Below are 230,686 nucleotides of genomic sequence, written 5' to 3'. Positions count from 1 at the left end.
CATACAACCGACGAATTAGATCATGTGGAAGATGATTCTCTCCAAAACGATTATCCTCAATTATCTTTATACATTGATGATTTTCCAATGGATGTTGCTTCTACTGAAGAATTAACAGGTAAAACAATTTCTATTCCTTACGGGTTTACTGAAGAAGAGGATGAAGACGGTGAAATACATGAAGTATATTACACTTCTCTAAATGTATCGGAAGGTGATTATGAAGCAGTAGATAATGTATTAGATTTCTCGATTAATGAGAATGGAATTCTATCTTTAAAATGGACGGGAAGCGTTCAAGACTTTACAGAAGAAACAGATGGTGACATCAAATTTGAAGTAAATTGTGTTTTCGAAGGATTCGAATTTAACGAAGAAGAGTACGAATAATTATTATTCATGATACCAAAAAGGCACTTTCCAGTAGAAAGTGCCTTTTTCATTTTATAATTATATTTAATTGAATTTCATTTTCATGAAGTAAACCATCAAAATTCCCCAACCAATTAACATTAACAATCCTCCAAGAGGTGTAATTGGTCCTAAAAATTTTAAATTTACTCCCCAATGATCCGCAAAAGATAAGAAATAGATACTTACAGAAAAGATAAAAGTACCAATCATCATACACCATGCGGCTGACCTTTCCATTCCATTCGAAAAACTAAAAAATAACCCTATAGCCAATAACGCAATCGCATGATACATTTGATAACGAACACCAACTTCAAAACTTGCTAATTTTTCTTCTGGTAAAAACTTTTTAAAAGCATGAGCTCCAAACGCGCCTAAAATAACGGATGACATTCCATAAAATGCTGCGATGGTTAAAACTATATTTTTCATGACTATTTTATTTATCTGTTTTCTTTTTTAATGCGACAAAGTCTTTTAAATAATAAGGTTCAAAATACGCGATGTCTTCAAATAATTGTTGCGTAAATCGCTCCTCTGAAAGTCGAATCATATCTTTAGCAGATGGATACATTTGTACAAATGTTGCATCCAAATGTGCTAAAGTTTCTTGGCATTTTTCTACCCCATCACCTACAAACACTATTTTCTTTCCTTTTAACTCTTCAAAAGATGTTTCGTCAATGACTTTGGCTTCCGTAGAAGAGATTTCGTTTCCTTCACCATCATATAGGGCAGTATATACTTCCATGCGACGTGCATCAATCATAGGAATAATCAAATCAAATCCTTTGTTGATTTGAGATTCTTTCAAAATCGCTAAAGAATTAATGGCCAATAATTTTGCATCTAATCCATAGGCTAATCCTTTGGCAGAAGAAACTCCAATACGTAATCCGGTATAAGAACCTGGTCCTTTAGACACACAGATTGCGTCGATATCTTTTAAACTGATATTCGCTCCTTCAGCACACCACTCGATGAATTGATGTAATTTCTCACCATGTGCATATCCTTCATCTGCTTCCTCTACTAAACAAAGAAGCTCATTTCCTTTAGCAATCGAAACTGAACAATTTTTTGTTGAAGTTTCTATATTTAAAATCGTTGCCATGGAACAAAGATAATTCAAAATTAGAGGATGTGAAATATCTAATTCGTCATATTCCTTTTAATCTAAACGAATTGGCACTCCTGCATAGAAATCCAATACTTTCTGCTTGAAAATATAATTGTATTTTGCTTGTAGCATTTGTGAACGCGCAATCATCAAATCATTACGTGAACGGTTAAAATCGTACAAATTAATTTTACCTGCTTGATAGGATTTTTGGGCAAAATCAAAAGAAATTTCCGCATAACGAACTGCCTCTCGTGCAGCCTCAAAAGAAGCATAAGACGAATTCACTTCAAAAAATGCAGATTGTACATTTTGTAAGACTTGCTGTTTCTCGCGTAAGTAGGTATTGTTCGCAATATCTTCATTGATCAGGGATTTTTGAATATTGATTTTATTAGAATATTGATTCCATATCGGAAAAGAAACCCCCACTCCAATGACGTTCACGATATTTTCACGCCATTGTCTTAGCCATGCATCTTGATTTAAACCTTTATTAAAGTAATCCATATAGTTTGTCCCTAAACTATAATTTCCGGTCACACGAGGTTTCAGATATGTTTTTGAAATTTCAGTTGCCTTTTGGGCAGATTCGATATTCTTTTCTGCCAATAACACTGCAGGTTGAGATGCATAAGCAATTTTTAGCACCTCATCTAAATCATATAACTCTTTTCCAATTTGATCGGGTAAAGAAACTTCTTCGACATTGAAATCACGGTAATCTTGTAACTGCAATAACATTGCAAGGTTAAATAGGGAGCGATCAATCTCAATTTGGGCATCAGTAATGTTTTTAATGTTCGATGCGACTTCGGCTTCTGCTTGAACCAATTCGGCTTTTGCAATGGTCCCTGCATTAAATTTCTTGCGCGCCTGATCCAACAATTGCTTTGCTATATCTAAGTTTCCTTCCGCAACCGTTTTCAACTCTCGATTCAATAAAACGGCTAAATAATAGTTCGCTACTTGTATTGAAATATCATTTAACGTGGTTTTGGTTTGAATTGCTGCAGCATCTAAATCAATCGAAGCTTTCTCTTTTTGTAATTTTACAATTCCTCCACTGTATAAATTGACTTGAGATTGTACTCCGAAACTATTCGAAAATTGATAATATCCATCTTCAATTAAAGGGTTATATGAACCGATGGAAAAATTATTGTCTAAATATCCCGAAACCGTTGGCAACCAATTGTTATTGGCTTGTTCGAGATTTTTAGCCGATAATTGTTCATTCAATTGATTATTCTGAATGGTCAAGTTATTTTTTGCCGCATAAGAAATACATTCTTCAATGGACCATTTCTCTTGCGCAAAAAGAAAACCACTCGACAACAAAACGATGGAAAGAAAAATTTTCTTCATAAAATCTATTATTGACTTAAATGTAAAAAATAAGTCGAACTTCTAACACATTTGTGACGAAATTCGACTTTATTTTTTTTTTGAATGATTAATTCTTATCCTTTGATTTTAGATGCGTAAGCAAATTCTTCCGCGAAAGCTGCAATTTTTTGTGCTACATCTTCTTCATCTGTTGCTCTTTGATAAGACGATGACATTGAAATGAAAATTTGGTGGAAGAAACGTTTCATATCATCTTGTGTCATATCTTTCGTCCATAAGTCGATACGTAAAGCTTCTTTTGCTTTATCATCCCATACTGATAATAACATGGCTTTCGTTGCTTCGTTGTTAATTCCTCCATCTGGTGCATTCCAAGACATTGTTTCTGGAACGTGATTCTCATCTAACTCGATCTCAACTGAAATATTTGTTTTTCTCATAATCTAACTTTTATACAATTATTCGGCATAGTGGTATAACTCATCTACACCTTCTTTTTTCTTTGTTTTATATTTTACGGTCGATGCACCATTGGCTTCTGGCTTATATTTAGAAGCTTGTAAAATCTTTTGGCTGTCCATATCTAACAAGACATCTTGAAGTTTAACTTCAGGATTTTCTTGCATGTATTTACGGATAATTTGCCAACCGATCCATGCACCAATACGACCTGGTGATTGTTGTTCAATTTCATTGTTAAACTTAGAAAAAGGTGCCACTTTTAAGAAACGTTTTTCTAATGTACGATCATCACTGAACACATAATTTTGTTCTACAAAATAGTTCCAGATATTTCCTTCATTCTCCACACACCATGCCATTTGTTCAGGTGTATATCCTATTTTGTATTCATCTGGTGTATCTGTAAGTAATGCATCTTGTAAAATCAGCTTTTTCCCTTCGTATAATACGATGTCTAAGAATTTTTGTTGTCTTGGCGAATAAGTCACGATATTTTCGGCAATTGCACTTACCACAGCCGAAGGGACACGCTCCACATACATGTTACGACGCAAATACTTTTCGACACGAATGCTATCGTATAATTTACTTTTCTCTCCTAAGAAGCCATCCATCGCAATAAACATTAATTGGTCGGGAGCACTATAAATCACAGGATAATCCAAACTTTGTAATCCTGAGGAATAAACAAACACTTTAGGTGTTTCATATTCCGGAAAATAATATTTATACTTCTTAAAAATTGGCGTTAATTCTTGATCCAATTGTTTAAAATCTCCGAATTGTTTTAGTGCCTCTTGATAAATATTTACTTCAAATACATCTTTGCGTTGTTCGTTCCAAATACTGTCTGATGAATTATCAAAAAAGAATGGATAATCCTTTTTTAACTGATCTAATGGAATTGTCTGATCAAAAAAACGTTTACTAATATCGTGAATCGTTAGTTCTACAGGAACTCCAGAAGTATCTACATCCCAAGTGCGTTCTTTTTTACAAGAACTTAGCATCAATAAAAAAACTATTGCAATGCTATAAATTATCTTCATCGTGTTATTCTGTTTAGCAAACAAAAATAATAATTAATCCTTAAATCGAATCGTAATTATCACGTATTAAGAGATAGTATGTTTATATTTGGGTATAAAACACATACTCATGCAAACAGAAAAAGTTGTACAACATATTGTTTCTTGGTTAAAAGACTATTTAGAAACATCGCATCAGAAAGGTTTTGTGATTGGAATTTCGGGCGGTATTGACTCTGCGGTAACTTCTACGCTATGTGCCATGACGGGATATCCTCTTCTAAATTTAGAAATGCCGATTCATCAAGAAAAAAATCAAGCCGATCGTGCCAAACGTCACATCGAATGGTTAAAAACTCAATTTGAAACTCCTATTGATTCAATTGAAGTTGAATTGACGAATACTTTTGATGCTTTAGTAGCCGCATTGCCTCCGACCGAAACAACCGACAAAGTCAACTTAGCCTTAGCCAATACACGTGCTCGTCTTCGAATGTCAACGCTTTATTACTTTGCAGGATTACATAATTATTTGGTAGCTGGAACGGGAAATAAGGTGGAAGATTTTGGTGTAGGATTTTATACCAAATATGGGGATGGAGGTGTTGACCTGAGTCCTATTGCGGATTTAATGAAATCTGAAGTCTATGAAATTGCTGCTTTTTTAGGCATTAATACAGAAATTCAAAAAGCTAAACCAACCGACGGTTTATTTGGGGATGATCGTTCCGACGAAGATCAATTGGGTGCTTCTTACGATGAGTTAGAATGGGCAATGACCATGAAAGAAAGTGGATATCAATCCGAAGAGTTTGAAGGGCGACAAAAAGAAGTGTTTGACATTTACTCGAGATTAAATCGAATCAATCAACATAAAATGGTTCCAATTCCGGTGTGTGTTATACCGGCTGAATATAAATAATAAAAAAAGCGAAGAGTTTAAATCTTCGCTTTTTTTATGCCTATAACAAGTGCTATAGCCAATGTTACTCCCATGCTGTTGGCCAGTAAATCAAGCCAATCAAATGTTCGTCCATAAGGCATTATGCCTTGTAAGATTTCAATTAAAAAACTAATTGAGACTGGAACGAAAAACATTCGTGCTATGCTGTGTCTTTTTAAGTACGCATATAAAAATGCTAAACCGAAAAACATACACATGTGGACTAATTTATCCGAATGTGGAAAATTTAGATATTCTCCTAATCCTGCACGATCAATGGATTTTAATTGGTTACCTGGCATCAGTGTTAGATAAAACACCAATGCCAAATAACTATAAAATATAATTTGTTTTATCTTATTATGCACCGATTAAATCACCGTAAGCCGCATCATCTAATAACTCGTCAAGTTCAGATGCGTTTTCTAATTTTACTTTGATGATCCATCCAGCTCCATAAGGATCTGTATTGATTAATTCTGGTTGAGACTCTAATTCAGCGTTGAATTCGATAATTTCTCCAGAAACAGGCATAAATAAATCAGAAACCGTTTTTACAGCTTCAACTGTTCCAAAAACTTCCTCTTTTCCTAAAGTTTCTCCTTCAGTTTCAACATCAACATAAACGATGTCTCCTAATTCACCCTGTGCAAAAGCAGTAATTCCGATTGTTGCGATATCACCATCTACAGAAACCCACTCGTGATCTTTACTGTACTTTAAATTGTTTGGAATGCTCATAATTGTCTGTTTATTGTTTTTTAATTTCCGAATGTAAAGGTAGCACTAAATCCGGCACGAATCTGAGAAATTGGGAATGCTGTTGAAATTTTATATTCACTCAACATTTGATCCCAATATAATCTAAGATTTAAATTTTGGCTAACATTATAATCTGCCGATAATTTTAACGACATGATTCGTTGTCCACCAGTAATTTGCGAATAATCTTGTGCAATGGTTGGATCTACTGTTCCAGATGAGAACATTTCTCCATATCTTCTAATACGAGTTTCGTTATCACGCAAAGAGAAATCTCCACGGATATTCAAATCTCCTTTTAATGTCTTTTGATTTCCTTGGTAGCGCATCTTAATTTTAAAATCTTTAAAGATGTAACCGAAACCTACAATAAATTCATTTCCGTAATCTTCAGATAACGTATAGTTACTTAAACTTAACGACAACAAACGATCACGATTATATTGCGCTCTTACTTGCATACTGTTACGGAAAGTAACATCTACTCCTACTAATGGAGAGAATGATTCGATCATAGCTACCGATCCGTATAAATTTTTCGAGTAAAAGTTTCCTGAAATATCACGTCCAAGCGCATTATCATCTCCTCTAAAATAATAGTTTGGATTCGATTGAATATTACTTACGGTATAACTTGAAACATATGCATGAGATACTTCAATCTGATCCGCAAATTTATTGATCACTGGAATCGATTTTAATCCCGTATAAGCTACACGCCAGTTTGGTAAAGGAATACGTTTGTTATATCCTAATTTGGCTCCAGACGCATCTTTTCCTTCTACTGCAGAAACAAAAGCAGGTAATGCAACATCTGGATTTGTAATACTATACCCATCAGCGAATTCTCCTTGACCGGCTAATTGTCCACCCAAACGTTGAGAAATAATTCTCGAATTCTCGATGAATTGAGTAAAGATTTGATCCTTATCTGAAAAAGCTGTGGCCAAGTTGATGTTCGATACATTCAGGTTACCTAATTGGTCAATGTATGGATTTGGACGATACGCTCCACGAACTAATTCTCCTGTAATAGGATCTTCAATCCATTCGTAGGTATTAAATCCAGTATGGTATTGACGACGATCTTCTGTATGTTTTGCATTTAAATCGATACGTAAATTCGGGATAGGTTCAATTAAAGCTGTGGCATTAAAGTTCGTTCCTTTGTTGATTTGATACGGATCCGTCATCAAATCACTATCCGAAATTAATCCTCTTTCCACCAATTGACGTTTGATATCGAACTGCGTTCCATAAATAAATCCTAACGTAGGTGCAGATTGGCTATTTGTTCCGAAGAAACCAGGTTCCGAGAACAATCCTGGGATCACTGCTCCATTCGTTTGGTTATAGTTAAAGTTTGCACGTTTTAATGATGACAATAACATCCAACCATAATCTTTTGCCTTAAATTTATGTTTGAATTTATAGTCATTTTTCGAACGACGTTTGTTCTTTTTCAATGCCAATTCTGCATAGGCATTATTTAAGGAATCAATCTCTGAACGACGGCCTTTTAAAATTGAATCAAACTTTTTGTATCCTTTAAATTCAGAATAGAAACGAGAAAAATCCATATCACCAATTAAGGAAATTGCATTTGAATTTTGTGCAAATCCATCCCCTAAATTGTGTGTTTTAACGACATTTCCAATATCATCATATTCTTTATACACTCGCGTAGCTAACGAATTGGCTTGCCAGTTATAATTCGCACTATAGGCAACCTCCATATTCATCCAGTTTAAATACGGGAAGAATTTTAATGGTAACTTGTAGTTGACTTGTAACTTCTGATCATAGTTTACAGGACGACCAACTTTGAACATGTTTTGCCAAATCAATGATTGATCAGCTTTATAGAACATGTCGCCATCGTTTAACGTCGTTGTAGATGAAGTTAAGTCTAAACGTAAGGATTTTGTTAAATCAAACCCTAAGTTATATTGCCATGAGAACAAGAAATTATTACTAAAGAATGGCGCCATATAGGCTGAACTACCACCAAGATACTGGTTTAAATCTCGGTACTGACGCTCGCTATAAGTACGTGCAATCTCCGTTCTGAACGAGAATCTCGTTGGAATTGGATTGATGTTAAATTCTTTAATAAATTGTAAATACTTCCCAGATGGTTGTGCTGCTTGAGCAGCCTTCCATTTTTTGAATGGTTCGTATGGCTTGTTCTTAAATTGATAATTATAGTTTAATGATGCACGTAACTGTTGATCCACCATGTATTCTGTATAAATATCACGGAAGTAATTGTTTGCATACATCATGGATAAAGAGAAATTCGAAATATCATAAAAACGAGGCGTTTTCTTCGGAGCTCTAATTTTTCGAATGTTATTGAACGCAAAACTCTTATACTGTGAGTAAGTACGCACAATTTCTTTTAACTCTTCTTTATTTGGTGCTTCATCAAATTCAATATCATTATCCAATGGATTGTACTTTGGATCGATGAAGCGCTCTTGCATTGTAAAATTGAATGGAATTTCAAAGCCCCATTTCTTTGGTAAGAATTTATCTAATTTCACTTCTGCATTGATCGAATACTCTGTTGTCTCGTCTTGATTACGATTTGCAGGTCCTTGATCAATTGCACCAAATCCTACAGAACTTGTGCTACCTGATAATTGTACGTTCGCAAAATCTCCTAAATTGAATTGTAGGTTAGCTGCTCCTGCATACCCCCCTTCGTTATCAATTTCACTTAAACGTAATTCATTTACCCAAAGTAAAACTTCTTTATCTGTTGCACCCCCTGTATTACGAACCCCAATCATTAATGAGGAAACATTTCCTAACGTTGGGCGACCTTTTACGTAAACTGCCTTGTTTGGATTAGCTTCATCTATTAAATAAGAGAAACGTTCTCTGGTACTGTAGTTATCAGAATCTCTTAACTTCTTGGCATCAGTAAAGAAATCTGTATTTAAATCAATTTTGTTATCTACTGGCCAAATTTCACTTTCAGTAATTGCCGTAATCGGCGTATACTTTAATGGAATTTCGTACTCGTAGTAGTTATCAGTATAATCAGATCCTAAACGAATGAATAATTTCGTATCTGGATCTAAATTCGCATTCGTACGGTTTAATAAATCTTGGGCAGACACAAACATTTCTAACTTTTTGTATCGGCGTAAATCAAGATTTACATTTTTGAAAATAGCCTTTGATGTACTTCCTCCTTTGAATTTCGCTTTCAACGTCATCGAAGCCTCATTTTGACTTTGATATCCTGTTGTACCTTGAGTTTGTTCACGGTAAATTCCAGGAGGCATCTTATAAGGAGGACGGTTCGTTGAGTTTTGTTCAATACTTACCTCACCAATTTCTAAATCGCCAATGTTGCGATCTTCCTCATACCCTTCCTCATTGTTAATAATATATGGGAAAATATTTTTAGGATATCTTCTCCATTCTGAACGAACTAAATCAAATGTTCCTAAACGAATTGTTGTTTGTTCATCAAACCCACGCATTACCATACGCATAAAACGTGCGGATGATAAAACACTTTCCGCTTGCGCAATGGATTGTTCGTTATTTAATTCTTCAATACCATCACCATCGATATCTAAATCATAGCTATCCACAGGAATACGCACTTGATACCATTTCACCGTTGAAGGACGTCCATTGGCAAATTCAACTTCAGACTCTTTACGAGCTACAATAAATTTGTTTTCTGGATCTTCTAACGATTGACGCGTAATCTTTAATGTATATTGATTATAATTTTCCGTTTGATCTAAGTTATAATCGCCATTGATATCCTCTACATCTGGTAATAAACTAGATGCTGCTAATGGATCATCTGTCGATGTATTTCCTTGTGGGTTTCTAAAGTAACGGTAACGATTCACCACACTTTCTCCAAATGGGTGATTCGCTAAACGCTGATCCAAATAGAATAAATAGTTATCATTTGCTGGATCCAGCTCTCCAGTTACCGGATTATTTGATGTTAAACCATATTTAGCGGCTTCTTCTTCATCATTTAATCCATTGAACCCTAAATCTTGTTGCTTACGTTGTTCACCTTCCGTATCGAAAGCATATAAAACGGGATTAATCGAAGGTTGTTTACCCCAATTGGTTTCGGTCGTTTGTGTTTGATTTCCTGCATGCGGAAGCCCATTTTCATAAGCCATTTCCCCATCTTTTAAGATATCTTCCGAAACATTCCCTAAGTGGATTAATAATTCTCCTTCTCCTCCTTCACCATCAGCATACGGATCCATCATCCAGAATTCAATGTATTCTACATTCGAATCTCTGAAGTTGGAAACATTAATTGGTCGCATCATCGCAGCCCAACCTTGTGTATCGTTGCTGTTTGGATTCACATTATAGGCACCACGCTCATCTGGATAATAAGAAATATCCATCGTATTAATGTACGAATTCGTTCCAGCCATGACATCGCGTTGATCAAATAATTCGCGTAATAAAACACGTCTCGCTTTGTGATTCGAAATGGCAGCATCGGAAACCGGTGAACTTCCACCTAAACCATAAAAACGCGGATCAATAGAGTACCAAGACATCATTCGACGTCCATTGTTATAGCTTAAATTATTATCCGATGTTCCGTTTGGGAAATACGGGTGAAAACTTTGATTGTTATACCCTGCAGGACGTCCTGGTGTAGAACCATAACGCCATGACGCTACATCCAATAAACTGATACGCGATTGTGCCTCTTCAAAGTCATCAATGTATGAATATCCACTGGTCGCTTTGTTAATTCCTGGCATTAAGTATGCACCCTCAGCTTGGAAGTTGATGTTTGAAATTTCATCCGTCTTAATTCCTGGAATCTTATTCGTTAAACGTGTTAAGAATTCAGATTGAGAATTGTATTGTGTATTTAATCCAAAAACAGTGTTATTCACCGGTTCTGAACCAAATTGTGTTTTCTGTGTAATTGGGCGTTCCTGGTAATTGATGACCGTCCCTCCTAACATCCATTTGTCCGAAAAACGATGCTCTACATTCACCCCCATGAAACGTTTTTTCTGAAGATTGAATGTCGATTGATTTTCTAAACTGATGTTAATCGGCGTACCTGAGTTTTTTAATTGTTCATTTAAGATTTTTACACGACCCAATTGGTAATCGACCGTATAGTCAGAACCTTCAATTAAAGCCACTCCATTGGCTGTCACTTTTACCGAACCTTGAGGAACATTAAATGCTCCTAATGGAATACCATCACCAACTGTACCTTTGTATTTTCCTTCCAAATGATAACGGTTCGCTAATTTCTCAGCAGTTAATACATTTGGTAATTTGGTATAGATTTCATTGAAGACATACTCAGGATTTTGACCTTGTAATTTACGGTTCAAGTAAGAACCAAAAGGTTGAACCGATGTAAAAATGATCGATCCTCGTTGTGTGTCTACCGTCAATCCTGGAACAAAGTCAAAAATACCATCCCCCGAATTTCCGTTAGGATCTTCACTTGGTTGTCCATTTTGATTTAAACGGTCCATGTTTAAGACCTGAATTAAAGGACGATTATTGGTTGCGGTATTCGGTAAATAATTAATGGTTCCAGATGAATTCTCAGAGTTATCTTTAAATGTCACATTCATCGTAAAATCTTGTGCATCTACGCCGAAAGCATTTAAAGAATAAATATTTTTCATCATTAAATCCCACATTGGTGATGCAAGATTTACTGCCGAATTCGGTTTAATTAACTTCGTGATTAATGTTTTATCAAACTCATCCGACATCTCACCGACTTTATAAATTTTCGATGGATTATCAGTTAAAGTATACTGAAACGAAACTGCTAATAAATCTTCACCATCTACCAAAGGTGAATTTAAAGTAATGTATCCTAATTGTGGATTGAAAGAGTATTCCGAAGGATCTAATTTTCGAACATTTTCGTTAACCAAATAATGTTCACCATCACGGAATACTTCTGTACCATCATTATAACCATTTAAAGCCGTACGTGCTGTACTGATGTTACGAATATCTCCAATATTCGTAATCGAGTTATACAATTGATCATTATCACGGTCTGGATACATCGAGTTTCCATCCCCCACATCACGGATCGCAATAATTGAACGACGGTTCTCTTGATTACCTCCTGAACGGTCCACTTTCCAAACCTCCATACGCGTAATATTAATCTTACTATTAATCGTAGGATAGTTGGCCAATGCACGGTCGTAAGCATCTCTAAAGTAATGACCTATAAAAAAGTGACGGTTATATTCGTAATTTTCAGCCGCAATTTTGAAGGTATTCATTACCCCTCCTCCTTGCACACTAATGTTACGTGCTTCTGAACGTTGCTCTGAAAAAACTGTTGTTACGTTAGTACGTCCAAAACGCATATCGGCACGAACCCCAAATAAGGATTGTGCTCCTGATATTAATGAAGTACTTAAAGGCATACTAATATTCCCGACTTCGATGTTTTGAAGAATATCATCTTCCCCACCGAATGGGTCTAATTTTGTACCTAAAGCTTTTCTCCATTGCAACTTCATTTGGTTTTCGAATCCGAAACCAGCTTGCGTATCGTAATTAACTTTTAATTGTAAATTTTCCCCAACTTTCCCAAGTACACTTAATTGCATACGTTGTTGCAAATCCATCGTTAAAGTTTGACGGTTTTGTGGTAAAAGGAGTGGGTTATCTATTTTTTGAAGAAATACACCTAAATCCAAGTTGGCATATCCTTGTGGAATCAGTTTAATCTCTGATCCACCAAAAATGGTTTCAAAGGCTTTTGATTTGACTTTAAAACTTGGCAGTATACTTCCTTCTTTATTTTTTACACGATCCCCGAATTGTTGTTCACGGTAAAATTGATCGTTCGTACGAGATTTCGTTTGGTAGTAGGATTTCATATCCTCGTTTTGTACCAATTCTAAATACTCTTTACGCGATAAAATAATAGGCGCTCCTGCTTGCGTAGTGCCTATTTTCGGAACAATAACATATTGTTGAAAAATGGCATCATACGTAATATCATAGGTAATTTGGTTGTCTAAAAATAATCCTCCGGTTTGGTTGCGAATAGGAAATTTGATGGAATCATCACCACCTTCTTGCGCATAAGTTATGGGTGCTGTTGATAAAGCGAACAACAAACATAACTGTGCGATAGTTGATGGACGACGAGTATTAGACTTTTTCTTACGATCTAATTTCATTAAATTTTCTTCAGTGTTTCTTTGACTAAGAATTCAACATCAGCGTCTGGATAACTCGATAAGACTTTATCCATTACTTTTTCTGCTGATTTTTTAGGAATTCCTAAAACTTCTAAAGCAGATAACGCTTCATTCTTAGATTTATTTTTATCAGAACCTGAATTAACATTTACGTCCACTACAACATCTAACTTATCTTTCAAATCAATTATGATTCGTTGGGCTGTTTTGGCTCCAATCCCTTTTACGCTTTGTAACATGCGAACATCATCCGTAGCAATTGCATTTGCAATTTCTTGAGCCGATAATGTAGAAATCATCATCATTCCAGATGCTGGTCCTACACCATTTACACTAATTAGTTTTAAAAAAACTTCACGTTCCGATTTTGTTGCAAAACCATAAAGGATATGCGCATCTTCCCTAACGATAAGATGTGTATAGATTGTAATTAATTCTTCGTGTTCAATTGCAGAATAGGTATTCAATGAAATATTAACCCAATAGCCAACTCCATTACAATCAACCACTGCATTAGTAGGATTGATTTCTACTAATTTTCCCCTTAATTGTGTTATCATTTCAATGTATTTATTCTAGATTTTGTTATACAACAAAGTCAAAAATACAATTTATTAAGATAATTTAACAATAAAATAAAGAATGTTTAGATTTACATGGAATGGTCTTCCATACCATTTAATTTTAACGCTTCAGGATTAGGAGAAATAAATGGAATATTTAATTCCAATCCACGAAGAATAAAGAGAACACCAAGAAGGATGGTGATTATAGGAAGAATTTTTAGAATGGTTTGACGCTGTTTGACAGAAATGAAATTTCCGAATAAAACCGTCGCAAACATTAAAGGCAATGTTCCTAAACCAAAGAACAACATAAACAAGGCACTTTTAGTCACAGACCCCATGGCAATCGCAGCTGTTAATGTTGCATATACGGCTCCACAAGGTAATAAACCATTCAATACTCCAACGATATACAATGAAGTAGAATCTTTTTTCAATAAATATTTCCCTAGAAGTATTTTCACCTTCAGCATTAGCTGATTAATAGGACGAAGTGAAGTCGCTCCGTTTTCATAAAATTTTGGAATCATCACCATGATAATCATTAATATTCCAATGGCGATACTCAAATAATTTTGAAGTCCAGCAAAAGAAAATGATTCTCCAATGATTCCTAGAAAAGCCCCTAAGAAAGTATAAGTCGTTACACGACCCAATTGGTAGGTTAAATTACGAACCGAAAATTTAATTTTATTTTCAGCATTTAGCCCAAGCGATAAAGCAATAGGACCACACATCCCTACACAATGCAGGGATGATGTCAGTCCTATTGTTAAAGCTAATATTATTATTGTGAAATCCATTGAATGGACTTTTTAATCATATATTCTTTGTTTTCACTTTTCCATTTTAGGAATAACTCATATTCCCCATCGATAAGATCAACTGAAGAGATTAACATTTGATTTTTATGATTCAACTTAATCGGCATTAAAATATCTTTCGTCTCATCATTGTTACGCATTAAATAAATTGTCCCCTTAGGATCAACTATTGATGTAGGGAATTCTAATACCATTCCATTCGCTTGTGAGCGTAATTCTGGTTTTTCTGTTAATGCTAATGCGCTTTTCTCGGCATCAATCTCATTTTGGAAAGTTAATTCTTTCTCATAATAATCCTCCGTTACCATAGCATGTCCAGAATCACCTGCGGTAAACATTAACGTTAAAATAAACGTCATAAAACATCCTAATGCAATAGCAATATAATGACCCCAATTTAATTTCATAATCTAATATTTATAAGGTGATGAGAAACTTGTTTTGTATTTATCAATGACTTTTCCATTTTCATCCACCAATCCAATAACGATTAATTCCTTATAGGATTTTACCTCGTTTTGTGGAATTTTCAAATAGAATTTCCCTTGAATAATTTCTCCTTTATCTAACGTTAAATTATTATCACCAATGAACATTTCAATTTGAGAATTTTCGTGTGATAATAATTTGATTTTTACGACTTGATCAACTGTTGTTTTATTGTATAACGTATACTCGAATTGGTTTACGTAATATTGACCTTCTGATCTAAAATCGGTACCAGGAACTTTTAAGTATTTTGATTCGACAGAAGAGCGTGTCACTAAGAAAGCCGTCATAATTCCTAATAAAGCAACTAAAGCAAATGTGTAAGCTCCTAATCGTTTCGTAAATTTAAATTTCTCTCCTTTCTTAATGTTATCTTCAGATGCATATCGAATTAATCCTGTAGGAAGTCCCACTTTAAGCATCACTTCATCACAGGCATCAATACATGCCGTACAGTTCACACATTCCAATTGAATCCCATTACGAATATCAATTCCTGTAGGACAAACCGCCACACATTGTCCACAATCAATACAGTCTCCTTTACCAGCAGCTATACGATCTTCATTCTTTTTAAATTTTGCACGACCAGCAGTACGCTCACCACGTTTGTAATCGTACGTTACATTAATGGTTTGTGAATCGATTAATACTCCTTGCATACGACCGTAAGGACATACTAACGTACAAGCTTGTTCTCTAAACCATGCGAAAACAAAATAGAATGCTCCTGTGAAAAGAATTAGAACAAAAAATGTTGTGAATTCTTCAATTGGTCCATGTTTTATTAATTCGATTAATGCTTCTTTCCCTACAATATAGGCCAAGAAGACATTTGAGATTAAAAATGATATAATTGCAAAAATGGTCCATTTTAATAATTTTTTACGAATCTTTTCTTCGTCCCATTCTTGCTTATCCAAACGCATTTGTTTTGCACGGTCCCCTTCAATAGCATATTCTATTTTACGGAAAACCATTTCTAAGAAAATGGTTTGAGGACATACCCATCCACAGAAAAGACGTCCGTAAGCCATTGTAAATAAAATGACAAATATAAAAGTGGCAATACCACCAATAGCCAACAAAAAGAAATCGGATGTAAAGAAAGGATATCCAAGGATAATAAACTCTCGTTTCAATACATCAAACTTTAGGATAGGATTCCCGTTGGGTAAAGTAATGAATGGTGTAATAAATAAAATGGCCAATAAGAGATAACTTACGTAAGTACGACGATCTGTAAATTTCCCTTTGGGTTTTCTTGGATATACCCATTTTCTCTTTCCGGACTTCTCCATTGTTCCAATGGAATTACGTACCTCTTCGTCCATTTGGTAATCGATATCCAAATGTACATCATCCTGAATTTTATCTTTATTATCTTTATCTGATGCACTCATAATGATTGCTTTAAATTCTTATCAAATTTACGACTAAAAAAAGAAAGAGAGCTTATAAATAAGCTCTCTTTCTTGTGATATTTATTTGTTTATAAACAAATTATTTTTGTTTCCACTTGTCAACTAAGTCTCCTTGAGGTGCAGCAGCACCATCAGCTTCAGTTAACGTTTTTTCTACTTGGTTAATGTGGTACACATAAGAAGCAACTTTTTCAATTGCTAAACCAGATAATTCTTTACGTTGTCCGAAAGGTCTCATCTGAGGGTTGTGAGGTGCACCATTATACACGATGTCATAGACATTGTAGAATAAATCTTCGTTTTGTTCGTGGTTGATCCAATAATCATCTGTTAAGTTTGGACCAATACCACCACGACCACCTTCTAAGTGACATTGTACACAGTTTTGTTTAAAGATTTTCCCTCCTTCTTCAACAATTGCAGGGTCGTTAGATTTATTTACAGCACCTTCGATAGTAATATCGTTAGCTTCTGCCCATTTAGCATCTCTTTCATCTAAGATAGCCATCTCTTCTTCGAACTCTCTATCCATGTGAGCAAAATCTGTAAACGCATAAGACATTACATAAGTAATACAGAATACTATACCAAAGTAAAATAATGATAACCACCATTGAGGTAAAGCATTATCTAACTCTTTAATACCATCAAAACCATGGTCGATAATGATTGCTTCTTCCTCTTCAGCAGATTGTTTTTTAGAAGCACTACCGAATAAACGTTTGAAGTATCCAATTTTAGCTTCAGCTAAATACTCTGCTTGTTGTTCTGGTGTTAATTGTTTAAACTTTTGTGTCTCTATAACTTTATTAAGTGCATTAATAATAAATAACATGACTAAAGCCACAGCTACTACTGCCCAAACAATTCCTTGCTGTACTACTGCACCTAAGTGAGTAAGTAAATTATTAACCATTCCTTTAAAACCTGGCTCAGCAATAGTTTCTACTGGCGTTACCATTGTGAAAGCTAGAATAACAGCTAACATTGTTAAAGGAATAAATATATAAGCCGGGGTACGTTGTTTCATTTTAGAGTTTTTTTATCGTTTTTCTCATTTACAATTTCTTCTTTCTCTAGATCAAGAGGAGCATGTTCAAACTCTTTATAATATCCTTTTGGTTTTTTCCATACGATGTAGAAAACTGCTACAAAGAACAGGATAAAAGCCAAAAGGATTAAAGTTTGATACAAACTTGCGTTATCATACTCAGAGAAAAACTCCTTGTAATATTTTAACATTAATTACTTGCCGTTTCGATTTGATCTGCCTTAATATCAGTTCCTAAACGTTGTAAGTAAGCAATTAAAGCTGTAATCTCACGGTTACGTAATGGAACGAACTCTTCACCAGCAGCCTTAGCTTCAGCTTCTTTTTTAGCCCATAAAGCTTTTAAGTCGCTTGCATCTTTAAAGATACTCTGCTCGATTGCTAACGCTTGACGATCCATAGAAACACGCATACTATCAAAATCTTCTTGTTCGTATGGAACTCCTAAAGAAACCATTGCTTTCATTTTATCCTTAGTTAAATCAGCTTTTAATGTATTTTCAGCTAACCAAGGGTAACGAGGCATGATTGAACCATCAGAAGTTTCACGTGGATTCCACATGTGTTTGTAGTGCCATGCATCTGGATTTTTACCTCCTTCACGGTGTAAATCTGGTCCTGTACGTTTAGACCCCCATAAGAATGGGTGATCGTATACGAATTCTCCAGCTTTAGAGTATTCACCGTAACGTTTTACTTCATCACGGAATGGACGAATCATCTGTGTGTGACAAGCATTACATCCTTCACGAATATATAAGTCACGACCTTCTAACTCTAATGGAGTATAAGGTTTGATACTAGAAATCGTTGGAATATTCGATTTTACTGTTAATGTAGGTACAATCTCTACTAAACCTCCAATTGCTAATGTTAAGATCGAACCGATTGTTAATACAATTGGCATACGTTCGATCCAAGTGTGAACTGTTTCACCTTCTGCACGAGATGCAGATTTTGGTGCTAATGCAGGAGCTGTTACCTCTTCGTTGTTTACGAAAGAACCTGCACGAACTGTTTTAATTACATTGATCACCATTAAAATTGCACCAGTTAAGTATAATGTACCACCAAATGCACGTAATGGATATAACCATTGTTTTAAGATCGTAACTGTTTGTAAGAAGTTACCGTAAGCTAATGTACCATCGTCAGCAAATTGTTTCCACATTAAACCTTGTGTCCAACCTGCAACGTACATTGGAATTACCCAGAATAAGATACCAAAAGTACCAATCCAGAAGTGTGCGTTAGCTAACTTAATAGAAGCTAATCTTGTGTTAAATAGCTTAGGAACTAAGAAATAAACCATACCAAAAGCCATAAACCCGTTCCATCCTAAAGTACCAACGTGTACGTGAGCAGGAACCCAGTCCGTAAAGTGACCGATTTTGTTTAAAGTTTTTGTTGCTAATAAAGGACCTTCGAATGTAGCCATACCATAACAAGTTAATGCTACAACGAAGAATTTTAATATAGGATTTTCTCTTACTTTATCCCAAGATCCACGTAATGTTAATAAACCATTTAACATACCACCCCAAGATGGAGCGATTAACATAATTGAGAATCCAGTACCTAAAGCTTGTGCCCACCCTGGCAATGCAGTGTATAATAAGTGGTGAGGTCCAGCCCAGATGTAGATAAAGATTAATGACCAGAAGTGGATAATCGATAACTTGTATGAGAATACAGGACGGTTAGCCGCTTTCGGTACAAAGTAGTACATTAAACCTAAGATTGGAGTAGTTAAGAAGAATGCAACTGCATTGTGTCCGTACCACCATTGTACTAAGGCATCTTGTACACCTGAATAAATAGAATAAGACTTAGGAGATGTTAAGCTAAATGTAACAGGTAATTCTAAGTTGTTGAATACGTGTAACATTGTAATACCAGCCCAAGTACCAATAAAGAACCAAATCGCAACGTATAAATGACGTACGCGACGTTTAGCAATAGTAAGGAACATTTGTGCACCAAATAATACCCAAACTAAAGCAATTAAAATGTCTATTGGCCATTCATGTTCAGCATACTCTTTTGAAGTATTATAACCTAAAATGAACGTCACAAAAGACGAAACAATAAATAATTGCCATCCCCAGAATACTGTCCAGCTCATTACATCGCTGTACATTCTAGTTTTTAACAATCTTTGTAATGAATAGTAAGCACCACTGAAGAAACAGTTACCTACGAAAGCAAATACTGCAAACGTGGTATGAATCATACGTAGCCTACCATAACCAAGCACCCCTTGAGAATTAACAAGACCTTGAATTCCTCCACCTAAACCACCTACGGTTCCGTCATCTGTACCAAAGATCATCTCCGGTAAAGTCGGGAAGAAAAGCAATGTCGCCACTAAAACCCCAAAGAAAAATGCCATAACTGCCCAAAATAATGTGGCATAAACGAAATACTTTACGATCTTATTGTCGTAACTAAAAGTCTGCATTTGCATTATGAGTCGATTTTATCTTTAGTTTTTTTATCTTCTTTCAACATTCGTACTGCTGGAGATTCATCATCATCAAATTGTCCCTTCTTGTACCCTATAAAAAAGAACAGAAGGAAGATTGCGCCCAATGAAACGCTCACCATTATCATCAATAATAATATCCCCATAACATTTACAAAATTACAAACCCTCAACTTCTTATCACAATGATTTTAGTCACAGGCCATTCTTGTAACCTAATTTAAAATCATTCTAAATTCCACTTATGGAAATATTCCGCCAAACGCGTGCTCGCCGTGGCAAAAATCAACACAGAAACTGAACTGATCGGCATCAATATTGCAGCCACTACAGGCTCTAAATACCCTGTAACTGCGAACGCTAGCCCAATTATATTATACGCAAAACTAATTACGAACGCAATCCAGATTAACTTGATCGAATGTTTCGATAAATATAGAAAATCTGAAATCAATTTAAACTTTCTTGCATCTAAAATACCATCACATGACGGAGAAAAACTATTCATATCATCCGAAATCGAAATTCCGACTGTAGATTGCTTTAATGCCCCCGCATCGTTTAGACCATCCCCTAGCATCAAAACTTTTTTTCCCTGCCCTTCTAGCGTTTTAATGTACTCTAATTTATCTGAAGGAGATTGATTAAACTGTAAGACGGCATTGGATGGGAAAATGGTTTCTAAATATTCTTTTTCGGAATCATTATCTCCCGAAAGTATGTGCAATTGGTACTGTCCTAACTGCTGAATTAATTCATTGAGCCCCTTACGGTATCGGTTTTTATAAACATATTTCCCGTACACCGTACCATTGATGGAAATATACACTTCAGTCTGATTCAGTGAGGTAACACCTTCCGCTTCCACAAAACTTCTTGAACCTACTTTGACAAATTGACCATCTACTATAGCCTGCTGCCCCTTTCCAACAATTTCTTCGTATTGTTCAACCATTGCAAAATCATTCACATTTAATTTGCGGTATAATGTTCGGCTCAACGGATGATTTGAGTTCCTTAACAAGGATCTGACTAACACCTGTAATTCCGTAGATAAGTCATTACCCTCGTACGATATATTGGCATCATCACTCTCGGTAATTGTTCCGGTTTTATCAAAAACGATATCGGTTACTTTGGCTAAATTTTCAATGGCCGCCGTATTTTTTACATAAAATTTCTTGTTCCCGAAGATGCGTAAAATATTCCCTAAAATAAATGGAGAAGATAATCCCAAAGCACAAGGACAAGCAATGATTAATATGGATGTAACCACTTTAAGAATCAACGAAGGATCCATAATCCACCAATACATTGCTGATATGAATGTAATTCCTAAAATAATTAAGGTAAAATATTGACTGATATGATTGGTTAATGCATTTAATTCCGATTCTTGTTTACTAAATGCATCATTATTCCAAAGCTGAGTCAAATAACTTTGATTCACTTCTGAAATAATTTCCAATTCAATGGCATGTCCTGATTGTTTTCCTCCTGCAAAGATTTTATCGCCCGATTTTTTGGGAATCAAACGAGATTCTCCTGTCACAAACGAATTATCAATCATCGCTTCACCTTTAATCAAGATCGCATCCGCAGGAATAATTTCTTCATTACGCACCAAAATACGATCCCCTTTTTTCAGATCAGATAAAAGAATTGGTTGTTCATTCCCATGATCCAAACGAGCTACAGCTACAGGATAGAACGATTTATAGTCACGATCAAATGCTAAAGACTTAATGGTCTGCTGTTGAAACCATTTTCCGGTTAACATCAAGAATAATAATGCAGCCAATGTATCAAAATATCCAGGCGACAAGTCAAAAATGATATCATAGGTAGATTTAAAGAAAATCACCAAGATTCCTAAAGCGATAGGCACATCAAGGTTAATGTGTTTATTCTTTAAGCCTTGCCATGCTGAACGGAAATAATCAGTCGATGAATAAAAAAATACGGGTAATGACAAAAAGAACATTGCCCAACGGAAAAATCCTTTATTTTCTTCTAACCATTGCTCTTTAACTTCTCCAAAGAAATCCACGTATTCTGGAAATGATAATAACATGATATTTCCGAAACAGAAACCTGCAACAACCAATTTACTGACCAATGAACGATCAACTTTCGAATGTTTCTTCTTATCAATCGATTTTAAACTAATCGAAGGTTTATATCCTAAATTGGTCATTAATCGAGCCACATCTCCTAAAGAAATTTCTTCATGATGGAAGGTAATTTGCACCGTTTTTTTCGTGAAATTAACATGGGAAGATATTACTGCTGGATTAATCGTTTCTAAGCTTTCTAACAACCAAATACATGATGTACAATGAATCACAGGCACCTCAAAAGTAACCACAGTGACTCCATCGTCCGAAAAATCCACCACTTTATCAAATATCTCTTTGGTATTTAAAAAGTCAAATTGATGGTCACCTCGGGCGTCAGGTCGTACTCCAGCACCTTGATTGATGTTGTAGTACTCACTCAAATTATTAATGTTTAAGACTTCATATACCGTCTTACAACCTTGACAACAGAATGCTTTTTGATCGAACTCAATTCGCTCTTCCTCAATTCTTTGTCTACAATGAAAACAATTCTCTGCCATATTCTTTTGCAAAATTACTTTCCTTTTAGGAGAATTAACCTTAACTTTGTATGAGATAAGTCATAACGTATAGCGATGTCAGAATTTAACGAGAACGTAGAATCAATCAAAAATCTATTTGAACATCCAGATAGTTTAGGTGTTTTTACTAAGGAAGAATTAATTGAGTTTGAACAGGAGAAGAAGATTCTAACATTGAAGAAGGGTGACGAGATCATCCAAGAGGGCGCAACTCCTAAAGGTATTTACTGCATTATTAAAGGTACTGCTAAGTTATTTAAAATTGGTTTCAATGGAAAAGAACAGATCTTACGCTTTGCAAATGCCGGTGATATTATTGGATATCGATCGATTTTAAGTCAAGAATCTTTTGGTGCGTCAGCAACAGCAATGAATCCAACGGAAATTTACTACATTCCGGAAAAATTCTTTTTACGCTTACTAGAATTAAACCCAAAATTAGCATTCGATATTTTACAACGTATTGCAAAAGATTTGGGGGAATATGCACGAACAATTACATATTTAGCACAAAAAACGGTAAGAGAACGTTTGGCTGAAGTCTTGTTATTGTTAGAAGCAAAATTAGGTACAGATAAAGATGGATTTATCAATATTTCGTTGACTCGAGAAGAGATGGCGAATTTAATTGGTACAGCAACAGAATCTGCTATTCGTTTGATTTCTGAATTTAAAACAGATGAACTAATTGAAGTTGAAGGTCGAAAAATTAAAATTTTAGATCATCATAAATTAACCAAATTAGGACACGTCATTCTTTAGAAAATTTAAAATAAATAGGGCTTTAATTATTTAAAGCCTTTTTTTATGTCCTGTTAATTCCAATTGAAGCAAAAAAGTGATTCTTGGGATTTAATTTTCATATCAATTGATGTTGATATGAAAAATAAATCTATTTTTGGGGTGATTTAACACTCAGAAATTAATTAACACATATTTTTATGAAGGACAACTACATTTCTTCTAAAAATTCGCGTACAGTTGACTCTAAACCTTTTATAGATCAATTAAAGCGAAACTTTAGAAATTGTGTGGGAACTTTAATGCTAACGGCTACGCCAATGGCTACAATGTATGCGCAAACCAACCCGGTTCCGCAACAAGTTCCCTATACACAAAATTTTGATGTTTTACCTGGAAACAGTGCTACTTTACCTGCAGGATGGGCAGGATGGAAACTGGATGGACAATTAGGGTTATCATTCTCAGGAACCGCCACTGCAAATACTACTTTTGCCGCAGGAAATAATAATTCGACAGCACCAGGTTTATACGACATGGTGGGGAAATTAGGATTTTTAAGCACGAACGGTTCACGTTCAGTTCCAGTATTATCAATTAAAACCCATGAACGAAAAGATATCGTTTTAAAATATGATATCAATGTACAGCGCGTTAACAGTAATCGTTCCTTGATCGTACGTTTACAATATCGTGTGGGCAATACTGCTACATTTATTGATCTACCAGAGTATGATTTTACCTTTACAGGACCTGGAACTGGTGCAAATATAGGAAATGGTGTTGCATCGTACATTACAGAACAACGTGTTGTAACTTTACCTCCAGATGTGGCCTTCCAAGATGAAGTCCAATTCCGTTGGGTAACGGCAAGACCGGTTAATAATCAAGGAAGTGGAGACAACCATAGTTTTTCAATTGACAATGTAGAAGTTACCGGAAATACACCTCCAGATTTACCAGTACCTTTCCCATATACTGACCAGTTCGATACAAGTAATTGGATGTTAATCAATGGGGAGCAGGTCAATAAATTCCATGTTGGCACACCAACAAGCACTACAATTGATTTTGAAAACAATGGAAAATTATTTATCTCAAATAATGGTACCGATGCCAATTATACTAAAAATTCAGCATCAATTTCTTATGCTTATAAAAATGTAACTCTTCCTGCAAATATCGAAACTGCTCGTCTTTCATTCAAATGGATGGCGCGAGGAGAATCGGGAGTATGGGATTATGGACGTTTTTATATTGTTCCTGAAAGTTCACCAGTACCAGTTGCTGGGGCTGAAGTGACTGGAAGAACTGAAAGAGATATTCCAAACGCGGTATATTATGCAACATTGCAACCTGGTACAGGTAACTCTACCTACCCATTTGCATTATACAATCAAGGAAATGCTTATACAGGAGTATTCTCTACAGCTGCACACAAATATGAAGACAATTTCGTTGACCTTTCTAGTTTAGCGGGTCAAACGGTACGTTTGGTTTTCATGTGGAGAAATGATTCAGGAGGTGGTAACGATCCTGCTCTAGTCGTTGATGACTTTAATTTTGATTATACACCAAACTGTGTTAGTCCAAATATTAATGCAACAACAAATATTGAAGGAAGAACTGCTCAATTGAATTGGACATCAACGGCAACTAACTTTGAATATTACATTTCTACTACAAATACTGAACCTACTGCAAATACTGAAGCAACAGGTACAGCTACAGGAAACAATGTTATAGTTACAGGACTAAGCCCAGTCACACAATATTACGCATGGGTAAGAGCTGTTTGTGATGGAAATGAAACATCAGATTGGTCTGCTTCAACAACATTTACAACTTTAATTTCATGTCCTGCTCCTACAGCATTAACAACTACAAATATTACTCCAAATGGTGCCGAAATTAGTTGGACATCTACTTCTACAGGTTTTGAATATATTGTTACAACAACAAATACAGCTCCTGAAGTTTCTGCCACTGGTACCGTAGTAAATACAAATTCTGTAACTTTAACTGGATTAGATGATACTACTACGTATTATTGGTGGGTAAGAGCAGTTTGCGATACAGATGATAAGTCAACTTGGGTAGGTTCTACTTTCCAAACGTTACAAATCCCTGCTTCATTCCCATACTCAGACAATTTTAATCAAGCGAAATGGGTATTTGCTAATGGCACACAAACCAACAAATTTTATATCGGTACGCCAGAAGGAGCTAATAATGTAACATATGCTGATAATAAGTTATTTGTTTCTAATAATGGGACTAACAATAGTTATGCAACAACTGCATCATCTGTATATGCTTATCGAGACATCACTTTACCAGCTGATATTACTTTAGCTAAGATTTCTTTTGATTGGATTTTAAAAGGAGAAGGAGGTGCTACTTCAACATCTACTCCTTATGATTACGGAAGATTCTATATCGTACCTACAACTGTTACTCCTAACGCTGGTACAAATTTAGGATATGAGGAAAATATACCTAACGCCATTTATTCGTTAAGAAACAATCCTGTTACGACACCTACAGGTCGAAAACATTACTTACTATATAATCCATCACATACTTATACAGGTGCATTTGAAGAAATAGCACACAAATATGTAGATGAAGCGGTAAATTTAACAGGATTGGGAGGTCAAACGGTCCGTTTAATTTTCTTCTTTAGAAATGACTCAGGAGCTTATCCTCCATCATTAGCTATTGATAATTTTGAGATTACTGAAGCCCCTTCATGTTTAACGGTTTCTGATCTAGATGCAACTAATATTACATTTAATCAAGCGACATTAAACTGGGTAGGAAATGCTGAATCTTACACTTATTATTTATCAACAACAAACACGGTTCCTACAGGTGATGTTGGTACAACAACTACAGATCTAACTGTAAATGCAACAGATTTAGAAGCATCTACAACTTACTATTGGTGGATAAAAGCAGCTTGTGATGCAACAAACACTTGGGTTGCTGGACCTTCATTTACAACGAATTCCGCTCCTTCTGCTTTCCCATTTACGGATAATTTTGAAACGTCTAATTGGACATTTGTTAATGGAACACAAACCAATAAATTTTATGTAGGAACTCCAGAAACTTCAGGAAATATCACTTTTGATAATAGTAAATTATTTATTTCAAATAATGGCACAAAAGCTGAATATGGAGCTACAACGAATCATACGTATGTTTATAAAGATGTAATCTTACCAACTGATCTTACATTAGCGAAATTAACATTTAAATGGTTAGCGGCAGGAGAGTCGAATCCATGGGATTATGGTCGTTTTTATATCACTACGACAGATGTAACTCCAGAAGCAGGAATAGAAATTGATCGAATCACCCCTACTGTTCCTAACTCTATTTTTAATGCACATCACAACCTTAGATCGACTAATACATTTGCATTCTATAAAGGTAGCGCTTATGAAGCAGGTTCATTTAATGAGCAAGCTCATACATACTTAAAAGAAGATTTAGATTTATCTGAATATGCAGGACAAACGGTACGCTTAGTATTCTACTGGAGAAATGATGGTTTAACACAAACTCAACCTTCTTTAGTTGTAGATGATTTCGAGCTAACTTACGCTCCATCTTGTTTAACACCTGTAAATCTATCAGTTTCTGACGTAAGTAGTAATTCAGCTTCATTAAGTTGGAATGGTAATTCTGAACAGTATACATATTTCTATTCAACAACTAATGTGTTACCTGAAACTGGATTCACAACGTCAGAACAAAACATTACGATAGAAGGTTTAGAATCGAATACAACTTATTATTGGTGGGTAAAATCCGTTTGTGATAATGATACTACTGCAGCAGAAGGACGACCATTTACGACATTAATAGCTCCAAAATCATATCCATTTACAGATAACTTTAATGGTACAAATGATTGGATTTTAGTAAATGGTACACAAACAAATAAATTTGAAATTGGTACACCTGTAAATTCACAATTGACATTTGAAGATGGAGCTTTATTTGTATCGAACAATGGGATATCAAATACGTATACGATCAACTCTGCTTCATCATCATATGCCTATGTAGATGTCGTAGTTCCAACAGATGTGGATTCAACAGAATTAGCTTTTGATTGGTATAACAAAGGAGAATTACTTTCTTCAACTTATTATGATTTTGGACGAATTTTCGTTACTCCAATATCATACACTCCTACAGCTGGTACAACTATTGCTTTCGATGGTTCAATAGAAGGTCAATATTTTGCATCTTCACCATTACAAGGGTCAACAGGTACTGGAAGTACATTCAACGAAGCTAAAGGTCAGTTTACAACGACTTTAGATTTATCTGAACAAGCTGGGCAAACGGTTCGTTTAATATTTTATTGGAGAAATGATAGTTCATCTGGAATTCAGCCACCATTAGCTATCGATAATTTCTACTTTGGTCCAGTGCGTGATTTAGGTACAAATCATTTATCGAACTCAAACTTTGAGTACTATCCAAATCCAGTTCAAAATGAATTAAACATTAAAGGTGATCAAACAATTTCATCGATTGAATTATTTAATTTAACAGGACAAGTGGTAAACCAAGTAAAAGTTGATGCAAAATCTTATACATTAAACACTTCTAAATTATCAGCAGGTGTGTATATGGTACGCGTAGCCTTTGAAAACGGAACAACAAAAACAGTAAAAATCATTAAGAAATAATTATAATCTTAATTGATTATTTACATTATATGTGCGCCTCGAGAAAATTCTCGAGGCGCATTTTATTTTATTTTTTTATAGGTATTCAAAAAATAAAATATCAATATTGAATAATAGATAGAAAAAACAAAATTATCCTATCCTTTTCAAAACCACTAAAATTAAGATGTTCAGCTCTATTTTAATCCATCTTAATAGCTATTTAAAAGTAATTAATTAAAATATAGTCAATTATGGTTTTATGTTAAAAGAAAAAAAATTATATTAGTTCCAATTAACACTAATATTAATTAACACATATTTTATGATGAACAACTACTCTTCATCTAAAATTTCGCGTAAAAAGAATTCGAATGATTTTTTCAATCAATTAAAGCGAAACTTTAGATCAGGTGTAGGTACTTTATTGTTTGCAGCGACCCCTGCAGCGTTTTTATACGCACAGACCAATCCTGTACCTCAACAAGTACCTTACACACAAAACTTTGACAACTTAACTGGTGCAAACCCTTCGTATCCTGCGGGATGGGCAGGTTGGCGATTAGATGGAAACTTAAATACCTATTTCGATGCTTTACCTGTAGCCGACGCAACGTTTGGTGTGGGGAATAATAATACCACAGCTCCAGGGATTTACGACATGGTCGGCAAATTAGGGTTCTTAACAACTACTGGACAGCGAACTGCTCCAGCATTAGCCATTAAAACCCTAGAAAAGAAAAACATTGTAGTAAAATACAAAATCAATGTACAACGTGTAAACAGTAACCGCGGATTAGCTGTAAAACTACAATATCGCGTTGGACAAACAGGTAATTTTACAGATGTCAATGAATCATTATTTGAATATTATGGAGCAGGAGAAGGTGTAAATATCGGTACAGGAGTTGCCGCATTAGAAACCCACGAAAGAGAAGTTACCTTACCTGCTGATGTTGAATTACAACCAGAAGTACAATTACGTTGGGTAGTTGCCCGCACGGTTAACAATCAAGGAAGTGGAGATAATCACAGTTTCTCAATCGATGATGTGATTATTGAAGGAACTACACCTCCTGATTTACCAGTTCCTTTCCCTTACCGTGATCAGTTCAATCATGACACCTGGGTGATAAATAACGGAACAGATCAAATTAACCGATTTAAAATTGGTACTCCAGCTACTGCTTCAGGAATTACATTCGCAGATAGTAAATTATACATTACAAATGCATTTCATTCAGATACGAGTGGTCCAACTTACAATGCAGGAATAACTGACAGCTATGCTTATAAAGATATTATCATTCCTGAAGGGATTACTACTGCCAGACTTTCATTCAAATGGTTAGCGAAAGGAGAAAGTACTTATGACTTTGGTCGCTTTTACTTAGTTCCAGCTTCAACAACTCCTCCATCCAATGGGACAGGTATTTCAAGTAATGGAACAACAGCAGTCCCTAATTCATTTTATAATGCTCGTTTAACACGATCTTCTAATTATTTCTTATTGAATGAACCTAATTTTTCAGGATCAGGAGCATTTGAAAGTATTGCATATGAATACAGAGACAATATGGTAGATCTTTCTGAATTTGCAGGTCAAACCATTCGAGCAGTATTTTATTGGAAAAATGATACGAGTATTCAAAATAATCCAAGTTTAATCATTGATGATTTTGTATTGGATTATACACCAACATGTCTTAATCCTACCTTTACAGCAACAACAAATATTGAAGGACGTTCGGCACAGTTGAACTGGGAATCAACCGGAAATAATTTTGATTACTATATTTCGACATCGCCATCTGCACCTACGGAAACTACAACACCAACAGGAAACACCCAATCTAATTCAGTTGTGGTTACAGGATTAAATGCAACAACACAATATTATGCTTGGGTACGAACAATTTGTGGTCCAAATGATGTTTCAGAATGGTCTTCATCCACAACATTTACAACGACAATTTCTTGTCCTGCTCCAACCGAATTAACAAATACTGCGGTAGGAAGCAATACGGCTGCTATTACGTGGACATCAAGTGCTCAAGAATTTAAGTATTATGTATCGACTACAAATACAGCTCCAACAGCTGAAACAGAAGGTACAACTGTCACTCAGAATAGTGCTACATTAACAGGATTAACACCTGGAACAACATACTATTGGTGGGTAAAAGCTGTTTGTGAGACAGACGACGTATCGGCATGGTCTTCTGTACAAACGTTTTCGACATCACAAGCCAATACAGCATTCCCTGTAATCGATAATTTTAATTCAACGAGTGATTGGACTAGTTTTGGAAGAAGTACAACAACTGGCACACAAAGTAATCAGATCTCTAAATTTTATATTAACACACCAACATCAATTACTTTAGGTTCAGGAACAACAGCAGGAACATTAACATTCGGAGATGGTAAATTATTTGTTTCGTATGATGCAGCAAATTTATCTCCTTCATACACTAATTATAGTTTAGCTTATGCGTATAAAGATGTGACTTTACCTGCTGATTTAACGATTGCTAATTTATCGTTTAAATGGATGTTTAAAGGAGAAGGTGTTGCTGATTATGGTCGTTTCTTAATTATTCCAACGACACAACCTTTAGATAATGGGGTGGCGATTGGAAATTCTACAACGGCATTTAATAACATTTATACTTTTAATAACAATCCGTATCAGTCATCAACAGCAAATAAAACATTAATCAATTATCCATCAGCAGCAAATACAATATTTAATGGTGCATTTGAATCAAAAGCACATGTTTATGAAGATTTGGCCGTTGATTTATCACAGTATGCTGGACAAACAGTTCGTTTATTATTCTATTTTAGAGCCGATCTATCGATTATTAATAATCCATCGTTAATTATCGATGATTTTAAATTTGATTATCCTGCAGCTTGTGCAGCTCCTACTGCTGTAACTTCTACAAATGTAACAGCGAAAACTGCGGATGTTTCATGGACTGCATCGGTTTCAGATCCTGCGAATGGATATGAATATTATTATTCAACAAACTCAACAACTCCAGAAGATACGGTTGATGCTACTGGTACTTCAACAGGAACTACAACTACTTTATCTGGATTAACTCCCGATGCTACGTATTACGTTTGGGTAAGATCGGTTTGTTCCCCTACAAGCAAATCAAGTTGGTCTACTACAGTTCATTCATTTACAACTGCAATTGCATGTGATGCGCCAACTGCACCAGTAACTTCTGATATTACGACAAATTCAGCAACCTTAGGATGGACATCTACTGCGGAAAATTTTGAATATATTTTATCAACGACTAATATAGAACCGACATTAGATTCAGAAGGTACAGCTGTAACAGGAAATACAGTAACTGTAAATGATTTAACACCTAACACGACTTATTATTGGTTTGTACGAACTAATTGTGGTACTGAGGATGGTCCTTCGCGTTGGACAACTGTTAGTACATTTACAACAGCTCAAAATCCTGCTGCATTCCCATATGTGGATAATTTTGATGAAGCACAATGGGTATTTATTAATGGAACTCAAACAAACAAGTTCTATGTCGGTACACCTGAAACTACTAATGGAGTGACGTATGCTGATAATAAATTATTTGTCTCTGAAAATGGAACTACAAATACTTATGCGACGTCAGCATCTTCTGTCTATGCTTATCGTGATATCACTTTACCAACAGATTTAACAAATGCTAAAATATCATTTGATTGGATTTATAAAGGGGAAGGTGGTACAGGATCGGGAACACCTTATGATTATGGACGTTTTTATATTATTCCAACATCAGTTTTACCAACAGCTGGTACAAACTTAGGATTCGTTGAAGAAATTCCTAACGCTATTTATTCGTTAAGAAACAATACTGTTCCTGTAGATCGTAGAAATTATTTATTATACAATCCTTCAGCTTCATACGAAGGGGCATTTGAAGAGATTGCACATCATTATAATGATCAAGTAATTGATTTATCAGAATTTGCAGGTCAAACGGTTCGTATGGTATTCTTCTTTAGAAATGATTCAGGAATCTATCCTCCTTCATTGGCCATTGATAATTTCGTTATTGATTATACACCAAACTGTATTCAACCAACTCAATTAACTGCTTCTAATATCTCAGATTCTGAAGCGACTATCTCATGGGTAGGAAACACTGAAGGTTATCAATACCATGTATCCACTACAAATGAAGCACCAACTGCTGAATTTGTGGGAACTGCAAGTACAACGACTACAATTGATTTAGAAAACTTAACAGCAAATACAAGATATTACTGGTGGGTAAAATCAATTTGTGAAGATTCGACATCTACATGGGCAGCTGGAGAGCCATTTACAACTTCTCGATCAACTCAAAGTTTCCCTTTTGAAGATACATTTGAATCAGAAAACTGGACGCTAGTAAATGGTACACAATCCAATAAGTTCATGATCGGAACGCCTATTGAAAGTGCCTTAACATTTACAAACAATGCATTGTTCATATCAAATAACACCACTTCGAATACGTATGATAACACTTCAGCAAGTGCAACATTCGCGTATGTAGACGTTCAATTACCGAGTGATATCACAACTGCAAATGTTAACTTTAATTGGTATGCTCAAGGTGAAAGTACTTTTGATTTCGGAAGATTCTTTATCGTTCCTACATCATACTTACCAGTAGCGGGTACAACTATTTCTGCGACAGGAACGATTGCTAATCAAATCTTTGGATCGGATAAGTTAAATTTAGCGACAGGAACAAGTACTTCATTTGAAAATGCTCAATCTACATTTACAAGTACAGCTATTGATGTAAGCGCTTTTGCAGGACAAAAAGTTCGATTAGTATTTTATTGGAAAAATGATTCTTCTGTAGGAACTCAACCCCCTTTAGCTATTGATAACTTCTACTTTGGACCAGCAGAAGACTTATCAACTGGAAACCTTGTAAAAGGAGATTTTGTTTATTATCCTAACCCAGTTCAAAATGAATTAAATATTAAAGGTGATCAAATGATTTCATCTGTTGAATTATTTAATTTAACGGGACAAGTGGTGAACCAAGTAAAAGTAAATGCTAAATCTTATACATTAAACACTTCTAAATTAACAGCAGGTGTGTATATGGTTCGCGTAGCCTTTGAAAATGGTACTACAAAAACGGTAAAAATTATTAAGAAATAATCTTTTTGTATCACACAAAAAAAGCCTCGGAATTCCGAGGCTTTTTTTTTCGATTACTATAATGAATTAAGCATGATATTTTTTAAAAAATTGATTTAAAAGACGGATTCCAACACCTGTCCCTCCTAATCCTTTGTAATTTTCTGTGGCTGTGGTAAAAGCTGGACCAGCAATATCTAAATGGACAAATGGATAAGTTGTAAAATGCTCCAAGAATTTACCTGCTGTGATCGTTCCAGCATAACTTCCTCCAATATTTTTAAGGTCTGCAACTGATGATTTTAATTGTTCTTTATAATCATCCCATAACGGTAATTCAACCAAACGTTCGTACACTTCATTTCCTGCAGTTTTTAATTGCCCATTGATTTCTTCACCTGCATTACTCATCATACAAGACGCTCTTACACCTGCTGCAACTAAAGCAGCTCCTGTTAATGTTGCTGCATTTACAATTAAAGCAGGTTCATATTGATTGGCATATGCAATTGCATCCGCTAAAATCATTCGACCTTCGGCATCTGTATTTAATACTTCTACAGTTGTACCATCATACATTGTTACCACATCTCCAGGGGCATATGCATCTCCTCCTGGTCGGTTATCTGTTGCAGGAATTAAGGCAATGATATGTAAGTCTAATTGATTCAATGCAGCTGCATAGATTGCCCCTGCCATACAAGCGGCTCCTCCCATATCCGATTTCATTAAATCCATTGAATTGGGAGTCGGTTTTAAACTTAATCCTCCTGTATCATATACCACACCTTTCCCTACTAAGACAATTGGTTTTTCATTTCTTGGATGATTGGGTTTATATTCTAAAACTGTAAAAGTTGGTGGAACAACAGAACCTTTATTTACGGCTAAAAGCCCACCCATTTTTAAGCTTTCGATTTTTTCTTTCTGATATACTTTTACTTTAATTGATGCTTCTTTTGCAATTTCTTCTAGCTCTTTGGCTAATTGTACTGCTGTTAAGTAAGAATTTGGTTCATTGACCATATCTCTTCCCCAATACACCGCTTTAATAATATTATTCATCTCTATAACTCGAGATTCTGTAACTTCACCAACAATCTCTACTTGGTTTAAAGCGTATTCTTTTTCATCCGCATCTTTAAAATATTTTAAAAATTGATAATTGGATAATTCAATTCCTTCCGCTACTGCAATAGCCTGCTCACCATTCCCAACAATGACTACTTTCGCAGCATCTTTATTTAATTGCTGACGAACATTAAATCCATTTACACGCAATGGTTCTATTGCTTGATTTGCATCAATCAATGCAATGGTTTGTTTGCCTAATTTGATGTAATCAAATTTTGAATCACTTGCTTTAAAATCTTCCACAATATTTTGGATGATCTCATGATTCTCAACCTTAAAATCAGAAGACTTATCGATTAAGAACACTACATTATCTTGTAAAGTATATGTTTGTGATAAAAGTATCATGCTTTAAAATTTTAGGTTTCAAAAGTACGAAAACGAAAACTGAATTATTCCACTTTTTTCTTTGTATTTTTGATTTCAATCTCACAATAATTATGCTCTATCACGAAACTATAGGACAAGGAAAAACCATCGTTTTCTTACACGGTTTTATGGAAAATCATAAAATATGGAATCCTTTTATTCCTACTTTATCATCAAAATTTCGGGTCATTTTAATTGATCTTTCAGGTCACGGTAAAAGTGAAGTCGCGCGAGAGATAAATACCATAGAAGATATGGCGGATGATGTGATAGAAGTTTTGAATCATCTTCAAATTAAACAAGCAACTTTTGTTGGGCATTCGATGGGAGGCTATGTCAGTTTAGCCATTGCTGATGTTTATTCACAATATGTTGATCAACTCGTTCTTGTGAATTCTACAACTTTACCGGATTCTAAAGATAAAAAAGAACAACGCCTTAAAGTGATTCCAACCATTCACCGCAATTACCCGTTATTTGTCAAGCTGAGTATTCCCATGCTTTTCAGTGAAGATTTAAAACCTCAACTGACAGAAGAAATGAATACCCTAAAAGCCATTGCTTTAGAAACTTCCATCGAAGGTGTTGAAGCGGCCCTAAAAGGTATAAAAGAGCGTCCTGATCGTACATCCATTCTATATGATGCTGATTTTCCGGTACTGATTTTAAATGGCGAAAAAGATACCACGATTGATGTTGAACTATTCGCTACCGTAATTCCTAAAAAAGATAATATTAATATCGTACAATTAAATTGCGGACACGTCGCCTTTATGGAACAAAAAGATCAGTTTATCGAAAATTTAACTGAATTTTTAAACGCATAAAAAAAGAGCTCATCAGAGCTCTTTTTTCTATTATTAAGATTATTCTTCCATTCCTTCTTCTCCTTCTTCGTCGTAATATTGGAACAAGAAGTTATTATAAGGAAAACGCTTGGTATGAATGTTTTTTACTTCTTCATAAATCGTTTTACGTAACTCTTCTAAATTATCTTTCTCAGTTGCTGAAATAAATAATGTAGGATGATCCGTTTTTGCCATCCACGTACGTTTCCAATCTTCTAACGAATAGTTTTCGAATGTTTTCTCTGTTAAATCGTCTTCGTCTTTTTTCACATAAGAGAAATTGTCAATCTTATTAAAAACCATTACGGTCGGTTTTTCCTTCGATTCGATTTCTGTTAAAATTTGATTAACCGAATTGACATGATCTTCGAAACTCGCATGCGAAATATCCACTACATGAACCAATAAATCTGCTTCACGAACCTCATCTAAAGTCGATTTAAATGACTCAACCAATTGTGTTGGTAGCTTACGGATAAATCCAACGGTATCCGTTAATAAGAAAGGTAAGTTTCCGATTACTACTTTACGTACCGTTGTATCTAGTGTCGCGAATAATTTATTCTCTGCAAATACTTCAGATTTCGATAAGACATTCATCAAAGTTGATTTTCCAACATTCGTATATCCTACTAAAGCCACACGCACCAATTGACCACGATTCTTACGTTGCGTCGCCATTTGTTTATCAATTCCTTTTAATTTCTCTTTTAATAAAGTGATTCGGTCTCGAATAATACGTCTATCCGTTTCGATCTCCGTTTCCCCAGGACCACGCATACCAATTCCCCCTCGTTGACGCTCTAAGTGCGTCCACATACGTGTTAATCGAGGCAATAAATATTGGTATTGTGCTAACTCGACTTGCGTACGAGCATATGACGTTTGCGCTCTCTGCGCGAAAATATCTAAAATTAATTGTGTACGGTCGATGATTTTACGATTCACCACTTTCTCAATATTTTTTAACTGAGAAGGTGTTAATTCATCATCAAAAATTACAGTATCTATATCATATTCTTCGACAAATGCTGCAATTTCATCTAATTTTCCGCTTCCCACAAAGAATTTTGAATCGGGACGATCCATTTTTTGTGTAAAACGTTCTCCAACTGTCGCTCCTGCTGTATAAGCTAAGAACTCCAATTCATCCATATATTCAGTCAGTTTCTCTTCCGATTGTTCACGCGTGATTAATCCGACTAAAATGACCTTTTCGTAATTTGCTTCTTTCTTTTCTAACATCTAAAAAAATAGATTTCTAAAATATTTTACAAAGTAAAAGTTTTCTACTTAATTCACCTAATATCACCAATTATTATACCTAAAAATAAAAAAACTTTCTTTTATCAATTTTACGCTTTAGGTTTATATTTAATAATTATACTAAATGAAAAAAACTTTACTATCGATTTTATCTGTCGCATTATTTTCAATTGTTGGTAATGCTCAATCTCAAAACACGATAATCTCTTTTGAAGAAAATGAAGGCTATACATTAGGAAATCTGTTGGGGCAAAACGATTGGAGTGCCTATGGATACATTATCGATGACTATGCGAATGTGATCAACCATAGTGCATCAGTGGGAATTCAAGCGGTAGAAGTAGAATCGAATGAAGATTTCCAAGGAAATTGGGGTGGATTAATCTATAATTTACCACAATCCAATCAATTCATTGTTTCTGCAGATGTGAAATTATCGGGAGATTATGGTTCAGATTACGATTTATTGTCATTGTATTCATTTATGAACGGTGAATACGAGTATATCAGTGGATTCTATTTTGTTTACGATGGTGAAACATCCTTTGGAAGCGAAGTTAATGCTACATCACCATTCTATTGGGAAGCGGATACTTGGTACAATTTAAAATCAGACATCAACTTTACGACTCGCGAAATAAAATTGTACGTGAATAATTCTTTAGTCAATACCCTTCAAATTCCTGCAGGGATTAATTCAATTGATGAAACGAATTTTGAATTTGATAATTATGGAACAGGATTTATTTTAGATAACCTTCAAGTTTCTAACTTATCCAATTTAGGAGTAGCAGATTATTCTTCATCCAACTTTACCGTTTTCCCTAATCCAACAACAGACTTTATAAATGTAAATACATCTGAGAAGATTCAAACCGTAGAAATTTTAGATTTTACGGGTCAATCGATCGCAACACATAAAGGTTTAAAACAAATCGATGTCCAACATTTAAATAAAGGAATTTACTTATTAAAAGTAACTACGGATAAGCGTTCAACTATTGAAAAATTTATTAAAAATTAATATTTTTCTATCAAACACGAAAAATACAGGATTAATATCTAAATCAAAAGCTAAAACATGATTATTTACAAAATTTATAAAATAATTAATCAAAAATAGCCATGGTTTAAAATATCCTTTCTAATTTTGTAAGCACAAATAAAGAAAATGTTTTTAACACAAACTCATCATATCCATCATCATCATTGCTACCATCAGGCGGCCTGATATGTTGTATTCTGTGTTGAACTAAAATATAATATAAAAACCGTCTGAGTAAATCAGTCGGTTTTTTTGTTTATTAACTTTTCACTTTCCGCTTTTTTACTCAGACTTCATCAATAAAATATAAAATGAGTAAATTAAAAATTGCCATTCAGAAAAGCGGAAGATTAAGTGAAAAATCCTTAGAACTATTAAAAGATTGTGGGATTAAGATTTCTGCCAGTGGTCGAAAATTAAGAACCGAATCCTCTAACTTTCCAATCGAAGTTTTATTCTTACGCGATGACGATATTCCACAATACGTGGAACAAGGGGTTGCCGATATCGGAATCTTAGGCGAAAACGAAGTGTGGGAAAAAAATAAAGACATCAACATCGTTCGTCAATTAGGTTTTGCAGGATGCAAATTATGTTTAGCGATTCCAAAAGACGAAGTTTATACGGATTTATCGTACTTCGAAAACAAAAAAATCGCGACTTCTTATCCTCGTATTTTAGGCAATTTCTTTCAAGAGAAAGGAATGAACGTAAAGATTGAAGAAATTGGAGGAAGTGTAGAAATTGCACCAAGCATCGGTTTAGCAAACGCCATTTTCGATATTGTTTCTACAGGTTCTACCTTACTAACAAACGGTCTAAAACAAGTCGAAACAGTAGTAGAATCTCAAGCTGTTTTAATTTCGAACAAAAATTTAGACGCTGAAAAACAAGCCATCGTTGATCGCTTATTATTCAGAATTGAAGCGGTTAAACAATCTTCAGAAAATAAATACATCTTATTAAATGCGCCTAACGACAAGTTAGACGAAATTATCGCGGTTCTACCTGGTATCAAATCACCTACCATTTTGCCGTTAGCGCAAGAAGGTTGGTCATCAATCCACACGGTGATAAAAGAAGATACTTTCTGGGACATCATCGAGCAATTAAAAGCCGCTGGTGCCGAAGGAATTTTAGTATTAGAAATTGAGAAAATGATTTTATAGTGTTGATGTGCTTAAGTTGTAAAGTTCTTAAGGAGTTATTTATATAAAGAAAAATACTTATCATCCTTAAAAACTTATAAACTGAAACACTTTATAACATAAAAACTTATAATAGATGCAAACCTATATAAACCCACAACTTTCAGATTGGTCAGACTTGACTTCTCGACCAACGAAAGAAGCACAAGATTTACAAAAAATCGTTTTAGATGTTTTTGGAAAAATTCAAACGCAAAAAGATCAAGCCTTAATTGACTTTACCGAACAATTCGATAAAGTTCGATTAACTTCCTTAGAAGTTTCAATTGAAGAAATAGAAGAAGCCAAAGCTTTAATTTCGGACGATTTAAAACAAGCGATTCAATTAGCTGCTTCAAATATTGAGAAATTTCACGCGGTACAACGTGAGGAAGTAAAAGTCATTGAAACCACAAAAGGCGTGAATTGTTGGAGAGAGTCTCGCGGAATTGAGAATGTAGGAATCTACATTCCAGGAGGAACAGCTCCATTATTTTCAACAACATTAATGTTAGGAATTCCTGCAAAATTAGCGGGTTGTCAGAACATTATTTTATGTACGCCTCCTAATCAGGAAGGTAAAATTCACCCTGCCATTTTATATACAGCGAATTTAATCGGAATCGAAAAAATCTACAAAATTGGAGGAATCCAAGCGATCGGCGCTTTAACGTTTGGAACAGAAACCATTCAGAAAGTCGATAAAATTTTTGGTCCAGGAAACCAATACGTAACAGCTGCGAAACAAGTGGCTCAAAACTTCGGAGTGGCGATTGATATGCCTGCCGGTCCAAGTGAAGTTTTAGTCATTGCAGACGAAACTTCGGTTCCAAAATATGTGGCTGCCGATTTATTATCTCAAGCGGAGCACGGAATCGATTCACAAGTAATTTTATTAACAACGAATGAGCAAACATTAAACGAAACCATTGAAGAAATCAATGCGCAATTAGAAGTTTTACCAAGAAAGGAATTAGCAGCTAAAGCATTAGAAAATTCAAGAGGAATTGTTTTAAATTCTATAGCAGAATGTGTGGCTTTCTCGAATATCTACGCACCGGAACACTTAATTTTTGCTTGCGAAACAGCAGAAGATTTTATTCCAAATATCATCAATGCCGGTTCTGTTTTCTTAGGAAACTATTCATGTGAATCGGCTGGAGATTATGCTTCAGGAACCAATCACACCTTACCAACAAATGGGTATGCGAAAAATTATTCGGGCGTTTCTTTAGACAGTTTCATCAAGAAAATTACGTTCCAAAAATTATCCGCAGAAGGTATTCAAAATATCGGTCCTGCAATCGAATTTATGGCAGAAGCCGAAGAATTATTTGCCCACAAAAATGCAGTTACCTTACGACTACAAGACTTGAAATAAGTTGGTAAGTGAGTAAGTTATTAAGTGTTAAGAATTGTGATTTAAATGACTGAAACACTTAAAAACTAAAACACTTGAACACTTAGTAACTAAAACACCTAACAACATAATCACTTAAAAACTGAAAATAAAATGTTAAACATAAATAACATCATTCGTCCTAACGTAAAAGCAATGAAAGCTTATTCATCTGCTCGTGACGAATTTCAAGATATCAATGACGATTTCGTTTTCTTAGATGCGAACGAAAATCCATTTAACAATGGTTTAAACCGTTACCCCGATCCTTTACAACGTAATGTAAAATCGATTTTAAGTGAAATTAAGAACTTCCCTGCCAATCAGATTGTTTTAGGAAACGGAAGCGACGAAGTTTTAGATTTAATTTTCCGTGCGTTTTGCGAACCCAATCAAGATAATGTCATTGCGATTTCTCCATCTTACGGAATGTACGGTGTTTTAGCAAATTTAAACGCGGTGGAATATCGTAAATCCTTATTAAATGAATCCGATTTTCAACCGAATATCGAAGACATTTTTTCGAAAGTGGATGAAAATACGAAGATGATTTTCTTGTGTTCGCCTAACAATCCAACAGGAGAAATTATTAAGAGAGAAGCGATTTTAGAAATTATCAATCGTTTCAATGGTTTAGTCATTATCGATGAAGCCTATATTGATTTTGCGACTGAACCATCTTGGATCGAAGAAATCAAAAATTATTCAAACGTAATTGTTACACAAACTTTATCAAAAGCGGTTGGTTTAGCCGGAATTCGTTTAGGAATTTTATATGCCTCTCAAGAAATTGTAGAGGTCTTAAATAAAATTAAGCCGCCTTATAATATCAATCAATTAACGCAATTAAAAGCGATTCAAATACTAAGCGATTACGATAAAGTGGTAGCTGCAACAAACACGATTATTCAACAAAAAGAAGTGTTAGAAAATGCCTTAACTGAAATTTCTTTTGTAGAGAAAATCTATCCAAGTGATGCGAACTTTATTTTAATTAAAGTTGATAATGCCAACGAGCGTTACGACCAATTAGTTGAAAAAGGAATCGTCATCCGTAACCGTAACAACGACGATTTATGTAAGAACTGTCTGAGAATTACTGTTGGAACGGAAGAAGAGAATGTGAAGTTGGTGGAAGTGCTTAAGGGGTTAAGTTAGTAAGGGATGAAGTGTTTATGTGGTTAAGTATACAAGTGATTATGTATTTGTTGTTTTACTTTATTAGATTTTCCAACATACAAACTGAACAACCTACTAACTTAAAAACTTACCAACTGTCCAACATAAAAACATTTTTCATAACTTAATATAGTAACCTTTAAACCAAATTATTATGGGCCTAGTTTATGATTTAAATTTATGGAAAGAAGCGCATCAACTTGTTTTAGAAGTATACAAAACAGTAGATAAATTTCCTAAATCAGAAGTATTTGCATTATCAAGTCAAATGAAACGATGTGCAATTTCTGTTCCTGCTAACATCGTTGAGGGATATAAAAAGCAAACGAAAGCTCATCAAATCCATTATTATAACATTTCGGATACATCTTTAGAAGAACTGAAGTATTACTTTTTACTTTCTAAAGATTTGAATTATATAACAGAAGAAGAATACAAAATATTGATGAGTAAAAGTGAAGAAGTAGGAAGAATGATTGCCGGTTATATAAAACATATCGACGCGAAATAACTTAAAAACTTCATCACCTAATCACTTACAAACAAACAAAAAATGAAAAAAATACTTTTTATAGACCGAGATGGAACGCTAATCCTAGAACCTGAAGACTACCAAGTAGACAGCTTTTCTAAATTAGAATTCTATCCAGAAGCCTTTACTTATTTAGGTAAAATTGCAAAAGAATTGGATTACGAATTAGCAATGGTAACCAACCAAGATGGTTTAGGAACACCGGCTAATCCAGAAGAATTATTCTGGCCGATTCAAAATTTCGTGGTAAAAGCATTCGAAAACGAAGGAGTAAAATTTGAAGATATTTATATCGATAAAACATTCGCACACGAAAATGCACCAACACGTAAACCTGGAACAGCTTTATTAATAAAATACATCAACAATCCAGAATACGACTTAACGAATTCTTTTGTGATTGGTGATCGTATTACCGATGTGAAATTAGCACAAAATCTAGGGGCAAAAGGAATTTTCATTGCGAATGATGAAGCTCTAGGAGCAGACGAAATCAAAGATAACGAAGGATTGAATGATGCCATTGCATTAAAAACAACTTCGTGGAAAGAAATTTACGAGTTCTTAAAATTACAAAATCGTACCGCTTCAATTGTTCGTAATACAAATGAAACAAAAATTAAAATCGACTTAAATTTAGACGGAACAGGAAAATCAGATATTTCTACGGGTTTACACTTTTTCGATCACATGTTAGATCAAATTGCGCGTCACGGGCAAATGGATTTAGTGATTAAAGTTGACGGAGATTTAGAAGTTGACGAACACCACACGATTGAAGATACAGCCATTGCTTTAGGTGAAGTTTTCGCACAAGCGTTAGGAAATAAATTAGGCATCGAACGTTATGGTTTCACTTTACCAATGGATGATTGTTTAGCGCAAGCGGCAATTGATTTTGGTGGAAGAAACTGGTTGGTTTGGGATGCAGAATTTAAACGTGAAATGATTGGTCAAATGCCAACAGAAATGTTCTATCACTTCTTCAAATCATTTACAGACGGCGCTAAAGCAAACTTAAACATCAAAGCGGAAGGAACAAACGAACACCACAAAATCGAAGCGATTTTTAAAGCATTTGCGAAAGCGATTAAAGTTGCGGTAAAACGTGATCCGGAAAAAATGATTTTACCATCGACGAAAGGAATGCTGTAATAGTTTGTAAGTTGTACAGTTATTAAGTTATTAAGTGATAAAGTTATTTTTAGATAAAAGACTTAAAATCTAACCATAAATTAACTTACAAACATAATCACCTACAAACGTAAACACTGATCAACATAAAAACTTAAACACTCAAATAAAATGATTGCAATAGTAAAATATAACGCAGGAAATGTAAAATCGGTTTACAATGCCGTAACTCGTTTGGGTTACGAAGCGGTAATTACAGACGATTTTGAAACCTTGCAAAATGCAGATAAAGTAATTTTTCCTGGTGTTGGAGAAGCGAGTTCTGCGATGACTTATTTAAAAGAAAAAGGGTTAGATGAAGTTATCAAAAACTTAAAACAACCCACTTTAGGAATTTGTTTAGGTCAGCAATTGATGTGTGCTTTTTCAGAAGAAGGAAACACGGATTGTTTAGGAATTTTTCCAATTCAAGTGAAATTATTTCCATCAACGGAAATTGTTCCACATATGGGATGGAATACCATTTACGATTTAAAAACATCTTTATACAACGGAATCGAAGAAAACTCGGACATTTATTATGTACACAGTTTTTATTGCGAACTTTCAGAATATACGATTGCGAAAACCAACTATATTCTAGAATATTCAGCTTCTTTAAATAAAGATAATTTTTACGCCACTCAATTTCACCCTGAAAAATCAGCAGGAATTGGAGAACAAATATTGAAGAATTTTTTGTCGTTATAAGTGATTAAGTTGTAAAGTTTTTAAGTGCTTAAGTTAATCTAATACGAACTTAACTACTCACAAACTTAATAACTTAAAAACATACAAACGTAAAAACTTTAACACTGAAAAAATAAAGAAATGAGAATCATCCCAGCAATTGATATTATCGACGGAAAATGCGTTCGATTATCTCAAGGCGATTACGATACAAAAAAAATATACAACGAAAATCCATTAGAAGTGGCAAAAGAATTCGAGGATTACGGAATCGAATACTTGCATTTAGTGGATTTAGATGGTGCAAAATCAAAGCAAATCATCAACTATAAAACATTAGAATTAATTGCATCGAAAACCAATTTAAAAGTGGATTTCGGCGGAGGAATTAAAGCGGATGATGATATTCGTATTGCATTTGAATGTGGTGCGAATCAAATTACAGGTGGAAGTATTGCCGTTCAAAATCCTACTTTATTTCAAGAATGGATTGCGCAATACGGAAGCGAAAAAATCATTTTAGGAGCCGATGCCAAAGATCGTAAAATTGCGACGCACGGTTGGTTAGAAACTTCTGAATTAGATGTGATTGATTTTATCCAAGAATATAAAGCTAAAGGAATTGATTATGTAATTTGTACAGACATCGCAAAAGATGGAATGTTACAAGGAACTTCCAACGAATTGTATGCAGAAATTTTAGCTGCTGCAGACGTGAAATTAATTGCTTCTGGTGGCGTTTCTTCAATTGATGATCTAATCAAAGTCAAAGAATTAGGCTGTGAAGGAGCGATTTTAGGAAAAGCGATTTACGAAGGAAGAATTAATCTTAAAGATCTAAGTCGTATGTTCTAAGTTCTAAGGTATTTATTTTGTAAATTATTAGGATAAAATCTTTTACCATGGGAACAAATTTTGAATCATTAGTTGTTTGGCAGAAATCTCACGAATTAACTTTGAAAATTTATGAGATTACCAAAGCTTTTCCAAAAGAAGAAATATTTGGAATTACAAGTCAAATTAGACGTGCTGCATATTCTATTCCTTCAAATATTGTGGAAGGGCGAAAGAAAAACACAAATGCGCATAAACTTAGTTTTCTGGGACATGCAATTGGATCTTTGGAAGAAGTAAAATATTTTTTATTACTATCTAAAGATCTAGGATACATCACCCAAACTATTTATGATGAAATTTTTCCGTTGACTGAAGAAATTGGAAGATTGTTAAACGGTTACGAGAAATTTATAAAAAACGACAACTTTGGCTCGAAGGCATAAGTCTTGAGTTCTAAGATGTTCAATTAATTATAATTAAAGTAGTTCATTTGCTAAGAAGTAATTTAAAACCTTACGTCTTAGAACTTAGAACTTAGAACTAATATGTTAAAAAAAAGAATCATCCCCTGTCTCGACATCAAAGATGGAAGAACAGTAAAAGGAGTTAATTTTATAGGATTACGCGATGCGGGAGATCCAGTGGAATTGGCAAAGAAATATGTAGAAGAAGGCGCTGACGAATTGGTGTTTTTGGATATTACAGCGACGATTGAAAAACGTAAAACTTTAGCTGAAATGGTTGAAAAAATTGCGGAGGCGATTAATATTCCATTTACAGTGGGTGGCGGAATCAATTCAGTAGAAGATGCTTCGGCTGTAATTCAAGCCGGTGCGGATAAAGTATCCGTAAATTCTTCGGCGGTAAAAAATCCTCAGTTGGTAGCTGATTTAGCTGCTCGTTTTGGTTCCCAATGTGTGGTGGTCGCAGTAGATACTCGCAACGTCAATGGAACGCAAAAAGTGTTTGTCAGCGGTGGAAAAATTGAAACCGAGTGGGAAACATTAGACTGGGTAAAGAAAGTAGAAGAATTAGGAGCTGGTGAAATTCTATTAACATCGATGGATGGTGATGGAACAAAAGCTGGTTTCAAAATTGATATTACGAAAGCGGTTGCTGATGCGGTAAATCTTCCGGTGATTGCTTCTGGTGGAGCAGGAAAAATGGAACATTTTACAGAAGTGTTTACCGAAACAAAAGCAAGTGGAGGATTAGCCGCAAGTATTTTTCACTTTGGTGAAATTCCGATTCCGACGCTAAAAAATTATTTAAAAGAACAAAACATTCCGATACGATGAAAATCGATTTCACAAAAAGTAACGACGGATTAGTTCCTGTTGTTATTCAAAATTACCTAAACAATCAAGTGTTGATGTTGGGATATATGAACGAAGAAGCTTTTGCTAAAACAGAAGAATTAGGAAAAGTAACTTTCTATTCGCGTTCTAAAAATAGATTATGGACCAAAGGGGAAGAATCAGGAAACTTTTTAGAAGTAAAGTCCATCGCGATTGATTGCGATAACGATACGATTTTAATCAAAGCTAAACCTAAGGGCCCTACTTGTCATACAGGTTCTACAACGTGTTTCAACGAAGTTTCGAATCGTGGATTTGTGTATGAGTTAGAACAAACGATTAACGATCGAATCGATTTAGCAGAAGATAAAGATTCGTATACCTATAAGTTATACAATAAAGGAATCAACAAAGTAGCGCAAAAAGTCGGTGAAGAAGCAGTTGAAGTTGTCATCGAAGCCAAAGATAACAACGACGATTTATTCTTAGGTGAAGCGGCCGATTTGATGTATCACTATTTGATTTTGCTGAAAGCAAAAGGATTTAAATTAGAAGACGTAGAAAACGTTTTAAAATCAAGAGAAAACGGTCCAAGAAGACCGGAATAAAAAAAAATCTCATCCGAAAAGATGAGATTTTTTTATGAAAATATATGAAACGGATTTTCCCATGTAATATCTATGGAAGCATAATGTGTGCTATGCGTAGCATTTTTTTCAATTAAATTATTCATATATCCTAAACTGATAGCCAACGGAGTGTTCTGTGGTCTAAAAGTATAAAACAAGGTAAAACGGGATTCTTTATATTTAAGACGACTCCATTCCTTGGATAAATTATGTTTACTCGTTGCAAACAAAATTTCTGCACCTCCTGTAATCGTATGATGATTTTCTGAATCAATCGGAACTGAAATTTGTGATTTTATACGAGAACGCAATTGTATAGGTTCATCTGTATTTTTCCAGTGATGATCGACAAATTTACGAGCTTCTTGTCGTGCCGTTTGTGTTAATTTGACCTTCCCTATTGAAGTAGAATACGCCACACGTCCATAAATTCTCATTTCATTTTGTGTCGATATGTTTTCGATATCATCATCCATCGAATATTCCATTTGTTTACGATAACTTAAGGCATAAGACACTTTCCAATGTTTATCCAGTTGGTGATAAAATTCTTGATTTATCACAATGATTGCTGGTTTTGATGTAATGTTGTAATTCTCTTCATCACTCTTTAAACCTAATCCGACATACGTCATTGATTCCATCTTTTCATTCAGATCTTGTTTCATTCCTAATGCAAACCAACTCGCACCATTGGTATCGCCCAAACCAGGAGGAGAAACTTGTGCATTGATGCAAATGGAAAAAAGAAGAAAACTTAAGAATGATAAATATTTCATGGTAGTCGTTTGAATATGATATGTCAAAAGTAAAATGCAAATCTGTAACGAAATAGGAATTCTTTACTTATTTGAATAAAAACTTCCTTTTTTTTCAAAACATATCCATTCAATTCATGTTGAAGAGGATTGAATTATAAATTCCCCAAATTCAATTTTAAATGATAATGATATTTAGCACCTTCACATAATTTTAATTTTAAAATTTAGAATTATTATAAATAAAACATTACTTTTGATATCAAATTAAAATTGGTCTAAATAATAATAGATAAGATAAACGCTAGATATGAAAAAGTTATTCATCACAGTTGCCGTATTAATCGCTTCATTTTTACAAGCGCAAACCAACACTTTAATGGATGCTGGTTTTTGGAAAAATAAACCATCTGTTGAAACTGTAAAAGCAGAAATTGGAAAAGGAAACAGTCCTTCGCAGCAAAATGCAGGATTTTTTGATCCTGTGGTGATAGCGATAAATAATAAAGCAGATTTTGATGTTTTAAAATTTTTAATTGAGCAAGAAGGTAATTCGGTAGATAAAAAAACACATCACTCAAGAATTTATTTGCAATGGGCTGCTGCTGCAGGTAATTTAGAATTAGTCAATTATTTATTAGCAAAAGGTTCTGATATTAATTATAAAGACAGCCATGGTGATGATGTGATTACATACGCAGCAAGTGCTGGAAACAAGAATTTAGCAGTTTATGATGCCTTAATTAAAGCAGGTGCTAATCCTAAAGTAAAAAACGAGGATGGTACAAACATAATTATGGAGTCTATCGCAAATGATACGGATTTAAAAATTGCAGAATACTTTGTTTCTAAAGGTGTTTCATTAACGGAGAAAGATAACTTCGGACGTACAGTAGCCGACTATTCTACGAAAGTTGGGAATTTAGAAATCTTAGATTTATTAGCTGCTAAAGGTGTAAAACCTACAGATCAAGCTTTATTCTTCGCAACGCAAGGCTCTAGAATGAAAGAAAATGGAGTTGAAGTTTTCAAAACTTTAGTTGAAAAATATAAATTAAATCCAAAAGCTTTAAACCCTCAAGGACAATCATTATTACACGCCTTATCTCGCCGAGGAAATTCAGAAATCATCAATTATGTAATTTCTAAAGGTGCTGATGCTAAAGTAGTAGATAAAGCAGGAAACACGGCTTTAATGGTGGCTGCTGCCGGAAAAAACACAGATTTAATCAATTTATTCTTATCAAAATCTAACAATATTAATGCTGTTAACTCGAATGGAGAATCGGCTTTGACAAAGGCAGTAGCATCTGGAACTCCTGAAATCGTAACTTTATTAATTGATAAAGGTGCAAAAACGGATATCAAGGATAAAGAAGGTAATAATTTAGCATCATATTGGTTCAATTCTTTCAAACCAAATGATGAAACATTTACACAAAAACAAGAAATATTAGCAAAGGCAAAGGTAGATTTTAAAGCCACTCAACAAAAAGGTTCGACATTATTGCATTTAGCTGTAGATAAAGGTGATAACGCTTTAGTAAAGAAAGCAATTGAATTAGGTGTAAATATTAATGCACAAGACGAAGACGGGAATACAGCTTTACATAAAGCAGCTCTAATTGCTAAAGATGATCAAATCTTAAAAACTTTAATTGGTGCAGGTACTCAAAAAAATTTAAAAACAGAATTTGAAGAAACAGCTTACGAATTAGCTGCTCAAAACGAATTCTTGAAGAAAAATAATGTATCGATTGACTTCTTAAAATAATACAGAAAATGAAATTTAACGTCATAAAAAAAATATTCAGCGTCGTAGTTATTCTAATGGCTACTGCCACTTTCGCTCAAACAACGAAGTATAAAACAATGATCCAGATGGAGAATTATACAGGTAAGGAAGCTTACATTGTAATTTCTTTGATTAATCCAAAAGGACAATACGAGAAAACGTTAGGAGTTTTAGGAAAAGATAATGAATGGTATAACACATTAAAAGAGTGGGATAAATTCAATAAAAAGAAAAAAGAAAAATTAAACGGAATTACAGGAGCTTCTGTGGCAGGTGGTGCAAGAGCAACACGTGTGATCGAATTTGATACAGCGAAATTAAATAAAGGGTATAAAATCCGTTTTGAATCTGCTGTTGAAACACAAAAGTACGTGGTAAAAGATGCTGAAATTGCATTAACATCTGCGGCATTAGACAATAAAGCAGGAATTAAAGGAACAGAATACATTAAAGCCGTACGTTTTATTAAAGTTCAGTAAAATGATCCTATCGATTTGGAGGTTTGCCCATTTGGCATTAGCCCTTATATCATCAGCTTTTCTTTTAATCCTTTCCACGACAGGAGTAATTTTAGCGGTTGATGCCATCAATGAGAAATCTCCGGCCTACAAAGTCGAAAATTTTGAAAATATTACACTCGCGCAGGTTCTTCCAACTTTGCGCGAGAATTATTTTGAAATTATCGAAATAAAAGTTGATCACAACGATTTTGTAACGATTGATGCGATGGACGAAGATGGGAATCCTATCCAATCGTACATCGATCCGAATACAGCAAAAAACATTGGAGAAATCGTTCCAAAAAGTGATTTCATCAATTGGACCACTGCCCTACACCGCTCATTATTTTTAAAAGAAACAGGACGCGCCATTGTTGGGGTCATTTCCTTCATCTTATTTTTAATTTCAGTGAGTGGATTAATCTTAGTGATTCAACGCCAAAACGGAATTTTAAACTTCTTCACGAAAGTCAATAAAGACTCATTTGCCCAATATTTTCATGTGGCAACCGGACGTTGGTTATTGATTCCTATTGTGATCATTGGATTAACAGGAACATTCATTTTCTTGGCACGATTAGAACCTTTAGTTGGTCAACCAACAGAAGTGGAACACCCCATCAAAGAAAATTTACCTGCCAAAGATTTAAGTGAAATAGAATTTTTCCAAAACACGAAATTAAGCAGTGTAGAAAGAATTGAATTTCCATTTATTCCCGATGATGAAGCAGAACCATTTATCGTTCATTTAAGAAAGAAAAATGTAACGATTAATCAAGTCAATGGAGAAATTATGGCTGAATCATTCCATCCATATTCTGCAGTTGTTGAGAAATTCAATATCGATTTACATACGGGTCGTACAAATATCATTTGGGCAGCAATTTTAGGAATCGCATCACTTAATATTTTATTCTTTATTTGGTCAGGATTTGCCATTACCTTAAAACGTACACGTACGAAAATCGGAAAAAATAAATTCAAAGCCAACGAAGCTGAAATTGTAGTTTTAGTGGGTTCTGAAAATGGTTCAACAGTTGGTTTTGCGAATAAAATTCATCAACAATTTTTAGCCAACGGAAAGAAATCATTTATGGTTCAAATGAATCAATATGAAACGTATCCTAATGCTGAACATATCGTGGTTTTTACTTCCACTTATGGAATTGGAGATGCGCCCGCTAATGCCAAGAAATTTGAAGAATTAATTGCTCAATATCCGCAATCACAAGATGTAAAATTCTCTGTCGTTGGATTTGGTTCAAGAGCTTACTCCGATTATTGTGGCTACGCGGTTAAAGTGGATCAATGGTTCGAAAAACAATCGTGGGCAACACGTTTATTGGATTTAAAAACCATCAACGATAAATCTCCAGAAGAGTTTACAAATTGGGTCATTGCATACAAAGAGGCTACGGATATTCCATTAGCGACAACGCCAGCCATGTATGTGGGTAAAGCTCCAAAATTAAAAGATTTAAAAGTAATTTCTTCGACACAAGTTACAAAAGAAGATGCAACTTTCACTGTTGTTTTAGATGCTAAACAGAAGTTTAAATCGGGCGATTTATTAGCCATTTATCCGGCGAATGATCATCGCGAACGTTTGTATTCAATTGGTAAAGTCGAGAACAAATTGCAGTTGATTGTGAAGTTACACAAATTGGGTTTAGGTTCTCAATATTTACACGACTTAAAAGCTGGTCAATCCATCAAAGCACGCGTCGTAAAAAACAAAGCGTTTCATTTTCCAAAACAAGCATCTAAAGTGATCATGATTGCAAATGGAACCGGAATTGCGCCATTTTTAGGAATGGTAGATGAGAATAAAAAGAAGGTCGAAACGCATTTATATACAGGTTTTAGATTTGATAATTCCATCACAAAAGGGTATCAACAATTTGCGAATGAACAGATCGAAAAGAATCAATTAAATCAATTTCACATTGCTTTTTCTCGTGAAGAAAATAAACAGTATGTGATGGATCTAGTTCGAAGAGATGCGAAATTCTTTGCAGATATATTACAACAAAATGGTGTCATCATGATTTGTGGTGCCTTAGCGATGCAACACGATATCGAAAAAGTATTGGAAGAAATTTGTCAAACCCATCTCAACCAATCATTCGATCATTTTAAATCAAACGGACAATTTTTAACGGATTGTTATTAGCAAAATATCCGTCTAATTTCTCGTCAATTGAAGTAATTTTCGTTTCGTAAGAATAAGTAGATTGTATCGAAAACTAGGATGAATATTTGTAAATTAAAGTATGCAAATTTCTTATGTGTACATCATTAAATGTAAAGACAATTCTTTTTATGTAGGTGTCACTAATAATGTATTTAAACGTTTTGAAGAGCGCCAAAATGGAATAGATTCAAAAGCTTTTACTTTCAATAGAAGACCTATTGAATTAGTTTATTTTACAATTTTTACAAATATTGAAATTGCAATAGCAACCGAAAAAAAAATCAAGAAATGGTCAAAAGCTAAAAAAGAAGCATTGATTGAAAATCGCGTTATTGATTTGCCTAATTTATCGAAAAAGAAATTTTAATCAACCGTCTAATTTCTCGATACTTTTGAAATTATTCTATCGAATAATTTCAAACACTCGAAATGACGTTTTATTTTTCATCAATTTGAGTGATAATGGTCTCGAAAGAAAAAGATAATTGTATCGAGAATTAAGACGAAAATTGAAAAATATTGAATTCCTTATAATTTTAACTAATTTTTTAGACACTCGAAATGACAGTTTATTTTTCCGTCAGTTCGAGTGATTTTCGTTTCGCAAGAATAAGAAAATTGTATCGAGAACTAAGACGAAAAATAATACTATGAAATCCTCATTTTTTAAATACATATTCATTTTTATACTATTTGTATCACTAATTCCGGCAAATGCACAAACGGTCGGAATTAGAGATACTGTTTTAATGGGAAGCCGTTTCAAAATTACTTTGGTGGATACCGATTCGATTTCAGTTGAAAAAAACATCAACAAAGCCATTGATGAGATGGTACGAATTGAACATTTGATTTCGGATTGGAAACCCACTTCACAAGTTTCTCGAATCAACCAAAATGCAGGAATCCAACCGGTAAAAGTAGATCAAGAAGTCATCGACTTAACCAAACGCGCTCTTTACTTCTCCAAAATAACAGAAGGTGCTTTTGACATCAGCTTTGCGGCGATGGATCGCATCTGGAAATTCGATGGTTCCATGGAAGAAATTCCGACCTCATCAGCAATTCAAAAAGCCATTGAAAAAATCGGTTATCAACACATCATCATCAACGAAGAAGCTTCAACTATTTTCTTAGAAAAACCAGGAATGAAAATTGGCTTTGGTTCAACAGGAAAAGGATATGCGGCAGATAAAGCCCGTGAATTAATGCTTCAATTGGGAATAAATGCTGGAATTATCGATGCCTCTGGCGATATGACGACTTGGGGAACACAACCCGATGGAAAACCTTGGAGAATCGGAATCAACAATCCATTTGATCGCCATCAAATGGCCGATATTCTTTCCTTAAAAAAAGCTGCCGTAACCACTTCTGGAGACTATGAAAAATTCGTGGTAATTGATGGTAAACGCTATTCCCACATCATCAATCCCAAAACAGGTATGCCTTCTACTGGTTTAACCGGTGTAACCGTGATTGGACCAAATGCTGAAATGTGCAATGGTTTCTCTACGTCTATGATGGTTTTAGGGAAAGAAAAAGGATTAGCTTTCATCAATCAGCAAAAAGAGTATGCCGCTTTATTGATTACCGATAACGGAAAAATCATTCGTTCGAAGAACTACAAAAAAATTAAAAAGAAACTCAAATAATCGATAGCACTTTTACTCTGCCACTTCAAGATGTATTCCTGCAAAATAAGCTTGGTTGATCACCGCATCGGCATCTTTTAAATCAATGATAAAGAAAAAATAGCTATCACCAAACGAATTATAATTCATCAAAATTTTACCGTTTTGCTTCAAAAATGATTGGATATATGGAAACAAATCGGCTGAATAAGTATCTTCTGGTATTTCGATTTGTAACGGTTGATCGACTGCTGAAGCAATAAAATCTTCAAGATCTTCAAACTCAAATTTCCAATCCGATTGCCAATAGAATTCTAAAAGTAAATCGGCATTATCGCCCTCGTCTTCCATTTCATCCATTACCAATTTTTGATGTAATTTTTTTGCGCGATGCAAGACTTCTGATTCATCGGTCAACGGATTAATCAATTTCAATAAATTAGCATACAATTGTGCATTGACTTCATAATACACTTCTTTTGTAGCATCTTTGAACATTTTATCCAAATGCGGTATGCCCATCGTTTGACACAATCCCAACAACACATCTTCTATCTTTTCAAGCGCTTCCGCGTGATCGGAATTTATGGGTAAAATCAAACTACACGGTTCGGCTTTTTGCCAAAAATCAATAAAATCGGTCTCAAATTGTGACGAATAAAGCACCTCATACACATTGATTTCATCGGAATCTTGATATCCACAAAAGATTAAAAAATCGTGATCAATCCATTGAAATTTATTTTCTGGATGGGAAGTTTTAAAAAACAGATGTAAGAAGTTCACAGAGTTTTCATCAAAATAATTCGGTTCTACTGTCGAAAAGTTAATTTTAGGAGCGATGATCGCATATAAATCTTCATAGGTAGAAATGCCGTTTGGAATTAATTGATTTTCTAAATCAAATGCATTGGGAATTAAATAATAATTCAACTCGCAAAATCCCTCCGTACCGATCAATTTTGTACGATAATTGAATTCATCATCCTGTTCATAAAACTCAAAAATTGATTTGAATATTTTCAGATAATCTGTACCGTCTGCTGCGTTGGTTTCTTGCTTGGGATTAAAAAATTTTGAGAACATTATGGGGTAGTATGAGGTATAATTTGACGTAAGGCTTTATTGTTCTGTTTCACATCTGTAATGATCCATCGCAATTGCGGATCACTATTTTTTATACGATCTTCTAAAGTCGTTTTAATTTCTTTATTTGGAAATATACCGTGGCCCTTTACTTCCGTTTGATAGTATTTAGGCTCTAAAAATACGGTACCAATATGCAGCTTTAGTTTCGAATGAGGCAATTCATATTTCGGCATTAGTCCCGCCACACTACCATTGGCATCGCCCCCCGTTTCTTCTCCCACAAAGTAAGCGCGGTTGAAACCTTTCAAATTGGATGAAATCAAAGATGACGCAGAAAACGAACCTCCATTAATAATTACGTACAGATTTCCGGTGTAAGGATGATCAGGTGGATTATTTCTAATGCGACTTAATTGTGGCTTAATATAATATCCCGTGTCGTCTTTTCGGGTGATCAAATGAGACAACAATGATATTGGATACACTATTGGCCGAGACCATTTAGGGAAAAGGGATACAATAGCATGTTGAAATGCTGAAGGCTTTACGATGGATTGTTTGGCTAAAAATTCGTCTTGATTAGGTACAAAATAAGAAAACAATTGAAAAGCATCAGCTAATCGTCCACCACCATTATTTCTTAAATCCAACACCAGATTTTTTACCTTGTGTGTTTTTATCAATTCAAAAATCTTTTGATAATCCTTTGTATAATCGCCATAACTAAAAGTACTTACACGGAGCATGGCAAAGGTGCTATCATTAGTTGGAAACGATAATACTCTGGCGTAAGTCTTATTGCTTTTATTGAATGAAAACTCATACGATTTCAACGGATTAACTGTTGCTACTTTCTTTGGCATTTGAACCCGAATCGTATCTTTTTTATCGGCTATTTTTTTATTTTCTTCTCCTTTTTTAAACGTACGTTTTGCCCAATACGGATATTTTTTTCCCTGATAGGATAATTCGAATAAAACAGAATCCTTGATGGGGTGTTCTAAATTATAATAATAGGTAAAGAATGTACGATTTAGCCGGTTTTGAAAATAAGAGGTATTAAATCCATCACCATAAAATGTATGATGAAATTTATTTAAATAGTAAGCGGGAGCGATTGAATCAATACTAAGAATAACTGCACCTGGTTTTACCAATGAATCTTTTGATTTGGTCTGTACCAAATACAAAGAATCATTTTGCCAAAAGGTCGTCAATTGACTCAATGGTCCAGATGAATCTTTGATGCGTTTTAATTCATGTTTAGGATACCTCGGAAACAAAGGCATCACATCCGTATGACCATGTCGAATTTCACTCACTACAGGTTGTAATTTCAAGAAAAATTCGTTGGGTTTCAATGTTTGTTTAATCGTAGCTTTTAAACTATCAAAACGAAAATCAATCATTTCTTGCGAAACATACCAATCCAATTTGGGATGATTCTTTTTTAATTTCCGGTGAACAAATTCAATATCTTTTAGTTGTTGTTCAACCGTGAGATCACGTTCCAAATGTGCATTATATCGCTCAACTGATAAACAACCAGTTGAAATCAGAATTAAAAATCCCAATACGATATAATGCTTTATTTTCATTGTTTTTTCTTCTTTATATCTTCTAAAATCCAATCCAATTGAGGATCATGTTCTTGCATAAAATCTGAGAAATGATAGGGTATTTCCTGATGAGGGAACACGCCTCTCCCTTTCAATTCTCGTGTTTGATTCGGTTGAAAGACCATTTGAGGAATTAGAATTTTTATTTTCGAATGGGGAAGTTTATAATCTTCTGAATAACCTGCCACTGTTCCATTATAATCTCCTCCAGTTTCTTCACCTACAAAAATAGCTTTACCTTCAGCATATAATGCAGACGAAATTAAACTGGCTGCAGAATAACTTTTCCCACTCGTTAGTACATACAAATTCCCTTCATAACGGTTCTTATCTTTGAAAAGAAAATTTTTCTTGCGACCGTCGTTATAATAATATGCGCCATCCATTTTCGTTGTACGAAAAAATGACTCCGTTGATTTATAAACAATTAAAGGTAAGAATATTGTATGTAAAAATGGATTTGGTTTACGATAAAATCGAGAAAATAAAGTCCATTTCGATTTCACTTTCAACAAGGGATCAATCACCATTTGAGGCTCGCTCTTCGTTGTCAAATAAGCAAACAGATGATTGATATCTTCGGGATATCCTCCACTATTCTCTCTTAAATCTAAGATTAAATTTTTTGTACCTAGTCTTTGTATAGAATCAAAAATATGATCATACGCTTTCTTATGACTGCCTAAAGTAAATGAATTGATGTCGAGTACCACAGTTGTTGAATCTTGTGGATTAGGAAAATACAAGGCACGATTGTATTTCTTTTTCACTCGATCAAAAGCATAGTATTTATTGATTTTACGTTTTAATTGTAGACTATCTTTTACTTTTAATCGTTCCGCTTTCGTTAATTTACTTTTTTCAATTTTCAGACGATCTTTAACAGACTGAATCGAATCTTTTTTGGAAATGAGGGTGTCTTTTTTCTTTTTATCTTTTTTTAATTCACGATATAAAACATGGTGAAAAACAGAATCATTCTGCTGCAAGGTCAATACAACAGAATCCCTCACTTTCAGCTTGCGATCGACATAATTGATGAAATAAGATGCATTATAATTTTGATTCAACACTTTTGTATACCCATCACCTGCACGAACATTTGGATTCTTTTGAATAAAATCTTGATAAGAATATCCATCAATAGCTAAGAGTTCTGAATGGACCAATAAAGTGGAATCTTTCGTATAATTTTCATCCAAAAAAATACGATTTTCAGCATTTTTAAAGGCCAATAATTTCAAGGGATTCTTCGAACCTTTATACTTTTTTTTGGCTTCTTTTGTTAACTTGTAATCAAGAGGCGAAACATACGTATGCCCATGCCCAAAACTAGAAACAACCTGCATCAAATGCATGGCAAAATCATTGGGAACCATCGGCTGAGTAATAGTCGATTTAAAACTATCCAAACGGAATTTTATCACCTCTTCGGGATAGTACCACTCCAAATTCACATGTTTTTTCAGTAATTTATTCGTAGTAAAATCCACATCTTTTCTCAACGCTTCTACACTTAAAGGTTGATCCAAATGTTGATTGAATTTTTCTTTCGATACACATGAAAATGTACCACATACAAGCAATAAAAGTCCAAAATATTTATTCATAGGGTGATTTATCAGTAGAGACGCTAATAATTAAAAAAGGTTACTTTTTGGTTGAATTTAATTTGTATTTATAGGTATAGTCCATTTTTATCGTTAAACCATCTTTTTCCATGGTCATTTTCATTGGTCCTTCGAACGACGAGTCATAGATGTTGTTATCCTTCACCGAAACTTTCATCTGCCCTATAACTTTATACGTATCTATGCTTATCATTAATCCGTCTAAATTTTGCTTTTTTTGATCTGAAAATAATAATACATCAAAATATGCCCAATCGTTTTCTAAATTTTTTAACGTATATTTTACGACGAAATCCATCACATAATTTTTCCCATTTTCTAATGGAATATCCGTACTAAATGGTAAGGAATGACTTTGACCAATAGTAAAAGTTTCTGTAGGATATTTCGTTAAACTTTCAAAACTTTTTAATATTCCTGAGAATACATCTTTATATTGTGCTGGACCAACATACTCAAATTTTTCACGTCCTTTATCATTTGAAATTCCTTTTAATTTTACTTCATACAGCCCTTTAATTTCGTCTGAATTATAAGGAATGGGCTGATTGTTCATTTTAAGGCTCATATCAATTTTCGTATAAGTCACTTCAAATGGAACATCTTTATTTGGTAATTGATCGAAGGATTGGGTCTGAATATCAAAAGTAGAAAGGGTATGTGAAGTCGTTTCTTTTTCTATTCCTTCAATTTCAATAGGTGCATCTATTTGCATTTTTAATTCCAAATCAGAATTCATTTTCATCTTATAAATGCTATTAGGGGCTAATGTCCCTTTGAATTGAAACGTATCTTGCGCAAATGATGAGATGGATAATAAACTAAATAATAGGGTTGTTTTTAAACTTTTCATAGCCTTATGGTTTTACTTCTGAATAAAATTGTTGGATAAAATTTTCCATGTAGACATGTCTTTCTTGGGCGATGGCTTTTCCTGTTGCCGTATTCATCAAATCCTTTAATTTGAATAATTTGTCATAAAAATGTTGAACGCTGGAAGCATTTTTACTTTGATCGAAGGGATGATATAATATATTTCCTGTACTTCCTCCATAGGCAAAGCATCGCGCTATCCCTACAGCTCCAATTGCATCTAAACGATCTGCATCTTGTACGATCATCGCCTCGATGGAAGTTGGTTGATTGCCTTTGCTAAACGATACTTGAGAAACAATCTCATTTACGCGTGCTATAATTGCTGCATCCAAATTCAAGGATTGTAAATACGATGTGATCATTTCTTCGGATTGGTCAATACCGTCATGCAATTTATAATCTCCTATATCATGTACCCATGCGGCCAATTCGACTAAAAAAGCATCTGCATTTTCGTGCGCTAAAATCTTTTTAGCATTGGTTACCACGCGTTCAATGTGGAAATAATCATGACCGGTACCTTCGTCCAAAAATATTTTTTTGATGTACGCTTGTACTTGAGTAAGGATTTCTAATTTATTCATTCTTAATTATTATTCTGTTTTCGTATGGAGGATTAATGATCTGATGTTTTATAATATAATGTTTTAATGCCTCATAATCGGATATCGATTGATTATGATCAGCGGATACAACAACACTTTCGTATTGATTTAATTTGCTAAAATTATAATCGTTTAAAACTAAGGTATAAATTTTATCGGGGTTTATCCCTTCCATCACTAATTCTTTTGTTTTAGGCTCCCAGATATATTTTGAACCTGAAAGCTGAACTAACTTAGGTTTCTCCGCTGTAAGATATCCGTAGATGAAGTTCTTAAAATCCACACCTTTAATCTGTACAACAACCATTTTATTTCCATAAGGCAATAAAGTTCGCGCTTTTTCATACGTAAAATCTCCTTTCTCTACGGATTTTCGAATACCACTCCCGTCAATAAGAGCCAAATCAGTTTGATAGTAATCTCTCATAGCATCTGTAATCAAATTTCCAGCTCGAGATTCTTTTTTTAAACTTTCAAATGCATCCAAATCCACGTGAAGCGTTCCTAATTTTTCATGCAATAATAATTCTACACGTTGACGTTCTTGATTTTCTATCGCCTGCAGTTCAGGATTTCTTGGAATGGAATGATCCAACGGAATGATTTCAATCAAAGGTCGTTTTTGCTTGGATAAAATAACTTTTGCTACCGAACTCATATTTCCAGCAGTTGCAATAATGGGACGATGATTTTGATAATGAATTTGGGTATGATATTCTTCTAATTCTTCGGTTAAAATCAAATCGATGGATGGAAAATACTGTAATAATTTTTTGTTTTTTTCTAAATCCATCTGAGTCACGGCAACAATAATATCCACCAATTTTAAATCGATTTGGTTAAGCACCCGTGCTGTAGAAGCATACACATCTTCTTGTAGAACCCTCGGATCCTTTTTGGTCGTTTCCATTTGATCAGTCAATCCTATCATTAAGATTCGTAATCCATTTTTGTTGATTAGGACATGTGTAGGCAAATCAAATAACGGTTGATTCAGCCCATGGATAAGGTTGGAAGTAAAAAATTGCCCTTTGGATTCTTTGAGCAAAGATTGTAGATGGTCTAAACCATAATCAAATTCATGTTGCCCAAAATTATAATAGTCTACAGGAATTAGATTGAATGCTGGAATCATATGCTTTCCATGATAAATTCCACCATACAAAACACCACCAACAAAATCTCCACCATGAATGGTAATGGTAGCTGGATAATCCTCTTTTGCTTGATCGACTACAGTTTTTAATCGTGCTACTCCACCTCGTGTTCCTTCCACATCATCCAAGGGATAAAGTTGATGAGCATCCGTAAAATAAAGTAATTGTAACGATTGAGAAAAAGCAAAAATTGGAAACAAAACCACAAATAATAGCCTATAATTTTTCATAAAAAAAACTTCAACAGCTAAAGCTATTGAAGTTTTTAGAAATATCTTTTAAAATCAGATTATTGTTTTACAATTTTTTGAGTCGTTGTTCCTTTATCGGTAACTACATTTAAAATATAAACTCCACTTGATAAAGAAGATACATCAACTGTTTCTTTTTTCGTTGTAGAAATTAATTTTCCTGTTAAATCAATTAAATCTACTTTCTGAATTTTGTCTTGCGTTTTAATGTTCACCACATCTTTAGCCACCGTTGGATAAACTGAAATTTTAGATTTCACCACTTCTGATGTAGATAACACTTCTGCATTAGCTCCAGTAATTAATAATGTATAATGTTGATCCGCAGCTACGCCTTCATCATTTACTAATGTTCCTTTGTTTGAAATTACTACACGATAATTGCGTCCCGCTACTGGATTTTTAATTAAAACTTGCTCAATATTATCCACCGTATTGTCTCCTTTAACAGCTGCTCCTGTTGGATTAGATAATTCCAATTTCCATGGATAATAAACTTCATTGGTTTCAGTATCAATCACACGTAAGTCAAAATCATTCACAAGTTTAGATGAAGTATCATTCATTGTATTTAATGTTCCTGATGCTAATTCAGCAGCAGGATCAATCCAAGAAATTGTAACTTTTAAATCTTCTCCTTCACGAGCTGAAATTACTTTTTCATCATTTACACCAGAAACTTTTACTTTACGCTCTAACGTATCTTCATTATTATGAGTGGACAATACAACTTCAGCAGCTTTTAAGCCATCAAGAACTCCCCATCCGTACCAGTTGTCTGGTCCATCATAATTTCCAGCTTCCATCGCAGTGTGCGTTAAGATGGCTTTTACTTCATCCGCAAAGAAATAGAACTCGTTATCGTTTGTTAATAAACGCTTTAATTGCGTTAAAGATCCAATTGTCCCTGTTACCTTAGGAGCAGAGTATGATGTTCCACTACCTCTTGTATACGTATTCACTGAAGCAGTATTCGTACTTGAAACGGTTGGTGCAATAACTAATGTACCTACAGCAGCTAAATCAGGTTTAATTGCTCCATCTTTACGAGGTCCTGCACTACTATAACTTGAACGTGTAATTTCTGCCGTATTTGCAAACTTATAGGTTGTAGCATCTGTAGGTAAATCAATTGCTCCTACAACGATTATGTTTTTAGCCAACGATCCATTTCCTATACAATAAGCTCCTATTGCACAGTTTGCATCAGGCACGATATCTCCCTCCTCAAAAGGCACATATCCTGAAGCACTCCAACGGTATTTATTATCATTTGGTCCTGGTACTGTACCATAATAGTTCCCAGCTGATTTTACGATAGCGAATTTTGGATCAGCATATACAATTTCATCTATGGCTTGATCATTAGACTGGTATGCTCCCGCTAAGGTTTGTGAAGGGCTTGTCATGATGGTTGTATTGACACCATAATAATACCCTGCTCCTCGTGATCCAGTTGCATCATATGACCAACCATTATTCACCCCATACGAGTGATTGGAAATATACTCACCATATTCTAAAATCTTCGTAAAACGATTTCCATTCGAAGTTTCTGCAAAACCAGCATGCTTAACAATGGCTTTAGGCAAAACACCTTTGGCAACATTTGGAAGTGAAAAAACTGTTCCGCGGCCTTCTCCCATAATAAATCCTGCAACAGAAGTCGCGTGAGAACTTAAACCTTGAGCACCATTCTCTAAATCAATTACACGAAATTGTCCCGCATTATCTAAATCCCTAAATTCATTATGATTTGGTAAAACTTTTCCACCATCGAAAATCGCAATGCTCATATTTTCACCATTCAATGCAAAACCTCCAACAGCACCTGCTTGTAATTGTTCGATATTAGAAGCATTATTTGCACGAAAATCATCCGATTGCACAATCGCAATATGATCATTGGAAATTTCAGTAATGACATCTCTTTTTTCATGTAAAAAAGAGGATCCACCTTTCATTTGGATGGCATCAATAAACGCATTTTTATTGGCCGTTTCCGTATTAAATTTTTCTTTAAGTCGTTCAGTAGTTTGAGCATTAACTCCTCCATAAACCAGAGTAATTAAAGCTAAAGAAAGTAATTTTTTCTTCATGTAAATTCGTATAATGTTAAAAGTTATTTATTCTCTAATTGATTAAAAACAGGCGCATCATCATCAAATCCAGATAAATTCTTTTTATTCCGCAAAGAATCTTCAACCAATCCTAAGCTGTCAAATTTCTTTTTATTCGCCTCACTTTGCGCATTAAATTTTTCTTTCAGTTTATTTTTCTTAGCTTCCATTAATGAATCAACGGACGCATTCTTCGAATTTTCATTCATCGGCTGATTTTTTTGTTGACATCCCATAATTAAGCTGAATAGAAAAACAAAACGGATGGATATAAACCTGTTCATTTTATTGAATAAAATTTAAAGTAATAAAATTAATAAAACATTTTTGTTTTTAAGTTAATAATATCCAATTTTCACTATCAAAATAACTTTTTTAACATGATATAATTATCAATCTCGAAATAAATAAATTCAAAATTAAACAGTTACAATAAATCATAAACATTATTTATTTTTTAAGGATTGAATGGAAATTATCATTCAAATGAATGGACTTAAAAATTTTATCAAATAAAATGCTTATCTTTGCACCTCAAATTTGTAAAACGGGACGAGTTCCCATAATAATTAGTTATACTATGGCTACAAAAATTAGATTACAAAGACATGGTCGTAAAGGAAAACCATTCTTTCACATCGTAGTTGCTGACTCAAGAGCAAAACGTGATGGTCGTTTCATCGAAAAATTAGGGACTTACAACCCAATTACTAACCCTGCAACTGTTGAATTAAACGTTGATTCAGCTGTTAAATGGTTAATGACTGGTGCTGAGCCTACAAACACAGCTAAAGCTTTATTATCTTACAAAGGTGCTTACATGAAAAAACACTTATTAGGTGGTGTTGCTAAAGGAGCATTCTCTCAAGAAGAAGCTGAAAAACGTTTCGCTGCATGGTTAGAAGCTAAAGATGCTAAAATCCAAGCGAAAAAAGACGGTTTATCTGCTGAAGCTACTGCTGCTAAATTAGCTGCTTTAGAAGCTGAGAAAGCTGTAAACGAAGCTCGTGCTAAAGCTGCTCAAGAAGCTGAAGCTGCTGCTCAAGCTGAAGAAACTACTGCTGAAGAAGCAGAAGGTACAACTGAAGAAGTTGCTACAGAAGAATAATTTATAAGTTCAAGAAAGGATCCCAATGACAAAAAATGATTGTTACTACTTAGGTAAGGTTACGAAGAAACATGGTTTCAAAGGTAATTTAATCATTCATTTGGATACAGACGAACCCGAATTATACGATACTTTGGAAGCAGTGTTCATCGAGCAAGATGGAACACTGGTTCCTTTTTTCTTTGAAACTTCACAACCTTATCAAGGCACTAAACTTTTAGTGAAGTTTGAAGACTTATCTCCTGAAGAAGCGGAACGATTAGTGAATCGTGAAGTTTATCTTCCTTTAACTACATTACCAGAATTATCTGGAACAGATTTCTACTATCACGAAATTATCGGATTTACAATTTTTGACCAATCAAATACAGAAGTTGGTACCATAAAAGCTGTAAATGACTCTGCCGCTCAAGCTTATTTTGAAGTAGAGGCACAAGGGAAAGAAATCTTAATTCCAATGATTGACGAATGGATTTTAGAACTTAACCGCGAAGAAAAAGCGATGTTAATTCAAATTCCAGACGGTTTATTGGATATCTATTTAGGATAATTATCCCTATCTTTCATTTATTAACCTATCAATAAATGGAAGAACTTATTCACTTTACAAATTTTACATCTTATTATGGACATATTCATCTAATGTCTTTACATTTTGATGCATTTAATGCTGAAATAAATTTAATCATTGACATTAATTTAGATGACCTGAATTATACATGGGAAATAAAAGCGGAACAAGTATTAGACTTCAAAAATCTAACACAGTGTTCATTAAATCCATTTTTTCGTATAAAAGAATATAAAGAACATTCTATTATAAAGGGCTATACTGATGAATTGGTTAGTATTCAATTAAATGAAAATCCAGAGCAAAATCCTATTCTTTTAAGTAAAATTCATCATTTTCTTAAAAAAGAAACAGGTTTATGGATGGATTTAAATCAATTAAATCAGCGTTATTTATTTATTCCAGAGTCAATATTTTCAAAATTTAAACAATTTTGTAAAACTGATCAAATAAATTATCAGATTGAAGATATTCAAAAACCAATAGCATCAAATCTAAAGCTTTTAATTTTCGGAAATGAATTAGTCTCGTCAGACTTTTACAATTTTAAGCAACCTTATATAGTTGCAAAAAACTTCAGTGCAAAAAGAATTGATTAATCAGATAAGTAAAATATCATTTTTATTGTCAATTTCGTAACTTTGCAAACTCAATCGTAACAAGACAATGGAAGAAGAAAAAAAATCTTTGAACTTTATCGAGCAAATCATTGAAGATGATTTAGCCAATGGGATGCCTAAGGAAAACTTACGTTTTCGTTTCCCACCAGAGCCAAATGGTTATTTACACATCGGTCACGCAAAAGCAATTTGCTTAAACTTCGGTTTAGGTCAAAAGTACAATGCACCGGTAAACTTACGTTTTGACGACACCAACCCAGCCAAAGAAGAACAAGAATTCGTAGACTCGATCCGCGAAGACGTGAAATGGATGGGATTTGAATGGGCTGAAGAACGTTATGCTTCTGATTACTTCCAGCAGCTTTACGATTGGGCTGTACAGATGATTAAAGATGGTAAAGCATATGTTGACGACCAATCATCTGAAGTGATTAACGAACAACGTAAAACACCTTTCGAACCAGGAATCGAATCGCCTTACCGTAATCGTTCTGTTGAAGAAAATTTAGCGTTATTCGAAAAAATGAAAGCAGGAGAATTCGAAGAAGGTTCTCATGTTTTACGTGCAAAAATCGACATGACATCGCCAAACATGAATATGCGCGACCCTGTTATGTACCGTGTTTTAAAACGTCCTCACCACCGTACAGGAGATACTTGGAAAATTTATCCAATGTACGACTGGACACATGGTGAATCGGACTACATTGAAGGAATCTCTCACTCATTATGTTCTTTAGAGTTTAAAAATCACCGTGATTTATACAACTGGTACAAAGAACAAGTGGAAATCCCAGGGCAACCTCAAAAACCAAAACAACGTGAATTTGCGCGTGGAAATGTATCGTACATGATTACATCTAAGCGTAAATTAATGAAACTGGTTGAAGAAGGAATTGTAACAGGATGGGACGATCCTCGTATGCCTACCATTTCTGGTTTACGTCGTCGTGGATATACCGCAGAAGCAATTCGTAATTTCTGGGAAAAAGCAGGGATTGCTAAACGCGACAATGTTTTAGATATCTCTTTATTAGAATTCTCTATCCGTGAAATTTTAAACAAAACGGCTCCACGTGTCATGGCAGTTGTTGATCCTGTGAAAGTAGTGATCGAAAACTATCCGGAAGGACAAGTGGAAGAATTAACATTAGAAAATAATCCAGAAGACGAAAACGCAGGTTCTCGTACGGTTCCATTTACACGTGAAATTTACATCGAACGTGACGACTTTATGGAAGAAGCTCCTAAGAAATTCTTCCGTTTATCATTAGGGAATGAAGTTCGTTTAAAAGGAGCGTACATTATCAAAGCAGAACGTGTGGAAAAAGATGCAGAAGGAAATATCACTACAATTTACGCGACTTACGATGCGGATACAAAATCAGGAAGTGGTTCTGAAGCATCGAAACGTAAAGTAAAAGGAACGTTACATTGGGTTTCTGCAACAGAAAATATTCCAGTTGAAGTGCGTGAATACGATCGTTTATTTACAGTGGAAGCTCCAGATGCAGAAAAAGATGTGGATTTCTTACAATTCGTTAATCCAAACTCATTAACAGTAAAACAAGGATTTGCGGAACCAGCTTTAAAAGATGCGAAAGTTGAAGATAAATTCCAGTTCCAACGTATCGGATATTTTGCTTTAGATAAAGATTCTACAGCAGATAAATTAGTGTTTAACCGTACGGTTACATTAAAAGATACTTGGGCTAAAATCAATAAATAAACATTTCCTCTTATAAACAAAAAAGCTCAGATTTCGGTCTGAGCTTTTTTATTATTAATTATTTAATTGTTGATTTATTTCCTTGATTTTGAGTAAATTTTAGGATGGAAAATTACAATCAACATTCACAATCGATCAAACATTGGAATGAAGATGATCGTCCACGAGAAAAATTAGCGTTAAAAGGGCGTTCATCTTTGTCCGATGCCGAACTTTTAGCCATTATTATGGGAAGTGGAAATAAAGAAGAATCTGCGGTTCAATTAGCCCAACGAATCTTAGCTTCAGCACAGAACAATTGGAACGAATTAGCCAAGTACTCCATCCAGGATTTATGCCAATTCAAAGGGGTTGGTGAAGCCAAAGCCATTTCAATCATCACCGCTTTAGAAATAGGGCGTCGAAGAAATACCCAAGAAGTTTTGGAACGCAAAAAGATAACTTCCAGCACTGATGCTGCATTGATTTTACAACAACAAATTGGCGATTTACCTACAGAAGAATTTTGGGTCATGTACCTCAATCAAGGCAATAAAATCATTAAAATTGAACAAATTTCGAGAGGAGGTATTACACAAACAGCCGTGGATATTCGGATCATTTTTAAACGAGGCATCGAATTAATGGCTACAGCGATGATCCTGTCACATAACCATCCATCCGGCAATTTAAATCCGAGTGAAGCCGATCGCCAATTAACCCGAAAAATCAAAGAAGCTTCGCACTATTTGGACATTCAAATTTTAGATCATATCATAGTATCTCAAAAAGATTATTTTTCGTTTGCAGACGAAGGTTTAATTTAGAAATTGATTACTTTTAAAGTTCATTGATAATCCATTACCATTGAATACACCACTCATCATTTATACTGAAAAAATCACGCCGAGAATCGACTATATTTTCAATTTTATTTTTCGAACATTTGGTGGGATTTCCTTTCAATACATTCATGATTTAAAGGAATTTAAAACGATGACTATTCCTAAAATTAATTTCTCGAATCACCAGATTGTGGATGAGATTAATTTTAGAGTCGATGATATTTTATTGGAAAATGGAATTAATCAAGCCATTGATTATTATTCCTTGCAACCGATTGGGCAATGCTTTTATTGGTTATCACGATATGAAGAATACGTTGCCAATCCACAACAATTTGATCAGCACAACCGATTTTTAGGTTCTGAATTGGATTATTCGCAGCCCATTGTCGATCAAATTTGTTATGAAATACAAAAGCAAATTCAAACGAAATATCCTGATTTTAAATTCAAAAAAAGAAGCTTTAAACAAATTAATACCCACGATGTAGATTTCGCGTGGAAATACAAATATCATTCGCCTCAAATCATCTTAGGTTCGCTAGTCAAAAAGATGTTAAAAGGAGAGTTCAAACTTCTCAAGCAACAGATTCAAGTGCTGATAGGGAAAAGAAACGATCCGTATGATCAGTATGAATATTACCGCACCTTATCGCATCAACATGGGGTAGAAAGTATTTTTTTCTGGTTATTGGGAAACTACAATGAATTCGACAAAAATCATTCGCATCATAATGTGAAACAAAAAAAACTCATCCAAAAGATTTCTTCTTGGGCAGAAATTGGAATACATCCTTCCTATCACTCCAATTTCAATACGGATTCGTTAACACTAGAAATCAAACGATTAGAAAATATATTGGACCGTCCGATCCGAAAGTCTCGTCAACATTTTATTAAATTGAACTTTCCACACACTTATCAACAATTGTTGAAAAATGGAATTCAAGAAGATTACACGATGGGATTTGCGCATACCATTGGGTTTAGAGCAGGAACAGTAACACCTTTTCAATGGTTTGATTTGCCGAATAATCAACAAACGTTATTAACAATCTATCCTTTTGTTGCAATGGATGTTACATTGAAAAATTATTTGAATTTATCTCCTGAAGAAGCAATAATAGAATTGCAACAACTGAAACAAAAAATTAAAAATGTTAATGGTAACTTTATCACGTTGTTTCATCAGTCTAATTTAACAGACGAATGGAAACCCTGGAGAAAAGTTTACGAAAGCTTGTTTGATGATTAAACGAATTACACGACAACAATTGGATGTATCGAAATACAACGCTTGCCTACAAGGCGCTGTAAATTATCGTATCTATGCGGAAAGTTGGTATTTGGATACGGTTGCTAATATGCAATGGGATTGTTTGGTACTAAATGATTATGAAGCCGTAATGCCGTTACCTTTTCAGAAAAAATTTGGAATTAAAATTATTTGCCAGCCATTATATTGTCAACAGTTGGGCGTGTTTTATCACTCTAAATTAAAGGATAATGTATTTGATTTATTCTTGCGAAAACTTAAATATACGATTGTAAGAAGTTATCATTTTAATGAAGACAACACCTTGGATTATCATCTAAAAGGAGAAAAAAGTACCAATCAAATTATTGATTTATCTCGTTCGGAAGATATAGTTTATGATAAAAAAACGTTGAAAAACTGTAAATCGTTCCAGAATAAAAAGGTGGAAATCCACAGTAATCAATCCATTGACGAGGTTATTGCATTTAAGAGAACAAACAGCGAACATTCTGCTAATCTTTATCTGCTTGAAAAGTTACTGAAGACTTTAGAACACCATGATCGTTTAGCCATACATTTTGCTTATCAAGGCGAAAATTTAGGTTACTCGTGTTATATTCTTTCTAAAAATAGAATTATTTATATTAATTCTGCATCCTCTATAAAAGGTAAAAAATATAGTGTTTCGACAGGATTATTAAATTATATGATTTCCGAAAATACCAATCAGAATCTAATATTTGATTTTGAAGGCTCGAATATCGAAGGAATTTCCAATTTCTTTAAGGGATTTGGAACAACAAAGGTATATTATACGAAGTATAAAAATTTATGGATTTAGATCATTTAACCATTTCTCGTGTCCAGAAAAAAGAACTTGAATCTTTCTTTACTTCAGCGTTTTATCAATTGCTGAAGCATATTCCTTTAACGGAATTACGGTTAAAATCTTATCAAAACAATCCATTTGCCGATGCCGAAGATTATATTTTATATTACATCGCCTATCAAGGTCAGATTATAAGTTATCGTACTTTATTATTTGATGAGATGCTTCCTGGACAAAAAGTGGTGTGGTCGAGCGGAAGTTGGACCGATGCTAATTATCGTCAAAAAGGACTTTCGAAAAAGCTATTAAAAGCTGTGGAAGCCGATTATCCTCAACAATCTATAATCTATACCCAGAGTATAGCTTCTAAAAAATTATACGATCGCACCGAATCTTTTCATGCGATAATTGATCGCGAATCAAAAGAGTTACATTATGATTTAAGTATTTTAGAGAGGAAACTTCCTTCTTCTTTGGTGAAAATAATGAATGGTTTGATTCCTCAAAAGAAACGAAAATTACCATTTAAATCGAAGTTCGAAAAATACAGTGTGGGGCAACAGAACATTTCCGATTTTTTAAACGCTAAAAGTCACAATAAAATATTTTCGCTTACTCAACCAAAGTTAGATTGGATTCTGAGTTATCCTTGGATTGGACAAAATACATATATAAAAGAAGGTCAAATGTATGATTTTAGTTTAGAGGATTCTACCTTTCAGTCCGATTGTTATCTATCTCACACCCATCAAAAAATCAATGCATTAATGGTGAGGAATATTAGAAGAAATGCTTATTATTTGCATTATGCCTTTTATGAAAATAATGAACAAGCCAAAGAAATCGCTCAATTTATAGTGAATGAAATGATCGAAAACCAACTTACTGTATTGATAATTCGAGATTCGACGATTTTAAAATGGGTAAAAAAATATCATAAGCCCTTGTTTATTAAACCTTATAAAAATTTTATGTTTGTTTCCGATGCACTTTATCAACAGGTAATAAACAATAAATTTCAGCACGGAATTGGTGAACTAATTTTTACATAATAATGATTTTCCAAAGAAATATTTTTCCATTTTATCACACGGTTTCAGATCAAAACCTACCGCATATTTCTAATCTTTATCGTTTAAAATCGGTAGATCAATTTCAGCGTGAGTTGGATTTTTTTCAGAAATATTATCAAGATATTGCGCTTACTGATTTGATCACATTATCGAATGAAGGAAAGGCGGACAATCATAATTTTTTTCATCTGAGTTTTGATGATGGATTAAAGGAAAATGCAGGTTTAATTGCAGAAATATTAATGGAAAGAAAATTAAATGCCACTTTCTTTCTAAATCCAAATTTTATCGGAAATCAAGAAATATTTTATCGATATAAAATTGCACTGATTATTGAGAAATCAAAAGATAAAACCTTCATTAATACTTTATTGCAACTTAATATTCATGATACGGAGTATATCGATCAATTGATTAAAGAATATAAAATTGATGTAAGTCGTTTTGATTTGTATATGAATGAGGATGATATTTCTTATCTAATTAAAAATGGTTTTACAATTGGTGCACACTCACTTACCCACCCCTATTACAAACATATTTCCTTAGAAGAACAAATTCTACAAACCAATAAAAGTATCGATATTATTCAAGAAAAATTCAATTTACCTTATCGTGTATTTTCTTTTCCTTTTACAGACGATGGTACAACGAGGGAATTATTCGAACATATAAAAGCCGATCTCACTTTTGGTACAGCCGGAATTAAAGATGATGAAATTCCGACTCATTTCCAACGTATTCCGATGGACGAGTGCACAGAAAAACCTAATTGGTTTATTTACAAGAATTTAGTATCTTATCGTTTGAAAAAAATGTTAGGTAAAAATATTGTAACCCATGGCTAAAATAATTTCTGTTCCGATCTTCACTTACATCCTTTTATTGATTGTTAGTTGTACCACACAACCCATTGGAATTACACATCCCAACCCGAACAATGAGGTTTCGATTCCAGTACAAAAAACAACATCAAATCAACTTTCGACAATCGAAGATTTTAAGATTACAAATGATTTATCACCAATTACGCTTAATGTAAATGTTATTATTTTAAAACGAGATAAAACATCGAAATCTAATTTTGACTTGAGCGATCCTGAAGAAAAGAAATTATTAGAAGATTATTTTGAACGTACCAATACCTCATGGTCCAAATTTTATCAGCCCGATAATTTAACGGGATGCTACACTGGAACCGACTTTTATCCCGATTCTAAAATCCGTTTTAAATACTATTATCACGAAATTATAGACCCTAAAGCGTGGGATTTTAGAACCAGTGGAGGAGATTTGGAATTAAAAAAATACAGTAATGTTTTGCCAGCAAAAAACTGGTATTTAACCTATTTGGATCAGCAAATTTATAATGACCCAAAATTTAAAAAAGGGATTAATGTTTACCTGCCTGTGGACGGAAGAGAATTTGATACATACTTAAAAAACAAATCGAAGAATTATAAACTGAATAATATCCAGGCTGCTCAATTACCTTCAACAGTCGATTTAAAAGCAACTTCGAGTATTTTTGCTCCCAATAGATATTTAAAATATTTAATGCATCGTTACCAATCTACGATTGAGAATAATACAACTTGGGAAAAGACGAGAGAATGGCATATTGGGGATGCTGTAGGTTTAGCACACGAATTAGGGCATACCTTAGGATTAACCCATTCGAACACTTATCATGGGGCTAACCAGTGTCAATATTCGTTATTATCACAGAATTGGCAACATGCTCGCAATTATTTACAGCCTACTGAAATAATAAAAGCGCATAAAAATTTACGTGAAAGCAATCTGATACAGTTTGTGACAGAGGATTCATTCTTAGGAAACACGTTTAAAATAAATGCCAATACCAACTGGACCAAAACTCAACGTTTTTATTCGAATTTAGAGCTATTGGATAATATAGATCTTCGTATTTCCGAACCAATTATTATAGCGCCCCAAGCCCAAATTACATTGGGTAATAATGCGAAAATCATCTTGGAAAAGAATGGAAAAATAGTCTATCCGAACGGAAAAGAATTTACGCATTACATCAATAAGAAAAGTAATTCGATTCAACACAATTAAACTAAAGGCTTGTCGGAAAGTTGATGGAGGTAGCGATAAAATAATGATGCCGAGTAAAATCCCATACTGATAAAGGTAAGCGACAATGCTAATGCTGCGCCTATTATTCCGAATTGGGTGATAAGCACCCATCCTAATACAGACATCACTCCAATGGATAAAGCAGCCACCCGGGAGTTTTTGTGTGCCAATCCAACTGCCGAAAGTAGATTTCCGTACAAGTTTCGGAAACACATATTAAATGCAATTGCAATTAATATCACATAAAAGATCCAACCTTGTTGTTGATATTCGGGTCCAAATACAAAAGGAATAATCCAATCCTTTAATAGAAATCCAACAATCAACATCATGGTTACTAACGGAATAAAAAGTTTATAATAATTACGAATATAAAATTGTAAATACGCTTTATCCCTCGCATTTTCTACCAATTTGGGATAATCGGTTTGCATAAAAATCATGGGAATAAACATCAAATTCATGGGTAGAATTATCGCCACTTTATATTGTGCCACGGCAGATTCATTTAATAACAATCCAATTAAAAATACATCAATCATAAATAAAAATTCAGATAGAAAATATGTTGCTGAGGAATTGATAGAAAACTTCCAAAACGATTTGATATCAAGGGATGGAATGGATTTGGGAATGGTAGAAACAAACGATCTATTAATAAAGAATAGCGCAAGCCAAGGGGTAATTGCTAAACCAATTAAATAACCGTACGTCCCAAATCCGTAGGTTAAAGCAAGGGCTAAAATTAATCCTACACCATTGATAAGCATCGAAATTTTAGCGAAAAAATCATTCCGATTAAGGATTCGATAATAGTTTAAAATAAAGGAATAGAAATAATATCCTAACATACGAAACCCAAAAAATCCGATAATTATCCAAATATTGAAATACTTAAATTCGTAAAACAAAGCGCAGAATATAAAAAGGATGAATAAGATGAGATGTCTTTTAAACCCTTCTTTAAAAATATATTGAGCTAACTTTTGTTTCGATTCCAGTTCTTTTTCCAACGCGCCATATCGAAGTAAGCCTTGCACTGTTCCAAACCCATTTAAGGTGATAAAAACGCCAAATAAGGAAGCAATTAAAGTGATTAATCCATAATCTTCTGGAGAAATTAATCGTACCACAAAAATAGTATTAATTAATCCTACCACTTTTTCGGTTAAGATGGATAGGAAAACCAACAATCCTTTGTTTTGGTAAAAATCTTTTAGAAACCGAATTAAACCCTCCATTAAAAATAATGTTTAAAATTAGATAAAACAGTTAATACCGCAGCTTTTTCATTAAATGAACCCTGCGTAAATTGCTGAATCAAATCGGCTTTAAGTTGGGGAAGAGCGACACGATCTATATTTTCAGTAAAATAATCATTCACTTCCTGTTGCAGTTTTATATTCTGTTGAAAATAATATTCGTACGCCGTCATATTTCCTCTTTCTCTATTTTTCTTCAACTTCGAATTCCAAATACGAAAAGCACGTTTTACAACCTTATCTCCAATAAATGTATTGAAGTGAGAAGTTGGTTTTAACAATGTTCTTTCCCACATATATTGTGTTGCTTCTTTTTGATGCGCCTTAATCCAATCGATATAAATTTTTTGTTGATATTTCCATTCTTCAGGCAAACTCTGAGCAAATCGAATCAATTCCGAATACATAAAAGGGGACGTTTGATAAGAAGACAAACTCTCCGCCATATAAGATCCTATTACGGCACGATTATACCCTACGTTCCGAGTCAAGAAGATTTCTTCGCGATCATAACGTTGGATAATTTTATCAAATTCAGATTGCATTCGGGAGAACATTCGCGGCATTACAACAATCTTTTCGGAGGTTGGTGGATGTGGAAAAGGATGTTTATTAAATGAACCTAAAATTCCATCCCCCAATTGTCCACTATGAATCAATCCAAATCGATTGCGCTTTATATTTTTATAGGCAAAATTGGTATGAGCTGCTCCCGAATAACTGATTAATCCCTGTGAATTTTTAAATATATCATCTACAGCCGTAATATATTCTCCCCCATTAAGTGGAACGAAATGAAATGGAGTTTCATACGCTTTTGCAATTTTTTCAGCAATTACCTCATCCCAATATCCTTTCTGAGAAAAACAAAAAGCTTCTTCTATCGCATAACCCTGTCGCTTCGCATTTATAAAAGTCATACGCGAATCTAAACCTCCACTTAACAAAGCAAAGGAAGGTAAATGCAATTCAAGATCTTTATCAAATTCTAATTTCGTCGCTTCTATAAAAATTTCATTAATTCTATGAAGTGCTTCTTCTTTTGTTCCTTGAAAAGAAGGAAGTGGCTGATGATAAGAGTGAATCTCCAATTGATTTGATGTGATATCAAGTTGTAAGATTTCTGCATCACATAACTTTTTAATTTGTTGAATAGGGGTATGATTCTCCAACGTATTGCCACAAACTAAAAGCGAATACATCGCAAATTCATCAACAGTATAAGGGATATGATTGGCTTTTAATGTCTTTACCAAACGAGGCAAATCGGTATCGATAATCACTTCATTTTCTGAAGCATAATAAAAACATTTTCGGGTCCCTGTAAAATTTGTAAATACAGATAATTTTTTTTGCTGTTGATCAAAAATATATCCTACAATTTCGCCCTCCAATTGCTTTATCGCATCCAACGGATGAGTTTGATAAAGGTATTGTAGATAGTGTTGTGTTGGAGGTGTATTTTTTTCGATTTGTTTTTTATTAAGCAAAACCCCTTCTATTCCAAAGGATAAATCTTCATCTTCAAAAACATCATTATCAAAATGATGGGATTGAATTAACGATTGAATTTTTACGCTCCCTTTTTTTACATGTATTTGAAAACCTTTCATTGGAATAGTTGCTTATAAATTTGATGAAATTGTTGTGCGATGGCTGGTGTCGAAAAATGATTTTTTGCGTAATGATTCATTTCTTTCGCGTCTGCAAAAGAATGCCCTTCGATTACTTGCTTCATTGCTTGATATAATTGATCTTCATTCTCAGATTCAATTAATATCCCATAATCCTCGGGTAAATATTCCTTAATCCCTCCCACGTCCGTGGCTATAATGGGCAAACCACAAGCGAATGACTCTGCTTGTACACAAGGTTGATTTTCGAATCGACTGAATAAAACAAAGCAAGTTGCTGCGCTCATTTTCTCATTCACCTCATCATGTTTCAATCGGCCAAATGGTATAATCCAATTCTCTAACTGATGCAATTGTATAAATTTTAGAATGGGATTCAAATCACCATTCCCACCCATATGAAATTCAAATTCATAGCCATGATCCACCAATTTCTTAGCGACACGTAACATTCCAGAAATATTTTTATGCTCGTCCCCTAAATGAGACAAGTGGAGAAAACGAGTTGTATGAAAATCTTTTGTTGAAGAGAGTTTAAACTGATTTAAATCCACTACATTGGGCACCACCTGATAGGTAATCGATGGTTGAATTTGTTGCAACGATTTCCCTAAATGATCCGATACAGGAACAATTGTATCCATATGTTCTAATATTCTTCGTATTGTGATTTGTTTATATCGCGCTAATTCCTTGAATTTATTATGATGTAAATGAGTCCAATGTTCGGTTAAAACCACAGGAACTTTAAATTTTGATTTTAAATATAATGCGATTATTCCGGCAGGAAAAACAACATTCAAATGAATCAAATCAAAGGATTTGACCTGCTGAATCCCCACTAAAAAACCTTGCAAGAGATAAAAAAAATTAAATGGCCGAAAAAGGGAAGGTTTCACGTACACGATAATTTCTTTTACTCCTTGAATACTACGTTGTTCGATTTCAAATTTTGCCGTTTTTAATCGGGGATCTTTAATTGCATGTACCACTGTCACATCATGCAATGTGGCTACTGCTTGGGCATGCCGCTGTATAAAATCGCCATTATCCAACGAATTTCTTTGAGGATACCAAGAAGCAAGAAATAAAATATGTTTACGATGAGATTGCACGCGTTTTCATGAGTTTAAGTTCCCTTAATACAAAATACAACTGAATTAAATATCCTATACCGGCCAATACCGAATACACATATAACGTCATTAGCATATCTTTTCGTGCACCACCGATTAAAACGGATAAGATTGTAATCAATACCAGATAAATATTAAAATATAAAGCATAATGATTTTTGCGAATCACCACAACAATTTGCGAAATGGGGTTCATAGCAGAACGGCATAAAATCCAAAATGATAGTATGAAGACATAAATATGCAATCCTTCCCAATCTTTTCCGAGAATCCATTCCAGAATGTACACACCAATAACATTCATTCCCAATAAAAAAGCACCGATTGCACCTACATTGTACAAGATAATACGTAGGGATAAATCGAATAGTTGTTCTGGATTATGGTTCATCATACTCGCCGATTTTTGAAAGAAAACTTTCGACATGGCATTGGATAGAATCAAAAGCGGAGTTACTAACATTTTTGCCGACATCGCAAAAAAGGCCACTTCGATCTTCGTGAAATAGAACACAATTAATATCGGCATCAAGTTATTCGCAATAGCATTTAACGAATCTGATGGTAAGGTATATTTAACGATTTCTTTATTTTTTTCAATTGTACTTTTCAGTAAGGCATACTTGGGTCTTTTTAGGCGCCCTTTGGTTATCGTAAAGAAATATACACACGAAATAATCGTCCCGATAATTGTTCCATAAATCAATCCATTCTCCTTATAATTCAGAAAAAAGAATATAAATTGACAAGCGACTGAAACCAATGCGTTTAACACAAATCCTTTGGAAATGATATTAAACAATTGATACTTGGTAAATAATGAGGTCTGTAAATTATACCAAGCCGTAAACAATCCGGCAATTGAACTTAATAAAACAACCCATAGTGAAGTTCGTAATGAAAAAATCTCATCGGCGACAGCATAACCTATGAAAAAGATAAATGTAGCTACTGTTGTAATGACCAATAAAGCCGAAAAAAGATTTCGGATCGCTTTTGTTGATTTAGAGATGACAAAAATATTCTCCAATCGAAAAGTCGTTAAAATGGATAAAATGGCAACAAAACTTAAAAATACATTGTAGGTTCCGTTATGTTCAGGACCATACCATCTTCCCAAGACAAAACCACCCAATATCATAATCAATTGAGCTACCGTGTTTCCGGCCATTAACGAAAGTACACCTTTGGCATTCTTTGTTTTGAATTTTTCAAGTCGCTTCTTCAAACTTCCAATTTCTTAATCACAAATCTACATCATAATCATTAACTTTGCGCTTATGAACACAATAAAACACGTCTTTTTTGACCTAGACAATACCCTTTGGGATTTCCGTAAAAATGCACGTTTTGCACTCGCCGAATTATATATAAAATACGATGTGGAAAACCGTTATGGTTTTACCTTCGATGAATTTCACCCCCACTACCACGAAAGCAACGAAAGCCTATGGGCCTTGATTCGTGACAAAAAAATTACTAAAGAGGAATTACGCGCGCGTCGTTTTAAAGAAGCCTTTGACAACTTAGGAATTGATAATGATGCATTAGCCCGTATTTTTGAAGATGAGTACATGGAAACCATTACCAACTATAATGAAGTGGTGGATGGAGCGATGGAATTATTGGATTATTTAAAACCGAAATATAAACTACACATCATCACGAATGGATTTATCGAAGTTTCGAAACGTAAGATTGAAACTTCTGATTTAAATGGTTATTTTGATACGGTAACGTATGCGGATGAAATTAAAATCTTAAAACCAGACCCTCGTATTTTTGATTTAGCCATTCATAAATCTGGGGCTAAAAAAGAAGAATCTATTTATATCGGTGACGATTGGATTGCAGATGCTGTAGGTGCCAAAGCCTATGGAATGTCAGCCATTTTCTTTGATCGTTTAGACGACAATTTTGAAATGGATGGTGTTCCAACCATCAAACATTTGGATGAAGTAAGAAACTATTTATAAAAGCAAAAAGCTGAAGAATAATCTTCAGCTTTTTTTATTTTATTTCGTTCTTCCTTTAAAATCTTCCATCGAATCATAAATTCCGAAAATATCTCCCATCACAAAATCATAAATCTTATTCGGCATCAACGCTTGAGCTGTTCGTATAAACCAATAAGGTAACGGCAATGGTGTTCTGAATTTTCCTTTTTCGATATTCGAGATAATTTTAGTGGCTACTTTCTCTGGATCTAAAATCGGAACTACTCGCGATTTTACCCCATCAAACATACCAGTATTGATATAAAAAGGCATTACACAATTGATGATAACATTCTTTTGCTGTTGTTTCATCTCCAACCATAAGGTTTCCGAAAAACCAACTACAGCCCATTTACTGGCTACATAAGCAGCCATTTTTGGTGTAGACGTTAATCCCGCCATCGAAGCTATATTACAAATCACCCCTTCGTTACGAGCAACCATATCCGGCATAAAGGCATTGGCTAACAACATCACGGCAATCGTATTGATATCCATCGTGTAATTGATATCATTCACCGTATGATCGGTATAATATTTCCCTACAATAACTCCAGCATTGTTAATCAACACATCGATTTTTGGGAGATCTGCTTTTACTTTTTCGATGACCGCTAAGACTTGGTCTTGTTGCGATAAATCGACTTGGTAGGTATGAATCGTTTTTCCAAAATGGGCAAATTCTTGTTTGACCTGTTGAATGCCTTCTAAATTATAATCCAACATGACCACTTCTTTTGCACCTTTTTCCAGTACTTTACGGCTCATTATTTTTCCGATTCCAGTAGCAGAACCGGTAATCAAAACAATTTTGTCTTTAAAATTATATTTCATTTTTTTGTGAGTTTCAGTTTTGCACGAGGTTAATGCAATGGGGTTTTAGAAATAACAATTCCATCTTCGTCTGAATACAGATATTCACCCGGATAGAATGTTACATTCGCAAATGTAATCGGAATATTGATTTCTCCAACTTCTTGTTTTCCACTTTTTATTGGATTCGTATACAATGCTTTTACCCCAATAGCAATTCGACCAATTGCCTCACTGTCGCGGATACAACCGTTGATAATAATACCCGCCCATTCATTGTCATACGCCAATTGTGCAATATTATCCCCAGTTAAAGCGCATTTCTTCGATGCTTCCCCATCAACCACCAATACTTTACCTTTTCCATTTTCGGATAACGTGGCACGAACCAACGGATTATTATCCAAGCATTTAATGGTGACAATTTCGCCGTGAAATGCTTTCTTTCCACCATAATTATTGAAACCTATGGGCAGAGCAACTTTTAACTCATCGATGTAATCATCGCATAAATCAGCTGTTTTAATGTTTTTCATTTGAATAGTTTTTTGTGATAAATTAATTTAACAATAAAATTTAATTTATTCCATTATTTTTGAAAGAGATAACAATTTAAATATGTCAATCAACCAACTTCAATTTCCTTTAGATTTTAAATTCCATATCGCTACCATTTCCAATGATTTCTCAGTTACCGATGCTACAGGACAATCTGTTTTTTATGTCAGAGAAAAAATGTTTACATGGCGCGATCGCATTAAAGTATATTCAGATTCAAAACAAACAGCATTACTTTACGAATTAACATCCAACAAACTCATCGACTTTCAGCAAACTTTTACGATTACCGACCGCAATGGAAAGGTTGTCGGAAAAGCACGTCGCAAAACCTTAAAATCATTTTGGACCGCAACATTTCATATTTATGATGCCAATGATCAACATATGTTCACCATCAAAGAACGAAGTGGATTGGTACGTATGTTAGATGGAATGGTTGGAGAAATTCCTATTCTTGGCTTCTTTTCTGGTTATGTTTTTAATCCAAAATATGCTTTAAGTGATTTGTCAGGAAAAGAATTAATGGAAATTTCTAAAGAACCTTCATTTTTTGGAAGAAAATTTAAATTAGAAAAACTTGCTGATACAGAAGGAAATGACGAATTATTTATCCTAAGTTATATGATGCTTTTAATCGCTGACCGAAATAGAGGATAAAAAAAATGTAAATTTTATTTGGTGAATTAAAAATTCACCCTATATTTGCAGTCCAAAATAAGAACAACGGTTTCTTATTCAGAATGGCGTCGTGGCGCAACTGAATAGCGCACTTGATTACGGCTCAAGAGGTTGCAGGTTTGAATCCTGCCGACGTCACAATGAAAATCCTATCGAAATTCGATAGGATTTTTTTTTATTCTTGTGATTCATGTTGATAAATTTCATGGAAAGCTTCTAATTTCCTTTCTTTTTTTTGGAGTACTAAAAAGTATATGCAATTGATAAACCATGTAATCCAAAACAAATAGAAGCCCATATGGAAACTTGTACTCATTAATCGATGCGAAGTCTCCGTAAAATCAATAAATGTGAGATATAAACCGATAATTCCCACCACAATTAAAATTAACGGCAATATTTTTCGCATAAGTACAGCAGTTTGTTTGAAATGGAAATAGTACATCAAACCAAATATGACCATTTGCACGACAAACAGCATGAGTGCAGTTTGCCACCACGATTTTAATATCGTGTATTCATCATATAAAAAAGTTATTCCAACTTTTCCGATAAAAGACATCTTAGAAATAAGTACTCCAGAGATGATAGAAAATAAGGCAAGGATTAACAGAAGAATAAATCTATTTTTCATACGCTTTAGGTTTTGGTATTTATGAAGTTACAAAAGTAATTCCAAAAAAAAAGCCCTTTCCGAAGAAAGAGCTTTTCAATATGATGATCAATTCAATTAGAATTCAATTTGTTCGAAGCGCATTAATTCACGGAAGTCGTTTAAACGAGCATTTAAAGCGTCAACATCTAAGTTTTGTAAAGATTCAGTACCGAATTTTTCACATGTCACAGATGCTAATGCCGATCCGAAGATAATCGCACGTTTCATGTTCTCGAAAGAGAAATCATTCGTTTTTGCTAAGTATCCAGAGAATCCTCCTGCGAAAGTATCTCCTGCTCCTGTTGGATCGAAAACTTCTTCCATTGGTAATGCTGGTGCATAGAAAACTTGATCTCCTTGGAATAATAAAGCTCCGTGCTCTCCTTTCTTAATGATCACCGTTTTTGGTCCCATTTCAGCGATTTTACGAGCTGCTTTACGTAAGCTGTATTCACCTGACATTTGGCGCGCTTCTTCGTCGTTAATCGAAATTACATCAACATTTTTGATGACTGCCATTAACTCTTCCCAAGCACAATCCATCCAGAAGTTCATTGTATCTAAAACAACTAATTTTGGACGATTTTCCATTTGCTCTAAAACTCCTGCTTGTACTAATGGATGTAAGTTTCCTAACATTAATACGTCAGCGTTTTTCCAGTTTTGAGGAACGACTGGATTGAACGTTTCTAATACATTTAACTCAGTTGTTAACGTATCACGTGTATTTAAATCGTTGTGGTATTTACCTTCCCAAAAGAAAGTTTTACCATCAGCTACAATTTCTAAACCTGCTAAATCAACATTTTTCGATTTTAATAAATCGATGTATTCTTGAGGGAAATCTCCACCAACTACAGAAACTAATCCTGTTTCAACTCCTAATAATGAAGAAGCCATACTGATGTATGTTGCTGCTCCACCTAAGATTTTATCTGTTTTCCCGAATGGTGATTCTAATTTATCGAAGGCAACTGTACCTACTGTTAATAAACTCATTTTATCTTGTAAATTAAATAGTTTGCAAATATATTAAGTAATTTTCAGATTATAAAGCATTTACCAAATCCGCAAAAGCTACTTCGGATTGCTCTCCCGTAACCATATCTTTTACGGTTGCTTTTTGCTCTTGGATTTCTTTTTCGCCTAATAAAATGACTTTCTTAATTCCTTTTTTGTCCGCGTACCCCATCTGCTTTTTCATTTTTGCATCATCGGGATACACTTCTGTATTAATCCCTTGTAAACGCAATTGTTTCACCAATTTCATCGCTTCAGCCGCCTCTTTGTTTCCAAAGTTGATGAATAACGCTTGAATATTCGTTGAATCTTCTAACGCAGGGAATAAATTATTATCTTCTAATACTAAGTAGATACGGTCTAATCCAAAAGAGATTCCAACTCCTGAAATATCTTTTAAACCAAAAATTCCTGTTAAATCGTCGTAACGACCACCTCCACCAATCGATGAAGTAAATTCTCCAATCTTCGCTTTCACTTCGTAGATCGCTCCTGTATAGTAATCTAAACCACGCGCTAACGTTAAATTTAAGATTAAATCTGCTGATTGTAAACCGATATTTTCCGTTTGTTCAAAAACAAATTCTAATTCTTCGATTCCTTTTAACCCCGTTTCAGATGTTGCTAAAATCTCTTTTAATTGAGCAAATTGTGATTTGTAATCACCATTCATCGCGAATAAGGGAGATAAAATCGTAATGGCTTCTTCTGAAATTCCTTTTCCGCGCATTTCCTCTTTTACCGCTTCTTCCCCAATTTTATCCAACTTATCTAAAGCCACCGTAAAATCAATTAATTGAGCCGAAATATCTGCCACTTCCGCTAAACCTGATAAGATTTTACGGTTGTTGATGTGAATTTCAACTGGCGCATTTAATTGGGTAAAAACGGAATCATATAATTGCACGAAATCCACTTCTTGTAATAACGAATTCGATCCAACCACATCGGCATCACATTGGTAAAACTCACGGAAACGACCTTTTTGAGGACGGTCTGCACGCCATACGGGTTGAATTTGGTAACGTTTAAATGGGAATGTGATTTCGTTTTGGTGTTGCACCACGTAACGAGCAAAAGGCACCGTTAAATCGTAACGTAATGCTTTCTCCGAAATATGAGGAATTACTTTTTGACTGTTTCTGTCCGCTAATAATTGTTCGTCTACTTTTCCTAAATAATCTCCAGAATTTAGAATCTTAAAGATTAAACGATCGCCTTCTTCTCCGTATTTACCTGTTAAAGTCGATAAATTTTCGAATGAAGGAGTTTCGATGGGTGAGAAACCAAATAAAACAAATTGCTTCTTAATGGTATTGATAATATATTGACGGCGATTCACTTCTAAAGGAGAAAAATCTCTTGTTCCTTTTGGAATCGATGGTTTTTGAACTGCCATTTCTTAATGTATTCTGTATTAAAGGTGCAAAAATACATCATTTTACTGATTTAAAAGACAACTTTTTACCACTTAACGTTTCGTTATTTCAGGATTCAAACGGATAGGGTTTCTTTTTCACGAATTTTCAAATAAAATTAACACACCATTCATTATCAATTATTTAAATTTAATAAAAAACTTTTGCATGAAAAATATCCCTCGCCGAGTAGTCACAGGAATAAAGAATGGTCAATCGGTCATCGTAGAAGATCAAATCGCCCAAAATGTCGTCGACCATTTCCATGGGCTATACATCTCTGATTTATGGAATACCTCTCAAATGCCAGCCAGTTTAGAAGATGAAGTGGAAATTCCGAATACAGGAATTCCTCAAACACCTAAAAATGGGACCTATTTACGATATGTTTGTATTCCTCCCGATAAAGAACTGGGGATTGAAGAAGAAATTGGCCATCCTCATCCCTTAATGCATCAAACCCAAACATTGGATTATGTGGTTATTCTGTCCGGTGAAATATATCTTGTGATGGAAGAAGGTGAAACATTATTGCAAGCGGGAGATGTAGTGATTCAACGAGGTACAAATCATGCGTGGAGTAACCGATCAAATGAAAATTGCATTCAACTTGCAGTATTGATTGACGCCTCCAATGATGAGAAAATGTTGTAATTTTGCATCATGTATTTAAAAGAACTTAAAGCACGCCAATTCAAAAATTTTGATGAGAAAGATTTAGAATTTTCACCAAAAATTAATGCATTTGTAGGACAAAATGGAAAAGGAAAAACCAATATTTTGGATGCCATCCATTACTTGGCTTTAAGTAAATCCTATTTGAATCATTCGGATGCGATGAACATCCAATTTGAGTGTGATTATTTTACCTTAGAAGGTATTTTTGAGAAAAATGAGAAGGAAGACATTATCTTCTGTTTGGTTCGCTCAGGTCAAGCCAAACAACTCAAACGCAATTCAAAAGCATACGATCGTATTTCGGAACACATCGGACAATATCCTTTGGTGATGATTTCGCCTTATGACAGTGATCTAATCAAAGAAGGGAGCGAGGTCCGTCGCAAATTCTTAGACAACATCATTTCCCAATCCAACAAACATTATTTAGCGGATTTAATGCGCTATAATAAAGTGTTGGTTCAACGCAATACTCTATTAAAATACTTCGCAGCGAATAATACGTTTGATGCCACGACATTAGAGATTTATGATGAAGAATTGATTCATTTAGGAAAAAAAATTCATGAAGTTCGTCAAGCTTTTGTCAAAGAATTTTTAGAAGCTTTTTTAAAATATTACGATGAAATTTCGGAAGGTCGGGAAAAAGTAAACATCGAATATGTTTCTCAATTAAACAATGCTTCATTTGAAACCGTTTTAAAAGAGGCTTTATGGAAGGATCGTGCGGCACAATATTCCACAGCTGGGATTCATAAAGATGATTTATTGTTTACCATTACAAATTATCCCATTAAAAAATTTGGATCACAAGGCCAACAGAAATCCTATCTTATCGCTTTAAAATTAGCGCAATTGGAAGTTATCAAGGCGGCCCAACACGTTACCCCAATTTTGTTGTTGGATGATATTTTTGATAAATTGGATGAACATCGTGTGACCCAGTTGATCAAATTAGTGAACGAAGAACGATTTGGTCAAATTTTCATTACCGATACACATTCAGACCGTACGGAAAACATCATCAAACAAATCAATGCCGAAAGTAAAGTCTTTCGTTTATAAACATGAAGAAGAATTACAAAAGACAGAACACACAATCCATTGGTGAAGCATTTGACTATTTTATGAAAGCCAATGGGAAAGAAGAGTTGATGTGGGAAGTAAAAGCTGAAGAAGCTTGGCACACGGTGATGGGCAAATTCTTTGAAAAATATACCGATCGTGTGGAAGTGAGACAACGTGTTCTTTATGTGAAAATCAATTCACCAGCAATGCGTCAAGAATTGATGTATGGAAAATCAAAAATCATTGCCAATATTAATGAAGAAATCAAAAAAGATTTTTTGATGGACGTTAAAATTTACTAAGCATGCCCTTGATTGAACATTCGGCTTATGAAGCCAAAGGATTTTGGCAAAAAAATTCGCATTTATCGACGATTTTAGGTACACGCTATAAGAAATATCCTGTTCCTCAGTATACTCGAGAAAAAATTTCAACCGATGATGGTGACTTTCTGAATTTGGATTGGCGATTCCAAGACAACAAAAAGAAATTAGCCATACTATTTCATGGGCTAGAAGGCGACTCTAAACGTACCTATCTCAACACCTGTTCGGATTATTTCTTTGAAAAAGGGTACAATATTTTAGCATGGAATCATCGCAGTTGTGGAGGAGAAATGAACCAAACCATCCGTCTGTACCATCATGGGGTGACCGATGATGTGCATCGCGTCATGGTAAAAGCGATCGCTGAAGGTTACGAATCCATCTATCTTATTGGATATTCGATGGGGGGAGCATTAATTGTAAATTATTTAGGCGAATACGAGACGCATCACTCTCTAAAAGCTGCAGCGGTATTCTCTATTCCAATTTCACTAAAATCATGCTCAGATACCTTAAAGGTATTTCCCAATACCATTTATTTGAACAATTTTAAAAAGACGCTGATCCCAAAATTTAAGGCCAAATCCAAACAATATCCCGGAAAAGTAAATGAAGCGATGTTGGCAAATATTAAATCGTTTGATGAAATTGATGCTTACTATACTGCCCCTTTACATGGCTATGCATCGAAAGAAGAATATTACCACAAAGCAAGTCCTGCTACGGTATTGGATCAGGTAAAAGTTCCAACATTAATCGTCAATGCCGCCAATGATCCTTTTTTAGGAGAAGAGTGTTATCCAAAGGAACGATTTACAAAATATCCACACCTTTTCTTTGAAATTCCAAAGTACGGAGGACATTGTGCTTTTCCTTTAAAAAACACCCTTCATTCTTGGGCTGAAATTCGAGCCTATGAATTTTTAAAAGACTATTAAATAAATTCTTATAAAAACAAAAATCCCCTCAAATGAGGGGATTTTTTTATGTTTAAAATCGTTCTATGATTAGAATGGATTTTGGCTTGTAATATTACCGTTGGTATTAATCTCAGCTTGAGGGATTTGGAAAATAAATTTCGCAGATCCAGCCTCATAATTATGAGGATTACCTAAAGATGTATGATTAGAACCTTCATAATTTCTTAATAATGGAATGTTATTACGTTTCATATCGAAGAACTCTAAACCTTCACCCCACATCTCAATACGTTTATTAATACGAATCTCATCTAATAATGCTTGACCAGAGTTTGTCGATAATGTATATTCTGGATTACGCGTTGACATAATTTCGAATAATACTTGTTTAGCTTGAGCTTCGCTTCCTGATAATGCTAATGCTTCTGCTTCATTAAAATAGAACTCAGCAACACGCATAAATACATAATCTCCATAGAAGAATGTTTTATCACGGAATTTTAAGTTAGCATACTTAGGAACTTCGTATCCGTTAATTTCTGTATCTTCAGAAGCGAACCATGCTTTACGATAATCTGAATCAGGAATTTGATCGTATAATCGTTTGTCGATTTTTCTAATTTGACCTAATAATCCTGCATATCCATCATTCGTGTTATCCATCATTGAGAAGAAAGATGCGTATACTGCCGTTGTAGCAACAGTGATATCTGCTCCCCACATGTATTCTGAATTTGCTGAAGCATCTTTTACATCTGAGAAACCTGCAGCTAAACCATCACGTCCCATTAATGCATACCCTTGTCTAGCTAAGTTAGAGTATTGTGCTGCTTTTGTATAATCTCCTTTTGTTAAATAAAAACGAGATAAGAAACCAGCAACTACATTTTGATTAATATCAGAAATATATGATTGAGAAGGTGTTAAATAGTTGTAAGACTCTAATAAATCTCTCTCAATGTACGCCATAATTTGGCTTGTTGGTACACGGCTTGAATCGTAAACACCATTTGCTTCATAGTATGGGATACCTTCTTCACCATTCGCATAAATTCTTACTAAATCAAAATAAGAGTTTGCACGTAAAGCTTTCGCTCTTGCAACTAATTGTTTACCAGAATCGTTATCTGCGATTGGAGATGCCTCAATTCTTTTAATCACATCATTCATATTATAAATTACTTTATAATAGAATTTCCAAACCATTTGGTTTCTAGCGTTAGATACCTGACGAGCTGTATAGTTATAATAATTAACAAACCATTGATTAGATTCCATCACAAGGTCATTTCCCATGTGATCTAATCCTAATTTAATAGACATGTAACCGAAATCATCATGAGCACCTGCTCCATTCGTATTAAATTCCATTAAATATTTATTGTTCCCTTGTAAAGCACCGTCAAAGATTACGTATGCTTGCTCAGGATTTTGAAGTAACAAATCATTCATTTGATCTGTTGATACCTCATCTCCAGGTCCTTTCGTTAAATAATCTTCAGAACAACTAGAGAATAATGCACAAGCTGCAAAAGCTGTTAAAATATATTTTTTCATTTGTTTAAAATTTAGAAATTAATGTTGATACCTCCAGAAATTGTACGTAATGGAGAATATTGATTAGATGAAACACCTGTATAACTTAAACGAGGATCATATCCTTGACGTTTAGACCACACAGCAACATTATCTGCTAATGCATAAATTCTTAAACTCTTAATTCCAATTGGTTCTACTAACTTATTATTGAATGTATAACCAATAGAAATATTTTGTAATGAAATATAGTCTGACTTAATTAAACCTAATGTAGAAGTTGAATAGTAGTTTTTACTATTTAATGCTAATACAGTTGGTAAATTAGCTGTTTTATTCGTTTCTGACCAAGTATTTGCATAATCATTGTGGAATGTTTGTCCAATACCACCATCGAAGAATGCCATGTACTCAGAATCATAACCCCAACCACCTGCTTGGTAAGCAAAGTTTACGTTTAAGTCAAAACCTTTATACGCCATATCAAATCCAAAACCTCCATAGAATTTAGGAACAGCTGATTTTCCTACGCGTTGTAAAGTAGCTTGAGCATAATTTTCAGTAATTGTTTTCTCACCTGTTTCAGCGTCAACAATATAGAATTGAGCAGCTCCTGTTTCTTGGTTTACACCAGCAAACTCACGTAAATACCAGTCGTATCTAGAATTTCCTTTTTGGAAAATATAACTTCCTGAAATCATTGTTTCATCTGGTAAAGATGTGATTTCATTCTTTAAGTATGTTCCATTAGCAGAGATATTAAATTGGAAGTTTTCATTACGAACAACACCAACTCCTAAAGTAACCTCTACCCCTTCATTTTTCATATCACCAATATTTTCAGGGTAAGACGCGAATCCTTCTGATAAATTTAATGGCTTCATGAATAACATATCTTGAGATTTTCTTAAGAAATATTCTGCTTCAATAGTTAATCTATTATTGAACATTCCTAATTCGAAACCAGCATTAAAGTTTGCATTAGTTTCCCAAGTGATGTTTTTATTTCCTTTAAACGTTTGTACGTAAGCTAATGGGAAATCTGGATCTGTTTCCATATAAACAGAATATAAATCTGTGTATGGGAAATCGTATCCTAAGTTATCATTTCCTTGTTCTCCGTAAGATGCTTTTAATTTTAATTCATTAACAACACTTGAATCTTTTAAGAAAGCTTCTTGAGAAATACGCCATGCTGCACCAACACCAAAGAATGTTCCCCATCGGTTATCTGGGTGGAAACGAGATGAACCATCACGTCTTACATTCGCATTGATGTAATATTTGCTAGCGTAATCATAGTTTAAACGTGCAAAATAACCTTCGATAGCATAAGGAGTACCGTAAGATTGCGCCTCGTTTAATAAAGATGCATGATTTACATAAGGACTATTTGCTAACAACATGTTTGTTCTATAAGCATAAACTCCTTCAGTTTTTCGATCTAACGTTTCATGTCCTAATAACGCATCAAAGTTATGATTACCAAATCTTTTCTTATACGTTAATAATTGTTGTTGTGTTAATGCAAAAACACGTCCAGAAGTATTTGATACACGACCTCCAGCTCCAACTGCATCACCGTATAATGGAGTATCAACATCTTTATTTAAAGATTGGTTTAATTCCGCTGTAACAGAGTACGTAAAATCTAAACCATCGAAAATGTTAACTTTTGCATATCCATTAGCGAAAACTTGGTCATATACTGTTTTCTTAATATCATTTAATGCTGTAGCATATGGATTTTGTAAACTTCCGTATGGACGAGGTGCACCTGTATAAGTATTAGTACCATCATCATAAACTGGGTTACCATTAGCATCTAATACCAATTGACCATTATTATAAGCATGTACTGGATAAATTGGAGCAATAGCTCTTGTCCAAGAGAAAGGGTTTGAGAATGCTGAAGATCCTTCGAATCCATCAACCGTTTTTCTTGTCATATTTGTATAAGCTACGTTAGCACCTACAGATAATCGATCGCTGATTTTATTATCAACCTTGATTCTTCCTGTAAATTTCTCAACTCCTGAGTTTACAACGTAACCATCATTTCTATCATAACCAGCTGAGTAGAAGTATGAAGTTTTGTCTGTAGCACCAGATCCACTAAAGTGTGTTTGTGTAAAGAAACCATCTTTAAATAAGTAATCTTCCCAATCTTCTGAATATAAAATTGAAGCATTGTTCGCAAACTTACCTGTTGTAGGATCAATTATTGCATTATTTGCAACATTAGTAACATTTCTTCTTAACCCATAAGTAGAGTTAGAGATTAAGTTAGTGTTAGCCCATGCCATTGAAGCTTCATGACTACCTCCATTATCTCTATAAGTTTCATATAACATTTTGAAGTGATCTTCATAATGTTTAGAAGGAGATCTTTGAATATCATATTCTCTAACTCCTCGTGATGCAACCCCAGATTTTAAATTTAAAGTATAACGATCACCACCTTTTACACCTTTTTTCGTTGTAATAATAATTACACCATTCGCTCCACGGTTACCGTATAAAGCTGCTGCAGATGCATCTTTCAAGAAAGAGATCGATTCAATATCTTGATTATTAATCGCAGAAATATTTCCATTGAATGGAACACCGTCTACTACATATAATGGTGCTGAAGATCCATTAATCGAACCAATACCTCTGAATCGTACTGTAGGTTCTGAACCTGGCATACCATTATTCGAAATTACTTGTACCCCTGCAATTTTACCTGTCATCCCTTGAACAACATTTGTTGCAGTAACATTTTCAATTTCTTTCGCTTTAACTTCTCCTACAGATCCCGTTAAAGACTCTTTTGTCTGAGTACCATATGCTGTAACAATAACTTCTTGTAAAGCTACATTCTCGTCAGCATACTTGATTACTCCTAAATTATTTGATGTAACAATAAATTCTTTCCCATTAATCACTAAAACGTCTCCGATTTTAGCATCAATATCAAATTTACCATCCTCATCTGTATATACAACTTTATCAGTACCTTTTACAACAACTTCAGCCCCTAATTCAGGAAAGTTGTCCGCGTCGTTAACTACACCTGTAACTTGAGCCATTGCTAAACCTCCTAGTCCAAGGAAAGCAACAAGACTCAAAGATGTTAATTTTCTCCTCATAGTCTAATTTTTATAACATTTAGTACAAAACTGTAACATTTTTTTAAGATATACAACTAGTTATAATATTTTTTTTAAATTTTAAGCTTTTTAACATAAAATCATTAGACTTATAGAATATATAATAAAATACCCGCATATTTATCTTATTTACATAATTCAAACTATATTATTTCGCATTAACCATATAAAAATACCCTTTTCAAGCCCTTTTATGGCTTATTAAATATTTAGTTTTAATTAAGAAAATTCTAATAAATATACATTTTTAAGAATAATATTCACCAGAAAAACCTTTTTATAAACTTTTATATTAATCACAGCAGGTCTTTAAATAAAAAAGAGAGCCAAAGCTCTCCTTTTCAATTTTTTATTGGTGTTCTGATTATTCAATCGTGATATTATCAATAAACAAATCATAATTCGCAGCACTTCCTACACGAAAGGCTAAGAAATCTCCTTGAACATTTGAAGTATTGATATCGTTTAATCCTTCTAAACTTAATTCAACCAATTTCCATTCCCCATTGGTATCAATGGTTCCCGTATAACTGTTTGTCGAACCACCATTCTCCACGACCAACTTATCATTTGTTAAAGCTCCTACATTAAATGCATAAAAAGAACCATCCGTTTTATACACATAGATGTTTAATGATTTCGCAGATGTTCCTTTCACCCAAAAATGAAGCTTGGTTGGATGAGTAGGTAAATTACTTCCTGTTGGACGTGTGGTAAATGCATATCCATTGGATGAACGGGTTCCTGATAAATGCAACGCATCGGTATTATCTATCCCTTCACCTACTCCTCTTTGGACGATAGGATCGTATGGGAAACTATTTTTACTGTCCAAAAAGGCTTGCCAATCATTAAAATCAGCTCCTAAAAATGGCAATTTTGCATTTGATGAAGGTAAATCAGGTTGTCCAGGTTCAAATCGTGGTTGATCAAATTTTACATCATTTAAATCACGTATGTACAATTGGTATCCTCCATTATAAATCGATACGACAACTGTAATCTCCCCTGATTGCGTTGGTAACGTAGCATCTGCCCAAGAAGCATATCCACTATTTCTTAAATCTACTGTTTTCCCTTTCTTATCAATTAATTTACGATTCACCGTCGTTAAATTAACAGCATCCCCATAAGTCACATCTCCTGTAGGGTTTTCAAATTGAATGTTTTTAATTGTCACTAATGTATTTACATTTTCAAGTTTTAGCGCCTCATATAGCGAATTAAAAACACGAGGCGTTAAAGGTTCTATCACATCACACGTTTTTTTAATATTAGCATTAGCTAACGTCTGTTGCATTCGTCCCACACGCGTTTCACCATTTTGAACATAAATAGAACCTAATTTTATTACCCCTCGATCATATCCTGCTACTAATCCGTTCAACTGGATTTGAATTTTAGAACCTAATGGATAATTCGTATATAAATTATTGGCATCGATTTCCAATTGAATTCCTTTTCCAGAAGGATTGACAGGATCATCTTGAATCGAAATTGTTTTAAAGAAATTCCCTGTTTCATCACTTGAAATCACATACCCTTCCAAAACAGCATCTTCATTATAATAATGCAATTGATTTGGTAAGTTTGAAGCTTCTACATCAGCGATTAAATCGGAAATATACTTATTCGTTTGTAATCCAGTACATTCAGCCGGTGGAATCGAATAATCATCATCTTGCACGCAAGAATAGGATAAAAACATGCTGCAAAACACAGCAAGAATTGTTAATATTTTATTGAATTTATTCATGGTTTTGTTTTTTAAATCGTAAGTGTTGTTGGGTTAGAATCGTACATAAACATTAAAGAAGAATGTTCTTCCTGAACCATAAAACATACGTGGTCCAAGTAATGTTCTGACATTCGGGTTTAAAGCATCATCATAATTACCTAATCGTAATTGTTCAAAACCTCCTGTGACATAATTTTTATTGTCTAATACATTATTCACAGTTAAACTTGTTCCTAAATAGTAATTTCCAAAACGAAACGTTTTCCCCACATTTAAGTTCAACATGAATTCATCAGAAACGCGTTCTTGTTTTAAAACTTCACGCAAAGATTCTTCTGTTACTGGATTTTGAACCCCTCGAATAAAATTAGTTGTTCGACGGAAAGGGGCAATATCCAAATAGTTGTTCGTTAAGTAATTCCCAGAAACGCCAATCCACCAAAATTGAGGAGCACGATATTCAACACCTAATGAATATCCCGATTGAGGTCCTGTTTGAAGTTTATAGTCTTTAATATAAGCTGTTCCATAATTTTTATAAGGAACATGATCTGTTTTTTGGATATTATCTGAGAATAAATAATAATTAGGGTTATTGGTATAAGTATGTTGACCTAAAGCAGCAACTCCTGAAACTTTTATTGTAGGGGTGATTTGTGCTTCAACGGCAAATTCTCCTCCCATGTATTGTTTATCTACACCCGTCATAATTTCAGCCACAAATAGGCGTTGATTATCTGCCCCATCGATATAACCGAAACCTTTTTCAATTTCATCTTCAATTTTGGTGTAGTATGCTGTAGCTCTCGCTTTAAATTTAGGACCGCGATGAATATAGGATACATCTCCCGATAAAATTTTTGCATTTACAATATCGTCATCTACTGTCACTTCATGCAAACGCGCATTAGGGAAAACCTCATCGGCTGTAGGAGCTTCTGTCGCATATTGTCCATTCAACGAGAAGAAATTTCGTCCATCCAATTTAAATAAGAAGTTGGATTTAATTCCATAATTCAAAAAGTCAAATCGTTTCGATTTACCAAAGGAAGAATCCAGATAAAGTCCATGCTTGAATTTACCATTACGATAGAAATCCGTATAAGACGTTCTCATCCCTACCGTAAAATCTAGAAATTTGCTTTTAATTTTGGATTGAAAAAATAAGTCGGCATAATTTCTATTGATCTCGTAATTATACTCGTGACGATCCCCCGTTTTAGCCGTATACCCTGGATGATTTACATCGTATTCGACATTATTGAATTCATCATAATTCATCACATATTGACCACCTAATAAATCCTCCACCTCACGGAATAAATCGGATTGTACATTTTGATAGGATGCAGCAATGACCAAATCAATATTCTTCGTTAATTCGGTTTTGAAATTGGTATAAAATGTAGCGACTTTATCTTCATTCACATCATTGGTCAAATAGTATACAGAATTACCATTCACATTACGGTTCGCTTCATATAAACGATACCAATCCAATTGAGAAGCCGATCCATTTCTCCACGCCTCCAATTTGGCATTATAGTTATCAGTTCCATCAATTCCTAAATTATCAGCATTTACCAATTGCCAAGAAGGTAAATTGCGGTAATAATTTGGAGTAGGGTTATTCGCCCTAAACCAATCCAATCGAGATCCTGATTCACGACCCGTTTGGTACGATAATGTGGTTAATAATTTAGAAGTTGGATTCAGATTCCAATGATGCGACAATTGAAATACAGGCTCGAAAGTTTCTTTGACGCGTTCGTTGCGTTTTTCTCCATCTTGCCATCCCCAAAAAGAATTATAATAAATCCCTTTGATATCAACCATTTCTTGGGTATTAGCAGAACCCGTTGAACGTCGATTAGGCGCTCCAAAAGTTGTAAAGTTTAACGTATGTTGATTGTTAAATTTCTTTTCAATTCCTAGAAAATAAGCCCAAGAGTCATGGAAAGTACCTTCCACTAAACCTTCTTCAGCCCAACGACGAGAACCAGAAACCATCACGGCCCATCCATTGTTCATTAGACCGGTATTATATGTTGCCATCACACGGTTACGATACGAACGATTGGTTGCAGAATACGATAAGCTCACGCCCTTTCGCATGGTTGAAGGACGGGTATCAAAATTGGTTACCCCTCCAATATCACCAAAGGAATAAGCTGATGGTTCTAAAGCATACGTTAACTCATCTGGTCGACGAGTGACATCATTTAAACCACCCCAGTTATTGAACGTTGCACGACCATTATCAATTTTGTTCATTCGAACGCCATTGAAATGAATATCATTGTATTTGTTATCGTACCCTCTTGGCTTGAACCAATAAGAACCCAATTCATACGCTGCCACACGGGCAAACACATCGCGTGAAGACTGTAAAAGTCCAGCGTTTGATGACGTAGACGATTCATCTGAAGACAGTTCATCATCATTTAACGTAATCAATCCCACATCAATATTTGTTGGGTTATACGTTAAAAGAATCTCACCTAATTCAATTTCCTTTTGACCTGCAACCGAAATTGATTTCTCGTAGGGATCAAATCCCACTCCGAAAACCTGTAATTTGTAGGTCCCATCTGGCACATCTACAAATTGGAAATATCCAATGCGATCGGTTATAACCGCGTCACTAGACATTCCATCCAATCTTACCGTAAGATTGTACACCTCTTCGTTTGTTGCTGAATTCTTTGCAATACCCGAAATTTTAGTTTGGGCTTGCGTCATTCCAGCAACCGCTGCAAAGAGAGAAATACTTAACAATAATTTATTCATTCAATAGAATTTTTATTTTTAAATTAGTATTTTAGGAAAAGAAATCAAATTTAATAAATTCATAATTAATAAGATATGTATAAATTTAAGAAATCTTTAAGTTTTATTCTACTTACTTTTATACTTTTAACAGTAAACGTTTCAGCACAAGGAAAATACGCTTCCGCCACTGTTGCTTTTTACAATGTTGAAAATTTATTTGATACCATCCATTCTGCCGGATATATCAACGGTGAATTAAAATATAATGATCCCAATTACCACATCTCAATTTCAATAGATGAGGTAGGTAAATATGATACCGTTTCATTTCGCCAACAATACACGTATGAAAATATTGAGGGAAAGAAAATCATCCGCCCATTAATACTACAAGAAGAATTTTTACCCAAAGGCAAAAAACTATGGGGAAGAGATCGTTACAATCAAAAGGTAAACAACATCGCTAAGGTTATTTCTGAGTTAGGAAAAGACTTTACAAGAAATGCTCCGGTCGTTGTGGGGTTATCGGAAATTGAAAATATTCACGTCATCGAAGACATCATCAATACACCTCATTTAAAACGTTATAATTATGGAATTATTCATTTCAATTCGTTTGATGCACGCGGAGTTGATGTGGGCTTAATTTATCAAAAAAATCGTTTTTTTGTAACAGAAGCTAAACCTCATCCCGTATTTATTTACGATGCCGAAGGAAAACGAAAATACACCCGAGATATCTTACAAGTCACAGGTTTTTTGGATGGGGAAGAAATGACTTTCCTGGTCAATCACTGGCCTTCTCGTAGTGGAGGGGAAAAAGCCTCAATGCCAGGACGTATGGAAGCGGCAAAAGTTGCAAAAGGCATTATTGACGAATTAAGAACAAAGAAAAGGGATGCCAAAGTGCTTTTAATGGGTGATTTGAATGATGATCCAGTATCTCCAAGTGTAAAAATTACTTTTAATGCAGTCGGTGATCCAAAAGATTTAAAAGATGATGGATTTTATAACCCTACTCTACCATTATTTAAAAAAGGAATTGGTACCTTAGCATATGGAGATTCGTGGAATCTATTTGATCAAATCATCACCACAGCTAGTTTTGCGACAAAAAACAAAGATTTTTCAACGTATAAAATTTATAAAACAGAGATTTTTAACAAAGATTATCTGATCGCAAAAGAAGGCCAATACAAAGGTTATCCTAACCGAATGTGGAGTGGTGATACGTACAGAGCAAATGGATATTCCGATCACTTCCCTGTGTATACCATTTTATTAAAATCAGTACAATAAACATATGAACGCATTAGATTTAAAACTTCAAGAAAAGAAACAAAATCTAATCACGATATATACAACAGCGGGGTATCCAAATTTAACGGATACCCCAACTGTTTTAAAGCAATTGCAAAAAAACAATGTTGATATTATCGAGGTTGGGATTCCTTACTCGGATCCTTTAGCCGATGGACCTACCATCCAAGCGACGAGTGAAAAAGCATTAGCCAATGGAATGAAACTCAATGTGCTTTTTGATCAATTAAAAAGCATTAAAGAAGAAATCCACACCCCTTTGGTGTTAATGGGATACTACAATCAATTGATTAAATACGGTGTAGAAGCGTTCTTACAACAATGTCAAGAAAGTGGAGTTTCAGGATTAATTTTACCAGACATGCCCTTTCAGATTTATTTGGATCAACACCAAGCTTTATTCGATAAATACGAGCAACGCGTCATTTTCTTAATTACACCTCAAACACCAGCGGATCGTATTAAAGCCATCAATGATGCAACGTCTGGGTTTGTCTATGTGGTATCCAATTCAGCAACCACTGGATCAACGGAAGCCAATTACAATGAAGAATTTTTAGCAGGTTTAAAAACGCTAGGATTAACGAAACCTTATCAAATCGGTTTTGGAATCTCAACCAAACAAGATGTGGAAAAAGCATGGAAATATGCCAACGGTGCTATAATTGGTAGTGCATTTTTACGTGCCATTGAAAATTCAACTGCGATTGAACAATCGGTAGATGATTTCATCCAATCCATCCAATAAAAAAAAGAGCTCAAAGAGCTCTTTTTTGTTTTATATGAATTATTTAAAGGTATTTTTTTAACTTTATAAAGCGTTTCCTTCCAGGAAAATTCTACGTTAAAAACCCTAATTGAATATTCTCTTCATTAAGGCTTCTAAGACGATTCTATGCCGCCTGTATGCTACCTCTATGCCGCTTCTATACCGCCTCAATTGGTCATAAAAAAGCCCTCACCGCTATGGTTCATCTTAGGTTTCTCCTAACATCAGCCGAACCATCACCCTATTACATGCGTATATCCAGACGAACTTTTCCCTAAGTCATGGAATGGTTTACCTATTATTTCCATTATACAATCCACAAAAAAAAGGGGAAAGCAACATCCAGTCACTTCCCCCTTTTTCTATGTTATCTGGAAATTTATTCCACAATTAAAATGAAATAATTCTTTTTCCCTTTTTGTAATAATACGTATTTATCTGCAATTAAGTTTTCAGTGGATAACGTAAATTCTTCCCCTACTTTTTCTTTATTTACAGAAATAGCATTTGCTTTTAATTCACGGCGCGCTTCTGAATTTGATTTTAAGAAACCTGATTTATCGGCTAAAGCAGCTACAATATCTAATCCAGCTTCAATATCTGCTTTAGATACAGTGGCTTGAGGCACACCTTCAAAAACAGATAAGAAAGTATCTCCATCTAATTCCTTTAAATCCTCCGATGTTGATTTTCCAAATAAGACTTGAGACGCTTTTTCAGCTTTACGCAACTCATCTACCCCATGCACTAAAATTGTGATTTCAGTTGCTAACTTGCGTTGTAATTCACGTAAGTGAGGCTCTTGACGGTGACGCTCAATTAAATCATCAATCGTTTCTTTGTCTAAGAATGTATAAATTTTAATGTATTTCTCTGCATCTGCATCAGCTTGATTCAACCAGAATTGGTAGAATTTATAAGGAGATGTACGGTTTTTGTCCAACCAAATGTTTTCACCACCTTCTGATTTACCGAATTTAGTTCCATCCGCTTTAGTTGTTAAAGGACATGTGAAAGCAAATCCTTCACCACCTTCCATACGACGGATTAATTCAGTACCAGTTGTAATATTCCCCCATTGATCAGAACCACCCATTTGTAATTTCGCCCCTAATTCACGGTATAAATGAACATAATCATACCCTTGAATTAATTGATACGTAAATTCTGTAAAGGACATTCCGACATTTGATTCTGCTGATAAACGATTTTTCACTGAATCCTTTGCCATCATATAATTCACCGTAATGTGCTTTCCTACTGTACGCGCGAAATCAATGAATGAAAACTCTTTCATCCAATCGTAGTTGTTTACTAAAACGGCTGAATTTCCATTGTTCGAATCAAAATCTAAAAAACGTGCCAATTGACCTTTGATACCAGCCACATATTTATTTAATGTTTCTTCGTCTAATAAGCTTCTTTCCGCAGCCTTTCCTGTAGGATCTCCAATAAATCCAGTAGCTCCACCCACTAAAGCAATCGGACGGTGTCCGTGACGCTGTAAGTGAACTAATAAGAAAATCGGCACAAGGCTTCCCACGTGAAGAGAATCAGCAGTAGGATCGAACCCAACATATCCAGAAGTCATTTCTTTATTTAATTGTTCTTCTGTTCCTGGCATAATGTTATGTACCAGCCCTCTCCAAGTAAGCTCTTCAATTAATGGATTCATATGTATTGTATATTATTTATCTTGTTTTATTAAAGTTGTAAAGTTATAACTTTCTATCATAATATCTAAAATCAAAAGCGGGTATCATATAATTCAATACCTTTAATTGTTATCAACCTGAAAAATGAATCGATACAATGGAAATCATTTTTAAAAATGAACTTGTGGAATGGATTGATTTAAAAAATCCAACCGAAGAAATTTTAAAGGAATTGGCTTTAAAATACCAATTCCAAACCTTAACCATTGAAGACAGTTTAGAACCTGGGCATCTTCCTAAATTTGAGTTTGATGGAAGAACATCATTCTTTCTGTTTCGCTACTATGTAAGAGACCGGCATTCGGTTAAGAATATTGTTCGGGAATTCAGTCATAAGATCGGGATATACATAGATCAAGACACTATCATTACCGTGTATCAACACGATACCCCAATCATCCAATCGGTGTTTAACCAATTGAAATTACGCTATGCAGCCGATAAAATTAGTGTTAGAAATATTCTCTATTTTTTAATTGATGAGTTGTTATCCACTTTCGAGCAACCGGCCTTACGAATGGATGAAAACATCGATGAATTTGAAGAAATGATCTTTACAGAACAACTTCAGCATATAAAATTAAAGAATCTTTACCTCATTAAAAGAGAAGCTTCTGCATGTAAAAAAATACTGGAATACACAAAGGAAGTTTTGTCCGAATATAGCTTAACGCGAAAACAATCCAGTACACTCCAAGATTTAAAAGAAGAATGCGAAAAGATGTTGCATTTGCATTCACAAGTCATGGAAGATACTCAAAACTTATTATCCATTTATATTTCGTTGAATAGCCAAAAATCAAATGATATTATGAAGACCTTAACCATATTTTCTGCATTCTTTTTACCCTTGACATTTATCGCAGGAATTTATGGCATGAATTTTCAATATATGCCTGAATTAGCCTATCAATGGAGTTATCCCGTGTGTCTATTGGTTATGGGAATCATATCACTTATCATTTACATTTGGTTCAGGAAGAAACATTTTATATAACAGAAAAGGTCGGCAATCGCCGACCTTTTCCTATGGAATGTTATAAAATCTTAATCTATTATGATGGATTTTGAACCATTAAAGGATTTGAGTTCATCTCTTGTCTAGGGATAACCCATGTCCATTTCTTATCATTCGCAGGAACTTCCCACACATTGTTAATAATCGCACCTACCGCTCCAGTATCTCTACGATTTAAAGGCGAATTTGTACGTTTTAAGTCAAAGAATCTAAATCCTTCTCCCCATAACTCCATACGGCGATGTAGGTATAATTCCTCTAAATATGCTTCTCCTGAAGTTGTAAATCCAGTAAATGCTGCATCACGAGCTGTCGCTAATTCTGTTAATACAGCCTTAGACCCCGCTTCGTCTCCTAAGAAATATTTTGCTTCTGCTTCAATTAAGTACATTTCTGCTACACGCATAAATGGTACATCCCCTAGAGCAGTGTTATTATCTCTATTTTTCGTTACAAACTTTTCAGATGTGTAAGGGAATTTAGCATACGTTGAAGCTAAATTTAAAGATTCATGCTGTCCTGTTGGATCAATAAGTTGCTTACGCACATCCGAATCAGGGAAAGCATTATATAACTTTAAATTTACCACTTTAGGCGCTTGACGAATCTGTGTTGAGTTATAGTTACGAGACATGTATGCGTGGAAGTTTCCGAAGAAGTCTGATTGATCTCCTTGAATTGTTACTCCCCACATCCATTCAGGATTTGCATAATCATTAAATCCTTCTTTGTATTGCTCTTGAGTCATTAATGATTTCCCCGTACGCGCTAATGCAGCATATTGAGCAGCCTCATTGTATTTTTGTTGTACTAAAGCCACACGAGCTTTAATCCCTAATACGTTGTCTAATGCAAAGTGAGAACTATTTGTTTTGGTTTTCCCTGTTAATAATTGTTCCGCTTTATCTAAGTCAGCCCAAATTTGAGCGTATGTTTCTTCCACTGTAGCTCTCGCTTTCGGCTCATTATCTGAGGCTTCAGTACGAATAACGATTCCTAATTGATCGTTTGTTCTTCCATTAACATAACGATCTCCATATAATTGTACCAATTGAAATTGAGAAAATGCGCGGTATGCATAAGCTTCACCAATTGCTTTATCTCTTAAATCAGTATCACCACTTGCATTAGGTCCATAATTAATGATATAGTTAGCATTTTTAATCATACCACTCCAGAAATTCCAAGGATATGATAAATCTGATGAAGCTTCGTTATTGTTAACTAACCATCTCATCATACTTACGAACCATCCGTTCCCTTGAGAAGGAAAAATTACATCATCTCCTAATACATCAGCATAAATCATTTGTGCTGTATATCCGTTTTGTCCTTGAGAAGAATTCTGACGAACGTACATATTTCTATGCATACCGTTAACCGCCACCATCAAGTTGTCTGCAGTTGCGTAAGCAGTTTGCTCCGTAACACTATCTGTAGGTAAAGTATCTAAAAATTCTTCAGAACATGAAGTAAATGTTAGAGAACTTACTAATACAATTGATGCTAATATATATTTTGCTTTTTTCATAATTTGATCTTAAAAATTAACATTTAATCCTAAACTCACAATTCTTGCAGGAGAATAACGATATGATGTTGTACCATTAAAACTTTGTACTGGCTCTAATCCTTGTTTCTTTGTCCAATTGACTAAGTTCTCACCAGTCACATAGATTTTTAATGAGCTTAAACCGATTGATTCAATATCTTTTCTATTAAAAGTATAACCAAATGTTGCGCTTCTTAATGATAAATAATCAGCATCGACTAACCAACGTGAAGATTGTGCTAAATTTTGCGCTTCATTTAAAGTTGACATTTTTGGAAAATTCGTAATGTCCCCTGGATTTTGCCAAGCATTTAACATGTCTACATGTAAAGCTGCACCTTTTGGATCTGTAGAAATTAAACCAGCATAGTTACTATCGTACACTTTACCTCCAATTTGGTATGAGAACATCGTATTTAAATAAAATCCTTTATAAGAGAAATTACTTTGGAAACCTCCCATTACATCTGGAATAGCAGATCCTGAATATGCAAATTGAGCGTTATTATGATTTGTTGTATATTTTTGACCATCAATGATTCGCGTATCATCAGTATCTTCTTTTTCTGCATCTTGAACGTAAAGTACACGACCGTCAGAAGGATCTACTCCATGATATTGTCTTAACCAGAAATCATAAATTGATTGACCAACCGCTAAACGTTTCGTACCGTTAATGATTGCATCTTGTCCATCTGGTAGTTTAGTAATTTTATTTTTAAGCGTTGAGGCATTAATACTTACATCCCAAGAGAAATTTTCGTTTCTGATTATACCTAAGTTTAATAACACTTCAAACCCTTTATTTTGCATAGCTCCAATATTCGCATAAATCGAGTTGCCTGGGACTCCTGCAGATCCTGGTGTTGGAACTGGGAAAATCATATCATCCGTTTTTCTCTCGTAGTATTCTACTGTACCCGAGATTCGGTTATTGAAGAATCCAAATTCTAACGCTACATCGAATTGAGAATTCGCTTCCCACGTTAAATTTTTGTTTCCAATTTGGCTTAATAAGATTCCTGTTTCACCAGCATTATTATATCCTAATTCATATAATGATAAATCAGCATTGTAACCTGGTTCTTCACCATTACCTCCGTCATTACCTACTTCACCATACGATGAACGTAACTTTAATAAGTTAACTGCTTTTGAATCTTTTAAGAAATCTTCGCGATGTAAGTTCCATCCTGCACCCGCTGACCAAAACACTCCTTTATTATTTGCTGGATCAAAACGAGAAGATTGATCTTGTCTTAACGATCCTGATAATAAATATTTGTTGTTGTAATCGTAATTAATACGTCCGAAGTACGATTCTTTTGTAATATGACCGTATTGGTATCCTGTATTACTCGATGTATTTAAGAAGTTAACCAATTGATAAATTCCTGAAACAACCTCGTGTGTTTTACGAGTGTATAAATATTGAATTTTACGCTCGTAAGATTCATGACCTAAATCAATTTGGAAATTGTTTAATCCAAATGATTTTTTATACGTTAAAATTTGGTTTAAAGTAATTCCTGTTGTTTTTTCGTCAGTTACAGAAAAAGCTCCTGTCCCTTGAGCATCACCAATTACTTTATTTTGGTAATAATTAGTCGTTCTGTTTCTCACATCATAAGCTACATTTCCTGTTAAAGTTAACCCTTTAGCAAGTGTTATCGTAGCATAAGCTCTAGAGTTAATAGTGTTTGATAAACGTTGACGTTTGTGTAATAATGTCTCTTGAATCACATTACGTCCAACTCCTGCTCCAGTACCTCTACCTCTCGTTTCCACACCATCATATACTCTATTTCCATTTGAGTCATATACTGCATTTCCATATTCATCATATAAAAATGGCGAATAAATTGGTCCCATAAAACGAGCCGTATAGAATGGATTGATATAAGATGAACCTCCACCATCTTCTGCCATTGCAGATTTTGTAAGGATTCCCGAAATATCAGTTCCTAATTTTAACCAACTAGTTGCTTGGCTATTTGCACTTACACGTGCCGTGTATCTTTCATAATCCGAAGCAATTAAATATCCTTCTTCATTGTTGTATCCTAACGACGCTGAATAATCAGAAGATTCTGTTGCTCCACTATAACGAATATCATAACGCTGAGTTACACCTACTCTTTCAGTATATTTTTGCCAATTAAAATCATCATACAATTGAACTGCATTTGGATTTAATGATCCATTAATTACCACTTGGTTATTTGGAACATTATAAATGTTATTTTGTAAATTGTAATCAATTAAATTTTCAGAAGCGTAAAGATTTGCTTCTTCTAATGTAGCTCCAGGTGTAGATTCTAAGTAACCATTTCTCATGGCTGCCCATGTTAATTCGTAGTAATCTTTTGCAGAAACACGATCGTATTCTTTTGTTCCTCTTACTACAACACCTGTATTAGCACTAAAGCTTAATTGTCCTTTTTTACCTTTCTTCCCTTTTTTCGTTGTAATCATAATTACACCATTTGCAGCAGAAGAACCATATAATGATGTAGAAGCAGCATCTTTTAAAACCGTTATCGATTCAATATCCGAAGGGTTAATATCAGAAAGAACTCCTGAATAAATTGCACCATCTACTACATATAAAGGGCTATTAGATAAAGTAAACGATGAAAAACCTCTAACTCGAATATTATTTGAATCTCCTGGTTGTCCTGATCCAGTTGAGAATTGAACCCCCGCTGCAGTACCCTCTAATGCTTTAGTTGCATTTGTTATTGCACGATTTTCAAAATCTTCCGATTTAATTTGTATATTAGATCCTACCACGGTTTCTTTCTTTTGGACACCAAAAGCAGTAATAACCGTTTCTTCTAATTCAATGTTATCCGTTGCTGATGCAGTTTCAATCGTTCCTAAATTTTCTTTAGTTACTAAAACTTCTTTCCCATTGATGATTAAAATATCACCAACTTTTGCATCAATAGAGAATTCACCATTTTCATCTGTGTAAACGATTGTATTTGTCCCTTTAATTTGTACTGGTACATCCATTTCAGGAAAACCATTTTTATCATTAACAGTTCCTGAAGTCTGTGCGTATGCTACTGCACCAAACCCTAAAAATGCTAATAAACTTAATGAAGTTAATTTTCTCCTCATGATATTAACTGTGTTTTTTATAATTTTTATACAATATTATGCATTTTGTAAATTATTTTACGAAATATTTAACATAAATTTTAAATTATAAAGCAATATAAGCCTTACGAAAACGTTTTAATTACTTAATCAATTCGGATATTCGCATATATATTCAATACAAAATTCAGTTAATTAGCACAATATGTGAATTAAATTCATCAAAATGTATATTTATCCATTATTAACAATTTTTATGTTAATTTTTTAACTTAATTCATATTACATCCCATTATTTTTACATTCGTAAGCTTCACGTCAACTATTTTTATAATTTTGAAAGGTATAAGTCAAGTCTAAAATGATATTTGTAACAGGAGGTACAGGGTTAGTGGGGAGCCACTTATTACTTCAATTAATTGATCAAGGAAAAAAAGTACGTGCTTTAAAACGATCTACTTCGAACACTAGAGCTGTTGAAGCATTTTTCAAACGAAATAAAGCCCAAGAAATTTTTCATAAAATCGAATGGATTGATGGTGATATCTTAGACGTTACATTTTTACCTCAAGCATTACAAGGGGTCGAGACTATTATTCACACTGCCGCACATGTCAGTTTTAATGAAGCAGAAGAAGATCAGATCATAGCCACTAATGTTAACGGGACAGAAGCTTTAGTCAATGAAGCCATTGAATCAGGAGTGAAAGAATTTATATATTTAAGTTCAATTGCTGCTATGGATGATGTTAATCCTGTTACGAAATGTATTGATGAAAGTTCGACATGGAATACGGAAGCCAAACATTCGGCCTATGCATTTTCTAAATACCGCGCTGAAATGGAAGTATGGCGAGGTTCACAAGAAGGATTAAATGTCATTGTCCTTAATCCCTCTGTCATTATTGGATCATTTGATGGCAAACGAGAAAGTGAGCGCATTTTCGAAGATCATTTAATCAATCAATACGCTCCATCGGGAGGAACTGGCTTCGTTGATGTTCGTGATGTTGTATCCATTCTTTGTAAAACCCTAGAGAAAAAATTATTTCAGCAGAAATTCATCATTAATGCTGAGAATTTACCTTACGAAGAAGTTTTAAAACTGATTGCTGAAAAGAAACAAAAAGAAATACAAAAAATTTCCAATCCCACATTAAAGGTTATACAAGTCGCATCTCAAATCAACCAATTATTTGGCGGTCAAACTTTAAATCACGCGACTTATAAAGCGTTAACAACCTTTACCAAGTATGATAATCGCAAAGTAATTCAAGCCTTGGATTATACATTTATACCGATCAAAGAAGCAATCCATTACCATTATAAAAACTATCAAGAAATTATTTCTTCTAAATAATCTATTTTTGCCTTTATGGAAAAGCAATTTCAAACGACATTACAATCTAATTATAGCTTACAAGCAGGAGAAGTTTCTGCCAAAAGCCCATCCAATATCGCATTAGTTAAATATTGGGGAAAAAAGAAGAATCAAATTCCGACGAATTCATCGATCAGTTATACCCTTACCCATTCTTTTACCGCTACTACGCTTCAATTCACTCCAAAAGAAGAGAAAGGATTTGATGTAAAAGTTTATTTAGAAGGAGAATATAAAGAGAGTTTTGCACCAAAAATCATTACTTTTTTTGAACGTATTTCGGCATATCTTCCCTTTCTAGAACAATATCGTTTTGAAGTGCATACTTCAAATTCTTTTCCTCATAGTTCTGGAATTGCTTCTTCTGCCTCAGGAATGAGTGCAATGGCTTTATGCTTAGTGGAAATCGAAAAACGATTAGGGGGAACCTTATCGAAAGATGAAATGTTGAGAAAAGCATCTTTCTTAGCACGTTTAGGGTCAGGAAGTGCTTGTCGTTCGGTTTATAAAGGTTTGGTAGAATGGGGAGAAAATAACTTTATGGAAGGAAGTTCTGATTTATATGGATCTAAATATCCTGACGCTGAAGTGCACGAAGTATTTAAAACGTTCCATGATACCATTTTATTGATTCACGAAGGCCAAAAATCGGTTTCGTCTACGGTAGGCCATAATTTAATGAATGGGCATCCTTATGCAGAACGTCGTTTTGTAGAAGCCAATGAAAATTTAGAACAATTGTTGTCCATTTTAAAATCTGGTGATCTTGAAGCCTTCGGAAAATTAGTAGAACACGAAGCTTTGACATTACACGCTATGATGATGATGTCGGACCCTGCATTTATCTTAATGAAGCCCAACACTGTTGCTGCGTTGGAAAAATTATGGGAGTTCCGCCGCGAAACTGGAAATCATTTATACTTCACATTAGATGCAGGTGCGAACGTGCATTTATTGTATCCGACACAGGATGCCGAAGCAATTGAAATTTTTATTGAAAACGAATTGAAACAATTTTGCCAAAGCGGAAAATATATAAAAGATAAAGTCAATTTTTAAAACAACATAACGCATAAAAACCTCAAGCATAAGCTTGAGGTTTTTTTATTCTCATTTAAAAGAAAAATATTCGAGATCAAGTGCTATCGCTCCACGAACTTAAAATATTTTGCTGGGAAGTTCTGCTTAAGGGGAATTCCATTGGAATAGGAAAAGACTTAAAGACGATTCGTTTCAATAAAAAAGTCTTTAAACCTAAGTTTAAAGACTTTAAAATATGATAGTATCTGTTTAGTATCCTCCAGAAGTTTGCTCTCCATTTGCAATCGCTAAAGCTGAAGAAGTTCCGATGCGTTTTACACCTAAACGAATCATCTTTTCCGCCTCTTCAATATTACGAACACCTCCTGATGCTTTTACTGGTAATGGTCCTGCATTGTCCAACATTAACTGAATCACATGTTCATTCGCTCCATTAGGTTCCCCATTTGGTGTTTTATAAAATCCTGTAGAAGACTTCACAAAAACATGAGATGCATGTTGTTCTCCAATTTTCTCTAAAACAATATCACGGATTAATTGTGTGATTGCTACAATTTGCTCATCCGATAATGCTGCAGTTTCAATAATCCACTTCACCACACGACCTTCTCTTAGAGCAACTGTTGTACACGTTTCAATTTCTTCAGTCACTTTTTCAATTTCCCCTTTTTTAAAGGCTTCAAAGTTGACCACAAAATCCAATTCATCCGCTCCATCAGCAATTGCTTTTTGGGCTTCTCTTAATTTTTCGTTTAAATCATATGTTCCTTCATGAAAACCAATAACAGTTCCTAATATCACATCTGATTTATTTTCATCTAACAATTCACGAACCGAGCGCACATAGTCCGGGCGAATCATAACGGCATAGATTCCATTTTCCATAGCTTCTACTGCTAAAGCCCTTACTTTATCCAAAGTATCAGAATTTGATATTCCGGCTTGCTCTGGAGTTTTAAGATACGTCGAGTCTAAATATGTTTTAATACTCATCTTTATATATTAAAGTTTGATTTGTCTATTAATTGTTTGTTCTAACGAAATAATCGTTTCTGTACGAGTCACTCCGTCAATTTGTTGAATTTTCTGATTCAACACATTCATTAAATGCATATTATCTTTACACAATAACTTCAAGAAAATTCCATAATTCCCTGTTGTAAAGTGTGCTTCGACAACTTCTGGAATTTCTTCCAATGAACGAATCACCGTTTTGTAAGAAGATGGTTTATCCATGAAAACACCGACAAATGACATTGTTGAGTACCCTAATACATTGGGGTTAATAATCGTTTTAGTAGAATTAATCAGACCAGAATTTTCTAACTTTTTGATGCGTTGATGCACCGCTGTATTCGAAATTGACAATTCTTTAGCCAATTGAGAGACAGGAATGTTTGCATCTTCCATAAATGCATTAAGGATTAACTTATCAATTCCATCAAGCTCTACTTGACCATTTTCATGAATTCTCATTCTGCTTTGATTTTGGTTCTACAAATTTAATATTTTATTATCGTATAAATCGGAAAATGATCACTATACCCTCCTAAATATTTTGACCCCACAAAACTACGCGCCGGAAAATTCCTTAGTTTACCTACACCCACAGTTAAAAAAGATTCGTCAAAAATATCAGTTTTTACAATTTCTATCGCAGTTTTTTGTGTTAAAAATCCATAAGAAAATAACATTTGATCGAACAACATCCATTGCTTGTGATGTACTAAAGAACCTCTTTTATAACTCATTAACCCAACCATTGGATTAAAAAAATCATCTATTCCCGTCTCCTCTTTTGTTGGTTTTGTTTTTAAAATCAATCGAATATTTTCGGCAGTCGGAGTATCATTAAAATCTCCCATGATGACAATATTCGGTTGTTGATGTTCTCTTTTCAAGTCATCCACGCGTTGCTGGATCTTTTTCAATAAGATGCCACGCTTCTCCTGATTCACTTCCAGGTCTAATTTAGACGGAAGATGTACAATAAAGAAAAACACCTTTTCAGTACCCATTTCCGTTTCCAAAAAGAGAATATCTCTGGTATAAGAACGTTCATCCATTTGATTTTTAAATACCACACGTATAGGTTCTGAATGAACAACACGGACCAAGTCTTTACGATAGATGCAAGCGACATTTATTTTACGCTCATCTAATGATTCATAAAATACAAAATCATAGGCACCACCCTTTAGGTTTTCATGTGCGATTAAATCCTTTAAAACAATTTCATTTTCTACTTCGCATAACCCTACTAGTGCAGGTAAATCCTCCGTTTCCTTTTTACCAATACGCGAAATCGCAAAAGATATTTTATCAACCTTAAAATTATAGCGTGATTCTACCCATTTAGAGTAATTACTTGGCAAGTAAGAATATTCGAAATCAGTTTGATTCGAATAAAAATTTTCAACATTATAGAATGCCCATGTGGCTAATTTCGTTTTCAAATTTTTAAGGATTTTTGCTAAAATAGGTATTCTCCTCGACTAAAGATGTCGCGCTTAAAGTAATTTTATTTCTTCTACATTACTTATAAGGCAATCATCGTGTCCTAAATTAATAATTTATATCGGTTTTAATTTTCGATTTCACTAAAAAAAGAATCAAAAATTATCAACTTGTATAATATTCTAATCTGTGTGAAACTAATCCTAAAATTCAAGGAAAACAATAGGTTACAGCTTTCAAAAAACATTAAATATTGTATATTTGCAGTCATGACTTTTTAAGTCAAATTCAAACAATTGAAAAGTAGTATTTAAATTGACTTCGAAAGAAGTCTCAAAAATTTAAAATAATGTCAAAGTCAAAAATTATTTACACTCTTACTGATGAGGCGCCAATGTTGGCAACATACTCATTGTTACCTATTGTTAAAGCTTTCACTTCTACAGCGGATATCGAGGTTGAAACTCGTGATATCTCTTTAGCAGGACGAATCTTAGCAAATTTCCCAGAGTTTTTAAAAGACGACCAAAAAATTGGTGATGCCTTAGCAGAATTAGGAGAATTAGCTAAAACTCCAGAAGCTAACATTATCAAATTACCAAATATTTCTGCTTCTATTCCTCAGTTAACAGCTGCTATCGCTGAATTACAAGCACACGGATACGCTGTACCAAACTATCCTGCTGATGCTGCTACTGAAGAAGAAAAAGCAATCAAAGCGAAATACGCTAAAGTTTTAGGTTCTGCGGTTAACCCAGTTTTACGTGAAGGTAACTCAGACCGTCGTGCACCTAAAGCGGTTAAGAATTATGCTAAAAAACACCCACACTCAATGGGCGCTTGGTCAGCAGATTCTAAAACAAAAGTGGCTCACATGGAAGGTGGAGATTTCTACGGTACTGAACAATCAGTTACAGTTGAAAATGATTCTCAATTCAAAATCGAATTCGTTGGTAAAGACGGATCTGTTAAAGAATTAAAAGGATTAGCGCCATTAAAAGCAGGTGAAGTTATCGATACATCAGTAATGAACTTAGCTGCTTTAAAAGCTTTCGTTAAACAAACAAAAGAAGAAGCTAAAGAGGCTGGAGTATTATTATCTGCTCACTTAAAAGCAACAATGATGAAAGTTTCAGATCCAATTATTTTTGGAGCTGTGGTTTCTGTTTACTTCGAAGATGTATTTACTCAATTCGCTGATTTATTCGCTGAATTAGGAGTTAATCCTAACAATGGTTTAGGTGAATTATACAACAAAATCGCTGGTCACGCTCAAGAAGCTGAAGTAAAAGCTGCTATCGATGCTGCTATTGCTAACGGACCTGCAATTGCAATGGTTAATTCTGACAAAGGAATTACAAACTTACACGTTCCATCTGACGTTATCGTTGATGCTTCTATGCCAGCAATGATCCGTACATCAGGACAAATGTGGAATGCTGAAGGAAAACAACAAGATACTTTTGCGATCATCCCAGACCGTAACTACGCTGGTGTTTACCAAGCTACAATCGAAGATTGTAAAGCAAACGGTGCTTTAGACCCAACAACTATGGGATCTGTTCCTAACGTAGGTTTAATGGCTCAAAAAGCGGAAGAGTACGGTTCTCACGATAAAACTTTCCAAGCAGAAGCTGAAGGAGCAATCCGCGTAGTAGATGCTGAAGGAAATGTAATTATGGAACAAGCGGTTGAGACAGGAGATATTTTCCGTATGTGTCAAGCAAAAGATGCTCCAATCAAAGACTGGGTTAAATTAGCGGTTACTCGTGCTCGTTTATCTGAAACTCCTGCAGTTTTCTGGTTAGACGACAATCGTGCACACGATAGAGAAATGATCAAAAAAGTTGAAAAATACTTACCAGAATTTGATACTACAGGTTTAGATATCCGTATCATGAACCCAGTGGATGCAACTAAATTCTCATTAGAAAGAATCCGTCAAGGTTTAGATACTATTTCTGTTACAGGTAACGTATTACGTGACTACTTAACAGATTTATTCCCAATCTTAGAAGTTGGTACTTCTGCGAAAATGTTATCTATCGTTCCATTAATGAACGGAGGTGGATTATTCGAAACGGGTGCGGGAGGATCTGCTCCAAAACACATCGAGCAATTCAAAGAAGAAGGTTACTTACGTTGGGATTCATTAGGTGAATTCTTAGCATTACAAGCTTCTTTAGAGCACGTAGCGCAAACACAAGGTAACGCAAAAGCGCAAGTTTTAGCGGACGCTTTAGATGAGGCAAACGATAAATTCTTAGATACAGACAAATCACCAGGTCGTAAATTAGGAACTATCGATAACCGTGGATCTCACTTCTATTTAGCAATGTACTGGGCTCAAGCATTAGCTGCTCAAACAAAAGATGCTGAAATCGCTGCTAAATTTGCTCCAGTTGCTGAAGCAATGACTGCACAAGAAGAAGCTATCGTAGCTGAATTAATCGATGCTCAAGGTACTGCACAAGAAATCAAAGGTTACTATCAACCAGATTATGCTGCAACTTCTGCTGCAATGCGTCCTTCTGCAACTTTAAATGCAATCGTAGATGCGATCTAATTTTTAAATTAGATGCTATTCAATATAAAACCTCGCTCCATGAGCGAGGTTTTTTTATGTATTTTTATTCGATTCCTTAACAAGCTCTGAATGAAATGTTTCTACCACCTTCCTCAACTTATTTTTAAGATCAAATTAAAGATGTACGATATGCGATGTTGAAACAAGTTCAACATGACTTTTGAAATTGAATAAATGATAGGTTTCGTGATTAGATCAGAGTATAAAATTCCGTCACTTCGAGTGATTTTCGTTTCGGAGAAAAAGAAAATTGTATAGAGAAGTTAGATGGAATTTCGTCTTAGTTCTCGATACTTTTAAAATGAATACAATTCATTTTAAACACTCGAACTGACGAATAATTAATCATTCATTAAAACCTTGCTTGTAACTGCACACTTCCGGTATGAATTGCTTTATTCGCTTCCGTTTTACGACCATCGTACGAAATATTCAATTGTAAGAAAGAATTGATTTGACGTTGTACTTGTAGTTGCCACACCATATTATTTCCGGCACGTAAACCTTCCATCATTTGATTTCCAACCACTGAATCTCCATTTCCTACAAAGGCATTTTTCACAAACGAAAAACTTCCCAATAAACTCATTTTAGAGATTTCATTCCATTGGATTTCCGTTCCTAAATCCGATTGATTCAATTCTTCAATTCCAATGGTATTAACCTTATTTTGGTACGCATAAAATACCGCAGCTGAAAAACTCTTTCCGTATTGGTACGTTAATTTAGGATGTAACTTGAAATTTTCTAATTCAAATCGGCGTGAAGCAAATACATCTGAATGATTCTTTACTTTTCCCATTTCGAATTCATTCTGAATCGAAAACGAAGGCTTGATGTTATATTTCACCATCAAGGTATTGGTTTGCATTTCACGTGCTTCGGCTCCAGTATACACATAGGTTTGATTCGCTTGTTGATTAAACGTATATGTGGCTAACCATTTGTAATTCGCCCCTTGATTGAAATAGACCATCGAACGAATATTTCTTGTTTTCCCTAAGATTAAATCTGAGTTTGTAAATGGATTCCATTCCAAGGTTTCGTCTTCTTTGCGTAATGAATTGGTTGCCGAAATCACTTGTTGGAATGACCAACGGGCAACAAATTTATTCTTCGATTGAAAGATCTGTTGTGGACGAATTCGCATCGAGAAATTGAACTCATTTTTATTGGTTTTTAAATATTCAATGGTATTGGTATACACCCGAATATAATTCGCTTGATCGATGAATTCGGCGATTTCAAACTCATCAATTTGTTCGATGCCATCACCATTGTAATCGGTCCACTTGTAGATTCCCATTCCATCTGCTACTTTCACATACTGAAATTCGCGTTGAGGTTCTACTCCACTTCCTAAGCCATAATCTAAGTTCATCGTTAGACCTTGGTGAAAAAAGGCTTTATACCATTTGATATTTCCAACCATAAACGCTTCGTTCGGAGCATCTTCATATTGGTAATTCACTTTACGGTAATGGAAGTTTATTCCCAATTGGTGATCGGCTTTCTGAATCAATTGCGAATTAAAAATAATTCCTTGACTATTCTGCATTCGGACCCAATTGTTCAATCGAATCGAATCATCGCGTCGGCTGTAAACCGTTACATCCAATCGACGACCAATTGAATCGGCCCAACCACCTTTGATTTGGACTTCGTTATATTTAAAACTTAAAGGCGATTTTGTTTCCGTTTCGTGCATCAATCGGTCGTTATCTTCTCCATAAAACCGTGAGCCAATCCAAAATTGTTTCCCCATCTTACGTTTTCCATCCACATCATAACGAATGTATTTCGAATCTTGATCCGTTGCCTTTGTCGACAGCTGATTTATATTCGCTTTCCACTCGTCTTTTTCAGTCACAAATTGAGCATTCAATTCGTTTTTCACCCCTTGGTAATAATTTTTATAATCCAAATACGTCAATCGATAAGAGGTTTTCAATTTGTTTTTCCAATCCGAATCAAATCCAGCTTTCGCCATTAATTGTCTTAATCCTAAATATTCTTGCGCAATATTAAAATCACGTGCAAACTCTACATTTCGAATCCCTTCTACGGTGTAATAATTTTGATTCATAAAATCAATTTCAGCCGTTGGAGCAATTTTAAATTGATTGATCTGAAATTCTTTTTGAGCCAATAATCTTCCGGCTAATCCCACATTATTTTCATCATCCAAAGAAGAAAAAAGATTAAAATCGTTGTTGCTTAAACCTCCATCAAATTGAATAAATCCATTCTTTTTGAAATCGTATTTTGTATTGATTGTATAAACTTGAGATTTTTTCGGCGCCACCAATTGTTTAATCGGTTCGTAATCTCCTTGCGGAATTCCAGCAATAGGTGCAACATATTCATAAACTTTTCCGTTTTGTGTTGCATTGATCGAGCGATAATTTCCTTGATTCGTTCCCATATAGGTAAACGTTACTTGGTACAATTCATCCTCTGGATTCGTTGCATACACAAAAATCGTTGCACCATTTTCGGTTTCTTTGCGGTATAAAATTTTATTCGAATCATAATCCGTTAAAACCGCAGATACTGAATACATACGAGAGCGGTCATTCCCAGCATCGGCCAAAATTTGTTTCTCATCATCGGATAAATCCGAACCTAAAGTGCTATTTTTTGAATCGGATTGGGAATAAAAGTGACCGGCGATCTTGAATCGATCGCGTTGGTGACGAATTCCACCGTATAAGAAAATCTGTGAATAATTTCGGCTGTTATAAAGGTATTCAACGTGAATACGTGTATTTGAAGTAATTAATCGATTCGTTGTAAATGTAATTTCTCCGGTGTTGTAATTGATGACATAATCGTTGGTTTCCCCACGCGATAATTGCACACCATCAATAAACACTTTCTCCGAACCTGAAAGTACAATGACATACAATTCGTTGTTTTGACCAGTTAAGCGATATGGTCCTTGATTCCCATCTTGCCCTATAAAATCAATTTCCTTGAATTCACCACGTGTTACACTTCCTGTTGCAAAAATATCAGTCGTTGATTGTTCATTTTCTAAATGTGTGGATAACTGTAAACCGGTAACTTTTTGAGAAAAACGATTGTAATAATCATCGGTATGATTGATGTCGATGTGACCTGCACGAACTTTTGAAGTTTTGTTCGCTAATTCAATATATACCTTATCAAAATCTTGTAATTTTTGGGTATATCCATCCGTTTCGATCGGCACATTATTATCCGAAATCGCTGCTTTAATCGTGATGTCATCCGATAAATTCCCACTTAATTCCAAATCCAAAGACGATTGTACTGAACCGCTTTGATTGTTTCCAAAACGAATCCCACGGACCAATGAACCACGACTGTTTAAGCCTTTAAAAAAATCATTCTTTTGTAGATTTTTCTGGGGATTAATCTGATGAAATTCATCGACTTTTTGATTGTTAGAGACAATTAAACTAGAATCCCTTTTCGCGATAAAGGATTTTGCTAATTGCGGATTAATGTAGTATTGAATCTTGATGGGAAGCCCTTGATAAATCGAGTGCAGATAGACTTCATTTCGAATTAAATCTTTCGTATAATAACTGGATGGAATCAGATTTCCATGCTCATCCAACACCTGAAATTTCTCGTTTAAAATTCCAAAACTATTGAGTTTTATCGTATCCGAAGCGATATGATGTTCTTCTCGTAGATTTGGATTTTGCCAACCGCTTTCCTGTGCTTGCAACGTTGCAAACATGAAGATTAAATAAAATAGTAGGTAAAGTCGGTGAAACAAGCTTAATTTTTACTGCAAATTAAGTAAAAATCCATTGTCTACCATTTGCAAGAATAATGTTTAAGCATTAATTTAATTTTTCTTTCAGTTTCTCTACAACTTTTGAAGCGTTATCATCTTGTACAAAAACCATATCATTTCCTTCGCCATAAGGACGATATTTATCCACTAACCCCGCTTTAAATAATCCTATGGTTTTCGTTGGAGCGGCTACCCCTAAATGCATCATACCAGAATCTGCAGCTACCAATAGTTCACAATTATTCATTACAGCTGCTATTTCTCGAACATCTTTGCTATAAAATGTTGGTAATTTTCGATTCAACATAGAAATATCTTCTACGGGTAAAATTTCGATTAAATTATATTTTTCTGAAAATGTAGGATTTACTTGTTCATATAAATCATCCCACCATTGTGAACTGTAACACTTACTACCAGTAGCATAGGTGAAAAATGCAATTGTTTTTTTATTGGAATGTTGGGTCACTTGATGTAATAACTTCTGACCTTTTGCTATTTCTGCTGCCGATAAATTAAGATTTAATATCGGGTATGGTGTAGCTATTGTTTTTCCTTTCACAAATTTTAAAAACTGTCGAAATTGAAATACCGGCATTTTTGCTAAATGGACTTGTTCTAAAGCAGTTGGGTCAGATAAAAATTCATCTCCAAATAATTTAAATTTTGAACGTGACACCAAAGTCGAAATTCTTCCCGATGATGATTCTTGATGAACGTTGATGGCTAGATCATATTTTTTATCTCGAATTTTAAACCAAACCTTGATGTAATTTATTAAATCTTTAAATGGCTTTTTCGGCAATTCGATGATTTGATCAACTTGTGTATAATTTTGAAATACAATTGGAGCTACACGGCCTTTTACAAATACATCAATAACCACCTGAGGGTTTTCTGTAATAATTTCTTGTATTAATGGTGTGATTAATAATGTATTTCCTAATCGTTGGTTAGGACGACAAATCAACACACGATTGATTTTAAAATTTGGATCAATCTTACCTTTTTCTGCTAAAAATCTATTTCCAATGTTACCTGTTAAGGCTTTCATTATCGTACGGCGATAATGGTTAATTTGACTTTTAAAACTCATTGTTTTAAACGGGTGTGCTACTTAATATTTTCAAAATGAATGTATAGAAAAATCTAAAAATTTACCTACAAAATTCTGTAGTAAAGTAACGACGAAGTATTGAATTTCTTGTATTTAATTTCAAGAATATATCTAATTTATTTTAACCCTTTTACACTTGATTCTAAAATACGATTCCAAAAAAAATAAGCTCTTATAGAGCTTATTATCATTTATTTTGTTTTCGTTGGACGAACTTCAATTTTACTTGGAAGTACATTTGGATTCATTTTTAATAAATCAACAACCATTTGTCCCAAATCTTCGGGTTGAATTTTCCATCCATCATTTTCATTCGGTTGATGATCGTTAAAGTTTGATGTAACTGAACCCGGCATGATCGTCGTACACTTGATATCGTAATTTCTTAAATCCAACATTGCTGCTTGAGTAAATCCTACCACTCCAAATTTAGACGCATTGTAACCAGCACCTTGCGCAAAGAAATTTGTACCTGCCAAAGAAGCAATCGAAATATAGTATCCTTTGTTGGCTTTTAATTGCTCAACTGTTGCTTTCATTGTGTGAAATACTCCTGTTAAGTTTGTATCGATCATCGCATTCCAATCTTCTAAAGATAACTCATCGACTGGCGCAAATTTTCCCAATCCTGCATTCGCAATCACAATGTCTAATTGTCCGAACTCAGCAATAATTGCTTCAACGGCTTTTACTTCATCTTCATAATTTCTTACATCTGATTGTAATGCTAATACATTCTGATTTCCTAAAGCTTGTTTTGCTTGTTCAACATCAGCTAAATTACGACCTGAAATCGCTACTTTAATTCCGTTTTCTACTAGCGCTTTCGCAATTCCGAAACCGATTCCTTTTGTCCCACCTGTAATGTAGGCTACTTTATTTTCAATCGTTTGCATGGTATATTATTTTTTATTCTTGTTGTAACCAATTCCATTTTCCATTTTTCCAGAAGATATATCCGCCTCCGCAAGCTTCTTCGTTATGCACATATATTGCATCGTAATTCAACTTCACAATTTCGGATTTAGGAACATCTTTGAACTCTCTAAAATCATCCGTAAAATTAGACCATAAGGGTGTTTGTTTATCGACTTTATGAAGTATTCCAAAATCATAACTCGAAATATTAAACGGATCTTTAGCACCTCCTAAACCGTAAATTTTAGATCCATCTTTTTGATGGTTTACAATTATTAAACGTGTGTCTCCGTTCGTATCCGTCATTCGGTATAAATCATCTGAAATTCCATCTCCAAAGAAATCTCCTTTTAGGGCAAATGTTTTATAGGCCGTTGATAAATAGAAATCCTTTAAACCTGAATACTTTTGAATCTCCTGATCTTGTTGCTTTATAAATTCTGATTTTAAGGTCAAAAAACCATTAAATGTGTAATATTCAGAAGGAGTGTAATCAATATTTTGGTCCATAATCACTTGCCCCAAATCATTTCCATTAAGTTGGACCCAATGCCCTTGTATTTGTTTTCCGTTATCTGAAACTGAAAATGGGTTTAACTTTTTCACCACATGAACTCCTGCGCCATATGGTATTTTCCCAAATCTTTTACCATTCGGCTGCTCTCGTACCACTAATCCACTTGGGGCAGTTACGATATATTCTTGTGCTTGTGTATAAAGCATCGCACAAAACATGAAAAGATAAAAGATAGATTGTTTCATAGGGATATTTTATTCGTTTACTTTAGGATATTCCATTTCTTTCCATAACGGTAAATGTAACCTCCTTTGTTCTGTAAATCATTCAAATATAACGCATCATACGTAAATGTTTTAATGTCATTTTTGGACACTTGATTCATCAACTTTGTTCCATTTCGATCTGCCCAAAATGGCGTATTTTTAGGTACTTTATAGAAATAATCAAAGTCGTAATCCGAGATACCAAATGGATCTTTTGGACCACCTAGTGCATAAATATCACTTCCTACTTTTTTATTGTTAATCGCCATAATACGCACATTTCCATCAGGCGAAATCATTCGATACACGTCATCTTCTACACCATCTGCAAAAAAATCACCTTTAATTGCAAAAACTTTATAAGAAGTCGCTAAATAATAATCTTTTAACGCTGGATGTTTGGCAATTTTATTTTCCGCTTGTGTGATAAATTCCTTTTGATTCGTTAAATAACCATCAAACACATATACCCCTTGCGGATCATAACTTTCATCAAAATTTGGATCAATAATAATTTGGGTTGATTTTCCATCAATTTTTACCCAATTTCCAGCAATCGATTTTCCGTCGTCTTTAATCACCAATGGATCCGATTTTTCTAAAACTTTTACTTGATAACCATATGGAATTTTACCAATTTTTTTTCCACTAATGCTTGTACGAACCGTTAATCCATCTACTGCATTCACATGATAAATTCCTTGTGCCGATGCAAAAGCACTCATCGACATCAATAACACTAAAAGTTTATTTTTCATTTCTGTTTTAAAAATAAAAAGCTCCTGTGAAGGAGCCTTTCTAACTAATTTTTTATTTAAAATTTGGTTTTCGTTTTTCGACAAAGGCTGTCGTTCCTTCCTTGAAGTCTTCTTCTTCAAAAAGGTTACCAAAACTCTTTATTTCGATGTCAAATCCATTTTCTTTATCCGATGCATTGATGGCATTAATCGCCTGAGCAATTGCAATGGATGAATTTCGCGTGATTTTACCCGCAATTTCTTTCGCTCGATTGATTAATTCAGCTTGTTCCACCACTTCATTCACCAAGCCAATTTGTTCTGCCTTTTCGGCTGTAAACATATCAGCTGTCATAATGGCTTGCATCGCACGACCTTTTCCGATTAATTTAGGCAAACGTTGTGTTCCTCCATATCCAGGGATTAATCCTAACGTTACTTCTGGTAACCCTAATTTCGCATTGGTTGATGCAATACGGAAATGAGCAGCCATTGCTAATTCTAATCCTCCACCTAAAGCAAATCCGTTAACGGCAGCGATAACAGGTTTTGGAAAATTCTCTACTTTGTTGAAAACACGTTCTTGCCCTTTTCCTGCCAATTGTTGACCTTCTTCTGCATTAAAACTTGCAAACTCTTTGATATCAGCTCCTGCCACAAATGACTTTTCCCCTGCTCCTGTTAAGATCACGACACGAATATCATCGTTGGATTTCGCTTCATCAAAAAATGCAGATAGATCGTCTAACAACCCTTTGTTTAAAGCATTTAAAGCTTGTGGACGATTTAAAGTAACAACTGCAATTCTATTTTCTATTTCTACTATTAAATTCTCGTAAGACATGGTCTATTTTTTTTGTGATTGATTATGTTTTGAATTCGTTTCTAAAAATAATGGATTTTTAGTTAATAATATATAATTTTACTCAACACTAATATTGCATTATGCTAAAATATCTTACACTATTATTAATCTCTACTTCTACCATTTTATTTGGACAATTAGATTCGGAGAGTGATAAACAAGCTGTTCAGTCACTTTATACAAAATTAAAAAGAAACCAAGATGATTATTTTAATCGTCCATTAAATCAAATTTATGGAATAACTACTGAAGTAATTGATAATGAAAATAGAGTTATAAAAATTGATTTACCGTCTAGTGTAAATATCACTAATGGCTCACAAAGTTCTATTAATCAAAATTTATCAACAGAGCTACATTCAGATTTAAATCAATTAACTGAAATTAAAGAAATAGTTATTTCACCAGAAGCTAGATATTCATCTATTGTTAATAATTCTAATTTTATTCAAGATTATATCGTTGATTTTAACCAACTAACTAATTTACAAAAATTAGAAAAATTTGAATTTGAGTCTTATAACAATATCCCTACAACTAGAGTAAATTTAATTATACAAAACAGTAGTTCTATTAACCTTATTCCTACATTTCGAACTTTAAATTTATCTAATCTTAAAGAAATTGAATTAAATACGGTTTTCAATAATTTACATGATTTAAAAATAAATAGTACTTGGTATGATTATAATCTTTTATCGAATACAACTGGAACTTTAATAAAAAGATTAGAACTAGATCTGGTAAATACAAATATGGAAAATGTAGATTTTAACAGCAATTTTCCAATATTAGAAGATCTAAGTCTAAATAGAATTGTATCTATTTCTAATAATATTTATACAAATACGCTAAAAAAACTTAAGCTAATTGGTGATTTTTCAGGCTTAAATAATGATATTCAAAATGCATCTCAATTAAATTCTTTAGAGATTAGATCATATAATTTATACAATCTACCGACTTCGCTTCATACGTTAAATAACTTGACATCTTTACATATTACAAGCTATAACGAAAACTTCTTAGTTTTAAACAATAGCATCTCACAAATACCACAGTTAAAGAATCTATACATAAGTACGAATGGATTTGTTGAAAACATATCTCTTATCAATAATTTAAATCAATTAGAAACACTTAATTTATACATTCCTAAAAATTATGTAACCGATTTAGATTTCATTAATCATCCTAATTTAAGAGAATTAGAATATCTAATCAATTATGCTCAATTAAGTAGTCTAAATTATAATGATTACGTTTTACCCTCAAATATTGATCAGTTACAACATTTAAAAAGATTGTATTTAACTATTGGAGATTCAGCAAATATTAACTTTAATAATTTACAAAATTTAGAAGATGTAAATATTCAGTATATAAATCCTTATACCTTACCGAAATTAGATTTTAAAAATAATACGAACTTAAAATCATTACAATTTTACGGAAGTGGTACTTTTTATTATACAAATAACATCATATTACCTACTATAGAATTTGAAAACGATTATTTTAATAATCTAACTAATCTTGAAAAGTTGGTATATTGGTCAGTTCCTGTAAAAATGAATTTAACTAATATGTTTGTAAACAACATTAATTTAAAAAATCTTGCTTTTAGTTCATTATCATTAAATCCATCTATAAATAGCGATTTTTCAGGAGTTTTAAATTTATGTAATAATCCAAATGTTAGATTACAAATTTATGATCAAGCACCTATAACTATTGATCTTAGAAACAATATTAATACATCTAAATATTTCACCTTAGAAACAAAATCGACGTTTTCTCCAAACATTATCGTTGATGATATAACAAATTTTAGAGCCGTAAACGGAAATAATTATTACAATCATCAAACGAATGTGTCTGAATCATTTAATTTAACGACATCAAGTGAACCTTGTTCGAGACAAGTGTTAAATACATCAACTATTACTATTCCTACAACTATTGATATTTATCCTAATCCTACAACAGATATTCTATATATAAACACAAATTCTAATGAAAATTTAGTTAAGATTTACAATTTAAATGGACAATTAATTGAATATTTAAATTTCAATATTAACAAAGGATCTATAATGGTAGACAATTTAAAACAAGGAATTTATATCATAGAGATAGAAAATAAAAATGGAAAGGTTTCCAAAAAATTTATGAAAAATTAATTTTTTCATTTCAAAATCCTTTATACATTTGTCCCAATGAAAACATTATTTACAAATAACTGGTGGTGGAAATTCGAACAGCAAAACGTTGGTTCGTAGGAGCGCTATATAGTTATATGTAGAAAAGGCTTGTCGGAACCGACAAGCCTTTTTTTGTACCCAAAATTTAAAAAACATCCCAATATCAAATTCAATGAATCTAACATTCCAAACAAAATCTGAAAAACGCTTAGGAGATCTAACTACTCCGGTACAGATGTACTTAAAATTGCGTGATATCTTTCCAAATGCATTGCTTTTAGAAAGTTCGGATTATCATTCGAAATCAGATGCCAACTCTTTTATTTGTCTAAATCCCATTGCGACAATTGAGGTGAATAAAGGAATTGTAACTGAATCTTATGCGAATGGTGAAACAAAAAATTATCCGTTACAAGGGCAAGAATTAGCAGAAGTCATCAAGAATTTTGCTATTCAATTCAAGATTGAAACAGAAGAAGATTTAATCGTTAATGGGTTATTTGGATACATTGGTTGGGATGCCATTCCGTATTTCGAAACGGTAAAATTTAAGAATGAAGGAAATGAAGCAACGATTCCAGAAGTTCGTTATTCTTTCTATCAAAATATCATTGTTTTCAATCATTTCCACAACGAAATTCAGTATTTAGAGTTCCAAAATAATGATACCGAATCTCGTTTTGATGAAATTAAAGCTATCATTCGAAACAAAACTTTTGTTGAATATCCATTCCAAATCGAAAGTGAAATCGAATCCAACTTGACAGATGAAGAATTTAAAAACATCGTGAGCCAATGCAAACAATCGTGTTTTAGAGGGGATGTTTTCCAAATTGTACCGTCAAGACAGTTCAAGCAAAAGTTCTCGGGTGACGAGTTCAATGTTTATCGCGTATTACGTTCCATCAATCCCTCTCCCTACCTATTTTATTTCGATTATGGAAATTATAAAATATTAGGATCTTCGCCTGAAGCTCAATTGATTGTTCGCGATAATCAAGCACAAATTCACCCGATTGCTGGAACGGTTCGTCGTACTGGGTCACCAGAATTGGACAAAGAGTTAACCGATCAATTAATCAAAGATCCAAAAGAAAACGAGGAACACGTGATGTTAGTTGATTTGGCTCGAAATGATTTAAGTCGAAATTCGAAAGCGGTTACCGTAGAATCGTACAAAGAAATTCAAGTTTTTTCTCACGTAATTCATATGGTTTCGAAAGTCATTGCAGATATCGAACCAGCGGTAAATACGATGAAAGTTTTCGCTGATTCTTTCCCAGCAGGCACATTATCGGGCGCTCCAAAATTTAAAGCGATGGAATTATTGGATCAATACGAAAATCAAAACCGTGGAATTTACGGTGGAGCCATTGGGTATTTAGGATTTAATGGCGACATTAATATGGCGATTGCGATCCGAACATTCGTCAGTAAACAGAATACATTATATTTCCAAGCGGGTGCTGGAGTCGTTTCCAAATCCATCGAAGAAAACGAGTTACAAGAAGTTAATCACAAATTAGGCGCTTTACGCAAAGCCATTCAATTAGCAGAAAACATTTAAACCATGAAAATTTTAGTTTTAGACAATTACGATTCATTTACTTACAATATCGTTCACGCCCTACGCAAATTCACGGATACTATTGATGTTTTTCGCAACGATGAAATTGCGTTGGAAGACGTCGAACAATACGATAAAATCTTACTTTCTCCAGGTCCTGGAATTCCAGACGAGGCGAATTTATTAAAACCAATCATTGAGAAATATGCGCCGACCAAATCGATTTTCGGAATTTGTTTAGGCCAACAAGCAATTGGTGAAGTTTTTGGAGGAACGTTATTGAATACGCAAGAAGTTTTTCACGGCGTACAATCGGAAATTGAAATCGTTCATTCGGATGAAATTTTATTTCAAAATATGCCGTCTCACTTACAAGTCGGTCGTTACCATTCTTGGGTGGTTTCGAATGAAAACTTTCCTGACACTTTAGAAATTACAGCGAAAGGACCTAAAGGTGAAGTCATGGCCTTAAGACATAAAACCTATGATGTGCGTGGTGTTCAGTTTCATCCCGAATCAATTTTAACACCTGAAGGTGAACAAATGATTGAAAACTGGTTAAAAGCTTAAGCGATGAAAAAGTTATTAAATCAATTGTTTGAAAACTATACGTTAAACGAAGAAGAAGCCTACCAAATTATGGTGGACATCTCTGAATCCAAGTATTCGGATATCGAGTTGGCTTCGTTTTTAACGGTTTTCAATATGCGTAATATTACGTTAGACGAATTAAAAGGATATCGTAGAGCTTTATTGAATTTATGTTTAAAGGTTAATCTTCCGAAAAAAGCTTTAGATATTGTTGGAACGGGTGGCGATGGAAAAGATACATTCAATATTTCGACATTAAGTGCTTTTGTAATTGCCGGAACAGGCGAAAAAGTAATTAAACAAGGTAATTATGGTGCTTCGTCGGTGAGTGGTTCATCGAATATGTTGGAACAATTTGGGTATCAATTTTCTTCGGATGAAGCGAAATTAAACCAAGAATACGATGAAGTCGGATTAACTTTTTTACACGCACCTTTATTTCATCCCGCGTTGAAAAAAGTCGCGAATTTAAGACGTGAATTAGGCGTAAAAACGTTCTTTAATCTAATGGGACCTTTAGTGAATCCGGTTCAACCCGATTCTCAAAACTTAGGAACATTTGATGTGAAAACCGCTCGTTTGTATCATTATGTGATGCAAAATTCGGGTAAAAACTATGCGATTTCAACAGCCTTAGCTGGATATGATGAAATCTCATTAACGTCACCAACAAAAGTATATACGAATCAAGGTGAATTCTTGTACCAAAGTGAGGATTTTGGATTAGAAACGATTCAAGCCGATCAAATCGCAGGAGGAAAAACGGTAGAAGAAAACGCAAAAATTTTCTTGTCCGTATTACAGAATGAAAGCACCAAAGCACAGAAAGAAGTGGTATTAGCCAATTCGGCTTTAGGATTAAAAACAATTCATCCAACCAAAGATTTAAAAGAATGTGTAGCGATTGCAAACGAAAGTTTAGTCTCAGGAAAAGCATTCGAAATCTTTCAAAAACTAACCAACCGATGAAAAATATATTAGATCAAATCATTGAACAAAAACGAATCGAAGTTCAACAAAAACAACAAATTCAATCCATTGAGGATTTAAAACAAAGTATTCACTTTTTAAATCCGATTCGATCAGCGAAAGCTTCAATTTTAGATGAATCCAAAACGGGAATTATTGCGGAATTTAAACGTAAATCGCCATCGAAAGGATTTATCAACGAAAACGCCAACGTGGAAGATGTGGTGGTCGGTTATGAACAATTTGGTGCCTCAGTTGTTTCCGTTTTAACGGATGAAAATTTCTTTGGTGGAAGCATTGAAGATTTACAGCAAGCCAAACAATTTTTAACCATTCCTGTCCTTCGTAAGGATTTCATTGTGGATACTTATCAAGTTTACGAAACAAAAGCAATCGGAGCCGATTTGATGTTATTGATTGCCGAATGTTTAACGAAAGAAGAGGTCCACGATTTAGCCAAATTGGCGAAAGAAATCGGATTAGAAGTTTTGTTGGAAATTCATTCGGAAGATCAATTGGAAAAAGTCAATGAATACATTGATTTGATCGGCATCAACAACAGAAATTTAAAAACGTTTGAAGTTGATACGGAGAAATCGAAACAGATATTAAAACAATTACCCGAGGATTTGATTAAAGTCGCGGAAAGCGGAATTTCTGATCCGGAAGTAGTCAAAGATTTAAAAGCCGCTGGATTTCAATCGTTTTTAATTGGTGAAAACTTTATGAAAAATGAAAATCCAGGGAAAGCCTTTCACGAATTTGTGAATCAATTGTAATGAAAAGATTTCAAGTAAAAGTATGTGGCAATAATTCGGTTCAGAATTTTAAAGCCTTAACCGAAATTGAACCCGATTATGTGGGATTTATCTTTTATCCAAAATCTCCACGATTTGTAAAAGATGAAACCATTTTCGACATTTTTCCAAATGCTGAACGTGTAGGTGTTTTTGTGAATGAATCCATTGAATCTATTATTCAAAAAGCACAAAAATTCGAATTAGATGTGGTACAGTTACACGGTGACGAAACGCCAAATTATTGTCAACAATTAATCGAAGCCAAACATCAACAATTATTAACGTCTGAACAGTTTTTAGATTTTAAAATTTGGAAAGCTGTCGGTATCCATGAAGATACAGATTTTGAAGAATTAAGAGGTTATCAACAAGTTGTTGATAGTTTTGTATTTGACACCAAATCAAATCAATACGGCGGAACTGGTCAGAAATTTGATTGGCAGTTGTTGAAAACCTATCAGTTATCAACACCCTTTTTATTAAGTGGTGGAATTCAATTAGAAGACGCATTGGTTTTGAAAAATTTCCAACATTCCCAATGCATAGGTTTTGATATCAACAGTGGTTTTGAAATTGAACCCGGAATCAAAGACATCGAAAAAGTAAAACAATTTATCGACACAATTGATGGTCGAATTGAACAAAATTAAGAGAACAAACAAAATGAAATATTCAGTAGACGAGAACGGATTTTATGGTGATTTTGGAGGAGCATTTATCCCTGAATTATTACATCATAACTGTCAAGAATTAAAAGAAGCATTTGATCAATACTTTTACACGGAAGAATTCCAAAGTGAATTTCGTGGCTTATTAAAAGATTATGTGGGTCGTCCTAGCCCATTATATTATGCACCAAAATTATCGGAACGATATGGGGCGAACATTTTATTAAAACGCGAAGACTTAAACCATACAGGCGCACACAAAGTAAACAATACCATTGGACAAGCTTTGTTGGCGAAACGAATGGGTAAAACAAAAATTTTAGCGGAAACAGGAGCCGGTCAACACGGTGTCGCAACCGCAACCATCTGTGCGTTATTAGGTTTAGAATGTACCGTTTTTATGGGAGAAATTGACATTGCGCGTCAAGCACCAAATGTTGCCCGTATGCAAATGTTAGGAGCAACTGTCGTCGCAGCCACTTCTGGAAGTAAAACGTTAAAAGATGCAACAAACGAAGCGATTCGTTACTGGATTAATAATCCTGAAACCTATTATTTAATTGGTTCAGTGGTTGGACCTCATCCTTATCCGGCGATTGTAGCCGAGTTCCAAGCGATAATTTCGGAAGAAATTCGTAAACAATTATTAGAAAAATACGGAAAAGAAACACCGGATTATGTGATTGCTTGTGTGGGTGGAGGAAGTAACGCGGCTGGCGCATTTTATCACTTTTTAGATGATGAAGAAGTGAAATTAATTGCGGTGGAAGCGGCTGGATTAGGCGTTGATTCTGGAGAAACTGCTGCGACAATGCAAAAAGGAACCGAAGGAATTATCCACGGAAGTAAAACGATGTTAATGCAAGATGAAGATGGTCAAATTGTTGAGCCTTATTCAATTTCTGCGGGATTAGATTATCCTGGTGTTGGACCATTACACGCTCATTTATTCAAAACAGGTCGTGGAACGTTTTTAAATGCAACAGATGACGAAGCGTTACAAGCTGCCTTTTTATTAACACGAGAAGAAGGAATCATTCCAGCCTTAGAATCTTCTCATGCTTTAGCGGCTTTAGAAAAAATTGATTTTAAACCGCAAGACATTGTGGTTCTGAACCTTTCGGGACGAGGAGACAAAGATTTAGAAACGTACATGAAATTTTCTGAAAAATATTAGATAAAAAATTTGGTTTGTATTAAATAAAGGCCTTACATTTGCGCCACGATAATCAGATCAACGGGGTGTAGCGTAGCCCGGTCATCGCGCCTGCTTTGGGAGCAGGAGGTCGCAGGTTCGAATCCTGCCACCCCGACAAAATTTACCGGAGATTTGATTATCCAAACACCTTAATCGGGGTGTAGCGTAGCCCGGTCATCGCGCCTGCTTTGGGAGCAGGAGGTCGCAGGTTCGAATCCTGCCACCCCGACGAAATCAAAAAGCCTCTTCAATTTGAAGAGGCTTTTTTGTATCCTATCTTTAACTAATATGTTTTTTCAATTGCTTTCACCATGTTATAAATCAATTCATTGTAAGGCGTTGCAATTCCATATTGTTTACCTAAACGAATGATTTCTCCTGAAAATTCATCTACTTCCGAATAACGTTTTGCTTCACGATCTTGCAGCATCGACGTTTTTCCATTTTCATCGACAATTTTCATCGTCTTTTTTAATTGATCTATTTCTGGTTGACCAATCGATACACCGTGTGCATTTGCAACAGCAATCACTTCATTCCCGACCAAATCCACCATTCGGTCTAAATATTCATTGGTACGGAATTGACCGTAAGGAAATTCTAACAAATAAGTCAATTGATTCCCTACCACATTCACGACATATTTCGCCCATTGTGCTTTTTGTATATCATCGGACAATTGATTTGGAATATCCGCATCCTTTAACAATTGGTTTAACGCCTCTAATCGCTCTGGACAAGATGGATTAACTTGCCCAAAAATGATACGACCAATACTTCCGTACGTCACTTGATTCCCTTGCTTTACTGCATCCATATAAGCAACGGCATTCACCACACGATTCCAGCCAAATGTTTCAGCCAATACACGTTCAGATGTAATCCCATTCATTAAACTTACAATCATCGTGTTTTCTCCCACAAACGGTTTTAAATCCTCCACCGCTTGAGGCAAATGATCACTTTTTACAACCAGAAAGATAAAATCAGGATAATCTTGATTTTCAACAGATGTCACGTACTCAAAATCGTAGCGTTTACCGTTAACGTATACCGCTTCAGCTTCATAACGTTTTTTACGCTCTTCATTAACAATGACTTTTACTAAACCAGCATTATAATCAACTAAACTAGCCGCATACTTTGCGCCCAACGCGCCTAATCCAAGGAAGTAGATCGAATTAATTTTCATTTCAATTGTGAATTTGGTAATAAATATAAACGAAAAATAAGATATGATTAATTATTATCAGTCAAATGTTTGAGCAGCTAATTCAAAAATAATTTTTTACATATCTTTAACAAATAAATAATCAAAAGTGAGTCAGAAAGAAAAAACTGAAAACAAGGAACTTCAGCGCGGTTTGACGAATAGACACATCCAATTAATCGCATTGGGTGGAGCAATCGGAACTGGACTTTTCCTTGGAATTGGACCTGCAGCAGTTTTAGCAGGACCATCTGTAATTTTAGGATATGCAATTGCCGGAATTATTGCATTCTTTATCATGCGTCAATTAGGAGAAATGGTTGTAAACGAACCTGTATCGGGAAGTTTTAGTCATTTTGCCTATAAATATTGGGGTTCATTCGCAGGTTTTGCTTCTGGCTGGAACTATTGGATTTTATATGTATTGGTAAGTATGTCCGAATTAACTGCAATCGGTATCTACATCCAATTTTGGTGGCCCGAAATACCTCTTTGGGCATCGAGCTTATTCTTTTTCCTTGTCATTAACGCTTTAAACTTAGGGTCAGTAAAACTTTTTGGGGAAGCAGAATTTTGGTTCTCTATTATTAAAGTCGTGGCCATTATTGCAATGATTTTATTTGGGGGCTATTTATTAATTAGTGGAACAGGAGGAGAACAAGCAACTATTCAAAACTTATGGAACAATGGAGGTTTCTTTCCTAAAGGATGGTTAAGCGGAACTGCCGATCAAGGATTCTCTGGTTTATTGGCTGCTATGGCATTAATCATGTTCTCATTTGGAGGATTAGAATTAATTGGAATTACAGCAGCAGAAGCTAAAAACCCAGAAAAAACAATTCCTCAAGCTACAAATCAAGTGATTTACAGAATCTTAATTTTCTATGTAGGAGCATTAGTGATTCTATTTTCATTGTCACCTTGGGAAACCATTACCGTAGAAAGTAGTCCATTCGTAACCGTTTTTGACAACTTAAAATCTTTAAATATTGAATTATTCGGGCAAAACATTCAGTTTTCTAGAATCATTGCCAATGCTTTAAATTTAATCGTATTAACAGCTGCTTTGTCGGTTTACAACAGCTCTGTTTATAGTAATTCAAGAATGTTATATGGTTTAGCAGAACAAGGGAATGCCCCTAAATTTTTAAAGAAATTAAGTAAAAATAGTGTTCCCGTAATGGCAATTGTAGTGTCATCAGTTTTCGCTGCTGTATGTATTTTAATCAATAAAATCATCCCTGAATCAGCGTTTGAAATTTTAATGTCATTAGTCGTTTCATCATTAGTCATTAACTGGATAATGATTTCTTACACCCACTTAAAATACCGTAAACAGAAAGAGACTGAAGGGACAAAAACCTTATTCCCTTCATTCATGTATCCCATCAGTAACTACATCTGTTTAGTATTCTTAGTTGGAATTTTAGTCATCATGTGGTTTACTGGATTAAAAATCTCTGTTGAATTAATCCCTGCATGGCTTTTATTCTTATATATCGCTTATCAATTGGTCAAACGAAATAAAGCCAAACAATAACATCAAAAAAATCCATCTCTCTTGAGATGGATTTTTTTATTTATCAATATACTGATTCAGAATCTGAACTAATTCTTCTTTTGGTCTTGCTCCACTTTGCTTCCACAGCAATTGTCCTTTTTTAAAAATCGCAAATGTAGGCACACCTTGAACTTGATAACGTGCGGATAGCGATTGATATTTATCCACATCTACTTTTAGTATCTTCACATCATCCCCTAACTCTTGTTTTACTTGTTGCAAAATAGGTCCCATCATTTGACAAGGTCCACACCAAGTCGCAAAAAAATCAATTAGAACAGGCTTTTCTGATGCAATTATTTCTTCAAATGTCATAGTTTCTTCTTTCTGTATTTCTTGGGTTCCTTTTTTAGAGAAAATATTTTTTATAAAATTCATCATTGTTCTTTATACGAATGTATAAAAAAAGCACTCGCAAGGAGTGCTTCCATTAAGTTTTCACTTAATTACCAACCTAAACCTATGAAAAATTATTAACTCTAACTACTGAGCAATAATTATCTACTTATATAACAAAATAGATTCCAAAGACTAATATAATATTGATAATTAGCTTATAATTAACATTTTACAATTTAAATAATAACAAAATGTTATAATTCGCAAATAAATTTTGGGTTAGACGACTGAATGTCATTCAATAATGCTTTAACCTCTTCAGTTGTTGAATTATTTTCTAAACGTTTTAATTGCTCCGCATTTAATCCCACCATTTGTAAAAAGATCACTTTTCCGTGAGGTGTTTCCATTTCATCCAAATCAACATCTTTCACAAAAGCAATTCCTACAATATCGGTTTCCGCATCCGAGCGGATAGGACCTCCAAGCGGTAAAAATTGATATTCATTAAACCAGACTTTAGTTTCTTCTACAAAACGAGCAAGATTATTCATCAATTGAATGACCCAAAATGGATCTTGCCCCTCGTCACCATCAAATGGCTTTACACGAAAAGTTAATTCGAATCCCCATTTACTAAATTCTTCTCCAACCGCTTGCTCGTTATAATATAAATGTGACATTCCATAAGAAATCAAATGATGATATCCATTCACATCATACACTGCGACACCATCTATCGGATCTTCACCTCCTTGAAAAGACATAGTCTGAGGAGAATAAAAACGAGGTTCTAAATCTCCATACACAAGTTTTAAACGTTCTTCGATTGCTAATGCGCCGACCGCTTGATCTTGTTTATATTGTTTTTTGTATTCTTCTAAATTCATAATACAAAAATACTTCTAACCAATTAAAAAAGAGAAATTATTGAATAAAAAAAGAGAGTTTCAAAAAAATTGAAACTCTCTTGCTAGTAGCGAGGACCGGACTCGAACCGATGACCTTCGGGTTATGAGCCCGACGAGCTACCTACTGCTCCACCTCGCGATAATTAGTAGCGAGAACAGGACTCGAACCTGTGACCTTCGGGTTATGAGCCCGACGAGCTACCTACTGCTCCATCTCGCGATATTGGACTGCAAATATACATAATATATTTACACAAACAAATTAAATATTTTATTTTTTTATAAAAAAATAGAGAGTTTCAAAAAAATTGAAACTCTCTTACTAGTAGCGAGGACCGGACTCGAACCGATGACCTTCGGGTTATGAGCCCGACGAGCTACCTACTGCTCCACCTCGCGATAATTAGTAGCGAGAACAGGACTCGAACCTGTGACCTTCGGGTTATGAGCCCGACGAGCTACCTACTGCTCCATCTCGCGATATTGGACTGCAAATATATTAAGGATTTATTAATCTGCAAACTATTTCCATTAAAATAAAAAAATACCCAATTATAGGTATTTCCGATTTTACGTTTAATCTCTATTTTTACAATCCTAACTAAACATAACTTAAACACTTAAACAATGAAGACAATAGCCCTATTTAAAATAGGAGCAATTTTCTTATACGGAAATTTATCTCCTGTTGTATTGAATTTATTCAATACATTAATGTTAATTGCCATATTTGGTACGTTAATTTATCTTATTCTTCGCAAAAAAAATTCAGAAATTCATTTAAGTCATACCGAATCTATTATTCCTATGGCAACAAAAAAAGAAATTTCATCTTCTTATGAATTAAAAATTTCTAAAGAAAAAAAGAATGAACTATTCAAAAAATTAATTCAATTTGAAGAATCAAAAGGTTTTTTAGAAAAAAACTTAACCCTTACAAAAGTTGCTCATCAACTTGGAACAAATACGAAATACTTATCACATATTATAAAATTACATAGTGATCGAGATTTCAATAATTATATCAATTTATTAAGAGTTCAATATATTATCAATCAACTGGATGAAAACCCTAAACTTCATCAATATAAAATTAGTGCATTAGCTGAAGAAGCTGGATTTTCTTCTCACAGCAAATTTGCCCATTTCTTTAAATTAAATATTGGGTTAACACCATCAAAATACATAGCCGATTTAAAAGAGCTAGCCACTTAAAAACTTTAAAAATTAGGGAAATTTTCTTGATTTCGGATAATTCAGCCAAAAGAATTTATCAGTTTATAAATTCTTTAAAATAAAGCTTTTTAGTATTTATATCTATCCATTTTACTGAATACGAACAGAATACAATTAAATCCTCAGCATAAAGCTTACTAACTTAGCAAAACTAACACATAACTTAATCTATAACACTATGGTAAAAATTTATCTAAAATTTTTAATGCTACCCGCATTATTCTTATTTAACAATCTCAATGCACAAGTCGGGATTTCTATGGATCCAAATTTCGTACCAGAACCTGGTGCGGCACTTCACGTGGATGGAAAACTTAATGTTCGTGGCATTTTTAAAACGACGAATGAACCTCATCAATCTATTGGAAATGGTCAAAACGGTCAAGTTTTACAAATGAAATCCGTAAATGGACAATTACAGCCACAATGGGTAAACCCTCCAGTTTCCTTAATTGAAGAGGGAATGTATTACATCGAGAACACCTATACTACGACAAGTACTACTGGTGCAGTATTTACATCAAGTGATATAAATTCTTATGTCAATGCTGATATTAATGCAGAAACATTTAGTAACGGATGGAAAAAAATTGCTGAATTTAAAGAAAATGGAACTTATAAGAATTTCAATATTTTAAAAAGCAAGAATAATATTAATATTCATATTGAAACTGGAGTTCAACTTCGAAATACAAATACCTCCACCACTATAAATAATTCGAGTAATGCACAGTATGCTTGTGGATTATTTTCTAAAGCCCATGGTTCCAATGATAGTACAGCTAAATTAAGAGCATATCGTGTGGGACAAGTGAATTGGATCACTAATCAAACGACTCAGCATACGAACTTTAATCTTTTATATACCATTAAAGATTTTCCAATTGGAGAGTATAACTTTTTTGTAGCATGTAAGAAAATGAATCAAAGCGTAAATAATATGGAATTACGTATTGGTCAACCTGAACATGATCACATATCTCAATTCTCGGATCGTCCTATTGTGAAATTAGATATTTTATATCAATTATAATCTTATTCCATGAAAACATTTATCTATATACTTATCAGTTTATTTACTGTAAATACTTTTGCCCAAGTTGGGTTTGGAACAAATGATCCAGATCCTGCCTATTCATTAACAGTACAGGGAGACGTAAAAGTTGAAGAAATTAATCTTGAAAGTGCTTTACCGGGTATGATTTATAGCTCGAATGGTCCTTCTGTTGATCCTTCTTGGAAAGTAATTCCAATTGACAATACATCTATTCCTAATTTAAATTTTCTATTATTCTCAAAATCTTTAAATAATTATACTACTTTATCCATAAGCTCTAATCAGGCAGTATCAAATTCTAATTATTCATACAGTTACGACCAAATAATGAATAATAATTGGAAAGAATTACCGAAAAATAATCAAGATACAACTTTTAAAGTGAGTAGTGTAAACTCTAAAGTTTTTATTACTATGGAAAGTGTCGCTCAAATTAGTGGAAGCGATGATAATGCTAGGTCTGGGGTAAATTTTGCTTGCGGTATATTCGTAGCTGAATCTACAACTAACTCAACAACTTTTGGAGATTATAAGTTAAAAGGTGTACGCATAATTACAGGTAATTTAGGTTCGAATTCTTCTCCTTTCTTTAATTTCACTTTATCTACTGAAATAAAATCAGAAGGAAACTTCACCTTTAATCCTAGTAAAAACTATGATGTCAAAATTGGTTGTATGAGAAGAAATAGTTTCGGAAATTATTCTGGCGGCCTTACAATTGGTGGAGCATTAGACTCTAACATCAATAATTTTACTGCTAAGACATTTTTAAAAATCAATGTATTTGAACCTCTAAATTAATTCCTATGAAATATCTATATATATTAATGCTTTTAACTTTTCCTAAATTATACGGACAAGTAGGTATTGGAGTTGAAGATCCTCAAGCCTTATTAGATGTTGAGAGTTTATTGATTAGAGGTCAATTAATCTCTCCGAATCCTACCGGAGCTGAGAATACCTATTATAAAATTCTAAATAATGGATATCCAGGATGGGATCATTTACCACAACCTGTTGATTTTACAGGTTCTATCATGATTAAAGATAAAATGATTTTGGAATCTACGAATGGTTTATTAATCAATGATGTTAGTCAAACTACACCTGATAACTTAAATGATGCTCTTAATACAAGTGGTAAAAGTTGGGTTTTAATGCCAGATTTAAAAACATCATTCACATTTGATACACCTACAAATAGTATTAGTGCTCAATTTCAAACTATGGTACTAAAATACACTCGAACTGGATCAACAAATAATAATATTGTAAGTTATACCTGTGGTTTTTTTGTTAAAAAATCGTCTGAAGGAAATAACAGTTATAAATTAAAGGTCATAAGACCAGAAGTAATCATTGGAGATCGTAATTCATTTAAAATTATAACTGTTTCTGGAGTTATTGATCGAGATGGAAATAATCAACCATTTGCCGTAGGTACTTCATATGATATTGCTGTTGCTTGTAGGGGAAGAAATGTTGCTAGTACTGAATATTTAAGAATAGGAAAAAATGCTGTTACAGCAGATGGAACTAATACTTTTAACTCAACAACTCAAAGTTTATTAACCCCCGCTAATATTAAGTCAACGTTTATTGTTGAACAATATCAGACACCTTAGTTAAGTTATGTTAGGAAAAAAGCGAACGCATGCGTTCGCTTTTTTAATTTATGATACACGTATTGGTGGATGTTTTTCAATAAAATCAATTGTTAATTCAGCACTATCTGTCAAAAAGAGTAAATCCTTATACACTCTACCTTGAGCTAATTGATGTAAAACAGAATAAATCGAAGTATCTTCTACATATCTTTTCTTCCCTAAAAATACCATAGGGCTATAATATCCCGAGGTACCATAATGATTCTGAGCAGCTTCTTGAAAAATTTCTTGTGTTGTTCCTGCACTACCTGGTGCAAAGACTAATCCATATAAACTAATGGTAAGCAATATGTCTTCACGAATACTATTCGAAAAATATTTTGCAATATAAGTGGCAAATAAATTAGACGGCTCATGCCCATAAAACCAAGTCGGAATAGCTAAACTTTCTGCTCCATTCGGATATTTCGCTAAAACTTCTAACGATCTTTCTTGAAAATTTTTCGCTAAATAATCAGGATTTTCTATATTATCAAAATCTAAATCCTTTAAGATCGATATCGCATCAAATAATTCTTGTTTAGAATAATTCCCCATATATGCACCCAAATTAGCAGCTTCCATTATTCCAGGACCACCACCAGTTACTACATAATACCCTTTTTGAGTGGCTAATTGTGCTGCAATTGCTGTTTCGGTATAAAATTGTATTCCTCTTCTTGTAGAATGACCTCCCATAAATCCCACGACTTTTTTCTTCGTCATGCCTAAGTCATCATATTCTAGGATTCTTCTTAATGCATCATCAATGGAATGATCGTGTAGCCGTTGAGCTAAGGCTTCTGAAACGGGTGGATTGTATTTATGTTTTATAAAATGTTTATAAATATTAATATCTATACTATTGTCATGATCTTTTGAATATCCTTCCATTAATTCTTGCCATGAATATAATTTCCCTCGATACGGATTATAAGGCAAATCCTTAAATTTAGGATAAACAAATGCGCCTCTTTCAATTAATGGAATAGCTTCATCTTTGCGAAAGGTACATCCTAAAAAGGAAGTATTGTCTAATATTAAATTCTCCCAATCTACATTTTTTGTACAGAAATTGACATCTTGAATAACTTTATTGGTTAAGTTATTCGAGCTCGAAATAAAGTCGTTCCACTCTCTATCATTATGGATTAAATTTTTAATCAATTTTATTTTCATCGTTTTTTAAATCAGTTGATGTTGAAGGTACAAGAATTATGCAATAAAATAATACGTTAATTAAAACATTCCTTTACACGAATCTCTCTATCTTTGCAAAATGCTCGGACTCAACAATTGGGGAATCGTGTGAAAATCACGAACTGTCGCGCAACTGTAATTCATGATCGCATGAAAAGTCAGATTACCAATTGATGGGCCTAATGGATAATGCTTTCGCGGATTGAAGCTCTATTCAAATGAGATTTTATTCTCAATCACCACAAAAACATTATCACATATACATTTTAATAGAAGTAGTGTGTAGATATGATTAAAGAAATGGAAAGTAAAACAAGAGAGGAGTTAATTGAACAACGAATTATTGAATCTGAAACACGTGTTTTTAAAGCTGTTTTTCCTGGAGATACAAATCACCATAAAACAATGTTTGGTGGTGCAGTAATGTATTTAATGGATGAAATCGCTTTTATGACAGCAACGCGTTTTTGTCGTAAGCCTATTGTAACGGTAAGTAGTGATAAAATTGATTTTAAACATTCAATTCCTGCAGGTACATTAGTCGAATTCGTAGGGAAAGTAGTACGTGTAGGTCGTACAAGTTTAGATGTACAGATTGATGTTTTTATTGAAAGTATGTACAGAGATGGTCGTGATAAAGCCATTACAGGTACATTTACTTTAGTTGCCATCAACGAAAATAAAAGACCAGTTCCCGTAATTGACTAATTAATCAGAAAAAAATAAAGTCCTTAACCTTATAGCGTTAAGGATTTTTTATTTTACTCCAATTTTTAGTCATTTTTCTCGTTTAGCTTTTATAAATTTAACATTCAAAAGCAAACAAAAAAATGATGGAACTACCTTTCGCTGAACCATTTCGAATAAAAATGGTGGAAGAAATCTATCCTTCGACACGTGAAGAGCGTGAAGCATGGATCAAAGAAAAAGATTATAACTTATTTAATCTTGAAAGTCAAAAAGTCTTTATTGATTTATTAACTGACTCCGGAACAGGAGCAATGTCTGATAAACAATGGGGAGCAATGATGACAGGTGATGAAAGCTATGCTGGATCGCAATCGTTTCAAAAATTAAAATCTACGGTAAATCAGATCACTGGATATGAATATGTGTTACCAACACATCAAGGACGTGCTGCAGAAAACGTATTATTTTCTGCCTTAGTCAAAGAAGGAAATGTTATTCCTGGAAATTCACATTTTGATACAACAAAAGGACATATTGAATTTAGAAAAGCCCATGCTATCGATTGTACAATTGATGAAGCGTTTGATAGTGAATTAATTCATCCGTTCAAAGGAAATATCGATCTTCATAAACTTGAAGAAGTTTATAAGAAATATGGAAAAGAAAATATCCCTTTTACTTTAATCACGATTACTTGTAACTCATCTGGTGGTCAACCAGTTTCTGTTGATAATATCAGAAAAGTTAAGGCCTTGTCCGACAAATACGGAATTCCGATCTTCTTCGATTCTGCACGTTTTGCTGAAAATGCATATTTTATTAAAGAAAGAGAGGAAGAATTCAAAAACGCAAGCATTAAAGAAATTTGCAAAACCGTTTTTGCTTTAGGTGAAGGGATGACCATGTCTTCAAAAAAAGATGGATTAGTTAATATTGGTGGATTTATTGCACTAAACAACGAAGAGCTATATAAAGTATGTGGTAATTTTGGAATCATTTATGAAGGCTATTTAAGTTATGGTGGATTAGCTGGTCGTGACTTAGCAGCTTTAGCACAAGGTCTAAATGAAGCGACAGAATATCCTTATCTCAAATCTCGAATTTCACAAGTGGAGTACCTTGGAAACAAACTAATTGAATATGGAATTCCAATTCAACAACCAATTGGTGGACATGCCATCTTTATAGATGCTGTAAAATTTTTACCTCATGTTCCACGTGAAGAGTTTCCTGCTCAAACCTTAGGAATTGAATTGTATAAAGAAGCTGGGGTAAGAGGTGTAGAAATTGGAACGATATTAGCCGATCGCGATCCAGAAACGAGAGAAAATCGCTATCCCAAATTAGAATTATTGCGTTTAGCTATTCCAAGGCGTACATATTTCCAAAGTCATATGGATTATATTGCTGTTGCATTAAAAAACATTTTTGATCGTCGTGAAGAAATCAAGTCTGGTTACGAGATTACTTGGGAAGCTGATATTTTAAGACATTTTACAGTTAAATTGAAAGAAAAATAATCTTCATAAAAAATCCACCAAATGGTGGATTTTTATTTATTTCCATCTCCAATCACCTGAAATACGCAGGGGAGTTTCTAAATTCCCTTTAATCATTTCATTTTTAGTCTCTTCATCTGTCCATCTTTTAGAAGGAAATTGTGATGAATTACTTAAATTATAAAGTAAATATGTTTCTAAAATCACGTTGTTTTTTAAACCAACTTCTTCCACAAAATCAAATGTATCACAATCGGCATGGTAACAATTTAATGCCCCTTCTTTAAACTGACTATCAGACAAACCAATAATCGGAATTCCTGCTAACATAAAAGGCTGATGATCTGAATGCAAACCAACATTTACAACTGAATTCTCTTTAAAATCAGTTATATATTGACGCACATCTTTAGACAAATGATCTAAAAATCCTTTTGAAGAATTCATTGTTGAAAAATAAGATTTTGGATTTGTTGTCATATCCATATTAGACATCGCTTTAATTTGCTCTATTGAACCATCTTTTAAAGCTTGATTTACATAATGTTTAGAGCCTAGTAAACCAATCTCTTCCCCCATAAAAAGTACGAATTCTATTGTTCTTTTATTTTCTAAATTCAACGATTTGTAAGTTCGAGCCACATCTATGATTGAAAAACTACCAACACCATTATCAATTGCACCATTGGCTAAATCCCAACTATCCAAATGTCCTCCAAGTACAATTTTTTCTTGAGGTAATTCTTTTCCTAATCTACGAGCAATTACGTTGCGTCCCTTCATTGGTCCCACATCATTTTTCATATCTATTTTGGCAACCATTTTTTGAGATGCAATCATTTGCTTGATCTTCAAACCATCTTCATACGAAATATTTATAGCAGGAATATCGATAATATCACCCGTCACAGATGCTGTCCCTGTTAATAAAATTCCACCTTTAGCCTGGTTATACAAGATTATACCTTTTGCTCCATACTTTAAAGCCAAGGCCGTTTTCTCTGAACGATGTAAATTCTTAACCTCTTTTGATGTACCCTCCATTAAACCTAAAGAAGCAAATACAATTTGACCATCTAATTTCTTACTTAATTTTAGATAATCTTCTTCAAGTCCATTTCCTAAATCCACCAATTCTGACTCAACTTGTGCTAAGGCAGGAGAATGAGCTAAGGCTACAGATTCTATTTTTTTTCCATTGATTTCTAATTCAAGACTTTTTCTATTCCAACCATTAAATGAGAATTCTTGAAAAGTAACATCATAACCATATGATCTTAAAATTTCTGCTGCAAGTTCTTCAGCTTCAATTCCATTTTTTGTCCCAGTTGCACGGTGACCAATTTTTTCGGTTGCTGATTTAAGTAATTGATACGCTTGTCCATTCTGAGATACTTCGGTATTGATTTGATCTAAAATGAATTGATTAGATTGCGCTTTTAACGATATTGTAGTTAAAATCGTACAAGCCAGTATTGGTATTATCTTCATGTATTAATATTCTACATTAAACTTAGCTATAATTCTCATATTTGTATTTATCTCAAATAAAAAATCCACCTTTAAAAGGTGGATTTTCATATTTAATTTATTCTTTTATAAGTCTCATAATCATACCATACTTGACCATTTGGCATATTTAGCTTATAGTAATATACTCTCATTTCTGTATTTGAAATTTTCTTGTAAAAGAATTTTCTTTTATACTCTGATGTATTGATTTTAAATTCGCCATCACCTAATTCGTATGGGAATTTCATCGTTCTAAATTCACAACCATTATTATAATGGATCAAATGATTTTCTAAAAAATCGTCTGAAGTAAATTGAATTTTTTTCTGTTTCATACACGCCTGACGATTAGGTTGTGCAAAGGCTTCTATGGTTGAATCAATCAGTACGTCATTCTCAAATTTATAGGTACCTACATTTTCCCATTGCCATATTCCTTCTAAATAATTGGAGTTCGAATTTGAATTGCTATCATCATCGCTATTACAAGAATATAACCCTAATATTCCCAATAATATAAATAGTATTTGTAATTTATTTTTCATAATAAGTAACATATAATACACTTCTATCTTCCTCACTCCAAGACGGTTGTATAACTTCTAATTTATTTTGATATAAACGTTTAACTTGATATGTAACAGAAACCTCTTGTCCGTATCTTATAAAATTTAAAGTAAATGTTTTACCGCTTACTGAAAAAGTTCCCATATAGTATGTAGGAGAACAACTATTATCATAACCATTATAATAATAACTTACCTGCGTAAATGTATTATCAGATGGATTGAATTTTAGATACCCTTGATATACACACTCTAACCCTTCTTCTGGAACAACGGTATTATGATAGCCTGGAAAAAAATCATGATAAATCCCTTCTCCTTTAAAATTCCAAGTTCCCATTAACAAATCCATGTTAACCTCATCCGGAATTTCGATGGTATCTGTGTTTCGATTATTATCGTCATTATTGGAGCAGGATATAAATCCTAATAACGCGATTAAAATAGTGAATAACTGTAACTTCATATAATAGTGTTTTAAGACTTATAACAAATTTATTACCAATATATTATAAAAGACTAATGATTTATTATCATTTTATAAGTAGATGATGTTGTTTTTAAAACGTAGACCCCTTTACGAAGCGAAGTGTTTACTGAATTTTTCCCTTGAATCAATGCACCCGATTTCATTAGTTTTCCAGTCAAATCATAAATTTGATACTGATCATTTATTTCTGATTCAATCACAAATTGTCCTTGATTTGGATTTGGATAAATTTTTATTTTTGTAGGGATAATCTCTGTCGTATTTAATAAACACCCATAGTCAGAATAATCGACTAATCCCAAAGTAGAGTCGTCATTGTAATGCACTATAACCTCTTCCACTCTTTCGTCTGTCAAGACCGGATCCCAACAATTTCCTTTAGCTGAAATTTCGACAGGAGAATTATTATAAAGAGCATAAATTACCCCTTCATTCCCATTATTTTCGAAAACATTATTGCCATAATTTGTTTCGTCTCCTAAATGGATATAAGCTCCATTACCGATGTTCGTAATTCCCCAAAGATTTCCTTTGATTTCATTTCCTAGAATATTAATGACATAATCTTCTGGGTTCTGAGCCAAATAAATATTAATGCCACTTCCTCCATTAGCAGGGATAGGTTCTGTGTTGTTATCAATTATTTGGTTATTGATGATATTTCCTTTCGTATTACCACCAGAAGCTGTGATTCCATATCGGTTATCTTTTATAAGATTATTCTCAATCCATAATTCATTATTTACTCCTAATAAACTCGAGACAGACACACCTCCTACACGTGTTAAGGAACGATTCCCTAAAATTGTATTTCCTATGATTCGCGTGACACTACCTGTACCACTTGGTCCCATATTGATTTGTGGACGATTGGAATTGGATTTATTATTTCCAACCAAATAATTATTGAAATAGTTTAAGGCAACGGACTGATTGGCGCCTGAAGCAACTGCTGGAGTATCATTTTCAATGAATCGAGAATTTTGAATGGTAGGATTTCCTGCTGAAAAATTAATTGCTGCTCCAGTAGATATCCCTGAATTTTGATAAGATACTTCCGATTGGTCCATAAAGAAATTTTCACCCAATACTCGAATTCCTCCACCATAGGTCATTTTAAATTTTGTAAATTGAGCTGTAGAAGTATCTTCTAAACGTAGACCTTGGAAATAAGTCGAACCTGGTTGTGTAGATGTAAAATGAACCTCTTGAGGAGCATTAATCTGAATATTTCCAGCAACTGTAATTAGTTTACCTTCTGCAATGGCTAAAACATAGTCGGTTTCAGCTAAAAATGTATCAGATTCACTGATGGTTAAATTTTCTGATAATACATATCGATTGGTTGCTTGATCATAAGTGATAATATCCGTTAATTGATCCAATTGATCGATCGTATAAGTTTGTCCAGTATTTGGAGTTGTATATTGTCCAAATACCATGGCTCCGATTAAAGCCAAAGAAGCTGTAAAAATTTTCTTCATGTTAATTCATATTTGTGTTAACATAAAAGTAAGTAAATCAAATAAAAAAGCCACTCAATTGAGTGGCTTTACTATATTTAGAAAAATCGAATCTTAGTGACCTCCTTCTGTTTTGAAACGCTCAACAGCTTCGTGGAATAATTTTTCAGCTTGCGCTTTATCACCATATCCTTCTACGATACATGTTTTGTTTTCTAAATCTTTGTATACTTTAAAGAAGTGCTCAACTGCTTTTAAAGTGTGCTCGTTCATATCGTTGATATCTTCTAATTTGTTCCAAGTTGGATCAGCAACTGGTACACAAATTAATTTCTCATCACGACCTTTGTCATCAGACATGTTTAAAACACCAATCGTTTTAACTTCGATTACACAACCTGGTACAGTTGGCTCAGTTAAGAAAACTAATACGTCGATTGGATCACCGTCTAACGCTAATGTGTTTTCTACAAACCCGTAATCTGCTGGGTATTGCATTGGAGAATATAATACACGGTCAAAACGGATTCTTCCTGTTTCGTGATCCATTTCATATTTGTTGCGAGATCCTCTTGGGATTTCAATAATCGCGTCAAAAGTCATTTTTAACTTATTTAATATTTATTAATCTTTAAATTCAATACTTTAGAAGTCCCATTGTAATCCTAAAGTCACCCCAAATTTACGAACATCTGGCAAATTATTATAATTTCCGCGCCAATTAAAATCAATTCGAATCGGACGAATATTTCCCCACCCTATATTTTCGATTCCAAATCCATATTCATAATAGATTTGTTGATTCGGTGCGAAGTAATTAATCGTTGAACGATTGATGTTGATACTTTTCTCAGAGATATCACCATAAGCAGCTCTTAAAAAAGCGACTTCTCTTAATTTTAATTTTTTAATAAGCGGTAATTTGTTTAAAATCCATCCATTAAAATGATGTTCCCAATTCATTGTTATATATTCATCCGTCACGAATTCATAGTAATCCAATTGTGAGAATGTACCATAAACCTGACCATAACTTTCGTTCCCGGGAATCGCACTCAATAACGATAAAGGTACACCTTGAAAAGTTTTCCCAGCTTCTACCGTTAATAACGATCTTCCCAATGAGCCTACTAAAATCGGTTGAGTGTATAAAAATTGGATTTTATCAAATTCAAAATCAGAATCGATTACACCTTTCAACCCTTTGGTATAACGTAACATCAATGTTGGCGCTAAAGTCGTCATCTCCAAACGATCAATTCCATACTGTGAATACTTTGCTCCAGGCTTAGCGATAATCGAAAAACTGATGGATGAATTGGTTAAATTTTCTTGTACCACACCATTTTTATCATAGGCAATAGAAAAATATTCACGAGATGCCGGTTTTATGCGTTGATAATTCCCATCTAATCGGAATATTACATTCTTCCATGGCTCAATCGATGCATACACATTGGTTAAGTTATTGGAACTTAAAAAAAAGTTATCTCCTTGATTGATAATGGATGAAGAGGCAAAACTTCGCGTCATAATTCCATCCGATGCCGTTAATTGTGCGGCTAATTGTTCTACATCGCGTTTTGTACCAATTCCGACTTGAAAACGATTGTACTTATTGAACATAAAACGTAAATCAGCACCATATTTAAATTTGTTATCATCAAATCCATACGCTAAAAAACCTTGCGCACGCCACATATCATTCTGAGAGAAATAGGTTCTTGCGCCCGCTCTTAAACGAAACCCTTCGATTTTATTATATCCGAATGAATTGTATAGATTTCCAATATCAATATTTCCTACACGATAATATCCTGAACCTAATACTTCTAACGTCTTTACAATCCGATTGAATTTTGGAATCTCATTCAATTGATCCAACGTTTCATAAATTCCTTCTTGATCCTTCGTAAGTGCTTCTGGTCGATTTGCTGCCCAATAAGAAGAATCTTTTGTGTTTACAGCATTTAAAGCAGGATCAATACGTTGGGCATAATAGTCATCCGGCTGTCGACTTTCCAAATCATAGTTGTAATAATTCACTGTACGATGCGCAAATAAACCTTTCGAACTCTCTTTTTTAGAAAGTATGGTCATATCCAACATTGCATATTCCTTTTTGGGATAGAATACCGAATCATTGACAATATCAAATTCTAAGGCCATAAAAATATTACGTACAAAATTGACATTCATATCCTTTGTTGTTTCCAAATCAATGGATTTAACGGCATATGAATCCTTGGCGATATACATATCACCTTTAAATGTCAATTCTCCTTCTCGACGTGGAAAATATTTGATACGATAGGTTTCTACTCCATCAATATCAATGGTATCTTTTAATTCGTAATCGTATACGGCAAAACCATCAGTTGCAATAGGAGACACAAATTTGATGTTGAGAAAATTTAAGCGATTATCGTAAATATTAACATCTTTGAATAAATTTTTTACCGTAGCAGATACAGCATCATTGTTTTCGAAACCAGATGTTTTATTGGCTTCTAATACACGACGCTCTAAACTTTTGGGTTGATTGATTCCCTCTACTTTATAAATGGATTCATTTAAAAATGCGGGTAAATAAGTTTTACCATTCACCGATGAAGTGTCTACTTTTTCGAAAACAAATTCAAAACCCTTAAAGATTTTGCGTTTCATAAAAGCAGAATCAATGTTGCTCAAATCAAATTGCAACTTTTCGTATTCATTATACGAATACTGTGGAATTTTCTTTAGACCATTGGTCTTACGCCTTGCCCATACTTCTCGAAGTATAGCATAAGCAGGATTTTCTTTTTTCTTAACCCTTTGCTTTTTCTTACCTGTAACAGTTGCAGTACCTAACGCAATTCCATCCCCTGAATCATCAATAAAGTCACTAGGATCTTCTGCTTCCAATTCTAATTCAGCTAAAAAATTAAAGTCAATCTTTTCTACAATTTCATAATCATATCTCTGATAACCAGATTTTGTGATCACTAATTTATTCGTATTACCTGTGGATTCCACGTAAAAAGATCCATCCGAATTTGTTGTTGTCCCTACTTTTAGTTCAGGTAAACGAACGTCAGCATAGGCCACTGGCTTTCCCGTTGTGGCTTCTAAGACTTTTCCTTGGATTTTTACTTGGGCATAAATGAAATATGCACCGAATAAGAGTAGTATAGAAAAATAGTTTTTGGTTGACATTTTTGTTAAATCGAGTTAAAAAAATAAAGCCTAGCAAAATACATGCTAGACTTAATTTATAATGATGTTAATAATTCATATTACGACTTGTACATCACAGCTTTAACCGCGTCTACCACTTCTTTCGCTTGTGGGAACCATTCTTGGAATAAGTTTGGTGCGTATGGAGCTGATGTATCTTTCGTTGTGATACGTTTGATCGGAGCATCTAAATAATCAAATGCTTTTTGTTGAACCATATACGTAATTTCAGTTGAAACAGAAGCAAAAGGCCAAGCTTCTTCTAAAATCACTAAACGATTTGTTTTCTTAACAGATGCAATGATTGTATCATAATCCATTGGACGTACTGTACGGATATCAATGACTTCAGCTTCAATTCCTTCTTTAGCTAACTCTTCTGCAGCTAATAAAGCTTGCTTCATAATTTTACCAAAAGAAACGATTGTAACATCTTTCCCTTCACGTTTGATATCTGCTTTTCCAATTGGAATTAAATATTCCTCTTCTGGAATTTCCATTTTATCACCGTACATCTGCTCTGATTCCATAAAAATAACAGGATCATTGTCGCGGATTGCTGATTTTAATAATCCTTTTGCGTCGTATGGATTAGAAGGGACAACAACTTTAAGTCCTGGTACATTTGCATACCAATTCTCAAATGCTTGTGAGTGAGTTGCTCCTAATTGTCCTGCTGAGGCTGTAGGTCCACGGAAAACAATTGGACAATTCCACTGTCCACCAGACATTTGGTATATTTTTGCTGCGTTATTTACGATTTGGTCGATTGCAACTAATGAGAAGTTAAATGTCATAAACTCTACAATAGGACGACATCCTGTTAATGTAGAACCCACTGCAATTCCTGTAAATCCAGATTCAGCAATAGGAGTATCAATAACACGTTTCGGTCCGAATTCATCTAACATTCCTTTTGAAGCTTTATAGGCACCATTGTATTCAGCAACCTCTTCCCCCATTAAGTAGACAGATTCATCGCGACGCATTTCTTCACTCATTGCTTCAGCGATTACTTCTCTAAAAGTTTTTATAGCCATTGTGATTTGATTTCGTTACTTTATTTTTTTCCTAAAGCAAATGTAATAAAAAAGTTAGGAAATATTAATTTATATCTCAAATAGCGGGTTAAAGAAATAATTTAGGCCTTAAATCTTTGAAAATTTAAAAAATCGTTTAGTTTTGTAAATGCAATGGTGCTCAGAAAATTGAGTTAAAAGGGAATTTGGTTCAAATCCAAAACTGTCCCCGCAACTGTACGTTTCAAAACTATTCTTTTTATACTTCACGCCACTGTTTTTAGATAAATGGGAAGGCTTAAAAGAATTGAAACAAGTCAGGAAACCTGCCATTCGTTAACCCTAAATTTTAAACACTTTCGGGGAGAAAGGTGTCAAAACATATGAAAAAATATTTCATTTTATTGGTTTTAGCTGCGACCGTTGCTTTTGGTCAAAGTGATTCGATCCATTTACAAGAAGTCGTTCTCACGGATCCTTTTTTATCGCATCACTACAAAAGCCAATCGCAAATCAAATTAAACGATAGCATCTTAAAGAAGAACAATGCCTCATTGAGCCAATTGTTGCAATTTGAATCCCCCGTCTATTTCAAAGAAAACGGTGTTGGAATGGTTTCTTCACCTTCTTTCCGAGGCACTTCCGCATCACAAACGGCGGTTATCTGGAACGGAATTAATATTAACTCTTCCATTAATGGACAAACTGATTTTTCTCCAATTAATGCTAAATCCTATGATGCTATCATTGTGAAACCTGGCGGTGGAAGTATCGCCTATGGTACAGGAGCAATCGGTGGAAGTATTCATTTAATGGATCAGATGAAGTGGGATAACCAACTTTCTCAATCCTTAGATTTAAATTACGGGAGTTTTGATTCGTATCAAGGAAATTATCAACTGCATTATGCCAAAGATAATTTTACTTCAACTGTCGGATATGCTCGTTTTCAATCGGATAATGATTATAAAATTAATAATCACCTGAAAAAAAATCGAAACGGAAAATATTACTTTAATACGATCGATGCCCATGCTGGAATTAGATTAAACGATCATCAATTGCGTTTGTATTCCCAATTCAATTTTGGATCACGAGAATTCAGCTTAACGGATCAGTTTGAAACGCCCACAATGTATAGCAATCAAGATTATCGCATCATGGGCCAATGGTTAATGAAAAGCAACCGTTGGAATTCCGATTTAAAATTAGCGTATACACACGAATCCAATCAATTTTATCCGAATCGAAACAGTACAACCACACAAGATTTAGAAGTCAACAATTGGATTGCAAAATATTATTTGAATTATAACTTCTCGCATAAACAGTCGTTGAGTTTAATTGCTGAAAACACGTATTCTAAAGGTTTAGGAACAAACATTTCGACATCTGATCGTAATATGTTTGGATTAGGATTACTTTACAAGTATGAACTTTCTGATCAACTGCATTATGAAGCAAGTATTCGACAAGACTTCTCATCAGTCTATGATGTTCCGTTTACTTATGCATTAGGCATCAATTATAAGCCGGTCGATCGGTACCAAATCCGTTTAAACGTTTCGAACAATTATCGCATTCCAACATTCAATGATTTATTTTGGGAAACTGGTGGTAACGAAGCATTAAAAGCCGAAAAAGCATTTCAGTTGGAATTAGGAAATGATTGGAAAGCAAAAAATTTGAACATCCAAACCAATATCTATTACAATGATATAAAAGACATGATTCAATGGATTCCAAACAATCAATCGTCGTATTGGACTCCTGTTAATCACAATCATGTGAAAACCTATGGCGCTGAAATCATCGCTGATTATCAATGGAATCAATTGTCATTTCGAGGACTCTATTCTTATACGGAATCAAAGAATCAATTGACAGATAAAACTTTAATGTATGTTCCAAAGCATCAGTTTCATATCAATGCGAATTACCAATGGAAAAAATGGAACATCTATATGCAAAATCGTTGGATCGATCAAGTGTATACCCAAACTGACAATCAAAAAACCATTCCAAGTTATTGGACTTCAAACGTCGGTTTAGGGTATGCATTTAATTCCATTTTCCGAACACAATTTACAGTAAACAATATTTTCGATCATGCATATCAGAGTATTGAAAACCGTTATATGCCTGGAATCAACTATCAATTCGCAATAAACATCAAACTATAATAAAATGAAAAATTTCAAATTTCTACTTTACGCCTTCATCGCTACTACAATTACATTACAATCGTGTACTTCGGATGATGATACACCAACAACAGCACAAACAGGGGATTATCATGAGGGAATCTTTGTCTTAAACGAAGGTGCTATGGGAAGCAATAATGCTGAAGTCACATTTTTTAAAAATGGAACAGCAACACAAAATATTTTTAGAACAGTAAATCCTTCTCAAACTTTAGGAAATGTTGCGACGAGCATGCATTTTGATGATGATAAAGGATATATTGTCGTAAACCTTTCCAACAAAATTGAAGTGGTGGATGAAAACACTTTTCGTTCAGTAGGTACCATTGCATCAAATTTAAATAATCCCCGATATATCGCTTCAGATGACCAAAATATCTATGTAACAAACTGGGGAGATGCCTCTAACCCAAATGATGATTTCATCGCTGTTTTCCGTAAAGCAGACTTAGGATTCGTTAAAAAAATTGAGGTTATTGAAGGTCCAGATCAAATCTTAGTAGAGAACAATCAATTGGTTATTGCCCATTCGGGAGGTTGGAGCAACGGAAATTCTGTTTCTATTTATAACTTAAATTCTAATACTTTAAACAATGTAGTGGTGGGTGATGTTCCATCTGCACTTGTTGAAGAAGATGGGTTCGTATATGTATTATGTTCAGGAGTGACGTGGGGTGGAGATGCCTCTCCAGGAAAATTAGTTCAATTGAATTTAGCAACTCATTCAGTCGCTAAAACATTAAACTTTTCAGAAGGTCAAAATCCACGTTTCTTAGCCGAAGAAAATGATCAATTGTACTATACTTTAAATGGTGCAGTGTACAAATTGTCTACGCAAGCGACTACATTACCTACAACACCTTTATTCAATTCTAACGCAACGTACATCTATTCATTTGAAATCATCAACAATGCCATTTATATTGGTGATGCTAAAGATTTCGCCTCAAATGGAGAAGTACAATACTACAGCTTAGTTGGGAATCGTTTAGGAAGTTTTTCTACAGGTATTGGACCTAATTTTATCACAAAAAATTAATCCTTTTTATCATATACCAAAAATCCGAAGCTTATGCTTCGGATTTTTTTATGGTATTTAATATTGTTTGAGCATTGAAGACCAAAATAGCAATCAAAACCAATGCATATCCTAAAATCTGAATACTTGTAATCGGTTCTTTGTAATAAGTGATGGCTAAAATAAAATTCATGATCGGATTCAAATAAATTAAGATTCCTACCGTCGAAGAATTAATTCCTTTTAACGCAAAGTTATTTAAGAACATCGGAATAACTGTAAATAGAAATACAATGGCAAAAATGCATTGATAAAATATTGGCTCCGTCGGAATGGATCCTGCAAATAAGAATACCATCGGTAACATCAGTACAGCTACAATAGACAATTGTGTCATTAATAAATTAAAACTGTCAAATCGATTCAAGCTGCGTTGAATAATCAAATAACTTGCAAAAGTCACCGCAACAAATAAACTAAATAACAAATCCGTAAAATGTCCAAACGAAAGAATTGTACATGCTATCCCACTAATTAATACAGCCAACCACTTAATTTTTGAGAGCTTTTCCTTTAGTATCACAAAAGCCAATACGGTAGTTACGATGGGACATACCAAATAAGACAAGGATGCGGCTTGTACACTGACATGATTCATAACGATAATAAAAACCAACCAATTCGACATCAGAACAATTGAACCACCTACAATCAATGCCGATAATTTCTGCTGCTCCTTTTTTGACAACGAGCGAAACAATTGCCAATCTGAACGCATTTTATGGCGACGAAAAATCACATTAATTCCGATTAAAACCAATACACTTAAAAAAAGACGATAAAACAATATGTCCAATGACTGATAATGTGCAATGGGTTTTAAACCAAAACTAAAAAATCCCCACAAAAAGTAAGCGGTTACAGCAGAAAAGATGTATTTTGATTGATTCATAAAGGTGCTTTAGTATAATTTACGCACAAAAGTAAAGGATTATCTGTTGCCGATTTCAGATAAATAAGAAGATGATTACCTTTGTTGAAAATTTAACACATGGCAGATTTATTTTCGGACGAGTACTTTATGAGAATAGCATTAAATGAAGCGGTAAATGCATACGAACGCGATGAAATTCCAGTTGGTGCTGTCATCGTAAGCAACAACAAAATCATTGCAAAAGCTCATAATCTAACCGAAACTTTAACCGATGTAACGGCCCATGCCGAAATGCAAGCCATTACTTCTGCAGCCAATTATTTGGGCGGAAAATACCTGCAAAATTGTACATTGTATGTGACTTTAGAACCTTGTGTAATGTGTGGAGGTGCTTTGTATTGGAGCCAAATTTCGAAAGTAGTGTATGGAGCATCGGATCCTAAACGTGGATTTAAAGCCAAAATTGGTGAATTACACCCCAAAACAGAAATTATTTCTGGCGTGATGGAAGATGAATGTGGTGAAATTATGAAAGCTTTTTTTCAGCGTAAACGATAATTGGCAAGAATTTCGTACCAACATTTAAAAAAACAAAATTATGATACGCTATTGTTTACTTCTTATTCTTGTTTTCTTTTGGAATTGTACCCCAGATACCAAAACAAATGACGGTTTTATTAATGAAACGGCACCGTCATTAATGGATACTGTTCCTGCAAAACACAATTATGACAGCTTAGTGGTAAAGAACAAAGATATCTTACCCTTTTCTCCTACTGTAAAAAAGATTACGGCTCTTGCAGAGAAAAAAGAAGGTGAAAAATTTACACTGTATTTTGATGTAACCACGCAAACCAAAGCATTTGTAAAAATTATCACTGAAGATGAGTTGGCTAATATTCGTTTAAATCAAGTCATTACACCTGATCAAGAATCGGACGGTCCTTTTGGAAAAGAAGCTGAATTTCCTTTATATCAAGGGGGAACCTATCAATTAGTATTTGCAGAAAGTTTAATGCAAGGGAATCCATTTCAAGGAAAATTTAAAGTCGAAATTGAGTTAAAATAATTACTTTTACGCATCAATTTTACCATAAATGAAGGTTCAACCATTTTTCATCTTATCTCTTATCGTATGGTCACTATTATCTAGTTGTGAGCAAAATGCTACACCAAAAATTTATCCTTCTAAAAAAGGAGTAGATTCTGCATATGCTGACTTATTGAAAATAAAAAAAGTAGAAGAAAAAGTACGAGATGATCAAGCGAAAACAAAAACGCAAGTCGCTAAGGTAAAACCTCAACCTAAAAAAACAGTAGCTCCATTGCCTACTGTGGATAAAATTGTGCCTTTCAGTCAAGATAATACGCGTGATACGTTAAAAATCACATATGCAAAGGCTAAACAAACAGTCATCAAAAAACCAGGTCAAACCAATACGTTTGTCTTTAATTCGGATACTGCGAAAAAGGTTGCAATTAAACTTTCAGCAGCCGATACGTTAGCCAATATTCGAATCAATCACATCAAAGGACCTGTTGATTCGATAAAGGGTGGTCCTTTCGGAAAAACCTTAATTTTTGATTTACCGGCTAAAGGAAATTACAATTTCTCTGTTTCTGAAAAGCCGACGATTAAAACACCTTACCAAGGGGAATATCAAGTGGAGTTACAATTGCTTTGGAAGTAGAGTTAATTTGATAATTTGATAACTAACTAATTTGTGAAATTGTCAAGCTAAACTTGTTTCTGCTTCTCATCCAATTATAATGTGATCCTAAAACGAGTACAGGATGATGGCTATGTTCTAACGAATATTGTCAAGCTAAACTTGTTTCTGCTTCGCATGCTACATTACTAATCTATCTGTAATACAATCGATAATTAATCGCGTGATTTTTTAAAGGACTTTGTTCCAACAATTGTTCATTAGCTCCATAAAATAAAGTTGAAGCTGATTTCGTTTCCACCAAATCGAAATACCCATTTCCTTCTGGACAAAACGGATTATCGTAATGGGTTTCGTAACCAATGATGAAGTTTTGAGCTTGTTTAGGATTTATCTTTAATCGTACAGGAAAGATATATTTACCTGCATAATCTTTATCCACTTCAAACCATTTTTCATCAATCAGACTGATCTTAGAATCTTTATTTTCAAGAATTATCGGTTTGAAATAATAGTATTCGTTGCAATAATTTTTCTTCTTGATTTTGGATTCAAATAGAATTTCAATTGCTATTATTTCAATTACATCTTCATCAGGTAAATGTAGGGTAGAAAATACTTTGATTCCGTAGGTTGTATGATCCGTTAAACGACGAATCTTCTTATACTTTGGTCTAAACTGTTTGTATTTAGAAAAATCCATTAAATTGATTTCATTCAAATTAATGGTGTCATTGGTTTGTCCAAAGGTGAAAACTGAAAGTAGAAAGAAAACTAAAAATCTCATCTAACCTTTCTTTTCCAACTCTTGACGCAGCTGTTTTAATTCTTCTAGAATTTGTTCATTTTGACGTTCTAAATCTTCCATTCGCTCAGTATTTCTAAAAATCTTATCAAAACGAACAAAAATTAAACGTATAAAGATAAACACGATAACGATTAAAATGATACCGAATATATTTCCAAAGATGTTTTCCATTGGCCAAATATAAGAGAATATTTTTGCTCACTGGATCAAACTGAACTCGTTTCAGCTTCTCATTCAATTAGAATGCGATCCTGAAATAAATTCCTTTAGATTTGAAAATCTTAAATTGTAGTATAAAAAGAAGAGAAAAGAGTTTGAGTACACTATAACGAGCTCAGAGCTATATAATCTCATATTCTGATTAAGACTCAACTCTTTCTTATCAAATTCTCAAATAGAAATTCGGGTTAAAAACCCATTAGTAAGGAATCGAGTTATTGATAAGTTTCTCTTCTCATTAAATTCAAATTTATGGAAAAAATTGTTATCGGTATTGATGTGAGTAAATTAACTTTAGACATCTGTATTCAAGAAAATGGAGTGAATCGTTTTGAAACTATTGCTAATACTGAAAAAGCTATCAAATCTTTTTTCAAACAATTTGTTAGGAGACAAAATGTTCTAATCGGAATGGAGAATACTGGAAGATTTAATGCTCTTCTTTACAATGTATTAATTCATCATTCTTTTGCCGTTTATGTTATCAATCCTTTGCATTTGAAAAAAAGTATGGGTTTAGTTAGAGGTAAAAATGATAAAATTGACAGCGAACGTATTGCTGTATTTTTACTAAAGAATTATATGGATCTTGAGCAATGGAAACCTAATTCGAAAGTCATTGAAAAAATAAAATTATTGAATGCAGAAAGAAAACATCGTGTTAAAATAAGAGCTGGATTATTAGCTCAAACACAAGATAAACAATTCTTAAAATCAATTATGGATAAAGCTGTTTTACGTTTAAACTCTAAGCTTATAGATGTCTTAACCAAACAAATTAATGAAATAGAAAACAGAATCTTTCAGTTAATTAGCGAGGATGAACAGCTTAATAACCATTATAAAAGAATACAATCAATTCCTGGTGTGGGAAAAGTTTTAGCATTTAATATGTTGATAAAAACAGATGGCTTTACAACCATAAATACACCCAGGCAAATGGCTTGCTATGCTGGAATAGCTCCTTTTGAACATCGCTCTGGAAGTTCCATTTACTATAGAGCTCGAGTTTCAACAATGGCTGATAAAGAACTTAAAAAGACCTTGCATTTAGCTGCAATGAGTGCTATTCGACTGGAAAATGACTTAGCTATATATTATCATCGTAAGGTTGAAGAAGGAAAAAATAAAATGTCGGTTTTGAATGCTGTTCGAAATAAAATTATTCATCGAATTTATGCGCTAATTAAAAATCAAACGATTTATAAAAATAACTTGGTTTTGTCATAGAAATCAGGATGACAAAATTTGTATAAAAAAATCCCAAATCAAATAATTCGGGATTTAAGAAATATTGTGATTAATCAATTAGATTAAGTTTAAAACTTGTTCTAAATCTGCTAATAAATCGTCGATGTCTTCGATACCCACTGATAAACGAATTAAATCATCTGTAATACCGATCTCCGCACGTTTATCAGCCGGAATAGACGCGTGCGTCATTGTTGCTGGGTGATTTGCTAACGATTCAACTCCACCTAAAGATTCAGCTAACGTGAATACTTTTAAGTTTTCTAATAATTTGAACGCATCTTCTTTTTTACCAGAAGTTAATGTGAAAGTTACCATTCCACCAAAATCTTTCATTTGCTTTTTAGCAATTTCATGTTGTGGGTGATTCTCTAAACCTGGGTAATATACGTGAGCAATTTTTGGATGAGCATCTAAGAAACGAGCGACTTTCATTCCATTTGAACAGTGACGATCCATACGAACGGCTAAAGTTTTGATTCCACGTAACACTAAATATGAATCTTGTGGTCCTAAAATTCCACCTGTTGCAAATAAATTGAAGTGAACATCAGTTGCTAATTGCTCTGAATTCACGATAATAGCTCCAGCCACTAAATCCGAGTGACCTCCTAAATATTTTGTTGCTGAGTGCATCACGATGTCTGCACCTAATTCAATTGGACGTTGTAAATAGGGAGAAGCAAACGTATTATCGACCGCTACTAAAACATCAGCTTTTTTCGCTTTCGCTGCATCGTTGATCGCTTTAATATCCACCACTTTCATTAACGGGTTAGTTGGTGTTTCAATCCAAACCATTTTTGTATTGTCGTTGATTAAAGCAATCGTTGCATCTACATCTGTCATATCTACGAAATGGAATTTTAATCCAAATTTTTCGTAAACACGTGTAAATAAACGGTAAGATCCTCCGTATAAATCGTCCATCGCGATGATTTCATCACCAGGCTTGAATAATTTTAAAACACCATCGATTGCTGCTAATCCAGAACCAAAGGCAAAACCTGCTACTCCACCTTCAATCGATGCTAAAGCATTTTCTAAAGCTGAACGTGTTGGGTTAGCACCACGAGAATATTCGTATCCTTTGTAGTCTCCAGGAGAGCGTTGTGCAAATGTTGATGTTTGGTAAATTGGAGTCATAACCGCTCCTGTAGATGGGTCATGGTGTTGACCACCGTGTATAGCTTTTGTATTGAATTTCATGTTGTATTCTTTAAAGTATAGCAAATATATGGAGTTTTATTTATTCTAAGTTTTAAAGTATTGTTAGAAATTAGTTTGAAATATATTTGGATTGAAACCTAATCTCATCCACCACATAAATTTTAAAAAATGAAGGTTTAGTTGTGACGATGGCGTGATTTTTATTTAAATCTACATTTTCTAATTGCTCAAATGAGTTTTTATCCGACACTGTCCAAAATTTTGTGTAAACATATTTCAGATGGGTTTGACTATTTTATAGTTGAACCCTTTTTTCAAATATAGCTAAAAATTGATTTAAAATTAATCCCCAGTTTTGAATTGGTTTTGTCCATTTTTTGGATATCTGCATTAAGGATAAATATACCGATTTTTTAAGCGCATCATCCGTTGGGAAAACCATCTTATTTTTAGTGTATTTACGGACTTTTCCATTTAGATTTTCAATTAAATTAGTGGTATATATAATTTTTCTAATTTCTACCGGAAAGTCAAAAAATACGGTTAATTCGTCCCAATTCTTTCTCCAAGATTGTATTGCATAAGGATATTTTTGATTCCATTTTTCTGCAAAACGATCTAATTCATGCGCCGCCATTTCTCTGCTTGTCGCATTATAAATTAATTTCATATCCGAAGTAAACTCTTTTTTATCTTTCCACACCACATATCGAGCTGAATTTCTGATCTGATGAACTACGCAAATTTGCGTGTTTGTTTGAGGGAAAATATTGCTAATTGCTTGTGTAAAACCATGCAAATTATCGGTTACAGAAACCAAAATATCTTCCACACCACGAACTTTTAAATCTGTCATTACACCTTGCCAAAAAGCAGCAGACTCGTTCTCTCCAAGCCACATTCCAAGGATTTCTTTGTATCCTTCACGGTTTAGACCAACGGCTAAATAAATAGTCTTATTTATCACTTTTCCGGCTTGTCGAACTTTAAAAACGATACCATCCATCCAAACAATGCAATAAACCGATTCTAATGGACGGTTTTGCCAATCTAATACTTGCTGATTCACTTTATCGGTGATGATAGATATCGCAGAAGTAGAGAGTTTATAACCATATAATTCGTAAAGTTCCGATTCGATATCCGATACACTCAGACCTTTAGCGTATAGCGATATCACCATATTTTCGACTGAAACTGATTTGGATTGATGCTTTGGAACAATTATAGGCTCAAAACTACCCTCTCGATCACGTGGAACTTCTATTGTAGATTCTCCGTATTCGCTTTTTATACGTTTGGAAGTAGTCCCATTTCGTGAATTAGAATTATCACTTTTTTCATTTTTTGAATAGCCTAAATGTGCTTCAAGCTCGCCATGGAGCATGGCTTCTAATAATTCTGAATGGAGTTCTTTTAGTAATTTACTAAGGTCTTCTTGCGTTTTAACGCCTTCTAATAAACCTTGATCTTTGATCATTTTGCCGACAGATTTCTTCATAACAAACTGTGTTTTATAAATGTAATTAAAAAAAAAATAAAGGTGAGTTATAATAACCCACCCTATTTTATGTTTACACAGTTTTTTGGATACTGCCTTTTATCCAAATCTATTGATTCTTCATGCCCTTTAAAAAGTATTTTAACATTATAGTAATCACCTCCTCTTCGATATCTTCCTTTTTTGAATTCTATAATCTCGCAATTTTCTATTTCAATTGAATCCTCTGATGCTTTTGCAATTATATATTTTATTCCAAAATAGCTTAATGCAGAAAAGAAAAAAGCAAATAAAAGTGAGATTAAAATTGTGGATGTTAATTTATTCTCTTTAAATAAATATTTATTTATAATTGGTAGCGTAAGAATCATATAGATGATCAAAGCATTTAAGAAATAAAAAGCAAAATAATACCAATATTGAACATTAAAAAGTTTAATCTCATCATGATGAATCAACAAATACAAGACAACACCATATGCTATGAATATAAGTGTAGAATATTTTTCTGCCTTTTTGTTACTTTTTTCTTCTTCTATTCTCTTTCTCTTACCAACAGAATCATTAATATTTCTTCCCATCAACTAAACAATTCGTGTAAGACTTGTAATGAATTCGGTTTCTTAAAATTATTGGTATGGATTTGATAATACTTCACCAATATTTCCAATAATAAGCCACGTTGCTGCTGATTGAAATGGTTCTTCGTTGTTAAATCGAAAGGGGTATTTAAGAGTCTTTTGAACAATTCTGTCTCGATCGGATTTAACATATTAATCGAAGAATTGGTTTCCGAAAAGAAGCCGTTTTCTAAATCAAACAACATTGCTTTTTCATTATCGTCATTCGGATAAAATCCTAAAAAGTGGGTGAGATTCATCAAGAAAACCAGATGAAAATCGGCAAAATCTTCTTTCTTCTCATCAAACAAAATCAAACTTTGTTTAATGAATTGATACAAATCGCTGTTCTGTTCTTCCGCTTTTAGAATCAAATTTAAAAGTTCAGCTAAGAAGAAAACGATAGCTGACTTCACCGGATGAAAATGCAACGATTCGTAATAATAAGCCGTTTGCGCTGATTTTAAAAAGACCAATTGTTGGTCGTTATTTTTAGGTGTATAGGCAATGTCGATCTCGTTTAACGGAAAATAAATGGATGTATTTCTTTTCTTTTTCGAAAACACTCCTTTGGCTATAAAAGATTTCAAGCCTAATTGTTCGGTATAACAACGAACAATTAAGCTTGTATCTCCATATTTTAAACTTGATAAAACAATTGCTTTTGTTTCGATCACTTTCATTATCGCACGACTGCTATTTTAATGGTTTTGGTTTCTGTTCCATCCGCATTGGTCATTAATACCAAATATACGCCTGATGCAACGTCTTTCCCCTTACTATTTTTGGTATCCCATTCTACAATTCCTCCATTCGCTTTTGCTTCGTAAATTAAATTACCCGTTACATCTGTAATTTTTACCGAAGCACGATTCGGAATATTTTTAATGATTACTTTGCCCTTAAACCCCGGTCTTACTGGATTTGGATAAGCAATCACCTGATCAAAATTATCTCCAACATCCTGCACATCTCCATTGAATACCACAACCCCTTTATCCGTCGCAAAATAGACTTTACCATTGGTATCATCAATCTCGATGTCATTAATAATATCTGAAGGCAAAGGCGAATTTTTAGAAGTAAAATGATAAATGGTTTGTTCCCCATTATCCGAGACATAATAGGCCCCTGAGGTATGCGTTGCAATCCATTTACGATTAGCCTTATCTACTTTTATATCATTCACTCGAATTGAAGTTAATAATGCTTCGGGAATGCCATCTTGAATGATAACAATTGGTTGAGTTCTCAAATTACCTGTTTCTATTGCGGTATCTCCACCACTAAGCACTGTAATTCCTAATTGTGTTCCGATCCATACCGTGTTGTTTTGATCTATAGCTACCGATAAAACCGCATCATCGTATAGCTCTGCATTCGCCTTCGTTAAAGTCGCAACTTCATTCATATTTTTATCCAACACTGTTAGCCCACCAGCACGCGCATTAGGATACCAAATATAATTGGACGAAAATTCAGGAGATAAGGCATTGGATGCCGAATTTTTATAGACGAGTGATTTTTTCCAAGTATTGCCTTTTCGCTCGTAATAGTAATTGGCACGATCGTTATAAGCACCGTTAATTTGTGGCCACGAAGTACCTAAATATAAATTCCCATTCTCATCAAAAGAAGCACTTGCCGAACGAAACATCCATTCCAATGGTGAGACGATATGATTTAACGAATAAGTATTATCTTCTAAATGAAACTCCATTACTCCAATACGATTATTGTAACTCCAACTGGTCGCTTCGAAATAAGGTACGGCAACAAAATGATTATCGTCTTTAGGATTGACTGTAATTCGGATAAAATCTTTTGCATTATACATTTCCGCACTTTTAAAATGCTTCCACTGAAATTTATCGAAATAATAAAATCCATCGGAATTACTAGTAGGTTCGTTAAAGTAATTTGCTCCTCCTGGAGCAATCCAAACTTTTTGATTTTTTACCGCTAACCCTACCGATTTATTATTATAGGGACCATCGGGTTTATATCCTTGAGGATCTTGATAATATTGAGCTGATAAATCAAAATCAATTAAACCAAACCGGGTACTTCCACCGTAAAATTTATTTTGATGGATGTATCCCGTATTAAATTCCATGGTTAATTCGGCCCCACTCTCATCACGGTAACGAATATTTTTTGTGGTGATTTGACCAGAAGGATTCATAAAATTGACGCGATTTTTCTGAGCAATAACTAAACCTTCATTTGTCGCCTTTAAATCCATTAAATCGGTAAAGACTCCGATATAATTTACTTGTTCAGAAGCAGATCGCTTATATAAATCACTCCAATATGTATAATACAATTCATTGTTGAAAACTTCTAGATGCTTGACTTGTGCACCTGCAGATCCTGTCAACACTTCCCACACATAGAAATTGGGAAAATTAGTTCCATTGACCAAAGGATAATGATAGATCCCCGAATCAGTCGCTGCATATATTCTGTCGTTAAAAAACACAACTTTATTTACAGCTTTGTAGTTTCCGCTATCATAAAAAAATGTAGTTTCTAAGAATTCTTTTTGGCTTAAACTATATGATGCAATCCCAAATTGACCCGCAATAATAGCTATATCGCCTTGAATGGAGATATCATTGATCTTTTTAGAACCTGAAAAATTATTCCATGGAATATCAAGCACCATTTGAGCTTCCCCATTAATCAATAAATCCATGGCTCCACTTTCATATCCTATTAATAAAATGGATTCATTCGCATCAAACGCCATAGCAGTGATTCCAACATTACTTAAAATATTGGTCTTATTGTATTTAATCCATTCATCTTGTACCCCCGATGTTTCGTAAAGAAAAATTCCATTTTCTGTGGCACAATACAATGCTTGATCGATTTCTTCAATAAAACGAACATCAGCATAAGAAAATAAATCGGCCCATCTTCCTTTTGTTGATTGAGCAACAAGTGTTGATAAAGGCAACAAGATGAATAATAAAATGTACTTCTTCATAATTAACAAAAATACTGTTAATTATAACTTTTTTTTCGATTAAAAATTGTAAATTTTAAAGGGATAGTTCGAAAAACTTTCCGGGCAATGGACGAATCACTTGTTTCAACTCCAAATCCAATAAAATAGGCATCAATTCATAGGTAAATAATTCCATCGCGATGGCGATTTGATCAATATGCATTTTACCATTAGCTGTGATGATTTCTACCAATTGTTGTTCGGTTTCAGATAAATCTAAAAACAATTCCAATTGCTGTTTTTGATGGTTTTTATTCTTTAAATTTAAATGATACAAGAGATCTTCTGAAGATTCAATCAAATAGGCTTGATGCGTTTTTATCAGATGATTGCATCCTTTACTCAACGGATCTGTAAATTTACCAGGTACGGCAAACACTTCCCGATTGTATTCATTTGCAAATTTAGCGGTCACCAAGCTTCCTCCTCTAGAATCTGATTCTACGAGAACGGTCACGTCGGATAAGCCAGCAATGATTCGATTCCGTAGCAAGAAAAATTGAGGATGAATTTCATTCCCTGATGGTTGTTCCGAAATCCAACCTCCTTGATCCAACATGGCTTCTGCTATACTTCGATGTTGGGAAGGATAAATATGGTTGAGGTGATGCGCTAATACAGCCCAAGTTGGAACTTGATGATGTAAGGCTTGTTTGTGTGCCTCAATATCACATCCATACGCTAAACCACTGATGATGGAAACGTCATATCCTTTCAAATCATCAATCAATTGAGTGATAAATTGGCGACCGTATGGTGTCATTTTACGTGTACCAACAATCGCTATTTTTTTAGATTGCTCTAAAATTGCATTTCCTTTTGAAAATAATACAATAGGTGCATCCACACATTGATTCAATAATTTTGGATAATCTTCATCCAAACGCGTCGTTATTTTTATCCCACAGTTTTGGCAAAATTCAATTTCTTGATCGGCTAAATCCAAATAACGTTGCTGACCAATTTCTTCGATTCGTTTAGTGCCAAAATTAGGAAGACAGGCTAGCTTCTCTTTGGCTTGAAACCATACCGCTTCTGCACTTCCAAAGTGATTGATTAAATAAAAAATGCGATAATCGCCTAAACCTTTGATGAAAAACAAGGCTAAAATGTATCTTTGCTCTGAATTCATAGGAATAAGTTAATCATTTTAGGGTTAAAATGTACATTTTTAATTGTTTAACTTAAGAATTCAGAAAAAAATGTTAAATTCGTTGTTATGAGGTTAGAACAGTATATTCATCAATTACTATTTCAGCACGATTGTGTAATCGTACCGAAATTTGGTGCATTTATATCGCATCCAACAAGTGCTTCAATTAACCCTGAGGATCATACGATCACTCCTCCATATCATACATTAACCTTTAATTCATCATTGACAACGAGTGATGGAAAATTGGAACAATGGTATGCTTTGATGGAAAAGGTTAATACGACTAAGGCTTCTTCCCTATTAGAAGAAGATGTGAACGATTGGCGAACACGTTTACAGAACGGTGAATCGATCGTAATTGATAAGGTTGGATTGTTGAAAAAGAATGCTGAAGGTAAGGTAAACTTTGAACCTCATACTACCGATTATTTCCTTCCAGAAGCCTTTGGACTGAAAACAATCAAACCTAATTTAATTCTTAATACCGCTGTGGAAGAAGAAGTTGTGGAACGCAAAAGAAATTGGTCTTCTGTTTTAGCAGTTGCATCAATTATCCCCATTTTAGTGGGAGGATATTTTTATTTTAATACGCCTCAAAATGTACAGAAATATGTGGATCATCAATGGAGTGGAATTGTTTTACCTGCCATCCAAGAAGCTGCTCCAAATCTTCTAAATTCTTCTACACCAATTGAAAAATTAGATCAAAAAGAAGACATTATTCACAATTTACCAACCACAATCGGTAATCCTTTAGCGTACGTTAAAGCTGGAACTACCATTTCATTACCTGCTCAAAATCCAACCGATTCAGTAGAAAATGATGTGCTTTCTCGCTATGAAATTACTGTGGTTGAAGAAAAACAATTGAATAACGAAGAAAAAGAAGTAAAAGCCATTATCCGAAATTCGACAGCTGACGCTAAAGTCGATGCGAAAAAAGAACCTTCAAAAGTTGATGCAAAAGCAAAAGAAGAAACGGCTACAAATAAGGATAAAAAAGTAGCTGATGCCATTCGTATCGATGCCAATCCAAAGAAATATCAGGTGATTGCATCCTCTTTACGCCGTGCGGAAGATGCTGATCGCATGTTGCGTTTTCTTGAAAGTGAAGGATTTAAAAACGCAAGTATCGTTTATGTTAAAGGACGTTTTTATTATGTAACGTTTGATAGTTTTGATACGATGGAACAAGCTTCTAAATATTTGAATAAACTTCATTCCGATCGTCCAGATGCTTGGATAAGAGAACACAAATAAGAGAATTTTAATAACTCAATAATTTTCAAGACCTTTGCTAATTAATCGTAACAAAGGTCTTTTTTTATGTCTAAAACAAAAACCCCGAAAGAATCATTAGCAGTAATGACCAATTTGGTTCTTCCCAATGACAGCAACCAATTGAATAATATGTTTGGAGGAGAATTATTAGCACGAATGGATAGAATATCTGCTATTTCTGCTAAAATGCATTCTGGGAGCTTACAAGTGGTAACAGCAAGCGTAAATCACGTCTCTTTTAATCAACCCATTCCTTTGGGAAGTACGGTTAAATTAGAGTCTAAAGTGACCCGCGCATTCAAAACTTCTATGGAAGTATATGTTGATGTGTACATCTACGATTATAATCAAGAAACGTTTACAAAAACAAATGACGCCATCTATACTTTCGTAGCATTAGATGAGAACAATAAACCCGTGGAAGTACCCGAATTGGTACCTGAAACAGAATTGGAAATAGAACGATACAATGCGGCATTACGTCGTAAACAATTAAGCTTAGTTTTAGCTAAACGAATGAAACCAAGTGAAGCACACGAATTAAAAGCCTTATTTGAGGATCATGAAAATTAAAAAAAAGCCACTCGTCCGAGTGGCTTTTTTTAATTTCTATTTTGTAAACGATCTTTTACATATTCAACCTTTGTTTTTCCATGTGGAAATGGTCGACCATGTTCGTCTAAATTAACCATGGTTATATTCTCCACAGTAATGATTGTTTCTCTGGTCATCATATTACGTACTTCACAACGTAAGATTAAAGAGGTACGCCCAAATTTTACGACGTCTATCCCAATTTCTATAATATCACCTTGTAATGCTGAAGACATAAAATTAATTTCCGACATGTATTTGGTTACAACATGAGGGTTTTCTAATTGCACCACACTATAAAGTGCAGCTTCTTCATCAATCCAAGCCAACAAACGACCTCCAAATAACGATCGATTGGGATTCAAATCTTCTGGTTTTACCCATTTACGAGTGTGAAACTTCATAATTCTTAATGCTATTTAATTTTTCTTGATGGGCAAAATGATTGGCATCTGTAATAAATTTCACCAAATCAACGGCATGCTCTCCATCTAAAATCGATGGATTATGACGTAATAAGGCATCCGAAACTTCTGTAATTGCCGATGGATGAAAGTTCTTTTGTTCGGTAGAAACATTCTTAGAACAACAGACATTTTTCAGATCACTATACAGCATTTGATTCAGGTATTGATCGCCAATTTTTACCGTGCCTTTTTCAGCTATGATGGTGATGTTCGATTCAAAATTTTTATTAAATACCGATGTCGTATATGTCATATGACCTACCGCTTCCCCGGCATTGAAGTCAACATAACCACTGTCATCAAATTCTGTTACATTTTCATGTGAAAAATTAAAACTTCTTGATCCGATACAAGTAACCTCATCAAACCAAAAATTAAGAATATCCACAAAGTGTGAAAATTGTGTGAATAATACTCCACCATCCATATCCTCTGTACCATGCCATTCTCTCAGTTTATAGTAATTTTTATTTCTGTTCCAATAGCATTGAACATTCACCATGTGTATTTTTCCTAAAGCATTATTTTCCAACAACTTTTTAACGTATTGTACTACTGGTGAGAAACGCAATTGCATTGATGAAAATACACGTAATCCTTTTTCTTTCGCTACGGCTAAAATTTCTTCCGCATCTTCTACATTTAATGCAATTGGCTTTTCAATAAAAACATTTTTTCCAGCCTTTAAACAACGGATAGCATGTTCACGATGTAATCCATTGGGTGTAGCAATTACCACGACATCTGTTTCCGTATCTTCTTGTAAGAAGCTCTCTAAAGCGGTATAGGTTTTTACCCCTAAATCAGATGGTAATTCAAAATCAATAATTGAAACTAATTGCGCATTTTCTGATTCTAAAATGGCTTGTTCATGAACTTTACCAATATGTCCATATCCAAGGATGGAAAAGTTTTTCATATTTTATTTTATGATTTTTTCTAAAATCTTTTGAGTGATTAAGTAAGTCGGTTTTACACCTGTTAAACCTAATCCACCAGAAGCTAATGTACTTCCTGTTTCTAATGGGTTATCTGATGCATAATAAGCATACATCACTTTTACATCTTTGTCGATATGATGTCTAATTTTTGACGCCACTTGAATCGCTTTATGATAATGAGCACCTTCCATCTCTAATCCAATCGCTTGGAATGATGAATTTTTAAAGTATTCTAAAATGTCTTTGTTTTGTAATGATGTCCCTAAAACTGATATCATTGGCCCTTCATAAACGCCTAAACCACATCCTTCAAAATCTGCTGCAGTTAATTCGTTATCAAAGAAATAATTATCTGTTGTTCCTTCAAATACATGTGATGTTGCCACCATTAAGTCACCTTTTACACCTTCTAAAATTCCAGCTTTCCCCATAATGGCTACCGATTTCACATTCATTTTGAAAGATACTTCTGGTGATTTATATGGTTTTAAAAGCTCATCCATCGCTTCGAATGCTTGCTCTCCAAAAGCGTAATCCATGACAATAATGACATCATTGTCTTTGGCTTTGGCATAAGAGAATGCAGTGTTCTTTAAATCAACTTTCGCTAAATCGATAATTTGCACATCGATATTAGTACCGGATTGATCTTTAATGTAAATTAAGCCCTGTTTTTGTACATATTCATGTAACTGATCACGCATTAATTTATTGTTAGAAGCACTTAAATCTTCGTAGATTTCAACCGAATCCGCTTTGAATTTTCGTTTCAAGGCTTCATGTGCATATAACATATTCGATACCGAGTGCATGTTAGCACTGATGATATGAATATTCTTTTCTTGTAAATTATTGGCAAATAACTGACGTTTAATTTCATTCGCCCATTTTTCCCCAATGACATGGTGTCCAATCGACTCACGTAGGGTTGAGGTAAATGTAATTTCGCGTTTTTTGATGCCTAAACGATCTGCTTGGCTTGTCATTCCCATCCAATAAACCGTTTTAAAGAATTTATCCGGTTCGTCAGCTGTACTGAAGTAAGCGTGTATTCCTTGTGTTTCTTCGAATGTACGTCCCAATATCGTCGATAAATGCATTAATGCCACCTCACGATCTTTACGCGTTAATTCTTTTCCAGAAACCACAATATCTTCGATAATTTCCCACAAACGATTTTTTGTTAAGGTTTGATTATCAAACGCACGATTTCTAATTTTATCGGCTTCGTTAAATAAGAACGTTAAGTGCGTTAAAATATCATAGATTTCTGAACGACCTCTTGAGATTTCAATATTCATTTGATCATCATCAATGCGGTAACAGAAACGACGTCTTTTTGCCGGAATAATCGGCGTGAAAATCGAACGATCATATCCTTCATCCGCTGTGAAAGTGATAAATGGAGTTTCAACAATTCCATCAGGTAATCGGTCTAAAACATACATTAATCCACTTAATTCCACTTTATTAGGATCCGTCATTGAACCATAGATTTCTGGTTCTAATTCGTATAATAAATTTCTTAAAATCTTACCAGGACTTCCTGAAATACGATAAACGCCACGGTGAAATAAGTGGCGCATTGAAATATATAATCTTTCGATCGCGTCTGTCGATCTTCTAGCTCTTGTTATTGACATAATTTTTGTTACTTTTTTTGGTTGTTTAATTCTGTTTGAACTTGCATTAATTCTTCATACCATTCTTCTCCGAATTTTCGAATTAAAGAATCTTTCGCAAACGTAGCAACGTTTACTTTTAATTCCTTACCTAAGGTACAAGCATCTGAACAAATATCCCAAACATCATAGTTAACGGCAGTGAAATTTGAATATTCCTTAATACGGACAGGGTATAAGTGACAAGAAATAGGCTTTTTGTAGTCGATTTTTCCATCTTCATAGGCTTTCTCTATCCCACATTTCGAGAAACCATTTTCTTCAAATACCAGGTAAGCACATTCGCGATTGTTGACTAATGGAGTAACCCATTCACCATCTAAATCCATGGCGTATTTTCCTTCGTTCTCAATCACCTCGATTCCTTCTGGGCGTAAATAAGGTTTTACATCTTCGTAGATATCGTCCAAAATAGAAAGTTCATCCTCGTTTAATGGTGCTCCGGCATCCCCTTCTACACAGCAAATTCCTTTACATTTATTCAAGTTACACACAAACTCCTCACTAAGCAATTCAGCAGAAACTAAAGTCTTTCCGATTTGGAACATAATTTTATCTATTTTTTGTAACCGACAAAGATACGACGTTTTACTCAGAAAAATGTAATTTTGTGAAAGAATAATGGAAAGACTCATCAACAAAATCAATCATCCTAAAGAACTTAGGAAACTAAGCCGCGCTGCATTGCCCGGTTTAGCACAAGAAATTCGTGATTTTATTTTAGATACCTTAAGTACTAAACCAGGCCATCTTGGTGCTAGCTTAGGGGTCGTTGAACTTTCTATTGCATTGCATTATTTTTACAATACGCCTGAAGATTTATTGATTTGGGATGTTGGCCATCAATGTTATCCCCATAAAATTCTTACCGGAAGAAGAGAAGCCTTTGATACGTTACGTCAAGAAAACGGATTATCTGGATTTCCAACGCGCGAAGAAAGTGAATTTGATGTGTTTGGAACGGGACATTCTTCTACATCAATTTCTGCCATTGTAGGAATGGCAACAGCAGACCAAATTCATGGGGTTAATCGCCAACATATTGCTGTAATTGGTGATGCTTCTATTACATCCGGAATGAGTTTAGAAGCACTCAATCATTTGGGGGCAACTGACTTGGATGTTTTAATCATTTTAAATAATAATTCGATTGGTATTGATCCTTCAGTCGGTGGATTAAAACAGCATTTTAATCAATTGACAAATAAGGGGCATTCGGTTTTCGAAGACTTTGGACTTCAAATGATCGGAACGGTTGATGGTCATGATTTTGATGCACTTTTTAATGCATTTGAAAGAGCAAAATCCATCAAAGGACCAAAGGTCATTCACTTAAAGACCATCAAAGGAAAAGGGTACGAAAAAGCCGAATTAGATCAAGTCAAATGGCATGCTCCTGGATTATTTGATAAATCCACAGGTGAAATTACTCAAGTAGTGAAAGAAAAATCCTTTCAAGATGTGTTTGGCGAAACCATGATGGATTTATTAACCTACAATCCACAAATTGTAGCCATCACACCCGCAATGGTGACAGGATCCAATTTGGTCAAATGCCATCAAAATTTCCCAACTCGTGTCATCGACGTCGGAATTGCAGAACAACATGCTGTAACCTTTGCGGCCGGACTTGCTACTCAAAATATTGTACCTTATTGTACCATTTATTCAACATTTCTGCAACGAGCGTATGACCAAGTGATACACGATGTCGCTTTGCAACATTTACCTGTTGTTTTTTGTATTGATCGTGCAGGAATTGTGGGGTCAGATGGTGCAACTCATCATGGATATTTTGATGTATCCATTTTAAATGCGATACCTCATCTTATTCTGGCTGCGCCAAGTAATGAAAAAGATTTCAAAAACATTTTATATACCGCCCAATTTACACAACAACCATTTGCTATTCGTTTCCCTAAAGATGAAATCGAAAAATGCAATGATGCATTTGACTATGAAAAAATTGCTATTGGCACCTCTCATCGATTGACAGAAGGTCATAAAATGGCAATTTTAAGTACAGGTCAATTCACACCTAAGCTTAAGCGAATTCTTAAGAAAAATCAGTTGGAAAATGAAGTCTGTTTAATTGATTTTCCATTCATCAAACCGTTAGACATTAAAACGATCAAAATTTTAGCCCTTAAATTCAAGGTGATTGTAACCTATGAAGATGGCATTTTGAATGGTGGTTTTGGTGAAAGTGTCCTACACATCCTGAATGAAGTGCAATACAAAGGTAGTTTTAAAATGAATGGTTACCCTAATCAATTTATGGGACATGCTTCGATACAAGAATTGTATCGTCAAATGAAATTAGATGATGCCTCTATTTTAGCCTTTATTCAATCGTATCTCTAATCTTGGAACAACAATTGTTTCCATCAAAATAAAAATACTCAGAACATGAAAAAAATAATTCCATTACTGATCATCTTTGGATGGGCTCTATCAGCTTGTTCACCGACAAAAAACTTAGACGAATTTTATTCCAAATACGATAAACGTGCAACTGTTATTCCTTTACCTTCTTTTGCGGTAAACTTAGCCAAAAAGAAAACAGATGCTAAAATTCTAGAGTACGTTAAGTCTGCAAAAGTGTTTGTTATTTCGAACGCTGGAAAAGGAAAACAAAATCGCGTAATCAAAGATTTGCTTTCAGCTACAAAAGGCGAAAATTTTGAACAAATGGTGAAATTAAAAGTCAAACGAAATAATCTGAGTGCCTCTTATTTAGAAAACGAAGGAAAGATCAATAAACTTATCTTAGGAGTGAATGGCTTAAGCAATGTTTTAGTCATTGATTCGAAAGTCGATTTAACAAAAGACGAGCTAGAACGTGCGTTAGAAGATATTGATTTGTCGGATTTAGAAGAACTAACTGATATTTTAAAGTAGTTTGTATCTTTGCGCTATGAGTGGTAAATTATATTTGGTTCCTACACCAATTGGAAATTTAAAGGATATGACTTTTAGAGCAGTTGAAATTCTAAAAGAGTCTGATGTTGTTCTAGCTGAAGATACACGCAACAGTGGAATCTTATTGAAACATTATGAGATTGAAACTCCAATGCGCAGTTATCATATGCATAATGAACATCAAGCAACAGAAGATATTATTCGCCAATTGAAAGATGGACAAATCATCTCCATTATTACTGATGCAGGTACCCCTGGAATATCGGATCCTGGTTATTTATTAGCGAAAGAATGTGTGGCGCATAACATCACCATTGAATGTTTACCAGGAGCTACAGCATTTGTTCCGGCATTGGTTGTATCAGGATTACCAAATAATGAATTTACGTTTATTGGCTTTCTCCCTGTAAAAAAAGGGCGTAAAACAAAATTAGAGAGTTTAGTAGAAGAAAAGAAAACGATGGTCTTCTATGAATCGCCTCATAAAATTGGTCGTACACTAAAGGATTTAGCAGAAACCTTCGGAAATGAAAGAAGAGCCAGCTTGTCGCGTGAAATTTCGAAGAAATTTGAAGAAACCCTTCGCGGAACGTTAAGCGAATTAGCAGAAATTGCAGAAAAGCGAAATTTAAAAGGTGAAATGGTTTTAGTCGTTGAAGGATTTCAAGGCTAAAATATCATTCTTCATCAGAAAATATAAAAAAAGACTTTCAATGGATGTTGAAAGTCTTTTTTATTCTCTGAATCGGATATCTTTAATATTCAATTGCCAAGTTCCTTTGCCTTGCCAATAATTCATCCCAATGGTATACACCATATCGAAAGCACATCCTTCTTGTAGCTTTTTACCAAATTTCCCTAACTTAAATCCAATGGCAGCAAAAGTCGATCGGGTATTTTTTTGATGCACATATAAACGTGCGTGTTCTTTCCCTACTAAACGAAAATCGGTTGCAATTAAATTCGTAGATAAGAAAACAGGTGTCATATTTTCAGGTCCAAATGGAGCCATTCGCATTAACGTTTCTAAAAAAGATTTCGAAATATCATTGAACGAAATTTCCTTGTCAATTTCCAACACTGGATGGAAATGACTATCGTTATTTTCTTGTTTTACAGTTTGCTCAAAGGCTTGTTTAAAAGCTTCAAAATTTTCTTCTTTCAGCGCTAATCCGGCCGCTGCCATATGTCCACCAAATTGCGTCAACAAGTGTGCATTTTTTTCAATGGCTTGATACATATCATATTCTTGAACCGAACGTGCCGAAGCTACTAATTCTCCTTCATTGTTTTTTGTAAACACCAACGTTGGCTTATAATACATATCCACCAATCGTGAAGCCACAATTCCAATTACGCCTTTGTTCCATTCAGGATGATATACAATGGTTGAAAATGTTTTACTTTGATCAATTCCTTTCAATTGTTCCAACGCTTGTTCTGTAATTTCGAGATCTAATTTTTTACGCTCATTATTCAAGGTATTGATATCTGCCAAATACTTTTTACAATCTTCAACATTTTTACTCAACATAAATCGAACGGCCTCCGAGCCATGTTTAATACGTCCAGCAGCATTTATCTTTGGTGCGATTGAAAACACGACATTCGAAATGGTTACATTTCCTTTGATATTGGTCGGAATCATTTGATCAAATCCCATGCGGGGCGTAGTATTTAATCGCTTTAGACCCGAATAAGCTAAGATTCGATTTTCTCCCGTTATGGGAACGATATCTGCGGCAATACTTACCGCAACAAGATCCAATAAAGAATCGATAATTTCAGAAGAAAGTTGAAACTGCTTGATATAAGCTTGTACCAATTTAAAACCAACTCCACATCCACTTAATTCTTTATAGGGATAATGACAACCTTTACGCTTGGGATCTAATACGGCATAAGCATTCGGAATAGATTTATCGGGTAAGTGGTGATCACAAATGATAAAATCAATATTCTTTGAATTGGCATAATCAATTTGCTCATGCGCTTTTATTCCACAGTCTAATGCAATAACAAGGGAAATATTCTGAGCGATGGCGTAATCAATACTTTGGTAAGAAATTCCGTAACCTTCGTTGTTACGATCAGGAATGTAGTAAGAGACATGAGGATAGATGGACGACAGAAATTCGTACATTAACGTGACTGCTGTCGTTCCATCTACATCATAATCTCCAAAGATTAAAATCTTTTCTTCGTTATCGATAGCCCATTTTATTCGAGATACAGCAACATCCATATCTTTCATTTTAAATGGGTCATGAAGTTCTTCTAGTGATGGGTTGAAGAATGATTTTGCAGTATCAAAATCAGTAATTCCTCGTTGAGCTAATAAAATAGCAATGCTTTCAGAAACATTTAACGTGTTTCTTACCTCCTCCACCACTTCTGGTAAAGGTTGCTCTTTTATTTGCCATTTTTTTTCCATCTTCTAAATAGTGTTTATGCTATAAATTTATACCATTTAGAGATAGGATAAAAAAATAAATAATCTATTTTGACTTATTTACTTCTTTTACATATTTATCTAATGCCATTGTCATCGAAGGCGTTTCTTTTGTAGGAACTTCGATATCAATGCGTAACCCCATCTCTTTGGCAGCTTTCACAGTTGTTGGTCCAAACACTGCGATACGAGTATTATCTTGTACGAAATCTGGGAAATTCTCAAATAACGATTTGATACCAGAAGGTGTAAAGAAAACTAAAATATCATATTTTACGTCTTCTAAATCCGATAAATCACTCGAAACTGTACGGAATAAAGTGGCTACTTGCCAGTCCAATTTTAAACTGTCCAATAAAGCAGGAACATCCGCTTTTAAAACGTCAGATGCAGGTAATAAGAATTTCTCGTCTTTATGCTTCTTAAACAAAGGAACCATGTCAGAGAATACTTTCTCTCCAATATACACTTTACGCTTTCTATAAACGATATATTTTTGTAAGTAGAAAGCAATCGCTTCTGATTCACAAAAATACTTCATCGTATCTGGAATCTGAATTCTTAATTCTTCAGCAATACGGAAAAAGTGGTCAATGGCGTTACGACTTGTAAAAATAACTGCAGTAACTTTCTGAAAATCGATTTTTTGCTGTCTTACTTCTTTACCATCAACTCCTACTACTTGAATAAAAGGACGGAAATCAATTTTAATTTTGTGACGTTTCTCAATTTCAAAATATGGAGAATTATCAACTTGTGGCTTAGGCTGTGATACTAATATCGATTTAACTTTCATAGTAATTATTAGATTACTTTACCAAAAATAAGCAGTTTTGCTAATACCATAATTGGCAAAATTTCTAGGGTGCAAAGGTACAAAATATTGTAATACCAAATAGACTTATTATTTGTAATTTGATTCGAATATCTGAAATAAATTTCCCATATTCGGTTAATGCATAATACTCCAAACCAGAAAAACATGATGTATTCTGCCGGTAATTCCGAATAAAAATAAAGAAATCCACTCGTCAATAAAATAATAACATTACGTGCATTGACATAGCTGGAACTTTTCATGAAAAATGAGATGGAACTTTCTTTGTAAAAAACTTTGAAATAAGCCATTTCAATGAATAGTTTTACCATCATAATTGCTGAAATAATCACAAAACAAGCAATAATTCGTAATGGTAAAGAAAGATTATAATTCGCAATCTTCACATCAAAGTGCGATACAATTAGCGTACTGACCAGTACGATCATCAAAATATTGATAATAAAACTAAAAATGGTGGTATTATCATCTGTAAAACTTAAATACTCCGTTTTGTTCTTTAAAGTCTTAAAGTTTTTAGCAAATAAATATTTTGTTGCACAAACAATTAATAAACAAACGATAAGAATAAATAACACTATATCGTTGGTTTCCGGGTTTCGAGCAATGCTAATTAAATCTGTTGCTTTCATAATCTTTTTCAAAAATACAAAACACTATTAATCTAATAACTATCTTTACACCTTCAAATTGATATTTATGTCAGACAAATTGGTCATCATCCCGACATATAACGAAAAAGAAAATATAGAAGCGATTATTCAAGCGGTTCTAGCGGTAGATGGTGCATTTGATATCTTAATTGTAGATGATAGTTCTCCTGATGGAACAGGTGAGATTATCAAACGCTTAATTCCTACAAGCAACGGTCGATTACATCTTGAAGTTCGTACAACAAAAGATGGTTTAGGTCGTGCATATGTTCATGGCTTTAAATGGGCTTTAGCCCACGATTACCAATACATTTTTGAAATGGATGCCGATTTTTCGCATAACCCGAATGATTTGCCAAAATTGTATGAAGCACTGGTACAAGGAGCAGATGTGTCTGTAGGATCACGTTATTGCAAAGGTGTCAATGTGGTCAATTGGCCAATGGAACGTGTTTTGTTGTCCTATTTCGCCTCTAAATATGTTCGTATCATTACCAATTTACCGGTCCATGATGCGACAGCTGGTTTTGTGGGATATAAAGCGGAAGTTTTAAAAACATTAGGTTTAGATGAAATCAAATTTAAAGGCTATGGATTTCAAATTGAAATGAAGTACAAATCGTGGATCAAGAAATTTAAAATTCAAGAGGTTCCTATTATTTTTACTGATCGCACCTTAGGAGAGTCGAAAATCAGTTCGGATATCATTGGTGAAGCAGTATTTGGCGTTATTTCGCTTCGCTTAAGAAATATGTTTGGTAAACTATGAGAAAGTTAATTTACATCTGTATCATTTGTTTGGGATTAACGGCATGTAATCGCCCTTACATCGAAAAACCTGATGATTTATTAAGTAAATCGGAAATGGTCGATGTATTGGTCGAAATATACAAGAGTCAACAAATGATCAATAGTGTTCCATCACAATCTGGAAATCAAATTTTAGATATTGCGAAGAATACATTGTATATTTTTCAAGAACAAGAGATGACGTATCAACAGTTTGAAGGGAGTTATAAATATTACTTTGCAAACCCTAAAGAGTATCAAAAAATCTTAGACGACGTAAAGGAAGAATTAACCAACCAATTGTCGGAAGAAGAGCGTAATCGTATGGAACAATTACGTGCAGAAACACAACAGCAACAACCAAAACAATAAAAGGCATCCGATAATTTATACAAGTTATCGGATTTTTTATTTTCTCAAGGTTAAACCATATACCGCTTGGGACGGTTGATAAAGTAACGTTAATATAAAACGATAATCGGGGTCGTAATATAAATTTAACACCCCCGAAAGGCTGACTTCACCTATCGCTTCGAACGTTTCATCTATTTCGTCTACAAATTGTTCTTCAGGATAAAGTGATTTGACGTCTTCAAACACTTTTTCTTCATCAATGGTTACGATTACAGAACTAAATTCACAATCAATGTAGCGGCTCATAATTTGTCGAATGGCAAAATTTTTCTTTGTAATGTCTATCATAAAATAGGTTTTAGGAATTATTTTTTTGAAGGGGATCATCGAAAATGAACAGTGAAGAATGAAGGAAATATTTTTCCTGAAGGATTAAAAATAAGATTCGTTCATCATCACGGATCCTCATGATTTCTATTCAAATATAATTCACTAAAACGCCTACTTGTGTCGTGAAAAAAAGAAAGTCGAGATCAAATCTCGACTTTCGCATCATTTATTTCTGTAACTCTTGTTCAATTCCAAAAACCCAAAGGATTTTTTCGTCGGCTAATCGATTTTTCGCTTCTTCGATATAGTCTTTTTTCAGCTTTTCATATGCTTCTTCGCTGATATAGTTAGGATCAAAAGGTGGGATAGGCTTAACTTCTACTTTAAATGTTTTTGTAAACCCTTTATAATTTACCTCTTTCTCGATATATTGTTTTTCTTCTGCCATTGATCTGTAATTGAATCATCAAACTTTGACAAAGATAAAGATTAATATGAAAAGTTTTAAAAGGAGCTTCTTTATACTTTTTTCCTCCGATCAGTGCTGGAAAATTTAGCAGTAGTACCCCTATTCTATACCGATTTTCTGAACCATCCTATTCTACCCCAAAGAAATGCATATATGCACAACTTGGTCGAATTATCTACCTAAAATTATTGTTTAATTAAGGGAACATGTACTTTATAGATGACGATAACCTACTGAATATACTTAGAATCATAAGAAATACCTCCTTTCGAAAGCGGGATTAATGCGAAACAAAGGTACTTTAAACCCGTTACAGAGGCGATATAAAGGCGACATAGAGGCGGCATAGAAGCGCTATAGAAGTAGCAAATAAAAATTCTTTTTGAAGTACAAGGCGAAGTGATTAACAACTTCCATTAAGCCGAAACATTCCAGAACGTAAGTTTTTGAATTAACGTACTTGCTTATTTAAAAGTACAAAAAAATGAATTTATCCGGAAGGTTAACTCTTCTGTATCACGAAATATTAAGGATTCGGACCATGAGAGAAGACCATTAAAAAACCCTCTAATCTTTCGATTAGAGGGTTGAAAATTTGGAGGTTCCTAGCGGATTCGAACCGCTGTGGACGGTTTTGCAGACCGCTACCTAGCCTCTCGGTCAAGGAACCATTTCCATCATTTTGGTTTGCAAATATAATAATAATTTTAAAAAAACAAAGCCTAAAAATGTTTTTCTAAAATAATACTTACTTTTTCTACATGCCCGCCAATAGGGGGATTTACCTTAGATAATTTAATTTTGGCATAAGTTACCGTGGTAAGTTCTTGACCTATACGATCTAAGACCCTTTTACACACATGTTCTAATAATTTTGAACGGATCCCCACCTCCTCTTTCACGATATTATTTAACGTGACATAATCTAAGGCATCAACCAATTCATCCGACTCACACGCTTTACTAAAATCAGCATGTGCCTCTAAATCCACCAAATAATCTGATCCAATGCGTGCTTCTTCGTCCAAACACCCGTGATTCGAATAGATTTTAATATTTTCTAAAATAATAATTCCCATAGCCCAAAAATAAAAAAAGACTTGCTTTTCCAAGCAAGTCTTAACAGATATTTGAATAAATCTTGTTTAATTATTTAGCTGCAGCGTATAATTCAGCAACTTTTTCCCAGTTAACCACATTAAAGAAAGCGTTGATGTAGTCTGGACGACGGTTTTGGTAGTTTAAGTAGTAAGCGTGCTCCCAAACATCTAAACCTAAAATTGGTTGACCTTGTACATCAGCAACTGGCATTAATGGGTTGTCTTGGTTTGGAGTAGAAGTCACTACTAATTTACCATCAACAACAACTAACCAAGCCCATCCTGATCCGAAACGAGTTGCAGCAGCTTTAGAGAATTCATCTTTGAATGCTTCGAATGATCCGAAAGCAGCATCGATTGCTTCTGCTAATTCTCCTGTTGGGTTTCCTCCTGCATTTGGAGCTAATGTTTCCCAGAATAAGTTGTGGTTGTAAAAACCTCCACCATTGTTACGTACCGCTGGTTTATCTGTACCTTTTGCTAAAATCTCTTCGATTGTTGCATCAGCTAAATCTGTACCTTCGATTGCTGCATTTAAGTTTGTCGTATATGCTGCATGGTGTTTTCCGTGGTGGATTTCCATTGTTTTAGCATCAATGTGTGGTTCTAATGCATCAATTGCATATGGTAATTGTGGTAATTCAAAAGCCATAATATTTTATTTTTTTTAGATTATTAATTTGTTTAAAATTAAATTAATTCTAACAAATATAAGACCGAACGGAGAAAAATTTAACATTATTTAATACGAATAGTTTAAATTAGTAAATCCACAAGAACAATTGCTATGAAAAGACTTTGGAAAATCATCAAATGGTTTTTAATAATTATCGCATTATTACTTCTCGCTCTGTATTTTACAGGAAACGACTATATCATTCGAGGAGTACAACTGACGTATCTCAAAGGCGAAAAAACAGCCAATATCGATGATTATAAAGATTTTGATAATAATGTCATCTTGGCAGGAACTCCACGACAATGGACACCGCACCCTTTCTATAATACCATTGAAATTGATGCCACCTTCGAGAAAGAATTAGTGGATTTTGGTACAGCAGGGTATATCCTTATAAAAGATGGTCAACTTCTGATTGAAAAATATTATCACCATTATCAGGAAGCTTCGTTAACCAATTCTTTTTCTATGGCAAAATCGATTCTTACAATGTTAATAGGAAAAGCCATAGAAGATGGTTACATCAAAAGTTTTGATCAAAAATTGACCGATTTTATTCCTGAGTTTAAAGATGATGAATATGGAAAACAAGCCACAGTTCGTGATTTGTCAGCAATGACCTCGGGTTATGATTGGGAAGAAAATTATTACTTTCCATTAAATCCGACCGCAAAAGCGTACTACGGTGATGATGTCGAAGGGCAAATGCTCAAAAGACAATTTATATCAGCTCCAGGAGGTCATTTTAAATATTCATCTGGGGATACCCAATTGTTAGGCATTGTATTGAAAAGAGCTTTAAAAAATAAATCCATTGCCCAATATGCACAAGAAACAATTTGGCAACCCATGGGCATGGAATTTGATGCTCAATGGTCGAAAGATCGAGCAGATGGGATGGAAAAAACCTATTGTTGTTTCAACTCAACAGCACGTGATTTTGCTAAATTGGGACAATTGCTTTTAAATGGTGGTAAATGGTATGATCAACAAATTTTAGATTCAGCATTTGTCCACCAAATGATTACACCGAATGCAAAAGCATTTCAGCCCAATGAAGTTCCAATCTACGGACATTCCATTTGGATGGATCCTTCTTACAAAACTCCTTTTTATGCATTACTAGGTCACTTGGGACAACGAATTATTGTTATTCCATCTCTTCAAATGGTGGTGGTACGAACAGGTAAGACGCACAACGATCAACCCCAAACCAACCCTATTCCAGATGGAGATGTGTATCGCTTAGTAGATGAAGCAGTACGAGTAAATCAAAAACTTAATTAAAATGTTAACTCAAATCCCGTATAAAAAAATATTATTCCTCGACATTGAAACAGTTCCACAAACTGATGACTGGAATTTGTTGAGTGAACGCACCCAAGAACTCTGGGCGAAGAAAACCGCTTTCCAACGCAACAATGATGAAATCTCACCGGAAGATTTCTATCACGAGCGTGCAGGAATCATGGCTGAATTCGGAAAAATAGTATGCATCTCATGTGGTATCGTGGTCAATGAAAATTATATCCACATGAAGAGCTTTTACGGTCATGATGAAGCGAAAATTTTACGCGATTTCAATCAAATGTTAGTTGAAAACTATTTCAAGCCCGATCATTTGCTTTGTGCACATAATGGAAAAGAATTTGACTTCCCTTATATCGCCCGTCGTATGATGATTCATCAAATTGAAATTCCAAGAATCCTTCAATTGTTCGGAAAAAAACCATGGGAAGTTCCGCATTTGGACACGATGGAATTGTGGAAATTTGGTGATTATAAACATTATACTTCATTGGATTTATTGGCCAATATATTTGAGATTGAAACGCCAAAAGATGATATCGATGGTTCTCAGGTCGCTAAAGTATATTATGATGAAAACAATATCGAACGCATTAAAGCCTATTGTGAAAAGGATGTGGTGACACTAATCAATGTATTTCGGAAGATGCGTTATGAATCGATTTTAATGCGAAAAGAAGATCTATAAAAAAAAGCCTCCCAATGGGAGGCTTTTCTATGATTAGTTTTCTTCTTCAAGTTCTTCTTCAATTTCAATTCCATCATGGATGGTTAGAAGAATTTTTTCTACCGAATTACGGTACATCTTCTTCACTATCCCCGTATAGTCTGCAATTTCAATAACATCTTCGACTTCTAACTCACGGTCATAACAGATTTCTGCGATAAGACCTGCAAGCGTATCATAATGCTCTGATTCTTCGAATTTGTAAGGCAATAAGCGGTTGATATCAGAGATGGTATTGTGCGCATTTACAAGATAAATTCCTTTATCAATACGTTCTACAATTGGATCTTCATTATCATATTCATCTTGGATTTCTCCTACCAATTCTTCTAGAATATCCTCCATCGAAACAATTCCTGCGACTTCCCCTACTTCATTGGTTACCACAGCCATTTGAACACGTTTCTTTTGGAATTGTTTCAGTACGTGCTTAATCATTGCACTTTCTGAAATAAATAAAGGTTCACGCAATAGTCCACGAATATCTTGTTGATTTGGATTTGCCATCAATTGTTTCATCAAATCCTTTGTATATAAAATACCAATGATATTATCTAACGACTCTTCATAAACAGGATAACGTGAATATCCTTCTTCGATGGCATAATCAATGGCCTCCTTAACAGAAGTGGTTACATTAATCGCTGAAATATTCTTACGCAATGTTTGGATATTAATCACACGGCGATCATCAAATTCAAATACATTTTGAATCAAATCACGCTCTGATTCTTCAATCGCTCCACCATCAGAACTTTCTGAAATAATCATCTTAAGTTCCTCCTCAGAGTGAATTTCACCACCATGAATTGGTTTTACCCCAATTACTCGTAAAATCATATTGGCCAATCCGTTCATTAACCAAATCACTGGTCTGAAGACGAAATAAAAAATGCGTAATGGCCATGCCACTGTAAACGTTGTTTTGGTAGGGTATTGAATTGCTAAGGATTTAGGAGCTAATTCACCAAAAACAATGTGTAAAATGGTAATGATAACGAAAGCAATAATGAATGAGAAGTTTTGAGCAAATGCTACCCATTGTGGACCAGTTAAACCTAAAACATCAAATAATTTGACGATTACTGGCATTAAAGATGATTCACCAACCCATCCTAAACCTAAAGAGGCTAAAGTAATACCCAACTGCGTTGCAGCAAGATAAGCATCAAGATTGTTTACGATCGATTTGGCAACATTCGATACACCAGCATTAATATCCTGGCTCACTTCAATTTGGGAAGATCTTACCTTTACAATGGCAAATTCCGCGGCTACGAAAAATCCATTTAAAAAGACAAGGAAAATTGTTAGCAATAATTTTGCTATTGAAATTTCATCGGCGACATTGTGATTAGCAACTAAAAACAATGTCGAAATCTGGGAGTATGTATCCATTGGTTAAATTATAAAAACCAGCACGTTTCAATTTTTTAGGCTGGTGAAACATTATCTCTAATTTAATTCTTTTTTTTCAAATTATTTCGATTTTTGTTTCGTTACAAAATTATAAAATTTTTAGATTCAATTTTCAAATTTGATTCATCTTATCCAATCCATAAATTTTCAGTAAATTTCAGCATTCAAATTATTGACATGCACACATCAAAAACAGAGGAACCTTGGATGATACAAGTGAAGAATTTGAGTGTTTCTTTTGGCGATCGCCAAGTACTGAACGCGGTAAATTTTAACTTAAAACAAGGTGAAACGTTAGGAATTGTTGGAGAATCTGGATCAGGAAAATCAATTACTTCCTTAGCCATCATGGGATTATTATCTCCTCAAGCGACGATTCATCCTGGTAGCGAAATTCTTTTTCAGTATCAAAACAAGACCATCGATTTATTACAATTGAAAACGGATGAGCTTCGTACAATTAGAGGAAATGATATAGCCATGATTTTCCAAGAACCGATGACTTCGCTTAATCCCAGTTTGCGATGTGGTGAACAAGTGGAAGAATCGATTGCATTGCATCAAAAACTGTCGAGATCAGCGGCCAAACAAAAAGTAATTTCCCTTTTTGAACAGGTTAAACTTCCACAACCGGAACGGGTCTATAAAGCGTACCCTCATGAATTATCTGGTGGACAGAAGCAACGTGTGATGATTGCTATGGCAATTGCCTGCGAACCTAAGTTATTAATTGCGGATGAACCTACAACGGCATTGGATGTAACGGTACAAAAAGCTACCCTTGATCTTTTAAAAGAATTACAAACGACACACCAAATGAGTATGATATTCATTTCTCACGATTTGGGCGTTATTGCCAATGTATGTGAAGAAGTTTTGGTGATGTTTCGAGGAGATGTCGTTGAACAAGGGCATGTTGAATCCATTTTTAATGCTCCCAAAGAAAATTATACCAAAGGTTTAATCGCTTGTCGACCACGTTTGGACGAGCGATACAAGCGACTTCCGACAGTCAACGATTTTTTAGAAAATCCCAATCATCAGTCAGAAATTTATACGGATGACGAACGAAAAGCTTTTCATCAATCGATTTATCAGCAAGAACCAATATTAGAAGTTCGAAATTTAAAAAAATATTTTTATCCTTCTTCTCTCTTTGGATCAGCGAAAACACCGAATGTAAAAGCGGTAGATGATATTTCCTTTAAAGTTTATCCCGGAGAAACATTAGGATTGGTAGGGGAATCAGGTTCAGGAAAAACCACCTTATCCCGTACCGTATTGTTATTAGAACAGCCTACTTCAGGAGAGATTTTCTTTCGAGGAAAAGATATTACTCAACTAAAAAAAGAAGAGGTTCGTCAATTGCGTCGGGAAATCCAGATTATTTTTCAAGATCCTTATTCGAGCTTAAATCCTCGTCATACCATAGCTCAAATTATCACCGAACCCATGGGGATCCATGGAATTGGTACGACTAAAAAAGAACGATTAGCGACAGCAGAATCTTTACTCGAGAAAGTGGGGTTATCCGCTGCTGATTTAAACAAATATCCCCATGAATTTTCTGGAGGTCAACGTCAACGCATCGGCATTGCACGTGCCTTGGCCTTAAAACCTCAATTCATCATCTGTGACGAATCCGTTTCTGCTTTAGATGTTTCGGTTCAAGCACAAGTTCTAAACCTTTTAAATGATCTTAAAACCGAATTTGGCTTTACCTATATCTTTATTTCACACGATTTAGCCGTTGTGAAATACATGAGTGATCAGTTATTGGTCATGCAACATGGGGTTTTAAAAGAATTAGACGATGCTGATCAAGTATATGCCCATCCTACTACAGCCTATACAAAAGAATTAATCGATTCTATTCCGAAATTATAATAACATAAAAAATTCCATAAAAAAAGCCCGAATCGATGATTCGGGCTTTTTATCTATATCGAAATAGCAATTAATTAATTACTCGATCGCGGTTGTCTTTGATATCAGCCGCTTGAATTAAAGAAGGTAATAATGTTTGAGAAACTTGTCCTTTTAATTGACGGTTTAAGTTTTCTAATAACATATTTCCTTTTTGTCCTGTAGGAATATTTTGTGTTTTAGGAACAATGTAGAATACCCCTGCATTTCCTGCAATTGCTTTCGATGAAGTATTTGGTTTAACCCCAAATGCTGCACCTACTACGCGTGGCTCTAATCCTACACCTTGGATATTATTGTTTCCAAAATTAACCATGGCAGTCGCTTTTTTACCACCAAATTGTTTGATAAAAGCATCAATTCCTCCTGTGGCAATTTTTTCATTTACAGCAGCCGTTACTTTTTCTTGTAATAAGATCGGCTCTACAAATTGTCTTACAACTGATGGATGCGCTAACCCTTTATCAAAACGAGAATTTAAATGTACGACAATGTAGTCTCCATTCTCTGAAGTGAATAAGTTCGTTGCTCCAGCTTGTGTTTTCTTATCGAATGCCCAAGCTAAAATTTTATCGGTTTGATCTGCTGGTAATTCTTGAGCAATTCCTGGCGCAAAACGCTCGATTGATTCTGAAACACCAGAAACAAAATTTGATTTTTTCGCTAACGCTGTGAAATCGTTTACTGATTTTCCTTCTACGGCTTGAACGAAGTTACGTGCATCTTTAAACGCTTTATCTGTTGTCGCTTTCGATGGATCGATACGTTTTACAATGTTTGCAATTTGGTAAACGGTATTGGTATTTACCGAATCTTTTACCTCTTTAGATTTTGAGATTTTATACAATTGGTAAGTATCACCTACTTTGTAAGGTCCACCAATTTGTCCCACTTGTGCCGTTTTAAAGAATTCTAAAATTTCAGGCGTTAAATTCGCTTTTGCTAAATCTTCTCTTGAGAAATAGTTAGAAATAAATGGTTGATCTGAATTCGAAGCAACATAAATCGAATCATTTTTCGCAGATCCAAATGCTTCAATAGTATCCGTTACATTATTTACTTCGTCGTGAATAATTTGCTGCGTTAAGTATTTTTTAATGTTTGCTAAAGCCACTTGCTCATCTTGAGCAGATGCTTTCGCTGGAAAATACGCATACGCAACTTTTACTAATCCATTAGCTTCAAAACGTTTTGGGAATTTTGAAGTATAAGCATTAATATCCTCATCCGAAATTTTTAATCCCAATTTATTGGATAATGTTTTGTAATCTACAAAAGCATAATCAATTGTTGCATTAGAACCATTGTATGTTTGTTGTAAATCAGCTTCTTTACCTGTTACAGCTGTACCAGCCATTACATAGCTTAAGTATTTACGAGATAAGATCTCTAACTTAATCTGTTCTGCAGTTTGTAACCAACCTTTATAGTTTTGCATCATGTTTGGATCCGCAGCTGCTGCTTGTTCTAACTGATTAATTTGTTGTTTTGCCTCTGCTGGAGATTTCATTCCAAACTGTTGAGCAACATAACTCCAAAACTCATCTTCAGAAACTTCTAATCCTAATTTTTCTGCATGTTGTTTTAATACTTTTTGACTCACTAAACTTGACCAAGTTTGTTGAGCTAATTGGTTTTCAGATACACTTTGTCCCTGTTGCTGTAACATATTTTGTACAGATTCTCTTTGAGACATGTACTCGTTAATCCCAATACTTTCACCATTGATGCTTCCCACTTGGTTAGGATCTCCTGTGAATAATTGTTTAATTTTCGAGTTTTCACCGAAAAGGTCACCTGCAACGAATGCAAGCATCGCCACTCCGATCACTACGAAAATCAACCAGGTTTTCTTACGAATTTCTCCTAAAATTGCCATTCTTATGTTAATTTATATACGATAATAGGTGGCGAAAATACGACAATACATTGAATAATAAAACAGAAGAAAGTAGAAGAATGAGGTTTATTGTAAATTATTTTTTACAATTTTTGTTCTTCTTTCATTAAAATATACCCTTCGTTATTAAAAAGCGTATATTCTTGTAAATCATCTGCGGCTTCTATTCCGTTTTTAGCCGTTATTTTACTTCCGTCTTTACCGATTAGTTCTACTAATTTTGTGCTATAGATTAGTTTTTTGTTTTTGTCCCAGAACAATTGTTCAGATTTAACCGAATCTCCTTCATCCGTTACAATGACTACATTTCCACGACCTTCATAAATCCCCGTTTTATCACTTAATTTTCCCCAATCGGCTTTAAAAAAACCAGGTTTTTCAGCGCCTTTTTCATAAAAGTCCAATTCTAACCCTTTTCTAAAAAGGGTATAAGGGGTGTCAATTAAACTGTATTCCTCAATTAATGGAGAACGGAGATTCATCGTGACTTTACCTGAGTCCTTAAAAATGATATTAGCGTCAATCAAACTCCTATTCGGAAAGTTGGTCTTCATATCTTTTCTGACAACAGGTACTTCTCTATTACACGAAAAAAGTGTAACAAATAATGATAGCATTAGTGTTATTCCTTTTAAACACTTCCAACCATTATTTATCACACTGATATTCATTCTTTTATTTTTTTGATTAACAATCATTAATCAATTACACGTTTTCTAAACCAAATATCGTTTAAGTCGAATCCAACTTTAACGCCTAAATAGTCATCTTTAATTAAACCATTACTTGTTGTTCCTCTTTGTCCATATTCTAATGCTACATTCAGCATTGTCCCATCGTTTGTTTTTCCAACAGGCAATCCGGCACCGATTGTTACACCATAACGGTTAATATCTGACCCGTATAACGCATATGGAGCTGATTCATAATATAAACCTGCACGATAAATCACACGGTTAAAATAACTTTTGTAACTGTTAAAGTCAGGAATCCAATATCCACCAACGGCCAAATACACGTTATTTTTATATTCCGTATTTGATGCTACGGTAGATACTGGAGATAAAGATGGTTTTTCAAAATCAGACCAAGTATTAAACTTCGCTTCTCCTGAAATGGCCCATGCATTATCTTTTGTATAAGATGCCCCAATTGCAAAAGTATGAGGTAATTTTGTTTTTGCTTCTGCATCACGTTTTAAACTAATCGTATCTAACGATGCTTTATCTGTCCCTAAAAACGTATACGTCGACGTCATTTCATTTAAATCTGTCGTTAAGTTAGATCCCAACGTATAGTAGGCACCAATGTAAAGGTTATTGTTTTTACCAATCTTTTGTTGATACATTGATCCTAAAGTAAATTGAACGCCACGATAATTGGCTTTTGTACTATAATCGGTTAACAAACTCGCACCTTCGATCGAAACCTTTTCACTCGTTTCTAACTTCCCGAATAAGTAGTTTGCACGTAAAGCTAAAGAGAATCCGTTGGTAATGTTGTAGTTGTAGAAGGCGTGTAACGAGTTAATCGCTCCTTTACCTTCCATGGCAGACGTTTGGTTTGCGTTTTCTCCTACCCCTGTATTGGTAATGTTATATCCTAAAGCACTATACGGCTGAAACCCCATTCCGAATGTACTTTTCTTTGTCATTGGAAATGCTAAGGAAATGTTCGAAAGTTTGAAACTTCCCGTCGAAACTTTATCCGAACCTGATTCAAATGTACTATTATCCCCTCTAACACTCACGTTAAAGTTCGTCATACGAATATTTCTATTCGCTGCTGGGTTAGAGAAATTAGCGTTTTGTCCGTAAGGGTTGGTTGGGACAGTCGATATTCCACCCATACCACCAATTTCTGCGTTATTATTATATAATTGTTCTCCAATTCCTAACGAAGAATACGGAGATACAGAAACTGTTTGGGCTTGAATTGTCGTTGCCCCAATAAGAGCAAGACTACAAATAATCCATTTCATATGAACTTATATAGAATTCTAAGGCACAAATATGATGATTTGTTGTTAAATTATAAAATTACAGAGCAAAAATGAGTTGTTAAAAGTCTATTAATTTTTAAAATATGGAAATTTTGTGTGGATTTTCCTATTTTGAAGCAGATTTAATTCAAAAAAGATTTGGAGGTTTGAATTTTCGTTCTATATTTGCATCACCATTAAGGCGGTGCCTTAGCTCAGTTGGTAGAGCAAAGGACTGAAAATCCTTGTGTCCCTGGTTCGATTCCTGGAGGCACCACTGCTTAAAATCTCAATCCTTTCGATTGAGATTTTTTTTTGCTCAAAAATTGAAAATGATATAAAAATATTTTTATTTTAAAGATTCAGATTTTCAAAGGGTTAAATCAAACGAAATAAAAAACTTCAAAAAAAGATTTGGAGGTTTGGATTTTCGTTCTATATTTGCATCACAATTAAGGCGGTGCCTTAGCTCAGTTGGTAGAGCAAAGGACTGAAAATCCTTGTGTCCCTGGTTCGATTCCTGGAGGCACCACTGCTTAAAATCTCAATCGTTTCGATTGAGATTTTTTTTTGCTTCTATGTATAGAAGCAAAAAAGCCGATGCGATGCATCGGCTTTTTTTATTTCTCATCATGATTATGCGCCTTGCGCTTTAATTAGGTTTAATGCTGAACCTGCTTTAAACCATTCAATTTGAGCATCATTATACGTATGATTTGCTAAAATTCGATCGGTAGAACCATCTGCATGAACAAGTTCGATTGTCAATGGTTTACCTGGTGCAAATTCTGTCAAATCCACAAAGTTAATGGTATCATCTTCTTGCACTTTATCGTAATCCGATTTATCTGCGAACGTTAAAGCTAACATTCCTTGTTTCTTTAAATTGGTTTCATGAATACGCGCAAAAGAGCGTACCAATACAGCTACCGAGCCTAAATGACGTGGCTGCATTGCTGCATGTTCACGCGAAGAACCTTCCCCGTAGTTTTCATCTCCCACAATGACAGAAGGAACTCCTGCCGCTTTATAAGCACGCGCCGTATCTGGAACTGGCCCATATTCTCCAGTTAATTGATTTTTAACCAAGTTAACTTCCTGATTAAATGCATTCACTGCCCCAATTAACGTATTGTTGGCAATATTATCTAAATGCCCGCGGAAACGTAACCATGGTCCAGCCATTGAAATATGATCGGTTGTACATTTTCCAAATGCTTTAATCAACAATTTAGCTCCTGTGATGTTTTGACCATTCCAAGGCTTAAAACCTTCTAACAATTGTAAACGCTCAGAATTAGGATTAACCACCACTTCTACAGCAGAACCATCTTCTACTGGCGCCTGGTACCCATTATCTTCAAAAGCATATCCATTTGAAGGTAATTCGTCTCCTTTTGGAGGATCCAGCATCACTTCTTCCCCATTCTTGTTGATTAATTTATCCGTTATTGGATTAAAGTCTAAACGACCAGCAATTGCAATTGCCGCAACCATTTCTGGAGAAGTTACAAACGCATAAGTATTCGGGTTACCGTCTGCACGTTTTTTGAAGTTTCGGTTGAATGAGTGAACAATTGTATTTTTTTCTTCTTTATCTGCTCCTTCACGATCCCATTGACCAATACAAGGACCACAAGCATTCGTAAAGATAACTGCATTTAAGTCTTCAAACGTTTTTAAGAAACCATCGCGATCTGCGGTATAACGAACCACCTCAGAACCTGGATTAATTCCGAATGAAGCTTTTGTTTCTAAACCTTTATCAATAGCTTGTTGAGCGATTGAAGCTGCACGAGACAAATCTTCATATGAAGAGTTGGTACAAGACCCGATCAATCCCCACTCCACATCTAACGGCCATCCATTCGCCGCAGCTGTATCTTTCATTTTCGATACTGGAGTCATTAAATCCGGTGTAAATGGACCATTTAAACGAGGTTCTAATTCGGATAAGTTAATTTCAATTAATTGATCATAAAATGCCGATGGGTTCGCATAAACTTCATCATCTGAACGTAAATATGCTTTCATTTGGTTTGCAGCATCCGCTACATCATCACGATCTGTTGCTCGTAAATATCGTTCTGAAGCCTCATCATAAGCGAAAATCGAAGTTGTCGCTCCAATTTCAGCCCCCATGTTACAAATGGTACCTTTTCCCGTCGCGGATAAAGATTCAGCACCTTCTCCAAAGTACTCCACAATTGCACCTGTACCACCTTTTACGGTTAATAAACCAGCAACTTCTAAGATAACATCTTTTGGTGAAGCCCAACCCGATAATTTACCTGTTAATTTTACCCCGATTAATTTCGGCATTTTCAATTCCCAAGCCATCCCTGCCATAACATCTACAGCATCTGCTCCACCAACTCCGATAGCGACCATTCCTAGTCCCCCTGCATTTGGTGTATGAGAATCCGTACCAATCATCATTCCTCCAGGGAATGCATAGTTTTCCAATACCACTTGGTGGATAATTCCAGCTCCTGGCTTCCAGAAACCAATTCCATATTTATTTGAAACAGATTCTAAGAAATTGAAAACTTCTGATGATTTATTAATCGCTTCTTTTAAATCGATTTTTGCCCCAACTTTTGCTTGGATTAAATGATCACAGTGAACGGTTGAAGGAACCGCTGTTTTTGCTTTACCTGCTTGCATAAATTGCAATAAAGCCATCTGAGCTGTTGCATCTTGCATCGCTACACGGTCTGGCGCAAAATCCACATACGATTCACCTCTAGTATACGCTTGTGTTGGAGCTCCATCAAACAAGTGCGCATATAAAATCTTTTCTGAATAAGTTAAAGGACGTCCAACGATTGTTTTTGCTGCATCTACACGATCTTGCATTCTCGCGTAGACACCTTTAATCATATCAATATCAAATGCCATAAATATTGTTTTAAAATTCGTTTTTAGTTGATAGTGATACAATTTACTCATTAATTCTATTATTTCATAATCCACAAATGTTAAAACAATGTTTACTTTTATGATTAAAAGAACTATAAAAAAAGAGGTTAACCCATTGGGTTAACCTCTCAAAGTTTTATCTCATTTGTAAAAATTACAAGTTATTTCTTAGTGACAAGAAATTGGAGTGAATTTCGTTAATTTAATTCCTTCAACTGCTTGAGTGTACTCTTCAATCGTAGGGATACGTCCTAAGATTGCAGATAATACAACAACTGGAGTAGAAGCTAATAAAGATTCACCTTTTTTGTCTGCTCTATCTTCTACAACACGTCCTTGGAATAAACGAGTTGAAGTTGCTAAAACTGTATCACCTTTTTCTGCTTTTTCTTGGTTACCCATACATAAGTTACATCCAGGACGCTCTAAGTATAATACGTTTTCATATTCTGTACGAGCTGTATTTTTAGGATTAGCATCGTTGAATTCGAATCCAGAGTATTTTTGTAAGATTTCCCAGTCACCTTCTGCTTTTAATTCGTCGATGATGTTGTAAGTTGGAGCAGCAACAACTAATGGAGCGTTGAATTTCACTTCACCTTTAGCCGCTTCAACGTTTTTCAACATTTGAGCAACGATTTTTAAGTCATCTTTGTGAACCATACAAGATCCTACGAATCCTAAGTCTACATTTTTATCGTTACCGTAGTAAGATAATTCACGGATTGTATCGTGTGTATAACGTTTAGAAACATCTGCATTGTTTACGTCTGGGTCAGCGATCATTGGCTCGTTAATAGCATCTAAATCGATCACAACTTCAGCATAGTATTTTGCATTTGCATCTGGTTGTAAAGCTGGTTTAACACCCGTTTTGATTTCTTCGATACGTTTGTTTGCTTTGTCGATTAAACCTTGTAATACTTGGTTTTTGTTATCCATACCTTTATCAATCATGATTTGGATACGAGACTTCGCAATTTCTAATGATTGGATTAATGTATCGTCTTGAGAAATACAGATTGATGCTTTCGCTTTCATCTCTGCCGTCCAGTCTGTAAATGTAAACGCTTGATCCGCTAATAAAGTACCGATGTGAACCTCGATGATACGTCCTTGGAATACATTCTCTCCGTCAAATTGTTTTAACATTTGCGCTTGAGTAGCGTGTACTACGTCACGGAAGTCCATGTAAGATTTCATTTCTCCTTTGAACGTCACCTTAACCGATTCTGGAATTGGCATAGAAGCTTCACCAGTAGCTAAAGCTAAAGCAACAGTACCAGAGTCAGCACCAAAAGCAACCCCTTTCGACATACGTGTGTGAGAGTCACCACCGATGATGATAGCCCATTCGTCTACTGTAATATCGTTTAATACTTTGTGGATAACGTCAGTCATTGAGTGGTAAACACCTTTAGGGTCACGCGCTGTAATAACTCCGAAATCGTTCATGAATTTCATTAAACGAGGGATGTTCGCTTGCGCTTTTTTGTCCCATACAGATGCCGTGTGACATCCTGATTGGTAAGCACCATCAACAATTGGAGAAATAACTGTAGCAGCCATTGACTCTAACTCTTGAGATGTCATTAAACCGGTAGTATCTTGAGAACCTACAATGTTTACTTTCACACGAACGTCAGATCCAGCGTGTAAAACTTTACCTTCTGCAACACCTACAGCATTGTTATTGAAGATTTTTTCAACAGCTGTTAACCCTTGACCTTCGATTGAAACTTCTTTCGCTGGAGCGTAAACTGTTGGAGCAGTAATTCCTAAAGTTTGAGCTGCGAAAGTTTGGATTTTTTTACCAAATACGATAGCGTAAGAACCACCCGCTTTGATAAACTCTAATTTTTGAGGAGTGAAAGATTTAGAAATATCTTTTAATTCTTTATCTCCGTTGTATAATTTTTTTGTTTTTGTATTGATTGTTAAAACTGTACCAGTTGCTACAGAATAAACTTCTTCTAAAACAGGATCACCCGCTTCATTACGAACAACTTCACCGTTTTCATCTACTTTTTTCACCCAGTTTTGTAAGTCGATACCGATACCACCAGTTACATCAACAGTTGTTAAGAAAATTGGAGAAATTCCGTTTGTACCTGCTACAATTGGAGCGATGTTAACGAAAGGAATGTATGGAGAAGCTTGTTTACCTGTCCATAATGCTACGTTATTTACCCCTGACATACGAGAAGAACCAACTCCCATTGTTCCTTTTTCAGCGATTAACATTACTGAAGCATCTGGGTGTTGCGCTTGTAATGCACGAATTTCAGCTTGAGCTTCAGGAGAAATCATACATTTTCCGTGTAATTCACGGTCAGAACGAGAGTGTGCTTGGTTACCTGGAGATAATAAGTCAGTAGAAATATCACCTTCTGCAGCGATATAAGTTACCACTTTAATTTCTTCTGGAACTTCTGGTAATTTAGTGAAGAATTCCGCTTTTGCGTAACTTTCTAAAATATCTTTTGCTACAGCATTTCCGTTTTCATAAGCTTCTTTTAAACGAGCAGTATCTGCATCATATAAGAATACTTGTGTTTTTAAAACTTCAGCAGCTTGAGTAGCGATGGCTTGATCGTTACCTAATGCTAAGTCTAATAAAACAGCGATAGATGGTCCACCTTTCATGTGAGATAATAACTCAAAAGCGAAAGCTGGAGTAATTTCTGCAACTACTTCCTCACCTAAAATAATTTCTTTTAAGAATTTCGCTTTAACACCAGCCGCTGGAGTAGTTCCTGGTAAAGTGTTATAGATGAAAAATTTTACAGACTCTTTGCGGTCTTCATTATTTACATCCTTAATTTGAGCGATAATTTCGCTTAATAATTCTGCACCGTCAATTGGTTTTGGATTTAAACCTTGACCTTTTCTCTCTTCAATTTCGTTTACGTAATCCTTATAAAGGCTCATAATTCTATATCTTTTGAATATTATAGGTGGGTAACAGAAATGAAAATCACCCAATTAACCAACCCGTTAAAATTGTTAAATGTCACCTCAATTCTTTTTTAAAATGATTACAAATTAATCAGATTAAATTGGTCTTAAGAATGCCACAATTGATTGTTATTATTAGTTATATATATACGACAAAAGTACGTTTCTACTAAATATTTTTTACTAAAATTGGATTATTTTTAATTATTTTCTAATAATTTAGAATTATTACAAAAAAGTATTAAATTTCACATTCTTAATATTTTAGGTCAAATTAATACAAGTAGAAAATAATTAAACCAATAAAATACCTAGTTAATAATTTTTAGGTCTGTTTTTTGCTAAGTTGCATTTTTATCAAAATTTAACTCCGGTATTTCCATTCCCAAACTCCTCTGTCTTATTTAGATAAATTAAATGCAATTATACGAATTTTTCTCTATATACATGAATTATGCATAAATATTAGTTAAATCCATATAAATATTCATATCCTTGTAATTTTATGCAATTATTTTTTATAAATTTGCCCCCTTATTCATTATTTAATTATGAAACTTTGGGATAAAGGTTTTACCATCAATGATAAAATCGAAAAATTTACAGTAGGTAAAGACCGTATTTTAGATGCTTATTTGGCTAAGCATGATGCCATTGCATCGATGGCACAAGCGAATATGTTAGCGAAAGTCGGTTTAATTACGAATGCCGAAAATGAGTCTTTACAGATTGCTTTAAAAGAAGTACTAGGATTAATTGAACAAGGTTCTTTTGAAATTGATGATAATTTCGAAGATATCCATTCAAAAATTGAAGCTTACTTAATTGAAAAAACGGGTGATGCGGGTAAAAAAATCCACGTGGCTCGATCACGTAATGATCAAGTTTTAGTTGCGATTCAATTATTTGAAAAGGAATATTTAAAGAATATAAATGCTAAAATCTTAGATTTAATTTCTATTCTATTACAAAAAGCAGAACAATATAAAGAGGCGCAATTACCAGGTTATACGCATTTCCAAGCCGCTATGCCAAGTAGTTTTGGAATGTGGTTTTCGGCTTATGCAGAAAATCTATTAACGGATTTATACTTTTTTGAAGCTGCTTATAAAATTGCGGATCAAAATCCTTTAGGGTCTGGAGCAGGTTTTGGAACATCGTTCCCAATTGATCGAATCCAAACTACACAAGAGATGGGATTCTCTGAAGTATTGGTTTCATCCGTAGGCGCGCAAATGTTACGTGGTAAGACAGAAAAATCGGTTGCTACAGCATTGGCAATGATTTGTGGAACTTTATCCAAGATGTCTTATGACTTGGTTTTATACAACTCACAAGATTTAGCTTTTGTCAAATTACCCAATGAAATGACAACAGGTTCTTCTATCATGCCTCATAAAAAGAATCCGGATGTGTTTGAGTTAACGCGTGCACATTGTAATCGTATCCAAGCATTGCCCAACGATATTATGCTAACGATTAATAATCTTCCAAGTGGATATCACCGAGACTATCAAATCCTAAAGGAAATTTTATTCGAGCCTATGATGCAATTTGATAATATCATTGATATCTTAACTTTTGCTATTCCTCAATTGGAAATTAAAAGTGGATATATGGATCAAGCCAAATATGATCCAATCTACACGGTAGAAAATATTAATGATGCGATCAAAAACGGAACACCTTTCCGAGATGCTTACCGTCAAGTAGGTTTATCTGTAGAGAATGGTACCTATATACCGCACAAAGAATTTCAAACAACCCATGTGGGAAGTATTCATAATTTGAGATTGGATTTAATCGAAAATAAAATTGAAAACTTTAAATTGGACGCAAGCATTTGTAAATAAAACAAATTCCACAATATCACATAACCTAATCGAAAGATTAGGTTATTTTTTTGGATTTAAAATTTTCAAAATTCAGAAAAATAACATCATAAAACACTGAAATATTGTTATTTGTAAAATAAATATTGTTTTACAAATACATTACAACATCATTTCTGATAAATCTTTCGAAATCATTCTAATTTTGACTCGTCAAGTTAACAAAACGTTTAATCGATTAAAATTTAAAACAATGAAAAAATTTTTCGCAGTAGTTGCAGTTGCAACTTTATCATTAGGAGCAGTAGCATGTGGAGAGAAAACTGAAACAACAGAAGTTGAAGCTACAGTTGATTCAGCAGCAGCAGTAGTTGATTCAGCAGCAGTAGCAGTTGATTCAGCAGCAGCAGTAGTTGACTCTGCAGCAGCAGTAGTTGATTCAGCAGCAGTTGAAGCTCCAGCAACTGAAGAAGCTCCAGCTCAATAATTAAAGCGAAGCTAAAATATAAAAGGCGTCTAACTCCGTTAGGCGCCTTTTCTTTTATCTTTCATTCCGATGATTCAATTAATCAAATTGATTGGATTCAATCTTACGTGTCAATTCGTTTTGAATATCATCCAGCACAGGTTTAACTGTTGACTCTGGAATATCCGCCACACGGATATACATTAATCCATCGATTGCATCATTAAAATTAGGATCTACATTAAATGCAATGACTTTTGCATTTTGCTTGATGTATTTCTTAATTAATACAGGTAGACGAAGCATATTCGGTTCTAACTCGTCAATTAATTTATCGAATTTATTCAGATCAGCTTCTGTCTCATGGAAAATGAATTGCTTATCCTCTTCTGATAATTTGACTTTGTATTCTTTTTTTGGTCGAACATATTGAGCGACGGTCGAATCATAATAATGTGATTTCATAAATTCAATCATTAATGACTTCGAAAAATCAGAAAATTGATTACTGATACTTACACCACCGACAATAAATTTTTGATCCGGATTACGTAAAGTCACATGCACAATTCCTCTCCATAATAAGAACAAGGGCATAGGCTTTTGCTGATATTCTGATGAAACAAATGCACGCCCCATTTCAATACATTGAGAGAACAAAGGATAAATTTCAGGTCCGAAATTAAAAAGCTCATTGATATAGAAGCCTTTTACACCATATTTTTCAAACACTTCTTTCCCAAGGGCCATTCGATAAGCACCTGCAATTTTATTGTGTTCTTTATCCCATAGGAATAAATGATGATAATGTCCATCGTATTGATCCAAATCAATTTCTTGATTTGTCCCTTCTCCTACTTCTCTGAAAGTGATTTCGCGTAATCGACCTATTTCACGTAATACATTCGGAATAGCATCCGCTTTCGCGAAATAACATTCGTAGTTATTATTGGTAAACAATAAAGACAAATCATCTTTCCTCAGACGATCAATATCTTGATGAAGCAATTGCACTTCGGTCTCTTCAACAATGTCTTTCACCTTTGATTTTAATGAAATCACCGGCAAGTGAAGATTGGTCGGATTTTTAAGAACTTCTTTGAAGGATTTTTTCTTATTATAATACGACGACAACATGTACGTCTTCTTACGTAAAAATGCTTTAAACTCTTCAATATCCTTAAATTCCTCCTGCTGTTTTGGCATGATTGGTTTCCCAATACGAATTTGGATTGGACGTGAATGTTTCTTCATCATTTCAGAAGGCAACATTGCCGTCTGGAAATCTGGATGAAGTTTAGCCATACGGTAAAACAGCTCGCTATTTTTAGCTTTAAAGTAAAATGGAACAACAGGCACTTTGGCTTTCTTAATTAACTTAATCGCTGTATCCTGCCATTCTCTATCCAATAAATTTCCTTCTTCGTCACGATACGAAACCTCTCCCGCTGGAAAAATCCCGATACAACCATCTTCTTTTAATGTGCGTAAAACTTCACGCATCCCATTTAAACTGTTGTAGGCATCTTTACGAGATTCAAAAGGATTCACCGGAATGACCATGGGTTGTAACGGTTCGATCTTATGCAAAAGGAAATTACCCATGACTTTAAAATCTGGACGAATTTTATTCATGATGTGCATCAATAAAATTCCATCCAATGCGCCCAGTGGATGATTGGATACAATGACAAAAGGTCCCGATTTAGGAATACGCTTTAAATCTTCTTCGTGTATTTCGTAATCAACATTTAATTCATCGATTAAATAAGACAGAAAATCTACAGCACCTAAATGGCTCCCTCCATCATATAATTTATTTAGCTTATCAAGATCCAATAATTTCTTGATTGCCCAAGCAACGGGTTTACCAGCGATTCCAAATCGCGATAAACCAGAAGCTTGAAATATATCGTTTGTACTAACTAAACCCATTAATCTTTAACCACAATTTGTAACGTCTCGCGAACGGTTTGACGTAATAATTCTTTACTTTTATCGATAATCGAATCAGATGTCGCATCAAAATGACGAATTGTATATAAAGACACGTTATGATCTAAACTTACTTTAAATTCATGCTCCATTTCTTCGATAAACGACTCTAAATGATTGTATTTATCTTCTAAACAAAGTGATAATGAAATGGCAGAGTTCTGCATTAAATTTACTTTGATTTGATATTGCGATAATTTTGTAAACACACCACTTAATTTATCCTCCGTAATGAAAGAGAAGTCTTTAGACGAAAAACGTGCTAAATGTTGTTCTTTCTTTAAAATAAAACATGGCACTTGAGGATCTAAAGGTTGTCCTTTTCGTACTGCAGTTCCCGCTTCAAGAGGATTAATAAATGATTTTACGAAAAAAGGAATTTCTTTCTGTTGTAACGGCTGTAATGTTTTTGGATGAATTACAGATGCTCCATAGTAAGCTAATTCAATTGCTTCTTCGTATGAAATATGATTCAATAATTGCGTTTCCTCAAAATATCGAGGATCAGCATTTAATACACCTGGTACATCTTTCCATATCGTCATACTTTCAGCATTCGTACAATAGGCAAAGATAGCAGCAGAGTAATCTGAACCTTCACGTCCTAAAGTCGTTGTAAAATAATTAGGATCTGATCCTAAAAACCCTTGTGTAATATAAAACCCTGATGTAGGTAAATTTACGATATTTTTCTCCGTTAATTCCCAATTTACTTTTCCTTCGCGGTATGTATTATCTGTTTTAATGTAATCTCTTACATCTAACCATTCATTCGTTAATCCGATTGAATTCAAATACATCGAAATAATTTTTGTTGAAATTAATTCACCACAACATACCACCTGATCATACACATAACTTCTGTTAGGCGACTTATTTCTTCTTAAAAACGAAGTTAAGTCATTAAAGAATTGACTGATCTCTCCCACAACTTCTGTAGCATCCGTAAACAATTCTTTGGCTACATCAATGTGTTGCTTTTCAATTTCGTTAATTGTTTTGGAATAATCATCCTTATCAAAATAACGTTTGACTACTTCCTCTAAAGCATTTGTCGATTTTCCCATTGCAGAGACAATCATACACGTATTTTGATACCCTACCGTTTGCAATAAATCCGCAACATTTCTGATTCCATCAGCATCCTTTACCGATGCACCACCGAATTTGAAAACCTTCATTTTAAATCATTTCTAATAATTAGCCTGCAAATATAAGCATTTGAGAGGTTTAAATTATAAATAGTTAAGAATGTAATTGTTAATTCATTCCATTAAATAAATCATTGTTTTTTAAAATTTCAAACGTTTGAAATTGTTGATAACTTGAATTTTTCCGATATTTGAAGAGCAAAACAAAACTAATGGCTCAAAATTCACATCAAACTCTTGGAGAGTTTATTATCGATAATCAAGAGGACTTCATTTACTCTACCGGAGAACTTTCTCGTTTATTAAGTTCCATCAAACTAGCCACTAAAATCGTTAATTACAAAGTTAATAAAGCGGGTTTAGTAAATATTTTAGGGGAATTTGGCAATGAAAATGTTCAAGGAGAAAAGCAACAAAAATTAGATGTATTTGCCAACGAAACTTTTATTGAAACACTTTCTCAACGTGAAGTTGTTTGTGGAATTGCTTCTGAAGAGAATGAAGAATTCATCGAAATTAAAACCTGTAAAAACCAAAACAACAGCAAATATGTTGTTTTAATTGATCCCTTGGACGGTTCATCGAATATCGATGTTAATGTTTCAGTAGGAACCATTTTCTCGATTTATCGTCGTGTTTCAGAACCAGGAACACCTGTTACATTAGAAGATTTCTTACAACCAGGAAATAAACAAGTGGCTGCCGGATACGTTGTATATGGAACCTCAACTATGCTAGTTTATACTACCGGGAATGGTGTAAATGGATTTACTTTAAATCCTGGAATCGGAACTTTTTACCTATCGCATCCTAATTTAAAAATTCCAGAATATGGAAAAATTTATTCCATCAATGAAGGGAATTATGCCAAATTCCCGTTAGGGGTTAAAAAATTCATTAAATACTGCCAAGCAGAAGAAGAAGATCGCCCTTATACTTCACGCTACATCGGATCTTTATGTTCAGACTTTCACCGCAACATGTTAAAAGGTGGAATTTACATCTATCCATCGGGAACCAATAATCCGAACGGAAAATTACGTTTGTTATACGAGTGTAACCCTATGGCTTTCTTAGCTGAACAAGCAGGTGGTAAGGCAACAGATGGGCATCAACGCATCTTAGATATTATCCCTACTGAATTACACCAACGTGTTCCATTTTTCTGTGGATCAAAAAACTTAGTGGAAAAAGCTGAAGAATTTTTAGCAGATCATCCTGAATAATTTTTTATATCATACCAAAAAAAAGCCACTCGAAGGAGTGGCTTTTTTATATGGTATCGATGCAATTAAGGAATTGTTACTCCTGGATAATATCCTGGGAATACTTTTCTTAATGTCGATCCGTATTTGCTATTAATGGCATCCACAAACATATTCGCTACTAAAGCATAACCTGTTCCTGTTAAGTGGATTCCATCCAATGAGAATGCACCACCCGAAACGAAGGTTGTTGTATATGTGTTACCGTAGTAACGAATTCCTGATTGAGATGATAATTTATTCATTTCATTGTACGTATCTACAATCGCTAAATTATACGCTCTTGCTAACTCAAAAATTGCAGCATTATATTTTGAAACTGCAGCTTCTGCTTTAGCGGTCTCAGCTTGTGTTAATACCCATTTATCTTCTAAAGGATAACTTACACCAGCAACTGATAATTTACCCGCTTGTTCTTGAGGTAATCCCATTTGCATTAACGCCTGTACACGCTCCATATCTACTGTTCCAATGTAGTTAGATGATGGTAAAACCAATAAGTCTTTCGCTGTAGCTTGACGTGCTTGCCCGTACGTCATACCAAATAAAGTTGCCTGAGCAGCTCCAACCACTGGTGTTAATGCCGCTGTAATTTGCGCTTGTAAATTTGGTAAGTCTTTATCTTTGATCACTACTGGACTAGCAGCAGTTGTTGAGAATGTAATTTTACGCTCTGGTACACCTAAAGCATCAAACACTTGATTTAATCCTGCATAAGTCGCATTTAATTCAGGAATCATTGGTCCAAAAGATGCATTTGCAGGTGATAATGGTGCATAAGGTACTGTTGTGAAGTAAGGCACTGAAGTCACTGAAGGAATATTAGCAATAACTCCTTTCGCTCCATTCGCTGTTAAAGCTTGTAAAGCATCATTGATTGCTCCTTTCACCACATTCACATCTGAAATATCATTAGAACCATAAGTTGAAGGATTTGTATTTCCTGTTTGATCTACACCAACACCTCCTGAAACTGCATATCCTAATACATCGTTATTTCCAATCCATAACGAGAAGAATGTTGGATTTTGTGTAACCGCATCCGAAACAACAGTTGTTGTTGGTGAGGAAGCAAAACGTGAAAAATAAGGATTTGCTAATCCAGCTGCTATTAGAGCTGGATTTCCATAACCTGGAGCTACTAAATGATATGATTTAGCGCCTGGTACACCCATATTTTGGTAAGGTCCACCTGCAGAAATATTATCTAATGCCGTTTCCCCTTGCATCGCTACAGGCGTTAATGCACCATTTACAATTTGCAACTGTAATTTTCCACCAAATCCTGGTAAATTCGTAAATCCACCAATATTATCTTGCATCCAAGGCGTTTTAAATTCACCTCCTCCAGCAGCTTTCATTAAACCTGCTAAAATATTTGGATAAGAATTCTCTTGACCAGATTTGAATAAGGCATTATCTGTATACCCAGAAGTTAAAGAGTTCCCTAAGGCAACGTATCTTGTGAAGTCTGCTTCACCTGACGAAACTTGAAAATCCTCAACTGGATTCTCGAAATCATTGTTACAGCTAAATAAAGCGACAGCTAAAGAAGCTAATACTAATTTGTTTAATTTTTTCATGATCCTGTTGATTTTATTTTAAGTTGTATGATAATCCTAAACCAAAGTTAAATGCATGCATTTTAACATCTCCTTGGAAGTTATCTGCTACATTGTAAACTGAACGCTCTTCTCCTTTCACATATCCAGCGAATAAATCTAAATTAAATCCGCTTTTGAATAAGATTCCTACACCTCCACCAAATGTATGTAAGTTTGTACTTGGCGTTTCAGATGACCAGTATTGACCTGGTACAGGTGATTTATCATATGTATAACCTAAACGACCTTGAATCATGTCTGTGAATGTATATTCAGCTCCTACACGATAAACTGTATTATCTCTCCAATTTTTTGTTGATGAAGATTGTGTCGCAAACCCTGTTTCTGGGTTATATAAGTTGATCGTTAACGCATCGTAACGTGTCCAGTTTTGCCATGCGATATCCGCAAACATTTCGAATTTTGGTGTGAATTTGTAAGCAACCCCAGCCGTAAATTCTGAAGGTAATGGTAAAACGGTGTTCCATTCTGTTGTTTGGAAACTAGGGTTTGTCGCTAAACCTGCTGGTACATTCGACCAAGTTACTTTTCCGTAATTTGCTTTTGCATCTACATTTGAACGGTATGCTAAACCTAATGAGAATTTATCCCCTGGCTTAAACATTGCACCAATATTGAATCCTAAACCGTGTGCATCTTTATCCTCTAATTTTAAATTCACATCATTTCCTGCAACAGTTTGTACTTTGTTTAAAGTTGCTGAACCATGTGTATAGATAAATCCTGCTCCTAAAGAGAACCAATCGGCAAACTTATATGAAATTGTTGGTTGGATATTGAATGCCATTAATTCAATTTCTGTAATATTTGCTCTATTTTCCCAATCATTTGGCCATGTCAAAGAACTTCCGAACGGTGTAGCTACACTCAGTCCAATAGCTAAATTATCGGTTGGTTTATAACTAACGGCTAAATATAGAGGAGTCGATAATTTATTATCAGTAGTTGCTTTATGTAAAGTTAAAGGATCTTGCCAGTTGGCTTCCGATTTCACTCCAAAAACACCAGCAGCAATACTCAATTTCGCATCTACAAATGCTAAACCAGCGGGGTTATAGAAAGCTACACTTGCATCCTTTGTATGTGTCACTGCCGTTCCACCCAATGCAGCTTGTCGTACACCTTGTAATGCCACACGATATCCACCCGCAAATGCAGTAGAAGACAATGCAGCCAAGGTTAATGTTAAGAAAATTTTCTTCATATTCTTTTTGTTAGTTTTTTTGTTAAATCTTTATTAACAAAAATATAATTTTTTATTTATAATGTTATGTTTACATAATAAATTTTCTATTTAATTTCAATTAAATAGATTACAATACACATTTATTAATGTAACCATTACACTAATTAATAAATTTGTTTTAATTTATTAGAAATAATATAGGCTTCTGACCAGCATGCTTGAAAGTTAAATCCACCCGTAATAGCATCAATATTTAATACTTCACCTGCAAAATACAAATGAGGTACAACTTTCGATTCCATTGTTTGGAAATTCACTTCTTTCAAGTCCACCCCACCCGCTGTCACAAATTCATCTTTAAAAGTACTTTTACCGTTCACCTTATAAATTGCCTCAGTTAATTCAGTGGCAATCGCCTCGATGTGTTTTTTTGATAAATCGGCAAAAACAAGATGTTCGTTAATTTTACAATAGCTAAGGATACTGTGCCAGAATCGTTTCGGAAAGTCAAATGGATTGTATTTGTAGATCGATTTTTTAGCGTCTTTTGATTTTTTATTCGTTAGAAGTTCTATAACTTCTTCTTTGGATTGTTGAACGAAGTTAATTTCAACATCAAATTGATATTTTCGTTGGTGTAATGCTAATGCTCCCCAAGCCGAAAGTCTCAAAATCGCAGGTCCACTAAATCCCCAATGCGTAATTAACATAGGACCTTCAGCATCTAATTTTTCTGATTTAATTTTTACTTCTGCTTGTTCAAAGGAAATTCCCATTAACCCATCAATTCGTGGATCTTTACAATTAAATGTAAATAATGATGGAACAGGTTCAACGATTTTATGCCCTAAAGTTTTTAAATTTTTCCAAAATTTAGGTGTACTTCCCGTCGTTACAATAACCTGTTCGAATTGGTGAAATCCTGAATTTGTTTCTAATTCGAACCCTCCTTCAATTTTCTTCATGGATTTTACACCATCCGAAAATTGAACGCGAACCTTATTTTTATCGACTTCTTTCATCAAGCATTCAATGATCGACAACGAACTATTGGATACAGGAAAAATTCGATTATCCTCTTCAATTTTCAATGCTACACCACGCTCATCAAACCAAGCCATGGTATCTCCTGGTTGAAATTGATAGAAAACACTTAGAAGTTCTTTTTTTCCTCGAGGGTAAAATTCAACCAAATCCAAAGGATCAAAACATGCATGGGTTACATTGCATCGTCCACCTCCAGATATACGTACTTTTTGTAATGGTGATTGAGCTTGTTCAAAAATTACGGTATGCTTCCCTAATTCTTTTCCAAGATTTGCGGCCAGGAAATATCCTGCTGCTCCGCCACCAATTATTGCTATTTTTTCCACGGAGCAAAGTTATAAGAATATTTTAAATGGATTTTTAACATAATTTTATACTTAGGTATAATAATTGTTACCCGATTTTCACGTTATAAAAGAACTATGAAAAAATTATTATTTACAGCATTACTTAGCATTATTTCAATCAGTTTTGCAAATGCACAAGCTTACAGTGGTGGAGGAGATCAAAAAATCTCAATAGGTTTAGTCCCTTGGGGATATGGAAGTGGTATTACAGGAATGTATGATCACGGATTATCTGATTTAATCTCTGTAGGAGGTGGAGCTGAAATATATTTTGGTGGAAAAGACAACGATGACAACTTCTATATTTTTGGTCGTGCGAACTTCCACTTAGGGGAATTATTAAACATGCCTTCTAACATGGATTTATACCCAGGACTTGATGTCGGATTCAATCATGGATTAGGTTTAGGTGCTCATTTAGGATTCCGATATTTATTCTCAGATTCTATTGGAGCTTATATTGAAGCCGGTTCAAGAGGTTCTTTAGGAATTGTTATTAATTTATAAAAAAAAGAAAGCACTGAGTATTCAGTGCTTTTTTTATGGTTTCTTTTCATGAAACACAAACAATGGAACTTTATTTTTAGAAGCGATTTTCTTCGTAAATCCTGGAGAAAATAATTTATCAAAAAATCCTTTATTACGGCTAACGACCGTTAATACATCAATTTTTCGTTCTTCAATAAATTTTAAAACAGCATCCGCAGGCTCGGGATTAACATCTATGATAAACTCAATAGGTTCATCTTTAAACTCCTCTTTCCATTGATCCAAGGCTTTCTGATTGTATTTCCCATCTTTAGACACATGAAGACATTGTATTTTGGCCTTATGTCGCATCGCGACTTCGCATAAATAATATAATGCATCTTTATCCTTTTCATTAAATACAGTTGTAAATCCTAAGTTTTTTATTCCCTTAAATTCAATATGATTCGGCACACTTAAAATAGGCACTTTTAAGGAGGTAATTGCATTGATGGTATTCGATCCAAAAATCATTTTCTCGAAACCAGTATTCCCTTTTGTTCCCATCACTACAAAATCAATATTTTCTTCGGAAATAGTTTCCCTCAAGATATACAGCAGATTTCCCTCTTCCAATATAAATTTCATGGGAATATGCCCTAAACCATGTTCATCCGCAATTTTACGTAGTTGAGGAATATTATCTTTAAAATTTTCAAACTGCCCTAATTTTACTGTGTCATATACATTTTGAATCAAACCTGCACTTAATCCACCATTAATGATAGGCAATTCATACACATGCAAGACATACACCATCGCATCTTGACTTTCGGCTAAACTCAAAGCGTATAAAAAAGCGTTATTGGCAGTTTCTGAAAAATCGGTTGGGAATAATATTTTTCTCATAATCAACTGTATTTGTTTATCTTAAATTTACACAAATAAATGATTTATACCTTATTATTCGAGGGTTATTTTTTTATTATCCCTTATTTTTATTGAGAAAAAACAATCGATTAGGTTCACTCGAAAATAATTACCTTTGCACCACAAACCCACTTTAATGCAGAAAATTTATACTCAAAAAACCATCGTACGTTGGTCTGATTTGGATGCCAACAGACACTTAGCGAATGCTTCTTATATGAATTTCACCAGTTATGCACGTATCGCTTTTTTACGCGATTATGGCATTACAATGAATGATTTAGCACAGTACGGAATTGGTCCTGCTGTATTGCATGAAGATTTCTCATTCTTTCGTGAAGCCCACGAAGGAGAGGAAATTTATATTACCATAGAAATTGGAGGTATGTCGGAAGATGGAATGATTTTCGAATTTAATCAAAACCTTTACCGTGCAGATGGAACCCATTTATGTTCATCCGATTTAATTGGTGTTTGGTTCTCGATGAAGGAACGAAAAATGACCATTCCACCCGCAGAAATGACGGAAAAAATTAAAAAATCTTTCGAAGGAAGAGACGTTAAAGTATTAACGAAAATGGATTTGATGCGTTTACCTAAACGTGCGACCAATGTAGATCCTTCGATATTTAATATATCATAAGATGTTAGAAGATAAAAATATTCAAAAAACGAGTTTAGCTGAGATTGGAGAATTTGGTTTAATTGAACAAATTAAAGAAGGTTTTCCAATCAAATTAAAATCATCTATAAAGGGAATTGGCGATGATGCAGCAGTTTTAGACTATGGGAACGAAAAGATTGTAGTTTCTACAGACATGTTGGTTGAAGGCGTGAGTTTCAAATGGTCTTATATGCCACTACGTCACTTAGGATACAAAGCAGTCGTTACTGCAGTAAGTGATATCTTAGCCATGAACGCAAAACCGAAACAAATTTTGGTTTCTATGGCTTTATCGAATCGTTTTACGTTAGAAGCTGTCGACGAAATTTATAACGGGATGAAATATGCTTGTGATAAATACGAAATTGATATTGTTGGTGGAGATACGACTTCTTCTGTTAGTGGTTTGATCATCAATATGACAGCTATTGGATCCGCAAAAGAAGAAAAGTTAACATACCGTAAAGGGGTTCAAGAAAATGATTTATTGGTCCTTTCAGGAGATTTAGGAGGAGCATTCTTAGGCTTACAAGTCTTAGAACGTGAAGCACAAGTAACTAAAGTTAATCCTAACAATCAACCCGACTTAGAGCCTTATGCTTATTTGGTTGAACGTCAATTAAAACCAGAAGCACGATTAGATATTGTAAAATTACTAGCAGAAATGGATATTGTTCCTACCGCTATGATTGATATTTCAGATGGTTTATCTTCAGAGGTAATCCACCTATCGAAAGAGAACAACATTGGATTTAATGTTTATGAAGAGAAGATTCCTTTAGACCCTTCTGTTATTCGTACAGCGGAAGAATTCCAAATTAATCCAATAACATGTGCCTTAAGTGGTGGTGAAGATTTTGAATTATTATTTACAATCAAACAATCGGACTTTGATAAAATTAAAGGAAATCCTTACCTCACAGTAATTGGACATGCTACCGCAGCTGGAGCAGAAAATTATTTAATTACGAAAGGAAGTGAACAGATGATTCCTTTAACAGCCCAAGGTTGGGGAACTGCTGAAGAGGAGAAAGAAGATTAGTTAATTGGAAAATTAAACAATTCTAACATTAACGAATTACTTTCGTCACTTCGAGTGATTTTCGTTTCGAAGAAAAAGAAAATTGTATCGAGAAGTTAGACTAGGTAAATGTGTTGTTCATTTTTTCCTTGATGAAAAAACGAACCAAAAAAATCAAGACTTCGATTTTCGACGGTCAATTCTCATTTCGTTCTATTAAAATGATTAAATCATTCGCTATCGCTCAGTAATCATTTTTAAATTCCACAAAATGAATTGACACTCGTCTGCAAATCGGATGTCAATTAAATGTCAAACAGAGCTTGTTTCAGTTTCTCATCCAACAAAGTGGTCATAAGCAAATTAAACCATTATTCGATTAACGAATTCACAACACCTATATAAAAGCATTCAATACCTATTGGATGCTTTTTTTTAGACCTAAGCAATACAGCATAAAAAAAGCTCATCCAATGGATGAGCTTATATTTTTTAGTGTTTTACATCAATTGAGTTCTTATCTACTTAAGATAATGGTTCAACTGAAACGTAAGATCTGTTGTTACGTTTTTTAGTGAAAACAACTTTTCCGTCTACTAAAGCGAATAATGTGTGATCTTTACCGATACCTACATTATTACCTGGATGGTGTTGAGTACCTCTTTGACGAACAATAATGTTACCAGCGATAGCTGCTTGTCCACCAAAAATTTTAACTCCTAAACGTTTCGATTCTGATTCACGACCATTCTTCGAACTTCCGACCCCTTTCTTATGTGCCATTTCGTTTTGCTTTTAAAGTTAATAATTAAATTAAAAAGTGCTCAATCTTATCCGATTGAAACAACTTCAATTTTAGTGAATTGTTGACGGTGTCCGTTAGATTTTTGGTAACCTTTTCTTCTTTTCTTTTTGAAAACGATTACTTTATCACCTTTAACGTGTTCAACGATTTTAGCTACTACTGTAACTCCATCTATAACTGGGGCGCCAACTGTTACTGATCCGTTGTCAGTTAATAAAACACGGTCGAATTTTACTTCTTCCCCTGCCTCACCAGCTAAACGGTTCACGAACAATTGTTGGTCTTTTTCAACTTTGTATTGAAGCCCTGCTATCTCTACAATTGCGTACATAAAATTAAAATTTATTTGATATAAAATTGAGTGCAAATATATAATCTTTTTTTCAATCTACCATCTGAACGTATTGATTTTTATGATAAAACATTGATTTTAATGATATTTCTTCTATTTGGATTAATTAAAAATTAAATACCTTTGCTCTATCGATGTTTCTAACGATATGTATCCATGAGTAAAACATTAAAAGACTTAAAAGTTGGAGATTTAGCAACCATTAGTGGTTTTGCATCGGAAGAAATTCCTGCTAAATTTTATGAAATGGGCTTTGTCCCTGGAACTGAGTTACAAATCAAACGAAAAGCTCCTTTTGGAGGCCCTATTTGTATCAGTATAATGAGTAATAAGTCGCTATTAGCTTTACGCAAAGCTGAGGCAAGTCAAATCTTGATAGAACAAAAATAAGATGAATGGTAAAATTATAACACTTGTTGGAAATCCAAACGTAGGAAAAACTTCCTTGTTCAATAAAATCACTGGATTACGCCAAAAAGTGGGAAATTATCCTGGGGTAACGGTTGAAAAAAGGGAAGGTTCAGTTACGAAGAATGGTACTTTGTATCATATCATCGACTTACCTGGAACCTATTCCATTTATCCTAATTCGTTAGATGAGGAAATTGTATTCAATACTTTAGGAAATAAAAAGAATAAAGATTACCCCGAATTAGCGGTTGTTGTTGCAGAACCAAGTAACTTAAAACGATCGATTCTCTTATATTATCAGGTAAAAGATTTAGGAGTTCCTGCCATTTTTATCATTAACATGAAAGATGAGATCGAGGCAAAAGGTTTAACTATTGATCTTGAAAAACTGGAAACGTTATTAGATACGAAAGTGATCTTAACCAACGCGCGAACAAGTGAAGGTTTAGAGGAATTGATTCAACAATTCGAACGTCAACCCACATCCAAATCTTCATCTTTCCAAGCCGGACAATTGTATGAAAAAGCAACAGAAGAAGTTAAATCCACATTTAACCTTTCTTCTGATTATTTGGCTTATTTGTATCTGAGTCAAAAAGAAGTAACATTTCTTTCATCAGAAGACAAAGAAAAATTGGACGCCATTAAGAAGAAACATGCGATAATTGGCCGCCGATTACAAGTGAAAGAAACCATTGATCGTAATCAACAATTGGATCAAGATTTAAAGCCGATTTTACAATATAATTTAGCGAATAAAACTACGTTTACCGAAAAAGTCGATCAAATTTTAATGCATCCTTTCTTTGGTTATGTTATTTTCTTCGCAATCTTACTTTTAATATTCCAAGCCGTCTATACATGGTCTGGACCTTTGATGGATTTTATTGATGGACTCTTTGGGTCTTTACAAGAATTCACTTCGGTAACGTTGCCTGAAGGACCTTTGGCGAATATTTTGACCGAAGCCATTATTCCAGGAATTGGAGGAATTGTCATTTTCGTTCCACAAATTGCCATTTTATTCTTGTTTATTTCTTTAATGGAAGAAACGGGTTATATGAGCCGTGTCGTTTATTTAATGGACCGATGGCTAAAACCTTTCGGTTTAAGTGGTAAATCCGTAGTCCCTTTAATTTCAGGTGTTGCTTGTGCCGTTCCTGCTGTTATGTCGGCTCGTAACATTGAGAATGCCAAAGAACGTATGTTAACCATTTTGGTGACTCCATTTATGACATGTGCTGCTCGATTACCGATCTACATCGTCATTATTGCTTTAGTCATCCCCGATAAAGAATGGTATGGGTTCAACCTTCAAGGGTTAGCGTTATTTTTAATGTATGTTTTAGGAGTATTAGGTGCTTTAGGTAGTGCGATAATCTTGAATCTCATCATCAAAGCAAAACATAAAAGTTTACTGATTTTAGAATTACCTACTTATAAACTTCCGGATTGGAAGAATGTCGGTTTAAATGTTTGGGAAAAAACATTAGGATTTTTATTGGGTGCAGGTAAAATTATTTTCTCCATCTCTATCATTTTATGGGTATTAGGAAATTTTGGACCTGGGGAACAATTTGATAAGGCCGAAGAAATTGTTACCGCTCATCATCCTCGAATGAATGAGGAAGATTTACAGAATGAAATCGCTTCTTATCAATTAGAACATTCGTATTTAGGAAAAATTGGATCAGTTATTGAACCAGTTGTTGCTCCATTAGGATATGATTGGAAGATGGGAATCGGTTTAATTTCTTCATTTGCTGCACGTGAGGTCTTTGTTGGAACAATGTCTACCGTATACAGCTTAGGAGAAGTTGATATCGAAGAAGATGCACAAAAAGGAAAATTATTAGATCGTATGCGTGCTGAAATTAACCGTAATACGGGAGAAGCTGCCTATACGTTTGCTTCAGGAATTTCCTTATTGTTATTCTATGCCTTCGCAATGCAATGTATGAGTACCATTGCGATTGTAAAACGTGAAACAGATTCTTGGAAATGGACTCTTATTCAAACAGGGTTTATGACAGGATTTGCATATTTCGTAGCATTTATTGCTTATCAATTTTTAAAATAAAATGTAATGGATAATATCTATATCCAATACCTTTTCATTGCTTTCTTAGTTGGATTTGCTGTATGGTATTTATACGGCATGTTGAAAAATACATTTAGCAAGAAAGAAGAAGGTTGCGGATCCAATTGTGGATGTTCACCAAAAATGAATAAAACAAAAAAATAATCAGAAAAGACTTAAGAATCCTTCTTAAGTCTTTTTTGTTTTTAGAAAAAAATATAAATTTACTTACCTCTTTCAAAAAAGAATAATAACCTATCTTTCAATAGTTTATTCTAATATTAATTGAAAATAACTGAATGGATAATACTTTTATATATTTAATTGCAGCAGTATTAGTAAGCATTTTATTCCTTAGTCTCTACTTTTTATTAAAGAATAAAACTGCTTCTAAAAATGAAGATGAACCTCAAACAAAAGTCAATGAATCAATTACACATTCCATCCAAGCAGACGTAGAAATCACTCCTCCTTCCAACCCAATTCCGACCATCGAAGAAGAAAAAATAACGCCTTCCGATGTTGTACAAAAGGTTGAAAAAACAAAAAAAGCTTCACACAAATACGAAGTAGAGGATGATCTCCCAGAACCTATTAGTAAGCTCAATATTAACATATCGAGTAAAACGGAGCGACAGTTGATTAAAAAATTAGAAGCGTTTGAAAAGAATAAAGGTTTTTTGAAAAAAGATGTTAACCTAAATAATTTGGCCAAACAATTTGATACCAATACCAAATATTTAAGCGAAATTATCAAGAGCTATAAAAATAAAAACTTTAATCATTATTTGAATGAACTTCGTATCAATTATTTAATTGATCAATTGAATACCAACGATAAGGTCTTAAATACGAAAGTAAGTTACTTAGCCAGCGATTTTGGCTTCAGTTCTCATAGCTCATTCTCTACACTGTTTACACAATATATGGGGCAATCGCCCTCTGAATATATCAAACAGCTTAAAGATCAAAAAAAACAAGCGTAGCCCATCGCTTCCACTCCTTTCCGCAAAGAAAGGAGTTTTTTATTTATCTTTAATTTTCAAAACTTCATTCCATGCCAAGAAAAATTGATCCCATTGCGATTGCGTCAGCGATAAAAAACGGCAATCGATTAGCCTTAAGCCGTGCCATCACATTGGCTGAAAGTACCAAATTAGAACATCTTGAACTCGCGCAAGAAATCATTCATCAATTTGAACCTCATCAACACTCCAAACGTATTGCCATTACGGGAATACCTGGTGTGGGAAAAAGTACATTTATCGAAGCGTTAGGACTGTTTTTAACTCAGTTAGGACATAAAGTAGCCATCTTAGCTATCGATCCCAGTAGTAATCTTTCGAAAGGTAGCATCTTAGGAGATAAAACCCGAATGGAAGAATTGGCAAAAAACGAGAAGGCTTACATTCGTCCCAGTGCTACCAATGGAAATTTAGGTGGAATTACATCGCGTACCTACGAGGCAATTTTATTATGCGAAGCCGCAGGATATGATCATATTTTAATTGAAACCGTTGGTGTAGGACAATCGGAAACGTTAGTGAATCAGATTTCAGATTTATTTATATTCCTTCAATTACCAGGTTCTGGTGATGATTTACAAGGAATCAAGCGCGGGATTATGGAAATGGCTGACATTATTTTTGTAAATAAAGTAGATTCGTTTCAAGAGAAATTGGTAAAAGATGCTAAAGTAGATTTAGCACGTTCCTTACAGTTTTTACCATCCAAAAAATCCAATTGGAAACGTAAAACGATTTTAGGTTCGGGATTAAAAGAAAAAGGGATTTCTGAATTATGGGAAACGGTAGAAAAATACTTCGCACAAATCCAAGAAAACAACTATTACAGCGAAAACAGAACGTTACAACAATCACTACAAGCTGAAACTTATATTTTGGAGATGATCGAGCGACAGACCAAAGAAAAATTAAAATGTAATCCTATCAATCAAACCACTAGCAATGCTTATTTAATGGCAAAAGAATGGTTGAAAGAAAATCAGAATTAACTCATCAATTATAAAAATGCATAACCAATCCATCATAGAAGATAAAATTAAAGGCTTATTTTACGGGCAGGCTATTGGTGATGCATTAGGACTCTCCACCGAATTTTTAACGAAAGAACAAATCAAGCATTTGTATCCAAATGGAATTTCTCAATATGAGGATATCATTGAAGATGAACATCGAAAAAGGTGGGTAAAAGGGGATTGGACAGATGATACCGATCAATTTTTAGCAATTGTAGATTCAATTATTAAAGCTAATAAAGTGGATGAAATTGCTTTTGCAAAAGAATTGATAGGCTGGTTTAATGATTGCCCTATGGGAATTGGAAATACAGTCATCAAAGTCTTAAAAATGCCTGGTTATACATCGAATCCACATCAAGCAGCTGAATTAACATGGAAACTTTCGGGACAACAAGTTGCTTCTAATGGCGCAATTATGCGAACAAGTATCTTAGGCGCTTATTCCTTTTGGGATTATCAACAAGTCATTCATAACACGATAAAAATCTGTAAAACGACTCATTTTGATCCTAGATGTATTGGTTCTTGTGTTATTATATCTCTAATAATTGCTCAAATTTTACAAGAAAATAAATTTCTTACAGTAAATGAGATTAAAAATATTGCTACCCAATATGACGAAAGAATCATTCCTTTTATTGATTTAGCTTTATCTAAAGATATAAACGAATTAGATTTGGAAAATGATGTTGATATGGGCTATACGTTAAAAACATTATCTGTAGCGTTATGGGCTTATTTCAATCGAAATGATTTTACAAATACACTTGCAACAATAATTCATCAAGGAGGTGACGCGGATACTAATGCAACTGTCGCGGGAAGTCTGTTAGGTACTATTTACGGCTTTAGAAGCCTACCTAAAGATCTTGTACATGGATTAATCTACAAAGATCTATTAAATCAAAAATTTGAAGAATTTTTACTAATCAATCAGAAATATTAAACAACAAAAAAGGCTATCATTACTGATAGCCTTTATATTTTATGATTGCTCCTCCTCTTGGGCTCGAACCAAGGACCCTCTGATTAACAGTCAGATGCTCTAACCAACTGAGCTAAGGAGGAAAATCCATATTTATTTTAAAGTCTTTGCTTGACTGTATTGTTTTCACTAAAAAAGCTCCTCCTCTTGGGCTCGAACCAAGGACCCTCTGATTAACAGTCAGATGCTCTAACCAACTGAGCTAAGGAGGAATGTTGCTTAATTGTGGGTGCAAATATAAAAGGATTTTTTACACCCACAAAAAAAAATTAAAATTTTTTATCCAAAAATCATATTCACAATATCATTTCCGAAGATAAATATCATTAAACCAAGGATTATGAAGATTCCAACAATCTGTGCTTTTTCCAAAACTTTTTCGCTTGGTGCCTTTCCAGTCACCATTTCATAGATTGCGAAAACAGCATGTCCACCATCTAAACCTGGAATTGGTAATAAATTAATGAATGCTAACCAAGCTGAAATCATTGCTGTAAATGACCAGAAGAATAACCAGTTCCATTCCGTTGGCATTTGTTTTACCATTCCAATTGGTCCAGCCACTTGTTTACGGCCATCTTTTACTTGGAATAATGTCCCAATTCCACGAACTTGAGTTGCAATCGCATCAAAAGGTTTTACGACTCCTAATGCAATTCCTTCACCAACTGAATAGTCTTTACGACCTTCTAAAGAGTCTAAGTACGATGAACGATTTCCAATTCCTACTTTTCCATCTTTACCTACTGTAACCATTAATTCGATCGGTTGCCCTTTTCTTTCAACAGAGAAAGGAACAGTTTTCCCTTTGTATTCGGCTACTTTTTGTGTAAAATCAGAGAATAACGGTGTTGTAAATCCATCGACTGCAATGATTTTATCATCTTTTAAAATCCCGGCTTTAAATGCTGGAGATTCAGCAATCACAGTATCCACTTCGAATGTAAATTCAGGAACAAAGAACCCTTGTTTATAATTTAAAATTTGCGTTCTAAAGTTTTCGTCAATTGGTAATGAAATTTGTTTTCCATCACGCTTGATTTCTAACGTTTGTCCTCCTAATAAAGCTTCTTTATTAATTTCTTCTAATGAATTATAAGCTATTCCATTTACGCCTACCGGAATATCTCCTTTACGTAGACCTAATGAAAGTTGTGTTGAATCCACTGCTAAGCCATATTTCATCTGATCTACTTTCGTAAATCGTTCCCCATTGGCAATTAATAATACGGCATAAATAATCATGGCTAAGACGATATTTACAATAATCCCACCTAACATGATGATTAATCGTTGCCATGCTGGTTTGGTACGGAATTCCCAAGGTTGAGGTTCACTCTTCATTTGTTCTGTATCCATACTTTCATCAATCATACCTGAAAGTTTTACATACCCTCCCAATGGAAGCCAACCAATACCATAAACGGTATCCCCAATTTTCTTTTTCCAGATTGCAAATTTCACATCAAAGAAAACGAAGAAACGCTCGACACGAACGCCAAACCATCTTGCTGTTACAAAGTGACCCAACTCGTGCAGCATCACTAACAACATTAAACTGAGCATTAACTGCCCGATTTGTACTAACATATTATTTAAAAATTAGTTCTTTTAATTATTACGATTACAAAAATAACTGAATTTACTTACCGAACGATTTTATTTTCGCCACTCGAGTGTTTCAATCAATTGTTGCACATCTTTCTTGATGTATTCTACTGCAGGAGCTAAAGAATCCGCTTTTGGTTCTGAAGAGAAATAAACTGATCCAGAAATAAAGTTGCTTACACTATCCGTCGCATGAAACTGTAGATTGATGGCAGACGCTCCTCCTAATTCATATAATGTACCAAACACTCGTTTCTTTGGAAATTCGAATACTTGAGGAGAGATAAAACTGGCTTTCACCGTTTGTTCTTGAACAAATCGTTCACTTTCTTTGATTTTAACAATCAAATCTTCTTTCGAATGGACAGGAAAATACGTTAAAAAAATGTTGGCTTTCATTTTTGGATAATGCACGATGTACCAATTCGGCTTTTTTCCTTCTTTAATCATTCCGAAGTTGGAGTATTGAAATCCATAAGGGGCATTTTCCTTAAAATCAACATACGTTGGTTTTGGATATTCTAAACGCACTTGTCCAAGCGGTTTTACTGTTTCTGTTTTGTCCGAACATGACATAAAAAAAATAGCACTAATCCATAATGCTACTAAAACATAAAGTTTTTTTACAGACATCATTGTCAGTAAATTGTATTTCATTTTTATAATTTTCTTCTAATCGTTTTTAGAAAGGCAAATCATCTTCTTCTTCCTCTACACCTTTTACCGTATTTTGTGGGTTAGGCGATGGATTAGATGGCTGTTGCATTTCATTTTGTGTTGATCCTTTTTGATCCGAATCAGATTTAGGTGTTAAGAATTCAATGGAATTGGCTACAATTTCAGTCGTATAACGTGTTTGTCCGTTATCTTCCCATTTCCTTGTTTTAATTCGACCTTCAACAAATACTTTATCCCCTTTTTTCAGGTAACGCTCGCATAATTCGGCTAATTTATTACGGGTCGTAATATTGTGCCATTCTGTTTCTGTAATGCGTTCTCCTGTGCGAGAAATATAAGACTCTGTTGTAGCGATTGGAAATCTTCCGATGCAATTTTGCTCATCAAAATAATGCAATTTCACATCGTCTCCTAAATTACCGATTAAGATTACTTTATTGGTTGTACCGTTCATAGCTTTTCGTGGTTTTTAATTCGTGGTTTTAAGATACAAATTTAATCGAAAAAATGGTAATTTATAAATTTTTCAATCGGTTTGGGCAAAGGGTATTCATCAATTGAATTCAAATTTACCCATTCAAAATCAACAAGATGTTTCAAATCCTCGAGCGCAGATGCTTTCGGTTTATATGTATAGTATTTAATGTATAAGTGTTGATGTGATAAGATGTGTTTCTCTTCTGAAATAAAGCTCAAATCCAGGTGAATATTTTTTTCTAAAATTTCTGGATGATCCAATAAATCGGTCGAAGTTTCAACCATTGGCAACGTATATAAATTTTGCCAAACATCTTTCCCACTCCTTTTAGTCAACGCCAGTTGGGATTCCTCTTCTATTAAAAAGAAATGCAAAAAGCGATTAGACACTTTTGTTTTCTTGGTTTTGACCGGAAATTCTAAAACCTTATTCAATCGTAAAGCTTCACAGGAGGCATTTAAAGGACAACTATCACATTTTGGAGCTTTAGGCAAACAAATGGTTGCCCCTAAATCCATCACGGCTTGGTTAAAATCTCCAGGTCTTTTTTGATCAATAATTTCTAGGCCTAAATCCCAAAAAACTTTTTTCGTTTTCGAAAGCGAAATATCATTTTCTAATCCGTAATAGCGCGAAAAAACACGATACATATTACCATCCACTGCTGGAACAGGTTCGTGATATACGATAGATGCAATTGCAGCAGCAGTATAATCGCCAACACCTTTTAATTTTAGTAAATCTTTGTAATTATCTGGAAATACGCCTCCTAAGTCTTTTGAAATATATTGAGCGGCGGCATGTAAATTTCGTGCTCTGGAATAATATCCCAATCCTTGCCATAACTTTAGGACCTTTTGTTCGTCAGCATTTGCAAGATCATGAACCGTTGAAAATTCTGTTATGAAATTAATGTAAAATTTCATACCTTGGTCAACCCTAGTCTGCTGAAGAATAATTTCTGAGAGCCAAATATGGAACGGATTTAGAGTATTGCGCCAAGGCAAATCTCTTTTATTCTGGTCAAACCAAGACAAAATCAGTAAGTTGAATTTCATAAAATCTGCTAAAATGCTTTTTTTGTTAAGGTTTAATATTTATATTTGCACCCGCTTTCAAATTTAAGAATAATAAAAGGAATTATGACAAAGGCAGAAATAGTAAATAATATTTCAGGTAAGTTAGGACTTGAAAAGAGCGATACTCAAAGAGTAGTAGAATCGTTTATGGAGGAGGTGATTAAATCATTAGTTGATGGTGAAAATGTTTACTTAAGAGGTTTTGGTTCTTTTACTATTAAAACGAGAGCAGAAAAGACTGGACGTAACATCACTAAAGGAACATCAATCATTATTCCTGCGCACAACGTGCCTACATTCAAACCTGCTAAAACTTTCATCGAAGATGTAAAGACTAGCGAAGCAAACGTAGTAAAATAACAAGTAAAATAATTGTATCATGCCAAGCGGAAAAAAACGTAAAAGACATAAGGTAGCGACGCACAAAAGAAAAAAACGTCGTCGTCTTAACAGACACAAAAAGAAAAAATAATAAGCAGGTAACTGTTTGATATTTTCATCTTTTTGAAGATAGCACTTTTCAACTCAGGTTTTGGAAAGTGCTTTTATCATTTTTTAAAGACAAATTTTGTTAATTTTTGATGAGCAAAGAATTAGTTATATCGGCACAAACAGAACACGTGCGTATTGCCGTGTTGGACGAAGGTCGTTTGATGGAATTTCATCAGGATTCGACTAACGATGGATTTGCTGTTGGTGACATTTACTTGGGAAAAATCAAAAAATTAGCACCTAGCCTAAATGCAACATTTGTAGATATCGGTTATTCTAAAGATGCCTTTCTACATTATCATGATTTAGGTCCACAAATACGTTCTTCTAATGCCTATGCCAAAAGTGTGGTGAACGGAACGTATACAACAGATAAATTGAAAAACTTCCGTATGGAAGAACCGATTGAAAAAGACGGATTAATTTCTGAAATTTTCGCGTCTGGTGATTCAGTATTGGTTCAGATTACAAAAGAACCGATCCATACGAAAGGACCTCGAATTACTTCGGAAATATCTATCGCAGGTAGGTATTTGGTTTTAGTACCATTTTCTAACCGAGTTTCAATTTCACAAAAAATAAAATCCAAACCAGAAAGAGAACGTTTAACAAGTATCTTAGAAGGTTTAACGCCAGAAGGATGTGGAATCATTATCCGAACGGTTGCGGAAGGTAAAAACGTTGAAGAATTACAAGCGGATTTGAACTATTTGATTAACAAATGGACTCAAGTGTTCAAAAATCTTCAAAAGAAAAAAGCCCCAAGCAAGATTTTAAGTGAAATGGATCGAGCGTCATCAATTTTACGTGATACTTTTAACGACGATTTCGTTAAAATTTCAGTAGATGATGCGCAATTAGCGGAGGAAATGCGCGAATATTTGGAAGTTATCGCACCAGAAAAAACCAATTTGGTGAAAGAATACGATGACCCTTATGTTCCAATTTTTGAGAAATTTAATGTCGAACGTCAAATCAAACAAGCCTTTGGTAAGACGGTTACCATCCCCCAATCCAAAGGGGCCTATCTGGTGATTGAACATACAGAAGCATTACACGTAATTGATGTAAACTCTGGAAATATCTCAAGAAACTCTAAAAATCAAGAAGATTCTGCCTTTGCTGTGAATAAAATTGCAGCGTCAGAAATAGCACGTCAATTGAAGTTGCGTGATATGGGTGGAATTGTTGTAGTGGATTTTATTGACATGACGGATGCTGAACACAAGAAAGAATTGTTTGAGCATTTGCGTGCAGAAATGGGTAAAGACAAAGCAAAACATAAGATTTTGCCTCCAAGTAAATTTGGATTAATCCAAATCACAAGACAAAGGGTTCGACCAGAAATCAACTTTGTTACAACTGAAGAAAATCCTAACCAAGACTCGAATGAAGTTGAGGCACCGATCGTTACAATTGACAAGATTGAACAAGTGCTCTTGAATATCCTTGAGCGTAAAGACAAAGATTTAAGTAAAATGTCTTTACATGTACACCCGTTCGTTGCGGCGTACTTAAAACATGGATTACCAAGCATTCAGATGAAATGGTTTTTTAAACACAAAAAGTGGATTAAGATTATCCCAAGAGATGCGTATAAATATTTACAATTTAACTTCTTGGATAAGAATCACAACACACTTTACAACGAATCAAATTAATAAAGCCTCGCACAGCGAGGCTTTTTTTTATAGCTTATCTTTTAATCACGATTTACCCCTTGATTTCCATAATTTTCTTGTAATCTTTTATCCAACTCTTTTCTAAATGTGGCGTATTCTTCTGCAGTTACAGACTTTCCCTTGGTAGGAACTGAAAATTGGACCGTATCATCCATGGTTAACTGATCCAATTGATAATGAGTGTAGTTCTCTGGTTTTTCCAAGTGTATCAATTTTGCTTCTAAAACTAAGCCCGGTAATCCGTAAAATTCCTCAGGCCCACATTTCGATTTGATTTCTGTAGAATACCAAACTTCATAGCCCAATCCCTCGTTTTCAAAAGTTGCTTTTTTTGTATTAAAGCCATTTATTTTCTTCGTTTCTCTTGAAATTTTCCACTCCAAAGGATTGGTTTTCGAAGTAATCAGAAAAAGTTTCCCATCCACATCTTTGGAAACCACTTTTTCATCTTTGGTAAAATCCATATAGGTTTCTAAATCCTTTTCTGCACCGATAATCGTCATTTGCACCGAAGGTCCTTGCGTGTTGGTTACACGATCAATCGTTTTTAACGAACAGCGGTTTTGATCGCCTAATAACTGAATATACGAAGGCTTAGAAAACTGTTCTTCCATTTGTCGATACTGAGGACTATTTCCTTCTAATTTAATATAAGATCTTTTTTCATATTCTACTTTTAGTTTGTCTTGCGCTAAAAGTGAAAAAGGTAAAAGAATAAAAGCTAATAATTTCATAGTCATAGATTTGTATTAAAGTTAATAAAAAAATGCCTTCCAAACGGAAGGCATTTCTCATTGAATAAAAATATTGGAATTAAAAAACTTTAACAAGCTCTCTTTGCTCAATTTTATCGTGGCATTCTTCTAATCCATTTCGTTCTGCTTTACCAGCTTTCCAATGGGATGTACAGTAGAATTCTTCTTTCTTCCACTCTAACTCATCTTTGAAGAATGTTTTAATCTTTTTGATGGATTGTGATTCACCTGCTGCATATACAAAACGTTTTGCATCTTTACGCTTAGGGAATTTTTGGTTCATGACTAATTTGGCTAAAGCTGTTCCTTTACCACGTTGTGGATTAACAATCCATTTGAAGTCTAATTGGGCTTTTGTTTCAATTTTATGAACATCTTCTTTTGAAGGTATTTCAATACAAACTACCCCTTTCGTTGTGGCTGGTAATGATTCTATAATCACTGAAATCACGGGTAGACCTGTTAAATCAGCAGCTAAACAAACGAAATCTGCTTTTGGAGCCAATTCTTTCTTTTTGGCTTTCATCGAAACTCCAATACGGTCACCAATTTGAGCATGTCTAGCCCAACGTGATCCTGGTCCATTGTCACCGTGATCTGCTACATCAACGATTAATTCATTGGACTCCGCATCAATTCCACGTAAAGTATATGTACGTGTCACCGGCTTAAATTTATCGGATGGCGTGAACCATTTATTGGCATCTGCATCATATTCAGCAAAATGAATATCACGAATTCCTAATGGTGGAAAAGACAATTTACATGTCCCTCCTAACGTTGTTTCTTCAAAAATCTCAACATCATCGCTTCCTATATACAAACGGATTAAATGAGGAGTTACATATTCCTTACGTTTTAAGAAAAATTTCTCTTTGACAATTTTCGTTTTATCAGCCATCTTTTTATTTAGATTAAATCTAATTCATGGCAAACTTAATCTAAATTTAGAATTAATAAAAATAATTTTTACTCCATTTATTGATTTAACAGATTTTTAAAATCTATACCCATTTTAGAAGTCCTCAGAAATCCTTATCTTAAAAACATCAAACTAAAAATATGAAAGAAGTACATGCAAGTCGCGTTCTACCCATCGAAGGAGGTTTCAACTTCAGAGAGTTAGGTGGAATTATAACAAAAGAAGGAAAAACAATTAAAAGCCATCAATTGATTCGTACGGATGAATTGAGTCAATTAAATGAAAACGATCTTCAATTATTAAAGCAGCTGAAGGTTAAAACCGTTGTCGATTTTAGAACCGAACAAGAGCGCTCCATTTCGGTTGATCGTGTCCCTGAAAGTTGTCAGAATGAAATTCATTTGGATATTGTAGCTGCCAATATGAATTCTTTTCTATCGAAAATGAAGGAACCTCATGTAAACTATAAAGACCTCATCCTTGGATTTTATACCGATTTGGTCATCAGCGAAAATGCCATGAAAGAGTATCAATCTTTCTTTGAAGTGTTACAGAATCCCGACAACACCTCAATTATTTACCATTGTACTGCAGGAAAAGATCGTACAGGGATTGCAACCGCCTTAATTTTAGAAGCACTTGGTGTAGATTGGGAAATTATTGAAAACGATTATCTCATGTCTAATGAATTTCTGAGGCCAAAATACCAGCATTACATTGCAACTCAGCCTCAATTAGAGGATTTATTCCTTGTAAATGCAGACTATCTTCATCATGCCAAAGAAATCATTGAAAAAAAATTCTATTCGATGGAAGATTATCTTACCGATCAATTAAAAGTGGATATCGACCAAATGAAATCCATTTATACGGAATAAAAAAAGCGAAGAGTTTTCTTCGCTTTTTTTTATGATTTAAAACTCATACGCTGAATTCTCACGGCATTTAATATGGCCAATAATGCCACTCCTACATCGGCTATCACAGCTTCCCACATATTGGATAACCCCAATGCCCCTAGAACAAGAACCAATACTTTTACCACTAAGGCTAATGTAATGTTCTGAAGCACAATTTGACGTGTGGCTCTTCCGATCTGAATGGCAGTAGCCATTTTTGAAGGTTGATCCGTTTGAATCACCACATCGGCTGTTTCAATTGCAGCATCACTTCCAAGTCCTCCCATCGCAATTCCTACATCACTTAACGCTAAAACTGGTGCATCATTTATTCCATCACCTACAAATGCTACAACTTTTTGAGGATCTTTCTTTATTTGTTGCATTTGCTCTACTTTCCCTTCGGGTAATAATCCACCAAATGCTTTTGTAACTCCCAAATGATTTGCAACGATTTGTGTAATCGAATCTTTATCACCACTTAACATGATCGTTTCGTGAACTCCTACCTGTTTTAAATAAGTGATGGCTTCAATCGCATCGTCTTTTAATTCATCGGCTACAGTAATATACCCCGCATATTTCCCATCTACCGCCACTAAAACAATACTTTCTACGATGTTATCTATGGATTCTGGATATGTGATTTGATATTGATGTAATAATTTCCCATTTCCTACCAATAGCTGTTTCCCTTTGTAATTTCCTGCTAATCCTTTCCCCGAAATTTCAGTTACCTCTTGTATTTCGATAGGAGATGGATGATGCGCTACAATAGCTTTTGCAATAGGATGAATCGATTGACTTTCAATCGCTGACACTACATCAAGAAATTCATTTGGAGGCATGGATACGGCATTAACTTTTTGGACCTTAAATACCCCTTTGGTTAATGTCCCGGTCTTGTCCATTACAACCGTATTTACAGCAGCCATTTGCTCTAAGAAATTAGAACCTTTAAACAATATTCCATGGCGTGATGCTGCTCCTATTCCACCAAAATAGCCTAATGGGACTGAAATCACTAAGGCACAAGGACAAGAAACTACCAGAAAGATTAATCCACGGTATAACCACTCTTTAAAATTATATTCGTCCACCAATAACCATGGAAGCAGCACCAACGTTAAGGCAAGAAAAAAAACAATTGGAGTATAAACTTTGGCGAATTTTCGAATAAATAATTCGGTCTTCGCTTTGCGAGAACTCGCTTCTTGAACCAGTTGCAGAATTTTAGCAATTGAGCTATCTTCAAACCATTTTGTGGTTTGAATTTCAATCACATTTTCCAGATTCAGCATCCCCGCCAATACCATCTCATCTTGACGAATGACAGCTGGTTTACTTTCTCCCGTTAAAGCAGCCGTATTAAAACTTCCTTTTTTCGACAATAAAATCCCATCCAATGGCACTTTCTCTCCTACTTTCACTTGAATTGTTTCTCCAATTTGAACCTCTTGTGGATTGACTTTAATATATCGATCATTTCTTTTTACATCAGCAGATTTTGGTCGAACATCAAGCAAGGCTTTTATGTCACTTTTGGCTTTGTTGACCGCACGATCTTGAAACATTTCTCCTACGGTATAAAATAGCATCACGGCTACTCCTTCTGGATATTCTTGAATAAAAAATGCACCCAATGTGGCAATTCCCATTAAAGAAAACTCATTGAAAAAATCCTTTTTCGCAACCAATTCAAGAGCTTCTTGCCATACAGGCTTTGCCACAGGAATATAAGCAACTAAAAACCATAATAAGCGAACCCATTCATTTTGAATGAACCATTGAGGCTGAATAAGGTATTGTAAGATCATTCCTAGCGAAAAGATGATCAAACTGAAAATTAAACCTTTTGTGCCAAAACCATGATTATGATCGTGCTCTTCGTGATTTGAATGATTGTGCTGTTGATGTGTATGCTCTTCTGTGCTACAACATGTTTTACAATTGGACATAATGAATTGTTTTAAGTTGTAGAACAAAGCTATAACACATCCGTTGCAACTGGATTGCAAAGTAGTCTATGATTTACATTGATCGCATATTCCCTTCAAGATAAAAGAAGATTGTTCAATGCTAAAATTTTTAGGAAGTTTAATTTCAGGTAAATGAATATTTCTTAAGCAATACGTTTGGTTGCATTGAGTACAATGAAAATGAGCATGTGTAAATTCAGGCGTACACGTACAATTGGATTCACATAACGCATACTTTAATGAGCCTGTTCCATCTTCAATGGTATGAACCAAACCATTCTCCTCGAATTTTTTTAACGTTCGATAAATCGTTACACGGTCTGCTGTATCCAATGCAAATTCAAGATCCCCCATACTCATCGCCACATCAGCTTTTGATAATTCTTCTAAAACCAATAAACGCATTGCCGTAGGAGTAATTTTTCGATTTTTAAGTTGTGAAATCAAAACAGAATCATTCATACCTACCCATTTAGACCTCTAAATTACAATTAATTCATGGCAATATCAAAGCAATTTGTTTTATAAATATCTTTGCTTCACACTAGATTATGAATTGCCATGAAAAATGATCGAAGAACATTTTTAAAAAAATTAACGGCATTAAGCCTGTTGGGATTTTCAGGACAGCTAAAACTTAAGGCACAATCCCATAATACTATTCAAACATCGGAACCCATCGTTTTATCCACCTGGAATTTTGGACTTCAAGCCAATGCAGAAGCATGGACAATTCTTGGTACAGATGGTAAAGCTATAGATGCCGTAGAGAAAGGCGTTCGTTTAGTGGAAGCCGACCCCAATGAAAGAAGTGTAGGATATGGAGGTCGACCTGATCGTGAGGGAAAAGTAACATTAGATGCGTGCATTATGGACCATGAAGCCAATATTGGATCAGTCGCTGGATTAGAATATATTAAACATCCGATTTCAGTTGCTCGAAAAGTTATGGAAGATACACCGCATGTGATGTTGATTGGTAACGGGGCATTACAATTTGCCTTAGAAAAAGGATTTAAAAAAGAAAATTTATTAACTGAAACTTCTGAAAAAGAATGGAAAGAATGGTTGAAAGATACGCCATATCAAATGCCTATCAACATTGAAAATCATGATACCATAGGTATGATTGCTCTCGATTCTGAAGGAAACCTTTCAGGCGCTTGTACCACTAGTGGAATGGCTTACAAAATGCATGGACGCGTAGGAGATTCTCCAATCATCGGTGCTGGATTATATGTAGATAATGAAGTGGGTGCTGCTACAGCTACAGGGCATGGAGAAGAAGTCATTCGTATTGCGGGAAGCCATTTGGTCGTAGAACTTATGCGACAAGGCAAACATCCAGAACAAGCATGCAAAGAAGCGGTAGAACGAATTATCCGATTAAATAAACATAGGAAAAAGGACCTTCAAGCCATTCAAGTGGGATTTATTGCCTTAAACAAACAAGGAGAATATGGTTCGTATTGTATTCATCCAGGCTTTAACTTTGCCGTTCATACTCCATCAGGAAATCACTTGATGGATGGTAAATCTGTAATCCAATGAAAAAATTAGAAATCGCTTGTTTTAATCTTGAATCCGCTTTAGTTGTTGCAAATTCGAATGCCGATCGAATAGAATTTTGTGCTGATGTACATTTAGGAGGCACAACACCTCGCTATGAAGATATTGTCACATTGTGCGAAAATTCAGAGAAGGAATTAATGATTATGATTCGCCCACGAGGCGGAAATTTTTGTTATTCGGAGGATGAATACGAGCAAATGAAAATTTCTATTCTTGCCATCAAAAAATTACCTGTGGATGGATTTGTTTTTGGAATTTTAGATGAAAATCATCAGATTGATATCCAAAGAAATCTCGAATTAGTTGAATTAGCGAAACCTTTACCATGTGCTTTTCATCGTGCTTTTGATCGAACGCCCCATCTTGAAGAATCGTTAGAACAAGTCATTCAGTTGGGATTTAAAACCATTTTAACCTCAGGAATGGCTTCTCATGTTGATGAAGGGAAAATGAACTTGCAAAAATTGGTAACATTCGCCAACGATCGCATCACCATTATGCCTGGTGGTGGACTACGATCAACCAATATTCAAGAAATTGCAACAATTTCTCAAGCACACGACTTTCACTCATCAGCATTAACGGATGAAAGCGGAATTTCAGATTTAGAAGAAATCAATCGTTTAAAATCTCTCATCAATTAGGTCGAAAAAAACTAATATCTTTGGCTTATGCTTTGGGACAATATTGTAGGACAATCTGAAATTAAATCGAAACTAAGACAATCCATTCAAGATGGAAGAATCAGTCATGCACAACTATTTGCTGGACCTGAAGGTTCTGGTGCTTTGGCATTAGCACTTGCATATGCACAAGAAGTCTTGTGTGGCGCTTCTGAAAATAATTGTCACATCAAAGTGAACCATCTTCAACATCCCGATCTCCATTTCTCATTTCCATTTTCGGCAACTGATCGTGTTAAAAAACCCGTCTCAAAGTTGCTTCTAAATGAATGGAGAACATTTATTCAACAAAACATTTATGGAAATGTCAGTGATTGGATGAAACACTTAGGGATCGAAAAAAAACAAGGGGCAATTAATGTCGATGAAGCCGATGAAATTGTTAAAACGTTAGCCCTAAACAGTTATGAAGGGGGGTATAAAATCATGATCATTTGGATGCCTGAGTTAATGAACACAGCATCTGCCAACAAATTATTAAAGATCATTGAAGAACCACCTCAAAAGACCTTATTTTTATTGGTGACGGAACGAGAAGATCAAGTGTTACCGACGATCATTTCACGTTGTCAATTGGTAAAAATTCCGAAAATTGAAAATGAAGCCATTGAACAATACTTGATTGAAAAAGAGAATTATGGTGCAGAAAAAGCACGACATTTAGCGTTTTTAGCCAATGGGAATTTAAGAGAAGCCTTTGCTCTTATTCATAACAGCAACCATATTTTTGATGGCTATTTTGTTACTTGGGTTCGTAAAGCCTTTTTAGCTGCTAAAACACCTGTAGTTTTAAAAGATTTGATCAATTGGTCAAATGAAATCTCAACATGGTCTCGCGATGAGCAAAAAAATTTCTTAAACTATTGTAGTGAAATTTTTCGCCAAGCTTTATTAAAATCTTATCAAGTCCATGATTTGGTCAATGTACAAATTCAAGTCGATGGATTTAAATGGGAAGGCTTTGCTCCCTATATCCATGGAGCTAATATTGAAGATATTTTAGAAGAAATAAACGAAGCATCCTACCATATCGAACGAAATGGGAATGCTAAATTTATATTATTCGATTTATCCATAAAACTTACCCGTTTATTGCATCGAAAAGCAAACGTATAAATAAAAAAAGGACTCCTATTGGAGTCCTTTTCATTATATGGAATAATCAAAAGATTATTGTGCTTCAGCTGGAGCAGTTGTAGTAGTTGTTTCAGTAGTTGTTTCAACAACTGTAGAATCTGCTGGAGTTTCAACAGCGATTGTATCTCCTTCTGGAGTTTCAATCATTGTAGAATCTGCTGGAGTAGCAATTGTATCTGTTACTACAGTTTCAGTATTTTCTACTTTTTTCTCACCACAAGATGTTAATGCGAATGCTACGAATGCGAAAGAAGCTAATGCTAATTTTTTCATGTTTATTATTTTAATTGATTTTTAAAAATTGTTTTATTGAATGATCAACAGGACAAATT

199 protein-coding genes, 12 tRNA genes and 2 riboswitches (1 of these 213 cut by a window edge) are annotated in these 230,686 nt (G+C 34.4%); of the genes, 97 read left to right on the top strand and 114 right to left on the bottom strand.

Annotation, left to right across the window (positions count from 1 at the left end):
* Nucleotides 1–390, top strand: partial view of a hypothetical protein gene (locus AC1QSP_RS11570; RefSeq protein ID WP_484078824.1) — the 3' portion only. It extends 111 nt beyond the left edge of the window; 390 of the gene's 501 nt are visible here — the last part of the coding sequence; its start codon lies off the left edge, out of view; it ends in the stop codon at nt 388–390.
* Nucleotides 391–456: 66 nt separating this feature from the next.
* Here AC1QSP_RS11570 and AC1QSP_RS11565 read toward each other — a convergent pair whose 3' ends face one another.
* From AC1QSP_RS11565 to gldB, 5 genes are all read right to left on the bottom strand, one after another.
* On the bottom strand, nt 457–846 hold the full coding sequence (locus AC1QSP_RS11565; protein ID WP_322971108.1) for a DUF423 domain-containing protein: 390 nt from the start codon (nt 844–846) through the stop codon (nt 457–459).
* Between the two features lie 7 nt (nt 847–853).
* The gene (gene tsaB, locus AC1QSP_RS11560) at nt 854–1,528 is read right to left on the bottom strand and encodes a tRNA (adenosine(37)-N6)-threonylcarbamoyltransferase complex dimerization subunit type 1 TsaB (protein WP_484078823.1); all 675 of its coding nucleotides are present in this window, start codon (nt 1,526–1,528) and stop codon (nt 854–856) included.
* Between the two features lie 57 nt (nt 1,529–1,585).
* Nucleotides 1,586–2,902 carry a TolC family protein gene (locus AC1QSP_RS11555; RefSeq protein ID WP_322971111.1) on the bottom strand — a complete coding sequence of 439 codons (1,317 nt, stop codon included), beginning with the start codon at nt 2,900–2,902 and terminating at the stop codon, nt 1,586–1,588.
* A gap of 95 nt (nt 2,903–2,997) precedes the next feature.
* Entirely contained in the window at nt 2,998–3,324 is a 327-nt protein-coding gene (gldC, locus tag AC1QSP_RS11550; RefSeq protein WP_484078822.1) for a gliding motility protein GldC, read from the bottom strand.
* 18 nt (nt 3,325–3,342) lie between these two features.
* A complete protein-coding gene (gldB, locus tag AC1QSP_RS11545; protein WP_484078821.1) occupies nt 3,343–4,395 on the bottom strand; it encodes a gliding motility lipoprotein GldB in 1,053 nt (350 codons plus the stop codon).
* Nucleotides 4,396–4,504: 109 nt separating this feature from the next.
* On the opposite strand from gldB, the gene nadE reads away from it, so the two are divergent.
* Entirely contained in the window at nt 4,505–5,296 is a 792-nt protein-coding gene (gene nadE / locus AC1QSP_RS11540) for an NAD(+) synthase (RefSeq protein WP_484078820.1), read from the top strand.
* A gap of 17 nt (nt 5,297–5,313) precedes the next feature.
* On the opposite strand, the gene AC1QSP_RS11535 is transcribed toward nadE, so the two are convergent.
* The 12 genes from AC1QSP_RS11535 to AC1QSP_RS11480 all read right to left on the bottom strand — a co-directional run bounded on the left by AC1QSP_RS11535 (nt 5,314) and on the right by AC1QSP_RS11480 (nt 22,764).
* On the bottom strand, nt 5,314–5,619 hold the full coding sequence (locus AC1QSP_RS11535; protein ID WP_484078819.1) for a VanZ family protein: 306 nt from the start codon (nt 5,617–5,619) through the stop codon (nt 5,314–5,316).
* Nucleotides 5,620–5,677: 58 nt separating this feature from the next.
* Nucleotides 5,678–6,058, bottom strand: a complete 381-nt coding sequence (gene gcvH / locus AC1QSP_RS11530; protein ID WP_322971120.1) for a glycine cleavage system protein GcvH — start codon at nt 6,056–6,058, stop codon at nt 5,678–5,680.
* A 20-nt stretch (nt 6,059–6,078) separates the two neighbouring features.
* Nucleotides 6,079–13,284: a T9SS outer membrane translocon Sov/SprA gene (gene sov, locus AC1QSP_RS11525; RefSeq protein WP_484078818.1), complete on the bottom strand. Its 7,206-nt coding sequence runs from the start codon at nt 13,282–13,284 to the stop codon at nt 6,079–6,081.
* Nucleotides 13,284–13,865, bottom strand: coding sequence for a Holliday junction branch migration protein RuvA (ruvA, locus tag AC1QSP_RS11520; RefSeq protein ID WP_484078817.1), 582 nt, complete (start codon nt 13,863–13,865; stop codon nt 13,284–13,286). Before ruvA ends, sov begins: the two co-directional genes overlap by 1 nt.
* Before the next feature lie 92 nt (nt 13,866–13,957).
* Nucleotides 13,958–14,674: a sulfite exporter TauE/SafE family protein gene (locus AC1QSP_RS11515; RefSeq protein WP_322971124.1), complete on the bottom strand. Its 717-nt coding sequence runs from the start codon at nt 14,672–14,674 to the stop codon at nt 13,958–13,960.
* Complete coding sequence (locus AC1QSP_RS11510) at nt 14,659–15,102, bottom strand: FixH family protein (RefSeq protein WP_484078816.1); 444 nt, start codon at nt 15,100–15,102, stop codon at nt 14,659–14,661. Before AC1QSP_RS11510 ends, AC1QSP_RS11515 begins: the two co-directional genes overlap by 16 nt.
* A 3-nt stretch (nt 15,103–15,105) precedes the next feature.
* Nucleotides 15,106–16,587 carry a cytochrome c oxidase accessory protein CcoG gene (gene ccoG / locus AC1QSP_RS11505; RefSeq protein ID WP_484078815.1) on the bottom strand — a complete coding sequence of 494 codons (1,482 nt, stop codon included), beginning with the start codon at nt 16,585–16,587 and terminating at the stop codon, nt 15,106–15,108.
* Between the two features lie 100 nt (nt 16,588–16,687).
* A complete protein-coding gene (locus AC1QSP_RS11500) occupies nt 16,688–17,638 on the bottom strand; it encodes a cbb3-type cytochrome c oxidase N-terminal domain-containing protein (RefSeq protein ID WP_484078814.1) in 951 nt (316 codons plus the stop codon).
* The gene (locus AC1QSP_RS11495) at nt 17,635–17,850 is read right to left on the bottom strand and encodes a cbb3-type cytochrome c oxidase subunit 3 (RefSeq protein WP_484078813.1); all 216 of its coding nucleotides are present in this window, start codon (nt 17,848–17,850) and stop codon (nt 17,635–17,637) included. Before AC1QSP_RS11495 ends, AC1QSP_RS11500 begins: the two co-directional genes overlap by 4 nt.
* On the bottom strand, nt 17,850–20,126 hold the full coding sequence (ccoO, locus tag AC1QSP_RS11490; RefSeq protein ID WP_484078812.1) for a cytochrome-c oxidase, cbb3-type subunit II: 2,277 nt from the start codon (nt 20,124–20,126) through the stop codon (nt 17,850–17,852). The genes AC1QSP_RS11495 and ccoO overlap by 1 nt, the downstream gene beginning before the upstream one ends.
* Nucleotides 20,126–20,290 carry a cbb3-type cytochrome oxidase assembly protein CcoS gene (gene ccoS / locus AC1QSP_RS11485; protein WP_322971134.1) on the bottom strand — a complete coding sequence of 55 codons (165 nt, stop codon included), beginning with the start codon at nt 20,288–20,290 and terminating at the stop codon, nt 20,126–20,128. Before ccoS ends, ccoO begins: the two co-directional genes overlap by 1 nt.
* 80 nt (nt 20,291–20,370) lie before the next feature.
* Nucleotides 20,371–22,764 (bottom strand): heavy metal translocating P-type ATPase, encoded by a 2,394-nt coding sequence (locus tag AC1QSP_RS11480; RefSeq protein WP_484078811.1) that lies wholly within the window; start codon nt 22,762–22,764, stop codon nt 20,371–20,373.
* Nucleotides 22,765–22,839: 75 nt separating this feature from the next.
* On the opposite strand from AC1QSP_RS11480, the gene AC1QSP_RS11475 reads away from it, so the two are divergent.
* From AC1QSP_RS11475 to AC1QSP_RS11465, 3 genes are all read left to right on the top strand, one after another.
* Complete coding sequence (locus AC1QSP_RS11475; protein ID WP_322971138.1) at nt 22,840–23,547, top strand: Crp/Fnr family transcriptional regulator; 708 nt, start codon at nt 22,840–22,842, stop codon at nt 23,545–23,547.
* Between the two features lie 179 nt (nt 23,548–23,726).
* A complete protein-coding gene (locus tag AC1QSP_RS11470; RefSeq protein ID WP_484078810.1) occupies nt 23,727–28,238 on the top strand; it encodes a T9SS type A sorting domain-containing protein in 4,512 nt (1,503 codons plus the stop codon).
* Nucleotides 28,239–28,542: 304 nt separating this feature from the next.
* Nucleotides 28,543–33,414 (top strand): fibronectin type III domain-containing protein, encoded by a 4,872-nt coding sequence (locus tag AC1QSP_RS11465; RefSeq protein WP_484078809.1) that lies wholly within the window; start codon nt 28,543–28,545, stop codon nt 33,412–33,414.
* A 66-nt stretch (nt 33,415–33,480) separates the two neighbouring features.
* Here the strand turns inward: AC1QSP_RS11465 and AC1QSP_RS11460 are convergent, their stop codons facing one another.
* A complete protein-coding gene (locus tag AC1QSP_RS11460; protein WP_484078808.1) occupies nt 33,481–34,875 on the bottom strand; it encodes a leucyl aminopeptidase family protein in 1,395 nt (464 codons plus the stop codon).
* A 92-nt stretch (nt 34,876–34,967) separates the two neighbouring features.
* Between AC1QSP_RS11460 and AC1QSP_RS11455 the strand changes: the two genes are divergently transcribed.
* Entirely contained in the window at nt 34,968–35,723 is a 756-nt protein-coding gene (locus tag AC1QSP_RS11455; RefSeq protein ID WP_484078807.1) for an alpha/beta fold hydrolase, read from the top strand.
* A gap of 39 nt (nt 35,724–35,762) precedes the next feature.
* Here AC1QSP_RS11455 and hflX read toward each other — a convergent pair whose 3' ends face one another.
* A complete protein-coding gene (hflX, locus tag AC1QSP_RS11450; RefSeq protein ID WP_484078806.1) occupies nt 35,763–36,989 on the bottom strand; it encodes a GTPase HflX in 1,227 nt (408 codons plus the stop codon).
* Between the two features lie 145 nt (nt 36,990–37,134).
* Here hflX and AC1QSP_RS11445 point away from each other — a divergent pair, with 145 nt between their 5' ends.
* From AC1QSP_RS11445 to hisIE, 11 genes are all read left to right on the top strand, one after another.
* Nucleotides 37,135–38,034: a T9SS type A sorting domain-containing protein gene (locus tag AC1QSP_RS11445; protein ID WP_484078805.1), complete on the top strand. Its 900-nt coding sequence runs from the start codon at nt 37,135–37,137 to the stop codon at nt 38,032–38,034.
* A 332-nt stretch (nt 38,035–38,366) separates the two neighbouring features.
* A complete protein-coding gene (hisG, locus tag AC1QSP_RS11440; RefSeq protein WP_484078804.1) occupies nt 38,367–39,224 on the top strand; it encodes an ATP phosphoribosyltransferase in 858 nt (285 codons plus the stop codon).
* A 115-nt stretch (nt 39,225–39,339) separates the two neighbouring features.
* Entirely contained in the window at nt 39,340–40,623 is a 1,284-nt protein-coding gene (hisD, locus tag AC1QSP_RS11435) for a histidinol dehydrogenase (RefSeq protein ID WP_484078803.1), read from the top strand.
* A gap of 132 nt (nt 40,624–40,755) precedes the next feature.
* Nucleotides 40,756–41,799, top strand: coding sequence for a histidinol-phosphate transaminase (gene hisC / locus AC1QSP_RS11430; protein WP_484078802.1), 1,044 nt, complete (start codon nt 40,756–40,758; stop codon nt 41,797–41,799).
* Nucleotides 41,800–41,974: 175 nt separating this feature from the next.
* On the top strand, nt 41,975–42,331 hold the full coding sequence (locus AC1QSP_RS11425) for a four helix bundle protein (RefSeq protein WP_484078801.1): 357 nt from the start codon (nt 41,975–41,977) through the stop codon (nt 42,329–42,331).
* A gap of 42 nt (nt 42,332–42,373) precedes the next feature.
* Nucleotides 42,374–43,507, top strand: a complete 1,134-nt coding sequence (gene hisB, locus AC1QSP_RS11420; protein ID WP_484078800.1) for a bifunctional histidinol-phosphatase/imidazoleglycerol-phosphate dehydratase HisB — start codon at nt 42,374–42,376, stop codon at nt 43,505–43,507.
* A gap of 150 nt (nt 43,508–43,657) precedes the next feature.
* Nucleotides 43,658–44,236: an imidazole glycerol phosphate synthase subunit HisH gene (gene hisH / locus AC1QSP_RS11415; protein ID WP_484078799.1), complete on the top strand. Its 579-nt coding sequence runs from the start codon at nt 43,658–43,660 to the stop codon at nt 44,234–44,236.
* Between the two features lie 120 nt (nt 44,237–44,356).
* Complete coding sequence (hisA, locus tag AC1QSP_RS11410) at nt 44,357–45,070, top strand: 1-(5-phosphoribosyl)-5-[(5-phosphoribosylamino)methylideneamino]imidazole-4-carboxamide isomerase (protein ID WP_484078798.1); 714 nt, start codon at nt 44,357–44,359, stop codon at nt 45,068–45,070.
* Between the two features lie 47 nt (nt 45,071–45,117).
* Nucleotides 45,118–45,495 (top strand): four helix bundle protein, encoded by a 378-nt coding sequence (locus AC1QSP_RS11405; RefSeq protein WP_484078797.1) that lies wholly within the window; start codon nt 45,118–45,120, stop codon nt 45,493–45,495.
* A gap of 102 nt (nt 45,496–45,597) precedes the next feature.
* The gene (hisF, locus tag AC1QSP_RS11400) at nt 45,598–46,350 is read left to right on the top strand and encodes an imidazole glycerol phosphate synthase subunit HisF (RefSeq protein WP_484078796.1); all 753 of its coding nucleotides are present in this window, start codon (nt 45,598–45,600) and stop codon (nt 46,348–46,350) included.
* The gene (gene hisIE / locus AC1QSP_RS11395) at nt 46,347–46,958 is read left to right on the top strand and encodes a bifunctional phosphoribosyl-AMP cyclohydrolase/phosphoribosyl-ATP diphosphatase HisIE (RefSeq protein ID WP_484078795.1); all 612 of its coding nucleotides are present in this window, start codon (nt 46,347–46,349) and stop codon (nt 46,956–46,958) included. Before hisF ends, hisIE begins: the two co-directional genes overlap by 4 nt.
* 32 nt (nt 46,959–46,990) lie before the next feature.
* Here the strand turns inward: hisIE and AC1QSP_RS11390 are convergent, their stop codons facing one another.
* Nucleotides 46,991–47,758, bottom strand: a complete 768-nt coding sequence (locus tag AC1QSP_RS11390; RefSeq protein WP_484078794.1) for a DUF2490 domain-containing protein — start codon at nt 47,756–47,758, stop codon at nt 46,991–46,993.
* A gap of 289 nt (nt 47,759–48,047) precedes the next feature.
* Here AC1QSP_RS11390 and AC1QSP_RS11385 point away from each other — a divergent pair, with 289 nt between their 5' ends.
* The 5 genes from AC1QSP_RS11385 (at nt 48,048) to AC1QSP_RS11365 (ending at nt 53,881) form a co-directional block, all read left to right on the top strand.
* On the top strand, nt 48,048–49,511 hold the full coding sequence (locus AC1QSP_RS11385; protein WP_484078793.1) for an ankyrin repeat domain-containing protein: 1,464 nt from the start codon (nt 48,048–48,050) through the stop codon (nt 49,509–49,511).
* A gap of 56 nt (nt 49,512–49,567) precedes the next feature.
* Nucleotides 49,568–50,011, top strand: coding sequence for a DUF2271 domain-containing protein (locus tag AC1QSP_RS11380; protein WP_394369884.1), 444 nt, complete (start codon nt 49,568–49,570; stop codon nt 50,009–50,011).
* A 1-nt stretch (nt 50,012) separates the two neighbouring features.
* On the top strand, nt 50,013–52,205 hold the full coding sequence (locus AC1QSP_RS11375) for a PepSY domain-containing protein (RefSeq protein ID WP_484078792.1): 2,193 nt from the start codon (nt 50,013–50,015) through the stop codon (nt 52,203–52,205).
* Nucleotides 52,206–52,305: 100 nt separating this feature from the next.
* Nucleotides 52,306–52,593 carry a GIY-YIG nuclease family protein gene (locus AC1QSP_RS11370; RefSeq protein ID WP_484078791.1) on the top strand — a complete coding sequence of 96 codons (288 nt, stop codon included), beginning with the start codon at nt 52,306–52,308 and terminating at the stop codon, nt 52,591–52,593.
* 283 nt (nt 52,594–52,876) lie between these two features.
* Nucleotides 52,877–53,881: an FAD:protein FMN transferase gene (locus AC1QSP_RS11365; RefSeq protein ID WP_484078790.1), complete on the top strand. Its 1,005-nt coding sequence runs from the start codon at nt 52,877–52,879 to the stop codon at nt 53,879–53,881.
* A gap of 12 nt (nt 53,882–53,893) precedes the next feature.
* On the opposite strand, the gene AC1QSP_RS11360 is transcribed toward AC1QSP_RS11365, so the two are convergent.
* The 8 genes from AC1QSP_RS11360 to AC1QSP_RS11325 are packed head-to-tail and all read right to left on the bottom strand — an operon-like array spanning nt 53,894 to nt 63,444.
* Nucleotides 53,894–54,946, bottom strand: coding sequence for a DUF6630 family protein (locus AC1QSP_RS11360; protein ID WP_484078789.1), 1,053 nt, complete (start codon nt 54,944–54,946; stop codon nt 53,894–53,896).
* Nucleotides 54,946–56,547, bottom strand: a complete 1,602-nt coding sequence (locus AC1QSP_RS11355; RefSeq protein ID WP_484078788.1) for a S41 family peptidase — start codon at nt 56,545–56,547, stop codon at nt 54,946–54,948. The genes AC1QSP_RS11360 and AC1QSP_RS11355 overlap by 1 nt, the downstream gene beginning before the upstream one ends.
* The gene (locus AC1QSP_RS11350; RefSeq protein WP_484078787.1) at nt 56,544–58,178 is read right to left on the bottom strand and encodes a S41 family peptidase; all 1,635 of its coding nucleotides are present in this window, start codon (nt 58,176–58,178) and stop codon (nt 56,544–56,546) included. Before AC1QSP_RS11350 ends, AC1QSP_RS11355 begins: the two co-directional genes overlap by 4 nt.
* A gap of 40 nt (nt 58,179–58,218) precedes the next feature.
* Nucleotides 58,219–59,052: a hypothetical protein gene (locus AC1QSP_RS11345; RefSeq protein WP_484078786.1), complete on the bottom strand. Its 834-nt coding sequence runs from the start codon at nt 59,050–59,052 to the stop codon at nt 58,219–58,221.
* 4 nt (nt 59,053–59,056) lie between these two features.
* Complete coding sequence (locus tag AC1QSP_RS11340) at nt 59,057–59,659, bottom strand: HD domain-containing protein (protein ID WP_484078785.1); 603 nt, start codon at nt 59,657–59,659, stop codon at nt 59,057–59,059.
* Complete coding sequence (locus tag AC1QSP_RS11335) at nt 59,652–61,067, bottom strand: bifunctional metallophosphatase/5'-nucleotidase (protein ID WP_484078784.1); 1,416 nt, start codon at nt 61,065–61,067, stop codon at nt 59,652–59,654. The genes AC1QSP_RS11340 and AC1QSP_RS11335 overlap by 8 nt, the downstream gene beginning before the upstream one ends.
* 59 nt (nt 61,068–61,126) lie before the next feature.
* Nucleotides 61,127–63,187: a S8 family peptidase gene (locus AC1QSP_RS11330; protein ID WP_484078783.1), complete on the bottom strand. Its 2,061-nt coding sequence runs from the start codon at nt 63,185–63,187 to the stop codon at nt 61,127–61,129.
* Between the two features lie 23 nt (nt 63,188–63,210).
* Entirely contained in the window at nt 63,211–63,444 is a 234-nt protein-coding gene (locus AC1QSP_RS11325) for a hypothetical protein (protein ID WP_484078782.1), read from the bottom strand.
* A gap of 344 nt (nt 63,445–63,788) precedes the next feature.
* On the opposite strand from AC1QSP_RS11325, the gene AC1QSP_RS11320 reads away from it, so the two are divergent.
* From AC1QSP_RS11320 to AC1QSP_RS11275, 10 genes are all read left to right on the top strand, one after another.
* Nucleotides 63,789–64,316, top strand: a complete 528-nt coding sequence (locus tag AC1QSP_RS11320; RefSeq protein WP_484078781.1) for a 30S ribosomal protein S16 — start codon at nt 63,789–63,791, stop codon at nt 64,314–64,316.
* A 25-nt stretch (nt 64,317–64,341) separates the two neighbouring features.
* Nucleotides 64,342–64,866 carry a ribosome maturation factor RimM gene (rimM, locus tag AC1QSP_RS11315; RefSeq protein WP_484078780.1) on the top strand — a complete coding sequence of 175 codons (525 nt, stop codon included), beginning with the start codon at nt 64,342–64,344 and terminating at the stop codon, nt 64,864–64,866.
* Between the two features lie 35 nt (nt 64,867–64,901).
* The gene (locus AC1QSP_RS11310) at nt 64,902–65,486 is read left to right on the top strand and encodes a hypothetical protein (RefSeq protein ID WP_484078779.1); all 585 of its coding nucleotides are present in this window, start codon (nt 64,902–64,904) and stop codon (nt 65,484–65,486) included.
* A 67-nt stretch (nt 65,487–65,553) separates the two neighbouring features.
* The gene (locus AC1QSP_RS11305) at nt 65,554–67,236 is read left to right on the top strand and encodes a glutamine--tRNA ligase/YqeY domain fusion protein (RefSeq protein WP_484078778.1); all 1,683 of its coding nucleotides are present in this window, start codon (nt 65,554–65,556) and stop codon (nt 67,234–67,236) included.
* Between the two features lie 104 nt (nt 67,237–67,340).
* Nucleotides 67,341–68,042 (top strand): RadC family protein, encoded by a 702-nt coding sequence (radC, locus tag AC1QSP_RS11300; RefSeq protein WP_322971195.1) that lies wholly within the window; start codon nt 67,341–67,343, stop codon nt 68,040–68,042.
* Nucleotides 68,043–68,082: 40 nt separating this feature from the next.
* Nucleotides 68,083–69,315 carry a polysaccharide deacetylase family protein gene (locus AC1QSP_RS11295; RefSeq protein WP_484078777.1) on the top strand — a complete coding sequence of 411 codons (1,233 nt, stop codon included), beginning with the start codon at nt 68,083–68,085 and terminating at the stop codon, nt 69,313–69,315.
* Nucleotides 69,308–70,159, top strand: a complete 852-nt coding sequence (locus AC1QSP_RS11290; RefSeq protein WP_484078776.1) for a hypothetical protein — start codon at nt 69,308–69,310, stop codon at nt 70,157–70,159. Before AC1QSP_RS11295 ends, AC1QSP_RS11290 begins: the two co-directional genes overlap by 8 nt.
* Entirely contained in the window at nt 70,150–71,199 is a 1,050-nt protein-coding gene (locus AC1QSP_RS11285; RefSeq protein WP_484078775.1) for a GNAT family N-acetyltransferase, read from the top strand. Before AC1QSP_RS11290 ends, AC1QSP_RS11285 begins: the two co-directional genes overlap by 10 nt.
* A gap of 2 nt (nt 71,200–71,201) precedes the next feature.
* Entirely contained in the window at nt 71,202–72,068 is an 867-nt protein-coding gene (locus AC1QSP_RS11280; RefSeq protein WP_484078774.1) for a polysaccharide deacetylase family protein, read from the top strand.
* Nucleotides 72,061–73,305, top strand: a complete 1,245-nt coding sequence (locus AC1QSP_RS11275; protein ID WP_484078773.1) for a hypothetical protein — start codon at nt 72,061–72,063, stop codon at nt 73,303–73,305. Before AC1QSP_RS11280 ends, AC1QSP_RS11275 begins: the two co-directional genes overlap by 8 nt.
* On the opposite strand, the gene AC1QSP_RS11270 is transcribed toward AC1QSP_RS11275, so the two are convergent.
* From AC1QSP_RS11270 to AC1QSP_RS11255, 4 genes are read right to left on the bottom strand one after another with little or no spacing between them, the layout of a single operon-like run.
* Entirely contained in the window at nt 73,302–74,567 is a 1,266-nt protein-coding gene (locus tag AC1QSP_RS11270) for an oligosaccharide flippase family protein (RefSeq protein ID WP_484078772.1), read from the bottom strand. The genes AC1QSP_RS11275 and AC1QSP_RS11270 overlap by 4 nt on opposite strands.
* The gene (locus tag AC1QSP_RS11265; RefSeq protein WP_484078771.1) at nt 74,567–76,201 is read right to left on the bottom strand and encodes an asparagine synthase-related protein; all 1,635 of its coding nucleotides are present in this window, start codon (nt 76,199–76,201) and stop codon (nt 74,567–74,569) included. Before AC1QSP_RS11265 ends, AC1QSP_RS11270 begins: the two co-directional genes overlap by 1 nt.
* Nucleotides 76,198–77,337 carry a glycosyltransferase family 4 protein gene (locus tag AC1QSP_RS11260; protein ID WP_484078770.1) on the bottom strand — a complete coding sequence of 380 codons (1,140 nt, stop codon included), beginning with the start codon at nt 77,335–77,337 and terminating at the stop codon, nt 76,198–76,200. The genes AC1QSP_RS11265 and AC1QSP_RS11260 overlap by 4 nt, the downstream gene beginning before the upstream one ends.
* Nucleotides 77,321–78,586 carry a lipopolysaccharide biosynthesis protein gene (locus AC1QSP_RS11255; protein WP_484078769.1) on the bottom strand — a complete coding sequence of 422 codons (1,266 nt, stop codon included), beginning with the start codon at nt 78,584–78,586 and terminating at the stop codon, nt 77,321–77,323. Before AC1QSP_RS11255 ends, AC1QSP_RS11260 begins: the two co-directional genes overlap by 17 nt.
* Nucleotides 78,587–78,638: 52 nt before the next feature.
* Between AC1QSP_RS11255 and AC1QSP_RS11250 the strand changes: the two genes are divergently transcribed.
* On the top strand, nt 78,639–79,334 hold the full coding sequence (locus AC1QSP_RS11250) for a YjjG family noncanonical pyrimidine nucleotidase (RefSeq protein ID WP_484078768.1): 696 nt from the start codon (nt 78,639–78,641) through the stop codon (nt 79,332–79,334).
* A gap of 39 nt (nt 79,335–79,373) precedes the next feature.
* Here AC1QSP_RS11250 and AC1QSP_RS11245 read toward each other — a convergent pair whose 3' ends face one another.
* The gene (locus AC1QSP_RS11245) at nt 79,374–80,189 is read right to left on the bottom strand and encodes an SDR family NAD(P)-dependent oxidoreductase (RefSeq protein WP_484078767.1); all 816 of its coding nucleotides are present in this window, start codon (nt 80,187–80,189) and stop codon (nt 79,374–79,376) included.
* Between the two features lie 29 nt (nt 80,190–80,218).
* The gene (gene rraA / locus AC1QSP_RS11240; protein ID WP_484078766.1) at nt 80,219–80,704 is read right to left on the bottom strand and encodes a ribonuclease E activity regulator RraA; all 486 of its coding nucleotides are present in this window, start codon (nt 80,702–80,704) and stop codon (nt 80,219–80,221) included.
* 82 nt (nt 80,705–80,786) lie between these two features.
* Between rraA and AC1QSP_RS11235 the strand changes: the two genes are divergently transcribed.
* Complete coding sequence (locus tag AC1QSP_RS11235) at nt 80,787–81,386, top strand: LURP-one-related family protein (protein WP_484078765.1); 600 nt, start codon at nt 80,787–80,789, stop codon at nt 81,384–81,386.
* Between the two features lie 85 nt (nt 81,387–81,471).
* Nucleotides 81,472–81,545 (top strand) — tRNA-Arg (locus tag AC1QSP_RS11230).
* A 37-nt stretch (nt 81,546–81,582) separates the two neighbouring features.
* Here the strand turns inward: AC1QSP_RS11230 and AC1QSP_RS11225 are convergent.
* The 3 genes from AC1QSP_RS11225 to hisS all read right to left on the bottom strand — a co-directional run bounded on the left by AC1QSP_RS11225 (nt 81,583) and on the right by hisS (nt 84,481).
* Complete coding sequence (locus tag AC1QSP_RS11225) at nt 81,583–82,041, bottom strand: hypothetical protein (RefSeq protein WP_484078764.1); 459 nt, start codon at nt 82,039–82,041, stop codon at nt 81,583–81,585.
* Nucleotides 82,042–82,137: 96 nt separating this feature from the next.
* On the bottom strand, nt 82,138–83,061 hold the full coding sequence (locus AC1QSP_RS11220; protein ID WP_484078763.1) for a PfkB family carbohydrate kinase: 924 nt from the start codon (nt 83,059–83,061) through the stop codon (nt 82,138–82,140).
* Between the two features lie 49 nt (nt 83,062–83,110).
* On the bottom strand, nt 83,111–84,481 hold the full coding sequence (hisS, locus tag AC1QSP_RS11215; RefSeq protein ID WP_484078762.1) for a histidine--tRNA ligase: 1,371 nt from the start codon (nt 84,479–84,481) through the stop codon (nt 83,111–83,113).
* A 187-nt stretch (nt 84,482–84,668) separates the two neighbouring features.
* On the opposite strand from hisS, the gene AC1QSP_RS11210 reads away from it, so the two are divergent.
* From AC1QSP_RS11210 to AC1QSP_RS11195, 4 genes are read left to right on the top strand one after another with little or no spacing between them, the layout of a single operon-like run.
* Entirely contained in the window at nt 84,669–85,154 is a 486-nt protein-coding gene (locus AC1QSP_RS11210; protein WP_484078761.1) for a cupin domain-containing protein, read from the top strand.
* Between the two features lie 9 nt (nt 85,155–85,163).
* On the top strand, nt 85,164–86,243 hold the full coding sequence (gene recF, locus AC1QSP_RS11205; protein ID WP_484078760.1) for a DNA replication/repair protein RecF: 1,080 nt from the start codon (nt 85,164–85,166) through the stop codon (nt 86,241–86,243).
* A 2-nt stretch (nt 86,244–86,245) separates the two neighbouring features.
* Complete coding sequence (locus AC1QSP_RS11200) at nt 86,246–86,548, top strand: DciA family protein (protein WP_484078759.1); 303 nt, start codon at nt 86,246–86,248, stop codon at nt 86,546–86,548.
* A gap of 2 nt (nt 86,549–86,550) precedes the next feature.
* Nucleotides 86,551–87,510 (top strand): YheT family hydrolase, encoded by a 960-nt coding sequence (locus tag AC1QSP_RS11195; RefSeq protein ID WP_484078758.1) that lies wholly within the window; start codon nt 86,551–86,553, stop codon nt 87,508–87,510.
* Nucleotides 87,511–87,579: 69 nt separating this feature from the next.
* Here AC1QSP_RS11195 and AC1QSP_RS11190 read toward each other — a convergent pair whose 3' ends face one another.
* The 4 genes from AC1QSP_RS11190 to AC1QSP_RS11175 all read right to left on the bottom strand — a co-directional run bounded on the left by AC1QSP_RS11190 (nt 87,580) and on the right by AC1QSP_RS11175 (nt 96,711).
* Nucleotides 87,580–89,049 (bottom strand): RagB/SusD family nutrient uptake outer membrane protein, encoded by a 1,470-nt coding sequence (locus AC1QSP_RS11190; RefSeq protein WP_484078757.1) that lies wholly within the window; start codon nt 89,047–89,049, stop codon nt 87,580–87,582.
* A gap of 11 nt (nt 89,050–89,060) precedes the next feature.
* Nucleotides 89,061–92,162: a SusC/RagA family TonB-linked outer membrane protein gene (locus tag AC1QSP_RS11185; RefSeq protein WP_484078756.1), complete on the bottom strand. Its 3,102-nt coding sequence runs from the start codon at nt 92,160–92,162 to the stop codon at nt 89,061–89,063.
* A 385-nt stretch (nt 92,163–92,547) separates the two neighbouring features.
* A complete protein-coding gene (locus tag AC1QSP_RS11180; RefSeq protein WP_484078755.1) occupies nt 92,548–93,939 on the bottom strand; it encodes a DUF5689 domain-containing protein in 1,392 nt (463 codons plus the stop codon).
* Nucleotides 93,940–93,972: 33 nt separating this feature from the next.
* Nucleotides 93,973–96,711, bottom strand: coding sequence for a carboxypeptidase regulatory-like domain-containing protein (locus AC1QSP_RS11175; RefSeq protein WP_484078754.1), 2,739 nt, complete (start codon nt 96,709–96,711; stop codon nt 93,973–93,975).
* 75 nt (nt 96,712–96,786) lie between these two features.
* Here AC1QSP_RS11175 and AC1QSP_RS11170 point away from each other — a divergent pair, with 75 nt between their 5' ends.
* Nucleotides 96,787–97,992: an endonuclease/exonuclease/phosphatase family protein gene (locus AC1QSP_RS11170; RefSeq protein ID WP_484078753.1), complete on the top strand. Its 1,206-nt coding sequence runs from the start codon at nt 96,787–96,789 to the stop codon at nt 97,990–97,992.
* Nucleotides 97,993–97,996: 4 nt separating this feature from the next.
* On the top strand, nt 97,997–98,761 hold the full coding sequence (trpA, locus tag AC1QSP_RS11165) for a tryptophan synthase subunit alpha (RefSeq protein ID WP_484078752.1): 765 nt from the start codon (nt 97,997–97,999) through the stop codon (nt 98,759–98,761).
* Between the two features lie 400 nt (nt 98,762–99,161).
* Here trpA and tyrS read toward each other — a convergent pair whose 3' ends face one another.
* Nucleotides 99,162–100,457: a tyrosine--tRNA ligase gene (tyrS, locus tag AC1QSP_RS11160; protein ID WP_484078751.1), complete on the bottom strand. Its 1,296-nt coding sequence runs from the start codon at nt 100,455–100,457 to the stop codon at nt 99,162–99,164.
* Nucleotides 100,458–100,594: 137 nt separating this feature from the next.
* On the opposite strand from tyrS, the gene AC1QSP_RS11155 reads away from it, so the two are divergent.
* Nucleotides 100,595–101,494 carry a CorA family divalent cation transporter gene (locus tag AC1QSP_RS11155; protein WP_484078750.1) on the top strand — a complete coding sequence of 300 codons (900 nt, stop codon included), beginning with the start codon at nt 100,595–100,597 and terminating at the stop codon, nt 101,492–101,494.
* Nucleotides 101,495–101,552: 58 nt separating this feature from the next.
* Here AC1QSP_RS11155 and AC1QSP_RS11150 read toward each other — a convergent pair whose 3' ends face one another.
* Nucleotides 101,553–103,046 carry a RagB/SusD family nutrient uptake outer membrane protein gene (locus tag AC1QSP_RS11150; protein ID WP_484078749.1) on the bottom strand — a complete coding sequence of 498 codons (1,494 nt, stop codon included), beginning with the start codon at nt 103,044–103,046 and terminating at the stop codon, nt 101,553–101,555.
* Nucleotides 103,047–103,055: 9 nt separating this feature from the next.
* Complete coding sequence (locus tag AC1QSP_RS11145; RefSeq protein WP_484078748.1) at nt 103,056–106,193, bottom strand: SusC/RagA family TonB-linked outer membrane protein; 3,138 nt, start codon at nt 106,191–106,193, stop codon at nt 103,056–103,058.
* 340 nt (nt 106,194–106,533) lie between these two features.
* On the opposite strand from AC1QSP_RS11145, the gene AC1QSP_RS11140 reads away from it, so the two are divergent.
* Together AC1QSP_RS11140 and AC1QSP_RS11135 are read left to right on the top strand one after the other, a co-directional pair.
* Complete coding sequence (locus AC1QSP_RS11140; RefSeq protein ID WP_484078747.1) at nt 106,534–107,532, top strand: NAD-dependent epimerase/dehydratase family protein; 999 nt, start codon at nt 106,534–106,536, stop codon at nt 107,530–107,532.
* 15 nt (nt 107,533–107,547) lie between these two features.
* On the top strand, nt 107,548–108,612 hold the full coding sequence (locus AC1QSP_RS11135; RefSeq protein WP_484078746.1) for a diphosphomevalonate decarboxylase: 1,065 nt from the start codon (nt 107,548–107,550) through the stop codon (nt 108,610–108,612).
* A gap of 231 nt (nt 108,613–108,843) precedes the next feature.
* Here AC1QSP_RS11135 and deoC read toward each other — a convergent pair whose 3' ends face one another.
* The 3 genes from deoC to AC1QSP_RS11120 are packed head-to-tail and all read right to left on the bottom strand — an operon-like array spanning nt 108,844 to nt 111,050.
* The gene (gene deoC / locus AC1QSP_RS11130; RefSeq protein ID WP_484078745.1) at nt 108,844–109,587 is read right to left on the bottom strand and encodes a deoxyribose-phosphate aldolase; all 744 of its coding nucleotides are present in this window, start codon (nt 109,585–109,587) and stop codon (nt 108,844–108,846) included.
* A 9-nt stretch (nt 109,588–109,596) separates the two neighbouring features.
* Nucleotides 109,597–110,070, bottom strand: coding sequence for an Lrp/AsnC ligand binding domain-containing protein (locus AC1QSP_RS11125; protein WP_322971236.1), 474 nt, complete (start codon nt 110,068–110,070; stop codon nt 109,597–109,599).
* A gap of 26 nt (nt 110,071–110,096) precedes the next feature.
* Entirely contained in the window at nt 110,097–111,050 is a 954-nt protein-coding gene (locus AC1QSP_RS11120) for an endonuclease/exonuclease/phosphatase family protein (protein WP_484078744.1), read from the bottom strand.
* Between the two features lie 347 nt (nt 111,051–111,397).
* On the opposite strand from AC1QSP_RS11120, the gene AC1QSP_RS11115 reads away from it, so the two are divergent.
* Nucleotides 111,398–113,617, top strand: coding sequence for an NADP-dependent isocitrate dehydrogenase (locus AC1QSP_RS11115; protein WP_484080405.1), 2,220 nt, complete (start codon nt 111,398–111,400; stop codon nt 113,615–113,617).
* A 373-nt stretch (nt 113,618–113,990) separates the two neighbouring features.
* Here the strand turns inward: AC1QSP_RS11115 and AC1QSP_RS11110 are convergent, their stop codons facing one another.
* From AC1QSP_RS11110 to AC1QSP_RS11085, 6 genes are all read right to left on the bottom strand, one after another.
* On the bottom strand, nt 113,991–117,368 hold the full coding sequence (locus tag AC1QSP_RS11110; RefSeq protein ID WP_484078743.1) for a hypothetical protein: 3,378 nt from the start codon (nt 117,366–117,368) through the stop codon (nt 113,991–113,993).
* A 106-nt stretch (nt 117,369–117,474) separates the two neighbouring features.
* Nucleotides 117,475–118,524 (bottom strand): glycosyltransferase family 9 protein, encoded by a 1,050-nt coding sequence (locus AC1QSP_RS11105; protein ID WP_484078742.1) that lies wholly within the window; start codon nt 118,522–118,524, stop codon nt 117,475–117,477.
* 212 nt (nt 118,525–118,736) lie between these two features.
* Nucleotides 118,737–119,441, bottom strand: a complete 705-nt coding sequence (locus AC1QSP_RS11100; RefSeq protein ID WP_484078741.1) for an SDR family oxidoreductase — start codon at nt 119,439–119,441, stop codon at nt 118,737–118,739.
* A 13-nt stretch (nt 119,442–119,454) separates the two neighbouring features.
* On the bottom strand, nt 119,455–120,225 hold the full coding sequence (locus AC1QSP_RS11095; RefSeq protein WP_484078740.1) for a hypothetical protein: 771 nt from the start codon (nt 120,223–120,225) through the stop codon (nt 119,455–119,457).
* 17 nt (nt 120,226–120,242) lie between these two features.
* A complete protein-coding gene (locus tag AC1QSP_RS11090; RefSeq protein ID WP_484078739.1) occupies nt 120,243–121,004 on the bottom strand; it encodes an SH3 domain-containing protein in 762 nt (253 codons plus the stop codon).
* Between the two features lie 52 nt (nt 121,005–121,056).
* On the bottom strand, nt 121,057–121,827 hold the full coding sequence (locus tag AC1QSP_RS11085; RefSeq protein ID WP_484078738.1) for an enoyl-CoA hydratase/isomerase family protein: 771 nt from the start codon (nt 121,825–121,827) through the stop codon (nt 121,057–121,059).
* A 101-nt stretch (nt 121,828–121,928) separates the two neighbouring features.
* Here AC1QSP_RS11085 and AC1QSP_RS11080 point away from each other — a divergent pair, with 101 nt between their 5' ends.
* From AC1QSP_RS11080 to AC1QSP_RS11040, 9 genes are all read left to right on the top strand, one after another.
* Nucleotides 121,929–124,031 (top strand): T9SS type A sorting domain-containing protein, encoded by a 2,103-nt coding sequence (locus AC1QSP_RS11080; RefSeq protein WP_484078737.1) that lies wholly within the window; start codon nt 121,929–121,931, stop codon nt 124,029–124,031.
* A gap of 193 nt (nt 124,032–124,224) precedes the next feature.
* Nucleotides 124,225–125,619 carry an anthranilate synthase component I family protein gene (locus AC1QSP_RS11075; RefSeq protein ID WP_484078736.1) on the top strand — a complete coding sequence of 465 codons (1,395 nt, stop codon included), beginning with the start codon at nt 124,225–124,227 and terminating at the stop codon, nt 125,617–125,619.
* Nucleotides 125,620–125,622: 3 nt separating this feature from the next.
* Nucleotides 125,623–126,189 (top strand): anthranilate synthase component II, encoded by a 567-nt coding sequence (locus tag AC1QSP_RS11070; protein ID WP_484078735.1) that lies wholly within the window; start codon nt 125,623–125,625, stop codon nt 126,187–126,189.
* A gap of 3 nt (nt 126,190–126,192) precedes the next feature.
* On the top strand, nt 126,193–127,179 hold the full coding sequence (gene trpD, locus AC1QSP_RS11065) for an anthranilate phosphoribosyltransferase (protein ID WP_484078734.1): 987 nt from the start codon (nt 126,193–126,195) through the stop codon (nt 127,177–127,179).
* Complete coding sequence (gene trpC, locus AC1QSP_RS11060; RefSeq protein WP_484078733.1) at nt 127,176–127,958, top strand: indole-3-glycerol phosphate synthase TrpC; 783 nt, start codon at nt 127,176–127,178, stop codon at nt 127,956–127,958. Before trpD ends, trpC begins: the two co-directional genes overlap by 4 nt.
* The gene (locus AC1QSP_RS11055) at nt 127,958–128,629 is read left to right on the top strand and encodes a phosphoribosylanthranilate isomerase (RefSeq protein WP_484078732.1); all 672 of its coding nucleotides are present in this window, start codon (nt 127,958–127,960) and stop codon (nt 128,627–128,629) included. The genes trpC and AC1QSP_RS11055 overlap by 1 nt, the downstream gene beginning before the upstream one ends.
* A gap of 13 nt (nt 128,630–128,642) precedes the next feature.
* Nucleotides 128,643–129,824, top strand: coding sequence for a tryptophan synthase subunit beta (gene trpB / locus AC1QSP_RS11050; RefSeq protein ID WP_484078731.1), 1,182 nt, complete (start codon nt 128,643–128,645; stop codon nt 129,822–129,824).
* Nucleotides 129,825–129,885: 61 nt separating this feature from the next.
* A tRNA-Pro gene (locus AC1QSP_RS11045) sits at nt 129,886–129,960 on the top strand.
* Between the two features lie 39 nt (nt 129,961–129,999).
* Nucleotides 130,000–130,074, top strand: a tRNA-Pro gene (locus AC1QSP_RS11040).
* Between the two features lie 54 nt (nt 130,075–130,128).
* Here AC1QSP_RS11040 and AC1QSP_RS11035 read toward each other — a convergent pair.
* Nucleotides 130,129–131,037, bottom strand: coding sequence for a ketopantoate reductase family protein (locus AC1QSP_RS11035; protein ID WP_484078730.1), 909 nt, complete (start codon nt 131,035–131,037; stop codon nt 130,129–130,131).
* A 127-nt stretch (nt 131,038–131,164) separates the two neighbouring features.
* Between AC1QSP_RS11035 and AC1QSP_RS11030 the strand changes: the two genes are divergently transcribed.
* Entirely contained in the window at nt 131,165–132,595 is a 1,431-nt protein-coding gene (locus AC1QSP_RS11030; protein ID WP_484078729.1) for an amino acid permease, read from the top strand.
* Nucleotides 132,596–132,631: 36 nt separating this feature from the next.
* Here AC1QSP_RS11030 and trxA read toward each other — a convergent pair whose 3' ends face one another.
* From trxA to AC1QSP_RS11000, 6 genes are all read right to left on the bottom strand, one after another.
* A complete protein-coding gene (gene trxA, locus AC1QSP_RS11025; RefSeq protein ID WP_484078728.1) occupies nt 132,632–132,997 on the bottom strand; it encodes a thioredoxin in 366 nt (121 codons plus the stop codon).
* A gap of 212 nt (nt 132,998–133,209) precedes the next feature.
* A complete protein-coding gene (locus AC1QSP_RS11020; protein WP_484078727.1) occupies nt 133,210–133,845 on the bottom strand; it encodes a suppressor of fused domain protein in 636 nt (211 codons plus the stop codon).
* A gap of 87 nt (nt 133,846–133,932) precedes the next feature.
* Nucleotides 133,933–134,005 (bottom strand) — tRNA-Met (locus AC1QSP_RS11015).
* An 8-nt stretch (nt 134,006–134,013) separates the two neighbouring features.
* Nucleotides 134,014–134,086 (bottom strand) — tRNA-Met (locus AC1QSP_RS11010).
* Nucleotides 134,087–134,192: 106 nt separating this feature from the next.
* Nucleotides 134,193–134,265, bottom strand: a tRNA-Met gene (locus AC1QSP_RS11005).
* Between the two features lie 8 nt (nt 134,266–134,273).
* Nucleotides 134,274–134,346 (bottom strand) — tRNA-Met (locus AC1QSP_RS11000).
* A gap of 147 nt (nt 134,347–134,493) precedes the next feature.
* Here AC1QSP_RS11000 and AC1QSP_RS10995 point away from each other — a divergent pair.
* The 4 genes from AC1QSP_RS10995 (at nt 134,494) to AC1QSP_RS10980 (ending at nt 137,784) form a co-directional block, all read left to right on the top strand.
* Nucleotides 134,494–135,081 (top strand): helix-turn-helix domain-containing protein, encoded by a 588-nt coding sequence (locus AC1QSP_RS10995; RefSeq protein ID WP_484078726.1) that lies wholly within the window; start codon nt 134,494–134,496, stop codon nt 135,079–135,081.
* A 199-nt stretch (nt 135,082–135,280) separates the two neighbouring features.
* Nucleotides 135,281–136,135, top strand: coding sequence for a hypothetical protein (locus AC1QSP_RS10990; RefSeq protein WP_484078725.1), 855 nt, complete (start codon nt 135,281–135,283; stop codon nt 136,133–136,135).
* Nucleotides 136,136–136,144: 9 nt separating this feature from the next.
* On the top strand, nt 136,145–136,960 hold the full coding sequence (locus tag AC1QSP_RS10985; RefSeq protein WP_484078724.1) for a hypothetical protein: 816 nt from the start codon (nt 136,145–136,147) through the stop codon (nt 136,958–136,960).
* Between the two features lie 5 nt (nt 136,961–136,965).
* Entirely contained in the window at nt 136,966–137,784 is an 819-nt protein-coding gene (locus AC1QSP_RS10980; RefSeq protein ID WP_484078723.1) for a hypothetical protein, read from the top strand.
* 48 nt (nt 137,785–137,832) lie between these two features.
* Here the strand turns inward: AC1QSP_RS10980 and AC1QSP_RS10975 are convergent, their stop codons facing one another.
* Nucleotides 137,833–138,984, bottom strand: coding sequence for an LOG family protein (locus AC1QSP_RS10975; RefSeq protein ID WP_484078722.1), 1,152 nt, complete (start codon nt 138,982–138,984; stop codon nt 137,833–137,835).
* 94 nt (nt 138,985–139,078) lie between these two features.
* Nucleotides 139,079–139,224: riboswitch (adenosylcobalamin (AdoCbl) riboswitch) on the top strand.
* An 81-nt stretch (nt 139,225–139,305) separates the two neighbouring features.
* Between AC1QSP_RS10975 and AC1QSP_RS10970 the strand changes: the two genes are divergently transcribed.
* Nucleotides 139,306–139,713, top strand: coding sequence for an acyl-CoA thioesterase (locus AC1QSP_RS10970; protein ID WP_322971261.1), 408 nt, complete (start codon nt 139,306–139,308; stop codon nt 139,711–139,713).
* Between the two features lie 125 nt (nt 139,714–139,838).
* Nucleotides 139,839–141,215 carry a tryptophanase TnaA gene (tnaA, locus tag AC1QSP_RS10965; RefSeq protein WP_484080404.1) on the top strand — a complete coding sequence of 459 codons (1,377 nt, stop codon included), beginning with the start codon at nt 139,839–139,841 and terminating at the stop codon, nt 141,213–141,215.
* A 36-nt stretch (nt 141,216–141,251) separates the two neighbouring features.
* On the opposite strand, the gene AC1QSP_RS10960 is transcribed toward tnaA, so the two are convergent.
* The 7 genes from AC1QSP_RS10960 to AC1QSP_RS10930 form a co-directional block, all read right to left on the bottom strand.
* On the bottom strand, nt 141,252–142,685 hold the full coding sequence (locus AC1QSP_RS10960) for a M28 family peptidase (RefSeq protein ID WP_484078721.1): 1,434 nt from the start codon (nt 142,683–142,685) through the stop codon (nt 141,252–141,254).
* 92 nt (nt 142,686–142,777) lie between these two features.
* The gene (locus AC1QSP_RS10955; protein ID WP_484078720.1) at nt 142,778–143,263 is read right to left on the bottom strand and encodes a hypothetical protein; all 486 of its coding nucleotides are present in this window, start codon (nt 143,261–143,263) and stop codon (nt 142,778–142,780) included.
* Nucleotides 143,241–143,738 (bottom strand): lipocalin family protein, encoded by a 498-nt coding sequence (locus tag AC1QSP_RS10950; RefSeq protein ID WP_484078719.1) that lies wholly within the window; start codon nt 143,736–143,738, stop codon nt 143,241–143,243. Before AC1QSP_RS10950 ends, AC1QSP_RS10955 begins: the two co-directional genes overlap by 23 nt.
* Nucleotides 143,739–143,791: 53 nt before the next feature.
* Nucleotides 143,792–145,246 carry a T9SS type A sorting domain-containing protein gene (locus AC1QSP_RS10945; RefSeq protein ID WP_484078718.1) on the bottom strand — a complete coding sequence of 485 codons (1,455 nt, stop codon included), beginning with the start codon at nt 145,244–145,246 and terminating at the stop codon, nt 143,792–143,794.
* Nucleotides 145,247–145,339: 93 nt separating this feature from the next.
* Complete coding sequence (locus tag AC1QSP_RS10940) at nt 145,340–145,828, bottom strand: inorganic diphosphatase (RefSeq protein WP_322971265.1); 489 nt, start codon at nt 145,826–145,828, stop codon at nt 145,340–145,342.
* Between the two features lie 42 nt (nt 145,829–145,870).
* Nucleotides 145,871–148,423 (bottom strand): DUF5686 family protein, encoded by a 2,553-nt coding sequence (locus AC1QSP_RS10935; protein ID WP_484078717.1) that lies wholly within the window; start codon nt 148,421–148,423, stop codon nt 145,871–145,873.
* A gap of 80 nt (nt 148,424–148,503) precedes the next feature.
* A complete protein-coding gene (locus tag AC1QSP_RS10930; protein WP_484078716.1) occupies nt 148,504–149,484 on the bottom strand; it encodes a pyruvate dehydrogenase complex E1 component subunit beta in 981 nt (326 codons plus the stop codon).
* Between the two features lie 137 nt (nt 149,485–149,621).
* Nucleotides 149,622–149,811: riboswitch (cobalamin riboswitch) on the top strand.
* A gap of 35 nt (nt 149,812–149,846) precedes the next feature.
* On the opposite strand from AC1QSP_RS10930, the gene AC1QSP_RS10925 reads away from it, so the two are divergent.
* Both AC1QSP_RS10925 and AC1QSP_RS10920 read left to right on the top strand, forming a co-directional pair.
* Nucleotides 149,847–151,646 carry a TonB-dependent receptor plug domain-containing protein gene (locus AC1QSP_RS10925; protein ID WP_484078715.1) on the top strand — a complete coding sequence of 600 codons (1,800 nt, stop codon included), beginning with the start codon at nt 149,847–149,849 and terminating at the stop codon, nt 151,644–151,646.
* Between the two features lie 4 nt (nt 151,647–151,650).
* On the top strand, nt 151,651–152,706 hold the full coding sequence (locus AC1QSP_RS10920) for a YncE family protein (RefSeq protein WP_484078714.1): 1,056 nt from the start codon (nt 151,651–151,653) through the stop codon (nt 152,704–152,706).
* A gap of 31 nt (nt 152,707–152,737) precedes the next feature.
* Here the strand turns inward: AC1QSP_RS10920 and AC1QSP_RS10915 are convergent, their stop codons facing one another.
* The gene (locus tag AC1QSP_RS10915) at nt 152,738–153,637 is read right to left on the bottom strand and encodes an EamA family transporter (RefSeq protein ID WP_484078713.1); all 900 of its coding nucleotides are present in this window, start codon (nt 153,635–153,637) and stop codon (nt 152,738–152,740) included.
* A 99-nt stretch (nt 153,638–153,736) separates the two neighbouring features.
* Between AC1QSP_RS10915 and AC1QSP_RS10910 the strand changes: the two genes are divergently transcribed.
* From AC1QSP_RS10910 to AC1QSP_RS10900, 3 genes are read left to right on the top strand one after another with little or no spacing between them, the layout of a single operon-like run.
* Nucleotides 153,737–154,177 carry a nucleoside deaminase gene (locus tag AC1QSP_RS10910; RefSeq protein ID WP_484078712.1) on the top strand — a complete coding sequence of 147 codons (441 nt, stop codon included), beginning with the start codon at nt 153,737–153,739 and terminating at the stop codon, nt 154,175–154,177.
* A gap of 40 nt (nt 154,178–154,217) precedes the next feature.
* A complete protein-coding gene (locus tag AC1QSP_RS10905) occupies nt 154,218–154,688 on the top strand; it encodes a hypothetical protein (RefSeq protein ID WP_484078711.1) in 471 nt (156 codons plus the stop codon).
* 28 nt (nt 154,689–154,716) lie between these two features.
* Nucleotides 154,717–155,310, top strand: coding sequence for a hypothetical protein (locus tag AC1QSP_RS10900; protein ID WP_484078710.1), 594 nt, complete (start codon nt 154,717–154,719; stop codon nt 155,308–155,310).
* Nucleotides 155,311–155,482: 172 nt separating this feature from the next.
* On the opposite strand, the gene AC1QSP_RS10895 is transcribed toward AC1QSP_RS10900, so the two are convergent.
* Nucleotides 155,483–156,076 carry a hypothetical protein gene (locus AC1QSP_RS10895; RefSeq protein WP_484078709.1) on the bottom strand — a complete coding sequence of 198 codons (594 nt, stop codon included), beginning with the start codon at nt 156,074–156,076 and terminating at the stop codon, nt 155,483–155,485.
* The gene (locus AC1QSP_RS10890) at nt 156,077–156,268 is read right to left on the bottom strand and encodes a hypothetical protein (RefSeq protein ID WP_484078708.1); all 192 of its coding nucleotides are present in this window, start codon (nt 156,266–156,268) and stop codon (nt 156,077–156,079) included.
* A gap of 300 nt (nt 156,269–156,568) precedes the next feature.
* On the opposite strand from AC1QSP_RS10890, the gene AC1QSP_RS10885 reads away from it, so the two are divergent.
* A complete protein-coding gene (locus AC1QSP_RS10885; RefSeq protein WP_484078707.1) occupies nt 156,569–157,546 on the top strand; it encodes an IS110 family RNA-guided transposase in 978 nt (325 codons plus the stop codon).
* A gap of 78 nt (nt 157,547–157,624) precedes the next feature.
* Here AC1QSP_RS10885 and AC1QSP_RS10880 read toward each other — a convergent pair whose 3' ends face one another.
* From AC1QSP_RS10880 to dprA, 6 genes are all read right to left on the bottom strand, one after another.
* Nucleotides 157,625–158,776, bottom strand: coding sequence for a cystathionine gamma-synthase (locus AC1QSP_RS10880; protein WP_484078706.1), 1,152 nt, complete (start codon nt 158,774–158,776; stop codon nt 157,625–157,627).
* A gap of 256 nt (nt 158,777–159,032) precedes the next feature.
* On the bottom strand, nt 159,033–160,238 hold the full coding sequence (locus AC1QSP_RS10875) for an IS256 family transposase (RefSeq protein WP_225539945.1): 1,206 nt from the start codon (nt 160,236–160,238) through the stop codon (nt 159,033–159,035).
* Between the two features lie 62 nt (nt 160,239–160,300).
* Nucleotides 160,301–160,819, bottom strand: a complete 519-nt coding sequence (locus tag AC1QSP_RS10870; RefSeq protein WP_484078705.1) for a hypothetical protein — start codon at nt 160,817–160,819, stop codon at nt 160,301–160,303.
* Nucleotides 160,819–161,541, bottom strand: coding sequence for a DNA repair protein RecO (gene recO / locus AC1QSP_RS10865; protein WP_484078704.1), 723 nt, complete (start codon nt 161,539–161,541; stop codon nt 160,819–160,821). Before recO ends, AC1QSP_RS10870 begins: the two co-directional genes overlap by 1 nt.
* Entirely contained in the window at nt 161,541–163,850 is a 2,310-nt protein-coding gene (gene porZ, locus AC1QSP_RS10860) for a type IX secretion system anionic LPS delivery protein PorZ (RefSeq protein ID WP_484078703.1), read from the bottom strand. The genes recO and porZ overlap by 1 nt, the downstream gene beginning before the upstream one ends.
* A gap of 55 nt (nt 163,851–163,905) precedes the next feature.
* A complete protein-coding gene (dprA, locus tag AC1QSP_RS10855; protein ID WP_484078702.1) occupies nt 163,906–165,003 on the bottom strand; it encodes a DNA-processing protein DprA in 1,098 nt (365 codons plus the stop codon).
* An 87-nt stretch (nt 165,004–165,090) separates the two neighbouring features.
* On the opposite strand from dprA, the gene AC1QSP_RS10850 reads away from it, so the two are divergent.
* Both AC1QSP_RS10850 and AC1QSP_RS10845 read left to right on the top strand, forming a co-directional pair.
* Nucleotides 165,091–166,287, top strand: coding sequence for an HU domain-containing protein (locus AC1QSP_RS10850; protein ID WP_484078701.1), 1,197 nt, complete (start codon nt 165,091–165,093; stop codon nt 166,285–166,287).
* A 66-nt stretch (nt 166,288–166,353) separates the two neighbouring features.
* The gene (locus tag AC1QSP_RS10845; RefSeq protein WP_484078700.1) at nt 166,354–166,881 is read left to right on the top strand and encodes an acyl-CoA thioesterase; all 528 of its coding nucleotides are present in this window, start codon (nt 166,354–166,356) and stop codon (nt 166,879–166,881) included.
* A gap of 29 nt (nt 166,882–166,910) precedes the next feature.
* Here AC1QSP_RS10845 and AC1QSP_RS10840 read toward each other — a convergent pair whose 3' ends face one another.
* From AC1QSP_RS10840 to AC1QSP_RS10825, 4 genes are read right to left on the bottom strand one after another with little or no spacing between them, the layout of a single operon-like run.
* The gene (locus tag AC1QSP_RS10840; RefSeq protein ID WP_322971283.1) at nt 166,911–167,306 is read right to left on the bottom strand and encodes an acyl-CoA thioesterase; all 396 of its coding nucleotides are present in this window, start codon (nt 167,304–167,306) and stop codon (nt 166,911–166,913) included.
* Nucleotides 167,287–168,288: a Gfo/Idh/MocA family protein gene (locus tag AC1QSP_RS10835; RefSeq protein ID WP_322971284.1), complete on the bottom strand. Its 1,002-nt coding sequence runs from the start codon at nt 168,286–168,288 to the stop codon at nt 167,287–167,289. The genes AC1QSP_RS10840 and AC1QSP_RS10835 overlap by 20 nt, the downstream gene beginning before the upstream one ends.
* A 3-nt stretch (nt 168,289–168,291) precedes the next feature.
* Nucleotides 168,292–169,953 carry a DUF6909 family protein gene (locus AC1QSP_RS10830; protein ID WP_484078699.1) on the bottom strand — a complete coding sequence of 554 codons (1,662 nt, stop codon included), beginning with the start codon at nt 169,951–169,953 and terminating at the stop codon, nt 168,292–168,294.
* Nucleotides 169,954–169,961: 8 nt separating this feature from the next.
* Nucleotides 169,962–170,540, bottom strand: coding sequence for a DUF3109 family protein (locus AC1QSP_RS10825; RefSeq protein WP_322971286.1), 579 nt, complete (start codon nt 170,538–170,540; stop codon nt 169,962–169,964).
* Nucleotides 170,541–170,613: 73 nt separating this feature from the next.
* Between AC1QSP_RS10825 and AC1QSP_RS10820 the strand changes: the two genes are divergently transcribed.
* The 3 genes from AC1QSP_RS10820 to rsmI are packed head-to-tail and all read left to right on the top strand — an operon-like array spanning nt 170,614 to nt 173,587.
* Nucleotides 170,614–172,356, top strand: coding sequence for a 1-deoxy-D-xylulose-5-phosphate synthase (locus tag AC1QSP_RS10820; protein ID WP_484078698.1), 1,743 nt, complete (start codon nt 170,614–170,616; stop codon nt 172,354–172,356).
* 45 nt (nt 172,357–172,401) lie between these two features.
* The gene (locus AC1QSP_RS10815; RefSeq protein ID WP_322971288.1) at nt 172,402–172,893 is read left to right on the top strand and encodes a DUF4252 domain-containing protein; all 492 of its coding nucleotides are present in this window, start codon (nt 172,402–172,404) and stop codon (nt 172,891–172,893) included.
* Nucleotides 172,894–172,909: 16 nt separating this feature from the next.
* Nucleotides 172,910–173,587 (top strand): 16S rRNA (cytidine(1402)-2'-O)-methyltransferase, encoded by a 678-nt coding sequence (gene rsmI, locus AC1QSP_RS10810; RefSeq protein ID WP_484078697.1) that lies wholly within the window; start codon nt 172,910–172,912, stop codon nt 173,585–173,587.
* A 60-nt stretch (nt 173,588–173,647) separates the two neighbouring features.
* On the opposite strand, the gene recJ is transcribed toward rsmI, so the two are convergent.
* The 3 genes from recJ to AC1QSP_RS10795 all read right to left on the bottom strand — a co-directional run bounded on the left by recJ (nt 173,648) and on the right by AC1QSP_RS10795 (nt 176,836).
* Nucleotides 173,648–175,348 (bottom strand): single-stranded-DNA-specific exonuclease RecJ, encoded by a 1,701-nt coding sequence (recJ, locus tag AC1QSP_RS10805; RefSeq protein ID WP_484078696.1) that lies wholly within the window; start codon nt 175,346–175,348, stop codon nt 173,648–173,650.
* A 64-nt stretch (nt 175,349–175,412) separates the two neighbouring features.
* Entirely contained in the window at nt 175,413–176,162 is a 750-nt protein-coding gene (locus AC1QSP_RS10800) for a uroporphyrinogen-III synthase (RefSeq protein ID WP_322971291.1), read from the bottom strand.
* An 8-nt stretch (nt 176,163–176,170) separates the two neighbouring features.
* A complete protein-coding gene (locus AC1QSP_RS10795; protein ID WP_484078695.1) occupies nt 176,171–176,836 on the bottom strand; it encodes a DUF4271 domain-containing protein in 666 nt (221 codons plus the stop codon).
* 67 nt (nt 176,837–176,903) lie between these two features.
* On the opposite strand from AC1QSP_RS10795, the gene AC1QSP_RS10790 reads away from it, so the two are divergent.
* Nucleotides 176,904–177,626, top strand: a complete 723-nt coding sequence (locus tag AC1QSP_RS10790; protein ID WP_484078694.1) for a polyprenol monophosphomannose synthase — start codon at nt 176,904–176,906, stop codon at nt 177,624–177,626.
* A complete protein-coding gene (locus tag AC1QSP_RS10785) occupies nt 177,623–178,018 on the top strand; it encodes a DUF4296 domain-containing protein (RefSeq protein ID WP_322971294.1) in 396 nt (131 codons plus the stop codon). Before AC1QSP_RS10790 ends, AC1QSP_RS10785 begins: the two co-directional genes overlap by 4 nt.
* Before the next feature lie 36 nt (nt 178,019–178,054).
* Here AC1QSP_RS10785 and AC1QSP_RS10780 read toward each other — a convergent pair whose 3' ends face one another.
* The 5 genes from AC1QSP_RS10780 to AC1QSP_RS10760 all read right to left on the bottom strand — a co-directional run bounded on the left by AC1QSP_RS10780 (nt 178,055) and on the right by AC1QSP_RS10760 (nt 180,551).
* A complete protein-coding gene (locus AC1QSP_RS10780) occupies nt 178,055–178,348 on the bottom strand; it encodes a hypothetical protein (RefSeq protein ID WP_484078693.1) in 294 nt (97 codons plus the stop codon).
* A 208-nt stretch (nt 178,349–178,556) separates the two neighbouring features.
* The gene (locus AC1QSP_RS10775; RefSeq protein ID WP_322971296.1) at nt 178,557–178,778 is read right to left on the bottom strand and encodes a hypothetical protein; all 222 of its coding nucleotides are present in this window, start codon (nt 178,776–178,778) and stop codon (nt 178,557–178,559) included.
* A gap of 617 nt (nt 178,779–179,395) precedes the next feature.
* Nucleotides 179,396–179,469, bottom strand: a tRNA-Cys gene (locus tag AC1QSP_RS10770).
* A gap of 52 nt (nt 179,470–179,521) precedes the next feature.
* Nucleotides 179,522–179,878: a dihydroneopterin aldolase gene (gene folB / locus AC1QSP_RS10765; RefSeq protein WP_322971297.1), complete on the bottom strand. Its 357-nt coding sequence runs from the start codon at nt 179,876–179,878 to the stop codon at nt 179,522–179,524.
* Nucleotides 179,879–179,948: 70 nt separating this feature from the next.
* Nucleotides 179,949–180,551, bottom strand: coding sequence for a superoxide dismutase (locus AC1QSP_RS10760; protein WP_484078692.1), 603 nt, complete (start codon nt 180,549–180,551; stop codon nt 179,949–179,951).
* Nucleotides 180,552–180,686: 135 nt separating this feature from the next.
* On the opposite strand from AC1QSP_RS10760, the gene AC1QSP_RS10755 reads away from it, so the two are divergent.
* The gene (locus AC1QSP_RS10755) at nt 180,687–181,865 is read left to right on the top strand and encodes a serine hydrolase domain-containing protein (RefSeq protein WP_484078691.1); all 1,179 of its coding nucleotides are present in this window, start codon (nt 180,687–180,689) and stop codon (nt 181,863–181,865) included.
* A gap of 1 nt (nt 181,866) precedes the next feature.
* Nucleotides 181,867–182,574, top strand: coding sequence for a 3'-5' exonuclease (locus AC1QSP_RS10750; RefSeq protein WP_484078690.1), 708 nt, complete (start codon nt 181,867–181,869; stop codon nt 182,572–182,574).
* A 33-nt stretch (nt 182,575–182,607) separates the two neighbouring features.
* On the opposite strand, the gene AC1QSP_RS10745 is transcribed toward AC1QSP_RS10750, so the two are convergent.
* Nucleotides 182,608–184,011 (bottom strand): hemolysin family protein, encoded by a 1,404-nt coding sequence (locus tag AC1QSP_RS10745; RefSeq protein ID WP_484078689.1) that lies wholly within the window; start codon nt 184,009–184,011, stop codon nt 182,608–182,610.
* A 198-nt stretch (nt 184,012–184,209) separates the two neighbouring features.
* On the opposite strand from AC1QSP_RS10745, the gene AC1QSP_RS10740 reads away from it, so the two are divergent.
* Nucleotides 184,210–185,919 (top strand): ABC transporter ATP-binding protein, encoded by a 1,710-nt coding sequence (locus tag AC1QSP_RS10740; protein ID WP_484078688.1) that lies wholly within the window; start codon nt 184,210–184,212, stop codon nt 185,917–185,919.
* Between the two features lie 70 nt (nt 185,920–185,989).
* Here the strand turns inward: AC1QSP_RS10740 and AC1QSP_RS10735 are convergent, their stop codons facing one another.
* The 3 genes from AC1QSP_RS10735 to bamG all read right to left on the bottom strand — a co-directional run bounded on the left by AC1QSP_RS10735 (nt 185,990) and on the right by bamG (nt 189,839).
* Entirely contained in the window at nt 185,990–187,837 is a 1,848-nt protein-coding gene (locus tag AC1QSP_RS10735; protein ID WP_484078687.1) for a SurA N-terminal domain-containing protein, read from the bottom strand.
* A gap of 104 nt (nt 187,838–187,941) precedes the next feature.
* A complete protein-coding gene (lptC, locus tag AC1QSP_RS10730; protein ID WP_484078686.1) occupies nt 187,942–188,475 on the bottom strand; it encodes an LPS export ABC transporter periplasmic protein LptC in 534 nt (177 codons plus the stop codon).
* Nucleotides 188,476–188,555: 80 nt separating this feature from the next.
* Nucleotides 188,556–189,839, bottom strand: a complete 1,284-nt coding sequence (gene bamG / locus AC1QSP_RS10725) for a BamG family beta-barrel-assembly machinery protein (RefSeq protein ID WP_484078685.1) — start codon at nt 189,837–189,839, stop codon at nt 188,556–188,558.
* Between the two features lie 204 nt (nt 189,840–190,043).
* Between bamG and AC1QSP_RS10720 the strand changes: the two genes are divergently transcribed.
* Nucleotides 190,044–190,116, top strand: a tRNA-Phe gene (locus AC1QSP_RS10720).
* 182 nt (nt 190,117–190,298) lie between these two features.
* A tRNA-Phe gene (locus AC1QSP_RS10715) sits at nt 190,299–190,371 on the top strand.
* A gap of 104 nt (nt 190,372–190,475) precedes the next feature.
* On the opposite strand, the gene AC1QSP_RS10710 is transcribed toward AC1QSP_RS10715, so the two are convergent.
* Nucleotides 190,476–192,740: an aconitate hydratase gene (locus AC1QSP_RS10710; protein ID WP_484078684.1), complete on the bottom strand. Its 2,265-nt coding sequence runs from the start codon at nt 192,738–192,740 to the stop codon at nt 190,476–190,478.
* 189 nt (nt 192,741–192,929) lie between these two features.
* Nucleotides 192,930–195,692 (bottom strand): bifunctional aconitate hydratase 2/2-methylisocitrate dehydratase, encoded by a 2,763-nt coding sequence (locus tag AC1QSP_RS10705; protein WP_484078683.1) that lies wholly within the window; start codon nt 195,690–195,692, stop codon nt 192,930–192,932.
* Nucleotides 195,693–196,270: 578 nt separating this feature from the next.
* Here AC1QSP_RS10705 and argH point away from each other — a divergent pair.
* Both argH and AC1QSP_RS10695 read left to right on the top strand, forming a co-directional pair.
* Nucleotides 196,271–197,572 (top strand): argininosuccinate lyase, encoded by a 1,302-nt coding sequence (gene argH / locus AC1QSP_RS10700; RefSeq protein WP_484078682.1) that lies wholly within the window; start codon nt 196,271–196,273, stop codon nt 197,570–197,572.
* A gap of 232 nt (nt 197,573–197,804) precedes the next feature.
* Nucleotides 197,805–198,038, top strand: a complete 234-nt coding sequence (locus AC1QSP_RS10695) for a hypothetical protein (RefSeq protein ID WP_484078681.1) — start codon at nt 197,805–197,807, stop codon at nt 198,036–198,038.
* A gap of 78 nt (nt 198,039–198,116) precedes the next feature.
* Here the strand turns inward: AC1QSP_RS10695 and AC1QSP_RS10690 are convergent, their stop codons facing one another.
* Together AC1QSP_RS10690 and AC1QSP_RS10685 are read right to left on the bottom strand one after the other, a co-directional pair.
* The gene (locus tag AC1QSP_RS10690) at nt 198,117–199,952 is read right to left on the bottom strand and encodes a lysophospholipid acyltransferase family protein (RefSeq protein ID WP_484078680.1); all 1,836 of its coding nucleotides are present in this window, start codon (nt 199,950–199,952) and stop codon (nt 198,117–198,119) included.
* The gene (locus tag AC1QSP_RS10685; protein ID WP_322971310.1) at nt 199,952–201,193 is read right to left on the bottom strand and encodes an aspartate kinase; all 1,242 of its coding nucleotides are present in this window, start codon (nt 201,191–201,193) and stop codon (nt 199,952–199,954) included. Before AC1QSP_RS10685 ends, AC1QSP_RS10690 begins: the two co-directional genes overlap by 1 nt.
* A gap of 182 nt (nt 201,194–201,375) precedes the next feature.
* Between AC1QSP_RS10685 and fbp the strand changes: the two genes are divergently transcribed.
* Nucleotides 201,376–202,389 carry a class 1 fructose-bisphosphatase gene (gene fbp, locus AC1QSP_RS10680; protein WP_322971311.1) on the top strand — a complete coding sequence of 338 codons (1,014 nt, stop codon included), beginning with the start codon at nt 201,376–201,378 and terminating at the stop codon, nt 202,387–202,389.
* Nucleotides 202,390–202,454: 65 nt separating this feature from the next.
* On the opposite strand, the gene AC1QSP_RS10675 is transcribed toward fbp, so the two are convergent.
* From AC1QSP_RS10675 to AC1QSP_RS10665, 3 genes are all read right to left on the bottom strand, one after another.
* The gene (locus AC1QSP_RS10675; RefSeq protein ID WP_484078679.1) at nt 202,455–204,011 is read right to left on the bottom strand and encodes an SGNH/GDSL hydrolase family protein; all 1,557 of its coding nucleotides are present in this window, start codon (nt 204,009–204,011) and stop codon (nt 202,455–202,457) included.
* 13 nt (nt 204,012–204,024) lie between these two features.
* A complete protein-coding gene (locus AC1QSP_RS10670) occupies nt 204,025–205,257 on the bottom strand; it encodes an OmpP1/FadL family transporter (RefSeq protein WP_484078678.1) in 1,233 nt (410 codons plus the stop codon).
* Between the two features lie 146 nt (nt 205,258–205,403).
* Nucleotides 205,404–206,612 (bottom strand): BaiN/RdsA family NAD(P)/FAD-dependent oxidoreductase, encoded by a 1,209-nt coding sequence (locus AC1QSP_RS10665; RefSeq protein ID WP_484078677.1) that lies wholly within the window; start codon nt 206,610–206,612, stop codon nt 205,404–205,406.
* 96 nt (nt 206,613–206,708) lie between these two features.
* Between AC1QSP_RS10665 and AC1QSP_RS10660 the strand changes: the two genes are divergently transcribed.
* On the top strand, nt 206,709–207,140 hold the full coding sequence (locus AC1QSP_RS10660) for a DUF6646 family protein (protein WP_484078676.1): 432 nt from the start codon (nt 206,709–206,711) through the stop codon (nt 207,138–207,140).
* Nucleotides 207,141–207,173: 33 nt separating this feature from the next.
* Here AC1QSP_RS10660 and AC1QSP_RS10655 read toward each other — a convergent pair whose 3' ends face one another.
* A complete protein-coding gene (locus AC1QSP_RS10655) occupies nt 207,174–208,010 on the bottom strand; it encodes a universal stress protein (protein WP_484078675.1) in 837 nt (278 codons plus the stop codon).
* Between the two features lie 157 nt (nt 208,011–208,167).
* Between AC1QSP_RS10655 and AC1QSP_RS10650 the strand changes: the two genes are divergently transcribed.
* Both AC1QSP_RS10650 and thiL read left to right on the top strand, forming a co-directional pair.
* Nucleotides 208,168–208,674: an acyl-CoA thioesterase gene (locus AC1QSP_RS10650; RefSeq protein ID WP_484078674.1), complete on the top strand. Its 507-nt coding sequence runs from the start codon at nt 208,168–208,170 to the stop codon at nt 208,672–208,674.
* Nucleotide 208,675: 1 nt separating this feature from the next.
* Nucleotides 208,676–209,737, top strand: a complete 1,062-nt coding sequence (gene thiL, locus AC1QSP_RS10645) for a thiamine-phosphate kinase (RefSeq protein WP_484078673.1) — start codon at nt 208,676–208,678, stop codon at nt 209,735–209,737.
* A 504-nt stretch (nt 209,738–210,241) separates the two neighbouring features.
* On the opposite strand, the gene rpmA is transcribed toward thiL, so the two are convergent.
* Entirely contained in the window at nt 210,242–210,499 is a 258-nt protein-coding gene (gene rpmA, locus AC1QSP_RS10640) for a 50S ribosomal protein L27 (RefSeq protein ID WP_322971320.1), read from the bottom strand.
* A 47-nt stretch (nt 210,500–210,546) separates the two neighbouring features.
* The gene (rplU, locus tag AC1QSP_RS10635) at nt 210,547–210,852 is read right to left on the bottom strand and encodes a 50S ribosomal protein L21 (protein WP_322971321.1); all 306 of its coding nucleotides are present in this window, start codon (nt 210,850–210,852) and stop codon (nt 210,547–210,549) included.
* Between the two features lie 177 nt (nt 210,853–211,029).
* Between rplU and AC1QSP_RS10630 the strand changes: the two genes are divergently transcribed.
* The 6 genes from AC1QSP_RS10630 (at nt 211,030) to AC1QSP_RS10605 (ending at nt 216,351) form a co-directional block, all read left to right on the top strand.
* Complete coding sequence (locus tag AC1QSP_RS10630; protein ID WP_322971322.1) at nt 211,030–211,263, top strand: FeoA family protein; 234 nt, start codon at nt 211,030–211,032, stop codon at nt 211,261–211,263.
* A 1-nt stretch (nt 211,264) separates the two neighbouring features.
* Entirely contained in the window at nt 211,265–213,364 is a 2,100-nt protein-coding gene (gene feoB, locus AC1QSP_RS10625; protein WP_484078672.1) for a ferrous iron transport protein B, read from the top strand.
* A 6-nt stretch (nt 213,365–213,370) separates the two neighbouring features.
* Nucleotides 213,371–213,529 carry a FeoB-associated Cys-rich membrane protein gene (locus AC1QSP_RS10620; protein WP_484078671.1) on the top strand — a complete coding sequence of 53 codons (159 nt, stop codon included), beginning with the start codon at nt 213,371–213,373 and terminating at the stop codon, nt 213,527–213,529.
* A gap of 134 nt (nt 213,530–213,663) precedes the next feature.
* Nucleotides 213,664–214,350, top strand: coding sequence for a helix-turn-helix domain-containing protein (locus AC1QSP_RS10615; protein ID WP_484078670.1), 687 nt, complete (start codon nt 213,664–213,666; stop codon nt 214,348–214,350).
* Between the two features lie 71 nt (nt 214,351–214,421).
* Nucleotides 214,422–215,378, top strand: a complete 957-nt coding sequence (gene meaB, locus AC1QSP_RS10610) for a methylmalonyl Co-A mutase-associated GTPase MeaB (RefSeq protein ID WP_484078669.1) — start codon at nt 214,422–214,424, stop codon at nt 215,376–215,378.
* Between the two features lie 16 nt (nt 215,379–215,394).
* Nucleotides 215,395–216,351, top strand: coding sequence for an ADP-ribosylglycohydrolase family protein (locus tag AC1QSP_RS10605; protein WP_484078668.1), 957 nt, complete (start codon nt 215,395–215,397; stop codon nt 216,349–216,351).
* A gap of 48 nt (nt 216,352–216,399) precedes the next feature.
* Here the strand turns inward: AC1QSP_RS10605 and AC1QSP_RS10600 are convergent.
* From AC1QSP_RS10600 to mutY, 6 genes are all read right to left on the bottom strand, one after another.
* Nucleotides 216,400–216,473: transfer RNA gene (locus AC1QSP_RS10600), tRNA-Asn, on the bottom strand.
* Nucleotides 216,474–216,528: 55 nt separating this feature from the next.
* Nucleotides 216,529–216,602 (bottom strand) — tRNA-Asn (locus AC1QSP_RS10595).
* Between the two features lie 67 nt (nt 216,603–216,669).
* The gene (rseP, locus tag AC1QSP_RS10590) at nt 216,670–217,980 is read right to left on the bottom strand and encodes an RIP metalloprotease RseP (protein ID WP_484078667.1); all 1,311 of its coding nucleotides are present in this window, start codon (nt 217,978–217,980) and stop codon (nt 216,670–216,672) included.
* 69 nt (nt 217,981–218,049) lie between these two features.
* The gene (gldD, locus tag AC1QSP_RS10585; protein WP_484078666.1) at nt 218,050–218,655 is read right to left on the bottom strand and encodes a gliding motility lipoprotein GldD; all 606 of its coding nucleotides are present in this window, start codon (nt 218,653–218,655) and stop codon (nt 218,050–218,052) included.
* A 25-nt stretch (nt 218,656–218,680) separates the two neighbouring features.
* Nucleotides 218,681–219,130, bottom strand: a complete 450-nt coding sequence (locus AC1QSP_RS10580; RefSeq protein WP_484078665.1) for a single-stranded DNA-binding protein — start codon at nt 219,128–219,130, stop codon at nt 218,681–218,683.
* 41 nt (nt 219,131–219,171) lie between these two features.
* Nucleotides 219,172–220,212, bottom strand: coding sequence for an A/G-specific adenine glycosylase (gene mutY, locus AC1QSP_RS10575; RefSeq protein ID WP_484078664.1), 1,041 nt, complete (start codon nt 220,210–220,212; stop codon nt 219,172–219,174).
* An 84-nt stretch (nt 220,213–220,296) separates the two neighbouring features.
* On the opposite strand from mutY, the gene AC1QSP_RS10570 reads away from it, so the two are divergent.
* Together AC1QSP_RS10570 and AC1QSP_RS10565 are read left to right on the top strand one after the other, a co-directional pair.
* Nucleotides 220,297–220,593, top strand: a complete 297-nt coding sequence (locus AC1QSP_RS10570) for an HU family DNA-binding protein (protein WP_322971332.1) — start codon at nt 220,297–220,299, stop codon at nt 220,591–220,593.
* A 221-nt stretch (nt 220,594–220,814) separates the two neighbouring features.
* Nucleotides 220,815–222,386, top strand: a complete 1,572-nt coding sequence (locus AC1QSP_RS10565; RefSeq protein WP_484078663.1) for an Rne/Rng family ribonuclease — start codon at nt 220,815–220,817, stop codon at nt 222,384–222,386.
* 41 nt (nt 222,387–222,427) lie between these two features.
* On the opposite strand, the gene AC1QSP_RS10560 is transcribed toward AC1QSP_RS10565, so the two are convergent.
* Together AC1QSP_RS10560 and AC1QSP_RS10555 are read right to left on the bottom strand one after the other, a co-directional pair.
* Complete coding sequence (locus tag AC1QSP_RS10560) at nt 222,428–223,141, bottom strand: GLPGLI family protein (RefSeq protein WP_484078662.1); 714 nt, start codon at nt 223,139–223,141, stop codon at nt 222,428–222,430.
* 79 nt (nt 223,142–223,220) lie between these two features.
* Nucleotides 223,221–224,063, bottom strand: a complete 843-nt coding sequence (locus AC1QSP_RS10555; RefSeq protein ID WP_484078661.1) for a siderophore-interacting protein — start codon at nt 224,061–224,063, stop codon at nt 223,221–223,223.
* A gap of 161 nt (nt 224,064–224,224) precedes the next feature.
* Here AC1QSP_RS10555 and AC1QSP_RS10550 point away from each other — a divergent pair, with 161 nt between their 5' ends.
* The gene (locus tag AC1QSP_RS10550) at nt 224,225–224,962 is read left to right on the top strand and encodes a tyrosine-protein phosphatase (protein WP_484078660.1); all 738 of its coding nucleotides are present in this window, start codon (nt 224,225–224,227) and stop codon (nt 224,960–224,962) included.
* Nucleotides 224,963–224,991: 29 nt separating this feature from the next.
* Here the strand turns inward: AC1QSP_RS10550 and AC1QSP_RS10545 are convergent, their stop codons facing one another.
* Together AC1QSP_RS10545 and AC1QSP_RS10540 are read right to left on the bottom strand one after the other, a co-directional pair.
* Entirely contained in the window at nt 224,992–226,941 is a 1,950-nt protein-coding gene (locus AC1QSP_RS10545; protein ID WP_484078659.1) for a heavy metal translocating P-type ATPase, read from the bottom strand.
* 66 nt (nt 226,942–227,007) lie between these two features.
* On the bottom strand, nt 227,008–227,424 hold the full coding sequence (locus AC1QSP_RS10540; RefSeq protein WP_322971338.1) for a Fur family transcriptional regulator: 417 nt from the start codon (nt 227,422–227,424) through the stop codon (nt 227,008–227,010).
* A gap of 99 nt (nt 227,425–227,523) precedes the next feature.
* On the opposite strand from AC1QSP_RS10540, the gene AC1QSP_RS10535 reads away from it, so the two are divergent.
* From AC1QSP_RS10535 to AC1QSP_RS10525, 3 genes are read left to right on the top strand one after another with little or no spacing between them, the layout of a single operon-like run.
* Nucleotides 227,524–228,513, top strand: a complete 990-nt coding sequence (locus AC1QSP_RS10535) for an isoaspartyl peptidase/L-asparaginase family protein (protein WP_484078658.1) — start codon at nt 227,524–227,526, stop codon at nt 228,511–228,513.
* Nucleotides 228,510–229,178 (top strand): copper homeostasis protein CutC, encoded by a 669-nt coding sequence (locus AC1QSP_RS10530; RefSeq protein ID WP_484078657.1) that lies wholly within the window; start codon nt 228,510–228,512, stop codon nt 229,176–229,178. The genes AC1QSP_RS10535 and AC1QSP_RS10530 overlap by 4 nt, the downstream gene beginning before the upstream one ends.
* 27 nt (nt 229,179–229,205) lie before the next feature.
* On the top strand, nt 229,206–230,333 hold the full coding sequence (locus tag AC1QSP_RS10525; protein ID WP_484078656.1) for a DNA polymerase III subunit: 1,128 nt from the start codon (nt 229,206–229,208) through the stop codon (nt 230,331–230,333).
* Between the two features lie 54 nt (nt 230,334–230,387).
* Here AC1QSP_RS10525 and AC1QSP_RS10520 read toward each other — a convergent pair whose 3' ends face one another.
* Complete coding sequence (locus AC1QSP_RS10520) at nt 230,388–230,627, bottom strand: hypothetical protein (protein WP_484078655.1); 240 nt, start codon at nt 230,625–230,627, stop codon at nt 230,388–230,390.
* Nucleotides 230,628–230,686: the final 59 nt, after the last annotated feature.

The organism is Faecalibacter sp. (assembly GCF_057177045.1).
This window is presented reverse-complemented; position numbering and strand designations above follow the sequence as displayed.

Bases quoted from the DNA above. Each gene is read 5' to 3' on its own strand.
- trxA (WP_484078728.1), bottom strand. From the start codon at position 132,997: ATGATGAATTTTATAAAAAATATTTTCTCTAAAAAAGGAACCCAAGAA.
- AC1QSP_RS10915 (WP_484078713.1), bottom strand. From the start codon at position 153,637: ATGAATCAATCAAAATACATCTTTTCTGCTGTAACCGCTTACTTTTTG.
- AC1QSP_RS11235 (WP_484078765.1), top strand. From the start codon at position 80,787: ATGTCAATCAACCAACTTCAATTTCCTTTAGATTTTAAATTCCATATC.
- AC1QSP_RS10905 (WP_484078711.1), top strand. From the start codon at position 154,218: ATGATACGCTATTGTTTACTTCTTATTCTTGTTTTCTTTTGGAATTGT.
- hisB (WP_484078800.1), top strand. From the start codon at position 42,374: ATGAAAAAAATACTTTTTATAGACCGAGATGGAACGCTAATCCTAGAA.
- AC1QSP_RS11125 (WP_322971236.1), bottom strand. From the start codon at position 110,070: ATGAGAATTCATGAAAATGGTCAAGTAGAGCTTGATGGAATTGATAAG.
- tsaB (WP_484078823.1), bottom strand. From the start codon at position 1,528: ATGGCAACGATTTTAAATATAGAAACTTCAACAAAAAATTGTTCAGTT.
- recO (WP_484078704.1), bottom strand. From the start codon at position 161,541: ATGAAAGTGATCGAAACAAAAGCAATTGTTTTATCAAGTTTAAAATAT.
- AC1QSP_RS11085 (WP_484078738.1), bottom strand. From the start codon at position 121,827: ATGTCTTACGAGAATTTAATAGTAGAAATAGAAAATAGAATTGCAGTT.
- AC1QSP_RS11245 (WP_484078767.1), bottom strand. From the start codon at position 80,189: ATGAAATATAATTTTAAAGACAAAATTGTTTTGATTACCGGTTCTGCT.
- AC1QSP_RS11340 (WP_484078785.1), bottom strand. From the start codon at position 59,659: ATGAATAAATTAGAAATCCTTACTCAAGTACAAGCGTACATCAAAAAA.
- AC1QSP_RS11080 (WP_484078737.1), top strand. From the start codon at position 121,929: ATGCTAAAATATCTTACACTATTATTAATCTCTACTTCTACCATTTTA.
- AC1QSP_RS10580 (WP_484078665.1), bottom strand. From the start codon at position 219,130: ATGAACGGTACAACCAATAAAGTAATCTTAATCGGTAATTTAGGAGAC.
- AC1QSP_RS10655 (WP_484078675.1), bottom strand. From the start codon at position 208,010: ATGAGAAAAATATTATTCCCAACCGATTTTTCAGAAACTGCCAATAAC.
- AC1QSP_RS10825 (WP_322971286.1), bottom strand. From the start codon at position 170,540: ATGTTCCAAATCGGAAAGACTTTAGTTTCTGCTGAATTGCTTAGTGAG.
- AC1QSP_RS10985 (WP_484078724.1), top strand. From the start codon at position 136,145: ATGAAAACATTTATCTATATACTTATCAGTTTATTTACTGTAAATACT.
- AC1QSP_RS10845 (WP_484078700.1), top strand. From the start codon at position 166,354: ATGTCTAAAACAAAAACCCCGAAAGAATCATTAGCAGTAATGACCAAT.
- AC1QSP_RS10890 (WP_484078708.1), bottom strand. From the start codon at position 156,268: ATGGAAAACATCTTTGGAAATATATTCGGTATCATTTTAATCGTTATC.
- AC1QSP_RS11265 (WP_484078771.1), bottom strand. From the start codon at position 76,201: ATGAAAGGTTTTCAAATACATGTAAAAAAAGGGAGCGTAAAAATTCAA.
- AC1QSP_RS11185 (WP_484078756.1), bottom strand. From the start codon at position 92,162: ATGAGGAGAAAATTAACATCTTTGAGTCTTGTTGCTTTCCTTGGACTA.
- AC1QSP_RS11390 (WP_484078794.1), bottom strand. From the start codon at position 47,758: ATGAAATATTTATCATTCTTAAGTTTTCTTCTTTTTTCCATTTGCATC.
- AC1QSP_RS11380 (WP_394369884.1), top strand. From the start codon at position 49,568: ATGGCTACTGCCACTTTCGCTCAAACAACGAAGTATAAAACAATGATC.
- tyrS (WP_484078751.1), bottom strand. From the start codon at position 100,457: ATGAATCCATTAATTGAAGAGCTTACTTGGAGAGGGCTGGTACATAAC.
- AC1QSP_RS11475 (WP_322971138.1), top strand. From the start codon at position 22,840: ATGTCAGAATTTAACGAGAACGTAGAATCAATCAAAAATCTATTTGAA.
- gcvH (WP_322971120.1), bottom strand. From the start codon at position 6,058: ATGAGCATTCCAAACAATTTAAAGTACAGTAAAGATCACGAGTGGGTT.
- AC1QSP_RS10525 (WP_484078656.1), top strand. From the start codon at position 229,206: ATGCTTTGGGACAATATTGTAGGACAATCTGAAATTAAATCGAAACTA.
- AC1QSP_RS10900 (WP_484078710.1), top strand. From the start codon at position 154,717: ATGAAGGTTCAACCATTTTTCATCTTATCTCTTATCGTATGGTCACTA.
- folB (WP_322971297.1), bottom strand. From the start codon at position 179,878: ATGGGAATTATTATTTTAGAAAATATTAAAATCTATTCGAATCACGGG.
- AC1QSP_RS10910 (WP_484078712.1), top strand. From the start codon at position 153,737: ATGGCAGATTTATTTTCGGACGAGTACTTTATGAGAATAGCATTAAAT.
- AC1QSP_RS11515 (WP_322971124.1), bottom strand. From the start codon at position 14,674: ATGGATTTCACAATAATAATATTAGCTTTAACAATAGGACTGACATCA.
- rimM (WP_484078780.1), top strand. From the start codon at position 64,342: ATGACAAAAAATGATTGTTACTACTTAGGTAAGGTTACGAAGAAACAT.
- AC1QSP_RS11195 (WP_484078758.1), top strand. From the start codon at position 86,551: ATGCCCTTGATTGAACATTCGGCTTATGAAGCCAAAGGATTTTGGCAA.
- AC1QSP_RS11330 (WP_484078783.1), bottom strand. From the start codon at position 63,187: ATGAAGAAAAAATTACTTTCTTTAGCTTTAATTACTCTGGTTTATGGA.
- AC1QSP_RS11150 (WP_484078749.1), bottom strand. From the start codon at position 103,046: ATGAAAAAAGCAAAATATATATTAGCATCAATTGTATTAGTAAGTTCT.
- AC1QSP_RS11095 (WP_484078740.1), bottom strand. From the start codon at position 120,225: ATGAAACAATCTATCTTTTATCTTTTCATGTTTTGTGCGATGCTTTAT.
- AC1QSP_RS10780 (WP_484078693.1), bottom strand. From the start codon at position 178,348: ATGATAGACATTACAAAGAAAAATTTTGCCATTCGACAAATTATGAGC.
- AC1QSP_RS11465 (WP_484078809.1), top strand. From the start codon at position 28,543: ATGATGAACAACTACTCTTCATCTAAAATTTCGCGTAAAAAGAATTCG.
- AC1QSP_RS11375 (WP_484078792.1), top strand. From the start codon at position 50,013: ATGATCCTATCGATTTGGAGGTTTGCCCATTTGGCATTAGCCCTTATA.
- AC1QSP_RS10745 (WP_484078689.1), bottom strand. From the start codon at position 184,011: ATGGATACATACTCCCAGATTTCGACATTGTTTTTAGTTGCTAATCAC.
- hisIE (WP_484078795.1), top strand. From the start codon at position 46,347: ATGAAAATCGATTTCACAAAAAGTAACGACGGATTAGTTCCTGTTGTT.
- AC1QSP_RS11365 (WP_484078790.1), top strand. From the start codon at position 52,877: ATGAAATCCTCATTTTTTAAATACATATTCATTTTTATACTATTTGTA.
- AC1QSP_RS11470 (WP_484078810.1), top strand. From the start codon at position 23,727: ATGAAGGACAACTACATTTCTTCTAAAAATTCGCGTACAGTTGACTCT.
- AC1QSP_RS10630 (WP_322971322.1), top strand. From the start codon at position 211,030: ATGAGTAAAACATTAAAAGACTTAAAAGTTGGAGATTTAGCAACCATT.
- hisS (WP_484078762.1), bottom strand. From the start codon at position 84,481: ATGGCAGTTCAAAAACCATCGATTCCAAAAGGAACAAGAGATTTTTCT.
- rsmI (WP_484078697.1), top strand. From the start codon at position 172,910: ATGAGTGGTAAATTATATTTGGTTCCTACACCAATTGGAAATTTAAAG.
- trpA (WP_484078752.1), top strand. From the start codon at position 97,997: ATGAACGCATTAGATTTAAAACTTCAAGAAAAGAAACAAAATCTAATC.
- hisH (WP_484078799.1), top strand. From the start codon at position 43,658: ATGATTGCAATAGTAAAATATAACGCAGGAAATGTAAAATCGGTTTAC.
- porZ (WP_484078703.1), bottom strand. From the start codon at position 163,850: ATGAAGAAGTACATTTTATTATTCATCTTGTTGCCTTTATCAACACTT.
- AC1QSP_RS10620 (WP_484078671.1), top strand. From the start codon at position 213,371: ATGGATAATATCTATATCCAATACCTTTTCATTGCTTTCTTAGTTGGA.
- AC1QSP_RS11360 (WP_484078789.1), bottom strand. From the start codon at position 54,946: ATGTTCTCAAAATTTTTTAATCCCAAGCAAGAAACCAACGCAGCAGAC.
- AC1QSP_RS10790 (WP_484078694.1), top strand. From the start codon at position 176,904: ATGTCAGACAAATTGGTCATCATCCCGACATATAACGAAAAAGAAAAT.
- AC1QSP_RS10705 (WP_484078683.1), bottom strand. From the start codon at position 195,692: ATGAGCCTTTATAAGGATTACGTAAACGAAATTGAAGAGAGAAAAGGT.
- AC1QSP_RS11250 (WP_484078768.1), top strand. From the start codon at position 78,639: ATGAACACAATAAAACACGTCTTTTTTGACCTAGACAATACCCTTTGG.
- AC1QSP_RS10955 (WP_484078720.1), bottom strand. From the start codon at position 143,263: ATGTTACTTATTATGAAAAATAAATTACAAATACTATTTATATTATTG.
- AC1QSP_RS11370 (WP_484078791.1), top strand. From the start codon at position 52,306: ATGCAAATTTCTTATGTGTACATCATTAAATGTAAAGACAATTCTTTT.
- AC1QSP_RS10850 (WP_484078701.1), top strand. From the start codon at position 165,091: ATGAGGTTAGAACAGTATATTCATCAATTACTATTTCAGCACGATTGT.
- AC1QSP_RS10570 (WP_322971332.1), top strand. From the start codon at position 220,297: ATGACAAAGGCAGAAATAGTAAATAATATTTCAGGTAAGTTAGGACTT.
- thiL (WP_484078673.1), top strand. From the start codon at position 208,676: ATGTTAGAAGATAAAAATATTCAAAAAACGAGTTTAGCTGAGATTGGA.
- lptC (WP_484078686.1), bottom strand. From the start codon at position 188,475: ATGCTATCATTATTTGTTACACTTTTTTCGTGTAATAGAGAAGTACCT.
- AC1QSP_RS10520 (WP_484078655.1), bottom strand. From the start codon at position 230,627: ATGAAAAAATTAGCATTAGCTTCTTTCGCATTCGTAGCATTCGCATTA.
- AC1QSP_RS10970 (WP_322971261.1), top strand. From the start codon at position 139,306: ATGGAAAGTAAAACAAGAGAGGAGTTAATTGAACAACGAATTATTGAA.
- AC1QSP_RS11155 (WP_484078750.1), top strand. From the start codon at position 100,595: ATGGAAATCATTTTTAAAAATGAACTTGTGGAATGGATTGATTTAAAA.
- AC1QSP_RS10605 (WP_484078668.1), top strand. From the start codon at position 215,395: ATGCATAACCAATCCATCATAGAAGATAAAATTAAAGGCTTATTTTAC.
- AC1QSP_RS11320 (WP_484078781.1), top strand. From the start codon at position 63,789: ATGGCTACAAAAATTAGATTACAAAGACATGGTCGTAAAGGAAAACCA.
- AC1QSP_RS11135 (WP_484078746.1), top strand. From the start codon at position 107,548: ATGGAAAAGCAATTTCAAACGACATTACAATCTAATTATAGCTTACAA.
- fbp (WP_322971311.1), top strand. From the start codon at position 201,376: ATGGCTCAAAATTCACATCAAACTCTTGGAGAGTTTATTATCGATAAT.
- AC1QSP_RS10675 (WP_484078679.1), bottom strand. From the start codon at position 204,011: ATGAAAAAATTAAACAAATTAGTATTAGCTTCTTTAGCTGTCGCTTTA.
- AC1QSP_RS10935 (WP_484078717.1), bottom strand. From the start codon at position 148,423: ATGTCAACCAAAAACTATTTTTCTATACTACTCTTATTCGGTGCATAT.
- hisG (WP_484078804.1), top strand. From the start codon at position 38,367: ATGAGTAAATTAAAAATTGCCATTCAGAAAAGCGGAAGATTAAGTGAA.
- tnaA (WP_484080404.1), top strand. From the start codon at position 139,839: ATGGAACTACCTTTCGCTGAACCATTTCGAATAAAAATGGTGGAAGAA.
- AC1QSP_RS11035 (WP_484078730.1), bottom strand. From the start codon at position 131,037: ATGAAAATTAATTCGATCTACTTCCTTGGATTAGGCGCGTTGGGCGCA.
- AC1QSP_RS10685 (WP_322971310.1), bottom strand. From the start codon at position 201,193: ATGAAGGTTTTCAAATTCGGTGGTGCATCGGTAAAGGATGCTGATGGA.
- AC1QSP_RS10735 (WP_484078687.1), bottom strand. From the start codon at position 187,837: ATGGCAATTTTAGGAGAAATTCGTAAGAAAACCTGGTTGATTTTCGTA.
- hflX (WP_484078806.1), bottom strand. From the start codon at position 36,989: ATGTTAGAAAAGAAAGAAGCAAATTACGAAAAGGTCATTTTAGTCGGA.
- AC1QSP_RS11175 (WP_484078754.1), bottom strand. From the start codon at position 96,711: ATGAATAAATTATTGTTAAGTATTTCTCTCTTTGCAGCGGTTGCTGGA.
- AC1QSP_RS11140 (WP_484078747.1), top strand. From the start codon at position 106,534: ATGATATTTGTAACAGGAGGTACAGGGTTAGTGGGGAGCCACTTATTA.
- AC1QSP_RS11220 (WP_484078763.1), bottom strand. From the start codon at position 83,061: ATGAGTTTATTAACAGTAGGTACAGTTGCCTTCGATAAATTAGAATCA.
- AC1QSP_RS10695 (WP_484078681.1), top strand. From the start codon at position 197,805: ATGAAAAAATTTTTCGCAGTAGTTGCAGTTGCAACTTTATCATTAGGA.
- AC1QSP_RS11210 (WP_484078761.1), top strand. From the start codon at position 84,669: ATGAAAAATATCCCTCGCCGAGTAGTCACAGGAATAAAGAATGGTCAA.
- AC1QSP_RS10550 (WP_484078660.1), top strand. From the start codon at position 224,225: ATGAAAGAAGTACATGCAAGTCGCGTTCTACCCATCGAAGGAGGTTTC.
- rpmA (WP_322971320.1), bottom strand. From the start codon at position 210,499: ATGGCACATAAGAAAGGGGTCGGAAGTTCGAAGAATGGTCGTGAATCA.
- nadE (WP_484078820.1), top strand. From the start codon at position 4,505: ATGCAAACAGAAAAAGTTGTACAACATATTGTTTCTTGGTTAAAAGAC.
- AC1QSP_RS11280 (WP_484078774.1), top strand. From the start codon at position 71,202: ATGATTTTCCAAAGAAATATTTTTCCATTTTATCACACGGTTTCAGAT.
- AC1QSP_RS11325 (WP_484078782.1), bottom strand. From the start codon at position 63,444: ATGGGATGTCAACAAAAAAATCAGCCGATGAATGAAAATTCGAAGAAT.
- AC1QSP_RS11500 (WP_484078814.1), bottom strand. From the start codon at position 17,638: ATGAAACAACGTACCCCGGCTTATATATTTATTCCTTTAACAATGTTA.
- AC1QSP_RS11480 (WP_484078811.1), bottom strand. From the start codon at position 22,764: ATGGCAGAGAATTGTTTTCATTGTAGACAAAGAATTGAGGAAGAGCGA.
- AC1QSP_RS11055 (WP_484078732.1), top strand. From the start codon at position 127,958: ATGAAAAGATTTCAAGTAAAAGTATGTGGCAATAATTCGGTTCAGAAT.
- AC1QSP_RS10755 (WP_484078691.1), top strand. From the start codon at position 180,687: ATGAAAAGACTTTGGAAAATCATCAAATGGTTTTTAATAATTATCGCA.
- AC1QSP_RS10555 (WP_484078661.1), bottom strand. From the start codon at position 224,063: ATGGCTGATAAAACGAAAATTGTCAAAGAGAAATTTTTCTTAAAACGT.
- AC1QSP_RS11555 (WP_322971111.1), bottom strand. From the start codon at position 2,902: ATGAAGAAAATTTTTCTTTCCATCGTTTTGTTGTCGAGTGGTTTTCTT.
- AC1QSP_RS10820 (WP_484078698.1), top strand. From the start codon at position 170,614: ATGGAAAGACTCATCAACAAAATCAATCATCCTAAAGAACTTAGGAAA.
- AC1QSP_RS10995 (WP_484078726.1), top strand. From the start codon at position 134,494: ATGAAGACAATAGCCCTATTTAAAATAGGAGCAATTTTCTTATACGGA.
- rraA (WP_484078766.1), bottom strand. From the start codon at position 80,704: ATGAAAAACATTAAAACAGCTGATTTATGCGATGATTACATCGATGAG.
- AC1QSP_RS11355 (WP_484078788.1), bottom strand. From the start codon at position 56,547: ATGAAAATAAAGCATTATATCGTATTGGGATTTTTAATTCTGATTTCA.
- AC1QSP_RS11455 (WP_484078807.1), top strand. From the start codon at position 34,968: ATGCTCTATCACGAAACTATAGGACAAGGAAAAACCATCGTTTTCTTA.
- AC1QSP_RS11385 (WP_484078793.1), top strand. From the start codon at position 48,048: ATGAAAAAGTTATTCATCACAGTTGCCGTATTAATCGCTTCATTTTTA.
- AC1QSP_RS11110 (WP_484078743.1), bottom strand. From the start codon at position 117,368: ATGTTTGCAACGTTGCAAGCACAGGAAAGCGGTTGGCAAAATCCAAAT.
- recF (WP_484078760.1), top strand. From the start codon at position 85,164: ATGTATTTAAAAGAACTTAAAGCACGCCAATTCAAAAATTTTGATGAG.
- AC1QSP_RS11190 (WP_484078757.1), bottom strand. From the start codon at position 89,049: ATGAAAAAATATATTTTAACAGCTTTTGCAGCTTGTGCATTATTCTCT.
- AC1QSP_RS10885 (WP_484078707.1), top strand. From the start codon at position 156,569: ATGGAAAAAATTGTTATCGGTATTGATGTGAGTAAATTAACTTTAGAC.
- radC (WP_322971195.1), top strand. From the start codon at position 67,341: ATGGAAAATTACAATCAACATTCACAATCGATCAAACATTGGAATGAA.
- AC1QSP_RS11200 (WP_484078759.1), top strand. From the start codon at position 86,246: ATGAAGAAGAATTACAAAAGACAGAACACACAATCCATTGGTGAAGCA.
- trpC (WP_484078733.1), top strand. From the start codon at position 127,176: ATGAAAAATATATTAGATCAAATCATTGAACAAAAACGAATCGAAGTT.
- rplU (WP_322971321.1), bottom strand. From the start codon at position 210,852: ATGTACGCAATTGTAGAGATAGCAGGGCTTCAATACAAAGTTGAAAAA.
- AC1QSP_RS10920 (WP_484078714.1), top strand. From the start codon at position 151,651: ATGAAAAATTTCAAATTTCTACTTTACGCCTTCATCGCTACTACAATT.
- AC1QSP_RS10895 (WP_484078709.1), bottom strand. From the start codon at position 156,076: ATGAGATTTTTAGTTTTCTTTCTACTTTCAGTTTTCACCTTTGGACAA.
- AC1QSP_RS10545 (WP_484078659.1), bottom strand. From the start codon at position 226,941: ATGTCCAATTGTAAAACATGTTGTAGCACAGAAGAGCATACACATCAA.
- mutY (WP_484078664.1), bottom strand. From the start codon at position 220,212: ATGAAATTCAACTTACTGATTTTGTCTTGGTTTGACCAGAATAAAAGA.
- AC1QSP_RS11445 (WP_484078805.1), top strand. From the start codon at position 37,135: ATGAAAAAAACTTTACTATCGATTTTATCTGTCGCATTATTTTCAATT.
- AC1QSP_RS10650 (WP_484078674.1), top strand. From the start codon at position 208,168: ATGCAGAAAATTTATACTCAAAAAACCATCGTACGTTGGTCTGATTTG.
- AC1QSP_RS10710 (WP_484078684.1), bottom strand. From the start codon at position 192,740: ATGGCATTTGATATTGATATGATTAAAGGTGTCTACGCGAGAATGCAA.
- AC1QSP_RS11565 (WP_322971108.1), bottom strand. From the start codon at position 846: ATGAAAAATATAGTTTTAACCATCGCAGCATTTTATGGAATGTCATCC.
- AC1QSP_RS11535 (WP_484078819.1), bottom strand. From the start codon at position 5,619: ATGCCAGGTAACCAATTAAAATCCATTGATCGTGCAGGATTAGGAGAA.
- AC1QSP_RS11105 (WP_484078742.1), bottom strand. From the start codon at position 118,524: ATGAGTTTTAAAAGTCAAATTAACCATTATCGCCGTACGATAATGAAA.
- feoB (WP_484078672.1), top strand. From the start codon at position 211,265: ATGAATGGTAAAATTATAACACTTGTTGGAAATCCAAACGTAGGAAAA.
- AC1QSP_RS10670 (WP_484078678.1), bottom strand. From the start codon at position 205,257: ATGAAGAAAATTTTCTTAACATTAACCTTGGCTGCATTGTCTTCTACT.
- AC1QSP_RS10560 (WP_484078662.1), bottom strand. From the start codon at position 223,141: ATGAAATTATTAGCTTTTATTCTTTTACCTTTTTCACTTTTAGCGCAA.
- deoC (WP_484078745.1), bottom strand. From the start codon at position 109,587: ATGAGTATTAAAACATATTTAGACTCGACGTATCTTAAAACTCCAGAG.
- AC1QSP_RS11100 (WP_484078741.1), bottom strand. From the start codon at position 119,441: ATGCAAACGATTGAAAATAAAGTAGCCTACATTACAGGTGGGACAAAA.
- AC1QSP_RS10950 (WP_484078719.1), bottom strand. From the start codon at position 143,738: ATGAAGTTACAGTTATTCACTATTTTAATCGCGTTATTAGGATTTATA.
- AC1QSP_RS11275 (WP_484078773.1), top strand. From the start codon at position 72,061: ATGGCTAAAATAATTTCTGTTCCGATCTTCACTTACATCCTTTTATTG.
- ccoO (WP_484078812.1), bottom strand. From the start codon at position 20,126: ATGCAAATGCAGACTTTTAGTTACGACAATAAGATCGTAAAGTATTTC.
- AC1QSP_RS11270 (WP_484078772.1), bottom strand. From the start codon at position 74,567: ATGGAGGGTTTAATTCGGTTTCTAAAAGATTTTTACCAAAACAAAGGA.
- ccoS (WP_322971134.1), bottom strand. From the start codon at position 20,290: ATGGGGATATTATTATTGATGATAATGGTGAGCGTTTCATTGGGCGCA.
- AC1QSP_RS10840 (WP_322971283.1), bottom strand. From the start codon at position 167,306: ATGAAGTTTCACACTCGTAAATGGGTAAAACCAGAAGATTTGAATCCC.
- AC1QSP_RS10870 (WP_484078705.1), bottom strand. From the start codon at position 160,819: ATGGGAAGAAATATTAATGATTCTGTTGGTAAGAGAAAGAGAATAGAA.
- AC1QSP_RS11510 (WP_484078816.1), bottom strand. From the start codon at position 15,102: ATGAAATTAAATTGGGGTCATTATATTGCTATTGCATTAGGATGTTTT.
- AC1QSP_RS11020 (WP_484078727.1), bottom strand. From the start codon at position 133,845: ATGAATTTAGAAGAATACAAAAAACAATATAAACAAGATCAAGCGGTC.
- bamG (WP_484078685.1), bottom strand. From the start codon at position 189,839: ATGAAATGGATTATTTGTAGTCTTGCTCTTATTGGGGCAACGACAATT.
- AC1QSP_RS10940 (WP_322971265.1), bottom strand. From the start codon at position 145,828: ATGACTTTTGACGCGATTATTGAAATCCCAAGAGGATCTCGCAACAAA.
- AC1QSP_RS10530 (WP_484078657.1), top strand. From the start codon at position 228,510: ATGAAAAAATTAGAAATCGCTTGTTTTAATCTTGAATCCGCTTTAGTT.
- AC1QSP_RS11070 (WP_484078735.1), top strand. From the start codon at position 125,623: ATGAAAATTTTAGTTTTAGACAATTACGATTCATTTACTTACAATATC.
- AC1QSP_RS10815 (WP_322971288.1), top strand. From the start codon at position 172,402: ATGAAAAAAATAATTCCATTACTGATCATCTTTGGATGGGCTCTATCA.
- hisA (WP_484078798.1), top strand. From the start codon at position 44,357: ATGAGAATCATCCCAGCAATTGATATTATCGACGGAAAATGCGTTCGA.
- AC1QSP_RS10760 (WP_484078692.1), bottom strand. From the start codon at position 180,551: ATGGCTTTTGAATTACCACAATTACCATATGCAATTGATGCATTAGAA.
- AC1QSP_RS11495 (WP_484078813.1), bottom strand. From the start codon at position 17,850: ATGTTAAAATATTACAAGGAGTTTTTCTCTGAGTATGATAACGCAAGT.
- AC1QSP_RS11425 (WP_484078801.1), top strand. From the start codon at position 41,975: ATGGGCCTAGTTTATGATTTAAATTTATGGAAAGAAGCGCATCAACTT.
- AC1QSP_RS11170 (WP_484078753.1), top strand. From the start codon at position 96,787: ATGTATAAATTTAAGAAATCTTTAAGTTTTATTCTACTTACTTTTATA.
- hisD (WP_484078803.1), top strand. From the start codon at position 39,340: ATGCAAACCTATATAAACCCACAACTTTCAGATTGGTCAGACTTGACT.
- ccoG (WP_484078815.1), bottom strand. From the start codon at position 16,587: ATGAGTGCATCAGATAAAGATAATAAAGATAAAATTCAGGATGATGTA.
- AC1QSP_RS10990 (WP_484078725.1), top strand. From the start codon at position 135,281: ATGGTAAAAATTTATCTAAAATTTTTAATGCTACCCGCATTATTCTTA.
- AC1QSP_RS10535 (WP_484078658.1), top strand. From the start codon at position 227,524: ATGAAAAATGATCGAAGAACATTTTTAAAAAAATTAACGGCATTAAGC.
- argH (WP_484078682.1), top strand. From the start codon at position 196,271: ATGAAACTTTGGGATAAAGGTTTTACCATCAATGATAAAATCGAAAAA.
- AC1QSP_RS11180 (WP_484078755.1), bottom strand. From the start codon at position 93,939: ATGAATAAATTCAATAAAATATTAACAATTCTTGCTGTGTTTTGCAGC.
- AC1QSP_RS10615 (WP_484078670.1), top strand. From the start codon at position 213,664: ATGGATAATACTTTTATATATTTAATTGCAGCAGTATTAGTAAGCATT.
- dprA (WP_484078702.1), bottom strand. From the start codon at position 165,003: ATGAATTCAGAGCAAAGATACATTTTAGCCTTGTTTTTCATCAAAGGT.
- AC1QSP_RS10830 (WP_484078699.1), bottom strand. From the start codon at position 169,953: ATGTCAATAACAAGAGCTAGAAGATCGACAGACGCGATCGAAAGATTA.
- AC1QSP_RS10690 (WP_484078680.1), bottom strand. From the start codon at position 199,952: ATGGGTTTAGTTAGTACAAACGATATATTTCAAGCTTCTGGTTTATCG.
- AC1QSP_RS11405 (WP_484078797.1), top strand. From the start codon at position 45,118: ATGGGAACAAATTTTGAATCATTAGTTGTTTGGCAGAAATCTCACGAA.
- gldC (WP_484078822.1), bottom strand. From the start codon at position 3,324: ATGAGAAAAACAAATATTTCAGTTGAGATCGAGTTAGATGAGAATCAC.
- meaB (WP_484078669.1), top strand. From the start codon at position 214,422: ATGCCAAGAAAAATTGATCCCATTGCGATTGCGTCAGCGATAAAAAAC.
- AC1QSP_RS11090 (WP_484078739.1), bottom strand. From the start codon at position 121,004: ATGAAAAATAAACTTTTAGTGTTATTGATGTCGATGAGTGCTTTTGCA.
- AC1QSP_RS10800 (WP_322971291.1), bottom strand. From the start codon at position 176,162: ATGAAAGTTAAATCGATATTAGTATCACAGCCTAAGCCACAAGTTGAT.
- AC1QSP_RS11075 (WP_484078736.1), top strand. From the start codon at position 124,225: ATGAATCTAACATTCCAAACAAAATCTGAAAAACGCTTAGGAGATCTA.
- recJ (WP_484078696.1), bottom strand. From the start codon at position 175,348: ATGGAAAAAAAATGGCAAATAAAAGAGCAACCTTTACCAGAAGTGGTG.
- AC1QSP_RS11335 (WP_484078784.1), bottom strand. From the start codon at position 61,067: ATGAAAAATTATAGGCTATTATTTGTGGTTTTGTTTCCAATTTTTGCT.
- AC1QSP_RS11145 (WP_484078748.1), bottom strand. From the start codon at position 106,193: ATGAGGAGAAAATTAACTTCATTAAGTTTATTAGCATTTTTAGGGTTT.
- AC1QSP_RS10975 (WP_484078722.1), bottom strand. From the start codon at position 138,984: ATGAAAATAAAATTGATTAAAAATTTAATCCATAATGATAGAGAGTGG.
- sov (WP_484078818.1), bottom strand. From the start codon at position 13,284: ATGAAATTAGATCGTAAGAAAAAGTCTAATACTCGTCGTCCATCAACT.
- AC1QSP_RS10740 (WP_484078688.1), top strand. From the start codon at position 184,210: ATGCACACATCAAAAACAGAGGAACCTTGGATGATACAAGTGAAGAAT.
- AC1QSP_RS11345 (WP_484078786.1), bottom strand. From the start codon at position 59,052: ATGAAAAGTTTAAAAACAACCCTATTATTTAGTTTATTATCCATCTCA.
- gldD (WP_484078666.1), bottom strand. From the start codon at position 218,655: ATGAAATACAATTTACTGACAATGATGTCTGTAAAAAAACTTTATGTT.
- AC1QSP_RS10875 (WP_225539945.1), bottom strand. From the start codon at position 160,238: ATGAAGAAATCTGTCGGCAAAATGATCAAAGATCAAGGTTTATTAGAA.
- gldB (WP_484078821.1), bottom strand. From the start codon at position 4,395: ATGAAGATAATTTATAGCATTGCAATAGTTTTTTTATTGATGCTAAGT.
- AC1QSP_RS10835 (WP_322971284.1), bottom strand. From the start codon at position 168,288: ATGAAAAACTTTTCCATCCTTGGATATGGACATATTGGTAAAGTTCAT.
- ruvA (WP_484078817.1), bottom strand. From the start codon at position 13,865: ATGATAACACAATTAAGGGGAAAATTAGTAGAAATCAATCCTACTAAT.
- trpD (WP_484078734.1), top strand. From the start codon at position 126,193: ATGAAAAAGTTATTAAATCAATTGTTTGAAAACTATACGTTAAACGAA.
- AC1QSP_RS10960 (WP_484078721.1), bottom strand. From the start codon at position 142,685: ATGAAGATAATACCAATACTGGCTTGTACGATTTTAACTACAATATCG.
- AC1QSP_RS10660 (WP_484078676.1), top strand. From the start codon at position 206,709: ATGAAAAAATTATTATTTACAGCATTACTTAGCATTATTTCAATCAGT.
- AC1QSP_RS11310 (WP_484078779.1), top strand. From the start codon at position 64,902: ATGGAAGAACTTATTCACTTTACAAATTTTACATCTTATTATGGACAT.
- AC1QSP_RS10565 (WP_484078663.1), top strand. From the start codon at position 220,815: ATGAGCAAAGAATTAGTTATATCGGCACAAACAGAACACGTGCGTATT.
- AC1QSP_RS10925 (WP_484078715.1), top strand. From the start codon at position 149,847: ATGAAAAAATATTTCATTTTATTGGTTTTAGCTGCGACCGTTGCTTTT.
- AC1QSP_RS11305 (WP_484078778.1), top strand. From the start codon at position 65,554: ATGGAAGAAGAAAAAAAATCTTTGAACTTTATCGAGCAAATCATTGAA.
- AC1QSP_RS10930 (WP_484078716.1), bottom strand. From the start codon at position 149,484: ATGGCTATAAAAACTTTTAGAGAAGTAATCGCTGAAGCAATGAGTGAA.
- AC1QSP_RS10785 (WP_322971294.1), top strand. From the start codon at position 177,623: ATGAGAAAGTTAATTTACATCTGTATCATTTGTTTGGGATTAACGGCA.
- AC1QSP_RS10540 (WP_322971338.1), bottom strand. From the start codon at position 227,424: ATGAATGATTCTGTTTTGATTTCACAACTTAAAAATCGAAAAATTACT.
- hisF (WP_484078796.1), top strand. From the start codon at position 45,598: ATGTTAAAAAAAAGAATCATCCCCTGTCTCGACATCAAAGATGGAAGA.
- AC1QSP_RS11225 (WP_484078764.1), bottom strand. From the start codon at position 82,041: ATGAAAAATAGATTTATTCTTCTGTTAATCCTTGCCTTATTTTCTATC.
- trpB (WP_484078731.1), top strand. From the start codon at position 128,643: ATGAAATATTCAGTAGACGAGAACGGATTTTATGGTGATTTTGGAGGA.
- AC1QSP_RS10880 (WP_484078706.1), bottom strand. From the start codon at position 158,776: ATGAAATTCAATACAAAAGCTATACACGGTGGTCAACACCATGACCCA.
- AC1QSP_RS10775 (WP_322971296.1), bottom strand. From the start codon at position 178,778: ATGGCAGAAGAAAAACAATATATCGAGAAAGAGGTAAATTATAAAGGG.
- AC1QSP_RS11285 (WP_484078775.1), top strand. From the start codon at position 70,150: ATGGATTTAGATCATTTAACCATTTCTCGTGTCCAGAAAAAAGAACTT.
- AC1QSP_RS10795 (WP_484078695.1), bottom strand. From the start codon at position 176,836: ATGAAAGCAACAGATTTAATTAGCATTGCTCGAAACCCGGAAACCAAC.
- AC1QSP_RS10750 (WP_484078690.1), top strand. From the start codon at position 181,867: ATGTTAACTCAAATCCCGTATAAAAAAATATTATTCCTCGACATTGAA.
- AC1QSP_RS10945 (WP_484078718.1), bottom strand. From the start codon at position 145,246: ATGAAGAAAATTTTTACAGCTTCTTTGGCTTTAATCGGAGCCATGGTA.
- AC1QSP_RS11350 (WP_484078787.1), bottom strand. From the start codon at position 58,178: ATGAATAAATATTTTGGACTTTTATTGCTTGTATGTGGTACATTTTCA.
- hisC (WP_484078802.1), top strand. From the start codon at position 40,756: ATGTTAAACATAAATAACATCATTCGTCCTAACGTAAAAGCAATGAAA.
- AC1QSP_RS11290 (WP_484078776.1), top strand. From the start codon at position 69,308: ATGATTAAACGAATTACACGACAACAATTGGATGTATCGAAATACAAC.
- AC1QSP_RS10980 (WP_484078723.1), top strand. From the start codon at position 136,966: ATGAAATATCTATATATATTAATGCTTTTAACTTTTCCTAAATTATAC.
- rseP (WP_484078667.1), bottom strand. From the start codon at position 217,980: ATGTTAGTACAAATCGGGCAGTTAATGCTCAGTTTAATGTTGTTAGTG.
- AC1QSP_RS11460 (WP_484078808.1), bottom strand. From the start codon at position 34,875: ATGATACTTTTATCACAAACATATACTTTACAAGATAATGTAGTGTTC.